General features: G+C 68.5%; 213 protein-coding genes, 2 tRNA genes, 1 other RNA gene, 4 pseudogenes and 1 riboswitch (1 of these 221 cut by a window edge). Of the genes and pseudogenes, 73 read left to right on the forward strand and 147 right to left on the reverse strand.

Going from position 1 to position 225,214, the window contains the following annotated elements; translation table 11 throughout:
- Nucleotides 1-398: 398 nt before the first annotated feature.
- From ACFO8M_RS05565 to ACFO8M_RS05585, 5 genes are all read left to right on the forward strand, one after another.
- Nucleotides 399-752 (forward strand): STAS domain-containing protein, encoded by a 354-nt coding sequence (locus ACFO8M_RS05565; protein ID WP_143015085.1) that lies wholly within the window; start codon nt 399-401, stop codon nt 750-752.
- Nucleotides 753-1,054: 302 nt separating this feature from the next.
- Entirely contained in the window at nt 1,055-4,765 is a 3,711-nt protein-coding gene (locus ACFO8M_RS05570) for a multifunctional oxoglutarate decarboxylase/oxoglutarate dehydrogenase thiamine pyrophosphate-binding subunit/dihydrolipoyllysine-residue succinyltransferase subunit (protein ID WP_387971712.1), read from the forward strand.
- 372 nt (nt 4,766-5,137) lie between these two features.
- Nucleotides 5,138-6,334 (forward strand): extracellular solute-binding protein, encoded by a 1,197-nt coding sequence (locus ACFO8M_RS05575; protein WP_387971714.1) that lies wholly within the window; start codon nt 5,138-5,140, stop codon nt 6,332-6,334.
- A 21-nt stretch (nt 6,335-6,355) separates the two neighbouring features.
- A complete protein-coding gene (locus ACFO8M_RS05580) occupies nt 6,356-7,300 on the forward strand; it encodes a carbohydrate ABC transporter permease (protein ID WP_387971716.1) in 945 nt (314 codons plus the stop codon).
- Between the two features lies 1 nt (nt 7,301).
- Nucleotides 7,302-8,189, forward strand: a complete 888-nt coding sequence (locus tag ACFO8M_RS05585; protein WP_387971719.1) for a carbohydrate ABC transporter permease — start codon at nt 7,302-7,304, stop codon at nt 8,187-8,189.
- A gap of 121 nt (nt 8,190-8,310) precedes the next feature.
- Here ACFO8M_RS05585 and ACFO8M_RS05590 read toward each other — a convergent pair whose 3' ends face one another.
- Nucleotides 8,311-8,805, reverse strand: coding sequence for a hypothetical protein (locus ACFO8M_RS05590; RefSeq protein WP_387971722.1), 495 nt, complete (start codon nt 8,803-8,805; stop codon nt 8,311-8,313).
- A gap of 133 nt (nt 8,806-8,938) precedes the next feature.
- A complete protein-coding gene (locus ACFO8M_RS05595; RefSeq protein WP_387971724.1) occupies nt 8,939-9,904 on the reverse strand; it encodes a zinc-binding dehydrogenase in 966 nt (321 codons plus the stop codon).
- A gap of 188 nt (nt 9,905-10,092) precedes the next feature.
- Here ACFO8M_RS05595 and sodN point away from each other — a divergent pair, with 188 nt between their 5' ends.
- Nucleotides 10,093-10,503 carry a superoxide dismutase, Ni gene (gene sodN, locus ACFO8M_RS05600; RefSeq protein WP_387971727.1) on the forward strand — a complete coding sequence of 137 codons (411 nt, stop codon included), beginning with the start codon at nt 10,093-10,095 and terminating at the stop codon, nt 10,501-10,503.
- Nucleotides 10,504-10,598: 95 nt separating this feature from the next.
- On the opposite strand, the gene ACFO8M_RS05605 is transcribed toward sodN, so the two are convergent.
- Nucleotides 10,599-12,311 carry a D-glucuronyl C5-epimerase family protein gene (locus tag ACFO8M_RS05605; protein ID WP_387971730.1) on the reverse strand — a complete coding sequence of 571 codons (1,713 nt, stop codon included), beginning with the start codon at nt 12,309-12,311 and terminating at the stop codon, nt 10,599-10,601.
- Nucleotides 12,312-12,721: 410 nt separating this feature from the next.
- Between ACFO8M_RS05605 and ACFO8M_RS05610 the strand changes: the two genes are divergently transcribed.
- Nucleotides 12,722-13,174 (forward strand): anti-sigma regulatory factor, encoded by a 453-nt coding sequence (locus tag ACFO8M_RS05610; protein WP_387971733.1) that lies wholly within the window; start codon nt 12,722-12,724, stop codon nt 13,172-13,174.
- A gap of 211 nt (nt 13,175-13,385) precedes the next feature.
- Here the strand turns inward: ACFO8M_RS05610 and ACFO8M_RS05615 are convergent, their stop codons facing one another.
- Both ACFO8M_RS05615 and ACFO8M_RS05620 read right to left on the reverse strand, forming a co-directional pair.
- Nucleotides 13,386-13,649, reverse strand: a complete 264-nt coding sequence (locus ACFO8M_RS05615; protein WP_205326283.1) for a WhiB family transcriptional regulator — start codon at nt 13,647-13,649, stop codon at nt 13,386-13,388.
- A gap of 814 nt (nt 13,650-14,463) precedes the next feature.
- Complete coding sequence (locus ACFO8M_RS05620; protein ID WP_387971736.1) at nt 14,464-15,417, reverse strand: diacylglycerol/lipid kinase family protein; 954 nt, start codon at nt 15,415-15,417, stop codon at nt 14,464-14,466.
- A 32-nt stretch (nt 15,418-15,449) separates the two neighbouring features.
- On the opposite strand from ACFO8M_RS05620, the gene ACFO8M_RS05625 reads away from it, so the two are divergent.
- Nucleotides 15,450-16,034 (forward strand): hypothetical protein, encoded by a 585-nt coding sequence (locus ACFO8M_RS05625; RefSeq protein ID WP_387971738.1) that lies wholly within the window; start codon nt 15,450-15,452, stop codon nt 16,032-16,034.
- Between the two features lie 47 nt (nt 16,035-16,081).
- Here ACFO8M_RS05625 and ACFO8M_RS05630 read toward each other — a convergent pair whose 3' ends face one another.
- From ACFO8M_RS05630 to proS, 16 genes are all read right to left on the reverse strand, one after another.
- On the reverse strand, nt 16,082-16,849 hold the full coding sequence (locus tag ACFO8M_RS05630) for a sirohydrochlorin chelatase (protein WP_387971740.1): 768 nt from the start codon (nt 16,847-16,849) through the stop codon (nt 16,082-16,084).
- Nucleotides 16,842-17,552 carry a phosphoadenylyl-sulfate reductase gene (locus ACFO8M_RS05635; RefSeq protein WP_387971743.1) on the reverse strand — a complete coding sequence of 237 codons (711 nt, stop codon included), beginning with the start codon at nt 17,550-17,552 and terminating at the stop codon, nt 16,842-16,844. The genes ACFO8M_RS05630 and ACFO8M_RS05635 overlap by 8 nt, the downstream gene beginning before the upstream one ends.
- 26 nt (nt 17,553-17,578) lie before the next feature.
- Nucleotides 17,579-17,782 carry a hypothetical protein gene (locus tag ACFO8M_RS05640; RefSeq protein ID WP_387971746.1) on the reverse strand — a complete coding sequence of 68 codons (204 nt, stop codon included), beginning with the start codon at nt 17,780-17,782 and terminating at the stop codon, nt 17,579-17,581.
- Nucleotides 17,779-19,455, reverse strand: coding sequence for a nitrite/sulfite reductase (locus ACFO8M_RS05645; protein ID WP_387971747.1), 1,677 nt, complete (start codon nt 19,453-19,455; stop codon nt 17,779-17,781). Before ACFO8M_RS05645 ends, ACFO8M_RS05640 begins: the two co-directional genes overlap by 4 nt.
- A 199-nt stretch (nt 19,456-19,654) precedes the next feature.
- Nucleotides 19,655-19,819, reverse strand: a complete 165-nt coding sequence (locus tag ACFO8M_RS05650) for a hypothetical protein (protein ID WP_387971750.1) — start codon at nt 19,817-19,819, stop codon at nt 19,655-19,657.
- Between the two features lie 14 nt (nt 19,820-19,833).
- Nucleotides 19,834-21,312 (reverse strand): sensor histidine kinase, encoded by a 1,479-nt coding sequence (locus tag ACFO8M_RS05655; protein ID WP_387971752.1) that lies wholly within the window; start codon nt 21,310-21,312, stop codon nt 19,834-19,836.
- Nucleotides 21,313-21,463: 151 nt separating this feature from the next.
- A complete protein-coding gene (locus ACFO8M_RS05660; protein WP_091040324.1) occupies nt 21,464-21,766 on the reverse strand; it encodes a DUF2469 domain-containing protein in 303 nt (100 codons plus the stop codon).
- Between the two features lie 146 nt (nt 21,767-21,912).
- Nucleotides 21,913-22,566: a ribonuclease HII gene (locus ACFO8M_RS05665; protein WP_387971755.1), complete on the reverse strand. Its 654-nt coding sequence runs from the start codon at nt 22,564-22,566 to the stop codon at nt 21,913-21,915.
- 4 nt (nt 22,567-22,570) lie between these two features.
- Nucleotides 22,571-23,266: a signal peptidase I gene (lepB, locus tag ACFO8M_RS05670; protein ID WP_387971758.1), complete on the reverse strand. Its 696-nt coding sequence runs from the start codon at nt 23,264-23,266 to the stop codon at nt 22,571-22,573.
- A complete protein-coding gene (gene lepB / locus ACFO8M_RS05675) occupies nt 23,263-24,477 on the reverse strand; it encodes a signal peptidase I (RefSeq protein ID WP_387971761.1) in 1,215 nt (404 codons plus the stop codon). Before lepB (ACFO8M_RS05675) ends, lepB (ACFO8M_RS05670) begins: the two co-directional genes overlap by 4 nt.
- 113 nt (nt 24,478-24,590) lie before the next feature.
- Nucleotides 24,591-24,938, reverse strand: a complete 348-nt coding sequence (gene rplS / locus ACFO8M_RS05680; protein WP_387971763.1) for a 50S ribosomal protein L19 — start codon at nt 24,936-24,938, stop codon at nt 24,591-24,593.
- An 88-nt stretch (nt 24,939-25,026) separates the two neighbouring features.
- Nucleotides 25,027-25,797: a tRNA (guanosine(37)-N1)-methyltransferase TrmD gene (trmD, locus tag ACFO8M_RS05685; RefSeq protein ID WP_387971765.1), complete on the reverse strand. Its 771-nt coding sequence runs from the start codon at nt 25,795-25,797 to the stop codon at nt 25,027-25,029.
- Nucleotides 25,797-26,315, reverse strand: coding sequence for a ribosome maturation factor RimM (gene rimM / locus ACFO8M_RS05690; protein ID WP_387971768.1), 519 nt, complete (start codon nt 26,313-26,315; stop codon nt 25,797-25,799). The genes trmD and rimM overlap by 1 nt, the downstream gene beginning before the upstream one ends.
- A 65-nt stretch (nt 26,316-26,380) precedes the next feature.
- On the reverse strand, nt 26,381-26,614 hold the full coding sequence (locus tag ACFO8M_RS05695) for an RNA-binding protein (RefSeq protein WP_344469432.1): 234 nt from the start codon (nt 26,612-26,614) through the stop codon (nt 26,381-26,383).
- Nucleotides 26,614-27,099 (reverse strand): 30S ribosomal protein S16, encoded by a 486-nt coding sequence (gene rpsP / locus ACFO8M_RS05700; protein ID WP_387971771.1) that lies wholly within the window; start codon nt 27,097-27,099, stop codon nt 26,614-26,616. Before rpsP ends, ACFO8M_RS05695 begins: the two co-directional genes overlap by 1 nt.
- Before the next feature lie 161 nt (nt 27,100-27,260).
- Complete coding sequence (gene proS, locus ACFO8M_RS05705) at nt 27,261-28,667, reverse strand: proline--tRNA ligase (protein WP_387971774.1); 1,407 nt, start codon at nt 28,665-28,667, stop codon at nt 27,261-27,263.
- Between the two features lie 167 nt (nt 28,668-28,834).
- On the opposite strand from proS, the gene ACFO8M_RS05710 reads away from it, so the two are divergent.
- From ACFO8M_RS05710 to ACFO8M_RS05720, 3 genes are all read left to right on the forward strand, one after another.
- On the forward strand, nt 28,835-31,237 hold the full coding sequence (locus ACFO8M_RS05710; protein WP_387971777.1) for an HAD-IC family P-type ATPase: 2,403 nt from the start codon (nt 28,835-28,837) through the stop codon (nt 31,235-31,237).
- A gap of 120 nt (nt 31,238-31,357) precedes the next feature.
- Nucleotides 31,358-32,317 carry an ATP-binding cassette domain-containing protein gene (locus tag ACFO8M_RS05715; RefSeq protein ID WP_387971780.1) on the forward strand — a complete coding sequence of 320 codons (960 nt, stop codon included), beginning with the start codon at nt 31,358-31,360 and terminating at the stop codon, nt 32,315-32,317.
- A gap of 30 nt (nt 32,318-32,347) precedes the next feature.
- Nucleotides 32,348-33,205 (forward strand): ABC transporter permease, encoded by an 858-nt coding sequence (locus tag ACFO8M_RS05720; protein ID WP_387971783.1) that lies wholly within the window; start codon nt 32,348-32,350, stop codon nt 33,203-33,205.
- A gap of 65 nt (nt 33,206-33,270) precedes the next feature.
- On the opposite strand, the gene ACFO8M_RS05725 is transcribed toward ACFO8M_RS05720, so the two are convergent.
- The gene (locus ACFO8M_RS05725) at nt 33,271-36,279 is read right to left on the reverse strand and encodes an ATP-binding protein (protein ID WP_387971786.1); all 3,009 of its coding nucleotides are present in this window, start codon (nt 36,277-36,279) and stop codon (nt 33,271-33,273) included.
- Nucleotides 36,280-36,602: 323 nt separating this feature from the next.
- Between ACFO8M_RS05725 and ACFO8M_RS05730 the strand changes: the two genes are divergently transcribed.
- Nucleotides 36,603-37,142 carry a hypothetical protein gene (locus tag ACFO8M_RS05730; RefSeq protein ID WP_387971789.1) on the forward strand — a complete coding sequence of 180 codons (540 nt, stop codon included), beginning with the start codon at nt 36,603-36,605 and terminating at the stop codon, nt 37,140-37,142.
- Between the two features lie 55 nt (nt 37,143-37,197).
- Here ACFO8M_RS05730 and dapC read toward each other — a convergent pair whose 3' ends face one another.
- The gene (dapC, locus tag ACFO8M_RS05735; protein WP_387971792.1) at nt 37,198-38,313 is read right to left on the reverse strand and encodes a succinyldiaminopimelate transaminase; all 1,116 of its coding nucleotides are present in this window, start codon (nt 38,311-38,313) and stop codon (nt 37,198-37,200) included.
- A 5-nt stretch (nt 38,314-38,318) separates the two neighbouring features.
- Nucleotides 38,319-38,639 (reverse strand): ferredoxin, encoded by a 321-nt coding sequence (gene fdxA / locus ACFO8M_RS05740; protein ID WP_387971795.1) that lies wholly within the window; start codon nt 38,637-38,639, stop codon nt 38,319-38,321.
- 97 nt (nt 38,640-38,736) lie between these two features.
- Here fdxA and ACFO8M_RS05745 point away from each other — a divergent pair, with 97 nt between their 5' ends.
- Nucleotides 38,737-39,660 carry a GNAT family N-acetyltransferase gene (locus ACFO8M_RS05745; protein WP_449267468.1) on the forward strand — a complete coding sequence of 308 codons (924 nt, stop codon included), beginning with the start codon at nt 38,737-38,739 and terminating at the stop codon, nt 39,658-39,660.
- Here the strand turns inward: ACFO8M_RS05745 and ACFO8M_RS05750 are convergent.
- Both ACFO8M_RS05750 and ACFO8M_RS05755 read right to left on the reverse strand, forming a co-directional pair.
- Nucleotides 39,657-40,130 carry a hypothetical protein gene (locus ACFO8M_RS05750; protein ID WP_387971800.1) on the reverse strand — a complete coding sequence of 158 codons (474 nt, stop codon included), beginning with the start codon at nt 40,128-40,130 and terminating at the stop codon, nt 39,657-39,659. The genes ACFO8M_RS05745 and ACFO8M_RS05750 overlap by 4 nt on opposite strands.
- Nucleotides 40,127-40,579, reverse strand: coding sequence for a hypothetical protein (locus ACFO8M_RS05755; protein WP_387971802.1), 453 nt, complete (start codon nt 40,577-40,579; stop codon nt 40,127-40,129). The genes ACFO8M_RS05750 and ACFO8M_RS05755 overlap by 4 nt, the downstream gene beginning before the upstream one ends.
- A 278-nt stretch (nt 40,580-40,857) precedes the next feature.
- Here ACFO8M_RS05755 and ACFO8M_RS05760 point away from each other — a divergent pair, with 278 nt between their 5' ends.
- On the forward strand, nt 40,858-42,597 hold the full coding sequence (locus tag ACFO8M_RS05760) for a SulP family inorganic anion transporter (RefSeq protein ID WP_387971805.1): 1,740 nt from the start codon (nt 40,858-40,860) through the stop codon (nt 42,595-42,597).
- On the opposite strand, the gene ACFO8M_RS05765 is transcribed toward ACFO8M_RS05760, so the two are convergent.
- Entirely contained in the window at nt 42,529-44,085 is a 1,557-nt protein-coding gene (locus ACFO8M_RS05765) for a heparinase II/III domain-containing protein (protein WP_387971808.1), read from the reverse strand. The two genes, ACFO8M_RS05760 and ACFO8M_RS05765, sit on opposite strands and share 69 nt — an antisense overlap.
- 99 nt (nt 44,086-44,184) lie before the next feature.
- Here ACFO8M_RS05765 and ACFO8M_RS05770 point away from each other — a divergent pair, with 99 nt between their 5' ends.
- From ACFO8M_RS05770 to ACFO8M_RS05780, 3 genes are all read left to right on the forward strand, one after another.
- Nucleotides 44,185-44,847, forward strand: a complete 663-nt coding sequence (locus ACFO8M_RS05770) for a MerR family transcriptional regulator (protein WP_387971811.1) — start codon at nt 44,185-44,187, stop codon at nt 44,845-44,847.
- Nucleotides 44,844-45,683 carry a spermidine synthase gene (locus ACFO8M_RS05775; protein WP_387971814.1) on the forward strand — a complete coding sequence of 280 codons (840 nt, stop codon included), beginning with the start codon at nt 44,844-44,846 and terminating at the stop codon, nt 45,681-45,683. The genes ACFO8M_RS05770 and ACFO8M_RS05775 overlap by 4 nt, the downstream gene beginning before the upstream one ends.
- Before the next feature lie 331 nt (nt 45,684-46,014).
- A riboswitch (cyclic di-AMP (ydaO/yuaA leader) is annotated at nt 46,015-46,181 on the forward strand.
- Nucleotides 46,182-46,187: 6 nt separating this feature from the next.
- Nucleotides 46,188-47,183, forward strand: coding sequence for an NlpC/P60 family protein (locus tag ACFO8M_RS05780; RefSeq protein ID WP_387971817.1), 996 nt, complete (start codon nt 46,188-46,190; stop codon nt 47,181-47,183).
- Between the two features lie 83 nt (nt 47,184-47,266).
- Here the strand turns inward: ACFO8M_RS05780 and ACFO8M_RS05785 are convergent, their stop codons facing one another.
- Nucleotides 47,267-48,223, reverse strand: coding sequence for a sigma-70 family RNA polymerase sigma factor (locus ACFO8M_RS05785; RefSeq protein ID WP_387971820.1), 957 nt, complete (start codon nt 48,221-48,223; stop codon nt 47,267-47,269).
- Nucleotides 48,224-48,863: 640 nt separating this feature from the next.
- On the opposite strand from ACFO8M_RS05785, the gene orn reads away from it, so the two are divergent.
- Both orn and ACFO8M_RS05795 read left to right on the forward strand, forming a co-directional pair.
- The gene (gene orn, locus ACFO8M_RS05790; protein ID WP_387972364.1) at nt 48,864-49,439 is read left to right on the forward strand and encodes an oligoribonuclease; all 576 of its coding nucleotides are present in this window, start codon (nt 48,864-48,866) and stop codon (nt 49,437-49,439) included.
- A gap of 91 nt (nt 49,440-49,530) precedes the next feature.
- Nucleotides 49,531-49,606 (forward strand) — tRNA-His (locus tag ACFO8M_RS05795).
- Between the two features lie 48 nt (nt 49,607-49,654).
- Here the strand turns inward: ACFO8M_RS05795 and ACFO8M_RS05800 are convergent.
- The 13 genes from ACFO8M_RS05800 to ACFO8M_RS05860 all read right to left on the reverse strand — a co-directional run bounded on the left by ACFO8M_RS05800 (nt 49,655) and on the right by ACFO8M_RS05860 (nt 61,328).
- Nucleotides 49,655-50,146 carry a DUF1707 SHOCT-like domain-containing protein gene (locus tag ACFO8M_RS05800; protein WP_387971823.1) on the reverse strand — a complete coding sequence of 164 codons (492 nt, stop codon included), beginning with the start codon at nt 50,144-50,146 and terminating at the stop codon, nt 49,655-49,657.
- A gap of 36 nt (nt 50,147-50,182) precedes the next feature.
- Entirely contained in the window at nt 50,183-50,680 is a 498-nt protein-coding gene (locus ACFO8M_RS05805) for a DUF1707 SHOCT-like domain-containing protein (RefSeq protein WP_387971826.1), read from the reverse strand.
- Between the two features lie 24 nt (nt 50,681-50,704).
- Complete coding sequence (map, locus tag ACFO8M_RS05810; protein WP_387971829.1) at nt 50,705-51,541, reverse strand: type I methionyl aminopeptidase; 837 nt, start codon at nt 51,539-51,541, stop codon at nt 50,705-50,707.
- 7 nt (nt 51,542-51,548) lie between these two features.
- Nucleotides 51,549-52,184 (reverse strand): adenylate kinase, encoded by a 636-nt coding sequence (locus ACFO8M_RS05815; protein WP_387971832.1) that lies wholly within the window; start codon nt 52,182-52,184, stop codon nt 51,549-51,551.
- A 77-nt stretch (nt 52,185-52,261) separates the two neighbouring features.
- Complete coding sequence (gene secY, locus ACFO8M_RS05820) at nt 52,262-53,599, reverse strand: preprotein translocase subunit SecY (protein WP_387971835.1); 1,338 nt, start codon at nt 53,597-53,599, stop codon at nt 52,262-52,264.
- Nucleotides 53,600-53,883: 284 nt separating this feature from the next.
- Nucleotides 53,884-54,357 carry a 50S ribosomal protein L15 gene (gene rplO, locus ACFO8M_RS05825; protein ID WP_387971838.1) on the reverse strand — a complete coding sequence of 158 codons (474 nt, stop codon included), beginning with the start codon at nt 54,355-54,357 and terminating at the stop codon, nt 53,884-53,886.
- Between the two features lie 2 nt (nt 54,358-54,359).
- Complete coding sequence (rpmD, locus tag ACFO8M_RS05830) at nt 54,360-54,542, reverse strand: 50S ribosomal protein L30 (protein ID WP_270118543.1); 183 nt, start codon at nt 54,540-54,542, stop codon at nt 54,360-54,362.
- A gap of 10 nt (nt 54,543-54,552) precedes the next feature.
- Nucleotides 54,553-55,206 (reverse strand): 30S ribosomal protein S5, encoded by a 654-nt coding sequence (gene rpsE / locus ACFO8M_RS05835; RefSeq protein ID WP_387971842.1) that lies wholly within the window; start codon nt 55,204-55,206, stop codon nt 54,553-54,555.
- A gap of 258 nt (nt 55,207-55,464) precedes the next feature.
- Entirely contained in the window at nt 55,465-56,922 is a 1,458-nt protein-coding gene (locus ACFO8M_RS05840) for an RICIN domain-containing protein (protein WP_387971845.1), read from the reverse strand.
- Between the two features lie 148 nt (nt 56,923-57,070).
- Complete coding sequence (locus ACFO8M_RS05845; RefSeq protein ID WP_387971848.1) at nt 57,071-57,967, reverse strand: carbohydrate ABC transporter permease; 897 nt, start codon at nt 57,965-57,967, stop codon at nt 57,071-57,073.
- Nucleotides 57,968-57,975: 8 nt separating this feature from the next.
- Complete coding sequence (locus ACFO8M_RS05850) at nt 57,976-58,899, reverse strand: carbohydrate ABC transporter permease (RefSeq protein WP_387971851.1); 924 nt, start codon at nt 58,897-58,899, stop codon at nt 57,976-57,978.
- A gap of 30 nt (nt 58,900-58,929) precedes the next feature.
- Nucleotides 58,930-60,336 carry an N-acetylglucosamine/diacetylchitobiose ABC transporter substrate-binding protein gene (ngcE, locus tag ACFO8M_RS05855; protein ID WP_387971854.1) on the reverse strand — a complete coding sequence of 469 codons (1,407 nt, stop codon included), beginning with the start codon at nt 60,334-60,336 and terminating at the stop codon, nt 58,930-58,932.
- A 59-nt stretch (nt 60,337-60,395) separates the two neighbouring features.
- Entirely contained in the window at nt 60,396-61,328 is a 933-nt protein-coding gene (locus tag ACFO8M_RS05860) for a MurR/RpiR family transcriptional regulator (protein ID WP_387971857.1), read from the reverse strand.
- A 136-nt stretch (nt 61,329-61,464) separates the two neighbouring features.
- Between ACFO8M_RS05860 and ACFO8M_RS05865 the strand changes: the two genes are divergently transcribed.
- Nucleotides 61,465-62,418, forward strand: a complete 954-nt coding sequence (locus tag ACFO8M_RS05865; protein ID WP_387971859.1) for an N-acetylglucosamine kinase — start codon at nt 61,465-61,467, stop codon at nt 62,416-62,418.
- A gap of 203 nt (nt 62,419-62,621) precedes the next feature.
- Nucleotides 62,622-63,311: a coiled-coil domain-containing protein gene (locus tag ACFO8M_RS05870; protein WP_387971862.1), complete on the forward strand. Its 690-nt coding sequence runs from the start codon at nt 62,622-62,624 to the stop codon at nt 63,309-63,311.
- A 38-nt stretch (nt 63,312-63,349) separates the two neighbouring features.
- On the opposite strand, the gene murQ is transcribed toward ACFO8M_RS05870, so the two are convergent.
- Nucleotides 63,350-64,285 (reverse strand): N-acetylmuramic acid 6-phosphate etherase, encoded by a 936-nt coding sequence (gene murQ / locus ACFO8M_RS05875; RefSeq protein ID WP_387971865.1) that lies wholly within the window; start codon nt 64,283-64,285, stop codon nt 63,350-63,352.
- A 102-nt stretch (nt 64,286-64,387) separates the two neighbouring features.
- On the opposite strand from murQ, the gene ACFO8M_RS05880 reads away from it, so the two are divergent.
- Nucleotides 64,388-65,269: a MurR/RpiR family transcriptional regulator gene (locus ACFO8M_RS05880; protein WP_387971867.1), complete on the forward strand. Its 882-nt coding sequence runs from the start codon at nt 64,388-64,390 to the stop codon at nt 65,267-65,269.
- A 125-nt stretch (nt 65,270-65,394) separates the two neighbouring features.
- On the opposite strand, the gene ACFO8M_RS05885 is transcribed toward ACFO8M_RS05880, so the two are convergent.
- From ACFO8M_RS05885 to ACFO8M_RS06010, 26 genes are all read right to left on the reverse strand, one after another.
- Nucleotides 65,395-66,063, reverse strand: a complete 669-nt coding sequence (locus ACFO8M_RS05885) for a peptidoglycan recognition protein family protein (protein ID WP_387971870.1) — start codon at nt 66,061-66,063, stop codon at nt 65,395-65,397.
- Nucleotides 66,064-66,119: 56 nt separating this feature from the next.
- Entirely contained in the window at nt 66,120-66,893 is a 774-nt protein-coding gene (locus ACFO8M_RS05890) for a lysozyme (protein ID WP_387972366.1), read from the reverse strand.
- A 143-nt stretch (nt 66,894-67,036) separates the two neighbouring features.
- Complete coding sequence (locus ACFO8M_RS05895) at nt 67,037-68,833, reverse strand: glycoside hydrolase family 3 protein (protein WP_387971873.1); 1,797 nt, start codon at nt 68,831-68,833, stop codon at nt 67,037-67,039.
- A gap of 148 nt (nt 68,834-68,981) precedes the next feature.
- Nucleotides 68,982-69,377 (reverse strand): 50S ribosomal protein L18, encoded by a 396-nt coding sequence (rplR, locus tag ACFO8M_RS05900; protein WP_387971876.1) that lies wholly within the window; start codon nt 69,375-69,377, stop codon nt 68,982-68,984.
- Nucleotides 69,377-69,916, reverse strand: coding sequence for a 50S ribosomal protein L6 (gene rplF / locus ACFO8M_RS05905; protein ID WP_270109027.1), 540 nt, complete (start codon nt 69,914-69,916; stop codon nt 69,377-69,379). The genes rplR and rplF overlap by 1 nt, the downstream gene beginning before the upstream one ends.
- A gap of 16 nt (nt 69,917-69,932) precedes the next feature.
- Nucleotides 69,933-70,340: a 30S ribosomal protein S8 gene (gene rpsH, locus ACFO8M_RS05910; RefSeq protein WP_360410633.1), complete on the reverse strand. Its 408-nt coding sequence runs from the start codon at nt 70,338-70,340 to the stop codon at nt 69,933-69,935.
- A gap of 88 nt (nt 70,341-70,428) precedes the next feature.
- Nucleotides 70,429-70,614, reverse strand: coding sequence for a type Z 30S ribosomal protein S14 (locus ACFO8M_RS05915; RefSeq protein WP_030155111.1), 186 nt, complete (start codon nt 70,612-70,614; stop codon nt 70,429-70,431).
- Complete coding sequence (gene rplE, locus ACFO8M_RS05920; RefSeq protein WP_387971880.1) at nt 70,614-71,183, reverse strand: 50S ribosomal protein L5; 570 nt, start codon at nt 71,181-71,183, stop codon at nt 70,614-70,616. Before rplE ends, ACFO8M_RS05915 begins: the two co-directional genes overlap by 1 nt.
- Nucleotides 71,183-71,497 carry a 50S ribosomal protein L24 gene (gene rplX, locus ACFO8M_RS05925; protein WP_387971883.1) on the reverse strand — a complete coding sequence of 105 codons (315 nt, stop codon included), beginning with the start codon at nt 71,495-71,497 and terminating at the stop codon, nt 71,183-71,185. The genes rplE and rplX overlap by 1 nt, the downstream gene beginning before the upstream one ends.
- Nucleotides 71,498-71,500: 3 nt before the next feature.
- Nucleotides 71,501-71,866, reverse strand: coding sequence for a 50S ribosomal protein L14 (rplN, locus tag ACFO8M_RS05930; RefSeq protein ID WP_387971890.1), 366 nt, complete (start codon nt 71,864-71,866; stop codon nt 71,501-71,503).
- A 12-nt stretch (nt 71,867-71,878) separates the two neighbouring features.
- On the reverse strand, nt 71,879-72,148 hold the full coding sequence (gene rpsQ / locus ACFO8M_RS05935; protein ID WP_091039822.1) for a 30S ribosomal protein S17: 270 nt from the start codon (nt 72,146-72,148) through the stop codon (nt 71,879-71,881).
- Nucleotides 72,145-72,378 (reverse strand): 50S ribosomal protein L29, encoded by a 234-nt coding sequence (gene rpmC, locus ACFO8M_RS05940; protein WP_205326516.1) that lies wholly within the window; start codon nt 72,376-72,378, stop codon nt 72,145-72,147. Before rpmC ends, rpsQ begins: the two co-directional genes overlap by 4 nt.
- A 2-nt stretch (nt 72,379-72,380) precedes the next feature.
- The gene (gene rplP / locus ACFO8M_RS05945; protein ID WP_136528409.1) at nt 72,381-72,806 is read right to left on the reverse strand and encodes a 50S ribosomal protein L16; all 426 of its coding nucleotides are present in this window, start codon (nt 72,804-72,806) and stop codon (nt 72,381-72,383) included.
- 5 nt (nt 72,807-72,811) lie between these two features.
- On the reverse strand, nt 72,812-73,633 hold the full coding sequence (gene rpsC / locus ACFO8M_RS05950) for a 30S ribosomal protein S3 (RefSeq protein ID WP_387971896.1): 822 nt from the start codon (nt 73,631-73,633) through the stop codon (nt 72,812-72,814).
- Nucleotides 73,633-74,097, reverse strand: coding sequence for a 50S ribosomal protein L22 (gene rplV, locus ACFO8M_RS05955; protein WP_091039819.1), 465 nt, complete (start codon nt 74,095-74,097; stop codon nt 73,633-73,635). The genes rpsC and rplV overlap by 1 nt, the downstream gene beginning before the upstream one ends.
- Before the next feature lie 38 nt (nt 74,098-74,135).
- Nucleotides 74,136-74,417, reverse strand: a complete 282-nt coding sequence (rpsS, locus tag ACFO8M_RS05960) for a 30S ribosomal protein S19 (protein WP_208496280.1) — start codon at nt 74,415-74,417, stop codon at nt 74,136-74,138.
- A gap of 3 nt (nt 74,418-74,420) precedes the next feature.
- On the reverse strand, nt 74,421-75,263 hold the full coding sequence (gene rplB / locus ACFO8M_RS05965) for a 50S ribosomal protein L2 (RefSeq protein WP_387971901.1): 843 nt from the start codon (nt 75,261-75,263) through the stop codon (nt 74,421-74,423).
- An 11-nt stretch (nt 75,264-75,274) separates the two neighbouring features.
- Nucleotides 75,275-75,589, reverse strand: a complete 315-nt coding sequence (gene rplW / locus ACFO8M_RS05970; protein WP_387971904.1) for a 50S ribosomal protein L23 — start codon at nt 75,587-75,589, stop codon at nt 75,275-75,277.
- Nucleotides 75,586-76,236, reverse strand: a complete 651-nt coding sequence (gene rplD, locus ACFO8M_RS05975) for a 50S ribosomal protein L4 (RefSeq protein WP_387971907.1) — start codon at nt 76,234-76,236, stop codon at nt 75,586-75,588. The genes rplW and rplD overlap by 4 nt, the downstream gene beginning before the upstream one ends.
- Nucleotides 76,237-76,238: 2 nt before the next feature.
- Complete coding sequence (gene rplC / locus ACFO8M_RS05980; protein WP_387971910.1) at nt 76,239-76,886, reverse strand: 50S ribosomal protein L3; 648 nt, start codon at nt 76,884-76,886, stop codon at nt 76,239-76,241.
- Between the two features lie 7 nt (nt 76,887-76,893).
- A complete protein-coding gene (rpsJ, locus tag ACFO8M_RS05985) occupies nt 76,894-77,202 on the reverse strand; it encodes a 30S ribosomal protein S10 (RefSeq protein ID WP_026922761.1) in 309 nt (102 codons plus the stop codon).
- A gap of 458 nt (nt 77,203-77,660) precedes the next feature.
- Nucleotides 77,661-78,854 (reverse strand): elongation factor Tu, encoded by a 1,194-nt coding sequence (gene tuf / locus ACFO8M_RS05990; RefSeq protein ID WP_387971913.1) that lies wholly within the window; start codon nt 78,852-78,854, stop codon nt 77,661-77,663.
- A 129-nt stretch (nt 78,855-78,983) separates the two neighbouring features.
- Nucleotides 78,984-81,089: an elongation factor G gene (gene fusA / locus ACFO8M_RS05995; protein WP_387971916.1), complete on the reverse strand. Its 2,106-nt coding sequence runs from the start codon at nt 81,087-81,089 to the stop codon at nt 78,984-78,986.
- 21 nt (nt 81,090-81,110) lie between these two features.
- On the reverse strand, nt 81,111-81,581 hold the full coding sequence (gene rpsG, locus ACFO8M_RS06000; protein ID WP_030155149.1) for a 30S ribosomal protein S7: 471 nt from the start codon (nt 81,579-81,581) through the stop codon (nt 81,111-81,113).
- Between the two features lie 3 nt (nt 81,582-81,584).
- Entirely contained in the window at nt 81,585-81,956 is a 372-nt protein-coding gene (rpsL, locus tag ACFO8M_RS06005; protein WP_091039811.1) for a 30S ribosomal protein S12, read from the reverse strand.
- Between the two features lie 583 nt (nt 81,957-82,539).
- Nucleotides 82,540-82,938 (reverse strand): hypothetical protein, encoded by a 399-nt coding sequence (locus tag ACFO8M_RS06010; RefSeq protein WP_387971921.1) that lies wholly within the window; start codon nt 82,936-82,938, stop codon nt 82,540-82,542.
- Between the two features lie 53 nt (nt 82,939-82,991).
- Here ACFO8M_RS06010 and ACFO8M_RS06015 point away from each other — a divergent pair, with 53 nt between their 5' ends.
- On the forward strand, nt 82,992-83,180 hold the full coding sequence (locus ACFO8M_RS06015) for a hypothetical protein (protein WP_387971924.1): 189 nt from the start codon (nt 82,992-82,994) through the stop codon (nt 83,178-83,180).
- Between the two features lie 302 nt (nt 83,181-83,482).
- Here ACFO8M_RS06015 and ACFO8M_RS06020 read toward each other — a convergent pair whose 3' ends face one another.
- From ACFO8M_RS06020 to ACFO8M_RS06075, 12 genes are all read right to left on the reverse strand, one after another.
- Nucleotides 83,483-83,803 (reverse strand): AbrB/MazE/SpoVT family DNA-binding domain-containing protein, encoded by a 321-nt coding sequence (locus ACFO8M_RS06020; RefSeq protein WP_387971927.1) that lies wholly within the window; start codon nt 83,801-83,803, stop codon nt 83,483-83,485.
- A gap of 145 nt (nt 83,804-83,948) precedes the next feature.
- Nucleotides 83,949-87,836 (reverse strand): DNA-directed RNA polymerase subunit beta', encoded by a 3,888-nt coding sequence (locus ACFO8M_RS06025; protein WP_387971930.1) that lies wholly within the window; start codon nt 87,834-87,836, stop codon nt 83,949-83,951.
- Nucleotides 87,837-87,921: 85 nt separating this feature from the next.
- A complete protein-coding gene (gene rpoB / locus ACFO8M_RS06030) occupies nt 87,922-91,353 on the reverse strand; it encodes a DNA-directed RNA polymerase subunit beta (protein WP_387971933.1) in 3,432 nt (1,143 codons plus the stop codon).
- A 904-nt stretch (nt 91,354-92,257) separates the two neighbouring features.
- On the reverse strand, nt 92,258-93,448 hold the full coding sequence (locus ACFO8M_RS06035) for a hypothetical protein (protein ID WP_387971936.1): 1,191 nt from the start codon (nt 93,446-93,448) through the stop codon (nt 92,258-92,260).
- Nucleotides 93,449-93,625: 177 nt separating this feature from the next.
- Nucleotides 93,626-94,909, reverse strand: coding sequence for a hypothetical protein (locus ACFO8M_RS06040; protein WP_387971939.1), 1,284 nt, complete (start codon nt 94,907-94,909; stop codon nt 93,626-93,628).
- 198 nt (nt 94,910-95,107) lie between these two features.
- Complete coding sequence (gene rplL / locus ACFO8M_RS06045) at nt 95,108-95,485, reverse strand: 50S ribosomal protein L7/L12 (RefSeq protein ID WP_387971942.1); 378 nt, start codon at nt 95,483-95,485, stop codon at nt 95,108-95,110.
- Nucleotides 95,486-95,521: 36 nt separating this feature from the next.
- The gene (rplJ, locus tag ACFO8M_RS06050; RefSeq protein WP_387971945.1) at nt 95,522-96,058 is read right to left on the reverse strand and encodes a 50S ribosomal protein L10; all 537 of its coding nucleotides are present in this window, start codon (nt 96,056-96,058) and stop codon (nt 95,522-95,524) included.
- A 276-nt stretch (nt 96,059-96,334) separates the two neighbouring features.
- Nucleotides 96,335-97,030 (reverse strand): 50S ribosomal protein L1, encoded by a 696-nt coding sequence (gene rplA, locus ACFO8M_RS06055; RefSeq protein ID WP_387971948.1) that lies wholly within the window; start codon nt 97,028-97,030, stop codon nt 96,335-96,337.
- A 103-nt stretch (nt 97,031-97,133) separates the two neighbouring features.
- Nucleotides 97,134-97,562, reverse strand: a complete 429-nt coding sequence (gene rplK / locus ACFO8M_RS06060; protein WP_387971951.1) for a 50S ribosomal protein L11 — start codon at nt 97,560-97,562, stop codon at nt 97,134-97,136.
- Nucleotides 97,563-97,795: 233 nt separating this feature from the next.
- Complete coding sequence (gene nusG / locus ACFO8M_RS06065) at nt 97,796-98,527, reverse strand: transcription termination/antitermination protein NusG (protein ID WP_387971954.1); 732 nt, start codon at nt 98,525-98,527, stop codon at nt 97,796-97,798.
- Between the two features lie 271 nt (nt 98,528-98,798).
- A complete protein-coding gene (gene secE, locus ACFO8M_RS06070) occupies nt 98,799-99,080 on the reverse strand; it encodes a preprotein translocase subunit SecE (RefSeq protein WP_387971957.1) in 282 nt (93 codons plus the stop codon).
- Between the two features lie 72 nt (nt 99,081-99,152).
- Nucleotides 99,153-99,671: a GbsR/MarR family transcriptional regulator gene (locus tag ACFO8M_RS06075; RefSeq protein WP_387971960.1), complete on the reverse strand. Its 519-nt coding sequence runs from the start codon at nt 99,669-99,671 to the stop codon at nt 99,153-99,155.
- A gap of 90 nt (nt 99,672-99,761) precedes the next feature.
- On the opposite strand from ACFO8M_RS06075, the gene ACFO8M_RS06080 reads away from it, so the two are divergent.
- From ACFO8M_RS06080 to ACFO8M_RS06110, 7 genes are all read left to right on the forward strand, one after another.
- Complete coding sequence (locus ACFO8M_RS06080) at nt 99,762-100,682, forward strand: ABC transporter ATP-binding protein (protein ID WP_387971963.1); 921 nt, start codon at nt 99,762-99,764, stop codon at nt 100,680-100,682.
- Entirely contained in the window at nt 100,679-102,316 is a 1,638-nt protein-coding gene (locus ACFO8M_RS06085) for an ABC transporter permease (protein ID WP_387971966.1), read from the forward strand. Before ACFO8M_RS06080 ends, ACFO8M_RS06085 begins: the two co-directional genes overlap by 4 nt.
- Nucleotides 102,317-102,641: 325 nt before the next feature.
- A complete protein-coding gene (locus ACFO8M_RS06090; protein WP_387971969.1) occupies nt 102,642-105,734 on the forward strand; it encodes an ATP-dependent helicase in 3,093 nt (1,030 codons plus the stop codon).
- Nucleotides 105,727-108,819, forward strand: a complete 3,093-nt coding sequence (locus tag ACFO8M_RS06095; RefSeq protein ID WP_387971972.1) for a UvrD-helicase domain-containing protein — start codon at nt 105,727-105,729, stop codon at nt 108,817-108,819. The genes ACFO8M_RS06090 and ACFO8M_RS06095 overlap by 8 nt, the downstream gene beginning before the upstream one ends.
- 149 nt (nt 108,820-108,968) lie before the next feature.
- A complete protein-coding gene (locus tag ACFO8M_RS06100; RefSeq protein ID WP_387971975.1) occupies nt 108,969-109,439 on the forward strand; it encodes an Rv0361 family membrane protein in 471 nt (156 codons plus the stop codon).
- Between the two features lie 135 nt (nt 109,440-109,574).
- Nucleotides 109,575-109,766 (forward strand): hypothetical protein, encoded by a 192-nt coding sequence (locus tag ACFO8M_RS06105; RefSeq protein ID WP_387971978.1) that lies wholly within the window; start codon nt 109,575-109,577, stop codon nt 109,764-109,766.
- Nucleotides 109,763-110,149, forward strand: a complete 387-nt coding sequence (locus ACFO8M_RS06110; RefSeq protein WP_387971981.1) for a type II toxin-antitoxin system death-on-curing family toxin — start codon at nt 109,763-109,765, stop codon at nt 110,147-110,149. The genes ACFO8M_RS06105 and ACFO8M_RS06110 overlap by 4 nt, the downstream gene beginning before the upstream one ends.
- A gap of 65 nt (nt 110,150-110,214) precedes the next feature.
- Here the strand turns inward: ACFO8M_RS06110 and ileS are convergent, their stop codons facing one another.
- Nucleotides 110,215-113,358 carry an isoleucine--tRNA ligase gene (gene ileS / locus ACFO8M_RS06115; protein WP_387971984.1) on the reverse strand — a complete coding sequence of 1,048 codons (3,144 nt, stop codon included), beginning with the start codon at nt 113,356-113,358 and terminating at the stop codon, nt 110,215-110,217.
- Nucleotides 113,359-113,932: 574 nt separating this feature from the next.
- Between ileS and ACFO8M_RS06120 the strand changes: the two genes are divergently transcribed.
- Nucleotides 113,933-116,059, forward strand: coding sequence for an anthranilate synthase component I (locus ACFO8M_RS06120; RefSeq protein WP_387971987.1), 2,127 nt, complete (start codon nt 113,933-113,935; stop codon nt 116,057-116,059).
- Nucleotides 116,060-116,140: 81 nt separating this feature from the next.
- On the opposite strand, the gene ACFO8M_RS06125 is transcribed toward ACFO8M_RS06120, so the two are convergent.
- Nucleotides 116,141-116,593, reverse strand: a complete 453-nt coding sequence (locus tag ACFO8M_RS06125; protein ID WP_387971990.1) for a hypothetical protein — start codon at nt 116,591-116,593, stop codon at nt 116,141-116,143.
- A 158-nt stretch (nt 116,594-116,751) separates the two neighbouring features.
- On the opposite strand from ACFO8M_RS06125, the gene ACFO8M_RS06130 reads away from it, so the two are divergent.
- On the forward strand, nt 116,752-117,336 hold the full coding sequence (locus tag ACFO8M_RS06130) for a dihydrofolate reductase family protein (RefSeq protein WP_387971993.1): 585 nt from the start codon (nt 116,752-116,754) through the stop codon (nt 117,334-117,336).
- A gap of 39 nt (nt 117,337-117,375) precedes the next feature.
- On the opposite strand, the gene ACFO8M_RS06135 is transcribed toward ACFO8M_RS06130, so the two are convergent.
- Nucleotides 117,376-117,951: a PepSY domain-containing protein gene (locus tag ACFO8M_RS06135; RefSeq protein WP_387971996.1), complete on the reverse strand. Its 576-nt coding sequence runs from the start codon at nt 117,949-117,951 to the stop codon at nt 117,376-117,378.
- Nucleotides 117,952-118,156: 205 nt separating this feature from the next.
- Between ACFO8M_RS06135 and ACFO8M_RS06140 the strand changes: the two genes are divergently transcribed.
- The 4 genes from ACFO8M_RS06140 (at nt 118,157) to ACFO8M_RS06155 (ending at nt 122,267) form a co-directional block, all read left to right on the forward strand.
- Complete coding sequence (locus ACFO8M_RS06140) at nt 118,157-118,840, forward strand: response regulator transcription factor (protein ID WP_387971999.1); 684 nt, start codon at nt 118,157-118,159, stop codon at nt 118,838-118,840.
- Between the two features lie 88 nt (nt 118,841-118,928).
- On the forward strand, nt 118,929-120,392 hold the full coding sequence (locus ACFO8M_RS06145) for a sensor histidine kinase (protein WP_387972369.1): 1,464 nt from the start codon (nt 118,929-118,931) through the stop codon (nt 120,390-120,392).
- A 183-nt stretch (nt 120,393-120,575) separates the two neighbouring features.
- Nucleotides 120,576-121,505 (forward strand): 2-hydroxyacid dehydrogenase, encoded by a 930-nt coding sequence (locus ACFO8M_RS06150; RefSeq protein WP_387972002.1) that lies wholly within the window; start codon nt 120,576-120,578, stop codon nt 121,503-121,505.
- Nucleotides 121,506-121,553: 48 nt separating this feature from the next.
- The gene (locus tag ACFO8M_RS06155) at nt 121,554-122,267 is read left to right on the forward strand and encodes a spermidine synthase (RefSeq protein ID WP_387972005.1); all 714 of its coding nucleotides are present in this window, start codon (nt 121,554-121,556) and stop codon (nt 122,265-122,267) included.
- 12 nt (nt 122,268-122,279) lie between these two features.
- Here the strand turns inward: ACFO8M_RS06155 and ACFO8M_RS06160 are convergent, their stop codons facing one another.
- The 12 genes from ACFO8M_RS06160 to uraD form a co-directional block, all read right to left on the reverse strand.
- On the reverse strand, nt 122,280-122,633 hold the full coding sequence (locus ACFO8M_RS06160; RefSeq protein WP_387972008.1) for a tRNA-binding protein: 354 nt from the start codon (nt 122,631-122,633) through the stop codon (nt 122,280-122,282).
- Between the two features lie 15 nt (nt 122,634-122,648).
- Nucleotides 122,649-123,665, reverse strand: coding sequence for an allantoicase (gene alc, locus ACFO8M_RS06165; protein WP_387972010.1), 1,017 nt, complete (start codon nt 123,663-123,665; stop codon nt 122,649-122,651).
- A complete protein-coding gene (gene allB / locus ACFO8M_RS06170; protein ID WP_387972012.1) occupies nt 123,662-125,014 on the reverse strand; it encodes an allantoinase AllB in 1,353 nt (450 codons plus the stop codon). Before allB ends, alc begins: the two co-directional genes overlap by 4 nt.
- A 177-nt stretch (nt 125,015-125,191) precedes the next feature.
- Nucleotides 125,192-125,584 (reverse strand): allophanate hydrolase-related protein, encoded by a 393-nt coding sequence (locus tag ACFO8M_RS06175; protein ID WP_387972014.1) that lies wholly within the window; start codon nt 125,582-125,584, stop codon nt 125,192-125,194.
- Nucleotides 125,585-125,645: 61 nt separating this feature from the next.
- On the reverse strand, nt 125,646-126,665 hold the full coding sequence (locus ACFO8M_RS06180; protein WP_387972017.1) for an XdhC family protein: 1,020 nt from the start codon (nt 126,663-126,665) through the stop codon (nt 125,646-125,648).
- Entirely contained in the window at nt 126,662-129,058 is a 2,397-nt protein-coding gene (locus tag ACFO8M_RS06185; RefSeq protein ID WP_387972020.1) for a molybdopterin cofactor-binding domain-containing protein, read from the reverse strand. Before ACFO8M_RS06185 ends, ACFO8M_RS06180 begins: the two co-directional genes overlap by 4 nt.
- The gene (locus ACFO8M_RS06190) at nt 129,051-130,412 is read right to left on the reverse strand and encodes an 8-oxoguanine deaminase (RefSeq protein ID WP_387972023.1); all 1,362 of its coding nucleotides are present in this window, start codon (nt 130,410-130,412) and stop codon (nt 129,051-129,053) included. The genes ACFO8M_RS06185 and ACFO8M_RS06190 overlap by 8 nt, the downstream gene beginning before the upstream one ends.
- Nucleotides 130,409-130,870: a (2Fe-2S)-binding protein gene (locus ACFO8M_RS06195; protein ID WP_387972026.1), complete on the reverse strand. Its 462-nt coding sequence runs from the start codon at nt 130,868-130,870 to the stop codon at nt 130,409-130,411. The genes ACFO8M_RS06190 and ACFO8M_RS06195 overlap by 4 nt, the downstream gene beginning before the upstream one ends.
- Complete coding sequence (locus ACFO8M_RS06200; RefSeq protein WP_387972029.1) at nt 130,870-131,772, reverse strand: FAD binding domain-containing protein; 903 nt, start codon at nt 131,770-131,772, stop codon at nt 130,870-130,872. The genes ACFO8M_RS06195 and ACFO8M_RS06200 overlap by 1 nt, the downstream gene beginning before the upstream one ends.
- A complete protein-coding gene (pucL, locus tag ACFO8M_RS06205; RefSeq protein WP_387972031.1) occupies nt 131,769-132,635 on the reverse strand; it encodes a factor-independent urate hydroxylase in 867 nt (288 codons plus the stop codon). The genes ACFO8M_RS06200 and pucL overlap by 4 nt, the downstream gene beginning before the upstream one ends.
- Before the next feature lie 2 nt (nt 132,636-132,637).
- Nucleotides 132,638-132,967, reverse strand: a complete 330-nt coding sequence (gene uraH / locus ACFO8M_RS06210; RefSeq protein WP_387972034.1) for a hydroxyisourate hydrolase — start codon at nt 132,965-132,967, stop codon at nt 132,638-132,640.
- Complete coding sequence (uraD, locus tag ACFO8M_RS06215) at nt 132,964-133,458, reverse strand: 2-oxo-4-hydroxy-4-carboxy-5-ureidoimidazoline decarboxylase (protein WP_387972037.1); 495 nt, start codon at nt 133,456-133,458, stop codon at nt 132,964-132,966. The genes uraH and uraD overlap by 4 nt, the downstream gene beginning before the upstream one ends.
- A 245-nt stretch (nt 133,459-133,703) precedes the next feature.
- Between uraD and ACFO8M_RS06220 the strand changes: the two genes are divergently transcribed.
- Together ACFO8M_RS06220 and ACFO8M_RS06225 are read left to right on the forward strand one after the other, a co-directional pair.
- The gene (locus tag ACFO8M_RS06220; RefSeq protein ID WP_387972040.1) at nt 133,704-135,278 is read left to right on the forward strand and encodes a PucR family transcriptional regulator; all 1,575 of its coding nucleotides are present in this window, start codon (nt 133,704-133,706) and stop codon (nt 135,276-135,278) included.
- A gap of 55 nt (nt 135,279-135,333) precedes the next feature.
- Entirely contained in the window at nt 135,334-135,960 is a 627-nt protein-coding gene (locus ACFO8M_RS06225; RefSeq protein ID WP_387972043.1) for a nucleotidyltransferase family protein, read from the forward strand.
- Between the two features lie 55 nt (nt 135,961-136,015).
- Here ACFO8M_RS06225 and ndk read toward each other — a convergent pair whose 3' ends face one another.
- The gene (gene ndk, locus ACFO8M_RS06230) at nt 136,016-136,465 is read right to left on the reverse strand and encodes a nucleoside-diphosphate kinase (protein ID WP_387972046.1); all 450 of its coding nucleotides are present in this window, start codon (nt 136,463-136,465) and stop codon (nt 136,016-136,018) included.
- 85 nt (nt 136,466-136,550) lie between these two features.
- Between ndk and ACFO8M_RS06235 the strand changes: the two genes are divergently transcribed.
- Both ACFO8M_RS06235 and ACFO8M_RS06240 read left to right on the forward strand, forming a co-directional pair.
- Nucleotides 136,551-138,116 carry a VOC family protein gene (locus ACFO8M_RS06235; RefSeq protein WP_387972049.1) on the forward strand — a complete coding sequence of 522 codons (1,566 nt, stop codon included), beginning with the start codon at nt 136,551-136,553 and terminating at the stop codon, nt 138,114-138,116.
- 32 nt (nt 138,117-138,148) lie between these two features.
- Nucleotides 138,149-139,171 carry an SCO2521 family protein gene (locus ACFO8M_RS06240; protein ID WP_387972052.1) on the forward strand — a complete coding sequence of 341 codons (1,023 nt, stop codon included), beginning with the start codon at nt 138,149-138,151 and terminating at the stop codon, nt 139,169-139,171.
- Nucleotides 139,172-139,187: 16 nt separating this feature from the next.
- Here the strand turns inward: ACFO8M_RS06240 and ACFO8M_RS06245 are convergent, their stop codons facing one another.
- From ACFO8M_RS06245 to ACFO8M_RS06255, 3 genes are read right to left on the reverse strand one after another with little or no spacing between them, the layout of a single operon-like run.
- Nucleotides 139,188-140,183, reverse strand: a complete 996-nt coding sequence (locus tag ACFO8M_RS06245) for an SCO2522 family protein (RefSeq protein ID WP_387972055.1) — start codon at nt 140,181-140,183, stop codon at nt 139,188-139,190.
- Between the two features lie 9 nt (nt 140,184-140,192).
- Entirely contained in the window at nt 140,193-141,137 is a 945-nt protein-coding gene (locus ACFO8M_RS06250) for an SCO2523 family variant P-loop protein (protein ID WP_387972058.1), read from the reverse strand.
- 2 nt (nt 141,138-141,139) lie between these two features.
- On the reverse strand, nt 141,140-143,005 hold the full coding sequence (locus ACFO8M_RS06255; protein ID WP_387972061.1) for an SCO2524 family protein: 1,866 nt from the start codon (nt 143,003-143,005) through the stop codon (nt 141,140-141,142).
- Nucleotides 143,006-143,212: 207 nt separating this feature from the next.
- Between ACFO8M_RS06255 and ACFO8M_RS06260 the strand changes: the two genes are divergently transcribed.
- Nucleotides 143,213-143,431 carry a hypothetical protein gene (locus ACFO8M_RS06260; protein WP_387972064.1) on the forward strand — a complete coding sequence of 73 codons (219 nt, stop codon included), beginning with the start codon at nt 143,213-143,215 and terminating at the stop codon, nt 143,429-143,431.
- A gap of 68 nt (nt 143,432-143,499) precedes the next feature.
- Nucleotides 143,500-143,799: a hypothetical protein gene (locus ACFO8M_RS06265; RefSeq protein ID WP_387972067.1), complete on the forward strand. Its 300-nt coding sequence runs from the start codon at nt 143,500-143,502 to the stop codon at nt 143,797-143,799.
- Here ACFO8M_RS06265 and ACFO8M_RS06270 read toward each other — a convergent pair.
- From ACFO8M_RS06270 to ACFO8M_RS06295, 6 genes are read right to left on the reverse strand one after another with little or no spacing between them, the layout of a single operon-like run.
- A complete protein-coding gene (locus ACFO8M_RS06270; protein ID WP_387972070.1) occupies nt 143,796-144,317 on the reverse strand; it encodes a GNAT family N-acetyltransferase in 522 nt (173 codons plus the stop codon). The two genes, ACFO8M_RS06265 and ACFO8M_RS06270, sit on opposite strands and share 4 nt — an antisense overlap.
- Nucleotides 144,314-144,727 (reverse strand): DUF4233 domain-containing protein, encoded by a 414-nt coding sequence (locus tag ACFO8M_RS06275; RefSeq protein WP_387972073.1) that lies wholly within the window; start codon nt 144,725-144,727, stop codon nt 144,314-144,316. The genes ACFO8M_RS06270 and ACFO8M_RS06275 overlap by 4 nt, the downstream gene beginning before the upstream one ends.
- The gene (locus tag ACFO8M_RS06280) at nt 144,720-146,057 is read right to left on the reverse strand and encodes a bifunctional folylpolyglutamate synthase/dihydrofolate synthase (RefSeq protein ID WP_387972076.1); all 1,338 of its coding nucleotides are present in this window, start codon (nt 146,055-146,057) and stop codon (nt 144,720-144,722) included. Before ACFO8M_RS06280 ends, ACFO8M_RS06275 begins: the two co-directional genes overlap by 8 nt.
- Nucleotides 146,058-146,114: 57 nt before the next feature.
- Nucleotides 146,115-148,736, reverse strand: coding sequence for a valine--tRNA ligase (locus ACFO8M_RS06285; protein ID WP_387972372.1), 2,622 nt, complete (start codon nt 148,734-148,736; stop codon nt 146,115-146,117).
- Nucleotides 148,737-148,775: 39 nt separating this feature from the next.
- A complete protein-coding gene (gene meaB / locus ACFO8M_RS06290; protein ID WP_387972080.1) occupies nt 148,776-149,696 on the reverse strand; it encodes a methylmalonyl Co-A mutase-associated GTPase MeaB in 921 nt (306 codons plus the stop codon).
- Entirely contained in the window at nt 149,696-150,856 is a 1,161-nt protein-coding gene (locus tag ACFO8M_RS06295) for an acetyl-CoA C-acyltransferase (protein WP_387972083.1), read from the reverse strand. The genes meaB and ACFO8M_RS06295 overlap by 1 nt, the downstream gene beginning before the upstream one ends.
- Nucleotides 150,857-150,889: 33 nt before the next feature.
- On the opposite strand from ACFO8M_RS06295, the gene mce reads away from it, so the two are divergent.
- From mce to ACFO8M_RS06310, 3 genes are all read left to right on the forward strand, one after another.
- Nucleotides 150,890-151,318, forward strand: a complete 429-nt coding sequence (gene mce, locus ACFO8M_RS06300; protein WP_387972375.1) for a methylmalonyl-CoA epimerase — start codon at nt 150,890-150,892, stop codon at nt 151,316-151,318.
- A gap of 228 nt (nt 151,319-151,546) precedes the next feature.
- The gene (locus ACFO8M_RS06305) at nt 151,547-152,746 is read left to right on the forward strand and encodes a cell division protein DivIVA (RefSeq protein WP_387972086.1); all 1,200 of its coding nucleotides are present in this window, start codon (nt 151,547-151,549) and stop codon (nt 152,744-152,746) included.
- Nucleotides 152,747-152,920: 174 nt separating this feature from the next.
- The gene (locus tag ACFO8M_RS06310; RefSeq protein ID WP_387972089.1) at nt 152,921-154,732 is read left to right on the forward strand and encodes a DivIVA domain-containing protein; all 1,812 of its coding nucleotides are present in this window, start codon (nt 152,921-152,923) and stop codon (nt 154,730-154,732) included.
- Between the two features lie 75 nt (nt 154,733-154,807).
- On the opposite strand, the gene mmsB is transcribed toward ACFO8M_RS06310, so the two are convergent.
- The 3 genes from mmsB to chvE all read right to left on the reverse strand — a co-directional run bounded on the left by mmsB (nt 154,808) and on the right by chvE (nt 158,879).
- Nucleotides 154,808-156,139 carry a multiple monosaccharide ABC transporter permease gene (gene mmsB, locus ACFO8M_RS06315; RefSeq protein ID WP_387972092.1) on the reverse strand — a complete coding sequence of 444 codons (1,332 nt, stop codon included), beginning with the start codon at nt 156,137-156,139 and terminating at the stop codon, nt 154,808-154,810.
- Complete coding sequence (gene mmsA / locus ACFO8M_RS06320) at nt 156,136-157,689, reverse strand: multiple monosaccharide ABC transporter ATP-binding protein (protein ID WP_387972095.1); 1,554 nt, start codon at nt 157,687-157,689, stop codon at nt 156,136-156,138. Before mmsA ends, mmsB begins: the two co-directional genes overlap by 4 nt.
- A 104-nt stretch (nt 157,690-157,793) precedes the next feature.
- Nucleotides 157,794-158,879: a multiple monosaccharide ABC transporter substrate-binding protein gene (gene chvE / locus ACFO8M_RS06325; protein ID WP_387972098.1), complete on the reverse strand. Its 1,086-nt coding sequence runs from the start codon at nt 158,877-158,879 to the stop codon at nt 157,794-157,796.
- A gap of 336 nt (nt 158,880-159,215) precedes the next feature.
- Between chvE and ACFO8M_RS06330 the strand changes: the two genes are divergently transcribed.
- On the forward strand, nt 159,216-160,523 hold the full coding sequence (locus ACFO8M_RS06330; RefSeq protein ID WP_387972101.1) for a protein kinase domain-containing protein: 1,308 nt from the start codon (nt 159,216-159,218) through the stop codon (nt 160,521-160,523).
- Nucleotides 160,524-160,641: 118 nt separating this feature from the next.
- On the opposite strand, the gene ACFO8M_RS06335 is transcribed toward ACFO8M_RS06330, so the two are convergent.
- From ACFO8M_RS06335 to ilvA, 5 genes are all read right to left on the reverse strand, one after another.
- Nucleotides 160,642-161,409 carry an alpha/beta hydrolase gene (locus tag ACFO8M_RS06335; RefSeq protein ID WP_387972378.1) on the reverse strand — a complete coding sequence of 256 codons (768 nt, stop codon included), beginning with the start codon at nt 161,407-161,409 and terminating at the stop codon, nt 160,642-160,644.
- Between the two features lie 139 nt (nt 161,410-161,548).
- A complete protein-coding gene (locus ACFO8M_RS06340; RefSeq protein WP_387972104.1) occupies nt 161,549-161,830 on the reverse strand; it encodes a hypothetical protein in 282 nt (93 codons plus the stop codon).
- Between the two features lie 9 nt (nt 161,831-161,839).
- Nucleotides 161,840-162,079 carry a hypothetical protein gene (locus tag ACFO8M_RS06345; protein WP_387972107.1) on the reverse strand — a complete coding sequence of 80 codons (240 nt, stop codon included), beginning with the start codon at nt 162,077-162,079 and terminating at the stop codon, nt 161,840-161,842.
- A 22-nt stretch (nt 162,080-162,101) separates the two neighbouring features.
- On the reverse strand, nt 162,102-162,791 hold the full coding sequence (locus ACFO8M_RS06350) for a uracil-DNA glycosylase (protein ID WP_387972110.1): 690 nt from the start codon (nt 162,789-162,791) through the stop codon (nt 162,102-162,104).
- Nucleotides 162,792-162,794: 3 nt separating this feature from the next.
- On the reverse strand, nt 162,795-164,009 hold the full coding sequence (gene ilvA, locus ACFO8M_RS06355) for a threonine ammonia-lyase (protein WP_387972113.1): 1,215 nt from the start codon (nt 164,007-164,009) through the stop codon (nt 162,795-162,797).
- Nucleotides 164,010-164,375: 366 nt separating this feature from the next.
- On the opposite strand from ilvA, the gene ACFO8M_RS06360 reads away from it, so the two are divergent.
- Nucleotides 164,376-165,650 (forward strand): ABC transporter ATP-binding protein, encoded by a 1,275-nt coding sequence (locus ACFO8M_RS06360; protein ID WP_387972116.1) that lies wholly within the window; start codon nt 164,376-164,378, stop codon nt 165,648-165,650.
- Between the two features lie 63 nt (nt 165,651-165,713).
- On the opposite strand, the gene greA is transcribed toward ACFO8M_RS06360, so the two are convergent.
- Nucleotides 165,714-166,208, reverse strand: coding sequence for a transcription elongation factor GreA (gene greA / locus ACFO8M_RS06365; RefSeq protein ID WP_387972119.1), 495 nt, complete (start codon nt 166,206-166,208; stop codon nt 165,714-165,716).
- A 141-nt stretch (nt 166,209-166,349) separates the two neighbouring features.
- Nucleotides 166,350-166,793, reverse strand: coding sequence for a DUF4307 domain-containing protein (locus tag ACFO8M_RS06370; RefSeq protein ID WP_387972122.1), 444 nt, complete (start codon nt 166,791-166,793; stop codon nt 166,350-166,352).
- Between the two features lie 175 nt (nt 166,794-166,968).
- Here ACFO8M_RS06370 and mca point away from each other — a divergent pair, with 175 nt between their 5' ends.
- A complete protein-coding gene (gene mca, locus ACFO8M_RS06375) occupies nt 166,969-167,862 on the forward strand; it encodes a mycothiol conjugate amidase Mca (RefSeq protein ID WP_387972125.1) in 894 nt (297 codons plus the stop codon).
- 278 nt (nt 167,863-168,140) lie between these two features.
- On the forward strand, nt 168,141-168,725 hold the full coding sequence (locus ACFO8M_RS06380; RefSeq protein WP_387972128.1) for a YqgE/AlgH family protein: 585 nt from the start codon (nt 168,141-168,143) through the stop codon (nt 168,723-168,725).
- A 17-nt stretch (nt 168,726-168,742) separates the two neighbouring features.
- Here ACFO8M_RS06380 and ACFO8M_RS06385 read toward each other — a convergent pair whose 3' ends face one another.
- From ACFO8M_RS06385 to ACFO8M_RS06425, 9 genes are all read right to left on the reverse strand, one after another.
- On the reverse strand, nt 168,743-169,189 hold the full coding sequence (locus tag ACFO8M_RS06385) for a DUF2269 family protein (RefSeq protein WP_387972131.1): 447 nt from the start codon (nt 169,187-169,189) through the stop codon (nt 168,743-168,745).
- 97 nt (nt 169,190-169,286) lie between these two features.
- Nucleotides 169,287-169,660: a transfer-messenger RNA gene (gene ssrA, locus ACFO8M_RS06390) on the reverse strand.
- A gap of 92 nt (nt 169,661-169,752) precedes the next feature.
- On the reverse strand, nt 169,753-170,259 hold the full coding sequence (gene smpB, locus ACFO8M_RS06395) for an SsrA-binding protein SmpB (RefSeq protein ID WP_387972134.1): 507 nt from the start codon (nt 170,257-170,259) through the stop codon (nt 169,753-169,755).
- A 90-nt stretch (nt 170,260-170,349) separates the two neighbouring features.
- Nucleotides 170,350-171,579 (reverse strand): M23 family metallopeptidase, encoded by a 1,230-nt coding sequence (locus ACFO8M_RS06400; RefSeq protein ID WP_387972137.1) that lies wholly within the window; start codon nt 171,577-171,579, stop codon nt 170,350-170,352.
- A gap of 71 nt (nt 171,580-171,650) precedes the next feature.
- Nucleotides 171,651-172,526 carry a permease-like cell division protein FtsX gene (ftsX, locus tag ACFO8M_RS06405; RefSeq protein WP_387972139.1) on the reverse strand — a complete coding sequence of 292 codons (876 nt, stop codon included), beginning with the start codon at nt 172,524-172,526 and terminating at the stop codon, nt 171,651-171,653.
- Nucleotides 172,527-172,548: 22 nt separating this feature from the next.
- A complete protein-coding gene (gene ftsE / locus ACFO8M_RS06410) occupies nt 172,549-173,229 on the reverse strand; it encodes a cell division ATP-binding protein FtsE (protein WP_387972142.1) in 681 nt (226 codons plus the stop codon).
- Between the two features lie 253 nt (nt 173,230-173,482).
- The gene (prfB, locus tag ACFO8M_RS06415; protein WP_387972145.1) at nt 173,483-174,598 is read right to left on the reverse strand and encodes a peptide chain release factor 2; all 1,116 of its coding nucleotides are present in this window, start codon (nt 174,596-174,598) and stop codon (nt 173,483-173,485) included.
- Nucleotides 174,599-174,720: 122 nt separating this feature from the next.
- Nucleotides 174,721-175,224: a PadR family transcriptional regulator gene (locus tag ACFO8M_RS06420; protein ID WP_030155315.1), complete on the reverse strand. Its 504-nt coding sequence runs from the start codon at nt 175,222-175,224 to the stop codon at nt 174,721-174,723.
- 252 nt (nt 175,225-175,476) lie between these two features.
- On the reverse strand, nt 175,477-176,841 hold the full coding sequence (locus tag ACFO8M_RS06425) for a serine/threonine-protein kinase (RefSeq protein ID WP_387972150.1): 1,365 nt from the start codon (nt 176,839-176,841) through the stop codon (nt 175,477-175,479).
- Nucleotides 176,842-177,088: 247 nt separating this feature from the next.
- Between ACFO8M_RS06425 and ACFO8M_RS06430 the strand changes: the two genes are divergently transcribed.
- A complete protein-coding gene (locus tag ACFO8M_RS06430) occupies nt 177,089-177,898 on the forward strand; it encodes a PP2C family protein-serine/threonine phosphatase (protein WP_387972153.1) in 810 nt (269 codons plus the stop codon).
- Nucleotides 177,899-177,912: 14 nt separating this feature from the next.
- Here the strand turns inward: ACFO8M_RS06430 and ACFO8M_RS06435 are convergent, their stop codons facing one another.
- The 3 genes from ACFO8M_RS06435 to ACFO8M_RS06445 form a co-directional block, all read right to left on the reverse strand.
- Nucleotides 177,913-178,161 carry a hypothetical protein gene (locus tag ACFO8M_RS06435; protein ID WP_387972155.1) on the reverse strand — a complete coding sequence of 83 codons (249 nt, stop codon included), beginning with the start codon at nt 178,159-178,161 and terminating at the stop codon, nt 177,913-177,915.
- A 35-nt stretch (nt 178,162-178,196) separates the two neighbouring features.
- The gene (locus tag ACFO8M_RS06440) at nt 178,197-178,700 is read right to left on the reverse strand and encodes a hypothetical protein (protein ID WP_387972158.1); all 504 of its coding nucleotides are present in this window, start codon (nt 178,698-178,700) and stop codon (nt 178,197-178,199) included.
- A gap of 76 nt (nt 178,701-178,776) precedes the next feature.
- Nucleotides 178,777-179,475 carry a TetR/AcrR family transcriptional regulator gene (locus tag ACFO8M_RS06445; RefSeq protein WP_387972161.1) on the reverse strand — a complete coding sequence of 233 codons (699 nt, stop codon included), beginning with the start codon at nt 179,473-179,475 and terminating at the stop codon, nt 178,777-178,779.
- Between the two features lie 119 nt (nt 179,476-179,594).
- On the opposite strand from ACFO8M_RS06445, the gene ACFO8M_RS06450 reads away from it, so the two are divergent.
- Nucleotides 179,595-180,272 carry a hypothetical protein gene (locus ACFO8M_RS06450; protein ID WP_387972164.1) on the forward strand — a complete coding sequence of 226 codons (678 nt, stop codon included), beginning with the start codon at nt 179,595-179,597 and terminating at the stop codon, nt 180,270-180,272.
- Nucleotides 180,273-180,326: 54 nt separating this feature from the next.
- Here the strand turns inward: ACFO8M_RS06450 and ACFO8M_RS06455 are convergent, their stop codons facing one another.
- The 4 genes from ACFO8M_RS06455 to eno form a co-directional block, all read right to left on the reverse strand.
- Nucleotides 180,327-181,247 (reverse strand): Ppx/GppA phosphatase family protein, encoded by a 921-nt coding sequence (locus tag ACFO8M_RS06455; RefSeq protein ID WP_387972167.1) that lies wholly within the window; start codon nt 181,245-181,247, stop codon nt 180,327-180,329.
- Entirely contained in the window at nt 181,244-181,777 is a 534-nt protein-coding gene (locus tag ACFO8M_RS06460) for a DUF501 domain-containing protein (RefSeq protein ID WP_387972170.1), read from the reverse strand. The genes ACFO8M_RS06455 and ACFO8M_RS06460 overlap by 4 nt, the downstream gene beginning before the upstream one ends.
- Nucleotides 181,774-182,301 carry an FtsB family cell division protein gene (locus tag ACFO8M_RS06465; RefSeq protein WP_387972173.1) on the reverse strand — a complete coding sequence of 176 codons (528 nt, stop codon included), beginning with the start codon at nt 182,299-182,301 and terminating at the stop codon, nt 181,774-181,776. Before ACFO8M_RS06465 ends, ACFO8M_RS06460 begins: the two co-directional genes overlap by 4 nt.
- A gap of 174 nt (nt 182,302-182,475) precedes the next feature.
- Nucleotides 182,476-183,756, reverse strand: a complete 1,281-nt coding sequence (gene eno / locus ACFO8M_RS06470; protein ID WP_387972176.1) for a phosphopyruvate hydratase — start codon at nt 183,754-183,756, stop codon at nt 182,476-182,478.
- A 303-nt stretch (nt 183,757-184,059) separates the two neighbouring features.
- Between eno and ACFO8M_RS06475 the strand changes: the two genes are divergently transcribed.
- Nucleotides 184,060-184,692 (forward strand): hypothetical protein, encoded by a 633-nt coding sequence (locus ACFO8M_RS06475; protein WP_387972179.1) that lies wholly within the window; start codon nt 184,060-184,062, stop codon nt 184,690-184,692.
- 224 nt (nt 184,693-184,916) lie between these two features.
- Nucleotides 184,917-184,989 (forward strand) — tRNA-Glu (locus ACFO8M_RS06480).
- A gap of 655 nt (nt 184,990-185,644) precedes the next feature.
- Here ACFO8M_RS06480 and ACFO8M_RS06485 read toward each other — a convergent pair.
- Nucleotides 185,645-185,854 (reverse strand): annotated as a pseudogene (locus tag ACFO8M_RS06485) (alpha-hydroxy-acid oxidizing protein); the annotation flags it as partial.
- Between the two features lie 184 nt (nt 185,855-186,038).
- Between ACFO8M_RS06485 and ACFO8M_RS06490 the strand changes: the two are divergent.
- From ACFO8M_RS06490 to ACFO8M_RS06500, 3 genes are all read left to right on the forward strand, one after another.
- The gene (locus tag ACFO8M_RS06490; RefSeq protein WP_387972182.1) at nt 186,039-187,010 is read left to right on the forward strand and encodes an SMP-30/gluconolactonase/LRE family protein; all 972 of its coding nucleotides are present in this window, start codon (nt 186,039-186,041) and stop codon (nt 187,008-187,010) included.
- A 579-nt stretch (nt 187,011-187,589) separates the two neighbouring features.
- Nucleotides 187,590-190,715 carry an RICIN domain-containing protein gene (locus tag ACFO8M_RS06495; protein ID WP_387972185.1) on the forward strand — a complete coding sequence of 1,042 codons (3,126 nt, stop codon included), beginning with the start codon at nt 187,590-187,592 and terminating at the stop codon, nt 190,713-190,715.
- A 351-nt stretch (nt 190,716-191,066) separates the two neighbouring features.
- Nucleotides 191,067-191,555 carry a MarR family winged helix-turn-helix transcriptional regulator gene (locus tag ACFO8M_RS06500; protein WP_387972188.1) on the forward strand — a complete coding sequence of 163 codons (489 nt, stop codon included), beginning with the start codon at nt 191,067-191,069 and terminating at the stop codon, nt 191,553-191,555.
- A gap of 8 nt (nt 191,556-191,563) precedes the next feature.
- Here ACFO8M_RS06500 and ACFO8M_RS06505 read toward each other — a convergent pair whose 3' ends face one another.
- Nucleotides 191,564-191,941 (reverse strand): GNAT family N-acetyltransferase, encoded by a 378-nt coding sequence (locus ACFO8M_RS06505; protein ID WP_387972381.1) that lies wholly within the window; start codon nt 191,939-191,941, stop codon nt 191,564-191,566.
- Nucleotides 191,924-192,886, reverse strand: a pseudogene (locus ACFO8M_RS06510) (pirin family protein); the annotation flags it as partial. The pseudogene ACFO8M_RS06510 and the gene ACFO8M_RS06505, both read right to left, overlap by 18 nt.
- A 113-nt stretch (nt 192,887-192,999) precedes the next feature.
- On the opposite strand from ACFO8M_RS06510, the gene ACFO8M_RS06515 reads away from it, so the two are divergent.
- The 3 genes from ACFO8M_RS06515 (at nt 193,000) to ACFO8M_RS06525 (ending at nt 195,319) form a co-directional block, all read left to right on the forward strand.
- Nucleotides 193,000-193,467 carry a carboxymuconolactone decarboxylase family protein gene (locus ACFO8M_RS06515; protein ID WP_387972190.1) on the forward strand — a complete coding sequence of 156 codons (468 nt, stop codon included), beginning with the start codon at nt 193,000-193,002 and terminating at the stop codon, nt 193,465-193,467.
- A gap of 74 nt (nt 193,468-193,541) precedes the next feature.
- Complete coding sequence (locus ACFO8M_RS06520; RefSeq protein WP_387972193.1) at nt 193,542-194,639, forward strand: LLM class flavin-dependent oxidoreductase; 1,098 nt, start codon at nt 193,542-193,544, stop codon at nt 194,637-194,639.
- Nucleotides 194,636-195,319 carry an NADPH-dependent F420 reductase gene (locus tag ACFO8M_RS06525; RefSeq protein ID WP_387972196.1) on the forward strand — a complete coding sequence of 228 codons (684 nt, stop codon included), beginning with the start codon at nt 194,636-194,638 and terminating at the stop codon, nt 195,317-195,319. Before ACFO8M_RS06520 ends, ACFO8M_RS06525 begins: the two co-directional genes overlap by 4 nt.
- Nucleotides 195,320-196,206: 887 nt before the next feature.
- Here ACFO8M_RS06525 and ACFO8M_RS06530 read toward each other — a convergent pair.
- The 6 genes from ACFO8M_RS06530 to ACFO8M_RS06555 all read right to left on the reverse strand — a co-directional run bounded on the left by ACFO8M_RS06530 (nt 196,207) and on the right by ACFO8M_RS06555 (nt 205,718).
- Nucleotides 196,207-198,228, reverse strand: a complete 2,022-nt coding sequence (locus tag ACFO8M_RS06530; RefSeq protein ID WP_387972199.1) for a glycoside hydrolase family 31 protein — start codon at nt 198,226-198,228, stop codon at nt 196,207-196,209.
- A gap of 20 nt (nt 198,229-198,248) precedes the next feature.
- A complete protein-coding gene (locus ACFO8M_RS06535) occupies nt 198,249-199,058 on the reverse strand; it encodes a carbohydrate ABC transporter permease (protein ID WP_387972202.1) in 810 nt (269 codons plus the stop codon).
- A gap of 1 nt (nt 199,059) precedes the next feature.
- Entirely contained in the window at nt 199,060-200,007 is a 948-nt protein-coding gene (locus tag ACFO8M_RS06540) for a carbohydrate ABC transporter permease (protein ID WP_387972204.1), read from the reverse strand.
- A gap of 64 nt (nt 200,008-200,071) precedes the next feature.
- Nucleotides 200,072-201,328 carry an ABC transporter substrate-binding protein gene (locus tag ACFO8M_RS06545; protein WP_387972207.1) on the reverse strand — a complete coding sequence of 419 codons (1,257 nt, stop codon included), beginning with the start codon at nt 201,326-201,328 and terminating at the stop codon, nt 200,072-200,074.
- 180 nt (nt 201,329-201,508) lie between these two features.
- Nucleotides 201,509-202,516: a LacI family DNA-binding transcriptional regulator gene (locus tag ACFO8M_RS06550; protein ID WP_387972209.1), complete on the reverse strand. Its 1,008-nt coding sequence runs from the start codon at nt 202,514-202,516 to the stop codon at nt 201,509-201,511.
- A 112-nt stretch (nt 202,517-202,628) separates the two neighbouring features.
- Nucleotides 202,629-205,718, reverse strand: coding sequence for an AbfB domain-containing protein (locus tag ACFO8M_RS06555; protein WP_387972212.1), 3,090 nt, complete (start codon nt 205,716-205,718; stop codon nt 202,629-202,631).
- A 262-nt stretch (nt 205,719-205,980) separates the two neighbouring features.
- Here ACFO8M_RS06555 and ACFO8M_RS06560 point away from each other — a divergent pair, with 262 nt between their 5' ends.
- The 9 genes from ACFO8M_RS06560 to ACFO8M_RS06600 all read left to right on the forward strand — a co-directional run bounded on the left by ACFO8M_RS06560 (nt 205,981) and on the right by ACFO8M_RS06600 (nt 215,240).
- The gene (locus ACFO8M_RS06560; protein ID WP_387972215.1) at nt 205,981-206,229 is read left to right on the forward strand and encodes a hypothetical protein; all 249 of its coding nucleotides are present in this window, start codon (nt 205,981-205,983) and stop codon (nt 206,227-206,229) included.
- Between the two features lie 211 nt (nt 206,230-206,440).
- Complete coding sequence (locus ACFO8M_RS06565; RefSeq protein WP_387972218.1) at nt 206,441-207,121, forward strand: EF-hand domain-containing protein; 681 nt, start codon at nt 206,441-206,443, stop codon at nt 207,119-207,121.
- Nucleotides 207,122-207,442: 321 nt separating this feature from the next.
- Nucleotides 207,443-208,465 carry a LacI family DNA-binding transcriptional regulator gene (locus tag ACFO8M_RS06570; RefSeq protein ID WP_387972221.1) on the forward strand — a complete coding sequence of 341 codons (1,023 nt, stop codon included), beginning with the start codon at nt 207,443-207,445 and terminating at the stop codon, nt 208,463-208,465.
- Nucleotides 208,466-208,508: 43 nt separating this feature from the next.
- Entirely contained in the window at nt 208,509-209,789 is a 1,281-nt protein-coding gene (locus ACFO8M_RS06575) for an extracellular solute-binding protein (protein ID WP_387972224.1), read from the forward strand.
- Nucleotides 209,790-209,791: 2 nt separating this feature from the next.
- On the forward strand, nt 209,792-210,745 hold the full coding sequence (locus ACFO8M_RS06580) for a carbohydrate ABC transporter permease (RefSeq protein ID WP_387972227.1): 954 nt from the start codon (nt 209,792-209,794) through the stop codon (nt 210,743-210,745).
- A 2-nt stretch (nt 210,746-210,747) separates the two neighbouring features.
- Entirely contained in the window at nt 210,748-211,650 is a 903-nt protein-coding gene (locus ACFO8M_RS06585; RefSeq protein WP_387972230.1) for a carbohydrate ABC transporter permease, read from the forward strand.
- A gap of 28 nt (nt 211,651-211,678) precedes the next feature.
- Nucleotides 211,679-212,620 (forward strand): glycosyl hydrolase family 32, encoded by a 942-nt coding sequence (locus tag ACFO8M_RS06590; protein ID WP_387972233.1) that lies wholly within the window; start codon nt 211,679-211,681, stop codon nt 212,618-212,620.
- Nucleotides 212,617-213,534, forward strand: a complete 918-nt coding sequence (locus ACFO8M_RS06595) for a carbohydrate kinase family protein (protein WP_387972236.1) — start codon at nt 212,617-212,619, stop codon at nt 213,532-213,534. The genes ACFO8M_RS06590 and ACFO8M_RS06595 overlap by 4 nt, the downstream gene beginning before the upstream one ends.
- Nucleotides 213,535-213,677: 143 nt before the next feature.
- Nucleotides 213,678-215,240: a glycoside hydrolase family 32 protein gene (locus tag ACFO8M_RS06600; RefSeq protein ID WP_387972240.1), complete on the forward strand. Its 1,563-nt coding sequence runs from the start codon at nt 213,678-213,680 to the stop codon at nt 215,238-215,240.
- On the opposite strand, the gene ACFO8M_RS06605 is transcribed toward ACFO8M_RS06600, so the two are convergent.
- A complete protein-coding gene (locus tag ACFO8M_RS06605) occupies nt 215,237-215,830 on the reverse strand; it encodes a DinB family protein (protein ID WP_387972243.1) in 594 nt (197 codons plus the stop codon). The genes ACFO8M_RS06600 and ACFO8M_RS06605 overlap by 4 nt on opposite strands.
- An 86-nt stretch (nt 215,831-215,916) precedes the next feature.
- Here ACFO8M_RS06605 and ACFO8M_RS06610 point away from each other — a divergent pair, with 86 nt between their 5' ends.
- Both ACFO8M_RS06610 and ACFO8M_RS06615 read left to right on the forward strand, forming a co-directional pair.
- Nucleotides 215,917-216,654: a phosphotransferase family protein gene (locus ACFO8M_RS06610; RefSeq protein ID WP_387972245.1), complete on the forward strand. Its 738-nt coding sequence runs from the start codon at nt 215,917-215,919 to the stop codon at nt 216,652-216,654.
- A gap of 98 nt (nt 216,655-216,752) precedes the next feature.
- Nucleotides 216,753-217,145 carry a VOC family protein gene (locus tag ACFO8M_RS06615; RefSeq protein WP_387972247.1) on the forward strand — a complete coding sequence of 131 codons (393 nt, stop codon included), beginning with the start codon at nt 216,753-216,755 and terminating at the stop codon, nt 217,143-217,145.
- A gap of 15 nt (nt 217,146-217,160) precedes the next feature.
- Here ACFO8M_RS06615 and ACFO8M_RS06620 read toward each other — a convergent pair whose 3' ends face one another.
- From ACFO8M_RS06620 to ACFO8M_RS06630, 3 genes are all read right to left on the reverse strand, one after another.
- Nucleotides 217,161-217,523: a hypothetical protein gene (locus tag ACFO8M_RS06620; protein WP_387972250.1), complete on the reverse strand. Its 363-nt coding sequence runs from the start codon at nt 217,521-217,523 to the stop codon at nt 217,161-217,163.
- A 162-nt stretch (nt 217,524-217,685) separates the two neighbouring features.
- A complete protein-coding gene (locus ACFO8M_RS06625) occupies nt 217,686-218,411 on the reverse strand; it encodes a cation transporter (protein ID WP_387972253.1) in 726 nt (241 codons plus the stop codon).
- Complete coding sequence (locus ACFO8M_RS06630; RefSeq protein WP_387972384.1) at nt 218,411-218,746, reverse strand: ArsR/SmtB family transcription factor; 336 nt, start codon at nt 218,744-218,746, stop codon at nt 218,411-218,413. The genes ACFO8M_RS06625 and ACFO8M_RS06630 overlap by 1 nt, the downstream gene beginning before the upstream one ends.
- A gap of 1,729 nt (nt 218,747-220,475) precedes the next feature.
- Here ACFO8M_RS06630 and ACFO8M_RS06635 point away from each other — a divergent pair.
- Entirely contained in the window at nt 220,476-221,528 is a 1,053-nt protein-coding gene (locus tag ACFO8M_RS06635; RefSeq protein WP_387972256.1) for an adenosine deaminase family protein, read from the forward strand.
- A complete protein-coding gene (locus ACFO8M_RS06640) occupies nt 221,525-222,166 on the forward strand; it encodes a class I SAM-dependent methyltransferase (RefSeq protein WP_387972259.1) in 642 nt (213 codons plus the stop codon). The genes ACFO8M_RS06635 and ACFO8M_RS06640 overlap by 4 nt, the downstream gene beginning before the upstream one ends.
- Before the next feature lie 133 nt (nt 222,167-222,299).
- Here ACFO8M_RS06640 and ACFO8M_RS06645 read toward each other — a convergent pair.
- Both ACFO8M_RS06645 and ACFO8M_RS06650 read right to left on the reverse strand, forming a co-directional pair.
- Nucleotides 222,300-223,469: pseudogene (locus tag ACFO8M_RS06645) on the reverse strand (DUF4926 domain-containing protein); the annotation flags it as partial.
- 406 nt (nt 223,470-223,875) lie between these two features.
- Nucleotides 223,876-224,550: a class I SAM-dependent methyltransferase gene (locus ACFO8M_RS06650; protein ID WP_387972262.1), complete on the reverse strand. Its 675-nt coding sequence runs from the start codon at nt 224,548-224,550 to the stop codon at nt 223,876-223,878.
- Nucleotides 224,551-224,687: 137 nt separating this feature from the next.
- Here ACFO8M_RS06650 and ACFO8M_RS06655 point away from each other — a divergent pair, with 137 nt between their 5' ends.
- Complete coding sequence (locus tag ACFO8M_RS06655; protein ID WP_387972387.1) at nt 224,688-224,909, forward strand: transposase family protein; 222 nt, start codon at nt 224,688-224,690, stop codon at nt 224,907-224,909.
- A 90-nt stretch (nt 224,910-224,999) separates the two neighbouring features.
- On the opposite strand, the pseudogene ACFO8M_RS06660 reads toward ACFO8M_RS06655, so the two are convergent.
- A pseudogene (locus ACFO8M_RS06660) lies at nt 225,000-225,214 on the reverse strand (DUF397 domain-containing protein) (its annotated part continues 13 nt past the right edge of the window); the annotation flags it as partial.

A 225,214-nucleotide genomic window follows, 5' to 3' on the forward strand; every position in this document is an offset into this window, starting at 1 on the left:
CCATCGACCTCAAAGGCCTGATCGGGCAGCAAGTGCTGACGCACCTGCTGCCCGAACGACGGCTGCGCACTGCGCCCCGCGTGGTCAAACGCGCGATCTCCAAACACCGCGCCAAAGGCCCCGTGAACAGGCGAACCTACAAAGCCACCCTCGACATCGCCATCATCGCCAGCCCTTAACTGAACGGCATTGCCTCTAGGGGGTGATCGGCGGTGACGCTGCGCACCCGCACGGAACACGATCGAGTGACCTTTATCAGAGGAGTGCGTGGCTTTGCGGGAAACTGGCGCGCGCGAGCTGTTTTCCGTCGTACCGGTCGGATAGACTTTGTGTCGCAGCCGAGCACGTCACGGCTGTGTTTCCGAAGAACGCGGGACCCTACCGAATCAGGTGAGTTCATGACGCTGTCAATCGAGACCGCCACGACCGACGCCGGGGTCGTCACCGTCGAACTGGCCGGCGAGGTCGACTACGCGACCGCCCCCCAGATCCGCGAGACGATCACCAACGCCCTCGAGGCCGGCGGAGCCACCGCCATCCGCGTCGACGTCGCCAAGGTGACGGTCCTCGACTCCACGGGCATCGGCACCATCGTGGTGGCCTACCGGATCGCCCGCGAGATGGGCGTCGCACTGGCCGTCGTCAATCCCAACCGCTTCATCACACGCCTGTTCACCGTCGTCGGCGCCGAGGAACTCCTCGAGGAGCCGACCGAGACGTTCTCGAGCAAGGAACGCAGCGCCGCCGGCTAGTCCGCGGCACGACTACGAACGTATGCCCGCGCCCCGGTTCCGCCGGGGCGCGAGTGCGTTCCGCAGCGCCTCGAAAGCTCGGCTTTCGCGCACATCGCGGCGGGGGCGATCGTGCGAAACGCCGTTGTGGCGAACGAGACTTCCACGCGTATCAGCCTGCTGCGCAGCACATTCGCAGCGCCTCGAGTGACCGGCCCCGCAACGGCGTTACCGGTACTACACTTTTTCCTCCCCCCGGTTACCCTTGACTCCGGGGACTGCCGTCCCCTTCCACGCAGCGTCAAAGAAGAGGCGATTCAGTCGTGTCGAGTGCGACTCCGGGCAATCCGTTGACCGATTTCGGTGCCAATGAATGGCTGGTCAACGAGATGTATGAGCGTTACCGCGAAAACCCCGACAGTGTCAGCGCCGGGTGGCGCGAGTTCTTCGGCGGCGATCCGACGGGAACCGCGTTCGCCGAAGACGGCGAGGCCAAGGCGGAAGCGGCCGCCGCCGCACCCGCCCCTGCCGTCGAAGTCGCTCCCGAGCCTGTCGCAGAGCCGGTCAAGGCCGCCCCGGTCGTCGAAGCGGCACCCCAACCCGAGCCGGTGAAGGCCCCTGCCGCTGCGTCCCCCGTTGCAGATCCCGCGAAGAAGGCGACTCCGAACGTGAACGAACCAGGCACCAAGCCGCTCAAAGGCGTCGCGGCCAAGGTGGCCCAGAACATGGACGCGTCCCTGGAGATCCCCACGGCCACCTCGGTGCGTGCGGTCCCCGCGAAGCTCCTGTTCGACAACCGGATCGTCATCAACAACCACCTCAAGCGCGGCCAGGGCGGGAAGGTCTCCTTCACCCATTTGATCGGTTACGCGCTGGTGCAGGCCGTCAAGGCCCACCCGGGCATGAACGCCTCCTACAAGGAGATCGACGGCAAGCCGCAGCTGGTCACCCCGGACCACATCAACCTCGGCCTCGCGATCGACCTCGCCCGGCCCGACGGCTCCCGCACGCTGGTGGTGCCCTCGATCAAGAACTGCGAGTCGATGGACTTCCGCGAGTTCTTCCTGGCCTACGAGGACCTGGTCCGCAAGGCCCGCAACAACAAGCTCACGATGGAAGACCACGCCGGGGCGACGCTCACGCTCACCAACCCCGGCGGGATCGGCACCGTCCACTCCGTGCCGCGCCTGATGAAGGGCCAGGGCCTCATCGTCGGCGTCGGCGCCATGGAGGTGCCCGCCGAGTTCGCCGGAGCCTCCGACGAGACCCTCTCCGACCTGGGCGTCTCCCGGATCATGACGGTCACCTCGACCTACGACCACCGGATCATCCAGGGCGCCGAGTCCGGCCAGTTCCTGGCCACGCTGCACAAGCTGCTGCTCGGCGACGGCTTCTTCGACGAGGTCTTCCGCTCGCTGCTCATCCCCTACGAGCCGGTGCGCTGGGTCCGCGACGTCTCCAAGACCCACGAAGGCCAGATCGACAAGAACGCCCGGGTCATCGAGCTCATCCACGCCTACCGGGTCCGCGGCCACCTCATGGCCGACACCAACCCGCTGCACTACGAGATCCGCCGGCACCCCGACCTCGACATCCTGTCGCACGGGCTGACGCTGTGGGACCTCGACCGGACCTTCCCCGTCGGCGGCTTCGCCGGCCAGCAGCGCATGAAGCTGCGCGACATCCTCGGCGTGCTCCGCGACTCCTACTGCCGCCGCGTCGGCGTGGAGTACATGCACATCCAGGACCCCGAGGAGCGCGCGTGGATCCAGCGCCGCATCGAGGTCCCGTTCGAGAAGCCGAAGGTCACCGAGCAGAAGCACATCCTCGGCCGCCTCAACGCCGCCGAGGCGTTCGAGACGTTCCTGCAGACGAAGTTCGTGGGCCAGAAGCGCTTCAGCCTCGAAGGCGGCGAATCGCTCATCCCGCTGCTCGACCGCGTCCTCAACGAGGCCGCCACGGCGGACATCGACGAGGTCGTCATCGGCATGCCGCACCGCGGGCGCCTGAACGTGCTCGCCAACATCGTCGGCAAGAAGCTCTCCAAGATCTTCACCGAGTTCGAGGGGCACATCGACCCCAAGAGCATCGGCGGCTCCGGCGACGTCAAGTACCACCTGGGTCTCACCGGCAAGTTCACCTCCCCTGACGGGCGCAGCGAGACCGTCGTGTCGGTCGCGGCCAACCCGTCGCACCTGGAGGCCGTGAACCCGGTGCTCGAGGGCATCGTGCGCGCCAAGCAGGACCGCCTCAACCTGGGCGAGGACGGCTTCACCGTCATGCCCGTGGCGATCCACGGCGACGCGGCCTTCGCGGGCCAGGGCGTCGTGGCCGAGACGCTGAACCTCTCGCAGCTGCGCGGCTACCGCACCGGCGGCACCGTGCACGTGGTCGTCAACAACCAGGTCGGCTTCACCACCGCCCCGGCGCACTCGCGGTCCAGCCTCTACTGCACCGACGTCGCCCGGATGATCCAGGCGCCGATCTTCCACGTCAACGGGGACGACCCCGAGGCCGTGTGCGAGGTCGCGAAGCTCGCCTTCGCATACCGGCAGGAGTTCAACAAGGACGTCGTCATCGACATGGTCTGCTACCGCCGCCGCGGCCACAACGAGGGCGACGACCCGAAGATGACCAACCCGCAGATGTACCAGGTCATCGACGGCAAGCAGTCCGTGCGCAAGCTCTACACCCGCGCGCTCATCGGCCGCGGCGACATCACTATGGAGGACGCCGAGGAGGCCCTCGCGGACTACCAGGCCCAGCTCGAACGGGTCTTCCGCGAGACCAAGGAGGCCCTGGCCGGGCAGACCGGCCCGCTGCCGTGGCGCCACCAGCCCGAGCCGGTGGCCGACGTCGACACCTCCGTCGACGCCGAGACCATCGCGATGATCGGCAAGGCCCACACCACGCTGCCGGAGGGCTTCGGCCCGCACAAGGCCGTCCGCAAGGTCCTCGAGAAGCGCAGCGAGATGTCCACTTCGGGCACCGTCGACTGGGCCTACGCCGAGACCCTCGCGTTCGGTTCGCTCCTCATGCAGGGCAAGCCGATCCGCCTCGCCGGCCAGGACTCGCGCCGCGGCACCTTCGTGCAGCGCCACGCCGTCGTCGTCGACCAGGCCACCGGCGCGGAGTACACGCCGCTGGCCCACCTGGGCGAGCAGGCCGCGAAGTTCTTCGTCTACGACTCGCTGCTCTCGGAGTTCGCCGCGGTCGGCTTCGAGTACGGCTACTCGGTGGAGAACCCCGAGATGCTGGTCCTGTGGGAGGCCCAGTTCGGCGACTTCGTCGACGGCGCCCAGACCATCACCGACGAGTTCATCTCCTCCGGTGAGGCCAAGTGGGGCCAGCACACCGGCCTCACGCTCCTGCTGCCGCACGGCCACGAAGGCGCCGGCCCCGACCACACCTCGGGCCGCATCGAGCGGTTCCTGCAGCTGTGCGCCGACGAGAACATGCGCGTGGTCAACTCCACGAGCCCGGCGAACTACTTCCACCTGCTGCGCCGCCAGGCCCTCGACCCGGTCAAGAAGCCCCTCGTGGTCTTCACGCCGAAGTCGCTGCTGCGCCACAAGGCCGCCGTCAGCCAGCTCGAGGAGTTCACCACCGGCCGCTTCCAGCCGGTCCTGCACGACACCGCGATCGCGAGCGGCCAGATCCGGGCCGAGGACGTCAAGCGGGTCCTGCTGTGCTCGGGCAAGGTCTACTACGACCTGGCCGCCGCCCGCGAGAACCGCGGCGTCACCGACACCGCGATCCTGCGCGTCGAGCAGCTCTACCCGCTTCCGGCCGAGGAGCTCAAGCGCGCGCTCGCCGCGTTCCCGAACGCGACCGACACCGCGTGGGTCCAGGAGGAGCCGGCGAACCAGGGCGCCTGGTCGCACATCGCGCTCAACCTGCTCGAGCAGCTCGGCGGGGTCCACCTGCGACGCATCTCCCGCCCGGCCGCCGCCGCGCCGTCCACCGGCTCGCCGAAGGTCCACGAGGTCGAGCAGCAGGCGCTGGTCGACGTCGCGGTCCCGCAGCCGCAGTAGCGCACAACGCGATAAGGAGCAGGGGAGGCCGAATGGCCTCCCCTGCTTTTCTCTCGCCCCGTAACTTTACCGGTAACGTTTCGGCGACAACGAACTTTACGGACATTGCAATATCGCTTTCTCTGCATACCTGCCCTTGACGGAGCAGATGAGAACGATAACAATGGCTCCACGGCCCACCCCCCGACCGGCCCACCCGATAAAGAATCACATTGGAGTGATGCATTGATGCCGAATCATCCCTCGCCCCCTGGCTCTGCCTCTATACCGGGTCTTTCCAGACGGGCACTCCTCACCGGCACCGCGGCGGCCGCCGGGATAGGCCTGGCCGGCTGCGGCTCGGTCACCGGAGGATTCAGCGGCAAGACTCAGGTGAAGCAGTGGAACCTGCTGGCCGGCGCCGACGGCGCGGTCATGACGGAGATGCACGACCAGTTCTCCGCGGAGCACTCCGACATCGAGCTCGAGGCCACGACCTTCGGCTGGGGCACCCCGTTCTACACCCGCCTCGTCATGGGCGCCTCCGGCGGCAACGCCTCCGACATCGCCACGATCCACCTCTCGCGCCTCAAGAGCGTCTCGCCCCAGACCCTCCTGGACCCGATCACTGTCGACGAGCTGCAGGCCCACGGCCTCGACCCGGCCGACTTCCCCGAGAAGATCTGGGAGAAGTGCTTCGTCGACGACCAGCTGTACGCGCTGCCGATCGACACGCACGCACTGGTCAACTACTACAACAAGGACCTCTGCGCGCAGATCGGCGCCCTCACGCCCGAGGGCACCCTCATCGAGACCACCGGCGTCGAGCAGTACTTCGACCTCCTCCGCGCGGCCAAGGAGATCACCGGCCAGTACGGCACCTCCCTCGACACGCTCGGCGGCTGGCGCCAGTTCTGGGCCTGGTACCGCCAGGCCGACGGTGAGATGACCTTCACCGAGGACGACTACGAGATGGACGACGACAAGGCGCTCCAGGCCATCGAGGTCATGTACAAGATGGCCGAGGAAGGGCTGTGCCCGCCCTTCGCCGACGGCGGCCAGTGCGCCTCGAACTTCGAGAACGGCGCCGCCGCCTTCGTCCAGGTCGGCAACTGGGAGATCAACCGCTTCAAGCTCTTCGGCGGCGACAACCCGGAGTGGTTCTCCATGACCGAGATGCCGGACTTCTTCGGCAACCACCGCACCCAGGGCGACTGCCACTCCTATGTGCTGCCGTACCACAACGCGTGGGGCGAGGGCGTCCGCGAGGCCACCCTCGAATACGCGTCCTGGATGCTCCAGCACAGCTTCACGTGGGGTGCGGGCGGCGGCCACACCCCCGCCTACCTGCCCGTCACCGAAGGCGCCGAATACCAGGAGCTGCAACCGAACTCGGAGTACTCGGGAGTGGTCGAGAACGTCCAGTTCGACCCCGACGTGTGGTTCTCCGGGTCCGCGGCCCGCCTGTTCGACGAGACCGGCGCGATCTTCAACCAGGTGTACGGCCTGCAGATGACCCCCGAGGACGCCCTCGCGGAGATCAAGTCGCGGATCGAGACACTGCTGGCCCTCCCCAACCCGGTCGACTGAAACGTTGCATTAGGACTCCCGATGACTGTGAAAACCGTGGCGCCCGCATCGGCGCCGGCCGCGATGACGCGGCCCCCGACCCCCAACGGGGCGAAGAAGAAGCAGTGGGCAGGACTGTGGTTCGTCCTTCCCTTCGCCGCCTTCTACGCGCTCTTCCTGGTCTGGCCGACCTTCCTCGGCCTGTACTACTCCTTCACCGACAAGAGCCTCACCGGACGGCCCGCGAGCTGGGTCGGCCTGGAGAACTGGGCCGAGGCGTTCGGCGACGAACGCGCCTGGGCCGCACTGTGGAACACCGCCGAGTTCACCCTGTACTCGACGCCGCCGCTGGTGATCCTCGCGATCGTCTTGGCGCTCCTGGTGAACCGCGCCCGCAAGCTCGGCTGGTTCCTTCGGATGGCGTTCTTCGCGCCGTTCGTGGTGCCCGTCTCCGTCGTCACCATGGTGTGGATCTGGATCTACCAGCCCGACGGCGGCCTGCTCAACCACTACCTGCAGCTGCTGGGCATCCAGGACGCCGCGGCGCCCACGCTCTGGCTCCAGGACAAGGGCACCGCCATGTGGTCGGTCGTCATCACCACCGTGTGGTGGACGATGGGCTTCAACTTCCTGCTGTACCTCGCCGCACTCCAGACGATCGACCCGAACGTCTACGAGGCCTCGAGCATCGACGGCGCGAGCTGGTGGCGGCAGCTGTGGCACATCACCCTGCCCCTGCTCAAGCGCACCACCGCGCTGGTGATCACCCTGCAGCTCATCGCCAGTCTGCGGATCTTCGACCAGATGTACCTCATGACGGGCGGCGGTCCCGACCGCGCCACCGAGGTGGCCATCCACTACATCTACATCTCCGGTTTCGAGGGCTACCGCATCGGCTACGCGTCGGCGCTGTCCTACGTGCTGTTCGTCCTCATCCTCATCGTCTCCATCGTCCAGTTCCGGCTGTTCTCCCGGAAGGAGGACTGACATGACCGCAGTGCAAGAGAAGCAGGCCGCCGCCCCGTCGGCGCGGCCGGTGGTCCGCCGCCGCTTCAGAAGGCCCTCCGTCGGCGCCGTCATCGTGTACATCGCCGCGGCCGCCCTGGCCGTGATGTGGCTGCTGCCGCTGCTGTGGGCGCTGTCCACCTCCTTCAAGGAGGAGACCGAGGCGAGCCTCGGCCAGCCCATCCACTGGATCCCGCAGGACTGGTCGATCCAGGGTTACCGCACGCTGTTCGAGCGCGGCGACCACCTCACGTGGATGATCAACTCGACGATCGTCTCGACCATCGTCACCGTCCTGACGCTCGTCCTGTGCGTCTCGGCCGCGTACGGGTTCTCCCGGTTCGACTTCCCGGGCAAGAACGTCATCTTCGGTGCGATCATCGCCGGTCTGATGGTGCCGGGCCAGGCGCTCATCATCCCGCTGTTCGACCTGGTGAACGACCTGCACCTGGCCGGGACCTACTGGGGCCTGGCGCTCCCGCAGGTGGTCGCGCCGGTGATGGTGTTCATCCTCAAGCGGTTCTTCGACGCGATCCCGCGCGACTACGAGGAGGCCGCGAAGCTCGACGGCGCCGGGCACCTCCGGGTGCTGTGGAACGTGATCCTGCCGCTGTCGGGCCCGATCATGGCCGCCGTCGCCATCTTCACGTTCATCGGCTCGTGGAACAACTTCCTGTGGCCGCTGCTCGTGGCCACCGACCCGTCGATGATGACCCTGCCGGTGGGTCTGGGCGTCGTCTCGGGCGGTTACGGCCTGTTCTACGCCCAGAACATGGCCGCGGCGGTCCTCGGAGCGCTGCCGCTGCTGATCATCTTCCTGATCTTCCAGAAGCAGATCGTCAAGGGCGTCGCGGGCGTCGGCCTGAAGTAACCACGCCTCGAAGCGAAAGCGGGGCCGGGCAAGCCATGGCAAGGCTTGCGTGCCATGAATTGGCACAGCCCGGCCCCGCTTTCCCTTTCCCTGCCCCGATGTCGTTCAGCAGCGCTGCCCGTCAGAAGATGCCGTCACTGACGAGGCAGGAGGCCGGTGTGTAGCCGACCGTGTCGCCGTGGCGGACGTGGATCCACTCGGTCTCCCATTCGAGTCCGTTGCAGCCCAGGGACTTCTCGCCTTTGGTGGAGGTGCAGGAGCCGTTGATCTCGGTGCCGTTCATGATCCGCGCGAGGCGCCTGGAGCTCCAGTCGGTCTCGGTGAAGATCGAGACGCCGAATGTGGCGTCGACGTGGTACTTGCAGAGGAAGAGCTGCTCGGCGGTCCAGCCCTCCGCCAGGATCGCGCGCTGCGCGCTGATCGGATGCGCGTCGGTCCCCGAGATCCCGGCCCCGCCGTTCTCGGACGCGGCGCTCTCCCCGTGCCTGGCCAGTGCGATGGCCACGACCATGATGGCCGCCGCGATCGCGACCCGCACCAGGAGCTTCTTCGTGATGGCCCACGTGCTCCCGGCCGCGGATTTGAACCCGTCTTTGACCCGTCCCATTGTCGACATGGCCGCTCTCCCCCTTGCGCACCCCCGAACCTGTTGGCGGTGACATCCATTACAGGGTGTACGCAGGCGGGCCCGCCCGGAGGACGAACCCGCCAGAAAGCGGGCCCACTGTCGTACTTACGACGTTGGGCTTCTAGCCGTTGGTGACGATGACCTTGCCGAAGGCCTCGCCCGAGGCCAGGCGTCGCAGCGCCCGCTCGGCGTCGGCGAGCGCGTAGGTGGAGTCGATGACGGGCTTGACCTCCCGTTCGGCGCAGAAGCGGAGGAGTTCGACCAGTTCGTCCCGGGTGCCCATGGTCGAGCCGAGGATCTCGAGCTGCTTGAAGAAGACGTGCCGCAGGTCGATCCGGGGGGCGTGGCCGCCGGTCACGCCGCAGATGACGAGGCGCCCACCGGGCTTGAGGGACTTGATGGAGTGCTCCATGACCGGCTCGCCGACCGAATCGACGACGATGTCCACGCGTTCGGGCAGGCGGCCGCCGGCCTCGGTCGGCACGGCGCCGAGTTCGGCGGCCTTCTCGCGGCGTTCGGGGCTGCGGCCGGTGGCGTAGACGCGCGCGCCGAGGGCTTTGGCGAGGACGATCGCGGCGGTCGCGACGCCGCCGCCGGTGCCCTGCACCAGGACCGCGCCGTCCGCTGCGGGGAGGCGTCCGCGGGTGGTGAGCATCCGCCAGGCGGTGAGGTAGGCGGTGGGCAGGCAGGCGGCCTCGGCCGCTGTCCAGCCCTTGGGGGCGGGCAGCAGGTTCCGCTCAGGCACGGAGACGTACTCGGCGAGCGTCCCTGGGTGCAGCTCGGAGAGGAGTGTCCGCTTGGGATCGAGCGTCTCGTCGGCGAGGGAGGCGTCCCCGATGACCGGGTACACGACCACTTCGTCGCCGTTCTCGGTGCGCCCCACCGCGTCGGTCCCGAGGATCATCGGGCACTGGTCGGCACGGAGGCCGACACCGGCCAGCGACCAGAGGTCGTGGCGGTTGAGCGAGGCGGCGACGAGTGCGACCCGCGTCCAGTCCTCGGGAACGGCCGGAGGCTCGATCTCACCCACCGAGAGGGCGGCGAAGGGGTCGTCGGGATTCACGTTGCGGGCGTATGCGGCGAGCATCGGGATTGACCTCCGTCTTTGCGGCGCTTGCGAGCCGAAGCTCGCCGAAACGGCGTTTTCACTGTCCAACATGGCGTTCCGTGAGGAACCGTGTCGCGTCTCTTACTGTAGGGGCCGGGCCGAAATCGCCTCCCGGAGAGGTAGGGTCGGCGATGGAATCACACCCACTGGAAAGAAGCGGAGGGGCAATGTTCAAGCCTCTGTTCAAGCGGCTGCTGCCGCAGATCTCGGCTTCGGCTCACTGCGATCTGCCTTGCGGGGTCTACGACCCGGCACAGGCCCGCATCGAAGCGGAGTCGGTCAAGGCCATCTGCGAGAAGTACCAGGCCAACGAAGACCCTGAGTTCCGCACGCGCGCGCTGATCATCAAGGAGCAGCGTTCGAACCTGGTCAAGGAGCACCTGTGGGTGCTCTGGACCGACTACTTCAAGCCGCCGCACTTCGAGAAGTACCCGCAGCTGCACACGCTCGTCAACGAGGCGACGAAGCTCGCCGGGGCCTCCGGCTCCAAGGGCTCCGCCGACCCGAAGGTCGCCGAGGAGCTGCTTGCGAAGATCGACGAGATCGCCAAGATCTTCTGGGAGACCAAGCAGGCCTAGCGGTTGTTACCCGCTGGCGCCCGCCGCAGTCGCTGCTCGAAGCGCCCGATACCGCCACCAGCGGTGCCGGGCGCTTCGTCTTGTTCCGCCGCTGCTCAGTACCCGTCGGTGGTGACGCTGCCGGCCCACACCCAGTAGCCCGTGAGGAAACCGGCCGAGATGCGGCACATGGGCCTGCCGTTGACGATCGAGCGCCGGTCGAAGGGGGCGTTGGAGCGGTTGGCGAACTTCACGATCCGGGAGCTGCTGAAGCGTCCGTTGGTGCCGACCTTGTAGCAGGTGACCTCGGTGTTCGCCGGGAAGGTCAGTCTCCGCGCGGGGTAGCAGGTGGTCGGCAGGTACTCGCCGACCAGGTAGGCCTTGGGGAAGTTCTCGCCGATCCACCAGCCCGCGTAGGTGCCGGCGTTGATGCGGTAGTAGATCCCGCGGTCCTTGATCCGCCGCCGCCGGTTCGCGGGCGCCTGTGTGGCGCGGGAGAACGTCACCGTCTTGCGGGCGAGCTCCTTGTCGTTCTTCGAGGGCACGTAGTCGCCGTCGGCGTCGGTGTCGAATTTGTACAGGGTGTGGCTGCCCGCGGCGAAGGCGATGTTGGCGCCGGTGGCCAGCGAGACCCAGGGGTAGTCGTCCGTGAGCTGATCGGTCATGCGGGCGAAGCGGGGGCTGCCCGTCTGCCAGTGCAGCTGCCGGAACAGGTTGATGTGGTGCTGGTGGTACGACACGGTCGGGATCCGGTGCGTCTGGCAGTAGTACGAGATCCAGCGCTGGTTGCGCAGCAGCGGGAAGTAGCGGTCCATCGTGGTGCACGCACCGTCGAAGAGCGCCACCGCCAGCTCGTTGCCGGTCGCCTGGATGTAGTCCCACAGGCCGAACATGGCGAAGATCATGCCGTTGTACGTGTAGTCGCCCGTGCCCGGCGTATTGCCCGGGTATTCCTGGATCCACAGGTAGCCGGCGCTGTTGCGGTTGACCACCCAGGGCGTGCCGTCGTCGGCGAGGAGCAGCGAGGCGAAGGCGCCGTCGGCGGCCGTGAGGTACAGCGCGCGTTCCTCTTCGGTGACCCCGTCCAGTTCCGCGAGCTGGATGAAGAGGCTGATCGCCTCGCCCTGGGCCATCCCGGAGTACCAGGGGGCCTGGTAGTCGACGCCGCTGTGGGTGGTGTGGGTGAAGTCGAAGGGGTACGGGAAGTACCAGGCGCCGCGGGCTTCCACCCGGGTTTCGATCAACCGACCGGCCTGGGCCTTCGCGCGGGTCAGGAACAGCTCCTTGCGGGCGGGGTCCAGCTCGGTCCGGTAGCTGGTGATGCAGCCGAGGCCGAACTGGATCTGGGTGACGGGCTGGTCGTAGCCCGGCTGGCCGAAGTCGGGCCGGTACTGGATCACGCCGTCGGCGTCGAGGTAGGTGTTCTTGGTGTTCGGGGTGACGTTCTCCCACCTCGTGGGCCGGTCCCGCCAGGGCTTCATGGCCTCGGGCAGATCCGCGACGGCACGGTAGCCGTTCTGGTTGAAGGTGAAGGGCAGGGAGTCCGGCAGCTCCTCCAGCGCCTCGACGTCCGGTGCGTCGCGCGGGTCGGGCACGTGTCGGCTCGGCGGCGCGACGCTGCCGCCCTCCAACTGCTCCGGCAGCGGCGGGAGCGGGGTCCCGGTCGGCACGTCCACAGCCACGGGGGCGCTCTCCAGCAGCTCGACCGGAGGGTTCGTCTGCGGGCCGGCACTGAGCGCGACGACGCTTCCTGTGGCGGCGACCGCGGCGCCGCCGGCGAGATGCATGAACCGTCTGCGGTTCAGGGCAGATTGGTCTGTATCGGTCATGTTCGAACCCTCCGATTGAAGTCGACGACGACTGTGCAGCCGCGCAGCCGCTTCGACTCCCACTTCGGAGTGTCAGTTCGGACTCGAATCGGAGCTTGACCAGGAGGTACACGCCACAGGGGTTTCGGGGGTTGCAGGGCGCCTATCGAAGTCGCGGTTGCCTGCACCGGTTGGCGATCCGCGCCGAAGCCCGCTCAATGGCCCGGCGGTCGGAGCGCGCCGGACGCTCTCCGGAGCGCGGGCCGCTTCGAGACACTTCACCGCCCGCGGCCCCCGCGGAATGCGATGGGAATCCCCGCGGCCTCTGACGCGTGATTCCGCCAGGGTGGTACCCGCATCTCGGGGCGCCGCACTATTCTTTACAGCGAGAGGGCGGGAGTCCTTCGGCCCCTCAGTCACAGGAAGCGGCGATGCCGGTGAGCGATGAGCGCGAGGACGTGCTGCTGCTCGACGTGCCCTCGACAGGCGACTACCTGTCGGTCCTGCCGACCGCCACCGCGGCGGTGGCGACCCGGCTCGGGTTCTCGCTCGACGAGATCGAGGACCTGCGGGCGGCGGTCAACGCCGCCGTGGCCCTGCTGATCCCCGCCGAGCACGGGCGCCCGCGCCCGTTCCGGAGGAAGACCGGCGACCACCCTCTCCACTGCCGCCTCGCGGTCGGCGAGGAGACCCTCCAGATCGCCCTGAGCCGCCCCAAGGGCGAGCCCCTCCCCGATGCCGGCTCCTACCAGTGGCAGGTCCTCAGCGCCCTCACCGACGAGGTCGAGGCCCACGTCGAGGACTCGACCACCACCATCAGAATCAGCCAGCGCCGCCCGGCCACCGAAGCCGACGCCGACACCCAGCGCCACCAGATCTACTGAGCCCCAGCTCAACCCCGAATGTCGTACCCCTCGGATACGTTGGTTCGACCATGCAAATTCATGGCACGCGAACGTCGCCAAGAGCAGGCGCTCAGGCTCGAGGATTTTTCATCTCGAGACAAGCTTGAAGGCCCGACGCGCACGCCGGGCCTTTCAAGCTTCTGTTGTCACAAATTCGAGGGAGTGGGCTAAATCAAGGGATTGCGCGGTGCTAGCCGACGACCTGGGTCGCCAAGGTGCGCAGTGCACCCGAGCGGCGCTTCAGCTCCCGGCGCTCGATCTCGCTCATGCCACCCCACACGCCCGCGTCCTGACCGGACTCGAGCGCCCACCGCAGGCACTCCTCGGTCACCGGGCAGCGCCGGCAGACGTTCTTCGCCTGCTCGATCTGCGTCAGTGCCGGTCCGGTGTCCCCGATCGGGAAGAACAGCTCGGGGTCCTCGTCACGGCAGATGGCCTCGTGGCGCCAATCCATCAAAACATCTCCTTGCTAAGCATCAAGCATCTTGCTTTCACGGTGTTATGAACAGCTCTTGCGGTTCGGGCGTCGGCCCTCTGCGGGCCGCGGTGGCGTTCAGGTCGCGCATTGCGTGAGTGTCGCGCCGCGTCCGTCACGGAGAACAGTTGTGACGGTCGCACCTTCGCGGGCGGCACTGGTGAGCGCTCGGCACGGAACCCGTTCCCTGCAAAGGGAATCGTTGTCACCGCGAGTTCGGAGCACTCTCGCATCGCATCAGCGTCATTGCTGAACGCCTGGGCATCGGGGAGCACACCCGCCTACGGCGTCGGTCGCCCAAGTGGCGACTGAATAGGTCCGCACCTCACCCGATCTCTCTTGTGAATACTTTCACAAGCTCGGGATTTGTCAAGGGTTCGACTCCGGAAATCAGCCCGAAGTGAGTGAACTCACCGCGCTGCCACCTCGAAGAAGACTCGCGGAACACGTTCCACGTTACCGCCGGGATCCCTACCGCGGATCCTCATGGCGGCCTCCGCCACACTCGCCCGAACAGAAAAGACCGGGGTCGGTGACAGCGAGTCGAACCGGTTTGACACACTGGTACTCAAAGTTGGCTTGCTTACCACGGTCGGAAGTTCGCCAGGGCTTGACAAATTCATGGCTCGCAAGCTTCGCCAAGTTGCAGAGTACCCACCGAATGCCCGGTTATACGCACCGAAAATACGATATTCGGTTGTAAGTCGCATGCCGTCCCGGTAGGGATGGCGAAATCAACCTTGCCTGCTCACCGGCGAGTTGTCAACACCCGCCTTGAGGTTTTCCCAAGTTGTTAGCAGGCCACCCGCAACGCCTCCGGCACCGAGCTGAGTTCGATATCGGTTCGCTCTCCGAGATAGTCCCCGTCGAGCTGGAAGGCTTGCGGCAGCGACGCGCGCAACCGGATCCTGGAGAGATCGTGATGCGTCACCGCGTGTTTGCCGTCGGGCCCGTCTCGTCCCACCAGCAGTGAAGCGGCGGTCTTCGCGGCGTCCGACAGGCCAAGTTTACGCAGAATCAGGACATCAAGTCCAGCATTAAAGGATGCCCGCGCGTTGAGATTCACCGGAAGGGTACCGAGATAGGTCCACGGTGCGCAGTTCTGCACCACGACCATCCCTTCGGAGAGGTCCACCTCACCCGAGGAGAGTTCCACCTCAATCGTGTCGCCTTCCACGCCATGCTCATTCAACTCGGCCATCACAGCGCGGGCGTAATGCGCGCCGAGGTTGCGCTTCTTGCGGTACGACTCGACCTTCTTGATGATCGACGCGTCCCAGCCGAGTCCGGCGCAGAAGGTGAAGAGCCGGTCGACGTCGTCGCCTTGAGCGCGTCCCAGACTCACGGTGCGCACCCGCGATTCCTCGAGTGCGGCGACGATCGCCATCGACGCCCTGCGGCGGTCCCAAGGCAGCCCTAGGGCCCGCGCGAAGACGTTCGTGGAGCCGGCCGGGATCGGCGCGAACACCGGCGCCTCCGCCGCGGGGCGACCGCCCGCCAGCAGGCCGTTCACGACCTCGTTCACGGTGCCGTCCCCGCCGAGGCTCAAGACCACGTCGTAGCCCTCGTCGGCGCCGCGCATGGCGAGCTCCTCACCGTGACCGCGCCGCTGGCTCAGCTCCACGTCGAGGTCCAGCACACTGCCGAGCCGCTTCCTGACCCAGCGCGTGCGTCGGCGCGAGCCGGTGGAGGCCTTCGGGTTCACGATGAGCAGACCACGCTGTGGCGCCGCTTTCAGGTCGCGCATAGGCGCAGCGTAGCCCGGGATACGGTTGGCGTGTGAACGAAACCGATGCCGACATGGGCGCCGTCACCGAAAGTCCCGAACCCGGTGACCGTCCTTGGACCCTGACAGCCGCGGCGGGCCTGTTCTGGCTCCTCGCAACGGGACTCGCGGCCGCAGGAGTGTGGGGACTGGCACAGATCGTGATGGGCGAGGTCGAGAGCGCGAGCGGCGCGATCGGCGTCGCGCTCGTCGCGTTCCTCGGGGCCCTCTACTACTGGTTCATCGGACGCCGGCTGCTGCGGATGCAGGACATCATCGCGCAGGCGGTTTTCCAAGGGCTCCTTTGGCTCCCGGTCGGGTACTACCTCCGGGAGGCGGCGCATCCGGTCATCGGCATCGCTGCTTGGGCGCTGGCGGCGGCGATCCTGGGGCTGGTCCTCAGCGGGCCGACGCGGCGAGCGGTCGGGTTCGGTGAGCGGCGGCCTTTCGGCGGAGCCGAATTAGCCAGTTCAGTGGGCGGAGCCGAATTAGCCAGTTCAGTGGGCGGAGCCGAATTAGCCAGTTCAGTGGCGGATCCGAATCAGCCAGTTCAGTGCCGGAGCCGAATAGCCAGTTCAGTAGCGATTGACCGGGCTTGAACCCGCGTCCTTCTAACCGCGACCAGGTGTTCTGCCAACGAAAAGGCTTACGCCTCAGCGGCGCGCTTCGCGATGAGGTCGATGAGTTCCGGTGCCGTGCCGAGCGGTTCGCCGACGTGGACGATGCCGGCCTCGCGGGCGGACGCGACCGCCGTGTCGCACAGCAGACCCGGTGCGATGAAGTAGCAAACCGCCGCGATGCGCTGGGCCCCTTGGGCTTTCAGTGCTTCGACGGTCTCCCCCGCTTTCGGGCCGGGACCCGAGGCGAAACCCGGTCCGGCCGGAACGCCGAGCAGGCGGCCGGCTTCGGCGGCCACGGCCGCCACATGCTCGCGGCCCTCATCGACGCGTGTGCCCGCGGCGCAGACCACCAGACCGTCGATGCCGTAAGGCAGGTCGCGGACGAGCGCCTTCGCGAGCGTCAGGTCTCCCACCGGGCGGGCCACCGCGACCGCGAGGCCCGGGCGGGACTCCTCTGCGCGCTTGGCGACCTCGGGCAGGTCGGTCCGGGAGTGGTAGGCGTCGGTCAGCAGCAGCGGCAAGGCCACTGCGGCGCCGACGCCGGTGTCGGCGAGGCCCCTCAGGACCTCGACCGGGTGCGGCTCATTGAATTCCAGGAAGCCCACGTCCGCTCCGGCCGCCCGCGCGATGACGCGGACGGCCTCCGGGGAGCGCGGGTCGGGGCTGCCGTGGGCGACCAGCACGATCGGCCGCAGCGGCCCCGAGAACGGCGCTTCGGGATCCGAGAACGCCGACACGCTGGAATCCGACGCCGCGAAGGCCGCGTCGGGTTCCAGCGTGGTTTCGTCAGACATGCAGTCCGCATTCGGTCTTGTCGAACGCGGCCCAGCGGCCGGCGCGCGGGTCCTCGCCCGGCTCGGTCCGCCGGGTGCACGGCCAGCAGCCGATCGAGCGGAAGCCGTCCTTGAGCAGCGGGTTGACCGGGATGTTGTAGCGCTCGATGTACGCCTCCTGGTCGGCCTCGGTCCACTTCGCGATCGGGGAGACCTTGACCTTGCGGCGGGACAGGTCGAAGTCGACGACGCGCGTGTTGGCGCGGCTCGGGCCCTCGTCGCGGCGCAGGCCGGTGGCCCAGCCGTCGTAGTCGGCCAGGGCCGCGTTGAGCGGCAGGACCTTGCGCAGCGAGCAGCATTCGTCAGGGGAGCGGGCGAACAGACGCGGCCCGAACTCGCCGTCCTGTTCCAGCACCGACTGGTCGGGCTGGATCGAGCGGACGTTGACGTTCATCGTGGCGGCCACGAAGTCGCGGACTTCGAGGGTCTCGGGGAAGTGCAGACCGGTGTCCAGGAAGACGACGTCGATCCCGGGGGCGACCTCGCTGGCGAGGTGGACCACGGCGGCGTCGGCCATCGAGGAGGTCACACAGAAGCGCTCGCCGAACTCGCCGACGGCCCATTCCAGGATCTGGTGGGCCGTGGCGTCCTCCAGGCGCTTCCCCGCTTCCATTGCGAGGTCACGGAGTTCGAAGGGGTCTCTCTGGTTCCCTGTGCTGCTCATGCTGCTTCACTCCGATCGGGGGTACTTCACTCGGGCGTCGAGCCCGTGGGCGGGGCCGCGAATGTCGCTGCGGCCGCCATCCCGTGGTATTTGACGGCGAACACGCGCGTGCAGTCCGCGCAATGCCAGCCGCCCCGGATCTCGACGTCGCTGTCGGGCTCCGGTTCGTACGGCGTGAGGTCTTCCTCGCCGCAGTAGGGGCAGTAGTAGGGAACGACGCGGGCACTCACTGCAATTCCGATTCCTCGGTGCGGTGGACCCACTGAGCGAAGGTCTCGCCGTCTGACCTGGCGGCCAGGTAGCGGCGGGTGAGCCGTTCCACATAGTCGCCCAGGTCGGCCGAGGCGACCTTGAGGCCGCGGGCCTTGCGGCCCAGGCTCGCCGCGGCGGCGTGGCCGCCGCCGAGGTGGACCTGGAAGCCCTCGACCTGTTCGCCCTGCTCGTCGGTGACGAGCTGGCCCTTGAGACCGATGTCACCGGTCTGGGTGCGGGCGCAGGCGTTGGGGCAGCCGTTGACGTGGATGGAGATCGGCGTGTCGAGTTCGGGGACGCGCTTCTCGAGCTCGGCGACGAGGTCGCGGGCGCGGTCCTTGGTGTCGACGATGGCGAGCTTGCAGAACTGGATGCCGGTGCAGGCCATGGTGCTTCGCCGCCAGTTGGACGGCTCGGCCTCGAGGCCGATGGCCCGCAGGTCCTCCACGGCCTCGCGCACCCGGTCCCCGGGAACGTCCAGGAGCAGGAGCTTCTGGAGCGGCGTGGCGCGGACGCGGTCGGAGCCGTACTTCTCGGCGATGTCCGCGAGCTGGTCGAGCACGGTGCCCGAGACGCGGCCGACGACGGGGGCGACGCCGATGTAGAACTTGCCGTCGTTCTGCTCGTGGACGCCGATGTGGTCGATGAGCTTCTCGGGGACCGGCGGCTGGTCCAGGTCGGGCAGCTTGCGGCCGAGGTACGCCTCGGACTCGAGGACTTCGCGGAACTTCTCGGCGCCCCAGTCCTTGACGAGGAACTTCAGGCGCGCGCGGGTGCGCAGGCGGCGGTAGCCCCAGTCGCGGAAGATCCGGACCACGTTGACCCAGACCTCGACGATGTCGTCCTGGGAGACCCAGACGCCCAAGCGAGGGGCGAACATCGGGTTCGTGGAGAGGCCGCCGCCGACGTACAGGTCGAAGCCGGGGCCGAACTCGGGGTGGTGCGCGCCGATGAGCGAGATGTCGTTCGTCTCGTACGGGCTGTCGGGCAGCCAGCCGATCGTCGACTTGAACTTGCGCGGCAGGTTCGAGAGGCTGCGGTCGCCGATGAAGCGGTCGTAGATCTCCTGGATCTGCGGGGTGGCGTCGATGACCTCATCGGTCGAGACGCCGGCCACGGGCGAGCCGAGGATGACGCGCGGGCAGTCGCCGCAGGCCTCCTGCGTGTCGAGGCCGACGGCCTCGAGGCGGCGCCAGATCTCCGGGACGTCCTCGACGCGGATCCAGTGGTACTGGACGTTCTCGCGGTCGGTGACGTCGGCGGTGTCGCGGCCGAACTCCTTGGAGATCCCCGCGATGGTGCGCAGCTGGGCCAGGTTGAGCTGGCCGCCGTCCATGCGCACGCGCATCATGAAGTACTTGTCGTCCAGCTCCTCCTCTTCGAGGATGCCGGTCTTGCCGCCGGCGATGCCGGGCTTGCGCTGGGTGTAGAGCCCCCACCAGCGGAAGCGTCCGCGCAGGTCGGCGGGGTCGATCGAATCGAAGCCGCGGTGGGCGTAGACGCCCTCGATGCGCTGCCGCACGTTGAGCGGGTTGTCGTCCTTCTTGGACTGCTCGTTCTTGTTGAGCGGCTCCCGGTGGCCCATGGCCCACTGGCCTTGGCCCTTCGGGCGGGACGGTTTGCGCGTTGGCGTTGGCACAGTTCTCCTCATGCGGACACAGGTGTGGCGTGGTTCGACGGCAGACTGCCGGAAGGATTAAGCGCACATAAGACAGGCGGCGCTGAACACACGGCAGAGGTCGACGTGGCGGCGTGCCACCAGTCGGAGCCCGTGTGCGAGAGACATGCCTGCAAGCATGCCACACATCTCAGACATCGGCATCCACCGTCCCGGTGCGTGGACGTCCCCCTCACACGCCGAATGAGGCGGCCGCGACACAGGGACGAGTGCCGGAGGAGCGGACGTTGGCGGGGAACATGTCGGTGGAGGCGGCGGGGGCGCGGCGGTCCTGGTCGTCGTTCATCCCGGACTTCAGCTCAGGTTGTTGGAGGGCGCTGTGCCATTTGCTTCGCACCTTCCGTTCCTTCGTCACTGCAGAGCGAAGTCGACGACGGCTTCGGTGCCGCCTTCGGGGCGCGGGCGCATGTCGATGGTGCCGCGGAGCTCGCCCGTGACCAGCGTGTGCACGATCTGGAGGCCGAGGCGCGTGGAGTCGGCGATGCGGAAGCCCTCAGGCAGGCCTTTGCCCTGGTCGGAGACGGTGACGCGGAGGTGGTCGCCGTCGCGGGCGACGTTGATGACGACCTCGCCGTCCTGGCCGGGCGGGTAGGCGTGCTCGACGGCGTTCTGGATGAGCTCGTTGACGACCATGACGAGCGGGGTCGCGTATTCGCTGGGCAGGACCCCGAAGGTGCCCTCGCGGCGGAGCGTCACCTTCGACTCGGCGACGGAGACCTCGACGGCCATGGAGGCGACGCGGTCGACGATCTGGTCGAAGCCGACCGACTCGTCGCCGGACTGCGAAAGGGTCTCGTGGACCAGCGCGATCGACGAGACGCGGCGCACGGACTCTTCGAGGGACTGGCGGGCCTGCGGGGAGCCGACGCGGCGGGCCTGGAGGCGCAGGAGCGCGGCCACGGTCTGGAGGTTGTTCTTGACGCGGTGGTGGATCTCGCGGATCGTCGCGTCCTTGGTGACGAGCTCGCGGTCGAGGCGGCGGACCTCGGTGATGTCGCGGACGAGCACGAGCGCGCCGGCGGCCTTGCCGCCGGGGCGCAGCGGCAGGGCGCGCATAAGCACGGTGGCGCCCTTGGCTTCGATCTCCTTGCGGCGCGGGGTGCCTCCGGCGAGGGCGTCGGCGATGCGGCGGGCCGCGTCGGCGCCGATGCCGGCGTTGGAGGGCAGGCTGCGGGTGAGCTCGGCGAGGTCGCGGTCGCGCAGGTGGCCGGTGACGCCCATGCGGCGGTAGGCGGAGAGCGCGTTCGGCGAGGCGTAGCGGACGAGGCCGTCGGAGCCGATGCGGACCAGGCCGTCGCCGATGCGCGGCGCGGTGGTCGGCTCGCCGGGCAGCAGCGGCGGCGGGAAGCCGCCGTCGGTGAGCATCTGGACGAGGTAGTCGGCGGTCTTGAGGTAGTTCAGTTCCAGGTGGGAGGGGCTGCGCGTGTCCGAGAGGTTGGTGTCGCGGGCGGCCACGGCGATGACTTCGCGGCGGTCGCGGCGGCGCACCGGGATGGCCTCATGGCGGGCGGCGACGTCGCCGCGCCAGACCGGGTCGCCCTCGCGGAAGATCCGGCCCTCGGTGAAGGCGACGTGCAGGTGCTGCGCGTCCTCGCCTTCGAGGATGCGGTTGACCTGGTCCTCCTCGTAAGCGGTCGGGCCCGTGGTGGGCCGGACCTGGGCGAGGCAGACGTACCGGCCGGGGTGGTCCTTGACGGCGCCCCAGAGCAGGAAGTCGGCGAACGAGAGGTCGGCGAGGAGCTGCCATTCGGCCACGAGCCGCTGCAGGTGGGCCGCGGAGTTCGAGGTGAGGTCGGTGTGCGCGCTGATGACGTCGCGGAGTGTGGACACCCGACCAATAGTAGCGGCGGTACGGGCCGCGGTCCTCGTCCTCAGAGGCGCACCGGCGCAGGTCGCTGAGCACGATCACAGTTACGCAAGCGTTCGCCGATACTGCAGCGAAAAGCCCCGCCGCGGAGGACGGGGCGCGCAATCCGGACGACTAAGGAAGCGTCATGTCGGGCTTGTCCAGTTCCTCGACGTTGACATCTTTAAAGGTCAGGACCCGTACGTGCTTGACGAAGCGGGCCGGGCGGTACATGTCCCAGACCCACGCGTCGCTCATCTCGACCTCGAAGTAGGTCTCGGCGTCGGCCCCCCGCACGTGGACTTCGACCGCGTTCGCCAGGTAGAACCGCCGCTCGGTCTCGACAACGTAGGTGAACTGCCGCACGATGTCCCGGTACTCCCGGTACAGCTGCAGCTCCATGTCGGTCTCGTACTTCTCGAGGTCCTCGGCGCTCAACGCTCCTCCTTCTCAACGACGGTTCCCACGATAGTGCGCGGGTGCCCCGCCTCGCTCGCGGCTCTCTCAGCGAACGCTTGCGGAGCCGTAATTCAGTGCCGCCCGCGCGGTCCCGATCGCACCCTGGACGGTCCCGCGAGACCCGGTCACACGTGGACGTCGGCGTCGATGTGCGCCGCGACGTTCGCATACGACTTGCGGTGCTCCCCACAGGGACCGAAGCGGCGGAGCGCCTCCTCGTGGACGGCGGTGCTATATCCCTTGTGGATGGCGAATCCATAATCCGGGTAGACCAGGTCGAGCTCGGTCATGATCCGGTCCCGCGTGACCTTGGCGACCACGCCGGCCGCCGCCACACACGCGGCCGTCCGGTCGCCCTTGACCACCCCGAGGCTGCCGGGCAGGCCCGGCACCGGGAATCCGTCGGTGAGCACGTATCCGGGCCGCTCGGGCAGGCGCGCCACCGCGACGCGCATGCCCTCGAGGTTGCACACGGCGATGCCGCGACGGTCGATCTCTCCGGGCCCGTAGACCACCACGCTGATCGCGGCCCGCGAGCGCTGCAACCGCTCGAAGACGCGTTCGCGGGCGGCCTCGGTGAGCAGCTTCGAATCGTTGAGCTCGGGAAGCCGCGCGCTCGGCGGCAGGCTCACCGCCGCGACGACCAGCGGCCCCGCGCAGGCGCCGCGCCCGGCCTCGTCCGTCCCGGCCACCGGGCCGAGGCCGCGCCGCAGGAGCGCGGCCTCCAGCGCGTACAGGTCGCTGTCGCGCCTGAGCCTGGAGGAATCGGGACGGAGCATACTTCTAGGATGGCGCGGGAACGTCGTCGTAGGTGACCGGGATCTTGAACCAGGTGAAGTCGTCGACGGGCCAGAACAGCACGAAGGCCTTCCCGATGACCGCGTCGACCGGGATCGTCGAGGACTCCACGTCACCGCCGGTGCGGATGTACCGCTCCCGCGAGTCGCCCGAGGCCGAGCGGTGGTCGCCCATGACCCACAGGCGCCCCTCGGGCACGGTGATGTCGAACGGGTCCTGCGAGGGCAGGTCCTGCTCGCCGGTCAGCGGGTTGGTGTACAGATAGGACTCTTCCTCCAGCGGCTCGCCGTTGACCGAGATCTGGCCTTCCTCGTCGGCGACGACGTGGTCGCCGCCCACGGCGATGACCCGCTTGATGAACTCGTCCTCCTCCATCACCGAGCGCCAGGACTCGGGGGCGGTGAAGACGATGATCTCGCCGCGTTCGGGCTCCGAGAAGTCGTAGACGAGCTTGTTGACGAGCACCCGGTCGTTGATCAGGAGGGTGTTCTCCATCGAGCCCGAGGGGATGTAATAGGTCTGCACGACCCAGGTCCTCACGACGATCGCCACGAGAATGGCGACGCCCAGGAGGATCGGCAGTTCCTTCCAGAACGACCCCTTCTTCTTGGGCTGCTGTTCTTCGGAGGTTTCCTCGGCGCTCTCACCGTCGGCGCCGGGCGCTTGCCCTTCTTCGATCACGGTGCGAGTCTACGCGCTCGCGCTCTGGCCTCATGGGTCAGCATCACCGTGCCGGGCAAGGAAGGCGGCTGCTGCCAGCGGGTGTTCCAGGCCACCGGGACACCGTCGCCGACCAGGCCGGAGGCGGACTGTTCGCCCTCCGGGGCGGTCGTTCCGGTGGTGCCGTCGAGGGCGTCGAAGGCATCAGGAATCTCGAGTTCCCGGGCGCGGTCGGTCGGCCAGACGAGGGCGATGGCGCGGCCGATGATGTTCTCCACGGGCACCGGGCCCGAGCACCGCGAGTCCGAGGAGTCGCCGCGGTGGTCCCCCATGACCCACACTTCGCCGTCGGGCACGGTGATCTCTTCGAAGCGCCGCGCGCCGCAGACGCCGGGCTCGATCTCGAGCGGCGAGTTCTCGAAGACGTACGCCTCCTCGTGGAGGGAGACGCCGTTGACGACGACGTTGCCGTCCGCGTCGCAGCAGGAGACGGTGTCGCCGCCGACGGCGATCACCCGTTTGATGAAGTCCTTCTCGTTGGGCTTCGCGAGGCCGATGAGGTCGAGGACGCCGGTGGTGAAGCTCGAGAACGCGCCTTCGTCGCCAGCGGCGGGCCGGTACTCGGGGTCCCAGGAGTCGGTGCCGCGGAAGACCACGACCTCGCCGCGCTGCGGCGTGCGCATCGTGTTGGTCAGCTTGAGGACGAGGACCTTGTCGCCCTCTTTAAGGGTCTCCTCCATCGAACCGGAGGGGATGTAGAAGGGCTGCACGGCGAACGTGCGCAGCAGCACGGCCGCGGAGAACGCGATGACGAGCAGCAGCGGCAGCTCGACCCACAGCGACAGGTACTGGCGCTTGTGCGGCTGCGAGAGGCGGCTCTCGGTTCCCTTGCCGCCCATGCGCTCACCGGTCGGGTGCTCGCCGGAGACCTCGTCATGGGAGCCGGTGGCGTGCTCGACGGCGGCGCTCACGCGTTCGCGTTCGGCGGCCACGCGGTCATGGGCCGCGGTGGGGCCTTCGGGCCGGCGGAAACTGCGGGTCGCGTCGAGGTCGTCGCGGAGCCGGTGGGTCTGGTCGGTGCCGCCGGCGACGGGACCGCGCGGCAGGCCCGCACCGGGGCGCCGCGAGGCGTCGGGGGGCGGCGGCGGGGTGCCCGGTCCGCCTGGACCGGGGAGGCGGTCCCAGTCGATGCGGCGAGGGCCCTTCGCCCCGCCGGGGGTACCAGGACTCATGTGCTGAGGGTATCCGAAGTTCGCAGACAAGGAAAAACCCCGGGACAATGCCCGGGGTCCTCCAAAAGTCACTGTGCAGATTCATGGCTCGCAAGCTTCGCCAAGGGTGCGGCTTAGAGCTCGCGCTTCTCCTTGATCTTGGCGGCCTTGCCCTTGCGGTCGCGCAGGTAGTACAGCTTCGCGCGGCGGACCTTGCCTCGCATGGCGATCTCGATGGAGTCGACCATGGGGCCGTGCACCGGGAAGGTGCGCTCGACGCCGATGCCGTAGCTCAGCTTGCGGACCGTGAAGGTCTCGCCGATGCCCGCGCCGTGGCGGCGGATGACGACGCCCTGGAACACCTGGACACGGGACCGGGCGCCTTCCTGGACTCGGACGTGCACCTTGACGGTGTCACCGGGACGGAAGTCCGGCACGTCGGCGCGCATGGAGGCGGCGTTCAGCTCATCCAGAATGTTCATGGTTTACAACCCTCGTCGATAAATAAAGCTCAGAAGTTCGAGCCGAGAGAGGTACCGCTTGAACGAACGGCACGTCACGGGAACTCACCTACTCTGCCACACCCTGCTCGGGCACGGCGAACCCGGCCTCCTCGAGGAGGAGCCGGTCACGTTTGTCGAGGCTACCCCGATCGAGGCCCTCCAACAAGTCCGGGCGGGCCTGCGCGGTGCGCAGGAGTGCCTGGTCACGCCGCCAGCGAGCGACCTTGCCATGGTCCCCCGAGAGGAGGACGGGCGGCACCTCGTGGCCGCGCCATTCGGCCGGGCGCGTGTAGGCGGGGGCCTCCAGGAGACCGTCGTTGTGCGACTCGTCGTCGAGCGACGCGGCGTTGCCGAGGACGCCGGGCACGAGCCGGGTCACGGCCTCGATGATCGCGAGGACCGCGACCTCCCCGCCGAAGAGCACGTAGTCGCCGATGGAGACCTCGGTGACCTCCATCCGCTCGGCGGCGTAGTCGACCACGCGCTGGTCGATGCCCTCGTAACGGCCGCAGGCGAACATGAGCCACGGCTCGGCCGCCAGCTCGTGCGCCATCGCCTGCGTGAAGGGACGCCCCGCGGGGCTGGTCACGAGCAGGCGCGGCTTGACGTCGGTGGGGATGAGTTCGTCGAAGCACTCGCCCCAGGGCTGCGGCTTCATGACCATCCCGGCTCCGCCGCCGGCGGGCGAGTCGTCCACGGAGTGGTGGACGTCGTGGGTCCAGCGGCGCAGATCGTGCACGTTGAGGTCGAGCATCCCGCGCTCGCGGGCGCGGCCGATGAGCGAGAGGTCAAGCGGCTGAAGGTATTCGGGGAACACCGTGACCACGTCGATGCGCATTACAGCTCCAGCAGGCCCGGCGGCAGGTCGACGCTGATCGTCCCGGCCTCGACGTCCACTTCGACGACCATGTCGGCGACGAACGGGATGAGCGCCGGGGTCTGGCCCTTGCGCTTGACGACGAGCGTCTCGTAGGCGGCGCCGTGGTCGACGCGGGCGACCGTGCCGATCTCGCCCGCTTCGCGGTCGACGACCGTGAGGCCGATGAGCAGCGTGTCGTGCACCTCGTCCTCTTCGGCGACGAGTTCCTCTTCGTCGATCTCGACGCTGAGGACGACCCCGCGCAGCAGTTCGGACGCATTGCGATCCGAGTGGCCCTCGAAGCCGATCATGGGCCGGCCCTGGTGCCAGCGCACCGTGACGGCCTTGAGCGGCGCGCCCTTGAGCTGGCCGCCCTTGGTCCGGTACTCCGTGCCGGGCTGGAAGCGCGTTTCGGGATCGTCGGTGCGGACCTCGACGACGACCTCGCCGCGCAGCCCGTGCGGGCGCACGATCCGGCCGACCACTAGCTCTGGCATTGCAACCTTCTTCTCAGAACAACGGAACGGCCCCGAGGTCACACCTCGGGGCCGTTCCGAATGACTCAGTAGGAATCGACGACTTCGACACGAATGCCTTTGCCGCCGATCGAGCCGATGACCTGGCGCAGCGCGTTCACGGTGCGGCCGCCACGGCCGATCACCGTGCCGAGGTCGTCCGGGTTGACCCGGACCTCGAGCCGCTTACCGCGGCGGGAGTCGACCAGACGGACACGAACATCGTCAGGATTGTCGACGATGCCTTTGACAAGGTGTTCAAGCGCCGGTCGCAGCACGATTACTCCCCTTTGGTCTCAGAGGCCTCGTCGGCGGTGGCCTCGACCTCTTCAGTCTTAGCCGATTCGTCGGCCTTGGCGGCGGACTTCTTCGACTTCGGCGCGGCCTTGGCGGCCTCCTCCGAGACGTAGGCCTTCGAGGGGTCGATACCCGACTCCTTGAGGGCGGCCACGTACAGGGATTCCTTCTCGGGCTTCGGCTCGGCGACCTTCAGCGGGGCCGGCGCGGGCAGGCCCTTGAACTGCTGCCAGTCGCCGGTCTTGCGAAGGATGGCCTTGACGGTCTCGGACGGCTGGGCGCCCACCGAGAGCCAGTGCTGGATGCGGTCGGACTTGACCTCGATCCGGGACGGGTTCTCCTTCGGGTGGTAGATCCCGACGTTCTCAATGACCTTGCCGTCGCGCTTGACGCGCGAGTCGGCGATGACGATTCGGTACTGGGGAGTACGGATCTTCCCCATTCGCGTGAGGCGAATCTTAACTGCCACGTTTTGTTACTCCTGTAGTAAGGATCACGTTAGTGCGCGCACCGCCCAGGGGAATTACTCCAGATGGTGTTCGCACTGAAACTTGGCCTTGCGTCACGGTAGTTGAGAGGGCTTCCGTCCCAAAGCTCATGTACAGCGACCGAGTCTAGCGCATCGGGCGATCAGTACGACCGCGCCAGGTAGGCGATGAGACCGGACTCATCCAGGGAGTCCGGCACGGTGCCGTCCTCGCGCTGGAGGACGCGCACGGTCACCGCGGACTGGGCGGCCTTCGTCTCCCCTTCGACGCCGCAGGCGTCCCAGGGCAGGCGGGCGTAACCGGTCTGGGCGGCCTCGACCGCTTCCTCGACGGTGGACACGTCGTGCGTGAGCGACTCGCGGCGTCCCACGGCCTCGTCCCACAGCTGGTCCTGGGCGCCTTGGAGCGCGGCGGCGACGGCCTCGGCGAGCATCCCGAGCGGGACGGTCTGCTTCGTGCCCTCGACGCGGCTGACCAGCGTGGCCTCGCCGTTCTTGAGGTCGCGGGGGCCGATCTCGATGCGCACGGGGTAGCCCTTGAGCTCGGCGTCCACGGCGCGGCGGCCGAAGGCCACGTCGCCGCGGTGGTCGAGCTTGACGCGCACGCCGTCGCCCTTGAGCTCGTCGTAGACCTTCTTCGCGGCGGCCTGCACCTCGTCGGTGTCCTTGACGACCATGACGAGGGCCTGGACGGGCGCGAGGTTCGGCGGCACGCGCAGGCCCGCGTCGTCGCCGTGGCCCATGATGAGGCCGCCGACCATGCGGGTCGAGGTGCCCCACGACGTGGTCCAGCCGTGGGCCTGCTTGCCGTCCTTGCCCTGGAACTGGATGTCGAAGGCCTTGGCGAAGTTCTGGCCCAGCTCGTGCGAGGTGCCCATCTGGAGGGCCTTGCCGTCGCGCATGAGGGCCTCGACCGCGAAGGTGTTGAGGGCCCCGGCGAAGCGCTCGGCCTCGGTCTTGATGCCGCGCAGCACCGGCAGCGCCAGCACGTTCTCCATGAAGTCGGCGTAGACGTCGTGGAGGATGCGCAGCGTGAACGCGTGGGCGTCCTCATAGGTCTCGTGGACGGTGTGCCCCTCCTGCCAGAGGAACTCCGAGGAGCGCAGGAACAGGCGGGTGCGCAGCTCGTAGCGCATCACGTTGCACCATTGGTTGAGCAGCAGGGGCAGGTCGCGGTACGAGTTGACCCACTTCGCCATGTACTCGCCGATGATGGTCTCGGAGGTGGGCCGGATCGCCAGCTTCTCCTCGAGCTCCTTGCCGCCGCCGTGCGTGACCATCCACAGCTCGGGGGCGAAGCCCTCGACGTGGTCGGCCTCGCGGGTGAAGTAGGACTCGGGGATGAGCAGGGGGAACGAGGCGTTCTCCGTGCCGGTCTCCTTGATGCGGGCGTCCATCTCGTCGACCATGCGCTCCCACAGGGCGAAACCGGTCGGTCGGATCACCTGCGAGCCCTTCGCCGGGCCGTTCTCGGCCAGCTGGGCCTTGGCGATGACGTCCTGGTACCAGCGAGGAAAATCCTCGCCCTGCGGTGTGAGTACATTGGCCATAATCAGCGATTCTAGGCGTCGGCCCCGGTCGGGCCGCAATCGGATTAGGGCGTGTGCGGGCCGCGTCTCGGCGATCGAACGTATCGGTCGAATGGAGGAGGCGCGAAAAGGCGTCTTCGGTCCTTCGGCGGTGATACAGAACAGCACCTGTCGCATAAGCTGTCGACGTGACAACACCCATGCTGGCAGGTGACCGCGGCCTGACGGCCGCCGAGGTTGCCGAACGCGTCGAGGCCGGAGCCGTCAACGAGGCGAAGCGCCACACCAGCCGACCGCTCTCCGCGATCCTCCGTGCGAACTTCTTCACGCCGCTGAACGCCGTCATCGGCGTGCTCGCCGCCATCGCGATCGGCTTCACGGCGATAGAAGACGGGCTGCTGGAGGGCTTGAAGCAGGGCCTGTTCGCGGGCGTCATCATCGCCAACATCGCCATCGGCACGATCCAGGAGCTGCGCGCCAAGCGCACCCTCGACAAGCTGTCGCTGATGAACCGCTCGAACGCGAAGGTCCTGCGCGACGGCGAGATCCAGGAGATCGAGCCGAACCGGATCGTCCGCGACGACCTCGTCTACGTCGAGCCCGGCGACCGCATCGTCGTCGACGGCCCCGTGGTCGAGTCCCGCAACCTGGAGATCGACGAGTCGCTGCTCACGGGCGAGGCCGACCCGGTCGCGAAGACCCCCGGCGACGAGGTCCGCTCCGGTTCGTTCGCCGTCGCCGGCACCGGGCTCTTCCGGGCCGAGCAGATCGGCGCGGACTCCTACGCCGCCAAGCTCGTCGAGGAGGCCAGCAAGTTCACACTGGCCCGCTCGGAGCTGCGCGAGGGCATCAACCGCTTCATCAAGCTCATCAACTGGCTCATCGTGCCCATCGCGCTGCTGCTCATCATCAGCCAGCTCGCCGACGCCGCCAACTGGCGCCAGATCATCGTCCGCACGGTCGCCGGGATCGTGCCGATGATCCCCGAGGGCCTGGTGCTGCTCACCTCGGTCGCGTTCGCCGTCGGCGTCATCCGCCTCGGCGCGCGCCGCTGCCTCGTCCAGGAACTGCCCGCCATCGAAGGCCTCGCCCGCACCGACGTGCTGTGCCTCGACAAGACCGGGACGCTCACCGAAGGCGGCATGGACGTCGACGAGGTCCGGCCCATCAACGGTTCCGACGGCGAGGCCGCGGACAGGGCGCTCGCCGCGCTTGCCGCCGCCGACGACAGCCCCAACCCGACCATGCAGGCCGTCGCGGAGCACTTGCGCGAGAAGCAGATCGGCGACCCGAACTGGCGCGTCATCGACGTCATGCCGTTCTCCTCTGCCCGCAAATGGAGCGGCACCCGCTTCACCGACAACGGCACCTGGCTCCTCGGCGCCCCCGACATCCTCCTCGAACCCGGCGACCCCGTCGCGCTCGAAGCGGAGATGCTCGCGGCCCAAGGCCTGCGCGTCCTCGCCCTGGTCACGGCTGAATCGGCCTCGACCACCGGCGGCGTGACCGGTGTCAAGGCCCAGGCCCTCGTGGTCCTGCGCCAGCGCCTGCGCGAGACGGCCGCGGCGACGCTGGCCTACTTCAAGGAGCAGGGCGTCGCGGTCAAGATCATCTCCGGCGACTCCCCCGCCGCCGTCGGCGCGGTGGCCGCGCAGCTCGGCGTGGACGGCGCGGCAGACACCGTGGACGCTCGGCGGCTGCCCGAGGACCCGGAGGAACTCGCGGACCTGCTCGAGCGGGCCACGATCTTCGGACGGGTGAAGCCGCACCAGAAGCAGGCGTTCGTGAAGGCGCTCCAGTCAAGGGGCCACACCGTGGCGATGACCGGCGACGGCGTCAACGACGTGCTGGCGCTCAAAGACGCGGACCTGGGCATCGCGATGGGCTCTGGTTCGGCCGCGGCGCGTTCGGTCGCGCAGGTGGTGCTGCTCGACGACGAGTTCGCGACGCTGCCGCACGTGGTCGACGAGGGCCGTCGGGTCCTCGGGAACATCGGGCGCGTCTCGAACCTGTTCCTCACCAAGACCGTGTACGCGATCTCGCTGGCCCTGTTCATCGCGGTCGGCGCGATCACGGCCTGGGCGGCGGGGAACGACCCGCTGCCGTACCCGTTCCTGCCGATCCACCAGTCGCTCATCAACCTGTTCACGATCGGCCTCCCGGCGTTCTTCCTGGCGCTCGCGCCGACGTTCGAGAAGGCGAAGCCGAACTTCGTGAAGCGGGTGCTCAAGTTCGCGATCCCGGCCGGGATCTGCTGCGCGGTGCCCACGTTCGTGGTGTACCTGATGTCGCTGGCGCACGACGGCACGGACTCGCAGTTGCCGCAGACCACGGCTGCGATCACGCTGTTCTGCCTCGCGCTGACGGCGCTGGCGATCGTGGCTAAGCCGTACGTGTGGTGGAAGGCGCTCCTGGTGGGCGGCTGCGCGGCGGCGTTCGTGACGGTGCTGGCGGTCCCGCCGTTCGCCGAGTTCTACGAGCTGCAGCTCCCGGGCGTATGGAACACCACAGCGGCGGCGATCGCCGTGGGCTCGGGCGTGGCGGCGCTCCTGTTCTGGCTGGTGGTGCGGCCGAAGCACCTGGCCGATTAGCACTGTGTTGTTAAGGAGCAAAGCCAAAGGCCCCCGCTACATCGGATGTAGCGGGGGCCGTGGCGTTCCTGTAGCGCCTTCTGGATGAGAGCAACTGAACGATTCATCCAGGAGGCGGACATGTCGCAGCGCGACCTCGCGATCCGAGCCGAAGGGCTCGTCAAGCACTTCAAAGACGTCAAGGCCGTTGACGGCGTGGACCTCGATGTCCCGGCCGGGACGGTGTACGGCGTGCTCGGTCCCAACGGGGCGGGCAAGACCACCACGGTGCGGATGCTGGCCACCCTGCTGCGTCCGGACGCGGGGAACGCGACCGTGTTCGGTCGCGACCTCATCGGTGACGCCGCGTCGGTGCGGTCCCAGGTGAGCCTGACCGGGCAGTACGCCTCGCTCGACGAGGACCTCACGGGTGTTGAGAACCTGATCCTCCTGTCGCGGCTGTACGGGTACGGCAAGCCCGCTTCGCGTGACCGCGCGGCGGACCTGCTGGAGGCGTTCGGGCTGACCGCCGCGGGCGGCAAGCAGGTGAAGGCCTACTCGGGCGGCATGCGCCGGCGCTTGGACATCGCGGCGTCGATCATCGTGACGCCGAAGCTCCTGTTCCTGGACGAGCCGACGACGGGCCTGGACCCGCGCAGCCGCAACCAGGTGTGGGACGTGGTCCGCACGATCGTCGGCGAGGGCACCACGGTGCTGCTGACGACGCAGTACCTGGAGGAGGCCGACCAACTGGCGAGCCGCATCGCGGTCATCGACACCGGCAAGGTCATCGCCGAGGGCACCCCCGGCCAGCTCAAGTCCTCGGTGGGCGCGGGCTCGATCCGGGTGCGGCTGCACCACGCCGACCAGCGCGAGCATGCGCAGAAGGTGCTCACCGACGCGCTGAGCGGGGAGGTCGCGTTCGACGACGACCCGGTGGCGCTCACCGCGCGCCTGGCTCCGGGCCTGGACACCGCCGAGCAGGGCTCGCACGCCCTGGGCGAACTGGCTCGCGCCGGCATCCTCGTGGACGACTTCTCACTCGGCCAGCCGAGCCTGGACGAGGTGTTCATGGCCCTCACCGACAAAGTCGACGCCTAGGAACCACGGACTTTAAGAAAGGAAATCGCAATGACTGTCACGCAACCCAACACGAAGTCCGATGTCGACGCTCCGGCGCCGGTCGAGAAGGAGCACCTGCGCCGGCTGCTGGCCACCGGGGAGCGACCGGCGCCGCCGAGTGCGTTCGCCTCGGCGCGGGCGTTCGCCTGGCGTTCGATGTTGAAGATCAAGCATGTGCCGGAGCAGTTGGGCGACATCCTGGTCTTCCCGATCATGATGCTGCTGATGTTCACGTACCTGTTCGGCGGTGCGATCGCGGGCGGCACGACCGCCTACCTGCAGTTCCTGCTGCCGGGCATCATGGTGATGAGCATCGTGATGACCACGATCTACACCGGCATGAGCGTGAACATCGACATCAACAAGGGCGTGTCGGACCGGTTCCGGACGCTCCCGATCTGGCGGGCCGCGCCGATGGTCGGGTACCTGCTGGCGGACATGTTCCGTTACGCCGCAGCCGGAGCGGTCATGTTCGGCACGGGCCTGCTCATGGGCTACCGGCCCGACGGCGGGGCGGTCGGGGTGCTGTCGGGCGTGGCGCTGCTGCTGGTGTTCTGCTTCGCCTTCTCGTGGGTGTGGACCTGGCTGGGCCTGATCACGCGGTCGGAGAAGACCGTCATGTCGATCTCGATGTCGATCATGTTCCCGCTGACGTTCCTGTCGAACATCATGGTCGACCCGGCGACGATGCCCGGGTGGCTGCAGCCGGTCGTGAAGAACACGCCGATCAGCCAGCTGGTCGACGGCGTGCGGGGCCTGTTCGACGGCAACGTGGACTCCGGTTCGGTGGCCACGACGCTGATCTGGTCGGCCGGTTTCATCGCGGTCTTCGGGTTCCTGACGATCAGGGCCTACAACCGCAAATAAGGCTTCATCGAAAAACACCCGGCGGGGCCGGGCGGGTCGAATGATCCGCCCGGCCCCTTCCGCGTTCACAGCTCCCATCGGGGCGCTTCGCCTTGCGGGCGGTAGACGCAGGCGGAACCGGTGGCGACGGCAGTGTGGAGATGGGCGGCCAGCGCGGGGTGGACGGCTTCGATCTTCTTGAGGGTGTTGCGGATGCGGTTGGTGACGCTCTTGCGGGCCCGTTCGGCGTTGTCGCCGAGGCGGCGGGAGCGTCCGCCAAGGCCGGTGGCGGCTTTGAGCTGTTCGATGAGGGCTTGGCGTTCGGCGTCGAGGCGGGTCGCGCGGGCGTCGTCGCCGAGTGCGGCGGCGGTGTCGATCTGCTCGTCGAGGGTTTCGAGGTGGTCGCGGTAGCGGGCGCGGGCTTCGGCGTCGAGGAGGTCGTCGCCGCCGAGGCGCGCGTCGGCCGTGACCGCTTCGCCGCCTTCGGGATCGAGGAGGTCGACGGCGCTGACTTCGATGCCCGGCTGCTGGAGGAGCCGGTGCAGGTCGGCGAGGCCTTTGGTGTGCGGGAGATGGATCATGGCGCCGTCGTAGCGGAGTAGCCATGTGGAGCCGTCGCGGCGAAAGCGCGCACCGGGGGCGGTCGTGTTGTCGCGCTTGGGTTCCGGTTCTGCGGTGACCGCGAGCGCGGCGAGGGCGGTGCGGGCGGCTTCGGCCCAGGGTGCCGCGTCGAACCGCTCGGCCTGCTCGATCGCGGCGGCGAAGTGATTCGAAGCGCGCGCGGGCTCTCCGGAGGCGGCGGCGAGGACGCCGAGCCAGTGGCTGATGGGGCCGTGGATGCTGGTGCCCCACAAGGCGACGAGCCATTCGCCTTCGTGGGGTTCGAGTCGTTCGCGCAGTGCGGCAATCGCTTCGGTGTCGCCTTCGGCGGCCGCGAGTTCGACTTCGAACCGCAGGAGCAGGGAGATCCAGGCGTCGTGCGGGTCGGCTGCGGCTTCGACGCGGGACATGGCCCGGCGGGCCTCGTCGAGGTCGCCGCGGCGCAGCGCGCTCAGGCCGCTGAGCAGGTCGGTGTGCCACACCCCGAAGAAGGTCCGCCACGAGTCCATGATCGGCTCGGGCGTTTCGCCGCGCGCGAACGCCAGCTCCCACCGGAGGTGGCGCATCATGTGGCCGTTCATCAGGTCGTCGCCGGTGAGGGCGAAGGCCGCGTCGATGCGCGCGGCGGCCGCGTCCCAGCGGCCCTGCACGATGTCGATGACCGCGAGGTCGATGTCGGCGCCGCTGCGCCAGCGCTCGGAGTCGCTGTTCTCGGCGAGGGCGCAGAAGAGGTCGACCTGGGCGCGGTAGGCCGGGTCGCCCTGTTCGAGCATCGCGACCCAGCGCAGAGACGCGGCGAACAGACGCATGTCGAGGTCGCCGCTGCGCCTGGTGATCTCGTCGATCTCCTCGACGATGACCTGGCGGCCCGCGGCCGTGCCCGGGCCCCAGTTGACCGAGTGCGTGGCCCACAGCCCGAAGGCGACGTCCTCGTCGTCGCCGGTCTTCCTGGCGGCCATGAGGAACTGGTAGTTGAGCTGCCGGGTCAGCTCGTCGTGGTCGAGGCCGGGGTCGGGGCGCTCCCCGGCGAGCGCCTCGTAGGCCTCGGCTTTGAGGCGGCACAGGGCGTCGAGCCGTTCGGTCTGGGGCACTTCGATGGCGGCGCGGGCCAGCAGCATCGGGTCGCCGGAGTCGCGCGCTTCGAGGACGGCCTGGTCGTAGAGGCGCCAGGACTCCTCTTCGCGTTGCAGCCATTTGACGGTGCCGGCGAGTTCGAGGCGGAGGAGGACCCGGCGCCGCACCATGTCGGGGGTGCAGCGTTCGAGGGCGCGCCGGTAGTACTTCTCGGCGCCGGCGGCGCTGTGGCAGCCGCGGGACTCGGTGGCGGCGCATGTGAGGAACTCGACGGCGATCTCGGGGTCGAGGTCGTCCCCGGCGAGCCACGCGTGGTGGGCGATCTCGGTGGCGAGCATGAGCTTCTGCAGCGACTCGTCGGCGACGAGGGCGCGCACGACGCACCCGTGGTGGTGGGCGGCCTCCTCGCTCGACATCGTGTTGTAGAGGGTCTCGCGCACGAGGTCGTGGACGAACACGTACCGGTCGGCCTCGCGGCGCACGAGCCGGGTCTGGCAGGCCGCGTCGAGCGCGGATTCGATCCGGTGCAGTTCGAGCCCGGAGGCCTGGGACATGACGCCGGCGTGGAACTCGCGGCCGCCGACCGAGGCGAGGGTGAGCATCCGGGCGATCGGGGCGGGGAGCTGGTCGATGCGGCGCTGGAGGGCGTCGCGCATCCCGGCGGTGGTGGCGTCCACTCGCTGCCCGGAGGCCCACAGCTGGGCGGTCTGCTCGACGAAGAACGGGTTGCCGCCGGTGCGGCGGGTGATCTCGGCGACGGTGGCGGCGTCGGGCGCGTCGCCCACGGTGGCGCGCATGAGCGCGGCGACGCCGGCCTCGTCGAGTCCTTCGAGGCTGATCACGGTGGCTTTGGCGACGAGCGGCAGCATCCGGGCGCGCAGGCGGTGGCCGGGGTCGATCTCGGAGTCGCGGTAGGTGCCGACGAACAGGATGCGCTCGAACCAGGTGTGCTGCGAGGCGAATTTGAGCAGTTCGAGGCTGCCGGGGTCGGCGAAGTGGAGGTCGTCGAGGACGATCAGGAGCGAGCCGCGCTGGGAGGCGCTGATCAAGAGCTGGGTGACGGCGTCGTACAGCTCGAACTGGGCGGGCGCGGAGCCGTCGCCCTGGCCGAGGAGGGCGTCGACGGGGGGCGCGGGGTGGAGGTCCTGCCAGGTCTCGTCGCCGAGCTGGGCGCGCAGGGACCGGAGGACCTGGATCCAGAGCCAGTGGTCGGGTACGGCCTCGGATTCCCAGGAGGTCGCGAAGGCCACGGTGAGCGCACCGCGGTGGCGGGCGGCTACGTCGGTGACCAGGGTGGACTTGCCGATGCCCGCCTCGCCGGTGACGAGGGCGAGTCCGCCGTGGCTGGACACGGTGCGTTCGACGGCCGAGCGCAGGGCCGCGGCCGGGTGGTCGCGGCCGATCAGGAGCGAGTCAGTCACCTGACCAGTGTGGCCGAAGGGTGCGACACGTGCCATCGGGATCCGGACGGATCGGCGCCGCGGCGAGGATTCGTTCGATTGTCGACTATCAGACGAAATACCTCATGTTCTGTCGTTCGCCGAGGTCGGGCCCCTGATCGATTTACTTGTGCAACAGAGGTTCGGTTTGATTTCACCGAATCCATGCGTTGCTCACTATTGGTACTTAAAGTGCTACGGAAAGTAGACATCTCGGTGTCGAAGGGCGGTCGATCCGTCCCCATTGGCGGTTCACGAAACCGCGCCTGAGCCGGGAAAGCCCACGATCAACGGGAGCAATCCTCATGGCAGAGTCCATGTTCAAAGTCGAACGAGCCAAGGAAACCAAGAAGACCTGGCGCACAGTCGTCATCGGAGCCGCCGTTCCGATCGCCATGCTCGCCGCCGCACCTGCGGTGAGCGCGGCCGAGATCGACCAGACCGCGGCGCAGACGGTCCAGTCCGAGCAGCTGCCGGACCTTCCGGTGGATCCGCCCGCGGGGCTGCCCGACCCGGCGGCGCTGCTCGATCTCGAAGCGTGCCTCACCGAGCTGCAGGGGCTCGTCGCCCAACTGCCGCCCCCGGCCGACGTGCCGGCCGAGGCGGAGCAGCTGCCCGGTCTGCCGCTGCCGGACCCGGGCACCGATGCGCCGCTGCCTGCCGTGCCCGACGTCGGGTTGCTGACCGAGACCTGCAAGCAGGTGGTCGAGATCGTCAAGGGCTTGCTGCCGCCAGTCGACGTCCCGCCGGTCGAGCCGCCGGTGGGTGTCCCGCCGGTCGAGCCGCCGGTCGAGCCGCCGGTCGAGCCGCCGGTCAACGACCCGCTGCCGGTCCCGGCGCCCTAGCGCGCAACGAGCAGGGCCCGCGACTTCCAGCCGCGGGCCCTTCGTCGTGTCTGCGTTACTTGAGCCGCTGAGCGGCGTCCGCGATCGCCTCGTCCGTGGCGGTCAAGGACAGGCGCACATGCTGGTTCCCCTTGGCGCCGTAGAACTCTCCCGCCGCCGCGAGGATGCCGCGTTCGGCGAGCCACTGCACGCTGTCCCAGCAGTCCTCGCCGCGCGTGGCCCACAGGTACAGGCCCGCGGTCGAGTGGTCGATGCGGAACCCGGCGGCCTCGACCGCCTGGCGGAGCACGCCGCGGCGGTGCTCGTAGCGGGCGCGCTGCTCGATCGCGTGCGACTCGTCGTGCAGGGCCGCGATCGTGGCCTGCTGGACCGCCAGCGGGACCATGAAGCCCGAGTGGCGGCGGATCTCCAGCAGGTCGGCGATCAGCTCAGGATCCCCCGCGAGGAACGCCGAGCGGTATCCGGCCAGGTTCGAGCGCTTCGAAAGCGAGTGCGCCGCAAGGAGACCCGTGAGGTCGCCGTCGTTGACGCGCGGGTCGAGGATCGAGACCGGCGGATGGTCCTCGTCCCAGCCGAGCGTCAGATAGCACTCGTCGCTGGCGAGCGCCACGCCGCTGTCGCGGGCCCAGCGGACCAGGTCGCGCAGGTACTCGACCGAGGCGACCTCGCCGGTCGGGTTGGTCGGGTAGTTGATCCAGGCCAGCCGCAGGCGGGACCCGGCGGCGTCGCGCGGGTCGGCCACCGGCAGCGCCTCGGCCTTGGCGAGGATCGCGCCGATCTCGTACGTCGGGTAGGCGATCTCGGGATAGGCCACGGACTCGCCGGGGCCGATGCCGAGCTGGAACGGCAGGTTCGCGACCAGTTCCTTGGAGCCCACCGTGGGCAGGACCGCGACGTCCTCGGCCACACCGGTGTGGCGGTGCAGCCACGACTGCATCGCCTCGCGCAGTGCCGCCGGACCGGCCACCGTCGGGTAACCGGGCCTGCCTGACGCCTCGATGAGGGCCTGCCGGATCGACTCGGGCACCTCGTCCACGGGCGCGCCTACGGTGAGGTCGACGATCCCGCCTGGGTGGGCCGCCGCGCGTTCCTTGAACGGGACCATGCGGTCCCACGGGAAGCGCGGCAGCCGCCGGGCCGGAGAGGCGCTGTGAAGACGGCGCAGCGCCATCGCGGCTACTCCGCTTTCGCGGGCAGTGCGACCACGAACGGGACGTCGCTGTCGATCTTGCCGACCTTGGAGGCCCCGCCGGGGCTGCCGAGGTCGTCGAAGAAGTCGACGTCGGCCTTGGTGTAGGCGGCCCACTCTTCGGGGACGTCGTCCTCGTAGAAGATCGCCTCGACCGGGCACACCGGTTCACATGCACCGCAGTCGACGCACTCGTCGGGGTGGATGTAGAGCTTCCGGTTGCCTTCGTAGATGCAGTCGACAGGGCATTCTTCAATGCAGGCCTTGTCGAGAAGATCCACGCACGGCTCGGCGATTACGTAAGTCACGAGTCGTCCTTCCTACAGCGCGCAGTCGGGCGGACTGCGCTGAGATGAGCCTAAAGCCTATTTCCATGTATAGACCCGAAGGCAGGGGGTGCGCCAGATGCTGGGACCGGAACATGTCGGCCGTCGCGTCGCGGTTCGGATCAGGTTGGACGACCCCGAACCGGGTCGCCGGTTCACGGACATCACGGGCGAGCTTATCGAGATCGGTGTGGCGCAGTGGCGCGTACTGCCCGCTTCGGGGGCGGTCGTCACCATCGAGGCGGCCGCGGTCGTCGCGGCCAGGCCGATCCCTCCCAAACCGACCCCGTTCTCCGAGATCCTCGAACTCGAACGGCTCCTCGCGGCCACCTGGCCCGCAATCGAGTCCGCCGAACTGGGGGGATGGCTTCTACGGTACGCCGAAGGTTTCTCGCGCCGCGCGAACTCGGTGCTCGCGCTGACCGCCCCGCCGGGCGGGACCGACGCGGCGATCGCAGCGGTCACGGCCTGGTACGGGGAGCGCGGGGCGCGGCCGCTCGTGTCGCTGGCGGGAGGCGTGGCGAAACGGCTCGACGAGGAGCTGGCGGCCCGCGGCTGGGAGGCCGAGGCGGAGACCGCCGTGATGACGAAGGCGCTCGAACCGGTCGAGTACAAGGGCGAGGCGCGGATCGTGCACGAGCCGAGCGCGGCGCTGCTGGAGCAGGTCGGGCGCGGCAGGCCCGAGGTCGCGGCGCGGATCTTCGGATCGGGGCCCGACCGCGGTTACGCCGAGATCCGGCGGGACGGGTCATTGGCGGCACGCGGGCGCGGCGCGATCGCGGGCGACACCGTGGCGATCACCAATATCGGGACGCTGCCGGCGTTCCGGCGCCAGGGGCTCGGGACCGAGATCCTGCACGCGCTCGAGGCGTGGGGATACGAGACTGGAGCGCGGCGGGCCGCGCTCCAGGTCGAGACCGACAACGAGGCCGCGATCGCGATGTACGGGCGGCTCGGCTACGCCGAGCGGTACCGCTACCGCTATCGGGGCCCGGCCAGCTAAGCGGCCTTGGGGTTCGCCTTGCGCTCGAAGGCGATCCGGGTGGCCTTGAGCTGGCGTCCGTACACGTCCACGCCGAGGGCCATAACGATGAGGAAGCCGACCCAGCCCGAGAGCGCCAGCAGCGCGAAGTAGATGAGGGTCTGCGAGAAGACCCCGTCGAGCGAGGGGTAGTCGACGCGCGCGATGAGCGGGTTCACCAGGACGGTGAACAGGGTCGTCGCCACGAAGATCGAGAGCAGTTCGCCCGTGATCTCCTTGCGGTCGCGGCGCGTGCCCCACCAGATGCCGGCGGCGACGGCGACGGCGGCCATCGCGCCGAAGGTGTAGACGCCGATGAGGTCGCCGACCGCGGTGCCCTCGCCCCACTTGTTGGAGGCGATCCGGCCGGCCAGGTTGGCGGCGATCAAGCCCAGGGCGAAGCCGTAGATCGAGGGCCAGTGCGGCATCAGGAGGCGGCTGAGGAGGGTCACTGTCGGGACTCCTTCGTAGCGGTGGGGGTGGCCTGCGCCGCGACCCGGGGGTCGGCGACGGTCCGAGGCTTGGCGCTCGGCTTGGGTCGAAAATACTGCCACAGCGCGAGGGCGATTCCGGCGGTCCCCGCCAGGAGCAGCGCGTAGCCGTTGAAACCACTGGTGACCACCAGCGAACCAGCCGAGGTCGGCATGGTGGCGATGACGACCACGGCGAACCAGGCGGCCGAGGTGAGCACGACGGACCAGCGTCCGCCGGTCCAGTACACGGCCAGCGCCGCGAGGCGCCAGTTCGCGACGAACGCGATCGCCCCGGCGAGGGGGACCGCGATCCCGCCGATGTAGAAGGGCACCAGGAAGGATTCGAGGACGGCGGCGAGCACGGCCGCGGCGGTGACGACCACCGCGCCGCCGATGCGGATCGCCGCTTCCAGACCCTTCTCATGCACGGTGGCGATCCTACGGCAGGAAGCGAAGGCGCCGAATGGCAGCGCGGAGCGCGTTCGGCGGTTCGGCGCGATAGGCCGTCCACAAACCCCCACCCACCACGAGAGGGGAAGATACTGCCCAGCGTCCCTCGCAGGTCCGACAAGAAGCGGGCCTCCCAGCGCCCATGTCACCCGAACGTGTCGCGCCGCGGCGGGTGCGGCCCGCGCCCCCTGGACCGCGACGCGCCCGGGGCGCGCTGAAAGTCATTGCATATCAACCGATCCGGGACAATCGGCTCATGACCGCAATACGAGAGACAACTGCCACGAAACGCCGCCGCTTCCGACAGCTGTTCCCCGAACGGTCCGACTACCTCCACCTCGGCCGCCACTGGCACACCGACCTCCTCGCCGGCCTCACCGTCGCCGTCGTCGCGCTGCCGCTGGCGCTCGGCTTCGGGATCGCCTCGGGCCTCGGCGCCTTCGCCGGGCTCATCACCTCGATCATCGCCGGGGCCCTGGCCGCGCTCCTCGGCGGCTCGAACCTCCAGGTCTCCGGCCCCACCGGGACCATGGCCGTGGTCCTGGTGCCGCTCGCGGCCACCCACAGCCACGCCGGGGTGATGCTCGTCGGCATCATGGCCGGGCTCATGCTCGTCGTCCTCGCGCTCACCGGCGCGGGCCGCTACGCCCGCTACGTGCCGGTGCCCGTGGTCGAGGGCTTCACGGCCGGGGTCGCGATCGTCATCGCGATCCAGCAGCTGCCTCCCGCGCTGGGCCTGCCCGCGCAGAACGCCCACCTGCTCAGCGGCGCATGGGAATCGCTCAGCGACTTCGCGGCCGACCCGAACTGGGCGCCGCTCGCCGTCGCCTTCGGCGTGGCCGCCGCGATCCTGCTGGGCTCGCGCCTGCACTCCCAGATCCCCACGCCGCTGCTCGCGGTCATCGCCGCGACCGCCGTGACCTGGTGGGCCAGTGCGGAAGTGTCGGTCATCGGTACGCTGCCTCGCACCATCCCGGCCCCTGAGGCCGGGTTCCTCGACTTCGCCGAGATGCCCGAGCTCGTCGCCGCGGCCGTCGCGATCTGCGCCCTGTGCGCTCTGGAGTCGCTCCTGTCGGCCACGGTCGCGGACAACATCACGGTCGATCAGCACCACAACCCGGACCGGGAGCTGTTCGGGCAGGGTGTGGCGAACCTGGTGACGCCGTTCTTCGGCGGGATGCCGTCCTCGGGCGCGCTGGCGCGCACCGCGGTGAACGTGCGGTCGGGGGCCGCCGGGCGGCTCGCGTCGCTGACGCACGCGATCGTGTTGGCGCTCATGATGCTCGCGCTCGCGCCGCTGGTGTCCCACGTGCCGCTCGCGGCGCTCGCTGGCGTGCTCATCGCGACCTCGATCCGCATGATCGAGGTCGGCTCGATGCTGGCGCTGGCGCGTTCGACGCGCGCCGACGCGGCCGTCATGTGGCTGACGCTGGCCGCGACCGTGACGCTCAACCTGGTGTGGGCCGTGGCGGTGGGCATCGCGCTCGCCGGGCTGCTGGCGCTCGGGCGGATCTCCAGGTCCGTCTCGGTCGAGGAGGAGCCGATCGAGCCGGCCGACCACCACGACGAGGAGGCCGCGCTGCTGCACGAGCACATCGTGGCCTACCGGCTCGAAGGGCCGCTGTTCTTCGCCGCCGCGCACCGGTTCCTGCTGCAGCTGCTGGACGTGGCCGACGTGCGGGTGGTCGTGCTCAGGATGAGCCGCGTATCCACGATGGACGCGTCGGGGGCTACGGTGCTCGCCGACGCGATCAAGCGCCTCGAGCACCGCGGCATAGCCGTCTACCTCTCCGGCCTCGAACCAGTGCACGCGAAACCGCTGGCGGCCCTGGGCATCCTGGAACCGCTGTGGCAGCAGGGGCGCCTGTTCGAGCACACCAGCGAGGCGATCGCCGCCGCGCGCCAGCGCCTCAAGGCCGACGGGCTCCTAGAGCAGCTCGAAGCGGAGACCGCTCGATTCGGCACCGGAGCGGAGACCGAAGCGGAGCGCCCATAGCCGGTCGGGGGCGCCGCGGTGGTCCAACGCGTCGACCGAGTCGACCACGGCGTCCTCAGGGTTGATCCCGTGGAGCACGAGGGTGCCGCGCTCCCCGGCCCACACCGCCGTGGTGCCCTCGAGTTCGGGCCGGATGCGGCTGACGAACGACTCGGTGATCTCGGGGCCGTAGTCCTCCAACGAGATCGACTCACCCGTCCAGGCGAGCTTGCGGATGAGCGCGCCGTCGCCGTACGCGTCGACGTACACGTCCACGCCGTCCACCGTGCCCACGAGCTCGGCGCGGGAGTCCTCCCCGAGCTGCTGCCCGGCGCCTTCGACCGTCGGCACCGAGTGCCAGGCGGCCGAGGGGTGGACCTGCTCGTAGCGTTCCGGGCCGAAATAGGCGGCGGTGTACTCGCCCGCACCGGGATCGCACAGGAGCTGCTCGCCGTCCACGGCGATGAGGAACGAGCCGAGGTCGAGGTGGTTGTGGGGCTCGTCGTTGAAGCCGCCCTTGACCGCCAGCGCCCACATGCGGCGGCCGATCTGGCGGCGTTCGACGAACCAGCCGACGTCGGCCAGGAGCGACCGGCCGGGTTCGACCTCGGTCTCGAAGGGCCGTCCCCAGTCGAGGGTGCGGGTGAGTGGGGCCCAGCGGGCGCAGGCGTCCTCGGCGAAGGTCTGGACGCGGGTCGCGGCCGGCAGCGGGACGCCGAGCCGGTCGTGGAGGCGGCTGAACAGGCCCGCCGGGAGGAGCGTGTCGGCCCCGGTGTCGCCGAAGGTCGCGAACGAGTTCGGGTAGAGCTGGGCTCGGGCGGGGAACGAGGCGATGGCCTCGTTGCCGGCGAGGAGGTCCTCGCCGGTGGCGTCCCTCCAGGCCTCGGCGAAGTACGTGAAGTAGCCGAAGCCGTAGACCCAGTAGTCGACGCCTTCGACGCAGCCGCCGTCAGGGCCGAAGGAGAAGATGTAGCCCGAGAGGGCGGGGAGGACGCGGCCGCGGATCACGTCGGTGTCGTAGTCGAGGGCGAGGGCGGCCATGCCCGCGGCGCCGGCGCACACGGCGGTCCAGTTGGAGTGGCGCTCCTCCCACCAGAAGGGGAAGTCGGCCTCGAAGAACGGGTCGAGGACGCGCTGGCGGATCTCGGCCTCGATCTGCTCGGCGCCTTCGATGTCCTCGCGCAGGCGCAGGATCTCGGCGAGGGTCTGGGCGGTCTCGCAGGCGAAGAGGTCGACGCAGGTGCGCGGGTCCGACTCGGCCTCCCAGTGGGCGGGGAGGGCCCAGGAGCGTTCCTGGCAGACGTCCTTGAGGAGCGAGGAGAGCGCACCGGCCTCCCCCACGAGCGCGAGCGCGGCGAGGTGGCGGCGGCGGGCGAAGTACTGGGTCTCGTACGGCAGGCGGCGGCCGGTGGCGGCGAAGTCGTCGGCGAGGTCCGGGTCGAAGGCGGGGACGGGAAGTGCGGCGATCTCGCGCAGCTCTTCGAGGAGGGCCGTACGAAGGTCGGACATTGACCAACGCCTTTCCGGATGCGGTGATGGGTGGAGGCGGGGGTTCCTGCCGTGGCTCAACGGTAACGCGGGCGCGCATTCCGTCATAGACTCCCTCGTATGCGCATCGGGGAGCTGTCGGAGCGGACGGGCGTTCCGGCCGCCACCATCAAGTACTACCTGCGGGAGCATCTGCTGCAGGCCGGCGAGCACGGTGAGGGCAACACCGTCGAGTACGGTCCGGCCCACGTGCACCGCCTGACGCTCATCCGCGCCCTGTCGGAGACGGCGGGCCTGTCGGTGGCGCAGATCGGCGAGGTGCTCACTGTGCTTGGGCGCCACCCGGATTCGGTGTTCCAGGCACTGGGTGCGACCCTCGCCGCCACGCATCGGGACCCGAAGTTCTCGCTCGCGAGCGAGGGCACGACCGAGGCCGCCGAGCGCACGGTGGACCAGCTGCTGACCGAGTACGGCTGGGCCGAGGTGGCGCCGCCGAACTACCGGGACGCACTGGTCACGGCGCTCACCGCGTTCTACCGCTTGGGGAACCCGGACCCGCAGGAGGTGCTGAGCCACTACGCGGACGCGGCGGCGGCGCTGGCCTCGGCGGACATGGAGGCGATCGCGGAGGCGACCAGGATCGAGGGCGTGAACGTGGAGCAGGCGGTGGTGGCGACGGTGCTCGGCGAGACGATGTTCGCGGCACTGCGGCGCATCGCCCACGTCGCGGCCTCGGCCAGGACCCAGGCCGCGCAGCCGCCCTCGGGCACAATGGGTCCGTGAGCCCGAACCCGCCCGAATCCCCGACCGAACGTCCGAACCTGCGCATCGACCGCGATCCGGGCCGCCCGAACCTGCTGCACCTCGTCGCCGACGGCGTGGTCCAAGCCACCGTCGATCTCGACGATCCGTCCTATCTGGATGCCGAGTACATGCAGCGGATCGCCTATCTCGTCGACTCGATGGCCGCCCCCAAGCAGCCGCTCCGGGTGCTGCACCTCGGCGCGGGCGGCCTGGCGATGGCCCGGTACACGGCCGCGACGCGTCCGGGCTCGTACCAGCAGGCGGTGGAGACGAACCAGGAACTCGTCGCCCTGGTGCGGGCCGAGGCCCCGCTGCCGCGCGGCGTGAAGGTGAAGATCCGGCACACGGACGCGCGCGAGGCGGTCGCGTCCGCGCCGGAGGCGAGCTATGAGCTCATCATCACGGATGTGTACGAGGGCGCCCGCGTGCCCGCGCACGTCACGAGCACCGAGTTCCTGCGGGAGGCGCGGCGGGTGCTGCGCCCGGGCGGGCACTACGCGGTGAACCTGTGCGACGGCGGCCAGATGAAGTTCCTGAAACCGGCGCTCGCGGCGATGGGCGCGGTGTGGCCGCACGTGGCGGTCATGGCCGAGCCCGCGGTCCTGCGGGGCCGCCGTTTCGGGAACGTGGTCGCGGTGGCGGCCGATGTCGAGCTTCCGGTGGCCGACCTGCGGCGCCGCTGCGCGGGCGCGGCCTTCCCGTGCCGGGTGCTGGAGGGCACCGAGCTGAAGGAGTACATCGGCGGCGCTCCCCCGGTCACGGACGCGACCGCGATCCAGTCCCCGCCGCCCCCGCAGTCTCTCCGCAGCTTCTGACCGCGGGGCGGTGTCGTACCCGCCGGGCACCTTCGAAGCCGGGGGCGATGGCGAATCCGAGCCCTCCTCGCCGCCCCGCACCCGCCGCCACCACCCGGACCACCGGCGGGTCGGCCGTTCGGACAATAAATCCGCTGGATAGTGGCCCTGTCTCCCATCGCGTCCTCACTGTCCGTTACTGGACTATGGAGCGACTCACAGAGGACTTGGCGATTCGGGTCACCTTGCGTTAGCGTCGGCGCCTGTTCCGGTCGGGTCCTCAGGGCTCCCCCAGAGACCCACCCGTCCGGACCGCCGAGCCGCGCTCGCATGACGCCCGTTCCTCCCGGTTCCGGGTGAGACACCGATGCGCGGGCCGGGGACCCAGCCGCGCCGCGTCCCTCCAGTGCAACACGTGGCGCACGGGGTGAATCCCGCTGCAGCGCAGCCGCAGCGGGTAGGGCGCGCTTCCCTGCCCGAACCCGACAGCTAACCCGGTAGGCGGACGAGGAAGAAAGGCCACCCGTGGCTCAAGCCTGCTCCGACACCGATTATCGTTCGCGAACCAGTGCCATCATTCGCCGCGTCGCCGCCTACACGGGAGTCACCCTCGCCACCGTCGCGATCGTGACCGCCTTCGCCGGCACCCACGCCGACGCGGCCGACATCGACTACACCTCCGCATCCGCCTCCGAGATCGAAGCCCACTTGGCCGATCTCGAGACCCAGCGCGACGACGCCGCCGCCGACCTCCAGGACCTGCGGGTCCGGCTCGGCGAAGCCCGGGCCGTCGTCGACGCCGCCACCGCGGACTACGGGACCTCCAACGCGCAGCTCAGCATCGTCACCGCCGCGGTCGAATCCGCCGAGGACGACCTCGACGCCAAGGTCACCACCCTGGTCGCCTACGCGCAGGAGCAGTCCGACAAGTACGACGAGGCCGAGGCCGCCGCCGAGACCGCCGAAGGCCTCACGGCCGACATCGCGACCGCGCAGCGGCAGATCAAGGCCCTCGACACCGAGATCGACGAGGCCGAGAAGGCCGCGGACGAAGCCGCGGCAGCCGAAGCGGCAGCCGCCGCCGAGGCTGAAGCCGAAGCCGAGGCCGCAGCGGAGTCCGCCGCTTCCAGCGACTCGTCGTCCTCCGACTCCGACTCCACGGCGGCCTACAGCGCCGACGCCGCGACCGCCGCGGTCGAGTTCGCCCGCGACCAGCTCGGCGAGTCCTACGTCTACGGGTCCGCCGGCCCCGACACCTGGGACTGCTCGGGCCTCGTCCAGGGCGCCTACGCCGTCTCCGGCATCTCCCTGACGCACTACACGAACGCGATCTGGGACGAGACCAGCGCCATCGACCGGGGCGACCTGAAGCCGGGCGACCTGGTCTTCTACAACGGCCTGGGCCACATGGCCATGTACATCGGCGACGGCCAGGTCATCCACGCCCCCAAGCCGGGCGACGTCGTGAAGATCTCCGATCTCGACATGGGCATGTCGATCGACGGCTACCGCCGGGTCTGACACGTCCGGAAGACGAGAGCACGACGAGAGGGCCGGGGCATTCGCCCCGGCCCTCTCGCGTTATGTCCTTAACGCTTCCGCAGTCAAGCTGCTTCAGCCATGACCTGGTCGTTGGCCAGTTCCTTGAGTCGGGCCAGCGCCTGGATCTCGAGTTGGCGGATGCGCTCGCGCGACAGGTGGAACCGGTGCGCGACCTCCGTGAGCGAGTGCTCGCGGCCGTCCTCGAGCCCGTAGCGGGCCTTGACGATCCCCGCCGAGCGCTCGTCGAGGTGGTTGAGCATCATCTCGATGCGTTGGCGTTCCATCCCGGCGAGGACGACGTCCTCCGGGCTGGGCTCGTCGGAGTCGGCGACGAGGTCGCCGAGATTGGTGTCGCCGTCGTCGCCGATCGGCGTGTCCAGCGAGACGGTGTCCTGGCTCCAGCGGATGAGCTCGTTGACCCGCTCGACCGTGACGCCGAGCGCCTTGGCGACCTGGTCGGGTTCGGGGTCGCCGCCGAGCTCACGGGTGAGCTGGCGGGTCACGTTGCGCATCCGGTTGACGTCCTCGACCAGGTGCACCGGCAGGCGCACGGTGCGCTCCTGCTGGGCGATCGCCCGGCTGATGGCCTGACGGATCCACCACGTGGCGTAGGTCGAGAACTTGAAGCCGCGCTGGTAGTCGAATTTCTCGACGGCGCGGACCAGGCCCGTGTTGCCCTCCTGGATCAGGTCGAGCATCGGCATCCCGGAACGGACGTACCGGCGGGCGATCGAGACGACCAGCCGCAGGTTCGCCTTGATGAACTGCTCCTTCGCCTTCGCACCGTCTTCGACCAGGCGCTTCAGGTCCTTTTCGGTGGCGTCGCCGAAGGTCTCCCCCTCGCCGAGCAGGTGCTTCGCGAACAGACTCGCTTCGATAGCCTTCGCCAAGTCGACCTCGGCGGCGGCGTCAAGCAGCGGCGTCTTCGAGATCTCATGCAGGTAAACACCCACAAGGTCTCGTTCCTCAGCGACCTCTTCGGTGGTGAGGGTGGGTGTTGTCGTTTGCTCCACGCTCAAGGTCTCCTCCAGCTTCCTCGTCCCCCGACACCGCGTGAACGGTGTACCAGTTACAACGACCGCTTCGTTGCGTGGAATTCCGTGCCCCGGTGTTCGATGCGCCACGGTTACGAAATCGATGCGAATCGGTGGCCCTAGGGCCTTCACACCGTTTCGAGTACCCGTTTTCATCGGCTAAGCTCGGTTCACGGCTCCCATTTCAGAGACGGGGGCACTTCGGCCTCATGATGCCTCTGAGACGGGGATCACCTCACCTCGGCAGAGGCCTGATGACCCGAGCCCTGGTCACGGGATCGTCTCCGGTCTGCTTCATCGCAAACCTTCAATCTCTAGGGGAACACGCGCCCTACCTTGAAAAAGTTGAGAGATCATCTTTTTGCGGCCCTAATCACTGCGATCCGGGCCGCAAAGGCGGCGACGCTCTGATACCCGCACCATAGCGGACTGTAGCGGTGACAAGCAACACCTTTCTCAGGCGTTGATGTCCGATTCCGAACACCTCTCGTTCTTCTCAGTCTGCGCCCTCCAGAGGCACCCGTGGGGCGCTTCCGGCAGCGTGCCGCGTAGATCACCTGGTGTGTCGCTTGCGCGTAGAGTTGGGCCGGTGACTGAAGAACGCCTAGTGTGGGTCGACTGCGAAATGACCGGCCTCGACCCGGAGACCGAAGCCCTCATCGAGATCGCCGTACTGGTCACGGAACCGGATCTCACCCCCTTGGACGCCGGACTCGACATCGTGATCGCCTGCGACCCGGCACACCTCGCCGACATGGGGGCGTTCGTCGCCGACATGCACGCCAAGTCCGGGCTCACCGACGAGGTGCGGGCCTCGCAGGTCTCCCTGCAGCAGGCCGAGGACGCGGTACTGGAGTACGTCAAGCAGCACGTGCCCGAAGCGCGCACGGCCCCGTTGTGCGGCAACTCGATCGCCACGGACCGCACCTTCATCACGAAGTACATGCCGCGCCTCGACGAGCACCTGCACTACCGGATGATCGACGTCTCCTCCATCAAGGAGCTGGCGCGGCGCTGGTACCCGCGCGTCTACTACAACCAGCCGCCCAAGGGCCTCGCCCACCGCGCCCTCGCCGACATCCTGGAGAGCGTGCAGGAACTCGAGTACTACCGGCGCACCCTGTTCGTGCCGCTGCCCGGGCCCTCCAGTGACGAGGCCAAGGCCGCCGCGGCGAGCATCGCCGGGAGCACCGGAGACTGAGACGGTCGACACCGAACCCCGTTGACAGGAACCCCGGAAGCTTGGCTATGATTGTCGCCGATCCCAGGTTTTCCCTGCGAGATCGGTCTTGGTGGTCGTAGTTCAGTTGGTAGAACGCCTCGTTGTGGTCGAGGAGGTCGCGGGTTCGAGCCCCGTCGATCACCCCAAGGAAAAAGCCTCGCGGCACTGCCGCGAGGCTTTTCGCTTGTCCAGGGTCAGCGCTGGTTCCGCTTGCGGCGCAGGCGTTCCTGACGCTTGCGCGCCTCGGCCGGGCGAAGGATCAACCGCTCGGCGATGGTCAGTGCCGTCGCCACCACGCCCAGCGGGATGACGACCCAGACCGGCCAGAAGTACTGGTGGCTGCCCGACAGCCAGTACACGAACCCCCAGACCCCCGTGACGATGCCGACGGGGATCGAGCTGCCCACCCAGAGCCACTTGATCCACTCCGGGGTGCGGAGCTTCTCGGGCACGAACGCGTCCTCCTGGGCCTTGAGCACCCGCTGATACGCCGGCAGGTCCTGGAGGATCGGCTCGGCGTCCGCCCAAGTCTTCGCCGCCATGAGGATGTCCACGCGCTTCTCGTACTCGTCGAGGTCGATGTAGTCCTGGTCCACCGAGGATCGCAGGATCTCGGTCAGGGCCGTGCGCTCGGGACTGCCGATCCGCATCTCGCGGTCGTCGCCGAAACGTTCGAGGGAGGACATTCGTTGGGCTCCTTGGGGAAGGGATGGGGGTTCGGGTCAGTGGCGATCGCGGCGCTCATTCCGGTCCTCGTCCTCGTGGCCGTGACCGTCCCACCCGCCGTTCACCAACTGCATGACCGTGGCGATGCCGAGGCCCAGGATGGGCCAGATCGGCCAGAAGTAGGTGGGCTCCCCGGTGCCGATCCAGGTGGCGACCCAGATGCCGGTGGTAATGGCGCCCACGGTGACCAGGCCGCGCAGGGCGGGGAACCGGTGCAGCCAGGGCGGGCCGCCGTGCGGGTGCCCGTGGGGGCTCTGAGCGGGGGCTTCGGCGGGCGCTGCGGGCACGACCTCGGCCTCTTTCGGGCGGCCGCCGGGGAGGTCGTCGAAGATGAGGTCGAGTTCGGCGTTCGTCTTGGCCTCGTAGGCCGTCTTGGCGCGCTCATCGAACTCCGCGAGGTCGATGCGGCCTTCGTCGAGGGCGGCCTGCAACTGCGCGATCGCCTTGTCGCGGTCGGCATGGGAGATCCGCAGCTTGCCGTGGTCTTCGGTCACGAGGCCAATTATGGCATCGGAGTCCTATTCGGCGCGAGCCGCGCTCGCGACCGCGTCGCCCAGCTGTTCGACGCCGCCGTCAGGGGCCGTGAGGACCCAGACGCCGTCCTCGCAGAGCGCGATGGTGTGCTCGACGTGGGCCGCGATGGAGCCGTCGTCGGTCACGATCGTCCAGCCGTCCGCCAGTTCGGCGGTCTCCTCCGAGCCGAGGGTGATCATCGGCTCGATCGCCAGGGCCATGCCCGGGCGCAGCTTCGGGCCCTCGTTCGGGCGCCCGTAGTTGAGGATGTGCGGGTCCTGGTGCATCTCGGTGCCGATGCCGTGCCCGCCGAAGCCCGTCACGATGCCGTACTCGCCCGAGTGCTCCACCGAGTGCTCGACGGCGTGGGAGATCCCGCCGAGGCGCTTCGCGGTGGCCGCGGCCTTGATGCCGGCCCACATGGCGGCCTCGCAGGCCTCCCGCAGGGCCGTCAGCTCCGGGGCGACCTGGCCGATCTCGAGGGTGATCGCGGCGTCCCCGTGCCAGCCGTCGACGATCGCGCCGACGTCGACCGAGAGGAGGTCCCCTTCCTTGAGGACCACGTCCTGCGAGGGGATCGCGTGGACGACCTGCTCGTTCACCGAGGAGCAGATCGAGCCGGGGTAGGGCCCGTTGCCGATGTCGTAGCCCTTGAAGGAGGGCACCGCACCGCAGTCGCGGATGACCTGCTCGGCGATGCGGTCGAGTTCCGCCGTCGTCACGCCCGGCCCCGCGGACTCGCGCATGGCCTGATGGACCTCGGCCACGACGAGACCGGCGGTCCTCATTTTGAGGAACTGCTCGGGCGTCTTGTACTGGATGTTCTGGCGACGACGGAACACGACGGGGTTACTTCGCGGCGCCGATGGCGTTCAGGGCGCGCTCGGTGACCTCGGCGACCTCGCCGAGGGCGTCGATCCGCGTGAGCTTGCCCTGCTGCTCGTAGAAGCCCACGAGCGGCGCGGTCTGCTCGGCGTAGACCTCGAGGCGGTGCTTGACAGTCTCGGGCTTGTCGTCCGAACGCTGGAAGAGGTCCTCGGAGTCGGGATCCGCGGGCGGGTCGAACTCCAGGTGGTAGATCTTCCCGGTCGACTTGGAGACGCGGCGGCCCGAGAGGCGGCGGACCACCTCGTCGTCGCTCGCGGTCAGCTCCAGGGCCACGTCGAGGGTGACGCCGGCCTCGTCGAGGATCCGGTCGAGGACCTTCGCCTGCTCCGTGTTGCGCGGGTAGCCGTCGAGGAGGAAGCCGTCCTTGGCGTCGTCCTGGGCCAGCCGGTCGGCCACCATGTCATTGGTGACCTCGTCGGGCACGAGTTCCCCGGCGTCCATGTACTCCTTGGCCTTGAGCCCCAGCGGCGTGCCGCCGGAGACGTTGGCGCGGAAGATGTCGCCGGTCGAGATCTTGGGGATGCCGAGCCGCTCGGCGATGATCTCAGCCTGGGTGCCCTTGCCGGCCCCGGGCGGGCCTACCAGTACCAGTCGCAAAAGTCTTCCTCCCGTGTCGTCGACATGCCAGTAGCGCGGCTGGAAAGCCGCGCTCTGGCGCTGAGGTCAGGCCTGCGTCAGCGCAGGAAGCCCTCGTAGTGGCGCTGCATCAGCTGGGACTCGATCTGCTTGACCGACTCCAGGCCGACGCCCACCATGATCAGCACCGAAGTACCGCCGAACGCGAACTGTGCGAACAGCTGCTGGTTACCGAACGCGATGATGGCCAGATTGGGAAGGATAGCGATCGCGGCCAGGTAAAGCGAGCCCGGGAAGGTCAGGCGTGACAGGACTCGCTGCAAATAGGTCGCGGTCGGGTTGCCCGGACGCACGCCGGGGATGAATCCGCCGGCCTTCTTCATGTTCTCGGCGACGTCGTCGACCTTGAAGGTGATCGAGACGTAGAAGTACGTGAAGAAGATGATGAGGAACGCGTACAGCGTGATGTACACCCACGAGCCCTGGTTGAGCAGGTACCGGTCGATGAACTGCACCCACTGGGAGTCGCTGTTCTGGTTGAGCTGGCGGAACAGCGTCGGGATGTACAGGAGCGAGGAGCCGAAGATGACGGGCACGACGCCGGCCTGGTTGACCTTGAGCGGGATGTAGGTCGAGGTGCCGCCGTACATCCGGCGGCCGACCATCTTCTTGGCGTACTGCACCGGGATGCGGCGCTGCGACTGCTCGATGAAGATGACCGCCACCATGATCGCGACGCACAGGCCCACGATCACGCTGAACATGAACCAGCCCTCGGACTCCTGCAGTGCCCAGAACTGGCTCGGCATCTGCGCGGCGATCGAGGCGAAGATCAGGAGGCTCATGCCGTTGCCGACGCCGCGCTCGGTGATCTGCTCGCCGAACCACATGATGATCGCGGTGCCCGCGACCATGACGGCCACGACGACGATGATCGTCATCCAGAAGGGGATGTTGGCGTCGGTGGTGGAGAGGTCCGGGAGGATCGGGTCCGGGCACTCGGCCTGGAACAGGATGCCCGAACGCGCCAACGCGATGTAGCCGGAGGCCTGGAGCAGGGCGAGGCCCAGCGTCAGGTAGCGCGTGTACTGGGTGATCTTGACCTGGCCCGGCTGGCCCTCCTTGCGGAGCTGCTCGAGCCTCGGGATCACCACGGTCAACAGCTGCATGATGATCGACGCGGTGATGTACGGCATGACGCCGAGCGCGAAGACCGAGAGCTGGAGGAGCGCTCCACCGGTGAACAGGTTCAGGAGTCCGAAGACCCCGGCCTCATCGGTGGGCTGCTGGTTCAGACAGGTCTGCACCGCCGTGTAGTCCACGCCGGGACTCGGCATCTGCGCACCAAGACGATACAGTCCGATGATCATCAAGGTGAACAGGATCTTCTTGCGCAGATCGGGGGTCCGAAACGCGCTGATGAAGGCGGAGAGCAATGCGGTTCCTCCTGAACAAGACCCCCTGGCGGGGCCCATGGTGTTGCGGGGCAACACCTTTCGTAACCAGTGGGCGTGTGTAGTTCGTAGCGAGAGCGACACACGCCCGAGGAAGACGGTGGTCCTCGCCAAGGGAGCCTAGCAGGCGCATTCGGACGCAGAGTATTCGGCATTCATTACGACGAAACGGGCCGGAGTTCCCTCCGACCCGTTTCGCAGATCATGTGTTCGGCTACCTCGGTTCGCTTGTGTCGCACAAGCTCTGCCGTGGTTACCCGGTGCGATTACTCGCCCAGGGCCTCGCCGGTCTTCTTGTCCACCACGGTGGCCGTGCCACCGGCGGCGGTGATCTTGGTGAAGGCGGAGGAGGAGAAGGCGTGGGCCTTCACGTCCAGCTTGACGCCTTCGAGCTCGCCGGAGCCGAGGACCTTGATGAGCTCCTTCTTGTTGAGGACGCCCACCTCGATCAGCTGCTCGGGGCCGACCTGGCCGCCCTCGGGGAAGAGCTCCGCGAGGCGGTCGAGGTTGACCACGGTGTAGACGAGCTTGTTGTGCGGCTTGAAGCCCTTGAGCTTCGGCAGACGGATCTGGAGCGGCATCTGCCCGCCCTCGAACCCGGCCGGCACGGTCTTGCGGGCCTTGGTGCCCTTGGTACCGCGGCCGGCGGTCTTGCCCTTGGAGCCTTCACCGCGACCCACACGGGTCTTGGCCTTCTTGGCGCCGGGGGCCGGCTGCAGGTCATGAATGCGAATAGCCATGACTACTCAACCTCCTCGACGTCGACCAGGTGGCGGACACGGTGGACCATGCCGCGGTACTGCGGGAGGTCCTCTTTGAAGACGGTCTGGCCGATCTTGCGAAGGCCGAGCGTCTGGATGGTCGCACGGGCCTTCGGCTTCTCGCCGATGACCGACTTGTGCTGGGTGATCTTCAAACGTGCCATGTCGATTCCCCTACGCCTTCGCGGCCGCGGCGGCCTCGGCGCGGGCGCGCAGCAGGCCCTGAGGAGCGATGTCCTCGAGCGCCATGCCGCGGCGGGCCGCGACGGCCTCCGGGGACTCGAGGGCCTTGAGCGCGGCCACCGTCGCGTGGACGATGTTGATCGCGTTCGAGGAGCCCAGGGACTTCGACAGGATGTCGTGAATGCCGGCGCATTCGAGCACGGCGCGCACGGGACCACCCGCGATGACACCGGTACCCGAGGAAGCGGGCTTCAGGAGCACCTTGCCGGCCGCGTCTTCACCGAAGACCTCGTGCGGGATGGTGCCGCCGATGCGGGGAACCGTGAAGAAGTTCTTCTTGGCTTCCTCGACGCCCTTGGCGATGGCCGCGGGAACTTCCTTGGCCTTGCCGTAGCCGACACCGACGTTGCCGTTGCCGTCGCCGACCACCACGAGGGCGGTGAAGGCGAACCGACGGCCGCCCTTGACGACCTTGGCGACGCGGTTGATGGTGACTACACGCTCGACGTGCGGGGACTTCTCGGCGCGGTCGCGACCGCGACCGCCGTCGCGGCCCCCGCGTCCGGCGCCACGTCCGCCGCCGCGGCGGTCGCCGCCGCCGGCGGCGCCGTCACGGCTGCCGGCCGCTTGCTGTTGATCAGCCACGAGACTGATTCCTTTCGTTCGCTCAACGCCAGCCCGAAACCGGGCTGACTCGCATTGAATGTCCAGCTTCGAGAGCCGGAAGAGTCGCACCGAAGCGCAACCTCTCGATTATGCCTGGTCAGGGGTACATCAGCGAACGGCGGGGTCGGGCTGAGGCCGAGGACACAGCAGGACCGCCGCCAGTGCTGCGAAGTCCGCTGGCGGCGGTCCTTGTCCAAGGCCCCGAACGCTCGGTTCGGGGCGGTGCGGCGGGTGGGCCTAGAGGCCGGTCACGTCCCATTGCTGGTTGGCGGCACCGGTGCAGGTGCTCTGCACGAGCGCGGCACCGTTGGCGTTCGAGGCGGGCTGGAGGCAGAGCCCCGAGTGCTGGGCCACGATCGTGTAGTTGCCGTTCGCGGCGGTGCGCAGCGAGAAGCGCTGGTTCCCTCCGGCCCAGCAGCCCCACTGGCCGACGGGGGCGCCGCTGGCGGTGGCCTCGTCGAGCACGTCCCAGCATTTGCCGGTGGCGGTGTTGGAGACGGCGCCGACCTTGGAGCCGGGGTAGACCGGGTCGAAGGTGAAGGCCTGGGGTGCGCCGTTCCAGCAGTCGTACTGGATGAGCTTGGTGCCGTTGGTGCTGGAGCCGGCGGGTACGTCGATGCAGCGGCCGGAGGCGGCGTTGACGAACTTGGTGGCGTACGGGCTGCCGTCCTCGGAGCCGACGACGCCTTGGATCGTGCCCGCGGCGGTGTCGATGTTGAGGGTGGAGTACCAGGTCAGCGACATGGAGGTGTTGCTGGGGAAGGCGATGGGCAGCCAGACGTACTCGCTGTCCATGGGCTTGCCGCCCCATTGCGGTCCCCAGCGGTCGCCCATGTAGAGGTAACTGGTGCCGGCGGTGCCCTGCACGGTGGTGACGAAGGTCGGCTGGGAGCCGAAGGTCGTGGAGTTGCCCGCGTTGGTCCAGCCCGACCAGGCGCCCTCGGGGAAGTTCGTGGTGGTGGCGTACTGGGTCTGGTTGGCGTTCCAGCCGGTGGCGCCGGAGGTGACGAGGAAGTAGACCCCGTTGCGCTGGAAGACGGCCGGGGCTTCACGGTGGTAGCCGTCGAAGACGTGGACGAGCTCGTCGATGGCGAGGTAGTCGGGGGTGAGCCGGTAGACGTTGAGGTCGTAGTTCACGTCGGCGGCGGAGATGAGGTAGCCGGTGCCGTCGGTGTCGACGAAGAGGGTCATGTCGCGGGAGTCGTATCCGGCGGGACGGAAGGAGCCCTGGTAGTCGTAGTCGCCGGCGACGGTGTCGGAGACGGCCACGGCGACTTCGGCGTCGCCGTAGTCGACGCCGTTCTCCTTGTGGGCCCAGAGGACGTACTTGCCGGTGCTGGCGTTGTAGATGACCTTGGGGCGTTCGATGTTGGCCGGGGAGAGCTCGGGGTCGGACTCGGCGCTGAGGATGTCGTTGGCGAAGGTCCAGTTCACGAGGTCGGTGGAGGAGTACATGCTCACCTGGTCGAACAGGTAGTCGTTGCGCTGCTCGCCGACCATGTAGTAGGTGCTGCCGACCTTGAGCATGCCGCCGCCGTGCGCGTGCATGAGGTTGCCGGAGGTGTCGGTGATGGTCTGGCCGTTGTCGAATGACACGGGCGCCGCCACGGCCGGGGCCGGGGCGGCGAGGCCGAGGGCCGCGGTCACGAGGGCCGTCGCGGCGGCGAGGGCGCCCAGCCGCTTGCTTGCTGACATCGTCGTCTCCTTCTCGAGCGCCCCAAGGGAGAGGGCGTGATCGAATCATGTCGATATTTCCACAGATTCGAACCCTTGTAAACACCCTTCGACAAACCGGTTGAATAACCGGCTGCGCAGGCGCAACGCTCGCAACGTGTCCGCAGTCTTACTTGATGGCCCCCGCGGTGAGTCCGGCCTGGATCTGGCGCTGGAAGAGGATGTAGGCCAGGAAGATCGGGATCATGGCCATCACGGTGCCCGCGAACAGCGCGCCCGAGTCGCCCTCGTAGCCCTGGCGCAGTGCTAGGTTCGCCAGGCCCTGCGAGATCACGGCGTCTTCGGGGTTGCGGCTCAACAGGACCAGCGGCAGCAGGAACTGGTTCCACTGGCCGATGATGTTGAAGATCGTGATGGCGATGAGGCCCGGCTTGGCCATGGGCAGCATGACCTGGAAGAACAACCGGTAGTGCCCGGCGCCGTCCACGACCGCCGCCTCGGCGACACCCGATGGGAGCGTTCGGAAGAACGCGGTCAGGAAGAAGACCGTGAACGGCAGCGAGTAGGCGATGTAGACGATCACGAGCCCGGGGTAGGTGTTCAGCAGCCCCACGTTCTGGAGGGTCTTGAACAGCGGGAACAGCGCCAGGAACACTGGGAACATCATGCCCGCGGCGAAGCCGAAGTAGATGATGCGGTTGCCGAAGAACTCGTAGCGGGCCAGCACGTAGGCCGCCATGGCGCCCAGGAGCATCGTGCCGGCGACGCTGAAGACCATGACCTGCACGGTGTTCAGGAAGTAGTTGCCGATGTTCCCGTTGGTCCAGGCGTTCAGGTAGTTCGCCAGGTGCAGCCCGTCGGGCAGACCGAGCGGGTCTGAGGCGATCTGCCGGGTGGTCTTGAACGAGGTCATGACGATCCAGACGACCGGGATGATGACCATCAGGGCCCACAGCCACAGGAAGCCCTGGGAGAAGAAGTTGAGGACGTTGCCCTCGGGGCGGGGCGCGGGCTGCGCGGTCCGCGCGGCGGGGGCCTCGGTCTTGGCGGGGGTCTCGGTTGCCATGTCGCTCCTCAGAACTCGATCCGCTCGCGGCGGCCGAACCGCAGCGACACGACGGCCAGGCTCAATGCGGCGAAGAACAGGACCACGCCGAGCGCCGACGCGAACGCCTGCTCGCCGTGGTTGAACGCGTACTTCCAGATGACGCCGCCGACCACTTCGCTCGCCGCGTCGGGCCCGCCGCGTTCGGGCGTCATCATGTAGATGAGGACGAACACGTCCAGGGCCACGATGGACAAGTAGATCCACGCGGTCTGGACCGAGTCCCACAGCAGCGGCAGGGTGATCTTGAAGAACATCTGGATCCGCCCGGCGCCGTCGATGATCGCCGCCTCGTACAGGTCGCGCGGGATCGAGGCCATCGCCGAGGAGAAGAACACCAGGTAGAAGCCGACGGCGCTCCAGACGAGGACGCCGATGACGGCCGCGAGCACGAAGCGCTTGTCGGCCAGGAACCCGTTGACCGGGGCCGGAAGCCCGACCGAGGTGAGCGCCCCCGTGATGAGCCCGCCGAAGTTCTCCGGCGCGTAGACCTGCTTCCACAGGATCCCGATGATCGCCACCGAGAGCACCTGCGGGAAGAAGTAGACGATCTTGTGGAACCGGGCGCCGCGCACGCCCTCGATGCGGCCCTGGCGGACCTTCCCGCCGAGGTTGAGCATGAACGCGAAGAACAGGCCCAGCGCGATCGTCACGACCGGCAGCACCACCAGGATGATCCCGGTGTGCCGCAAGGCGGGCAGGACCAGTCGCTTGTCCTTGAACAGGTTGACGTAGTTGTCGAAGCCGATGTAGTCGAACGTGTTGCTCGACCCCGACCAGTCCGTCAGCGAGATCTGGAAGGCCTGGGCGAAAGGCAGGATCACCAGCCAGGCGTACAGCCCCACCGGCAATGCCAGGAAGCTCAGGATGAACGGATATTTGCCGTGCTTCACAGCCCAGGCCCTCCTCTCTGTCGCTCGTGCTTACTCGTCGTGGGTGAACTTCTCGATGGTGTCGTCGGCGGCGGTCTCGTCGGCGACCGCCTGCATCCGCGCGATGAAGTCCTCGGGCGTCGCCTCGGCGTTGATGAGCTGGCCGAGCGCGGGACGCACCTCGTCGTTCATCTTCGTGTACCAGTACCGGAACTTCGGCTGGAACATGTCCTCCGGGTTGGCCGCCAGCGCGTCGGTGGTCTTGGCGGCCTCGTTCTCGAGCTCCACGCCCTTGACGACGGTGGCGGCCTGGACGGCGTCGGCGAAGATCTGCGAGCCCTCCTTGGAGAGCATGATCCGCAGGTACTCGTAGGCGCCCGCGAGGTTGGTCGCGTTCTTCGGCACCACGAACGGCTCGTCGCCGCCCGCGCTGATGAGCCCGGGCTGGACGCTCCCTTCGAGGTAGGGCACGCCCATCGGCATGTACTCGAAGCCCTCGGGTGCGATCGCCGCCTGCTCGTTGGGGAGCCAGGACCCGCACGGGAGGAACGCGGCCTCGTTGTTGTTGAAGGAGGTCTGGGACTGGATGTGGTCGATGCCGGCGCTGCCTTCGAGCAGGAAGCCGGACTCCCCGAGGCTGTACATCGCCTCGGCGGCCGCCACGACCGACGCGTTCGACCAGGCGCCCTCTTTGAGGTTGTCGATGTCCTTGAGGACCTGGACGCCGCCGTGGCGTCCGGCGAGCATGAGGAACATGTCGTAGAGGTACACCGGGTGCTGCCCGGCGTAGGTCCACGGCGCGATCCCGGCGGCCTTGATGGTCGGGCAGAGCGCCATCATCTCCTCCCAGGTGGTCGGCGGGGTCCAGCCCTGGTCGCGGAAGAGCTTGGCGTCGTACCAGATCGTCCACGCGTTGAACACGTAGTTGAGGGCGTAGACCTTCCCGTTGAAGGTGCCGGCCTCCAGCACGCCCTCGCGGAGGGTGTCGCGGACGGTCATCTCCGGGTCGTCGTAGGACGGCGCGTCGAGGAGCGGGGTGAGTTCGGCGAGCTCGCCGTCGCTGACGAGCGAGTCCATCGGGATCTGCTGGGCGCCCGAGTTGTCGAGGACGTCGGCCGGCTTGCCTTCGGCGAAGCGCGGCTGCTGGGTCTCCGCGATCGCCTGCGTCGCAAGGGACTCGATCTTCGCGTCGGGGAACGCCTCGTTGTAGAGCGCCTGGTGGGCGACGGCGTACTCGTTGCCGAAGCCGCCGTCGAAGATGACGACGTCCAAGGGCGCCTTGCCGTCGACGCCGAACGGGTTCTCGGCGTCGTCGCCGACGGTGACCTCTTGGGCGTCCTCGTCGCTGCCGCTGGTGGCGCAGGCCGCCAGCGACGAGGCGGCGAGCCCGGCGGCGGTGGCGCCGAACAGGTTGCGGCGGGAGAACAGCGGGTGGCGATCGGCTGGTGTGGTGTTCATGGTCGCTCCTTCAAGGGGTAGCAGGTTGGGCTGGACCGTGACTGTGGACGGTGAGAGGGTCAGCTCGTACCGTGCCGGGGCTGTCGGGTCGGCCGGTGGCCGACTACGGCTCGGGCCCGGGACTCCAGGGCTTCGAGGGCGTCGGGGAAGTTCCGCTGCGCGACGGCGATGTGGACGAGGTCGGCGACGAGCAGCGCCGAGTGCCGGGAGGCGAGCAGATCGGCGCGGTGGCCGGTGCGGGTGGTGGCCGAGACGAGGCAGACGTCGGCGATCTCGGCGATGGCCGAATCCGGGTCGCCGGTGAGCGCGACGGTGAAGGCGCCGCGGCTGTCGGCCTCGGAGAGCATCTCGACGACCTCGGCCGTCGAACCCGAGAGGGAGACGGCGACCGCGACGTCGTGCCCGCCGAGGAGGGCGGCGCTGGCGAGGGCGTCGTGGACCTCGGTCCAGACCCAGGCCGCGACGCCGGTGCGGTAGAAGCCCATCTGGAGTTCGCGGGCGACGGTGGCACTCGTGCCGACGCCGTACACGTCGACGCGGCGGGCGTCGCAGACGCGGGAGGCGACGCGCTCGACCGCTTCGAGGTCAAGCGTGTCCACTGTGTCGCGGAGCATCGCGGCGTCGATGGTGATGAGCTGCTTGAGGACCCGGTCGAGCGGGTCGGAGGGGGCGATCTCGCGCCCTATGTTGACGTCCCAACCGGTCTCGAGGCGGGCGGACGCACGTCCCGTTTCGGTTGCGATTGCAACCCTGAGGGCGGCGTAACCGTCATATCCGAGATGACGGCAGAATCTAGTGATGGTTCCTGGGGAGGTACCGGAGATCTCGGCGAGGTCCATGATCGTGGCCCGCGCCGCGGCTTCGGGGTCGGCGAGTACCTGGTCGGCCACTTTCGACATGGCTTCGGACAGGTCTCCGGCGCCGTGGCGGATCCGTTCGAGGACTCCGGCCGCGGCCGGAGGATTGGGTGCTTCAAACCCGATTTGGTCCATTGGCGTCCCCTTCGGGAGGTGGATGCAAGAAAAACTATTACCTATGACACACTCGTGTCAAGCTCATGAGAATTATTTTTACTGATTTGCACCGAAGGCGGATACTGCTGGTATCGCAAGGAGCGGGGACCCCATCATGCAAGCAAGACTCGCCGTCGGCCTCGACGCCGGCGGGACCAGCAGCCGCGCCGTTCTCATAGACGAGACCGGTGCGGTGCTCGGTACCGGTGCGTCCGGACCGGCCAATCCGGTCGGCGGCGACCGGGAGATCGCGCTGTCCAACATGGCCCTGGCATTCCAGCGGGCCCTCGGCGGCATCGACCCCGCAGAGGTCGGCTCGGTCTGCGTCGGCACGGCCGGAGCACTCTCCCTGACCGAAGAAGTCCGCGAACTCTCTGCGGACCTCAAGCGGCGCTTCGCGACCGACTGCGAAGTCCAGGTCGTGTCGGACGCGGTGATCGCGTTCGCAGCCGGATCGTCCGCATCGGACGGCACCGTGGTCGTCTCGGGCACCGGCGCTGTGGCGTTCGCGATCCGCGACCGCACGCCGGACCTGCGCTCCGACGGCTACGGCTGGCTCTTCGGCGACGCCGGCTCCGGATTCTGGCTCGGCCGCGAAGCCGTCAGGGCCGCACTGCGTCACATCGACGGCAACGGCCCGGGCGGACGCCTCGTCGAGGCCATCATCGCCGCGATCGCCCCGGAGCACCGCCGGTCGGGGGCGCTGGTCGCGAAGTGCATGGCGGACCCGCCCGTGCGGCTCTCGCGCTTCTCGGCCCTCGTGTGCGAGGCCGCGGACGGCGGTGACCCGGTGGCCGAGTCGATCGTGGCCAGGGCCGTGGGGCACCTGGCCGAATCGGTGTCGTACGTGGTCGACCGCGAACTGCCGATCGTCATGGCCGGCAGCCTCCTCACCCGCCCGACCCCCATCGCCGCACTCCTGCAGGAGCGGTTCCGCCTCGTGTACCCGAAGGCGGGCATCAGCAAAGCCACGGACCCGGCGATCGGAGCGGCCTGGATGGCCGCCAGCGCCTTCGTGACCGACCCCGACGCGAGAGTCAGGCTCCACCGCCAACTCGCATGGCGTTAGCCCTGCGCGGCAACGCCGCTACCCGCCGTTCCTCGGCTCGCTATCAGGTTGAGCAGCTGGTTTCAGGTTGAATTGCACGGGAAACGGCCGATCTGCACTGCAGCGCGTTTTCGACTTTGATCGCACGAACGCCGAACCAATAACGTCGACCTCAAGCGAAGATGTCCTCACGTTAGGTAATGATGTGATGCTAGTCTCATTTCATGCTCTCCGATCCAGACCCGAGTCGCTTCGGGCGTGAGGGCGGGGATTCCGGAGACCCCCATGTCTCCTCGAACCGCCCGGGCTGGGGTCGGCGATTCACCAGCCGCACGGGGGTCGCGCTGGCAGTCGGCCTTGCGACCCTCATGATCGGCCTCCTCCTCGGCTACGGGGCGGCGGTACCTCGTCAATCCGAACTCGATGAACTCGAGTCGGAGAAGGCCTCAGCACTCGACGCATCCGAAACCCTCCGGGAAGAGATCATCGAACTGCAAGACCAGATCGAGGCGCTCCAAACCCAGGTCGACCAGATCGACGAACGCGAGGCCGGACTCGATCAGCGCGAGGCCGGACTCGATCAGCGCGAGGCGGACCTCGACGCGCGCGAGCAGGACCTCGAAGACCGGCAAACCGAACTCGACGACCGCGAAGAGGAGATCACCCAGGAAGAGGAAGAGATCGAGGCGAACACGATTCCGGGTGACGGCGTCTGGGTGGTCGGAGAGGAAGTCGAACCTGGGACCTACAAAGCCCAAGGCACTGGGTCCGGCTGCTACTGGGCCAGACTCGGTTCGCTGGACACGTTCGACATCCTCGACAACCATTTCGGCTCCGCCAACGTCTCCGTCGAAATCAAGAGTGATGACTTCGCTTTCGAGACCTCTGGGTGCGGCGACTGGATCAAGCAGTAGATCGACAGCGGCGACAGCGCCGTTGCGACCTGTCGGATCTACGGAGTTCGCCCCGCCAGGGCACCCGCAAGGCGGCCCTCCGCTCGTCCCAGCCGCTCTGCGGCTTCCGCCGCGTCCACGCCCAGTTCGATCATGACCACCGCGGTCTTCACGTGCTCCCCCGAAGCGGTCAGCGCCGCCTCCGCGGCCTCGGCGTCCACTCCGGTGATCTCGCGAATCATCCGGACCGCCCGCGCCGCCAGCTTCGAGTTCGCGACCCGCATGTCCACCATGTAGTTCCGGTAGACCTTCCCCAAGCGCACCATGCTGATCGTCGAGATCATGTTGAGCACGAACTTCTGCGCCGTGCCCGACTTCAGCCGCGTCGAACCGGCCACGACCTCCGGGCCCACCTCGACCTCGATCCGGTGCTCGGCCACCGCCGAGAGGAGTGTGCCGGCGTTGCACGACAACCCCACGGTGAGCGCGCCGCGCCGCCGCGCTTCCTCGACCGCCGCGACCACGAACGGGGTCCGACCGCTCGCCGCCAGGCCGACCACCGCATCGGCCGGGCCGATCCCCTCGGCGACCATGGCCGCGACCCCGGCCGCGGCGTCGTCCTCGGTGCCCTCGACGGCGCCGCCCTCGGCGGCCTTGCCGCCCGCGAGGATCGCCTTCACCAGCTCGGGGTCGGTCGAGAACGTCGGCGGGCACTCCGCTGCGTCCATCACGGCCATCCGCCCGGCCGTGCCGGCCCCCACGTATCGCAGCCGCCCGCCCTTCGCGAGGCGGTCGGCCACTGCGTCGATCGCGGCGGCCACCTCCGGGAGGACCGCGGCGACGGCAGTTGGGACGCTCGCGTCCGCCTCGTTCATGGTGCGCGCCAAGTCAAGCGTCGAAAGCAGCTCGATCCCGGCATAGCGGGGATCGGCCTGTTCGGTCGCCAAGGTGGCCAGCTGGGTGCGCGCCTGCAGGCGCTCGGTCGTCTCACTCACAGTTGCGAGCCTAGCGCAATGAAGTAAAATTTCATCCAACCGGCTGGGTATGAAGAATCGCGCCGCACCATGGGCGGCGGTCGACAGGTGTACGGTGTCGTCATGCCAGCCAGCCGCACCGACACGCCCAACCTCCTGGTGCTCATCAAATCGGTCCTGCCCTCACTGTCCAAGGCCGAGACCAAGGTCGCCCAAGAAATCATCCGCGAACCCGAGGCCGCCTCGACCCGGACGATCACCGAACTCGCCCGCGCGGCGGGCACCTCCGAAGCCACCGTCGTGCGATTCTGCCGCTCCCTCGGCCTCGCCGGGCACCGCGAGCTGCGGATGCGCGCCGCGCAGGCCGTCATCGGCACCGGCGAAGGACCCGACCGCGAGATCGCGGGCGGCGACATCCCCACGGGCGCAGACATGTCCCGCATCATCGCCACGGTCAGCTACGCCGACGTCGGCGCGATCACCGACACGGCAAACGCGCTCGACACGGCCGCCTGCGAGGCCGCCGTCGCAGCCCTGGCGAGCGCGGGCCGCATCGACGTGTTCGGCGTGGAGGCCTCCGGAATCGTGGCCCTGGACCTCGTCAAGAAGTTCCACCGCATCGGCTGCACCGCCTTCTCGTGGCCCGACGTGCACTCGGCATTGGTCGCGAGCGCGCTGGCGGGCCCGAAGGACGTCGCGGTGGCGATCTCGCACTCGGGGGCGACCACGGAGACCGTGGAGTTCCTGGAATCGGCCCGCGACCGGGAGGCGACGACGATCGCCATCACGAACCACGCGCGGTCGCCGCTGGCGAAGGCCGCCGACCTGGTGCTGACGACCGCGGCCCGGGAGACGACGTTCCGCTCCGGAGCGACGGTCAGCCGCATCGCGCAATTGATGGTCGTCGACTGCCTCTTCGTCGGAGTGGCCGCGAAGCAGCGCAAGCGAACCGCGAAGGCGCTCGCAGCGACGGCAGCGGCCGTCTCCGGCCGCCAACGCGCCTGACGACACGAACGGCGCGCCCTACGCGGGACGCGCCGTTCTGTCGGCCCTCTCGGGCATTGTTGAATTCGGGGGGATCCCGACTGTCCGATTTGAAGGCTAGTGCCGGAATAACTAGCTTGTGCCGCTTAGCTTCCGCGCGCCTCTTCGACCGCTTCCCGGAGCTCCGGGAGTCGGTCGTGGAAGATCCCGGGGCACTGGGTCGAGTTGAAGTCCATGTGCCCGTAGATCTCGCTCGACGGGATCGCATACTGCTCGCATGCGAACGCGCACACCGCGACCAGCGAATCCCATTGCGCCGCAGGTGGTTCCGCGCCGTCGTGGTAGGAGCCCTCGTTCGAGATGCCGAGCGCCTGCGTGTTCTGCCCCGAGGTGTGGATGCCCTGGATGAACCGCTCGCCCGACAGCAGCGCGTCGAGACTCCCGGTGGTGCCCTCGGTGATCCAGCCGCCGCGGCTCACGATGAAGTTGTATCCCGTGTCGCGCCAGCCGTTGTCGTCCATGTGCAGGTCCTGCACCCACTTCGCGTGGGCGTGCGCCTGCTCGCGGGAGAAGTCCTCGGTGTTCGCGGCGACCGTGTGGTGCACGATGAGCCTGCCCGGGCTACCGGAGATGACCGGGTTGGTGCCGTTGGGGGTCCGCGCGCCCCACACGTCGGTCGCGTCGATGTCGGGCTCGACCGCCTGGGCGCTCGCGCCCGGCGCGGCGAGGGCCGCGAATCCGGCGGCCCCGAGGAGTCCGGCCGCGCCGGTCCCGAACAGGACCCTGCGGCGGATGCGTTGGTGGTCTGCGTCCATGCCTGCCTCCAGACGCCGGAGTCCGGGGGCCGGTCGGGCCCCCGGACTCCGGGTTCCTAGGTGTTGTTCGCGAGCGCCAGCAGGCGGTCGCGTGCGCCGTTGAAGTGGTCGCGGTCGACGTTGCCGGAGATGCCCGGGACCGATCCGGTCGCGGTGTACTGCCAGAACGTCCAGGTCGTGCTGCTCCAGCCGGCCGGGAGCGTCGGGGACGAGGCGCCCCAGTGCGCGACCCACAGCGGGCTCTTCGAAGCCATGCCGGTCCATGAACCGGTACAGGAGTTCCACCACGAGGCGGTCGTGTAGATGACCACGTCGCGGCCGGTGCGCGCCTTGTACCGGTTGTAGAAGTCGGTGATCCAGGTGCGCATCTGGGTGGTGGTGAGGCCGTAGCAGGCCGCGCCCGAGGGCGGGGCCTCGAGGTCGACCGCGCCGGGCAGGGTGAGGTTGTCGGCGGACCAGGCACCGCCGTTGCTGGCGAAGTAGTCCGCCTGCGCGGTGCCGCTCGAGGAGTTCGGCCGGGCGAAGTGGTACGCCCCGCGGATCACGCCGGCCGCGTGGGCCGCCGGGTAATTCGTGTTGAACCGGGGGTCCTTGTAGGTGGTGCCCTCGGTGGCCTTGATGTAGGCCCATTGGACGCCGGAGTTCTTGACCGAGGTCCAGTTGATGGCGCCCTGGTAGTTGGAGACGTCGATCCCGGCGATGCGAGTCTGCGCCTGCGCCGGGCTCGCGACGGCGAGTCCGGCTGCGGTCATCACGGTGGCCGCCAGCAGTACGACGGCGGCGCGGAGGCCGCGGCGTCCGGAAGGTCGTTTTCGATGGGTGGGGAAGATCTTCACGCTGTACTCCCTGGTTGTCAGGAGATCAGGGGATTGGGGGTGAGTGCGTGGATTTGCACCCGGATCCCAGTATGGAGATAAACTCCACGAAGAGTCAAGCGTGTGAAAATAACTTTCTACGACGCGCGAGTGAACGACTACGCGTAGTTCAGGCCGTGCCCGAGGGCGTACGCGATCTCGCCTGTGGCGGCGGGGACGTCCACGGGCAGCACGCCGCTCGGGTTGATCGCGCCGGTGATGGCCTTCGCCAGGGCCGCAAGGGAGGCGGTCGTGTACGAGTACGTCGCCAGGCTCGCGTTGGCTCCGCCGAGGTGTGCGGCGTCGTAGGGGGTGCCGACGGCGGCGGTGACGACCGGGAGGCCGGCCTTCAGCAGCTCGGCCACTAGGTTCGCCTGCGCGCCACCGGCTTTGACATTGAACGTCGACACCACGACGAGGTCGCGGCCCACGGCGGCGGCCACCGCGGACTTGATCGCGTCGGCATCCGGGTCATCCCCGGTGACGAGCGCTTCCGCCTGCAGGCCTTGGGCGGTGAGCGATTCGGTCAGTCGGGCGGTCGTGTTCTCGCCCCAGCCGGTCACCAGGACATTCCCGGCCTCGAGCGGCAGCGTGCCGTCGTTGGCGAGCAGCGTGATCGAGCGGTCCGCGATGTCGGCGGCCATTGCAAGGTGCTCGTCGGCACCGACCACGTCGACCGCGTCGGGGTCGGTCGTCGGCTCCCCGATGATGCCGCGGGCCAGCTTGAGTGCGAGCAGGCGCCGCACCGAGGCGTCGATGCGCTCCTCGGTCAGCTCCCCCGACTCGACGGCCCCGAGCACCGCGTCGTAGGCGAGCTTGAAGTTCGGCGGCATGAGCAGCATGTCGGCTCCGGCCAGGATCGCCATCACCGGCACCCGCTCGTCGCCGTACTCGGTGCGGACCCCTTGCATCTCAAGGGAGTCGGTGATGATGACGCCTTCGAAGCCGAGGCGGTCGCGCAGCAGCCCGGTGAGGATCGGTTCAGACAGCGTGGCGGGCTTGAGCGAGTCGTCGAGGGCCGGGAACTGGATGTGGGCGGACATGACCATGTCGGCGCCGGCCGCGATCGCCGCCGTGAACGGCGGGGCGTCGATCCGCTCCCACTCCGTGGCGGTGTGCGTGATGACCGGCAGGCCCACGTGGCTGTCCGTCCCGGTGTCGCCGTGGCCCGGGAAGTGCTTGGCGGACACCGCCACTCCCCCGGCCTGGTAGCCGCTCACCTGGGCCGCGACGAAACCGCTCACCGACTCGGGATCGGACCCGAAGGAGCGGACGCCGATCACCGGGTTCGCCGGGTCGACGTTCACGTCGGCGTCGGGAGCGAAGTTCTGGTTGAGGCCCATGGCCCGCAGCTCGGTACCTGCCACTTCGGCCGCGCGGTTCGCGGCCTCGGTGTCACCGGTCGCGCCGAGCGGCATCGACCCGGGGAACTGCGTGGTGGGCTCCTTGATCCGCACGACCGTGCCGTACTCCTGGTCGGTCGCGATCAGCAGGGGGAGGTCAGCGGCCTCCTGGAGGCCGTTCGAGAGCGCCACGATCTGGTCAGGATCGGTCAGGCCGTTGGCCCAATCGAAGTAGATGATCCCACCCGGGGCGAAGTCGGCGACGAACGCAGCGCCATCGTCCACACCGAGGCGCTGCCGGTTCGAGGCGACCGCATCGGCATGGTCCGAATCGGCCGACTCGCCGTGCACGTAGACCATGAACAACTGGCCGACCTTGGCTTGCAGGGACATCGACGCCAGCTGCGTCTCGACCCAGTCGGGCGTCGCCTCCATCGTCGGGTCCCCCTCGGGCTCGTCCTCGCCCCGCCGGGACGCGGCCTCGGCGATCACGGCGCCCCCGCCGACGACCGCGAAGGCCCCGGCCACGCTCGAGGCGAGCACGGTCTTGCGGGAGAGTTTCGGCGAACGCACCCGCCCATACTGGCTCAAGCCCACACCCCGTGCAAGGCCGACCCGCGTGGCCACTGACGCGAATCACATCGAAATACCCCAAGACATGACGAAAGCCGGGCCGGAGCGAATGCTCCGGCCCGGCCCTGCGAATAGCCGTTCTAGCGGACTAGAACTTCAGGCCGTTGTCACGGGCGGCGTCGGCCAGGGCCGCGACGCGGCCGTGGTACTTCACGCCACCGCGGTCGAAGACGACGGCTTCGACGCCGGCTTCCTTCGCACGCTCGGCGATCAGCTTGCCGACTTCCTTGGCCTTGGCGGTCTTGTCGCCCTCGAACGCGCGCAGACCGGGTTCCACCGTCGACGCGGCGGCCAGCGTGTGGCCGGTGACGTCGTCGATGACCTGGGCCACGATGTGCTTCGAGGACCGGAAGACCGCGAGGCGCGGCTGCGAAGCCGTACCCGTGATCTTCTTGCGGCCGCGGAAGTGACGGCGGTTCTTGCCGATCCGGCGACGCTCCGAGACGGACCCGGAGGGGCGGCGGTTTTCGAGTTTGCTCGCCATTACTTACCAGCCTTTCCGGCCTTGCGGCGGATGCGCTCGTCGACGTACTTCACGCCCTTGCCCTTGTAGGGCTCCGGCGGACGCAGTCGGCGAATGTTCGACGCGACCTGACCGACGAGCTGCTTGTCGATGCCCTCGACGTGCAGCAGGGTCGGCTTCTCGACCTTGAACGAGATGCCTTCCGGGGCGTCGACCTGGATGGTGTGGGAGAAGCCGAGGCTCATCTCCACGCCCTTGCCCTTGGCGACGGCCCGGTAACCGGTGCCGTTGATCTCGAGGGACTTCTTGTAGCCCTCCGAGACGCCGACGACCATGTTGTTGACGAGGCTGCGAGCCAGGCCGTGCAGGGCACGGGACTTGCGCTCGTCGTTGGGGCGGGTGACCGCGAAGGTCCCGTCCTCGTTCTTCTCGATGCCGATCGGCTCGGGCAGCTCAGTGCTGAGCTGGCCCTTGGGGCCCTTCACGGTCACCGTCGCGCCATCGATCTTGAGCTCGACGCCGGAGGGCACCAGAATCGGCTGCTTCCCAATGCGGGACATGCTTAATACCCTCCTGCTACCAGACGTAGGCGATGACTTCGCCGCCAACGCCGCGCTTGCGAGCCTGACGGTCGGTCAGCAGGCCCTGGGAGGTGGACACGATGGCCACACCCAGGCCGCCGAGGACGCGCGGCAGCTCAGTGGACTTGGCGTAGACCCGCAGGCCCGGCTTGGAGACGCGGCGCAGGCCCGCAAGGGACCGTTCGCGGCGCTCGCCGAACTTCAGGTCGATGACCAAGGTCTTGCCGACTTTGCCCTCTTCAGGGTCCACGACGCGCCACTCGGCGATGTAGCCCTCCTGCTTGAGGACCTCCGCGATGGAGGCCTTCATCTTGGAGTGCGGCATCTTGAGCTCGTCGTGGTACGCCTGGTTGGCGTTCCGCAGACGGGTCAGCATGTCTGCGATCGGGTCGGTCATTGTCATTAGCGTTGTTTACCTTTCTCACCCCGGTTCCCCGCCTTATGAAGACCGGCGGGGCCTGTGGCGATCGGAGTTCTAGGAAGCCGGTGGCTTACCAGGAGGCCTTGTGGACGCCCGGGAGTTCACCCGCGTGGGCCATGTCGCGCACGCAGACGCGGCACAGGCCGAACTTGCGGTAGACGGCCTTCGGCCGGCCGCACTTCTGGCAGCGGGTGTAGGCGCGCACGGCGAACTTCGGCTTCCGCTTGGCCTTCGCGATGAGGGCTTTCTTCGCCATTAGTCGTTCTCCTTGAACGGGAAACCGAGCAGCTTCAGGAACGCCCGGCCTTCGTCGTCGGTCTTCGCGGTGGTCACCAAGGTGATGTCCATACCGCGAACCCGGTCGATCTTGTCCTGGTCGATCTCGGGGAACACGCTCTGCTCGGTGAGACCGAAGGTGTAGTTCCCGTTGCCGTCGAACTGCTGGTCCGAGAGCCCGCGGAAGTCGCGGATGCGCGGCAGCGCGATCGCCAGGAGGCGGTCGAGGAACTCCCACATGCGGTCGCCGCGAAGGGTGACCTTCGCGCCGATCGCCTGGCCCTCGCGCAGCTTGAACTGCGCGATCGACTTCTTGGCCCGACGGACGAGAGGCTTCTGACCGGTGATCGTGGTCAGGTCCTCGAGCGCCCCGTTGATGAGCTTGGAGTCGCGAGCGGCCTCACCGACACCCATGTTGACCACGATCTTCGTCAGACCGGGGATCTGGTGGATGTTGGTGTACTTGAACTGGTCCTGCAGCGCGGGCCTGATGTCGGACCGGTAGGTCTCCTTCAGGCGCGGCTGGACCTTCTCTGCAACGTCAGTCATTACAGGTCCTTACCCGTCCGCTTCGAAACACGGACCTTGCGGCCGTCGTCGCCGAACCGGTAACCCACGCGAGTGGGCTGGTTGTCGGCGTCGAGCACCTGCACGTTCGAAACGTGGATCGCGGCCTCTTGCACCACGATGCCACCGGTCTTCGAACCGCGGGCGGTCTGCCCGGCCTTGGTGTGCTTGGTCATCCGGTTGACGCCCTCGACGAGCACACGCTCGCGGTCGGGGTACGCCTCCAGGACCAGTCCCTCGGCACCCTTGTCCTTGCCAGCGATGACGCGGACTCGGTCGCCCTTCTTGATCTTCATCTCTTACAGCACCTCCGGTGCGAGGGAGATGATCTTCATGAACTGCTTGTCGCGCAGCTCGCGGGCGACCGGCCCGAAGATACGGGTCCCTCGCGGTTCGCCGTCCTTGACGAGGACAGCGGCGTTCTCGTCGAACTTGATGTACGTGCCGTCGGGACGGCGCGTCTCCTTGACCGTGCGAACGATGACGGCCTTGACGACGTCACCCTTCTTCACCCCGGCACCCGGGGTGGCGTCCTTGACGGTGGCCACGATCGTGTCGCCGATACCGGCGTAGCGTCGGCCGGAGCCGCCGAGGACACGGATGCACAGGATCTCCCGCGCACCGGTGTTGTCGGCGACCTTGAGCCGCGACTCTTGCTGAATCACGTCCCGATCCTCCTACTTCGCCTTCTCGAGGATCTCGACGATGCGCCAACGCTTGGTCTTCGACAGGGGACGGGTCTCCATGATGGAGACACGGTCACCGATGCCGGCCTCGTTGGCCTCGTCGTGAGCCTTGTACTTCTTGTTGGACTTGACGACCTTGCCGTACAGCGCGTGCTTCTTGCGGTCTTCGACCTCGACGACGGCGGTCTTGTCCATCTTGTCGCCGACGACGAAGCCTTCGAGCACCTTGCGCCGTCCGCGAGTCTGAGTTTCCTCGCTCACTTCTCAACCTCCTCCGGCGCGGCGCTGAGGCCCAGCCGGCGCTCGTTCATGACGGTGTAGATCCGCGCGATCTCCTTGCGGACCAGACCGAGCTCGTGGTTGTTCTCCAGCTGGCCCGTAGCGTTACGGACACGCAGGTTGAACAGTTCTTCCTTCTTCTCCACGAGCTTCGCCTGGAGTTCCTTGTCGTTGAGCTCGCGCAGCTCACCGGTGTCGATACCAGTAGCCATGTCTACTCCCCTGCCCCTTCACGGCTCACGATGCGGCACTTCATCGGGAGCTTGTGGATCGCACGCTGCAGTGCCTCGTGGGCGATCTCCTCGGTCGGGTAAGAGAGCTCGAACATGACGCGGCCCGGCTTGACGTTGGCCACCCAGAATTCGGGCGAACCCTTACCGGAACCCTGACGGGTCTCGGCGGGCTTCTTCGTGATCGCACGGTCCGGGAAGATCGTGATCCAGACCTTGCCGCCACGCTTGATGTGGCGGGTCATGGCGATACGAGCGGACTCGATCTGGCGGTTGGTCACATAGCTGTGCTCCAGCGCCTGGATGCCGTACTCGCCGAAGGAGACCTTCGTGCCCCGAGTGGCCTTGCCCTTGCGCTTCGGAGCGTGAGGCTTCCGGTAACCGCGCGGCGGTTTCCGTGGCATGAGCATGTCGCTTAGCCCTCCTGCTTCTCAGTCTCAGCGGCGGGCGCGGCGACAGCGGCCTCGGCAGGCTGAGCGGCGCCACGGCCACCACGGCCGCGTCCACCGCGAGCGCCACCGGCACCGCCACGGCCGCCACGGTCGCCACCGCGACCGCCGCGGTCGGGACCGGAGTCACGACGACGCTGCACCTGCTCGGCCTGCTCCTTGAGCGTGGCCTCACCCTTGTAGATCCAGACCTTCACGCCGATGCGGCCGAAGGTCGTGGCGGCCTCGAACAGGCCGTAGTCGATGTTCGCGCGGAGCGTGTGCAGCGGGACCTGGCCCTCGCGGTACTGCTCCGAACGGGACATCTCCGCGCCGCCGAGGCGGCCCGAGCACTGCACCTTGATGCCCTTGACCGTCGGGTTGCGCATGGCCGACTGAATGGCCTTGCGCATCGCGCGACGGAAGTTGACACGGCTGGACAGCTGCTCCGCGACGCCCTGGGCGACGAGCTGAGCATCGACGTCGGGGTTCTTGACCTCGATGATGTTCAGCTGGACCTGCTTGCCCGTCAGCTTCTCCAGGTTGCCGCGCAGACGATCGGCCTCGGCGCCTTTACGGCCGATGACGATGCCCGGGCGGGCGGTGTGGATGTCGACGCGAACCCGCTCGCGGGTCCTCTCGATCTCCACCTTGGAGATGCCGGCGCGCTCGAGACCCTTGGTCATGAGCTGGCGGATCTTGACGTCCTCGCCGATGTACTCGGCGTACTCCTTGTCGGCGTACCAACGCGACGTCCAGTCGGCGCTGATGCCGAGGCGGTACCCGTGCGGGTGGATCTTCTGACCCATTAGGCGGTCTCCTCCTTCTCAGCGTTCTCGGACTTCACGTCGGCCTCGACCGGCTTCGGAGCGGCGGCCTTGGGCCGGCGAACCGAGGGAGAGGCGGACTGCTTGGCCTGGACCGACTCGACCACCACGGTGATGTGGCTGGTGCGCTTGTTGATCCGGTAGGCGCGACCGTGGGCGCGCGGGCGGTACCGACGCATGGTCGGGCCCTCGTCGACCTTGATCTCGGACACCAGAAGCGATTCCGGGTCGAGACCGAGGTTGTTCTCGGCGTTCGCCTGAGCCGACGCGATGACCTTGTACACGATCTCGGCCGCGCTGAAAGGCGCGAACTCGAGAGTCGTCAAGGCCTCGTCCACGGGCAGACCACGCACGAGGTCGACGACGCGGCGCGCCTTGCGAGGTGCTACGCGGACGTACCGCGCCGACGCGCGCGCCTTCGGAGCCTCCTGCTCCACTGTTGCCATCGTTTTAAATCCTTCGTTCGTTTCTCATAGCCCGTGGCCTAGCGGCGACGGCTCTTCCGGTCGTCCTTCTCGTGCCCGCGGAACGTGCGGGTGGGAGCGAACTCGCCGAGCTTGTGCCCGACCATGTTCTCCGTGACGTAGACCGGAACGTGCTTGCGGCCGTCGTGGACGCCGAAGGTCAGCCCGATGAAGTCGGGGGTGATCGTCGAGCGGCGCGACCACGTCTTGATGACGTTCTTGCTCTTGGTCTCGATCGCAACGTCCACCTTCTTCTGCAGGTGGTCGTCGATGAACGGGCCCTTCTTGAGGCTGCGAGCCATGGACTACTTCCCTCGCTTCCGGTTGACGTTGCGACGACGGACGATGAGCCGGTCGTTCGGGTGGTTGCGCTTGCGGGTGCGGCCCTCGGGCTTACCCTGCGGGTTCACCGGGTGACGACCACCGGACGTACGGCCCTCGCCACCACCGTGCGGGTGGTCGACCGGGTTCATGACGACACCGCGGACGGTCGGGCGCCAGCCCTTCCAGCGCATGCGGCCGGCCTTGCCCCAGTTGATGTTGCCCTGCTCGGCATTGCCGACTTCGCCGACGGTGCCGCGGCAGGTCACCTGGACCAGGCGGATCTCGCCGGAAGGCATGCGCAGGTGCGCGTACTTGCCTTCACGGGCGAGCAGCTGGATCGAGGCGCCCGCGGAGCGGCCCAGAGCGGCGCCGCCGCCGGGCTTGAGCTCCACCGCGTGGATCGTGGTACCGACCGGAATGTGACGCAGCTCCAGCGAGTTGCCGGGCTTGATGTCGGCCTCCGGGCCGTTCTCGATCAGGTCACCCTGCTTGATCCCCTTGGGGGCCAGGATGTACCGCTTCTCGCCGTCCGCGTAGTGCAGCAGCGCGATGTTCGCGGTGCGGTTCGGGTCGTACTCGATGTGCGCGACCTTCGCCGGCACGCCGTCCTTGTCGTGGCGACGGAAGTCGATCACACGGTAACGGCGCTTGTGGCCGCCACCGCGGTGACGCGTCGAGATCTTGCCCGAGTTGTTGCGCCCGCCGGTCTTGGAGATCGGACGGAGCAGCGACTTCTCGGGGGTCGAACGGGTGATCTCGGCGAAGTCGGAGACGCTCGAGCCACGACGCCCGGGCGTCGTCGGCTTGTACTTGCGAATAGCCATGCTTCTTGCTCCTACGAGATCTGTCCGCCGAAGATCTCACCCAGGCGACCGGGGTCGCCTTCCACGGTGACGATCGCGTGCTTGACACTCTTGCGCTGTCCCCAGCCCGTACGGGTGCGCTTGCGCTTGCCCGAGCGGTTCAGGGTGTTGACGCTCTTGACGTCCACACCGAAGATCTGCTTGACGGCGATCTTGATGTGGCTCTTGTTGGCGCGCGGGTCGACCTCGAAGGTGTACTTGCCCTCACCGAGGAGGGTGTAGGTCTTCTCCGAGATGACCGGCTTGATGATGATGTCGCGCGGGTCGGCGACGGTCACTTCGCTCACGCCGCGACCTCCTGCTCAGTCCGGTCAGCGATGAACGCCTCGATGGCGGCCTCGCTGAACACGATGTCCTCGTTGTTGAGCACGTCGTAGGTGTTGACCTGGCCCCAGTCGAGCAGGTGCACCTCGGGAAGGTTGCGCAGGCTCAGAGCAGCGGTCTGCTCGTCGCGGGTCAGGACCACCAGGACCTTGGAGGACTCGGTGATCGCGGCCAGGGCGGCCTGAGCGGTCTTCGTCTTGGGCGCGTCGCCCTCGATGAAGACGTCGATGACGTGCACGTTCTCGCCGCGGGCCCGGTCGGTGAGGGCGCCGGCCAGAGCCGCCGCCTTCATCTTCTTGGGGGTCCGCTCGGCGAACGACCGCGGCTTGGGGCCGTGGACGACGCCGCCGCCGGCGAACTGCGGCGCGCGGATCGAACCCTGACGGGCGCGACCGGTGCCCTTCTGCCGGTACGGCTTCTTGCCACCGCCGCGCACTTCGGCGCGGGTCTTGGTGTTGGCCGAGCCCGAGCGGGCGGCGGCCAGCTGCGCCGTGACGACCTGGTGCATGAGCGGGATGTTCGGCTCGACGTCGAAAATCGACGCCGGGAGCGCGATGGTCTTCCCGGTCTCTTCGCCAGAGGCGTTCTTGACGTTGATTTCAAGGCTCATGATTAAGCCACCTGCTTCACTGCCGTGCGGACGAGCACCAGGCCGTTCTTCGGCCCGGGGATGGCGCCCACGATGAGCAGCAGACCGCGCTCGGCGTCGACCGCCTGGATGCGCAGGTTCTGCGTGGTGTGACGGTTGTGGCCCATCCGGCCGGCCATGCGCATGCCCTTGAAGACGCGGCCCGGGGTCGCGCAGCCACCGATGGAACCGGGGGCGCGGTGGACCTTGTGCGCACCGTGGCTGGCGGGGAGACCGCCGAAGCCGTGGCGCTTCATGACGCCGGCGAAGCCCTTGCCCTTGGTGGTGCCGGTGACGTCCACGATCTGACCGGTCTCGAAGATGGTGGCTTCGATGGTCTGACCGAGGTCGTACTCGGCGGCGTCCGAGGTGCGCAGCTCGACGAGGTGGCGACGCGCGGCGACGCCAGCCTTCTCGAAGTGGCCCTGGAGCGGCTTCGTCACGTTCTTGAGTTTGATGTCGCCGAAGCCCAGCTGAACGGCCGAGTAGCCGTCGACGTCGGGCTTGCGAACCTGGGTGACCACGTTCGGCCCGGCCTGCACCACAGTGACGGGAACGGCGCGGCCGTTCTCGTCCCAAACCTGGGTCATGCCGAGCTTGGTGCCCAGGATTCCCTTGATCTGCCTGTCCATTGGTCCCCTACAGCTTGATCTCGATGTCGACGCCGGCCGGGAGGTCAAGGCGCATCAACGAGTCGACCGTCTTCGGGGTCGGGTCGAGAATGTCGATGAGGCGCTTGTGCGTGCGCATCTCGAAGTGCTCGCGCGAGTCCTTGTACTTGTGCGGCGACCGGATCACGCAGAAGCGGTTGATCTCAGTCGGCAGCGGCACCGGCCCGGAGATGGCAGCACCCGTACGGGTGACCGTCTCCACGATCTTGCGGGCCGAGGAGTCCACGACCTCGTGGTCGTAGGCTTTCAGCCTAATGCGGATCTTCTGTCCCGCCATGATTCCTAACCTAACGTAAATTGGCTGTTCAGACCGCTCCACGCGGTCGGGCGTGTCGCGAGTGCGAGACTGGCTTGGGCACAGCAGTGCCTTCAGTTGATCTCTTGATCTCGCCCGCCTGCCCGCCATGAAACGGTCCCTCTCAGCACGGTCAAGTGCCTACTCGGGCCCGCGGGCCGGGCGTGAGCACCGGCGTAGTTTTCAGTGCACAGCACTGGAAACGCCGGAGCGTACGCAACCTGAATATTATGCCTGGTCCCCCATTAGCCCAGCAAGCTGGGGTCGGGGAACAGTGGGACAGGTTACGCGTATGCGCTTGGTTCGCGTCTCAAGCGCCGGATCGACGGTGATCGTCGAGCACGAAGCGTTCGATATGAGACGCAAGTGAACCGGGGTGACCCTCTAGGCGTTGATGCGGCTCGAGAGCCGCGCCAAGGGGGCCACCCCGGCAATCGGTCTTACTTGAGGACCTTGGTGACGCGGCCCGAACCGACGGTGCGGCCACCCTCGCGGATCGCGAAGAGGAGACCCTCGTCCATGGCGATGGGCTGGATCAGCTCCACCTTCATGTCGGTGTTGTCGCCCGGCATGACCATCTCGGTGCCCTCGGGGAGGGTCACGACGCCGGTCACGTCGGTGGTCCGGAAGTAGAACTGCGGACGGTAGTTGTTGAAGAACGGCGTGTGACGCCCACCCTCGTCCTTGGACAGGATGTAGACCGCGGCCTCGAAGTCGGTGTGAGGCGTGGTGGTCTTCGGCTTCACGACGACCATGCCGCGCTCGACCTCTTCGCGCTTGGTGCCGCGGAGCAGGAGGCCCACGTTCTCACCGGCGCGCGCGTCGTCGAGGGTCTTGCGGAACATCTCGATGGCGGTGACCTTGGTCTGGATCGCGCCTTCGCGGATGCCGACGATCTCGACTTCCTCGTTGGGGAGGAGCACACCGCGCTCCACACGACCGGTGACGACGGTGCCGCGACCGGTGATGGTGAACACGTCCTCGATCGGCATGAGGAACGGCAGGTCGGTCGCGCGCTCCGGCTCCGGGACCGAGTCGTCGACGGCCTGCATGAGCTCGGCGACGGCGTCGACCCACTTCTGCTCGCCCTCGAGGGCGCCCAGAGCGGAGACCTGGATGACCGGCGCGTCGTCGCCCGGGAAGCCCTGGTCGGACAGCAGCTCGCGGACCTCCATCTCGACGAGCTCGAGGATTTCCTCGTCGTCGACCATGTCGGACTTGTTGAGCGCCACCACGACGTAGGGGACACCGACCTGGCGGGCGAGCAGCACGTGCTCACGCGTCTGGGGCATGGGGCCGTCAGCGGCGGACACGACGAGGATCGCGCCGTCCATCTGGGCCGCACCGGTGATCATGTTCTTGATGTAGTCGGCGTGCCCGGGGCAGTCGACGTGCGCGTAGTGCCGGGCCTCGGTCTGGTACTCGACGTGCGAGATCGAGATCGTGATACCGCGCTGGCGCTCTTCGGGAGCGTTGTCGATCTCATCGAACGGCGTGTACGGGTTGAGGTCCGGGAACTTGTCGTGCAGGACCTTGGTGATCGCAGCGGTGAGCGTGGTCTTGCCGTGGTCGACGTGACCGAGCGTGCCGATGTTCACGTGCGGCTTGGTCCGCTCGAACTTTTCCTTAGCCACTTCGTCCTCCTGTGGACTGTGTAAATCTGGTTTGACTTATCTGACCTATTGCGTCGCTTCGGGGCAACAGCGCCTTTGCTGGCAACAGGTGGTCAGCGGTGGGCGCCCAGGCTTGGGCGCCCGAGCCGCTTACTCGCCTGTCGCCTTGGCGATGATTTCCTTGGCGACGTTCGCCGGGACTTCGGCGTAGGTGTCGAACTGCATCGAGTAGTTCGCACGCCCGGCCGTCTTCGACCGCAGGTCGCCGACGTAACCGAACATCTCCGACAGCGGCACGACGGCCTTGACCGTACGGTCGTTGCCGCGCTCGCCCATCTCCTGGACCATGCCGCGACGGGAGTTGATGTCGCCGATGACATCGCCCATGCTCTCCTCGGGGCAGATGACCTCCACGGACATCATCGGCTCGAGGATGACGGGGCGAGCCCTCTTCGCGGCTTCCTTGAGCGCCATGCGACCGGCGATCTTGAAGGCCATTTCCGAGGAGTCGACTTCGTGGTACTGACCGTCGATCAGTTCCATCTTGACGCCCACGAGCGGGTAACCCGCGAGGACGCCGTCCTCGAGGGCGCTCTCCGCGCCGGCCTTGACCGACGGGATGTACTCGCGCGGGATGCGGCCACCGGTGATCTTGTCGTCGAAGGCGAAGATCTCGTCCTCGTTCGACTTCATCTCCAGCGGTTCGAGGTTGACGAGCACGCGCGCGAACTGACCGGAACCACCGGTCTGCTTCTTGTGCAGGTACTCGACCTTCTCGATCCGCTGCGTGACCGTCTCGCGGTAGGCCACCTGCGGCTTGCCGATGTTGGCCTCGACGTTGAACTCCCGCTTCATGCGGTCGACCAAGATGTCGAGGTGCAGCTCGCCCATGCCGGAGATGATCGTCTGGCCGGAGTCCTCGTCGGTCTTGACCCGGAAGGTCGGGTCCTCTTCGGCGAGGCGCTGGATCGCGGTGGCCAGCTTGTCCTGGTCGGCCTTCGACTTCGGCTCGATGGCCACGTCGATAACCGGCTCCGGGAAGATCATCGATTCCAGGATGACCTGGTTGCCCGTGTCGCTCAGCGTGTCACCGGTGGTGGTGGCCTTGAGGCCCTGCACCGCGATGATGTCGCCGGCGTGCGCTTCCGAGCGCTCTTCGCGCTTGTTGGCGTGCATCTGGTAGATCTTGCCGACGCGCTCTTTGCGGCTCTTGGTCGAGTTGATGACCTGAGTGCCGGTCGTGACCGAGCCCGAGTAGATCCGGACGTAGGTCAGACGACCGAGGTGCTTGTCGGTCTGGATCTTGAACGCCAGGCCCGCGAAGGGCTCCTCGACGTCCGCGTGACGCTCGGCGGGGGTCTCGTTGTCGGTGAGGGTCCCCTGGATCGCCGGGATGTCGAGCGGGCTCGGCAGGTAGTCCACGACCGCGTCGAGCAGGGGCTGAACGCCCTTGTTCTTGAACGCGGTACCGCAGAGCACCGGGTTGATCTGGTTGGCGATCGTGGCCTTGCGGATCGCGGCCTTGACCTCGGGAGTCGTGATCTCCTCGCCGGAGAGGAACTTCTCCGCGAACTCGTCGTCGACGTCCGAGAGGGTCTCCAGGAGCTTCTCGCGGTACTCCTCGGCCTGGTCGGCCAGGTCCGCGGGGATCTCCTCGACCGTGTACTCCTCGCCGAGGCCGGTCTCGCCGCGCCACACCTTGGCGTGCATCTCGACCAGGTCGACGACGCCGATGAAGTCGGCCTCGTTCCCGATCGGGAGCTGGATCACCGCGGTGTTCGAGTTGAGGCGGTCCTGCATCATCTCGACGCAGCGGAAGAAGTTCGCGCCGGTGCGGTCGAGCTTGTTGACGAAGCACATACGAGGAACGTCGTACTTGTTCGCCTGACGCCAGACGTTCTCGGTCTGCGGCTCGACGCCCGCGACACCGTCGTAGACGGCGATGGCGGAGTCGAGCACGCGGAGCGAACGCTCCACTTCGACGGTGAAGTCGACGTGGCCGGGCGTGTCGATGATCTGGATGACGTGGTCGTCCCACTCGCACTTGGTAGCGGCGGAGGTGATGGTGATACCACGCTCCTGCTCCTGCTCCATCCAGTCCATGGTCGCGGCGCCGTCGTGGACCTCACCGATCTTGTGCGACACGCCCGTGTAGTACAGGATGCGCTCGGTGGTGGTCGTCTTTCCGGCGTCGATGTGGGCCATGATGCCGATGTTGCGGAGCTTGGCGAGCGCCGCGTTAGCTTTATTAGCCACGATCTCTCAGTCTCTCTGCGACTACCAGCGGTAGTGCGCGAATGCCTTGTTGGAATCGGCCATCTTGTGCGTGTCCTCACGCTTCTTGACCGCGGCGCCGAGGCCGTTCGAGGCGTCCAGGATCTCGTTCGTCAGACGCTCGACCATGCTCTTCTCGCGGCGGTCGCGGGAGTACCCGACGAGCCAGCGGAGACCCAGGGTGGTGGCGCGCTGCGGGCGCACGTCGACCGGAACCTGGTAGGTGGCGCCACCGACACGGCGGGAGCGGACCTCAAGGGTGGGCTTGACGTTGTCGAGCGCGCGCTTGAGGATCACCACGGGGTCCGAGTCGGCCTTCTTGCGGCAGTTCTCGAGGGCTTCGTAGACGATGCGCTCGGCGAGGCGGCGCTTGCCGTCCTTGAGGACCTTGTTGATCAGCTGGGTGACGAGCACCGAGTTGTAGACCGGGTCGGCGGTAAGCGGCCGGCGCGGCGCGGGACCTTTACGCGGCATGGCTTACTTCTCCTTCTTCGCGCCGTAGCGGCTGCGGGCCTGCTTGCGGTCGCGGACACCCTGGGTGTCGAGCGCGCCGCGGATGATCTTGTAGCGGACACCGGGCAGGTCGCGGACACGACCGCCGCGCACGAGCACGATCGAGTGCTCCTGCAGGTTGTGGCCCACACCAGGGATGTAGGCGGTGACCTCGGTGCCGTTCATGAGGCGCACACGGGCGACCTTGCGCATGGCCGAGTTCGGCTTCTTCGGCGTCGTGGTGTACACACGCGTGCACACACCGCGAGCCTGCGGGCTGCCCTTCAGCGCGGGCGTCTTGTTCTTGCTGGTCTTGGCCTTGCGGCCTTTCCTGACCAGCTGCTGGATGGTTGGCACTGAGGCGAACCCCTCTCAACAGTCGACGGTTGCGTATTCCTGTCTCGGTGACGTCACCTGTTCCCCACACCGTAAAACTGGCCCTGTAAAGGCCCAGGTCAATGGCGTAGGTTTCCGTCCCCCGCGTTCGGGCGTGTCGCGTCTCTCCGGACCCATACCGGCATCAGCGGCAGACCGAAGTCCGCCATCGTGCAGGTTCAGACGCGTTCGTAAACGAATCCGTCAGGACCGGCCATCATGGCCGTGTTCACGAAGCCCCCAGTGCGAGGGATGCGTGCCGGTGACGCCATCCGACGGAACCGAAATTCCACCTTCTTGCAGGCACGCAACCTGGCCTGGCTCTCACGGGGACCGAGCTGCCGGAGTTGACAGGGCCACCATGCCGCTCAAAGCGGTGTCCAGGCGCAAGGGAGAAGCCTACCTAGCCTAACGAACAAGGTCAAAGCGGTTTTCGCCCCACAAGGCATCCGTGTTCAGTGTCACGGAACTTGAATGAGGGACTTCGACCTGTTCGTTCGGTGCGGCAGACACACCGTGGCCTATATTAGCTCGCGATGCGGGACGGGCCCGCGCGGGATGCCCTCTAGAGGCGCTGTTCACCAGCAGTTCCCTGAGGCGTCAACACCGAAAGCGCGATGTCCCCTTCGTAGCCCGGATCCCCCGCGGCGCGGGCGAGCGAAACGACCCAGACCAGCAAGGCGGCCACCACGACCGCGATGGCGATCCCGATGGCGATCCAGGCGAGCCGCCGCACCAGCGGCAGCCGGGAAGCGCCGAGCAGGAACCCTTCGGAGGCACGGATATCGGCCTCGCCCTGCCGGGCCAGGATCAAAGCGATGAAGGCGGGAATCACTCCGCCCACGAAGGGCGCCAACGCGATCCCGACGGCCGCGAGCAACCGCGCCGCCACGACTTTCGTCGACTCCACCGGCTCCGGATCATCCGGATGCCGAACCCCGCGAACCCCGCGCACCTCAACCACCCGCCCATCCTATTGGGGTTGACCCGTACCTTCCGGCCGGGGAACATCGCCGAATGACACAACGCCCGGGCGAGGAAGAACTCAGAGAGCAGTACAAGGAGGCCATGGACGAGTGGGACGCCTCAAACGACGCCGAACTCTGGGAGTCGACCATCGGCGACGGCCTCGAAGACGTACCCGAATGGGGCGCGACACTTCCCGCGCCTGACGACGACATCGGCGGCGCTGCACGCCGCCGATGATCACGGGTTCTTGAAAATGCCGTGGGTGCCGATTCGGCGCCAGATGATATGGGGCTCACCTGGCACCTTCTCACTACCGTACGACCAGGTCGCCCGCCCGTCGGGAGCCCAAGTGAGTTCGAAGACGCCGGGTGCGGACTTGACTCCCTTGACCCGCAAGCCCGGTCTCGGGCGCATGCCCGCCGCCAAGTCTTCCTTGAACTCGCCCACGGCCCTCATGAACCGTTCGCGCTGTTCATCACTGAGCCGATCCCAGTCTTCATCGAATCTGGGAAGCGGCTCGTAAGTCGGGACCACTGCCGCTATCGCTCCCGATTCAGGTACTTGAACATGTCGTCAAGGTCGTGGAAGACCTTGCCGCCGCCGGCCGCGATCTGGTCCTCGGCTTCGCGCTCGCCAGCCTGCCATTCCGGCGTCCAGAACCAGCGCTGGTCGGCGGGGATCTCCACCAGACCCTCCATCACCACCGCACCGTTGTCGTGGATGTTGAACCTGATCGTGTCGCCCTCTTTTACGTGCAATGCCTTCTGAACCTCCTTCGGGAGCGTGAACTGTCCCTTCTGGCGGATTCGAGCGGTGTAGGTCGCGGTCATCTCTGCTTCCACGCCATTCTCCTCAGCCATGAGACCTCCTCCCCAGGATATTCTTACTTTCCGACTTTAGCACGTTCCCGAGCGCCCTGTGGAAAACGCCGGTGGGCCGGTGGCGCTTTCGCGCCACCGGCCCACCGGTTTCTTCATGCCGTCGGGAATCGGCAGTTTCTAGCTTTTAGAAGGAACCCAGGTCGTAGGAGTCCTCGAGGCTGACCGCCGGGCCGCCGCCGTAGGCGAAGGCGTTGGCGGTCGTGTCCTCGTAGCCGCCGAGGGAGTAGACCGCGGCCTTGGCTTCCTCGGTGGGCTCGACGGACACGTTGCGGTACTTGGCGATGCCGGTACCGGCCGGGATCAGCTTGCCCAGGATCACGTTCTCCTTCAGACCGACGAGCGAGTCGGACTTGCCGGAGATCGCGGCCTCGGTGAGCACGCGCGTGGTCTCCTGGAACGAGGCCGCGGACAGCCACGACTCCGTCGCCAGCGAGGCCTTGGTGATGCCCATCAGCTGCGGGCGGCCGGAGGCCGGCTCGCCGCCGTCGGCGATCACCTTGCGGTTCTGCTCCTCGAACTCCAGGCGGTCGACCAGGGAGCCCGGGAGGAACTCCAGGGTGCCCGAGTCGATGATCGTGATCCGCTTGAGCATCTGGCGCACGATGATCTCGATGTGCTTGTCGTGGATCATCACGCCCTGCGAGCGGTACACGTCCTGGACCTGCTCCACCAAGTGGCGCTGGACCTTGCGCGGACCGAGCACGCGCAGCAGCTCGTGCGGGTCGATGGTGCCCTCGACGAGCTTCTCGCCGACCTCGCAGTGCTCGCCGTCGCCGAAGCGCAGGCGCAGACGACGCGGCACCTTCTCGACCACGATCTCCTCGGAACCGTCGTCCGGGGTGATGATGATCTTCCGGCTCTTCTCGGCGTCCTCGATGCGCACGGTGCCGCTCGCCTCGGCGATCGGCGCCTTGCCCTTCGGGACACGCGCCTCGAAGACCTCCTGCACACGGGGCAGACCCTGCGTGATGTCGTTCGCCGTCGCCGCACCACCGGTGTGGAAGGTGCGCATCGTCAGCTGGGTGCCCGGCTCACCGATGGACTGGGCCGCGATGATGCCCACGGCCTCGCCCAGGTCGACCTTCTCGCCAGTCGGCATCGAACGGCCGTAGCAGGCCGCGCAGACACCCTGGCGGGACTCGCAGGTCAGGACCGAGCGGACCTTCACGTCGCTGACGCCGGCGGCGACCAGCGTGGCGATGTGGTCCGAGTTCAGCGGCGTGTTCCGCTCGAGGATGACCTTGCCGTCGACCTCGACGTCGTCCGCCAGGTTGCGGGCGTCGATCGAGGAGTCGACCAGGTCGGACTCGATGAAGCGGCCGTCGACCTCGACAGAGACCTGGAACTCCAGGCCGCGGTCGGTGCCGCAGTCGTCCTCGCGGATGATGACGTCCTGCGAGACGTCCACCAGACGACGGGTCAGGTAACCCGAGTCGGCGGTACGCAGCGCGGTGTCGGCGAGGCCCTTGCGCGAACCGTGGGTCGAGATGAAGTACTCCAGGACCGTCAGGCCCTCGCGCAGCGAGGACTTGATCGGACGCGGAATGATCTCGCCCTTCGGGTTCGCCACCAGGCCGCGCATGCCGGCGATCTGACGCAGCTGCAGCATGTTGCCTCGCGCGCCCGAGTTGATCATCTGCCACAGCGGGTTCTCCGGCTGCAGCGTCTGGTTCAGGTCGTCCAGCACCTCGGCCGTGGCCTTGGTCCAGATCTCCGTCAGCTCGCCGCGACGCTCCTCCGCGGTCATGAGACCACGGACGTACTGCTTGTCGATCTTGGCGGAGTCCGCCTCGTACTTCTCGAGGATCTCGGCCTTGTGCGCCGGCTCCACGACGTCCTCGATACCGATGGTGACACCGGACCAGCCGGCCCACTTGAAGCCCGCGGACTTCAAAGCGTCCAGGCAAGCGCCCAGCTGCACCTTCGAGTAGTGCTCGGACAGGTCGTGGATGATCTCCGAGAGCTGACCCTTGCGGACCTCGTAGTTCACGTACTCGAAGTCCGGCGGCAGGCACTCGTTGAAGAACACCCGGCCCAGCGTCGTCTCGACCAGCAGCGGCTCGCCGGGGGTCCAGCCCTCAGGGGCCGTCCACGCTTCGCCCGGACCGTTGTTGATGGTCTCGATGCCGTCCAGACGGATCCGGATGGGCGCCTGGAGGTCCAGTTCGCCGCGGTCCTTCGCCATCTGCGCTTCGCCCTCGTTCGCGAACGCGCGACCCTCACCGGGGCGGCCTTCGGAAAGGTGCGTCAGGTAGTACAGGCCGATGATCTGGTCCTGCGTGGGCAGGGCCACCGGCTTGCCGTCGGAGGGCTTGAGGATGTTGTTCGAAGCCAGCATCAGGATGCGGGCCTCGGCCTGGGCCTCAGCCGACAGCGGCACGTGCACGGCCATCTGGTCGCCGTCGAAGTCGGCGTTGAAGGCGGTGCACACCAGCGGGTGGAGCTGGATGGCCTTGCCCTCGACCAGCTGCGGCTCGAAGGCCTGGATGCCGAGGCGGTGCAGCGTGGGCGCGCGGTTGAGCAGGACCGGGTGCTCGGAGATGACCTCTTCGAGCACGTCCCACACGACCGGACGAGCACGCTCGACCATGCGCTTGGCCGACTTGATGTTCTGCGCGTGGTTGAGATCCACCAGGCGCTTCATCACGAACGGCTTGAACAGCTCCAGCGCCATCTGCTTGGGCAGACCGCACTGGTGCAGCTTCAGGCGCGGGCCGACCACGATGACCGAACGGCCCGAGTAGTCGACGCGCTTGCCGAGCAGGTTCTGACGGAACCGGCCCTGCTTGCCCTTGAGCATGTCGGACAGCGACTTCAACGGACGGTTGCCGGGACCCGTCACCGGGCGGCCGCGGCGGCCGTTGTCGAACAGCGCGTCCACCGACTCCTGCAGCATCCGCTTCTCGTTCGCCACGATGATCTCGGGAGCCCCGAGGTCCATCAGGCGCTTCAAGCGGTTGTTGCGGTTGATGACGCGTCGGTACAGGTCGTTCAGGTCCGAGGTCGCGAACCGGCCACCGTCGAGCTGCACCATCGGGCGCAGCTCCGGCGGGATCACCGGCACGCAGTCGAGGACCATGCCCAGCGGCGAGTTGCCGGTGGCCTGGAACGCGGCGACGACCTTCAGGCGCTTGAGCGCACGGAGCTTCTTCTGGCCCTTGCCGGTCGCGATGGTCTCGCGCAGGCTGATCGCCTCGGCGTCCAGGTCCAGGTTCTCCAGCAGGTTCTTGATGGACTCCGCGCCCATGCCGCCGGTGAAGTACTCGCCGAAGCGCTGCTGCAGCTCGCGGTAGAGCATCTCGTCGCCGATGAGCTGGCGGACTTCGAGCTTGCGGAACGTGTCCATGACCTCGTCGAGACGGTCGATCTCACGCTGCGCCTTGTCGCGGATCTGGCGCATCTCGCGCTCGCCGCCGTCCTTGACCTTGCGGCGGACGTCGGCGCGGGCGCCTTCGGCCTCCAGCTCGGCCAGGTCGCCCTCGAGCTTCGAGGCGCGCTCCTCGATCGCGGCGTCGCGCTGCTGCTCCAAGTGCCGCTTCTCGGCGACGATCTCGTTCTCCAGGGTCGGGACGTCCCGCTGGCGGGCCTCGTCGTCGACCGCGGTGATCACGTACGCCGCGAAGTAGATGACCTTCTCGAGGTCCTTCGGCGCCAGGTCCAACAGGTAGCCCAAGCGCGAGGGAACGCCCTTGAAGTACCAGATGTGCGTCACGGGCGCGGCGAGCTCGATGTGGCCCATCCGCTCACGGCGCACCTTCGAGCGGGTCACCTCGACGCCGCAGCGCTCACAGATGATGCCCTTGAAGCGAATCCGCTTGTACTTACCGCAGTAGCACTCCCAGTCCCGGGTGGGACCGAAGATCTTCTCGCAGAAGAGACCGTCCTTCTCAGGCTTGAGGGTGCGGTAGTTGATGGTCTCGGGCTTCTTCACCTCGCCGTGCGACCACTGCCGGATGTCCTCTGCGGTGGCGAGGCCGATCTTCAACTTGTCGAAGAAGTTGACGTCGAGCACTGAACTCTTCTTCCCCTTGATGTTCTTTAAGGATTGGATGAGACGTTGGCGAGGGCGGCTTTCGGGGAGCCGCCCTCACTCGACGTCAGGCGCTTTCGAAGTCCACGGACGAGGGCTCTTCGTGGGACAGGTCGATCCCCAGCTCCTCGGCCGCGCGGAAGACCTCGTCGTCGCTCTCCGTCATCTGGATGGCCTGCCCGTCGGCGGACAGCACCTCCACGTTGAGGCAGAGCGACTGGAGCTCCTTGAGCAGCACCTTGAACGATTCCGGAATGCCCGGCTCGGGCACGTTCTCGCCCTTGACGATGGCCTCGTAGACCTTCACTCGGCCAACCACGTCGTCGGACTTGATCGTCAGCAGCTCCTGCAGCGCGTAAGCGGCGCCGTAGGCCTGCATGGCCCAGCACTCCATCTCACCGAAGCGCTGGCCGCCGAACTGGGCCTTACCGCCGAGCGGCTGCTGGGTGATCATCGAGTACGGACCGGTCGAACGCGCGTGGATCTTGTCGTCGACCATGTGGTTCAGCTTCAGGATGTACATGTACCCGACCGAGATCGGGTCCGGGAACGGCTCGCCCGAACGACCGTCGAACAGCTGCGCCTTGCCCGTGGGGGCCACCATGCGCTGGCCGTCGCGGTTGGGGAGCGTGTTCGCCAGGACGCCCTGGACCTCGTCCGGGTGCGCACCGTCGAAGACCGGCGTGCCCACCTTGGAGTCGGCCGGGGCCTCGTCGGCGCCGATGGCCTTGAGGGCCTGCTGCCAGGCCTCGTCGAAGCCCTCGAGCTTCCAGCCGGTCTTGGCCGCCCACCCGAGGTGGACCTCCAGGACCTGGCCGATGTTCATACGGCCCGGCACACCCAGCGGGTTGAGCAGGATGTCGATCGGGGTCCCGTCGGGGAGGAACGGCATGTCCTCCTGCGGCACGACCTTCGAGATGACGCCCTTGTTGCCGTGGCGGCCGGCGAGCTTGTCGCCGACGCCGATCTTGCGCTTCTGGGCGATGTAGACGCGGACCATCTCGTTGACGCCCGGGCTCAGCTCGTCGCCGTCCTCACGAGAGAAGGTGCGGACGCCGATGACCGTGCCGGCCTCGCCGTGCGGGACCTTCAGCGACGTGTCGCGGACCTCGCGGGCCTTCTCACCGAAGATCGCGCGCAGCAGCCGCTCCTCCGGGGTCAGCTCGGTCTCGCCCTTGGGCGTGACCTTGCCGACGAGGATGTCGCCGTCCTCGACCTCGGCACCGATGCGGATGATGCCGCGGTCATCCAGGTCGGAGAGCATTTCCTCGCCGACGTTCGGGATGTCCCGGGTGATCTCCTCCGGGCCGAGCTTGGTGTCGCGGGCGTCGACTTCGTGCTCGTCGATGTGGATCGAGGTGAGCACGTCCTCTTCGACCAGGCGCGAGGAGAGCACGATGGCGTCCTCGAAGTTCTGGCCTTCCCAGGTGGTGAACGCGACGAGCAGGTTCTTGCCCAGGGCCATCTCGCCCTTGTCCGTGGACGGACCGTCGGCGATCGGCTGGCCGGCCTCGACGCGCTGACCCTCGGTCACGAGCGGCACCTGGTTGATGCACGAGCCCGCGTTGGAACGGCGGAACTTGTGCAGCAGGTAGGTGCGGCGCATGCCGTTGTCCTGCGCGATGGTGATGTAGTCGGCGCTGGAGTCCTCGACGATGCCGTCGGACTCGGCGACGACCACGTCACCGGCGTCGACGGCGGCGCGGTACTCCATGCCGGTGCCCACCAGCGGCGAGTCGGTCTTGATGAGCGGCACGGCCTGGCGCTGCATGTTCGCACCCATGAGGGCGCGGTTCGCGTCGTCGTGCTCCAGGAACGGCACCAGCGCGGTCGCGACCGAGGTCATCTGGCGCGGCGAGACGTCCATGAAGTCGATCTCGTCGGCGGTGAGGAGCTCGGCCTCGCCGCCGCGGCCGCGGGCGAGGACCTGCGCGTCGATGAACGAGCCGTCCTCGTTCAGCAGCTGGTTCGCCTGGGCGATGGTGAAGCGGTCTTCCTCATCGGCCGTCAGGTACTGGATCTCGTCGGTGACCTTGGAGTCGACGACCTTGCGGTACGGCGTCTCGATGAAACCGAACGGGTTGACCCGCGCGAACGTCGACATGGCGCCGATGAGGCCGATGTTCGGGCCTTCCGGCGTCTCGATCGGGCACATGCGGCCGTAGTGCGACGGGTGCACGTCGCGCACGTCCATGGCGGCGCGGTCGCGAGAGAGACCGCCCGGGCCGAGCGCCGAGAGGCGGCGGCGGTGGGTCAGACCCGTGATCGGGTTGACCTGGTCCATGAACTGCGACAGCTGCGAAGTACCGAAGAACTCCTTGATCGCGGCCACCACGGGGCGGATGTTGATCAGGGTCTGCGGCGTGATCGCCTCGACGTCCTGGGTCGTCATGCGCTCGCGCACGACGCGCTCCATGCGGGAGAGGCCCACCCGGATCTGGTTCTGGATGAGCTCGCCGACGGTGCGCAGGCGGCGGTTGCCGAAGTGGTCGATGTCGTCGGGGCCGTAACCCGGCTCGGCCGAGTGCAGGCGCAGCATGAACTCGATCGTCGCGGCCAGGTCGTCCTCGGTGAGGACGCCCGTGGAGATCGGCGAGTCCAGGCCGAACTTCTTGTTGACCTTGTAGCGGCCGACCTTCGCGAGGTCGTAGCGCTTCTTGTTGAAGAACAGGTTCTCCAGCAGCGACTGGGCGTTGTCCTTGGTGGGCGGCTCGCCCGGACGCAGCTTGCGGTAGATGTCGAGCAGGGCCTCGTCCTGCGAGTTGATGGTGTCCTTTTCCAAGGTCGTCATCATGAGCTCGGACCAGCCGAAGCGCTCGCGGATGCGGTCGTTGTCCCAGCCGATGGCCTTCAACAGGACGGTGACGGCCTGGCGGCGCTTGCGGTCGACGCGCACGCCGACGGTCTCGCGCTTGTCGATGTCGAACTCGAGCCAGGCGCCGCGGCCCGGAATGACCTTGGCGCTGGTGAGGTCGCGGTCGGAGGTCTTGTCGGGCTGCTTGTCGAAGTACACGCCCGGCGAGCGCACCAGCTGCGAGACGACGACGCGCTCGGTGCCGTTGATGATGAAGGTGCCCTTCGGGGTCATCATGGGGAAGTCGCCCATGAAGACCGTCTGGCTCTTGATCTCACCGGTGGTGTGGTTGATGAACTCCGCCGTGACGAACAGCGGGGCGCAGTAGGTGAGGTCCTTCTCGCGGCACTCCTCGATGGGGGCCTTGACCTCGTCGAAGCGAGGGTTGGAGAAGGACAGGCTCATGGTGCCCGAGAAGTCCTCGATCGGGCTGATCTCCTCGAGGATCTCGTCGAGGCCGCTCACGGCGTCCTCGCCCACACGGGCGCGGTAGGCCTCGTTGCCGACGAGCCAGTCGAACGAGTCGGTCTGGAGCGCCAGAAGGTTCGGGACTTCGAGTTTCTCTTCGATCCTGCCGAACGAGATACGGCGAGGTGCGTGCTTGCTCTTGCTGGAGCTGGTCTTGCCAGTGCGGGAAGCTGCCAAGATTCGTCCTTCCGAGGACCTGATTGTTACGACGGCCGGCGCATGCCGCAGTCACCGCACCGATGCGGGATAGACGAGGACAGCCGGAGACGGGCATCGAGTTGAGCGGACATGCCGAAATCGGCGTCTCACATCGGTCGATTGCCTGGAATCCCCACCGTCCACGACCCTCACCGCGTCAAGAAGGCGTGAAGGAGGCAGCGCAAATTAATAGCTTAATGTACGCTCCGGCAACTGTCAACTTCCCCACCGGGTGGTGGGGTAAGAGGTGACGACAATCTCTCCCGCTGCCGAAGTTCCTTCCGTACATGTCTCCGTACCGGCTTGGTGGTCGCCGGACCGTCCTGCCTCCGGGCCGCCCCGCGGCGGCTCGAGCGCCCTTTCGCGGAACCGGGACGAGCCCGGTGATGACGAACGTAGCGCGCGCCACGCAGTGGCGCTTGAGGAACTAGTTTGCAGGATCAAGTCACAGTTCGTCAAGTCAGGCGTCTAATTCGCCCGGATGCGCCCCTTCGGCCCCAGCGCCTGAAGCGGCGGTCGCGAAGGGCCCGAACGCAGGTCCGGGGGCGGGCGAATCCCAGCACAGCGGGGGCGCGGGCCTGATCCGCCGCCCCGGCGCGGCGGAGCGGTGCGGGCCCCGGATGAGGCCGCACAAGGGCCGGGGCCCGGGCGTGTCGCCTCTGGAGCCCCGGCGGAAGGTTCGGTGCGGGCACGGGACGCCTTTGCGTCGCCCGCGGCCGACGCCGACCCGCTCGCGCGCGTCAGTGCCGACCGCAATGCGGCGTCCCGGCCGCACACCTTCGGCGGCGGGCCCACGGAACCGGACCGACCGCTTCGTCCTGTACAACGAGCCCGCGCCGGAAAGGTGACGCGGGCTCATCGCGATTGCGCACCGCGGCGGCGGTCAGCCGCGGATCAGGTCCTGGGATTTGTCGAGGGCCGACTCGATCTCGTCCTGCCAGGCGAAGAGCTCGGGCTCGATCGACCGGTAGTACTCGAGGTGGACGGCCTCCCACTCGGTCGCGCTCGCCTCGCCGAAGCCGCTCTCGGCGGCGCATTCGGTGAAGTCGACCGCGAGCTCGGTCTCGTATTGGCGCTTGCCTTCGAAGTCGGCGGGGAGGTCGGCTGGCGGGCCGGGGGTGCCTTCGGCGTAGTCGGCGCCGTCGCCCGATTCCCATTCGCCGGTGTAGACGCCGACGAAGTAGCCCCAGATGCCGAGCTCGCCGGTGTCGGAGAACTCCCAGGCGCCCCTGTCGCGGTCGATGAGGCACTCCAGGAACGCGGACTCCTCGTCGGCGACCCGTTCGCGGTAGGCCGGGAGGATCTCGTCATCGGCCGTGCCCTGGAACTCCGGCGACTCGGGGCGTCCCGACCAGCGGCTGCTGCCCTCCTCCTCGTCGACGATGAGTTCCGGTTCGCCGTAAAGGGACTCGATCATCTCGAGCAGGCAGCCGCCGGGCTTGGGGGTCGTCCAGACCCCTTCGTCGTCCTGGTACTGGTCTTCCAGCTCTTCGTCGCTGTAGCCCTGCCAGGCGGCGTATTCCTCACCGCCGTAAGCGATGTACCAGGCCAGCCGGTCGTCCTCCGAAAGATCGTCGAACGCGGAGTTGTCGATCGCCGGGCCCATGTCCTCCTGGAGCACGCCCGCTTCGCCCGAGTCGTCGGGCTCCTCGGGGTTGCGAATCGCGTCGTACTCGGCGTAGTCGGGTGATTCCATGCCCTCGGTGGTGTCGGCCCAGGCGCCGAACCCCCATGTCGCCGCCATGTCCGGCTCCGGGAAGAGGCCTTCGGTGGGGAGCCCGAGCGACAGGGATTCGGCCTCGTAGCCGCCGATGTCCATGATCGTGAACTGGTCGTGGACGGTGTGCCCCTGGTCTTCGAGGCATTGCTCGATGATCCGGTTCTCTGCGGACACCAGCTCGGCGACGAGCCGGTCGGACTCGTTCAGCAGCTCCAGCAGATCGGTCTGCGTGCCCTCCCCCGGCGGCGGGTTCTCGGCCTCGGAGTCGCCGCCCTCGGAGGAACCGCAGGCCGCGGCGGAGGCCAGCGCCGCCGCGCCGACGAGGGCACCGATCCTTCTAGTCCATTGTGGCACGAATGTCGCCCTTCCTTGTTTCCTGCTCTACTGCAAGGAAATACGCTCGCCTGGCGACATCGCGTTGCCCTGGATCGGGGCACGTCCGCACCGTTCGCGGCCCGGGCACGGAAGCGGCCCGGGCCGCGCCCCATCTGCGCAGCCCGGGCCTTTTTCCCCGATGAGAGGTGGCTTCTGTTAAGCGTCCAAGAGCTCCTGCGCCTTGGAGACGGCGTCGTTCATCGTCTCCTGCCAGGCGTAGACGTCCTCTTCGATCGCGCTGTAGGCCTTGACATGCGCCTCGTCGTAGGCCTTCTCGGAGGCGTCGGCGTAACCGACCTCCTCGCCGCACTCGGAGAAGTCGACGGCCGTCTGGATCTCGTAGGCCTTCCACTCCTCGTACGTGGTGCCGGCTTCCTCGGGCAGCGGCGGGACCTCGGTCTCGGAGTCGCCGCCCATCATCATTTCCTGCTCTTCCTCGCTGGCGTTCTGGTAGTACAGCTCGGCGAAGAACTCCCAGATGGGCATGCTGTTGTACTCGGTGAACTCCCAGCCCTCGTAACCGCGGGCGGCGATGCAGTCGGTGAACTCGAGCTGCAGGTCGGACATCGCCGCGGCGTAGTCGGCCTCGATGTCCTCCCACATGGTCTCCTCGGAGTCGTACGCGGGATTCTGGGGGCGGTAGGTCCAGTACTTCCAGGTCTCCGTCTCGCCGTCGCCCTCCCAGGTCTCCTCGACCATGGTGGGTTCGCCGTAGAGCGCCTCGATCATCTCGAGCTGGCAGCCGCCCGGCTTGGGCTCTTCCGACTCGGTCTCCTCGACGATGATCTCGCCGTCGTCTTCGGCGGCGGCCTCTTCCTCGAGGTCGGCGAGCTCGTCTTCGGAGAGCTCCTCCTCCATGGCCTCTTCTTCAGCGGCCATGCTGCCGACGTAGTCTTCGCGGGTGCCGTAGCTGTACTCGGCGTACTCCTCGCCCTGGTAGGCGACGTACCAGTCGTACTGCTCCTCAGGGGTGAGGGCGTCCCAGTCGGTGGAGTCGGGCTCTTCCCACTCGCCGTCCTCCTCGCTCCACTTCTCCTCCTGCGCGGTCCAGTAGTCCTCGGCGGCAGGGTCCTCGGAGCCCTCCATGGAGTTCGACCACTGGCCGAAGCCCCACTCGGCGGCCTCTTCGGCGGGGAGCAGGAACTCCTCGTGGGCGTAGCCGTAGGTGAGGGAGTCCATCTCCTCTTCCTCGTAGGCCTGCATGGACCACGGGTCGTGGACGGTGAAGCCGGCGGCCTCCAGGCAGTTCTGGACGATGCGGTTCTCGGCAGCCATGAGGTCGCTCTCGATACGCGCGCTCTCATTGAGCATCTCGACGAGGCGCTGCTCATCGGACTTGTCGTCGTCGCCGCCCCCGCCGATGCCGAGCATCCCGCAGCCGGCGGTCAACGCGAGCACTGTGGCCGCGCCGAGCCCGGCCGCTCCTCTCCTTGCGGACATCGTCCATCTCCTTGAGTGTCTGGGTGTGTCTACTCGCAAAGACGTGTCGATGCTCCGGATTCGTTGCGCCCGGACGGAATTCTTCTCAGAAATCTCTTCAAGACAGAGAAGACCGGGTCCGCGCCGCCTTCAGGCGGTGCGGACCCGGTCCACGTACAAGGGCTGGGAGGCCCCTTCTTCAATTCGCGAAGTGCGCGATTACTTCAGGGAGACGGAGGCGCCGGCGCCTTCGAGGGCTTCCTTGGCCTTCTCGGCGTCTTCCTTCTTCGCGCCCTCGAGGACGGCCTTGGGGGCGCTCTCGACGAGCTCCTTGGCTTCCTTGAGGCCGAGGCCGGTCAGGCCGCGAACTTCCTTGATGACCTTGATCTTCGACTCACCGGCGGCTTCGAGGACGACATCGAAGGTGTCCTTCTCGACAGCGGCCTCGGCGGCCGGGCCGGCAGCGGCGGCAACGGCGACCGGAGCGGCGGCGGTGACGTCGAACTCTTCCTCGAACGCCTTGACGAACTCGGAGACCTCGAGGAGGGTCATTTCCTTGAAGGTCTCGAGGAGCTCTGCAGTGGACAGCTTGGCCATGGTGTTTCCTTTCTTTAAAGTCTCGGGCGGGTGGGGTTACTCCCCACTGGCCGCCTTCTTGTCCTGCAGCGCCGCACCGAGTCGAGCCACCTGCGAAGCAGGGGCGGCGAGCACGGAGGCGGTCTTCTGCGCGGTGGCTTTCAGCGCGCCGGCGAGCTTGGCCAGGAGCACTTCGCGCGACTCGAGGTCGGCGAGCTTGGTGATCTCTTCGACGGAGAGGGCTTTGCCCTCCATGTATCCGCCCTTGATCACCAGTGCTTCGTGCGTCTTGGCGAAGTTGCGCAGGCTCTTCGCGGCTTCCACCGGGTCGCCTTCGATGAAGGTGATCGCGGTGGGACCGGTGAACAGCTCGTCCAGACCGGTGACACCGGCCTGGTTGGCAGCGCGCTTGGCGAGGGTGTTCTTCGCGACGCGGTAGTGCGTCCCCTCGCCGAGGGAGCGCCGAAGCTCGCTGAGCTCTGCAACGGTGAGGCCGCGGTACTCGGTGAGCACCGTGGCGTTCGCGTTGGAGAAGTCCTCGGCCAATTCGGCGATGGCGGTCGTCTTACCCGCCGGGTATTCCCGTTCAGCCATAATTCCCTCCTCTCTCGGCTGATCAATCCTCAACCGTCGCGGAGGCGACAAAAAAGGCGCCCCGCGGGACGCCTCATCTTCAGGACCTGAGGCCAACTGAGTTGGCCCACACCATGGTCGCTTTCGAGTAGTCGCCCTACGTCGGTTCCGGGTGGTTTACAACCGCACAAGGCGGTAACCGAACGGTCTATGGGTTGTGCTGTCGAGTCTAACAGCGGCAATACGAAAGCCCCAGCGCAGGAGCCTGCACTGGGGCCACGTCACACCTCGCGGTGCCTACTTGATCTTGACCGCCTGCGGGTCGACCGGGATGCCCGGGCCCATGGTGGTGCTGACGGTGACCTTCTTGATGTACACGCCCTTGGAGCTGGCGGGCTTCAAGCGCTGCACCTCTTCGAGGGCGGCGTTGTAGTTCTCGGCCAGCTGCTCGGAGGAGAAGCTGGTCTTGCCGATCGGCAGGTGCAGGTTCGCGTGCTTGTCGACGCGGAACGAGATCTTGCCGGCCTTGATCTCCGTGACGGCCTTGGCGACGTCGGGCGTGACGGTGCCGGTCTTCGGGTTCGGCATGAGACCGCGCGGGCCCAGGATCCGCGCGATGCGGCCGATCTTGGCCATCTGGTCGGGCGTGGCGACGGCGGCGTCGAAGTCGAGCCAGCCTTCGGAGATCCGCTTGACGAGCTCGTCGGAGCCGACCTCGTCGGCACCGGCGGTGACGGCGGCCTCGGCCTTGTCGCCCTCGGCGAAGACGATGACGCGGACGGTCTTGCCCGTGCCGTGGGGCAGGGAGACGGTGCCGCGGACCAGCTGGTCGGCCTGACGCGGGTCGACGCCCAGTCGCAGCGACACCTCAACGGTGGCGTCGAACTTGGTCGGCGAGGTCTCCTTCGCGAGCCCGGTCGCCTCGACGGGCGCGTAGAGCTGCGTGCGGTCGACCTTCTTGGCGAGGTCGGTGTACTTCTTGCTGCGCTTCATGTTCCATCCTTCGGATGTCGTGGTGAGGACGGGCGCGCGTCCTGCCACTGGGTTGGTCTGGGTGACGGCCGAAATGCTCGGCAGAGCCCTACTCGGCGGTGTGCTACTCGACCGTGATGCCCATGGAGCGGGCGGTGCCGGCGACGATGAGCGACGCGGCGTCCAGGTCGTTGGCGTTGAGGTCGGGGAGCTTCTTCTCCGCGATCTCGCGCACCTGGGCCTGGGTCACCTTGCCGACCTTGACGCGGTGGGGCTCGCCGGAGCCCTTGGCGACACCAGCGGCCTTGAGCAGGAGCTTGGCGGCCGGCGGGGTCTTGAGGATGAACGTGAACGAACGGTCCTCGTACACCGTGATCTCAGCGGGGAGAACCTCGCCGCGCTGGGATTCGGTGGCCGCGTTGTAGGCCTTGCAGAACTCCATGATGTTGACGCCGTGCTGGCCGAGGGCAGGACCCACCGGCGGAGCCGGAGTGGCCTGGCCACCCGCGAGTTCCAGCTTGAACGTCACAACGGCCTTCTTGTTGGGAGCCATCGTGTCCTTCTCTTCCTGGGATTTGCAGGGATGAACACCCTGCCTTACACGCGCACGAGCGTGAGCAGGTGCGCAACCTCTCCAGGGTACCTGCCGAACCGGCGGGCTCCTGAAGCGAGGTGTGTGAGCTGCAACAGACGCCACAGGCGCCGGAGCAGCACGCGGGCGGTGCCGCATGATGCGGCACCGCCCGCAGTACTAATTCATGGCTCGCAAGCTTCGCCAAGACTGACTTAGAGCTTCGAGACCTGGTTGAAGTTGAGCTCCACCGGGGTCTCGCGGCCGAAGATCGAGACGAGCACCTTGAGCTTCTGCTGCTCGGCGTTGATCTCGGCGATCGTGGCCGGCATGGAGGCGAAGGCGCCGTCGACGACGGTGACCGACTCGCCTTCGGTGAAGTCGACCTTGATGTCCTCGCCGCCAGCGGTCTCGCCGCCGGTCTCGTCCTTGGGCTTCTGCTCGGGCGGGAGCAGCCACTGGATGACCTCGTCGAGCGGGAGCGGGCTGGGCCGGTCGGTGCGGTCGACCACGCCGACGAAGCCGGTCACACCGGGCGTGTTGCGCACGACCGAGTAGGACTCGGGGGTCATCTCCATGCGGACGAGCACGTAGCTGGGGAAGACCTTGGCCTCCACCTTGGAGCGCTTGCCGTTCTTGATCTCCACCTCGGTGTGGGTGGGGACCTCGATCTGGTAGATGAAGTCCTCCATGTCGAAGGACTGGATCCGGTTCTCCAGGTTCGAGCGCACGCGGTTCTCGAAGCCGGCGTAGGAGTGCAGCACGTACCACTCGCCGGGCGCGAAGCGCAGCTTGGCGCGCAGCGCCTCCGCCGGGTCGACCTCGGGCTCGCCGGTCTCGGCGGCCGCGTCCTCGTCGATCTCCGGCTCCGCTTCGACGTCCGCGACCTGCGCCGCGGCAGCCTGCGCCGCGACCTCGTTCTTCAGGGCCTCGTCGAACTCAGACACGCTCAACTCTCATTCCGGCTCGACCCCGCGACGGCGGGGTACTGCGACTGAACATTCTCAACGACGGTGCGCTTGATCCGAACCGTTTGGTTTGATTCGGCGATCCCCGCCTGTGAAGTCGCGCGCCGGCGGAACCGGCGCGCGTCATAACCACTAGGGTAGCCGCTCCGGAAGGCGGCGCGTCTCAGGCACCGGCGAACCGGCGCAGGTCACGCGATTCGCCCGCCGCCTCGGTGGGCGGGGCGAATCGAACGGCGGGCTGGGCCGGGCCCTAGGAGCCGTCGCCGAAGGCTCGGCGGACGAGGTCGCCGAAGAGCAGGTCGAGGCCGCCGATGTAGGCCATCATGATGCCGACGAAGACCAGGACCACGATGGAGTAGGTGATGAGCTGGCGGCGGGTCGGGTAGACGACCTTGCGCAGCTGCTCGACGACCTCTTTCAGGAAGCGGCCCAGCTTCTTGAGGGGGTTGCGCGACGCGGTCTTCTCGCCTTGCCTGCGAGTGGGACGCCCCTTGTCGGCGGTCGCATCGGAGCGGCTGGTGTCGTCGGCCACGTCGGCTTCCTCCAGGGTTCGTCTGATCGGGGCGGTCAGGGTTGCAGCATACCGGAGCGGTAGATCACGTCACTATCGCGGCGGCGCGCTTCGACGCCGCTCCACGTAGGCGGCGCAGAGCGCTTCGCGGCGTTCGTTCCAGCGAACGCGCATCGCGGCCATCTCGGCCTTCATGAAGTCCATGAACGCGGCGGTCTGGACGAGCCGGTCGCGGCCGGGCCCCGCGGGGAGCGAATCGATGCCGACGACGGCGGTGTCCTTGTATCGGTCGAGGAAGTCGGTGCGGTCGAGCAGGATGGCGCCCCAGATGTCGTCGTCGTTGAGCCGGTACACGTCGGCGCGGGTGGAGGTGCGCCGACCCTTGATCAGCAGGCCGGCGGCGAGGAGTTCGCGCACGGCGCCGGAGACGGCGGCGAGGCTGATGGAAAGGCCCTCGGCGATCTCGGCGGCGGTGTAGGTCTCGGCGTCGTCGACCAGGATGTAGGTGAAGACGCGTGCGGCCATCCGCTGCATGCCGCTGGCGACCATCACCGCGGCGAACTGCTCCACGTATTCCAGGAGCGCCCGCCGCTCGTCGGTGTGCCCGTCCATCGCTCCCCCGTCGTCGAATGTCGTGCCAACATGATAGCCGAAGTCGCTATAAGTTTTACAAATTCATGAAAATCATGATAGTTTGAGCGCATGAACGCAGTGATCCGCACTGAGCAACTGGTCAAGCGCTTCGGCCACGTGACCGCTCTCGACCGTCTCGACCTCGAAGTGGCCCAGGGGGAGACGCACGGCTTCCTGGGCCCGAACGGCGCCGGGAAGTCGACCACCATCCGCGTCCTCCTCGGAATGCTCCGCTCCGACGAGGGCCGCGCCGAACTCTTCGGCGCCGACCCCTGGAAGGACGCCGCCGAGCTGCACAAGCGGCTCGCCTACGTCCCCGGCGACGTCGCCCTGTGGCCCGGCCTCACCGGCGGCGAGACCATCGACCTCCTGGCCCGCCTGCGCGGCGGCGTCGACAAGCGCAAGCGTGACGAACTGCTCGAACGCTTCGACCTCGACCCGCGCAAGAAGGGCCGCTCCTACTCCAAGGGCAACCGGCAGAAGGTCGCGCTCGTCGCCGCGTTCGCCGCCGACGTCGACCTGCTCCTCCTGGACGAACCCACCTCCGGTCTCGACCCGCTCATGGGCGCGGTCTTCAACGAATGCGTCAAGGAGGCCGCCGCGGCCGGACGCACCGTGCTCCTGTCCAGCCACATCATGAGCGAGGTCGAGGCGCTGTGCGAGCGGGTGAGCATCATCCGCAAAGGCGTCATCGTCGAGACCGGCACGCTCGCCGAGATGCGGCACTTCTCGCGCTCGCGCCTGCGCGCCACCGTCAAGAACCCGGTGCGCGGCCTCGAAGACCACGAAGGCGTCCACGGCCTGTCGATCGACGGCCTCGACCTCGAATGCAGCGTCGACACCGCGGCGCTCGACGACGTGCTCGCGCAGCTGGCCGTCGCCGGCGTCGCGGCACTGACCTGCGAACCGCCGTCGCTCGAGGAGATCTTCCTCCGCTTCTACGGCGACGAACTCGCCGCCAAAGGCGTGAACAACGGGGAGTCGCAATGACCACCGCGGTCGCCGAACTCGAGAACGGCCTGGGCACGCTCGCCGGCACCGGCAAGCTCCTTCGGTTCCAGGCCCGCCGCACCCGCGTGTACCTGATCGGCTGGTTCACCGGCCTGGTCGGCGGCACCTGGCTCATGGCGTCGGCCTTCCCGGACCTGTACCCGACGGCCGAGGACCGCGCCCAGTACGCCATGACCGTCAACACGCCGGCGATGCGATCGATGACCGGACCCGAGACGTACATCGACGCCTACGCCGCCTCGACCGGCGCCATGTTCGCCCACAACATGATGCTGTGGACCGGGGCGCTGACCGCGGTCATGTTCATCCTGCTCATCATCCGGGTGACCCGCGCCGACGAGGAGACCTCGCGACTGGAGGTCATCCGGTCCGAGCCGGTCGGCCGCCGGGCCGACCTGGCCGCGGCGCTCCTCCTCGCCACGATCACGGCGGTCGTGCTGGGCCTGCTCATCGCGCTGTCCGTGGCCGGCATCGACGGCGTCGACGCCGGGGGCGCGCTCCTGTACGGCGCGACGCACGCCGCCATCGGCCTGGTGTTCGCGGGTGTGGCCGCGGTGGCGGCCCAACTGGGCGCCTTCGGCTCCAGCGCCAACGGGATCGGCTTCGGCGCCCTCTCCGTGTCGGTGCTGTTCGCCGCCGTCGGCAGCGCCCAGGGCAACTGGGTCGCGTGGCTCTCGCCGGTCGGCTGGTCGCAGTCGACGTACGTCATGACCCCCGAGCAGCGCTGGTGGCCGCTGGCGGTCAGCGCCGTCTTCGGGCTGCTCGCGGTGTGGCTCGCGTTCGCGCTGGTCACGCACCGGGACTTCGGCCAGGGCATGATGGCGGGCCGGGCCGGGCGCGCCGAGGCCGACGCGAGCCTGAGCGGTATCGGCACGCTGACGTTCCGGCTGACCCGCGGCCTGATGTGGGCGGCCGTGATCACCATGGTGCTGCTCGGCGCGGCCTACGGATCGGTCATCGGCAGCGCCGACGACATGCTCGAGACGCTGTCGGAGACGCAGCAGCAGGTGCTCAACCAGGGCGGGGCGAGCATCGAGGAGAACTTCGCCGCCACGATCGCGGCGATCTCCGCCCTGTTCGCGACCCTGTTCGGGCTCTTGGTCGTCGGCCGCGCCCGCAAGGAGGAGACCGGCGGCCGCGGCGAGCTGCTCGCCGCAGGGGCGGTGCCCCGCAGCGGTTGGCCCGGCTCGTACCTGCCCGTGGCGCTGACGACCGTGACCGTGGCCGTCGTGGTCGGCGGCGCGCTCCTGGCCGTGACCGGGTCGTCGTCGCTGGGCGACTGGGGCTTCTTCGGGAAGCTGTTCGGCGCCTCGGTGCTCCAACTGCCCGCGGTGTGGGTGCTGACGGCGTTCGCGTTCGCCGCGTACGCGTGGCTGCCGCGCCTGGGCTGGCTGCGATGGCTGGCATGGATCTTCGCGTTCGTCGTGGCCTATTACGGGCAGCTGCTCGACATGCCCGGCTGGCTCATGGCCGTCTCGCCGTTCGACCACATCGCGAAGTACCCGGCCCAAGAGGTCGAGTGGCTCCCGATCACGGCGCTCGTCGTGGTCGCGGCGGCCCTCGCGGCCCTGGGCTACGCCGGGGCGAGGCGCAGGGACCTGCACTTCAGCTAGCTTCCGCACCGTTCAGCTTCCACACCAGGGAAACCAAGCGCCGCCGGGGCCCGATCGGGCCCCGGCGGCGCTGCGCGCACCGACCGCGAACCGCAACCCAGGACCCGAGTCACACCAACCCAAGACCCGCCGACGAACCCACCCCACCCACCCGGGGGCCGACCAGCCTGCGTCAATCGTCACCGCCGGCCCCGACAACAAATCGCCTAACGAGCCGTCCCGCCGCCGAATTGCACCCGAAAGCATGAACGCCCGGTGCGAGCGGCGCGACCGTGGCGGCGCATGCTCATCCGGATTGTCGTGGGGCCGTGGTTCCATTGGGTGCGTGTCCGACCTTCGGTATGAGTTCACCGATCCGCCCGCCGCGACCGAGTCGAGTTTCGACCTCGACCCCCGGCAGCTGGCGGTGGTCGAGCACGCCGCCGGGCCGCTGCTCGTGCGCGGCGGGCCGGGCACCGGCAAGACCGAGGCGCTCCTGCGATCGGTCATCGCGAAAGTCGAGGCCGGGGTCGACCCGGCCTCGATCCTCGTATTCGGCCTGCGCCGCCAGGACACCGCCCACCTGCGCACCCGCCTGAACGCGGCCACCGCCGGACTCTCGGCGGCCGAGGTCGGCGTGTTCACGTTCCCGGCGTTCGCCTTCGCGCTGCTGCGCGCCTCGGCCGTCGCCGCGGGGCGCGACGAGCCGCGCCTGCTCACCGGGCCCGAAGCGGACGCGCTCATCCGCTCCATGCTGGAAGGCGAGGACTTCGCCTGGCCCGCGGGCTTCGACGAGGCCGTGCGCACCTACGCGTTCGCGCAGCAGCTGCGCGACCTGGTGCTGCGCTGCGGCGAGCGCGGCCTGTCCGCCCCCGAGCTGACGCGACTCGGCCGCGAGCACGACCGGCCCGAATGGGCCGCCGCCGCGCGGTTCTACGACCGCTACGTCACCACCCTCGCGCTCCAGTCGATGTCGAGCGCGCTCTACGACTCGGCCGAGATCGTCCGCGCCGCCGCGTCCGCACTGCGCGCGAACCCGGCGCTGTTCCTAAGGCCCGCTTGGGTGTTCGTCGACGACCTCCAAGACGCCACACCCGCGCACCTGCGCCTGCTCGAACTCCTCGCCGGAGACGGCGCGAACCTGGTCGCGGCCGGCACCCCGGACGCGGCCGTGTTCGGATACCAGGGCGGCGACCCGGAATCGGTGCGGGACTTCCCGTTCCGGTTCACCGGACGGGACGGGGCCGAAGCACCCACGGTGCAGTTGGACGACACGCACGACGTCGCGCTCGCGCCGCTCAACGCGACCACCGTCCTGTCGCGGCGGCTGCGCGGCCACGACAGGGACCGCAAGCGCGGCACCGCCTCCGAGGAGGCGGGCCGCGTCGACGTGGTCTACCTGCCGTCGCCGACCCGCGAGGCCGTGTACCTCGCGGACGTCGCGCGCCGCGCGCACCTGCTCGACGGGATTCCCTACGGCGACATGGCCGTCATCGTCAAATCGGCCTCGGCCATCCCGCATCTGCGGCGGGCCATGCAGCACGCCGGGGTGCCGACTCGGCAGGCCGCCGACGACGTGCCGCTCCCGGCGCACCCCACGGTGCGCAACCTCCTGCACCTCGTCCTCGTCGGACGCGGGCGCGAACGGCTGGACGAATCGAACGCGGCCGGACTGCTGCACTCCTCGTTCGGCGGCGCCGACCCGTTCGAGGAACGGCGCCTGCGCCAAGAACTGCGGCGCCTCGCGGTCGCCGCCGACAACTTCTCCCCCGGCGCGGACCTGCTGGTGGAAACCCTCAGCGACCCGGAGCAGACCGCGGCCCTGCCCGAAGAGCCGTGGGCCGAACCGGCGCGGCGCCTCGGGGCGCTGTTCGCGGCGGCCCGCGAAGGCACCGGCCTCAGCGGCACCCTGTGGGCGGTATGGGAGGCCTCGTCGATGAGCGAGCGCCTGCGGCGGCGCGCGCTCTCGGGAGACCGGCGGGCGCAAAGGGCCGACGCCGAGCTCGACGCCGTCATCGCCCTGTTCGACCTGGCCGCGGACTACGAGCGGAAGCAGCCCGGCGCGGGCGTCGAAGTGTTCTGCGAGCATGTGCTGCACCAGCAGCTCCCGGGCGACTTCCTTTCGGCGCGTGCGGAACTGGGCGACGCGGTCACCCTCGCGACGGCCCACGCCGCACACGGTCGCCGCTGGGAGTTCGTGGTCGTGGCGGGCGCGCAAGAGGGCGCCTGGCCGAACCTGCGCCCGCGCGGGTCCCTCCTCGGGGCCGAAGCGCTCGTCGACGTGATCGACGGCCGCGCCGACGTGGACCAGGTGGCGCAGCTCCTCGACGAGGAACGGCGGCTGTTCTACAGCGCGTGCACCCGGGCGCGGGCCCGGCTGCTGGTCACCGCGGTGGATTCCGAAGAGGCGCAACCGAGCCGGTTCTGCGCCGAACTCGGGATCGAACCGGTCACGGCACCGCGCCGGGGACGCCCGCTGAGCCTCGCCGCGCTCACCGCTCGCCTGCGCGAAGCCGTCGTCGACTCGGGGCACGCCGAACGCGACGCCGCCGCGGCCGCCCTGCGGCGACTCGCCGATTCGGGCGTGCCGGGGGCCGATCCCGCCAAATGGTGGGGCCTGGCGGCGATCTCCGACGAACGGGCGCTGGCACTGGCCGGAGAGACCATCAGAATCTCACCGTCCCAAGTGGAGAAGACCCAGCAGTGCGGGCTGCGATGGGTGCTCGAAGCCCACGGCGGCGACTCGGGCGACCTCCTCCCCCGGCACCTCGGCACCCTCCTCCACGCGGCCGCCGAAGCGGTGACCGCCGACCCGGCCGCCGACCCGAAAACCGTGATGGAACAGGTCGTCGGCGAGCACTTCGACCGCCTGCCGTTCGAGGCGCCGTGGCACGCCGAGCAGCAGCGCCAGCGCGTCTCGGGCGCGGTCGAGCGGTTCGCGAAGTGGTTGAGCGCCAACCGGAGGGAACTGGTCGGGGCCGAGCGGTCCTTCCGCCTCAAACTGGAGATCGGTCCGCCGGGGGTCGAGGTCGTCATGTCCGGCCAGATCGACCGGCTCGAACGCGACAGCGACGGCCGCCTGTACGTGGTCGACCTGAAGACCGGCAAGAGCGCGGTCACCAAGGCCGAGGCGCAGACCAATCCGCAGCTGGGGATCTACCAGCTCGCGATCGCCGAGGGCGCGTTCGAGGAGGGGTCCGAACCGGGCGGGGCCGAACTGGTGTACCCGAACGCGAAGGGCGCCACGGCCACCGCCCGCCAGCAGGGCCCGCTCGGCGAGCACGAGAACCCGGACTGGGCGCGCGACCTGGCGGGGGACACGGCCGTGCGCATGGCCGGGTCGGTGTTCGAGGCCCGCAACACCAGCAAGTGCGAGACGTGCTCGGTCAAACGGTGCTGCCCGATCGCCGACGAGGGACGACAGGTGACCGATGAGTGAGCGCGGAGCGATCCGGTACACGGCGGTGGGCCTGGCCAACCGGCTGGGGACGCCGACACCGACCCCGGAGCAGGCGAACGTGATCGAGGCCGGGCCCGACCCGATGCTGGTCGTCGCGGGCGCCGGATCGGGCAAGACCACGACGATGGCCGACCGCGTGGTGTGGCTCATCGCGAACCGGGTCGCCAGGCCCGAGCACATCCTCGGGCTCACCTTCACCCGCAAGGCCGCGGCGGAACTCGCCGCGCGCGTGCGCGACAAGCTGCGGCGCCTCACCGAGTCCGTCCCCGAACTGGCCGAACTGCACGGCGAACCGACCGTCTCCACGTACAACGCGTACGCCGGGAGCCTGGTCGCCGAGCACGGCCTGCGGATCGGGATCGAACCCGGGACGAGGGTCATCACCGACACCGGCCGCTGGCAGATCGCACGGGACCTGGTGTGCGCGTGGGACGGCCCGATGAGCGAGTTCGACGTCGGCGTCGACAAGGTCACCGAGCAGGTGCTCCAACTCGCCGGGCAGCTCGCCGAGCACCTGCGCGACGGCGACGACCTGCGCGCGTTCGACCGCGGGCTCTCCGAAATGCTCGCCGAACGCCAGGGCAGCCGCTCGAACGACCAGTTCCGTGCCCTGATGTCCCTGCGGCTCAAGCGCGAGCAGCTGCTGCCGCTCGTCGAGTCCTGGGACCGGCGCAAACGCGAACTCGGGGTCATGGACTTCGCCGACCAGCTCTCGCTCGCCGCGCAACTCGTCGCGGGCGCGCCCGAGATCATCCGGACCGAGCGCGAACGCTGGCGCGTCGTCCTCCTCGACGAATACCAGGACACCTCGTACTCGCAGGTGGCGCTCCTGCGCGACCTGTTCGGCGGCGGCCACCCCGTGACCGCCGTGGGCGACCCGAACCAGTCCATCTACTCCTGGCGCGGCGCCTCCGCCGGCACGCTCCTGCGGTTCCCCGCCGAGTTCCCCACGGCCGCAGGGCGACCCGCCGCGCGCGTGGAGCTCACGAAGTCGTGGCGCAACCGGGCCGAGATCCTCGCCGTCGCCAACCAGGTCTCCGAGCCCTTGCGCGCGGGCGACATCCGGCCGCTCGAAGCGGGCGTCGACGGCACCGGCCTGGTCCGCACCGCCATGCACCTCACCGTGAGCGACGAGGCCGACTGGCTCGCCGCGAACCTCTCGGTCATCCGCACCGCCATCGAGGACCAGCGGCGGGCCGAGCACGGCGACGCCGCGAAGCCCGTCGAGGCCGCCGTCCTCGTGCGCAAACGACGCCAGATCCCCGCCCTGCACCGGGCCCTGACCGCCGCCGGACTGCCCGTCGAGGTGGTCGGCTCGCTCGGCCTGCTGTTCCATCCCGAAGTGGCCGAAGCGGTCGCGATGCTCAGGGCCGCCGCGGACCCGACCGACGGGCCCTCGCTCATGCGGCTCCTCGCCGGGAACCGGTGGCGCATCGGTCCGCGCGACATCGCCGGGCTGTGGGCCCGCGCCCGCGAGCTCGCACCCGACACGCGCGGCTTCGAACCGGACGCCGGACGCGAGGCCGAAGCGTCCCTGGCCGACGCGCTGGCCGATCCGGGTCCGGCCGAGCGCTTCTCGGCCTTGGGGTATCTGCGGTTCGCGCAGCTGCATGAGGAGCTGGCGTGGATTCGCGGCCGCCTGGGGCAGAGCCTGCCCGACGTGGTGGGCGACGTGATCGCGCATTCGGGTCTCGACGTCGAGGTGATGCTGCACCACGGGGACTTGTCGAACCTGGACGAGTTCGTCGACATCGCGGCGTCCTACGAGAACGACACGAGCGGGGCGAGCATCCCGGGGTTCCTGTCCTATCTGGAGACTGCGGCCGAGCGCGAGCGGGGGCTGACCGTGGAGGGCGCGACCCCGGCCGGCGGGGTGGTGCAGCTGCTCACGGTGCACGCCGCGAAGGGTCTGGAGTGGGACGTGGTGGCGGTGCCGGGCCTGTGCGAGGGCATCCTGCCCGGCAAGGTGAAGGGCGACCAGACCTGGGTGAGCGACGCGGCGCGGCTGCCGTACCCGCTGCGCGGCGACGCCGAGAACCTGCCGGCCCTGTATCTGGACGACGCGACCGTCCCGGCGGAGGTCAAGCAGGCGGTCGAGGACTTCAAACGCGACGACGAGGAGGCGCGCCTGGAGGAGGAGCGCCGACTCGCCTACGTGGCGTTGACTCGCGCGCGGCAGGCGCTGCTGGCGAGCGGGTACTGGTGGGAGGCCGAGCGGCGCCAGCCGCGGACGCCCGCGCCGTTCCTGAACGAGGCCGTGTCGGCGGGCGCGGAGGCGACCGTGTGGGCGGACTCGGGTCCGGTGAACCCGCTCGAGGCCGAGGCGCGGACCGTGGAGTGGCCGAGTAAGGCCCCCTTGGGTTCGCGGCAGTCGGCGTTCGCGGAAGCGGCCGACCTGGTGCTGGCCGCGCCCGACGACACCGCCATCGCGGGCCCGCAGGCGGGCGCCTGGCAGGCCGAAGCCGAACTGCTCCTCGCGGAACGGGCCGAACGCGAATCCGGCGTGGTGCAACTCCCCCGCCCGATGCGCCTTTCCACTTCGCAGCTCATGGCGATGCGCGAGGACGAAGAGGGCTTCGCGGCCGAGCGGCGCCGCCCGATGCCGGTCCCGCCGCGCCCGGCGACCCAGCGCGGCACGGAGTTCCACTCGTGGGTGGAGGAGTTCTTCGGCGGCGGCACGCTCTTCGACCCGGCCGACCTGCCGGGAGCGGCCGACGCGGTCGGTCCGGACGCCGACCTGGACCGCCTCAAGCAGGCCTTCCGCAACTCGGCCTGGTCGAAGCGTCGCATTGCGGCCCAAGAGGTCCCATTCGTCATCGACTTCGAGGGCACGATCGTGCGCGGGCGCATCGACGCGATCTTCCATCGGGACGGCGGCGGCTACGACATCGTCGACTGGAAGACCGGCCGCCCCCCGCAGGGCGATGCCGCCCGGCACGCGGCCCTGCAGCTCAAGGTCTACCGAAAGGCCTGGGCCCGCCTCAAAGCCATCGACGAATCCGAGATCCGCACCGCCTTCCACTACATCGCCGCCGACCACACCTGGTGGCCCGACCTCGATTAGCGCGCCGGTCCTGCGGCGTTCGCGGCGGCGTCACCGCCGGTTTGCAGTGCGTCGCTAATGTGGACGCTGTTCCCGAGGCCGGGCCCATCCGGCCTTCGGTCCCGCCACCCACGGGGCCGCAACGGGAACCCCTCATCTGATTGGAACCCATGAACACTGAGCTGCAGCCCCGCCGCGCCACCGCCCTCCTCGGGGGCGCCTTCGCCGCCCTCTTCGCCCTCGCCGCCTGCGGCGGCTCCGACTCACCTGAAGGCGCGGTCGAGAACTTCCTCGACAACGGGGTCGAGGACGTCTTCAACGCCGTCGCCGAAGGGGACTTCGACGGCGCGGCCGACGCCGCCGACGAGTACTTCTGCGCGGCGGACGTCGCCGCCATCAAGGGGCTCGGCGCCGCGTTCGAGGGCATGAGCCCCGAGGAGATCGAAGAGGCCATGGCCGCGAGCGGCGAGGACCTCTCGCTGCCCGAGGACTGGTCCTACGAGATCGGCGAGGTCACCGAGGACGGCGACACCGCCACCGTCGAGGTCGAGATGAGCGAGGAGGGCGCGGTCACGAACCAGTCCTTCGACGTGGTCAAGGAAGCCGGAGCCTGGAAGATCTGCGGCTACATGTCGGCGTAGACGGACACCTGCACGGAACGGGGCCCGGTGACCACTGGTCGCCGGGCCCTCAGTTCGTGAATCTAGGACACGCTCACGAACAGGGAAAACCTCGTGATACCGCGTAGTATCTCGAGGTAGCATTACGGTATGGCCATGACCTTGCGACTCTCAGAAGAAGACGACCGCCTGCTCACTGAGCGCGCCGCCAAAGAGCGCCGCTCGAAGCACGACTTGGCGACCGAGGCGATCCATGTGTTCCTGACAGAGCGCGAAGCCGCCTTCAACCAGGCGCTGGATCGCGGCATGGAAAAGCACCGAGAGCTGCTTGACCGGCTCGCGAAGTGACCGAGTACCTCAGCTTCAAGCAGCTGCAGATCATCGCCTGCCGTGTGACCGCCACTTCAGAGCCCCCGGTCAGGGACTGGGGGCTCCTCGAGTCCGCGCTCAACCGGCCTCAAGCGAACATCTTCGGCGCCGACGCCTACCCAACCCTGCATCAGAAAGTCGCCGCGTTGCTGCATTCGCTGGCGCGAAACCATGCCCTCATCGACGGCAACAAGCGCCTGGCGTTCATGGCCGCATATGTGATGTACAGCCTCAACGGGTTCGAACTCGATCCGCCTAGCGTCGATGAAGGCGAGACGTTCGTGCTCGCCATCGCCCAAGGAGAACACGAGGTGCCCGAAATCGCGAAGATCCTCGCAACCTGGGTCACGCCCCTCGGGTGACCGAAAGTGCCGCATCGAGCAAGGGCCCGGACGCCTGCGACGCCCGGGCCCTCTCGTTGCGGCGCTTACTGCTTGGTCACTGCGGCCTTGACCGTTGCCTCTCCGGCCTCACCGCTGGTGGCGGTGTCGGGGAGGTCGCCGAAGGTCAGCTCCAGGGCGAGTGTCTCTGCTTGGACGAAGTCGCGGTGCGTCTCCACTGCGGCCTTCACTTCGTCGGCGGCGTCGAGGACGACCGCGACGCGGTCGGTGACGTCGAGGTCGGCGTCCTTGCGGGCCTGCTGGATCACCCGGACGACGTCGCGGGCCAGGCCCTCGGCGGCGAGTTCGGGGGTGACCTCGGTGTCGAGGACGATGACGCCGGCGTCGTTCGGCAGGGACTCGGTGTGCTCGGCGTCGACGGCGACCATGGTCAGCTCGTACTCGCCCTCTTCGAGGACCACGCCGCCGGCCGTGACCGTGCCGTCCACGACCGACCAGTCGCCGGTCTTGACGGCCTTGATGACCCGCTGCACGTCCTTGCCGAGGCGGGGCCCGAGCACGCGCGGGACCAGCTTCAGGTCGGACTTCGAGTAGGCGCTGACGTCGGAGTCGAACTCGACGGTCTTGACGTTCAGCTCGTCCTTGAGCAGGTCCGCGAACGGCGCGAGCCGCTCGGCGTGGCCGGTCGCGACGGTGACCTTCGCCAAGGGCAGGCGCACCCGGAGCTTGCGGGCCTTGCGCATGAACAGGCCGACCGAGGCGATCTCGCGCACGGCGTCCATCGCCTCGACCAGGGCGTGGTCGGCGGGCAGGTCGTCGGCGTCGGGCCAGTCTGCGAGGTGCACCGAGCGGCCGCCGGTGAGCCCCCGCCAGATGTCCTCGGTGATCATCGGCAGCAGCGGCGCCGCCACCTCGCAAGCGGTCTTCAACGCCGTTGCGAGCGTGGCGAACCCGGCTTCGTCGCCCTCCCAGAACCGGTCGCGCGAGCGGCGCACGTACCAGTTGGTGAGGCTCTCCAGGTAGGACCGGAACGCGGCGGTGGCGCGGACGAGGTCGTAGGCGTCCATCGACTCGGTGAGGGTCTCGACCAGTTCGCGGGTCTTCGCCAGCAGGTACTTGTCGAGTCGGTGCTCGCTCGCCAGCGCGGTCGCCCGCGCCTGCTCGGGAGTCGCCTCGTAGCCCGCGGCGCCGGCGTAGAGCGTGTAGAAGTACCACACGTTCCACAGCGGCAGCACGATCTGTCGCACCGAGTCGCGGAACCCGGTCTCGGTGACGGGCATGTCGCCGCCGCGCAGGACCGGGGAGGACACGAGGAACCAGCGGACCGCGTCGGAGCCGTAGGCCTCGAAGGACTCCCGGACGTCCGGGTAGTTCTTGAGCGACTTGGACATCTTCTGCCCGTCGGCGCCCAGCAGGGTGCCGTGGACGACGGCGGTGCGGAACGCGGGCCGGTCGAACAGGGCCGTGGCGAGGACGTGCAGCAGGTAGAACCAGCCGCGCGTCTGCGCCGTGTACTCGACGATGAAGTCGCCGGGGTAGTGGTGCTCGAACCAGTCGGCGTTCTCGAACGGGTAGTGGACCTGCGCGAACGGCATGGAGCCGGATTCGAACCAGCAGTCGAGGACCTCGGGGACCCGGCGCATGACGGACTTCCCGGTGGGGTCGTCCGGGTTGGGTCGCACCAGGTTGTCGATGCCGGGCCGGTGCAGGTCGGTGACGGCCACGCCGAAGTCGCGTTCGAGTTCGGCGAGGGAGCCGTAGACGTCGACGCGCGGGTAGGCCGGGTCGTCGCTCGTCCACACGGGGATGGGCGAGCCCCAGAAGCGGTTGCGGCTGATGTTCCAGTCACGGGCGTTGGCGAGCCACCGGCCGAACTGGCCGTCCTTGACGTGGCCGGGGGTCCAGTCGATCTCCTGGTTGAGTTCGACCATGCGGTCGCGGAACTGGGTGACCGCGACGAACCACGCCGACAGGGCGCGCTGGATCAGCGGGGATCCGCAGCGCCAGCAGTGCGGGTAGTTGTGGTTGTAGGTGTCGTGGCGCAGCAGCGACTGGGTCTCTTTGAGGTCCTTGATGATGAGTTTGTTGGCCTCGAAGACGTGCACGCCCGCGTACGGCGGCACTTCGTCGGTGAACTTGCCGGCGCTGTCGACGGGCACGACCGGTTCGATGCCGGCGGCATCGGTGACGAGCTTGTCCTCTTCACCGAAGGCGGGGGCGATGTGGACGATGCCGGTGCCGTCCTCGGTGGTGACGTAGTCGGCGGCGAGCACCTGGTGGGCGTTCGTGCGCCCGGCGAAGAAGTCGAACGGCGGGTGGTAGCGCAGGCCGACGAGGTCGGCGCCCTTGTACCGGGCGAGGACTTCGGGGTTTTCCCCGAGTTCGCGAGCGTAGGCGGCGAGGCGGGCTTCGGCGAGCAGGTAGCGGGAGCCCTCGGATTCGACGACGGCGTAGTCGACGTCGGGGTGGACGGCGGCGGCGAGGTTCGACGGCAGCGTCCAGGGCGTGGTGGTCCAGACCAGGAGTTTGGCGCCGTCCAGGGGACCGTCGTCGGTGATGTCGAGGCCGACGGTCACGGCCGGGTCCTGCCGGTCCTGGTACGTGTCGTCCATCTTGGTCTCGGTGGCGGCCAAGGGGGTCTCGCAGCGCCAGCAGTACCAGAGCACGCGGTAGCCCTCGTAGACGAGGCCCTTGTCGTAGAGGGTCTTGAAGGCCCACATGACGCTCTCCATGTAGGTGAGGTCGAGGGTCTTGTAGTCGTTCTCGAAGTCGACCCAGCGGGCTTGGCGGGTGACGTAGTCATGCCATTCGCCGGTGAACTGGAGGACCGAGGCCTTGGCGGCGGCGTTGAACCGGTCGATGCCGTAGGCCTCGATGTCGGCCTTGGATTTGAGGCCGAGTTCCTTCTCGGTGGTGACCTCGGCGGGCATGCCGTGGGTGTCCCAGCCGAAGCGGCGTTCGACGTGCTTGCCGCGCATCGTCTGGTAGCGGGGGACGATGTCCTTGACGTAGCCGGTGAGGAGGTGCCCGTAGTGGGGCAGGCCGTTGGCGAAGGGCGGGCCGTCGTAGAAGACGAACTCGTTCGCGCCGTTCTCGCCCGCGGGGCGGGCCTCGATGGAGGCGGCGAAGGTGTCGTCCTTGGTCCAGAAGTCGAGCACGCGGCGCTCGACCTCGGGAAGGTTCGGGCTCGCGGGTACGCCCCGTTCGGGGTCGTCAAGTGGATAGGCCATGGGACCCTGGTCTCCTCACACACACCTGGTGGACGTTCGGTGTGCGAGGACGAGTCGCGCCTTTGGGGGCTTGACCCGCGGTACCACCTCGCTTGGCGCACTGGGTGCGCCCGCTTGATTCGGCGGCGGTGACGGGCCGCGTCCGTCCGGGTCTAGTGAGGCTCCAACCTTTGCGGCTTCGCATGCTCCGCCGCGGGTGGGGCCGGTTCTTCCGGAAGCTCGCCGGTGATGGCCGGGTCGACGCTGTTGTCCGCAAGTGTAGCCCTGGCCCGTCGGCGGACGCGAGGCGATAATCGCCTGTCGGTCCGGCTTTCGGCGGTCGCCGCCGCGGGTGGCGCAGGCGGGGTGCAGTGCGCGCCCGGTGCAGGCCCGGTGCGTTCCGATTACGGTCTCACTGGTCGGACATGTAGTATCTCGACTGTGAGAATCCACGCACGCAACTGGTGGTGGCGTCGCTGAGGCGGCGTCCCTGCTTTTGTGTGCATGAAGCAAGCGACCGTCTCGTAGGCGGTCGCTTCGTCGTATCCGGGGTCGGCCGCCTCGTGTCGGGACCTGAAACCCATTGAGAGGGCCGATGACCAAGTTCCTTACACCCGCCGGGGTGACGGTCGAGCGCACCGTCGCCGAGCTCGACGATCCGGACCTGACCTCGATCGTCGCCCAGGTGGAGACGCGCCGCGGCGGGGTCCTGTCGAGCGGCATGGAGTACCCGGGGCGGTATTCGCGCTATCACCTCGCGTATGTCGACCCGTCCCTGGAGGTCGTGGCACGCGGGCGCACCGTGACCGTGCGGCAGCTCAACGCCCGCGGGTTCCTGCTGGTGGACGTGCTCGCCGACGCGCTGACCGCGTCGGGGGTCGGGACGGTGACCCGATGCGACCGCGAGGTGCACGTCGAGGTGCCGACGCCGACCGAGCGGGTGCCGGAGGAGCAGCGTTCGAAGCTGCCGACGGCGTTCTCGGCGCTGCGCGTGGTGCTCGACGCGCTCAAGTGCGACGACCCGTACCTGGGGCTGTGGGGTGCGTTCGGATACGACCTGGCCTACCAGTTCGAGCCGATCCCGTTCGCGAAGGACCGGCCCGCCGATGCCCGCGACCTGGTGCTGCACCTGGCCGACGAGATCTACGTGGTGGACCGCAAGCGCGAGACCGCGCAGGTGCGCCGGTACGACTTCACGCTGGGCGGGCGCAGCACGAAGGGGCTCTCGCGCGAGACCGAGTCGCTCGACTACGTGCGGGCCGAGTCGGTCCCGGACGGCCCCGTGCCGGGCGTGTACGCCGACACGGTGCGCCGCGCCAAGCAGGAGTTCAAGGCGGGCAACCTGTTCGAGGTGGTGCCCGGGCACGAGATGTACGCGGCGTGCGATTCGCCGACGCTGTTCTACGAGCGGCTGCGCACGGCCAACCCGGCGCCGTACGAGTTCCTGTTCAACCTGGGCGACCGCGAATACCTGGTGGGCGCTTCGCCGGAGATGTTCGTGCGGGTCACGGGCGACCGGGTGGAGACGTGCCCGATCTCGGGGACGATCGCGCGCGGGGACGACCCGATGCACGACGCCTCGCAGATCGCCGCGCTCATCGGCTCCGCGAAGGAGGAGTCGGAGCTGACGATGTGCACCGACGTGGACCGCAACGACAAGGCCCGCGTGTGCGTGCCCGGTTCGGTGAAAGTGCTCGGGCGCAGGCAGATCGAGATGTACTCGCGACTGATCCACACCGTCGACCACATCGAGGGGCGGCTGCGGCCGGAGATGGACGCGCTGGATGCGTTCCTGACCCACATGTGGGCGGTGACGGTGACCGGCGCGCCGAAGACCTGGGCGATGCGGTTCATCGAGGAGCAGGAGACGACGCCGCGGCGCTGGTACGGCGGCGCGGTGGGCTTCGTCGGGTTCGACGGGTCGATGAACACCGGGCTGACGCTGCGGACGGCGCAGATCCGCGACGGTGTCGCGTGCGTGCGCGCGGGCGCGACGCTGCTGTACGACTCCGACCCCGCCGCCGAAGAGGCCGAGACGCACTTGAAGGCCCGGGCGCTGCTGGAGACCGCGGCGGGCGGGATCGGCGCGGCCGCGACGGTGCCCGAGCCGATCGAGGTCGCGGGCGGCCCGGCCGGCAACGGCCGCAAGGTGCTGCTGGTGGACCACGAGGACTCGTTCGTGAACACCCTCGGCGACTACTTCCGCCAGCACGGCTGCGAGGTGACGACGCTGCGGTTCGGTTTCGACACGGCGCAGGTCCTGGAGGAGATCGCCCCTGACCTGGTGGTGCTCTCACCCGGGCCGGGGCGGCCGGAGGACTTCGACACCACGGGCCTGCTCGACGAGCTCGAGCGGCGGGGCCTGCCCGTGTTCGGGGTGTGCCTGGGGCTCCAGGCGATGGTCGAGCACGCGGGCGGGTCGCTGTCGCTGCTGAACGAGCCGAGCCACGGCAAGCCCGGAAACGTGAAGGTGACCGGCGGGGGCCTGTTCGACGGGCTGCCCGACGAGGTGACCGCGGCGCGCTACCACTCGCTGTACGCCACGTCCGACCAGGTGAAGGGCGATTTCGCGCCGACCGCGGCGATCGACGAGGTGGTCATGGCGATCGAGGCGCCCGAGAAGCGCTGGTTCGCGGTGCAGTTCCACCCCGAGTCGATCCTGACCGCGGCGGGCGCGCACGGGCACCGGATCATCGGGAATGTGCTGCGTCTGACCGCTTGAGGGGACCGGACCGACCTGCGAGGGCCGGGAGGCGCGATGCGCTTCCCGGCCCTCGTTGCGTTGCGGGCGTTCGGGGGGCGGCTACGAGGTGTACTCCCAGTCTTGGACGCAGGACCAGGCGCTGTAGCCCCAGGCGCCGTTCCAGTAGACCTCCATCCAGTAGTCGCTGGTGAGCCCGCAGGCGCTGTATTCGCCGCCGGTTCCCCGCTCGCAGGAGACCGGGACCCAGGTTTCGGCCGGGATGACCTCGAGGATCGTGGCGCCGATCTCGGCGAGTCGGCGGTGGTTGACGCCTTCTGCGAAGCGGGCCCTGCAGGTCCGCTGCTCGACTGCGTTCGCCGGGACAGGGTCAGCCGAGACGGATGTGCTCTCGATCCGCGATTTCATGGGCGTCGGCACGTCGACGGGCTCGCGTGGTGCCGCGGTGGCGGAGGACGAGACGGAGAACGACAGTGCGAACGCTGCCGCTACGACGCCGATGGCAGTGAAGAACTTCTTCATTACCAGGATCACCCCTTTGGTGAACTTGATCATGATTACGCCTTATGACGTGATCTCAACCTAATTACGAAAAAGGGCGCTTTATGGCGCAAAACGGTTAATGTCGGGAAGCCGACAGAGCGCGCGGGGCACTCGGGGGACGGTGCGGGCCATCGCGGCGGAGTGTCGGTGGTCCGTGATTGGCTGTCCGGATGGCGAAAACCGTGTACAACACAGCGACCAGCATCGATGGATACATCGCAGACCCGGAGAACTCCCTCGAGTGGCTCTTCACCGTTCCCGGAGGCCATCCGGAGCAGTCCGAGGAGGAGAGCGGGGACGCGGAGACCCCGCTCGACGAGTTCGGCGAGTTCCTCGCCGGGGTCGGGGCGATCTGCATGGGCTCGACCACCTACGAGTGGATCCTCGAGCACGAGAACCTTCTCGAAAACCCGGAGAAGTGGGAGTACGAACCGCCGACCTGGGTGTTCACGACCAGGGACCTCCCGGCGGTGCCCGGGAAGGACATCCGGTTCGTCTCCGGTGAGGTCGCGGCGGTCCACGCCGAGATGACCGCCGCGGCGGGCGACAAGGACCGGTGGATCGTCGGCGGCGGCGACCTCGTCGGCCAGTTCTTCGACGCGGGACTCCTCGACGAGATCCGCGCGTCTCTCGCGCCGGTCTTCCTCGGCGACGGCGCGCCTCTGCTGCCGCGCAAGATCCTCTCCCACCACCTCGAACTGACCGAGGCGAAGCCCGTCGGCCAGTTCGCCTGTCTCACTTACCGAGTGAAGTAGCAAGGCCGCCCGGCCCTTTCGGGCCGGGCGGCTTGACCGCTAGTTGTTGTCGCCGTCGTCGTCCTGGTCGTCGGCGTCGTTGTCGTCGCCGTCGTCATCGAGGTCGTCGGTGTCGTCGTCACCATCGTCGTCGTTCGTGTCGTCGTCGGCGACCACCTCGGTGACCGTGCCGTCGAAGGCGTCGACCGCGACGTCCCATTCGGCGCCGTCGGCGTCGGTCACCTCGACCACCCAGATCGGAGCCTCGGCGGTGCCTTCGAGGTCGACGTCGTAGACCTCGCCCGGGACCTCCGCGAGGGCGGCCTCGACGGCCGCGTCTTCACCGATGGCCTCGGCCGGGAGCGCGAAGTCGTCGTCATCGGTGCCGTTCAGGTCGTCCGCGTCATCGCCGTCGTAGCGGTCATCGGCGTCATCGTCGGCCACCTGGGCGGCGCGGTCCTCGTTGTCGTCCATGTCGTCGGCGGCGAAGGCCGCGGCGGTGCCGCCGCCGAGGAGCAGGACGCCCGCGGCACCCGCGATGACGAGGGTGCGCTGGCGGCCGCGGAAGCGGCGGCGCTGCGTGGTCTCGGGCTGGTCGGGGGTCGGGGCCTGCTGGGTGTCGGTCGGAGCGTTCATGTCGTGTCCTTTCGGTGCTGTGCGGATCTGATGACGGCAACGATGCGCCCCCGAACCTGAAGCCAAGCTGAAGTCACCTGAAGCCGACTTCAGGATTGGGGGATGGCGGCGACTCGACCGAGTGTTTCGCCTGGCAGCCATCGGTTCTGCGTGTTCACCAGCGACTTCAGGTTGGCTTAAGGTTCGCTGTGTCAAGCTTCGGGACATGCGATTGCTGATGGTGGAAGACGAGCAGCGGCTGGCCAAGATGGTCGCCGCCGGGCTGACGGCCGAGGGGTACGCCGTCGATCTCGCCCATGACGGCCGGACCGGCCTGTCGATGGCCCGAATCGGGAACTACGACGCGATCATCCTCGACATCATGCTGCCCGCCATGAACGGCTACCAGGTCTGCGCGACCCTGCGCCAAGAGGGCGTCGCCACGCCGATCCTCATGCTCACCGCCAAAGACGGCGAATACGACGAGGCCGAGGGCCTCGACACCGGCGCCGACGACTTCCTCACCAAGCCGTTCTCCTTCGTGGTCCTCCAAGCACGCCTCCGGGCGATGATGCGCCGCGGCCGGTCGGCGGCCGCCGCGCCCACCGTGTGGCGCTTCGGCGACCTCACGGTCGACCCGGCCACCCGCGTGTGCCGCCGCGGCGGCGAGCCGGTCGACCTCACCTCCAAGGAGTTCTCCGTCCTGGAGTACCTGGCGAGCCGGGTCGGCGAGGTCGTGTCCAAATCGGAGATCCTCCACCACGTGTGGGACTTCGCCTACGACGGCGACGTGAACATCGTCGAGGTCTACATCTCCAACCTGCGCCGCAAGATCGACGCGCCCTACCGGCGCACCTCGATCGCGACCGTCCGCGGGGCGGGCTACCGGTTGGCGGCCAACGGTGGCTAAGGCGCACCTGAGCCGGGAGCAGCGGGCCCAGATTCGCAGGGCCGCAAGGCGAGCCGAAGGCAGGAAGCCCCTCTGGCGGCCTGAATCGGTGCGGGCGCGCACCACCGTCGGCGCGACCCTGGTGGTCGCGGTGGCCCTGGTCGCCGCCGGGCTCCTGGTCGTGACGCTGCTGCGCGACAACCTCTACGGCCGCGCCGAACTCACCGCGGAGGTCAACGCCCGGTCCATCGCCGGCCAGCTCGCCTCTGGCACGGCGCCTTCGGCGATCGAGCTGCCCGACGACGACGAACTCGCCCAGGTCGTCGACGCGAACGGGTCCGTGGTCGCCGCCAGCGAAGACCTCGCCGGGATGCCGGCCGTCGGCACCTTCGCGCCCGCTCCCGATCCGGTCGAGACCACCGACCCGGCCACCGCCGATGGCGATGGCGATGGCGACGATGACCAGGGCGAGGACGATGGCGACGACGACGACACTGAGACCCCCGACGACGAGACGACCGCGGTAGCGGGCGGCGGCTCGGTCGGCTCGCAGCTCGAATACGAGACGGTGACCGTGCCGGACGAGGAGGCGTCCTACCGGTTCGCGGCCCTCTCCGCCACGGCCCCGGACAGGCAGGTCTACGCCGTCTACTCGGGTGCGTCCCTCGAGACGCAGGAAGAGGCGGTCGACAGCGTCGGCGCCACGATGGTGTGGGCGCTGCCGCCGCTGCTCGCGGTCGTCGCAGTCGTGACCTGGCTGGTGGTGCGGCGCGCACTCCGGCCGGTGGCCGCGATCCAGAAGGAGCTCATAGAGATCACCGGCGGCGACCTGTCCCGGCGGGTGCCGGTGCCCGCGAGCCGCGACGAGATCCACAGCCTCGCCAGGACCACCAACCTGACCCTCGCGGCCCTCGACGCGGCGGTCTCGCAGCAGCGCCGGTTCGTCGCCGACGCCTCGCACGAACTGCGCAGCCCGCTGGCGATCCTGCGGACCCAGTTGGAGATCGCCCGGGAGCACCCGGAGCTGCTGGACCTGGAGGCGACGCTCGGCGACGTGACGCGGCTGCAGGACCTGGCTTCGGACCTGCTCCTGCTCGCGCGACTCGACGCCGGAGAGCGCCCGCTGCACGTGGAGGTGCCGTTCACCGAGCTGGTGCGCGAGGAGGTGGCCCGCCGGGCCGCCTCCGACCGGGTGCCAGTGCGGCTCGAAGTCGAGGAGGACCTCTCGGTGTGGGGAGTGCGCGGGCACCTGGCCCGGGCCGTGGGGAACCTGCTCGCGAACGCGCAGCGGCACGCGACCGGGGCCGTGTCGGTGCGGCTGGAAGCCGAGGACGAGGAGTGGCTGCGCCTCGACGTGGCCGACGACGGCAACGGTGTGCCGCAAGGACAGCGGCGGCGGATCTTCGACCGGTTCGTGCGTCTCGACGAGTCCCGCAGCCGCGACGAGGGAGGCGCGGGCCTGGGCCTGGCCATCGTGCAGGACGTGGTCTTGGAGCACCGCGGGATGGTCTACGTGCTCGACGCTCCCGAAGGCGGGGCGCTGTTCCGCCTGGCGCTGCGCCGCAGCCGGTAGCGGAGGTAAGGCGGTGTAGCAGCCCGGCCAAGCCGCCGGCCCAGTCCCGAAGGGCCTGTGTCGTTCTAAGGGCACGGTGTGGTTTGCAGGGCCTTCGGCGATCGGGCAGTCCGTTGCTGTGACCGGTTCTCGTCTTCCGGTCGCCTCCGCCGCACCGCGGTGCGCGGTCCCTACGATGGCCGCATGAAAGCATGGATCCCCCACGAGGCCGGTCTCGACCAGCTCGGCCCGGTCCCCGAAGGCGTCAACGTCGAGGTGTACGACGGCGGCGACTACCCGTCCGACCCGTCCGACGTCGAATTCCTGGTGCCCCCGGCCGCCCCCAAGGCCACCCTTCCCGGGATGTCCTACTCCGCGCTGCCCGCGTTGCGGGACATGCCGAAGCTCAAGGTCGTGCAGCTGCTCAGCGCCGGCGTCGAGCACTGGGTGCCGATGGTTCCCGACGGTGCGGTGCTGTGCAACAACCGCGGCGCGCACACCGAGGTCACCGCCGAATGGGTCATGGCCGCCGCTCTCGCCTCAGCGCGCCGCTTCGACGTCTTCGCCCGCAACCAGGTCGAAGGCAAGTGGGAGGTCTCCTGGGGCACGACGCTGTCGGGGAGGACCGCGGTCATCGTCGGCGCCGGTTCCATCGGTGAAGCGGTCGCGCGCCGGTTCGAGGCCTCAGGCATGGAGGTCCACCTGTTCGCGCGCACCGCGCGGCCCGGCGTCGGAACGCTCGCGGACCTGCCCGAGGTGCTGCCGCGGGCCGAGGTTGTGGTGATCATGGTGCCGCTGACTCCCGAGACCGAGGGCCTGGTGGACGCGGCGTTCCTGGCGCGGATGCGTGACGGAGCGCTGCTGGTGAACGCGGCTCGCGGCAAGATCGTCGACACCGCCGCGCTCACCGCGGAGGTCGCGTCGGGGCGTTTGCGGTGTGCCCTGGACGTGACCGAGCCCGAGCCTCTCCCCGCTGACCACGAGTTGTGGGGCTTGGAGGGTGCGATCGTGACGCCGCATGTGGGCGGCGCGGTCCTGGGTTTCATCGAACGCGTCTACCCGCGGGTGGGCGATCAGATCCGCCGCTTCACCGCGGGCGAGCCGCTCCTGAACGTGGTAGAGAACGGCTATTAGCGGTGCGAGCGCCGCAAGCTGGACCTTTGATGGTTCGATGGTGCGGTGATGACGCGATTCGAGGAATTGGGCTGGCGCCAGTCGCCGATGGGCGAGATCAGTCTGCGGCGCCGGTACGACCCTGAGGTGCGGGCCGAGGTGTACGAGGTCAAGCTCGACGAGGACTTCCTCATGTCGAGCCTGTTCACCGTGGCGGAGCGGGAGCTCGCGCACCTCGGGCTCGAACGGGTGGTCGGCGAGGACCTCGACGTGATCGTCGGGGGCCTCGGCCTGGGGTACACCGCTCTTGCGGCCCTTGAGGATTCGCGGGTGCGCGACTTGACGGTGATCGAGTACTCGGAGGCGGTCATCGACTGGCACGAGCGGGATCTCCTGCCCGACACGGTGGGCCTGGCGGCCGATGAGCGGGTGAGCCTGGTGTGCGCGGACTTCTTCGCCGCCGCGATGAGCGAGGAGGGCTTCGACCCGGAGCGGCCCGGCCGGACCTTCGACGCCATCCTGCTCGACATCGACCATTCGCCCAGTCGCGTCCTGCACTCGCCGCACGCCGTCTTCTACACCGCGGAGGGCCTGCGGGCGATGTCGGCGCATCTCAAGCCGGAGGGCGTCTTCGCGATCTGGTCGGACGACCCGCCGGAGCCCGAGTTCATGACCGTCTTGATGGACGTGTTCACCGGTGTCAAGGCGAAGCGGGTCTGGTTCGACAACCCGTACACGGGTGGGCGTTCCTCCAACACCGTGTACACGGCGATCCGCTCCTAGCGGTCGAGGCCGTCAGGAGATCCGCGCGCCGAGCGGGACGTCGGCGTCGGGGGCGAGCAGCACCACTTCGTCCGTTCCCTCGACGGGGACGCCGAGTACCAGCACTTCGGATTTGAAGCCCGCGATGCGGCGCGGCGGGAAGTTGGTCACGGCGACCACCATGCGCCCCACCAGTTCTTCGGCGCTGTAGCGGGCGGTGATCTGCGCGCTCGACTGCTTGACGCCGTGGTCGCCGAAGTCGATCCACAGTTTGTACGCGGGGACGCGGGCCTTCTCGTTCGCCTCCGATTTCATGACGCGCCCGGCGCGGATCTCGGTGCGGAAGAAGTCGTCGGCGGAGCTGGTCGCAGCTGTCGGTTCGGCCATCTCGGCAGGATAGCGCTACGGCTGCGCGAACCGCTCCCGCATTTGGGCCAGGGCCTCTTCGGTGAGGCGGCCGTAGAGGCGGAGCCGGGCCATGCCGCCGTCGGGAAAGATGTTGAGCCGCACGGCGGTCGCGGGGCGATCGTTCGCGAGGACGAAGCGGTGCGGCGTGTCCGGTTGCAGTGTGGTGCGCGGCAGGAGTTCGAACGCGCTGTCGCCATCGTGGGCTTCGATCGAGGCCCAGCCGGGGGCGTTGTGCTTGAGGTGGGTCGTGTCGAGTTCGACGACGCGGACGACGCCGCGCCCGGCGAGGCGCGCGTCGAGCCATTCGTGGCCGGGTTCGCGGCGGCGGGCGGTCTCCCAGCCGTCCGCCTGGCTCGCGGGCAGGCCGGGCATGATGACGCCGATCGGGTTGGAGTAGAAGGCGTTCGAGGCGCCGGTGATCGCCGCGCCGTTGACGAGCGCGGCGAGGTCGAGGGGCAGGTCGGCGAACGCGGCCGGGTCGGGGACGGGGGTGCCGTGGACGCGGAGGCGGGCGATGCCGCCGTCGGGGTGCATGTTGATGCGCACGTGGGTGAAGCGCCGGGTGTCGGTGACGGCGTATTCGTTCACGCTGTCGCCCTTGGCCTCCGCGACGGGGACGATCGGGTGCCAGTCGGCTTCGACGAGTTCGTCGAGTGAGGGGTGTCCGTCGATGCGGCAGGCCTCGACGGAGATCCGGGGCGGGTAGTTGCCGGTGAAGTAGGCGGTGTCGACGACGATGCCGCTGATCATGCCGGGGACGCCGAGGCGCACGATCGCCCAGTCGTGGCCTTCGTCGCGGCGGCGGCGGGTCTCCCAGCCGTCGTAGAGCTGTCCCTTGTGGCCGAACGTGTGCGTTTGGTGGACGACCGGGTAGGGCCGGATGAGGCTCTCCTTCTCGGCGAAGGACTCGTCGTTGGCGGCGAGGACGGACCCGCCGAGCGCGCGGGCGGCGAGATCGGGGTCGGCCGTGAAGTCAGGGCTCGGTTCGGAGGTTCGGACCGTGGTCGTCATCGGGGGCTCCTTCGCAGTTGGCGGCCCCGCGGGGCGGCTTCGGTGTCGATGCGCTTGCCGCGAAGCCAGGTCGAGACGACCTGGCCGGTGAGCGCCTGGCCGTCGTACGGGGTGACGGGGTGGCGGTGGAGGAGGTCCTCGGCGCGCACGGTCCATTCCCGTTCCGGGTCGAAGACTACGAGGTCGGCGTCGGCTCCGGCCGTGATGCGGCCCTTGCGGTGCAGGCCCACGAGGTCGGCCGGGCCGGCGCACATCCAGCGGACGATGTCGCTCAGCGCCCAGCCGCGGCGGCGCGCCTCGGTCCACATCACCGGCAGGCCCAGCTGGATCGACGCGATGCCGCCCCAGGCGGTGGCGAAGTCGCCGGTCTTCATGCTCGGCGGGCTCGGCGAGTGGTCGGAGACGACGATGTCGATCTGGCCGTCGATCAGCCCGGCCCACAACGCTTCGCGGTTGGCCTCGCCGCGGATCGGCGGGCAGCATTTGAACGCGGTCGCGCCGTCGGCGATCCGCTCGGCCGCGAGGGTGAGGTAGTGCGGGCAGGTCTCCACGGTGATCTTCACGCCGTCGAGCCACGCGTCGTAGATTTCCGCGAGGGCTTCGGCGGCGGCGAGGTGGAGGATGTGGACGCGCGCGCCGGTGGCCTTGGCTGCGGCGATGACCTCGCGGATCGCGCTGGTCTCGGCCTCGGCGGGCCGGGTGCCGAGGAAGGTCGCGAAGTCGGCGGCGGTGTCGGTCTCGTGCAGGTGGGCGGGGTCTTCGGCGTGGACGATGAGCAGGCTGTCGAGGGCGGCGACGGTGGCGCAGGCGCGGTGCAGCCCGGCGGCGTCGAGTGGCGGGAACTCGTCGACTCCCGAAGGGGCCGTGAAGCATTTGAAACCGAACACGCCCGAGTCGTGGAGGCCCTTGAGGTCGGCGTCGTTGCCGGGGATGGCGCCGCCCCAGAAGCCCGTGTCGACCCAGGTCCTGCCTTCGGCGGCGGCGCGTTTGGCGGCCAGCGCGGCGGTGTCGACGGTGGGCGGGAGGCTGTTGAGGGGCATGTCGACGATGGTGGTGACGCCGCCTGCGGCGGCTGCGCGGGTGGCGGTGGCGAAGCCTTCCCATTCGGTGCGGCCGGGTTCGTTGACGTGGACGTGGGTGTCGACGAGGCCGGGGAGGAGGGCGAGGTCGTGGAGGTCTTCGGTGCGGTGGGCGGGGACGGGTTCGTCGTAGTCGCCGATGACGGCGATGCGTTCGCCGGCGATGGCCACGGCGGCGGGTCGCGTCCCGTCGGGGAGGACGGTGCGGCGGGAGCGGAGCACCAGGTCGTAGATGACGGGAGCGGAAATGTCGTAGGGGTCGGTCATCATGGTGACTCCAGGTGCTCGCTCAATTACGACACGGAAGTGGAGGTGCGGCGGATGGTGTGGTCAGTGCCGGGGCCGGGCGGTTCCGGTGCGGCGCTGGAGCGTCGATGGGCTCGGCGGGCGGGCCGCGGCGGGCGCCTTGCTGGCCGCGGTTCCATGGAGAGGAGGAGCGCGGAGGGGTCATGAGGCCTCGGTTGTCGCGGCGCGGTAGGCGCGCCAGGAGCCGTGGGCGGTGATGTCGATGAGTTCGGGCAGGTCGGCGAAGTCGTCTCGCAGGCGCATGCCGAGGGCTTCGGTGCCGTCGGCCATGCCGACGACGCCGAGTTCGAGGTCGGCCGGTTCGGCCGGCAGGAGGGAGGTGCGCAGGACGGTGAGGTCGATGTCGTAGAGCTCGCCTTCGATGGCCGCGCCTTCGCCTTCGGGGGCGGGTTGGAGGGCGGGGTGGTCGTCGCCGACCGAGTGGAGGCGGTAGATCGGGAGTGTCGTGGCGGGGCCGACGAAGGGGGCGCCGCCGATGAGGTGGTGGAGGTTGCCGCCTTTCATGCCTCCTCCGTTGAGGAACATGTGGACCATCGGTGACTCCTTCGGTGTTCGGTGATGCCGGTGCCGATACTGCCTGGTGCTGGTGCGGCGCTCAGTGGTGGATGGGGCCTTGGGCTTCGGTGAGGAAGCCGGCTCGGGCGTCGTTGCGGACGGCGACGATCTCGGCGACGATCGACAGGGCGGTCTCGTCGGCGGTGCGGCCGTTGAGGTCGAGGCCGATGGGTGAGCGGAGTCGTGTGAGCGCCTCCTCCCCCAGGCCGGCTTCGCGGAGTCGTTCGAGGCGGTCGCGGTGGGTCGCCCGGGAGCCGAGGGCGCCGATGTACCCGGCGTCGGAGGTGAGGGCGCGTTCGAGGAGAGGGAGGTCGAACTTCTCGTCGTGGGTGAGGACGACGACGGCCGTGGTGGGCTCGATCTTGGTCTTGTCGAAGTGGCGGTGGGGCCAGTCCACGATGACCGCGTCGGCTTCGGGGAAGCGGATCTCCGTGGCGAACACGGGTCGCGCGTCGCAGACGGTGACTCGGAATCCGACGGTCTTGGCGATTCGCACGATCGGGGCGGCGAAGTCGATGGCGCCGTAGATGAAGAGGTCGGGTGGCGGCGTGTAGGCCTCGACGGCGAATCGGCCGACGCGCCCTGAGGTGGCCGGGAGGTCGATCGCGCCGAGTTCGAGGTGGCCGGCGAAGCCGTTGGCGCTGATGGCGACCGCGGCGCCGAGGTCGGGGCCTTCGACGGCGCGGACGAGGGAGACGGGTTCGCCCGCGAGGATCGCGTCGAGGGCGGCGGCGATGGCGGTGTCGTCCGGTTCGACGCGGACGGTGAGCACGTCCATGGAGCCGCCGCAGGTGATGCCCAGGTAGAACTGCTCTTCCTCGGTGGAGCCGAAGGATTCGGTCTGGGCCGTGCCGGTTTCGAGGATCTCGAGGCAGCGGGTGTAGACGGCGGCTTCGACGCAGCCGCCCGAGACGCCGCCCACGGCCGTGCCGTCGCCGTCGACGGCGAGCGCGGTGCCGAGCGGGCGGGGCGAGGACCCTTCGGTGCCGACGACCGAGGCCAGGGCGAAGGGTTTCCCGGCGTCCATCCAGGCGCGCAGTGTCGTTGCGATGTCCCTCATGGCTGCCTCCCGAAGTGGCTGGTCAGGTGTTCGGGCCTGACCGGGATCTGTGTGAGTGCGAGGCCCGTGGCGTCGCGGATCGCGGCGACGATCGCGGGTGTGGAGGAGAGCGTGGGCGGTTCGCCGGCGCCCCGGAGCCCGTAGGGCGCTTCGGGGTCGGCGTTCTCGACGATGCGCAGGCGCATCGAGGGCATGTCGAGGATGGTGGGGATGAGGTAGTCGGTGAAGGAGGCGTTCTTGACGCGGCCTTCCGCGATGATCATCTCTTCCATGACGGCGAGGCCGAGGCCTTGCGCGGAGCCGCCGTGGATCTGGCCTTCGAGGGCGACGGGGTTCATGATCTTGCCGACGTCCTGGACGCAGGTGAGGTCCACGACCTTGACGAGGCCGAGTTCCACGTCGACGTCGACGGTGGCGCGGTGGACGCACAGCGCGAGTTGGACGTGGGATTCGCCTTGGCCCGTAACGGCGTCCATGGGTTTGGTGGCGCGGTGGCGGAAGACCCGGGTGGCTTCGAGGGGCCCGTCGGCGAGGTCGTGGTCGGCCCACAGCGCGCGGACGGCCTCGGCGGCGGCTTTGACGGCGCCGCCGGTCATGTAGGACTGGCGGGAGGCCGAGGAGGATCCGGCGGAGCCGACCTTCGTGTCGTTGGGGAGCAGTTCGACGCGGTCGATGCCGAGTTCGGTGCGGACGATCTGGGTCTGGAGGGTCCAGTGCCCCTGCCCGACCTCGGCGGCGGCGGTGTGGACGAACGCGACGGGCTCGCCGTCGACGAGTTCGAGGCGGATGCGGGCGGTCGAGTAGTCGTCGAAGCCTTCGGAGTAGCAGACGTTCTTGAGGCCGACGCCGTAGCCGACGCCGCGGCGCACGCCTTCGCCGTGCGTGGTGTTGCCGACGCCGCCGGGCAGGTCGACGATGTCGCGCCCGGCGGGGACGGGCGGTACGGGGATGTCCTTGAAGCGGCCGAGCATGTCGGCGAGCGGCGAGAACGGCCGGCCGGAGTCGGCCCGTTCGGGGTCGTACGCGTCGACGATCTGCCCGGTGATGAGCTTGGAGCCCTGGGCGACCGCGTTGCGGCGGCGGATCTCCACGGGCGTGATGCCGAGCGCCTCAGCGAGGGCGTCCATTTGGGACTCGTAGGCGAAGCAGGTCTGGACGCCGCCGAAGCCGCGCATCGCCCCGCACGGCGGGTTGTTGGTGCGCGCGCCCCACGCGTCGATGACCACGTTCTCGACCTCGTAGGGCCCCACCGCGAGTGAGGCGGCGTTGCCGACCACGGCCTCGGTGGTGGAGGCGTAGGCGCCGCCGTCGAGGACGATGCGGGCCTTGACGTACAGCAGTCTCCCGTCCGCGTCGGCGGCGTGCTCGTAGCGCATCCGGGCCGGGTGGCGGTGGACGTGGCCGACGAAGGACTCGGCGCGGTCGTACATCATCTTCACCGGCCGACCGGTCGCGAGCGCGAGCATCGCCATGTGGGCCTGCACCGAGAGGTCTTCGCGGGCACCGAAAGCGCCGCCGATCCCCGCGATCACCATGTGGATCCGCTCCGGCTCCAGGCCGAGGCACGGCGCGAGCTGCTCGAGGTCGGAGTGCACCCACTGGGTGGCGACGTGCAGTTCGACGCCGCCGTCGCCCGTGGGCAGGGCCGCACCGGATTCGGGGCCGAGCGGCGCCTGGTCCTGCATGCCGACCACGTATTCGCGGACGACCACCGCGGCCGGAGCCTGCGCGTCGGGATCGCCCAGGCGCACCGGCTGGTACCGGAAGTAGTTCCCGTTCTCGACGGCTTCCTCAGGGTCGCAGCGGGGTTCGAGCTGCTCGTAGTCGACGGCGATCAGTTCGGCGGCGCGGCGGGCGAGGTCGAGGGTCTCGGCGGCGATGATCGCGACCGGCTCGCCCTGGTAGTTCACGTCGTCGGCGGCGAGCACGGGCTGGTCGGCCTCGATGAGTCCGTAGTGGAGCTTCCCGGGGACGTCGGCGGCGGTGAGGACGGCCGCGACCCCGGGGAGGGCCATCGCGGGGACGGTGTCGATGGAGCGGATGCGGGCCCGGGGGTGGGGGCTGCGGAGGGTGTGGCCCCACAGCATCCGGTCGAAGCTGAGGTCGGAGGCGTAGTCGAACGCGCCGTTGACCTTCGCTTCGGCGTCAGGACGGATCGGCGACTGCCCCACGGTCCCGGCCGGCCCAGTCCGGGACGCGGGCCGGTCGGGGGCGGTGATGGTCGCGTGAGGTGTGGTTGGGGTTCCGACCCCGCCGGCTGCCCTGCGCAGCGGGGTCGGAAACTCGGGGGCCACGGCGACCGGTGCGGCCTCGGCGCGGTCACGGGCGGCGGTGGCGTGGTTGGGGACAGCGCCATGGAGGGCGGCGCTGCGGGGTGCGGCGTGGTCAGACATTCCCGGCCTCCCTGAGGTTCGCGCTGGCGGTGGCGAGGTCGGCGGCGAGCGTCGCGGTGTCGGCGGTGCGCAGTTCGCCGCGTTCGACCACCGGGTTCCCGGCGACGGTGAGGAGCCGCAGCGGCGCGGGCGGCCCGAGTACCAGGGCCGCAACGGGATCGGCGATGCCGGCGTGGCCGAGTCCGGTGAGGTCCCACAAGGCGATGTCGGCCTGCTTGCCGACTTCGAGCGAGCCGATCTCGGCGTCGCGTCCGAGGACGCGGGCGCCGCCGATCGTGCCGAGACGCAGGGCAGTGCGGGCGTCCATGGCGTGCGGTCCCTTGAGTTGCCTTGCGGTGTACAGGGCTTGGCGCAGTTCCTCGCCGAGGTGCCCGGCCTCCTGACTGGCGGCGCCGTCGACGCCGAGGCCGACGGGAATGCCGGCGTCGAGCATGGCGGGGACGTCGGCGAGGCCGGTGCCCAAGCGGGCGTTGGAGGACGGGCAGTGGGCGACGCCGGTGCCGGCCGCGCCGAGGCGGCGCTGGGCGTCGGGCGAGAGATGCACGGCGTGGGCGAGCCACACGTCGTCGGCGATCCAGCCGACCTTGTCCATGTACTCGACCGGGTCGCAGCCGTGGACGCGCTCGCAGAACTCGGCTTCGTCGAGGGTCTCGCACAGGTGGGTGTGGAGGCGGACGTGCTTGTCGCGGGCGAGGGCCGCGGATTCGCGCAGCAGGTCGGTGGAGACCGAGAACGGCGAACAGGGGGCGACCGCGATGCGCAGCATCGAGTCGGGGGCGGGGTCGTGGTGGCGGTCGATCGCGTCGGCGGTGGCGGTGAGCGCGGCGTCGATGTCCTCGACGATGTGGTCGGGCGGCAGGCCGCCGTCGCTCACGCCGCGGTCCATCGACCCGCGGGCCAGGTGCAGGCGCACCCCGATCCGGGTGGCGGCCGCGACCTGGACCTCGATGAGGTCGGCGGCGTGGCCGGAGGGGTAGACGTAGTGGTGGTCGGCGGCGGTGGTGCACCCGGAGAGGGCGAGCCACGCGAGACCGGCGGCGTTCGAGGCCGCGACGTGCTGCGGGCCGATGCGCGCCCACACCGGGTAGAGGTCCACGAGCCACTCGAAGAGCGTGTGGTCGGTCGCGTAACCCCTGGTCGCCCACTGGTAGAGGTGGTGGTGGGTGTTCACGAGGCCGGGCGTGGCCAGGCAGCCCGACCCGTCGATGCGCTGGGCCCCTTCGATGTGCGGGGCCGGGCCCGCGCCGACGGCGGTGATGACGCCGTTCTGGACGAGGACGTGCCCAAGGCGGTGCTCGGTGCCGGCGGCGTCGACCGCGGCCACCGCGGCGTTCTCGATCACCAAGGCGCTCATCGCATGTCCCCCATCGCTTCGGCCGCGACGTGCACCGCGTCGATGATCTTCTCGTAGCCCGTGCACCGGCACAGGTTCCCCGCCAGCGCCTCGCGGATCTGGGAGTCGCTCGGAGCGGCCTCGCGGTCGAGCAGGTCGGCGACCGACACGAGGAGCCCGGGGGTGCAGAACCCGCATTGCACGGCCCCGCACGAGACGAAGGCGTCGCGCACCGGCCGGGGCACCGCGCCGACCACGGTCTTCACTTCGCGGCCTTCGCATTGCGCGGTGGCCACCAGGCAGGAGCACACCGGGTCGCCGTCGAGCAGCACCGTGCACGATCCGCATTCGCCCTGCTCACAGGCGTTCTTGGAGCCGGTCATGCCGAGCCGGTCGCGCAAGGTGGTGAGCAGGCTCTCGCCGGGCCGGTCGATGTCGGCCGCGGCGGCCGCGCCGTCGATCCGCATGGTCACTCGCATCAGCTGCTCCTTTCATGGGCGGCGGTCCACACCCGGCGCAGGGCGCGGGCGGCGCACACCGCCAGGGCGTGGCGCCGGTAGGCGGCGGTGCCGCGGACGTCGTCGATGGGTCGGGCCGCGGCGGCGACGCGGCGGCCGAACTCCTCGGCGAGCGCGTCGTTGAACAGGCCCGGCCGCGACCAGGGCAGTTCGATCCGGTCGGCTTCGGGCGCGGTGAGCGGCGTGGGTCCGGCCGAGCCGATCCCGGTGCCGAGGCGCCGTTGGTCCAGGTCGAGGGCGACCGCGAGCGAGCAGACCGCGATCACCATGGCGTTGCGCGTCCCCACTTTCAGGAACTGCTGCGGCCCGGCAGCTTTGGGCACCGTGACGGCCGTGATCAGCTCGCCGGGTTCGAGAACGCTGCGTTTGGGGCCGGTGAAGAACGCGGCGACCGGCACGGTGCGCCTGCCTGCGGCCGAGGCGATCTCGATGGCCGCGCCCGTCGCCAGCAGCGGCGGGTGGCCGTCGCCCGCCGGGGACGCGGTGGCGAGGTTGCCGCCGAGCGTGCCGCGGTTGCGGATCTGCGGCGAGCCGACGGTCCGCGAGGCGGCCGCGAGGCCCGGCAGGACGGTGGCGAGTTCGGCCACGATCCGGGCGTAGGGGACGCCGGAGCCGATGCGGACCGCGTCGCCTTCGTCGGTCCATTCGCGCAGCTCGGCGAGCCCGGTGAGGTCGAGCATCGCCGCCGGCCGGGTGTGGCGGTAGTTGACCGCGACCATGAGGTCGGTGCCGCCCGCCAGCGGGACGGCCTCGATGTGCGCGGCGAGCAGCCGCAGGGCCTCGTCCAGGTCGGCGGGCCGGTGGAAGTCGAAGTCCGCGCGGACGGGAGCGGTGCCGGACGCTGCAGTGAAGGACGCTGTCATGCCGCCTCCCTTCGGACCGTGCCCTCGATCAGCCCGTAGGGCAGGTCCCCGGCCTGGAAGACCACGCCGGGGTTGTCGAGACCGAACCGGCCGAGGTCGAACAGGTAGTGGTGCCGGTTCGGCAGCGACAGGCGCACCTCTCGGACCTCGGGGATCGTCTTCAGTATGCGCTCGCCGACGGCGTAGAGGGTCTGTTGCAGCGAGAGCGAGTAGGTGTCCGCGAAGGCCGCGAGCAGGGCCCCGCGCGCCCTGGTGAACGCGTGGTCGTAGAAGGCGCTGTCGTAGACGGCGCCGTCGGGTGCTTCTGCGGCGTAATCCCAGGTGGCGGTCACCGCGGTCGCCAGGACGCGGTCGTCGGTCTCGGGCAGGGTCGTGTACTCGTCGACGAGGAAGCCGCTGAACTCCGAGTCGGTGGTGTTGAGCAGCAGCAGGTCCCGCACGCCCGCGGCGGTCCGTACGGCCCCGCCGCCGTAGACGACCTCGGTCGTGCGCAGCTCGCCGCCTTCGCCCCTGGTGAAGGAGTGGTCGCCGACGCGCGTCCACGCGTGCTCCTCGATCTGGACGCGCGCGGAGGTGATCGACGGGGTCGCGTCCACGAAATGCCGGGCCAGGCGCTCGGCGAACACCTCGATCGCGCCGACGCCCTCCCGCGCGAACGCGTACACCGTGTTCTTCTGCGTGTCCGTGGGCAGCACGCCCGCGTTGTCGCCGGTGTAGTGGGTGGCGTCGAGGTCGCCCGAAAGCGCGGTGTGCACGGTCAGGTCCCGCAGGTCATGGCGCGAGGATTCGCGCCCGACGCGCACCAGGCGTACGCCGGACTTGCCGTAGTTGTTGGGGCCCAACGTGAATTCGGGGGTCGGCATGGCTAGCTACCTCGGTACGTGGAGTAGGCGAAGGGGCTCAGCAGCAGCGGCACGTGGCTGTGGCCCTCGGCGGCGGTGAAGCTGATCTCGACCTCCGGGTAGAACGTGGCGACGTCGATGCCTGCGAACCATTCGCCGGTGTCGAACCGCAGCTTGTGCGGGCCCGGTCCGGTCTCCCAGCCCGAGACGCGGCCGTCCGCGTCGGTCAGGGCCGAGGCGACCGCGGTGAAGCCGTCGCCTTCCCACTTGAACAGGGTGATCCGGACGCCTTCGGCGGGTCGGCCCTCCACGGCGTACAGGACATGGGAGGACACGGTGCACGAGGCGGTCACGGGCGCACCGCCTTCTCCAGGCGCAACGCCACGATCTTGCGCAGTTCGGCGACCGACTCACGCTGCTCGGTCATGTCGTCGCTTCCCAAGCGGCGCTTGGCCTCAGCGAGGATCTCCTCCCCGGTCAGGCCCGTCGCGCAGATGAGGAACACCCGCCCGAACCGGCGCTCATACGCCGCGTTCACGTCCGCGATCTCGGCCCGCACCGCCGCGTCCGCGGCCAGCGCCCGGGACTGCTCGCCCCGCGACCACTGGTCCTCGCCGGCCGGTTTCGGCCTGCCGATGGGCGGGTGCGCGGCGTGCGCGACGGCGATCTCCGCGTCGTCCAGCTCGTCGAACCCCGCCAGAGCGGCGGCCCGCAATGCGGCCACCGACCCGTACGGGCGGCCCGACGCGAGCTTCTCGGCCCACGCCCGCGACGCGCAGCAGGCGGTGAGCACCTCCACCGCGTCCTCCGCGTCAGCGGTGTTGAACGCTCCGAGCGTCCACATCGGCGCCTCCTGGTCCACTCTCCATCGACGGCTCGTCACCCTCACCGTCGCACGAACATCGCCGTGCTGGGTAAGTGAAGCCGAAACCCGAGGCAGCGACCATTGTCGTCGGCTATGAAACCTTGGTTTCCCCGCCGTTAAATGCTGGAGGATCGTCTAAAGACTCCAGCTGAGCGGCGCTATGGTGGACTTGCCTACCGCGTCCCGACGCGCCTGATCAGGCCGGACCCCAGGGGGCCAACACCATGCGACTCCGTTCACTGCTGCAGATGCCCGAGCTGGGCCTGACCCTGGTCTCCGGGCGGCACCACCTCGACCGCGAGATCCGCTGGGTCGTGCCCACGGACATGCACGACCCCCGCCGGTACCTCTCCGGCGGCGAGCTGGTCCTCACCGGTTTGATGTGGCGCCGCGCCGAGACCGACTCGGACACGTTCGTGCGCAACCTGATCGCGGCCGGGGTCACGGCGCTCGGCGCGGGCGACCACCCCGAGTTCCACGCCGTCCCGGACGATCTGGTGGACGCGTGCGCCCGCCACGACCTGCCGCTGTTCGCCGTCGACGCCGCGGTGGCGTTCGCGGAGATCACCGAGCGGATCGTGCAGCGGCTCTCGGTGGGGCGCTCGAGCGACCTCGCTTCGCTGCTCGACCGGCACCGACGGCTGATCGCGGCCGACGGGATCGGGCAGATCCTCGAACTCATCCGCAACGAGCTGGGCATGGAGTGCCTGGTGCTCTCGCCGACCGGGCGGCCGCTGCGCGGCGGGCTCGAGTTGAGCGAGATCGACCGGGCCACGGTCGTGGCCCGCGCTCACGCGGCCGAGCGGCTCCCGCAGAAGGTCACGCTCGACCGGCACCGCTGCCACTCGGTGTTCGGCATCGGCTCGACGCTCCACACCGGACGATTCCTGGTCATCGATGACGACCACACGCGCTGGGCGCCCGAGCGGCGCCTCGTCGCCGAGCAGCTCGCGGCCCTGCTCATGCTCGAACTCGACGACCCGGCGGTCCGGCCCGCTCCCCACGTCGAGCTCGTGACCGCGTTGAAGGAAGGCCGCATCGACGAGCACCTGATGCGCTCGGCCGGCCTGCCGGTGGGCGGCGGCGTCACCGTCATCGCGGCCGTCGGGGAACCCGCGGCGCTGCGCGAAGTCATGGTCGCCGAGATGCTGCACGTCGCGACCGGCAGTCTCGAGGAAGACCCCGAGCCGTCAGCTGACAACCTCGAGGGCGATCCGCTCGAGCCGCCCGCCGCCGCCTGGGCCAGCCACGGGGACGAGACCATCGCCGTGCTCGCAGGCCCCGCCGGTTCCGCCGAGGAACGGGGCCGGCTCCTGGAGTGGTCGCGGCACTGCGCCACGGTGCTCAGCGCGGCCGGAATCGGGGTGAACGGCGCCGTCAGCGTCGGCCTCGCCGACCCCGTCCGCGCCCCCGAAGGCCTCTGCGGCGCACTCGAACAGGCCCGGCACACCACCGCGCTCGCGCAGCCGCGCCCCGGCGGCGTCGACGTCGCCGAACCCGACCACCTCGTCTCCCACCGGATGCTCCTGGCCGCCGTCCCGCCCGACGTCAGCAAGGCGTTCCGCACCCGCGTGCTCGACCCCCTGCTCGAATACGACGCCCACCACCGCTCCGACCTCGTGGCGACCCTCCGGCGCTTCCTCGAATGCGACGGCTCCTGGCGCCAATGCGCCGCGAGCCTGCACCTGCACGTCAACACCGTCAGGTACCGCATGCGCCGCGTCGAAGAACTCACCGGCCGCGACCTGCGCAACCCCCTCGACCGGATGGACCTCGCCCTGGCCGTGAGCCTCGGCTGAGCCGAATGAACGCGGTCCCGCCACGAAGGCGGGATCATCGAAGGGGGGACAAGATATGAAGAACACCGCAGGGCTGGTACTCGCCGCAGGCGGAGGCACGCGCTTCGGCCGGCCGAAGGCCCTGATCGAATTCGACGGGCGCAGCCTGCTCGACCGCGCCGTCGCGACCTTGCACACCGGCGGGTGCCGCCAGGTCCTCGCCGTGCTCGGCGCCGGGGCCGAGCAGGCGCTTGCCGCCGCCACGGAAGCGTTCACGCCCGTGCTCAACCGGCGCTGGGGGCAAGGGCTGTCGACCTCGCTCAAAGCCGGGCTCGCGGCGGTCCCGGAACGGTACGACGGAGTCGTCGTGACCCTCGTGGACCAGCCGCGCATCGCCCCCGAAGCGGTCCGGCGCATCATCGCCGCCGCGGAAGAGGGCGCCGCGATCGCCGTCGCCGTCTACGCGGGGCGCCGCGGGCACCCGATGTACTTCGCGCGCGAGCACCTCGACGCGATCGCCGCCGGGGCCGTGGGCGACCGAGGGGCACGCGACTTCCTCGCCGCCAACGCCGCCCTCGTGCGCGAGGTCGAATGCCCGGGCGACCCGGTCGACGTCGACACCCCGGCAGACCTTGAGGCGCTCACGCGGCTGCCGAGGATCAACCCGCAGTCATCACCGCCGAAGCTGGTGGGCCGCAGCTGACCCCGCGTCAAGGACCCGCACCGCTGCCAGCGTCGTCAGCGGTGCGCTACCAGGTCTAAGCCGCGAACCAGAGGTCGATCTCGCGCTTCGCCGACTCCTCGGAGTCCGAGGCGTGGATGAGGTTCTGCTGGTTCGACACCGAGAAGTCCCCGCGGATCGTGCCCGGCTCGGCCTTGCGCCCGTCAGTGGCCCCCGCGAGCTTGCGCACCACCGGGATCGCCTCGTCGCCCGAGACCACCAGGCTCACCAGCGGACCGGACGTCATGAACGACTTCAGGCCCGCGTAGTACTCGCGGCCCACGTGCTCGGCGTAGTGCGCGTCGGAGAGCGCCGCGTCCATCGTCCGCAGCCGCAGCTCCTCGACGCGCAGCCCCTTGCGCTCCAGGCGGGACAGGACCTCGCCGATGAGCCCGCGACGGACGGCGTCGGGTTTGATCAGGACGAGCGTGCGCTGGTCGGCCACGGCAGGACTCCTCGAAATTGTCAGTCGGATTGTGGCTGCCATCGTAAGCGATGTTGTGTCTGTTGCCTCACCCACGTACGATTCACGTTGCAACCCGGTTCTCCCAGTTGTGGATGAGGTGTCCCCGATGGCCCGAGGCAGCCAACCACCGCGACCGGCCCCACGGTCTTCCAAGGCGCCCAGCAGAGGCGGCGCGAAAGCCGGAGCCGCGAGAGGCGGGGCGAAAGGCACCGCGAAAGGCGGTGCCAAAGGCGGCGCCAAAGCGGGCGGCGTCCGCAAGGCCGCCCCCACCAAGGCGATGCCGCGCGGCGCCCGCCAACCGGTCGGGCGAGGCGCCACGGCCGAGCAGCTGCGCCAACAGCGCGTCATGCTCGACCAGCAACGGCGCCAACGCGAAGCCCGCTGGTGGGCGATCAACCAGAACGCGCTCAAAGACCTCCACTCCCGGCAGCACCATTCGGCCGGAGGCGAGGCGATCGGCACGACCCTCAACGGCGACAGGCGGATGCGCTGGCGCACCTCCCACGCGGTCGGCGCGATCACTTTACTGATCCTCTCGTTCTTCTTCGCTTCGATGGCGGTCGGCGCGCAGAGCGTCGGCATCGCCGTACTCGCGTTCTCGTGCTTCGCGGGCTGCATCGCGTTCATCACCGTGGAGCATTCCGCGCGCCGTTTCCCGCAGCCGGTCCCGGCCCCGCCGCTGATCGGGCAGCACCGGCTCGAGGACCTGATCGTGGAGGACGACCCGCCGCGGCCGGCCCCCGCGAAGGAACCGGCCCCGAGTTCGCTCGACGACCTGTTCCAGCCTTCAGAGCGCCCTGAGGCGGCAGAACCGTCGCGGGCGGAGGCGGCACCGGGCAGGGTCGCACCGATGCGGGCCCCCGAGCCGCAAGTCGTGGTCGTGTCGGAGCCGGTGGAAACCGTTGCGGTCGAACCGGAACCGATGCGGGCCGAGGCGCCCGCCCGGACCGCGATCACCGAACCGGTGGACGCCGAACTCGTCGACGAGGAACCGGAACCTCCGGGTCCGCCCGTCGCCGAGTCCGCGCCGCTGCCTAACGATCCTCCTCCTGCCGCCGGGGCGTTCTCACTCCCGAGCGAGCAGATCGGCGGCACCCGCGGCCCGACCGGGAGCGGCGCCACCGAGTCCGCCGCGCCCGCGCCGCCCCCCGCGGACCCGTCCCCGCCCCGCGGGCCGATCGCCGAGGCCGCCACGCGGCTCAAAGCGCCCTCGCCGCCGCGCCAGCGGACCTCCAGCGAAGGCACCAGCCTCACCCGCGACCTGGCCGAACTGCTCCTGTCCGAGCAGCGGCTGGGCGGCACCGACGTCACCGACGTGGCCGCCACCCTGGTCGTGGCCGACCTCCAGCGCTCGGTCGAGTTCTACACGGACGCTTTGGGACTCCACATCGCCGACCGCACCGACGAGGCCGCCATCCTCGACGCCGGATTCGGCAAGATCCTGCTGTGGGAGCGGCCCGACGCGCCGCCCGGCGAGACCGGGGTCATGCATCTGACGTTCGAGGTCGGCGACATCGACGCCACGTTCGCGGAGATGAACGAGGCCGGCGTCGAGTTCCTGCACCTGCCGCGCACCGCGCTGCTCGGCCAGAACTACGAGATGCGGGCCGCGGCCTTCCGCGACCCCGACGGCCACGGCCTGGCCATCACCGAGCACCGGGAGCGCGACTGACCTTCCGGCCCAAGTGAACGGAGCGAACGCCCATGCTCATCGTCGGCGAGATCCACACCGCCCTGCTGCCGCATTCGCGCCCGCTCACGCCCGAGGAGGCCCGCGCGGCCCTGTCGCTGGCCGTCGGCGAGACCGTCGTCCAATGGGCGCGGCCCGTCCCGCACACGGCGTCGCCGACGCTCCTGCACGGCGTCGACTGCCGACTCCCCTTGGGCCCCAAGCCCGACAGCCACCACACCGAGGAGGACGACCGCAACGGCTCGCTCCGGGCCGTCGGCTCGGTGGCCTCGCGGGCGGTCCTCACCGGCGGGCAACTGCTCCAGGGCTCGGCCTGGGCCTCCGTGTCGCTCTCCCCGCAGCCGCGGCGGATGCCCTGGTCGTACTACCTCGCCAAACCCGGGACGCTGGAGACGATCGGGAAGTTCGACGCCCGCCGCCTCGCCGAGGGCTACCTCGTGGCCGAGAACCGGGCCGACCGCGCGAAACTCCTGGACACGGCCGCCGTCGCGCGCCACTCGATCCACGACGTGCTCGCCCGGCCCATGTTCGACCAGCGCCCGCCGATCAAGACCGGCTCCACCCGGCTGCGCTGGGCCGCGGTCACCGACCCCGCCACGGGTGAGGCCGTCGCGTTCCGCTTGGCGGGCAACGACAGGCGGCGCCTGAGCATGATCACCGGGCCGGTCGACCCCGAGCGGGTCGCGGCCGCCGCCGAGGACCTCGCCGTCCACGACTGGCTGCTCACCGCCGTCGCGGCGCGCATCGCGCTCGCGAAGATCGGGGAGGACTCCCGGCACACGCTGCGCACGCTCCGGCCCGTCGTCGACCACCTCCTGCACCTGTGGGCGGCCGGCGCCCGCACCTCGCCGGACCTCGGATTCATGTGGGACGCATTGGAACGGCGCCCCGGCCTGACGAGGCAGTGGACGACGATGACCGAGCGCGTGCGCTCCCAGATCGACTACGGCGCGGCCGACCTCTCCGCGCAGATCCTCGACATGCTGGAGCAGCGCCAGCGCCAGGGCGGCGGCTCCGGCAGCTTCTACCGCAGCTGATGGCGCGCAGCGGTTCCTAAAGCGGGCCTTGGAAGATGTAGCTGAACCGGTCGACGAGCTCGTCGGGGAGGACCAGGCCCTCCCGTTCGGCCGATTTGCGGATGATCTCGATCGCGCTCGCCTCGGGCCGGACCGAGCCGCAGATGACCCGCACCGCGTGCTCGACCTCCAGGTAGTTCACCGAGAGGATCGAGACCGTGCGGTAGGCCGGGAAGGGGTACGCCTTCGGCTCGAGCTGCAGGATCGGCGGCATCGCCTCCCACGTCTCGGGGAAGCGGGCCCGCGCCGCGCTGTCGGGGTCGTGGCCGTGCTCGTCGGGCACGACGGCCGCGACCGCTTCGGGCACGCCGATGCGCTTGCCCTGGTCGCGCAGCACGCCGAGGCGCAGCAACTGCCAGACCGCGGCGAGCATCGGGCAGGACCAGCGCCGGCCCTGCTCGGTGTCGCTCCACAGTTCGACGTCGAGGAACACCGAGTGGTCGCGTTTGGCGTTCTGGCTCGGCGGCCGCCACTGGTCGGGCACGCCCATCGCGATGCCCTTCGGCTTCGGGCTGGGCACGCCGTTGCACAGCCAGCCCGAGCGGGCCACGGTCGGGCGGGAGCCGTTGGCGCCGGGCGGCGGCTCGAACACGATCCGGTCGGCCACGAGCCCCGCGAGCGGCAGTGGACCCATTGCGGCGCAGGCGGATTCGCGCGCGAGGTAGTCGATGCGCAGCCCGGCGTCGGCCGCGGCCTCGGTGATGACGCTGATGAGCTCCTCGGGCGGCGGCATGCCCTGCTGGCTGTAGTCGTCCACGAGGTAGCAGGTGCTCACGCGCGGCCGGCGCCCGCCGAGCCGTTTCGAGAGGGCCTCGGTGGTGCCGTGGACCCAGGCCGCCGCGGACGCCATCTCGGCCTTCAGCGTGTCGGGCCGGGCCAGGTCGTCGGCGTAAAGGTGGCCGACCTCGATCGACAGGTGCGACATGCCGAAGCGTTCGGTCCGCTGCTGCGCGCTGGTCTCTTCGTACGTCATGCGATCCACTCAATCAATGCCGCGGGCGACGGCCTCGAGGCCCGGCACGAACAGCTCCTCGGCGGAGCGCACGGCCAGCTCCGAGAAGGCCTTGACGGTCTCCTGGTTGGCGATGTCGAGCGTGACGGTGTCGGCATCGGTGATGATCTGCTCGCGCCACTGCAGCACGGGGTCGAGCGGGACCGACCCGAGGAGGTTCATGCGGCCCAGCTTGAGCTTCGCGGCCATCTGGTGCAGGTCGGCGTCGATCTTGCGCAGCCAGCGCACCTGGGTGGGTTTGAGGCCGGAGAGGTCGGCGCCGTCGGGGTCGACGACCGCGGTGCGCACGTAGCGGATCGAGGCCAGGAGTTTGCGCTGGTAGTCATCGCCGAGGCCCTTGCTGGTCTCGACGAGGCCGCGTTCGCCGTAGACGAGGGAGTGGGCGGCGAGCACGTGCTGCTTCGTCCAGCGGTGGTAGACGATCCACCGCCACGGCAGGTTCGCGAGCTCGGGGCGGGCGGTGGCGGCCATGACCATCTCGGTGGCGTGGGAGCGGCCCGCGCTCAGGTCCACGATCACGAGGTCGAATTCGCGCGAGAGCTCTTGGAGGAGCTTCACGCAGCGGTCCACTGTGGTGTCGTCGCCGGGGAACTCCGAGCCGTCGGCGTCACCGGGGCAGAGGACGAGTTCGCCCGCGCCGTCGGGCCGGGCCTGGAGCTCGCCCCGGTCGGTGGCCGACCACACCGAGTGCCGCTCGGGCTCGGAGGCGAGGTCCTGCAGGTACTCGTGGATGCCGTTGCCGTAGGTGCCGTGGTCGAGGTCGTCGATGGCGAAGATCGCGCCGGCCGTGGGCGAACCGAAGTCGAAATCCACATAGCACACGTTGGCGCCCTGGAGGGCCCGGCGGTAGGCCAGGTTGCACGAGGACACCGAGCGTCCCGTGCCGCCCTTGTCCGAGGTCGCGAACAGCAGCATCGTCACACTCCGGTCTCGGCGTCGCGCCCGGCCGCGATGAGCCGGTCGAGGTCGATGAGGGCCTTGACGCCGAGCGCGAACGCGGTGCCGGGGCGCTCGTCGACGACCTCCTTGGCGTGGCTGATGGTCAGGCCCACCGAGCGGATCTCCTGTGCCAGTGCGGGACCGGCGTGCCCGGAGCCGCGCAGGAGTTCCTGGTCGTAGACGTGCTCGGCCTCCACGAGCAGTTCGTGCGCCAGGTCCTCCAGGCTGCGCGAGCGGGCGGGCTCGGAGGTGGCGAACTGAGCGGCGAGCACCATGGCTTCGACCACGCGGATCGTGAAGTGCCAGGACGGGTCCTCGAACCAGTTGGGGAGCTCCGCGTAGACCTGCTGCGGCTGGTCCCACAGGCGGGCGGCCGCGCCGTCGCGGATGCGCCTGCGCGCCAGGTGGTCCCACACGAGGTCGGCCACTTCGAGGAGTTCGGCGCGGGCCTCGATGGTCACCAGAAGACTCGCGGCGTGATAGAGGCGCTTGAGCAGCAGCGGCGCGAAGTCGACCATGTTCCAGACCATGGACGGGCCGTCGAGCTTCTCGATACCGGTCAGCAGGGACTTCACGCCGGGGAAGTGGGTCTCGACGGCCCGGTCGCCGGCGAGGGCGCGGCGGGTGATGCGGCCGCGGTTGGCGAGTTCGATGAGGACGTTGCCAAGGCGGATGAGGTCGTCGTCGCCGCCGCGGGAGGCGCCGAAGGTGTCGGTGGCGACGGCGCAGACCAGGAGCGTGTAGTAGTCGTACTCGAGACCGTCGGTGGTGCGCCAGGGAACGTCTTCGAGCGGCCACTTCGAGCCGCCGCCGAAGGAGGCCACCATGGCCCAGTAGGCACGGGTGACGTCCATGCGCACTTGAAGGTTCTGGGCGAGGCGCTGCTCCTCCTCGGTGAGGAGGTTGCGCCGCATCACCCTGGGCGAGAACAGGGTCTGGATGGCTTCGAGGGCGACCACGGTGAAGTACTGGTACGGGGCGTCCAAGGCGCGGCCGGCGCGCTGGGTCGAGGTGTCGGACACGTCGGGGATGTCCGGGGCCTTCTCCACGACCGACCAGGACCAGCCGATCTCGAAGAGCTTCGTGGGGGCCTCGACGCCCGCGGTGCCGCCCGAGCCGACGGTGATCGTGCGCAGCGTGGCGATGATCTCCTCGGAGGCCTCGCGGAAGCGGCGCACGATCTTGCGGTCAGGCTGGCCGTCGACGTTGATGAGGGCGATGAGCTGGCGCCCGAACTCGTCATCGGCGTCGAAGGTGGCCACCGCGAAGGACCGCAGCAGACCGGTGATCGCGCCGAGCAGGCGGCGGTGGATGGCCTGCTGGACGTGTTCGAGCTCCTTGATGAGGTCGGCGCGGCCCATCCGGTCGACCGTGGGCTGGAAGTCGGCGAGGAACGTCAGGGAGGTGAGGCACAACGGGATCGCGAGCGCGAAGCCCTCGGTGACGTCGACGGCGCGCTGCTCCGGGCTGGCCTTCTGGCTGCGGTCGACCCGGTGCATGCTGGAGCCGCCGGAGTAGACGGGCACGCCCTCGTCGTCGACGTGCCGCTCCATGTAGTCCTTGACCAGGCGCATGATCCGGATGGGGATCTCGACGGCGTCGCCGAGCCCGGAGAGGGCCTGGAGGACCGCGTCGCTGGTCGCGTCGGGGTCGGCGTAGCGCAGTTCCACGAGTTCCTGTGCGGGGTAGAGCAGGCAGAGCAACTGCTGCGCGTCGCCCACGGCGTCGGACTGGTTGCGCCCGCCCCAATGCCAGGCTTTGCGCTTGCCGCCGTCCTCGGGAATCCGCCAGCTGTAGGCCACTTGGGCCCTCCAGATGTCGAGGAGCTGTTGCCGAGGCTGCATCTTCACTGGGGACCACCGCCGAGCGCTCGCAGGGCCGAATCGGACAGGTTCACTATGGCACGACGATGCGACACAACCGGACTCGCAGAACGTGTTCTGTCAGTTACCCGACAGTCGAGAGGCGTCCGCGGCACGGTCCTCAGGCGTCCTATGAGTAGGGTCGGCAAACCGGGACGTACCGGTTCCCTTCAGGCTCGAGGAGTCGAGATGCTCGAACTGATCTTGGCGGGAGTGATCATAGGGGCCGTCATGGCGGCCGCGGTGATCACGAGCGTGCGAGACCGCCACCGCCGCAAGGCGGACCGCCTCTCGGACGAGCGCGACGTCGAATCCTGGGGCGAGCCGATCCCCGGCGGCTGGGTGGCGACCGGCGGCGTCCAGAGCGGCATCGGCGATGCCGGCGGGAGCGGCGGGTCCGGCCGCTGAGCGGCCCCCGCGGCTGGCGTCACCTCAGTACGCTGGACCTTCGATCCCCTAGCCCCTAAGGAGTCCCGATGGGCGGCGCAGCATTCCTCATCATCCTCGTCATCATCGCGGCGATAGCCCTCATCGCGTCAGCGGTCGGCCGCGGCGGCTCCGGCTCGAATCGGAGCGGCGGCCACTACGACTCGTCCAGCGCCAACAACTACGGCATGGGCTGGACCGGCAGCTCCGACAGCGGTTACAGCGGCACTGGCGGCAGCGACTGCGGTCCCGGCTACAGCGACAACTCGGGCGGCGGCGGTTACAGCGGCGGCGACTCCGGCGGCGGATTCAGCGGCGGCGGCGACTCCGGCGGCGGCGGCAGCTGTTAAGCCTTGCGTTCGTAGACGCTGCAAGGGACCTCGTAGCTCGGGACGACCGTCTCGCGCTCGAGGGTCATGCCGAGCTTCTCGGCCACCCGGATCGAGGCGGCGTTCTCGGAGTGGATGCACGAGACCACGCGGTCGAGCCCGAGGCCATCGAACGCGAAGCCCATCACGGCCCGCGCGGCCTCGGGCGCGTAGCCGCGGCCCCAGCGGTCGCGCTTGACGCGCCACCCGAGCTCGGTCACGGGCAGGATCTCAGGCAGGAAGTTCGGGGTCGCGAGGATCGCCAGGCCGACGAGCGCGCCGGTGGCGGTCTCATCGACGGCGAAGGCGCCCCAGCCGTGCGCGTCCCAATGCGCCTCGACCTTCGCGACGAGCGCCTCGGCCTGCTCCGGGTCGCGCGGCGAGCCATCCCCGATGTAGCTCATCACCTCAGGGTCGGCGTTGATCTCGGCGAGCGCCTCGGCGTCGCCGGTCGCCAACGGGCGCAGGGTCAGCCGTTCGGTCTTCAGTTCGATGCTCATCGCTTCGGCGGCCTCTCGAGCTGGATCTTCACGTACCAGCAGTAGGCCCACACGAGCGCGAACACGATCCCGGCCACGCCCAGGGCCCAATGCAAAGGCCAGCAGGCTATCAAGGCGAGCTGCACCACCGCACCCGCTTTCCAGACCCATGCGCGCTTCGCCATGCCCGCCAAGGCGATGCAGGCGACGGTGAGGATCAGGATCACGATGATCGCGGCCGTGCTGTCGTCCAGGATCATCCGCATCGGGACGATCGCCAGCAGCAGCGCGAGGGCCTCGAAGGTCAACGCCAGCGCGGCGAGGCTGCGCGCGGCGCGGGCCGGGTTGCGCAGGCCCGAACGTGTCTCGTCGGGTTCGGTCCAGGGCTCCTCGGCCTCTTCGGGAGTCAGGTGCTCCTCGTTGTCAGCCACGGCGTCCCACCAGGAGTCTGCGGGCGTCGGCGACGGTGAAGACCGAGCCGGTGACGAGGACGCCGCCGCCCGACTCGTACACGTCGTCGGCCTCCTCGGCGAGCTCGATGGCGCGGGTGATCGCGTCGGTGAGGTGCGGCAGGACCGTGACGCGCTCTTCGCCGAAGATCTCCTTGGCGATTTTCGCGAGCGTCGCGGCGGGCATCGCCCGGTCCGAAGAAGACTTGGTGATGACGATTTCGTCGAGCAGCGGTTCGAGGAGTTCGAGCATGTGGTCGGTCGCCTTGTCCGCGAGCATGCCGACGACGCCGACGAGCTTGCGGAAGTTGAACTCCTCCTCCACCGCCTTCGCCATGGCCTCCATGCCCGCCGGGTTGTGGGCGGCGTCGAGGATCACGGTCGGCGCGGTGCGCACGACCTCGAGGCGGCCGGGCGAGGAGAAGTCCGCGAAGGCCTCCCCCACCACCTCGGCGTCCAGGGCCTTCGGCTCGCCCGCGCCGAGGAGGACCTCGACGGCCGCCAGCGCGAGCGCGGCGTTGTGGGCCTGGTATTCGCCGTGGAGCGGCAGGAACAGGTCCTGGTAGCGGGCGGCGCGGGTCTCGATGGTGATGAGCTGGCCGCCGACGGCCACCTCGCGGGCGGTGACCTCGAAGCCGCGGCCCTCGGGTACGAGCTTCGCGCCGACGGCGTTGGCGCGGCGCAGCAGCGGCTCCATCGCCGAACGCTCCTGCGTCGCGGTGACGAGCGTCGATCCCTCGTGGACGATCCCGGCCTTCATGGTCGCGATCTCGGCGAGGGTCTCGCCGAGCCACTTGGTGTGGTCGATCCCGATGGGGGTGATGACCGCGACCTCGGCGTTGAGGATGTTCGTCGAGTCGGTCTCACCGCCCAGGCCCACTTCGATCACGCCGACGTCGATCGGCGTGTCGGCGAACGCGCCCATGGCGAGTGCCACGGTCATCTCGAAGTAGGTGAGCGGCTCGGAGGCCTCCCGGTCGACGAGTTCGGCCAGCGGCGCGATCTCGTAGTACTGGGCCGCGAGCTTGTCAGGGGCGATCGGTTCGCCGTCGATCGAGATGCGCTCGTTGACACTGCCCAGATGCGGCGAGGTGAACATGCCGGTGCGCAGGCCGTGCCCGCGCAGGAGCCGCTCGACCATGCGCGAGGTCGAGGTCTTGCCGTTGGTGCCCGTGATGTGCACCGAACGGAAGGACCGCTGCGGGTCGCCCATCATGTCGAGCAGTTGCTTGATGCGGTCGAGCGTGAAGTCCCAGCGGGAGAACCCGCGGGCTTCCAGCAGCGCTTCGACTTGCGCCAGTTCGGCGTTCAACTTGGTCGTCCCCCTATATGAACGGGGCGGCCGCCCTCGCGGACGGCCGCCTCCGTATTACGCCAGTCGTTCGAGCTGCGCCGAGATCCGCGCGATGTCGGCCTCGGCGGTCGCCTTGCGCGCCTTGATCTTGTCGACCACGGCGTCGGGCGCCTTCGCGAGGAACGCCTCGTTGCCGAGCTTGCCCACGGTGCCGGCCAGCTCCTTCTCGGCTGCCTTGAGGGCCTTGTCGAGACGGGCCCGCTCGGCCGCGACGTCGATGGTCCCCGAAGTGTCGAGCGCTACCGTGACCTGGTCGGACACGGCCAGTTCGGCGGTCGGCGCGAAGCCCTCGGGCTCGGCGTCGAGCTTCACGAACGCGCGGATGAGCCATTCCTGGTCGCCCAATCCCGCCGCGTCGAGGCCGGTGATGCGCGCGGCCACCCGCTGGCTGGGCTTCACGCCCTGGTCAGAGCGGAAGCGGCGCACCTCGACGACCACGTGCTGCATGGCGGCCACGAGGCGTTCGGCCTCCTCGTCCACTCCGGACGGGGTCGGCCAGGCGGCCACGGTGAGCGAGTCGCCCTGCTCCTCAGTGCCGGTGAGGGTCAGCCACAGTTCCTCCGTGACGAACGGGATCACCGGGTGCAGCAGGCGCAGCAGCTGGTCGAAGATGTGGCCGAGCACCCGGCGGGTGTCCTCGGCGGCCTGGCCGCCGGCGGCGAGCACCGGCTTCGTCAGTTCCAGGTAGACGTCGAAGACGTCGTCCCACGCGAAGTGGTAGAGCACGTCCATGGCCTTGGCGAACTCGTACTGCTCCAGGTGGGCGTCCACCGTCGTGATGGTGCCCGACAACCGCGACAGGACCCACCGGTCGATGAGCGACGGGTCCGCGGGCAGGTCGCCCTCCACAGTGGCGCCGCTCATCAGCGCGAACCGGGTGCCGTTCCACAGCTTGTTGCAGAAGTTCCGGGAGATCTCGGCCAGCTCGATCGAGGCGATGCCGTCCGCGCCGGGGTTGGCCTCGCGTGCCAGCATGAACCGCAGCGCGTCGGCCCCGAAACGGTCGACCACCTCGAGCGGGTCGATGCCGTTGCCCAGGGACTTCGACATCTTGACGCCGTTCTTGTCCCGGAGCAGGCCGTGCAGGACCACTTCCGAGAAGGGCGCCTTGCCCATCGCGTACGTCCCGAACATCATCATCCGGACCACCCAGAAGAAGATGATGTCCCAGCCGGTGATGAGCGCGGCCGTCGGATAGAACTTGTCGAGCGCCGGGGTCTCCTCCGGCCAGCCGAACGTCGAGAACGGCCACAGGCCCGAGGAGAACCACGTGTCGAGCACGTCCTCGTCCTGCGTGTAGCCCTCGGGCGCGGTCTCGCCCGGGCCCACGCACACCTCTTCGCCGTTGGGGCCGTACCAGATCGGGATGCGGTGGCCCCACCACAGCTGACGCGAGATGCACCAGTCGAGCAGGTTGTCGACCCAGGCGAAGTAGCGCTTCTCCATCTCCGGCGGGTAGATCTTCGTCTCGCCGTTGCGCACCGCGTCCCCGGCGAGCTTCGCGAGGCGCTCCACCTTCACGAACCACTGCAGCGACAAGCGCGGTTCCACGGTCGTGTCGCAGCGCTCGCAGTGGCCGACGGCGTGCACGTACGGGCGCTTCTCGGCCACGATCCGGCCGTCGGCCCGCAGCGCGGAGGCGATCGCCGAACGCGCCTCGAACCGGTCGAGCCCCTGGAACGGGCCGTGCGCGGTGATCACGCCGCGCTCGTCCATGATGAGGATCGACGCGAGGTCGTGGCGCTGCCCGATCGCGAAGTCGTTCGGGTCGTGCGCCGGGGTCACCTTCACCGCGCCGGTCCCGAACTCGGGGTCGACGTGGGTGTCGGCCACGATCGGGATGCGGCGGCCCGTGAACGGCACTTCGACGGTGGTGCCGAGCAGGTGCTTGTAGCGCTCGTCGTCGGGGTGGACGGCCACGGCGGTGTCGCCGAGCATCGTCTCCAGGCGGGTCGTGGCGACCACGATCGACGCCTCGCCCTCGCCGTAGCGCATCGACACGAGCTCGCCCGCGTCGTCCTGGTGCTCGACCTCGGCGTCCGACAAGGCGGTCATGCAGCGCGGGCACCAGTTGATGATGCGCTCGGCGCGGTAGATCATGCCGTCGTCGTACATGCGCTTGAACATCGTCTGCACGGCGTTCGACAGGCCCTCGTCGAGGGTGAACCGCTCGCGGTCCCAGTCGACGCCGTCGCCGATCTTCTTCATCTGCGAGGTGATGCGCTCGTGGTAGGTGTCCTTCCACTCCCACGCCTTGTCCACGAACGCCTCGCGGCCCAGGTCGTGGCGGGACAGGCCCTCCTTGTCGGCGAGCTGGCGCTCCACCACGTTCTGCGTCGAGATCCCGGCGTGGTCGGTGCCCGGCAGGAACAGGGCCTCCTTGCCGCGCATGCGCTCGCGGCGCACCATCCAGTCGATGAGGGTGTGGTTGAGCGCGTGGCCGAGGTGCAGCTGGCCGGTCACGTTCGGCGGCGGGATCACGATCGCGTAAGGGTCGCGGTCCGAGTCGTCGTCAGCCTTGAAGCGACCGTCGGCTACCCACTTCGCGTAGCGTCGCGCCTCTACCTCTACGGGCGCGTACGTCTTCGGCAGATGGGTTTCCAGGTCCGGTGTCTTCTTAGCTGCGTCTGTCACCAGTCCAGTGTAAGGAGCGCACGGGCTGAGACGCGAAGCGGTTTACGAGGTGTCGCCCAGAACCCTCCGGGCCGCGCTCGCCACATCCGTTTCACCGTTCGCGACCTGTTCCGCCAGCGCCTCGCTCACCGTGAACCGCTTCCGGAGCTCCGCGTCGACGCGGGCACGGATCTCGGCCGCGGCCCGGCGGCGGCGCTGGTCGGCGAGGTGGTCGCCGCCCGCGAGCCAGTCGCGGTGCTTGCCGATGGCGGCGACGAGGTCGTCGATGCCCTTGGCTTCGGAGGCGACGGTGGTGCAGATCGGCTGGCGCCATTCGCCGGGTTCGCGGCGCACGAGGCTCATCAGGGCGCGGAGGTCGCGGACGGTGCCGTCGGCGCCGGGCCGGTCGGCCTTGTTGACGACGTAGACGTCGGCGATCTCCACGACCCCGGCCTTGACGGCCTGGATGCCGTCGCCCATGCCGGGGGCGAGCAGCAGGAGCGTGGTGTCGGCGAGGGCCGCGATCTCGACTTCGGCCTGGCCGACGCCGACGGTCTCGACGATCACGACGTCGAAGCCGATCCCTTCGAGGAGCCGCACGGCCGCGCCGGTGGTGGCGGCGAGGCCGCCGAGGTGGCCGCGGGTGGCGACCGAGCGGATGTAGACGCCCGGGTCGAGGGCGTGGTCGGCCATGCGCACGCGGTCGCCGAGGATCGCGCCGCCGCTGAACGGGCTCGACGGGTCCACGGCGAGCACGCCGACGCGGAGGCCCGCTTCGCGCCACGCGGCGATCAGCGCGGAGACGAGCGTCGACTTGCCGACGCCGGGCGAGCCGGTGACGCCGACGATCGTGGCGTCACCGCCTTTGACCAGGCGCGCGATCTCGGGAGCGTCGGACGTGCCGTTCTCGAGGGCGGTCAGGAGGCGGGCGGTGGCCCGGCGGTCGCCCGCGCGAGCCGCCGCCACCAGGTCTTCGACCCGCATCAGGCTCCCTTGAGGACGATCGCGTCGCCCTGGCCGCCGCCGCCGCACAGTCCGGCCGCGCCGTACTGGCCGGAGCCGAGCTGGCGGGCGAGGGTCTGGGCGAGGCGCGCGCCCGAAGCGCCGATCGGGTGGCCGAGCGCGATCGCGCCGCCGTCCGGGTTGACGCGGTCGAGGTCGACCCCGAGGGTCTCGGCCGAGGCCAGGACCACTGCGGCGAAGGCCTCGTTCATCTCGACCACGTCGAGGTCGGCGGCCGCGACACCGGCCATCGCGAGCGCTTTGTTGATCGCGTTGGCGGGCTGGTCGAGCAGCGAGTTGTCGGGCCCGGCCACGGTGGCGTACGCGAGGATCTCGGCGATCCAGGTCCAGCCGTTGGCCTCGGCGGTCGACTTGCGGCACAGGACGAGCGCGGAGGCGCCGTCGGAGATCTGCGAGGCGGTCGCGGCGGTGATGGTGCCGTTCTCCATGAACGCCGGGCGCAGCTGACCCAGGCCGGCCGCAGTGGACTCGGGCCGGATGCCCTCGTCCGCGTCGATGAGGCCCTTGCGGGTCTCGACCGAGGTGATCTCCTCGGCGAGCCGCTCGGCGGCCTTCGCGGCCCGCTGGTGCGAGTCGGCGGCGAAGGCGTCCTGCTGCTCGCGGGTGATCGAGCGGCCCTTGAGGTGGCGCTCGGTGGACTCGCCCATGGAGATGCCGTCGTAGGCGTCGGTGAGGCCGTCGTGGGCGAGGTGGTCCAGGAGCACGGTCTCGCCGTACTTGAAGCCGCGGCGCGAACCGGGCAGCAGGTGCGGGGCGCGGCTCATGGACTCCATGCCCCCGGCGACGATCACGTCGGCGGCGCCGCCGCGCAGGAGCTGGTCGGCCAGCCCCACGGCGGTGAGCCCCGAGAGGCAGACCTTGTTGACCGACAGGGACGGGATGCTCATGGGCAGCCCGGCCGCGACGGCGGCCTGGCGGGCCGGGTTCTGGCCGCATCCGGCGGGCAGGACCTGCCCGAGGATCACCTGATCCACGAGGTCGGGGGCGACTCCGGCGCGTTCGAGCGCGGCCCTGATCGCGGTCCCGGCCAGGTCGGTGGCGGGGATGTCGCTCAGGGCGCCGTTGAAGCGCCCGATGGGTGTGCGAGCGGCATTGAGGATGACGGTCTTGTCGTCGTTCATGGCGGACCTCCGTTGGTCGATACCCTCGATCGTATGACGTTCATTGAGGGAATCGGATTGCGGCGCATCGATCACATCGGGATCGCGGTCCCGGACCTGGATACGGCACTCAAGTGGTACGTGGGCGCGCTCGGCGGGCGCGAGGCGCACCGGGAGGTGAACGAGGCGCAGGGCGTGGTCGAGGCGATGGTCGCGTGGCCTGAGGGCGGCGCTCAGGTGCAACTGCTCGCGCCGATCGGCGAGGACTCGCCGATCGCGCGGTTCATCGGATCCAAGGGGCCGGGGCTCCAGCAGCTCGCGTTCACCGTCGAGGACGTGGAGGCCGCGGCGGCGGCGCTGCGGGCAAAGGGCTGCCGATTGCTGTATGACGAAGCACGCCAAGGCACCGCGGGCTCCAAGATCAACTTCGTGCATCCGAAGGACGCGGGCGGCGTACTGGTGGAACTGGTCGAACCCGCATAGGGCCCTTGCAGGTCCGCAACCGGAGGGCGACGGTCCGACCACTGTCACTGTCGGATACATGACGCCATCCGAGTGACACCTGGGGGACACCGAAACTTCACCGCGCACGAGTTCCGTGTCGTTTCAAGGATTTCGCCCGATTTGCGGCTAGTGTTGCGGGTGATTCCGCCCCCACAAACCCGTGACCTTGCTGTCGACATTCCCACTCGCGTCTGCAAGTATTGGTCCATGTCGCAGCAGCCCTCCAGCAGTACCTTTTTCGACAACGACCAATCGGTGCCGGAATTCCCCGTGCAGTTGCGGGGTTACGACCGGCACCAGGTGGATGAGTTCATCCAGAAGAACCTCGGCAAACTGAAGCAGACCGAGAGCCAGCGCACCGAGGCCGAGCAGCGGATGACCGACGCCCAGCGTCGTCTGCGCCAGGCCGAGCAGCGGATCCAAGGCCTCGAGCAGCGCCTCACCGAGCAGCAGAAGCAGCTCGAGGAGAACACGCGCCCGACGCTCTCCGGGCTCGGCACCCGGGTCGAGCAGATCCTGCGGCTGGCCGAGGAACAGGCCAACGAGCACCGGGCCGAGGCGAAGCGCGAGACCGAGGGCATCCTCTCGGCCGCCCGCCTGGAGTCCCGCGAGATCACCGACGCCGCCCGCGGCGAGGCCGGCAGCCTGAAGCAGAACGCCGAGCGCGAAGCGAACACGTTGCGCACGCAGGTCGAGCGCGAGGTCGCCGAGCTGCGGACCAACGCCCGCCGCGAATGCGAGACCCTCCGCGCCGACGCCGAACGCGAGACCAAGCAGCTGCGCACCGCGACCGGTCACGAAGTGGCCGAGCTCAAGGCCTCCGTCGAGCGCGAGGTCGCGACCCTCCGTGCCACGGCGGACCGCGAGATCACCCAGCTGCGCGCCAAGGCCGCCCGCGAGGCCGAGGAGAAGCGCGCCGAAGCCGCGAAGCTCTTCGCCGAGGCGAAGGAGAAGCGCGACAAGGACCTCCAGGCCCTCGACCTCGAGCTCGCCGAGCGCAAGGAGAAGGCCGAGCGCGAGGAGTCCGACCGCCACACCCGTGCGGTGGCCGAGACCCAGAAGCTCGTCTCCGACGCCGAGAACCGCGCCCGCGACGCCGAAGAGCGCGCCAAGTCCGCGGAGACCCGCGGCGAGGAGAAGCGTTCCGAGGCCGACAAGTACGCCGACGAGACCACGACCAAGGCCAAGAAGGACGCGCAGAAGCTCGTCGCCGACGCGAAGTCCGAGGCCGAACGGCTGCTGGCCGACGCGAAGTCGGACGCCGAGCGCGTCACGACGGACGCCGAGACCAAGGTCGCCGAACTCACCGCCAAGCGCGACCAGGTGCAGGAGACCCTGCGCAACCTCAGCGGTCTGGTCAGCGGCGCCCTGGGCGGCGCCCTGGGCCAGCAGTCCGACGAGAAGTAGAAAAACAGGACGACAAGTAAACCTGGCGAATCCGCGTTACCGTCGAAGTCTGCGACAGTGAAGAATGATCGCAGGCGTAGGTCGACGGTGGAGGAACCACAGCTTCGGCCGCGTCCCGTCACATCCGGTCCCTTACCGGTAGTGGCGGGACGCGGCTTACGTGAGGATGAGGGTATGGCGCGTGAAAACAGACTCGAAGACGCGGAACTGCTGACCGGATTCAATGAGACCGGACCTGTCGAACATGAGTTCGAGACGGCCCTGCGCGGTTACGACAAACGGCAGGTCGACCGTTACCTCCAGCAGATGCAGCTCCAGATGGACACGCTCGCAGGGGAACGGGCAGAGGCGATCGCCCAGATCGACCGGCTCGTGGTCCAGATCCAGCAGTTGCAGGCCCAGATCCAGGAGCTGAGGCGGCGCAGTGCCGCCGGGGACAAGGCGTCCTACCGCCACTTGGGCGTGCGGATCGAGCAGATGCTGACGTTGGCGGAGGAGCAGGCCGAGGAGATCAAGGCCGGCGCGCACGCCCAGACCCAGCATCTGCACCAGCACGCCGAGGGGCGCCTGCGCGAGGCCGAAGCGCAGATCGAGCAGGCCCGCAAGGACTTCGAGACCACGTTGAAGGCCCGCAGGGCCGCCGCCGAGAAGGCCGAGGCCGACCGGCGCGCCATCATCGACGCCGAGATCAACAAGCGGGCCCGCGAGGCCCAGGCGATGGTCGACCAGGCGAAGGAGCGGTCGGCCGCGCTCGTGGCCGAGGCCGAGCAGGACGCCGAGAACAAAAGGGCCGCCGCTGACGAGCAGACCCGGCAGCTGGTCGCTCACGTCGAACGCCTCCGCGCCGAGGCCCAGCAGCTCAAGGACGACGCCGCTCTCGAGTCGGAGCAGGCGATCGCCGAGGCCCGCGAGAAGGCCGAGCGGATCGCCGCCGAGGCGGAGGCCGAGGCCGAGCGCAAGCGCGCCGAGCACGAGGCCGAGCTGAGGGACCTGCGCACCGAGGCCGTCGAGAACCTCGAGAAGTTCAAGCAGGAGACCGAGACCTTCGCGCAGACCGTCCGCACCGAGGCCGAGAACGAGGCCACCCGCGTGCGGGCCGAAGCCGCCGACAACGCGACCCTGACGCGCACCGAGGCCGCGGACGAGGCCAAGCGGCTCCGCCAGGACGCCCAGCGCCGTCTGGAAGAGGCCGAGGCCGAATCGCAGCGCCTGACCGCCGAGACCGACGAGAAGGTCGCGAAGCTCACCGCCGAGGCCGAAGAGGCCGCCCGCGTGGGACTGGAGGCCGCCGAGGCGAACGCACTGCGGCTGGCCGAGGAGACCGAGCGCGAGACCCAGCGTCTGCGCGAGGAGGCGGCCGACGCGTCCCGCAAGGAGCGCGAAGCCGCCGAGGCCGCGGCCCGGAAGCTGAACGAGGACACCGCGGCCGAGACGAAGCTCCTGCGCGAGCAGGCCGCCGCCGAGGCCGAGCGCGTCACCGCCGAAGCCGCTTCGGAGGCCGCCAAGCTGCGCGAGAACGCCGACATGGCGAGGGTCGAGGCCGAGGCCGATGTGGAGCGCGCCCGCGCCGAGCTCGCCGAGATCGAGACCGAGCGCGAACGGCTGCTGGCGGAGGCCAAGGCCGAGGCCGCGCGGATCCTCGAAGAGGCCGGCCAGGAGGCCGAGCAGGTCCGGGCAGAGCGCGACCTGTACGTGACCGAGGCCGAGAAGAAGGCCGAGAACGCGAAGCGCCGCGCCGAGGAGCTGTCGAAGTCCGCCAAGCAGACCGCGCGGCGCGACTCCGAGGCGATCCTGTCGACGGCGCGCGCGCAGGCGAAGAAGCTCATCGAGGAGGCCCGCGCGAACCGCGGCGACGGCGAGCAGCCGGCGAAGGAGTCGTCCGCGCAGGACGCGGCCGCCAACAAGCCGAGCGCCAACGGCCGCAAGCGCCCCCAGGGCGGCGGCAAGCAGACGAGCGAGGCCGCCGAGAGGGTCTCGTCCTCCTAAGGAGACGCAAGGCGAACGAAAGGGCCCGGTGCGGATCTCCGCACCGGGCCCTTTCGTTCGCCTACAGGAGAGCGACTACGAGATGGGCTTGTCGTCGGTGGTCGCGCTGAGCGTGCCGGCCGTGGTGGACTCCTTGTCGATGCCCTCCTTGGCCTTGCGCTTCGCGTCACCCGAACCGCCCGCGGTGGTGCCCACGATCGGCGGCATCAGGCCGCCGCCGGAGGCGCGCTTCTTGTTCCACACGTCGAACAGGACCGCGGCGAGCACGACCAGACCGAGGATGATCTGGACCGTGTCGGTCGCGATGCCGAGGACCTGCATGCCCTGACGCAGGACACCCATGACCAGACCACCGATGACCGCACCGATGATGGTGCCGACGCCGCCGGTGACCGAGGCGCCGCCGATGAACGCGGCGGCGATGGCGTCGAGCTCGAACGCGTTGCCCGCGCCCGGCGTGGCCGCGTGCAGGCGGGCGGTCACGATGACGCCGGCCAGGCCGGCCAGCGCGCCCATGATCACGAACACCCAGAAGGTGGTCTGCTTGGTCTTGACGCCCGAGAGCATCGCGGCCTTCTCGTTCCCGCCGCCCGCGTAGACGTGGCGGCCGAACACGGTGCGGTTCGCGATGAACGTGAACAGCAGGACCAGGCCCAGCAGGATCCAGCCGATGATCGGCAGGCCCTTGTAGGAGTAGAACGTGTAGGCGGCGGCGATCATGACCGCCGCGATCGCCAGGGTCTTGACCAGCCACGCGGTCTGCGAGGAGGCGGCGATACCGGCCTTCACCTGGCGGTTGCGGCTGCGCACCGAGAAGAACACGAACAGGGCCGCGCCCAGGATGCCGACCGCGAGCGTCGGCACCTGGAGGTCCACACCGAGGAAGTGGTAGCCGGAGGCCAGCTCGTTGAAGGTGCCGGTGGTGCCCTTGGTCTCCGCGTCCAGGACCTTCAGGGTCAGGCCGCGGAAGATGAGCATGCCGGCCAGCGTCACGATGAACGCGGGGATGCGCACATAGGCGATCCAGAACGCCTGCCAGACGCCGATGGCGGCGCCCAGGCCCACGGCGAAGAGCACCGCGGAGTACCAGGGCCAGTCCCAGTCGGAGAGCGCGGTCGCCGACATGGCGCCGCAGAACGCGAGGACCGAACCGACCGACAGGTCGATGTGGCCGTTCACGATCACCAGCATCATCCCGATCGCGAGGATCAGGATGTACGAGTTCTGCAGGATCACGTTCGTGATGTTCAGCGGCGTGATGAAGTTCTCGTCCTGGAGGCTCACGTTGAGCACCTGGAAGAGGATCATGATCAGCACCAGGGCGATGATCATGCCGTAGGCGCGCAGGTTGATGTTGCGCACTGCCGAGATCAGGCTCGGCCGGGTCTTGGTCGGGACGGTGGTCATTGGCGCAGCTCTTCTCCCCCGCTGGCGGTCTCAAGGGTCATGAGACGCATCAGCTCTTCCTGTGTCGCATTGGCCCGGTCTACCTGACCGGTGATGTGCCCGGCGCTCATCGCGTAGATGCGGTCGCACATGCCGAGCAGCTCGGGCAGTTCGGAGGAGATCATGAGGACCCCCTTGCCCTGGTCGACCAGCTTGTGGATCAGCTCGTAGATCTCGTACTTGGCGCCGACGTCGATGCCTCGCGTCGGCTCGTCGAGGATGAGCAGCTCGGGTTCGGTGAAGACCCACTTCCCGAGCACGACCTTCTGCTGGTTGCCGCCGGAGAGGTTCCCGGCGAGCGAGTAGACCGACGGGGCCTTGACGCCGAACTCGGTGCGCAGGCGCTCCGAGACCGAGTTGACCTTGTCCTGGTCCACGACGCCCCGCTTTGACAGCTTGTCCAGGCCGGGCAGGGTCAGGTTCTGGCGCAGGTCGTATTCGAGGTGCAGGCCGTAGTGCTTGCGGTCCTCGGTGGCGTACGCCAGGCCGGCGTCGATCGCCTCGGGGACGTTGCGCAGGTGCAGCCGCTTGCCGTCCATGACGGCCTCGCCCGAGATGTTCGAGCCCCAGCTGCGGCCGAAGACGCTCATCGCGAACTCGGTGCGCCCGGCGCCCATGAGCCCGGCCAGGCCGACGATCTCGCCGCGGGCGACCTCGATGTTCGCCCGGTTGACGATGACGCGCTCGCGCTGCTCCGGGTGGTAGACCGTCCAGTCGTTGACCTCGAAGAAGACCTTGCCGATCTTCGGCTCGTGCGGCGGGTACAGGTGCTCGAGGTCGCGGCCGACCATCGATTTGATGAGCCGGTCCTCGTTGACGGCGTCCTTCTCCGTCTCGAGGGTCTCGATCGACTTGCCGTCGCGCAGCACGGTGATGCGGTCGGCGACCGACAGGACCTCGCCCAGCTTGTGGGAGATGATGATGCTGGTGACGCCTTCCTCGCGGAGCTGGCGGAGCAGTTCCAGGAGGTTCTCGGAGTCGGAGTCGTTGAGGGCGGCGGTCGGCTCGTCCAGGATCAGGAGTTTGACCTCCTTGGACAGGGCCTTGGCGATCTCGACGAGCTGCTGCTTGCCGACGCCGATCTTCTCCACCAGCGTCGCCGGGTTGTCGTTGAGGCCGACCTGCTGCATGAGGCGCGCGGCCTCGGCGTTGGTGCGGTCCCAGGAGATGATCCCGCCGGTCTTGCGCTCGTTGCCGAGGAAGATGTTCTCGGCGATCGAGAGCTCGCCGACGAGGGCGAGTTCCTGGTGGATGATGACGACGCCGGTGGCCTCGGAGTCGCGGATGTTCTTGAAATGGGCGGGCTTGCCGTCGAACTCGATGTCGCCTTCGAAGTCGCCGTCGGCGTAGACGCCCGACAGGATCTTCATCAGCGTCGACTTGCCGGCGCCGTTCTCGCCGACGAGTGCGTGGATCGTGGCCCGCTTGACCCCCAAGTCGACCCCGGACAGTGCGAGCACGCCCGGGAACCGCTTGGTGATCCCCCGCATTCGGAGGATGTCTTCAGACATTGCTACGTCCTATTTGAAAAGAATGGACTGCTCTGGGGAGAGGTTCAGGGACGCCCACCATGGCGGGCAGGGCGTCCCTGAGTGAAAGGTCTTGCGGTGGACTACTAGGCCAGGTCTTCGGCGTCGATGTAGCCGGAGTCGACGACGATCTCCTGGTAGTTGTTCACGTCCACGCTGACCGGCTCGAGCAGGTAGGCGGGAACGACCTTCTGGCCGTTGTCGTAGGTCTCCTCGTCGTTGACCTCGGGCTCGTCCCCGTTGAGGACCGCGACCACCATGTCGACCGTGGTCGAGGCCAGCTCGCGCGTGTCCTTGTAGACGGTCATGGACTGGAGGCCCTCGATGATGTACTTGACCGACTCGACCTCGGCGTCCTGGCCGGTGATCACGGGCATCGTGGTGTAGCCGCTGCCCTGGAGCGAGGCGACGATGCCGCGGCTGATGCCGTCGTAAGGCGCGAGCACCGCGTCGACGATGGAGCCGTCGTTGTAGAAGTTGGACAGGATGTTGTCCATGCGCTCCTGCGCGACGGCGCCGTCCCAGTTCTCGGTGGCGATCTGCTCGAGCGTGGTCTGGCCGGACTTCACGACGAGCTTGCCCTCGGTGACGTAGGGCTCGAGAACCGCCCAGGCGCCGTTGAAGAAGTACTGGGTGTTGTTATCGGTCAACGCCCCGGCGAACAGCTCGATGTTGAACGGACCGGCCGCGTTGGCGAGGTCGAGTGCCTCGACGATGTAGGTGCCCTGCAGGGTACCGACCTTGGTGTTGTCGAACGACGCGTAGTAGTCGACGTCCGGCGTGTCGAGGATGAGGCGGTCGTAGGCGATGACCGTGATGTCCTGGCCCTTGGCCTGGGCCAGCACGCCGCTGAGCGACTTGTTGTCGATCGCAGCGATGACCAGCACGTTCACGTTCTGACCGACCATGGTCTCGATCTGGCTCACCTGGTCGGCGGCCACGTCGTTCGCGTACTGGAGGGTGACCTCGTAACCGGCCTCTTCGAAAGAGGTCTTGAGGTTGTCACCGTCCAGGATCCAGCGCTCGGAGGTCTTCGTGGGCATCGCGATGCCGACCTTCTTGCCACCCGAGCCGTCACCGCCGCCGTCTTCAGAGGCGCAGGCGGATGCAACCATGGCGACCGCGGCCGCGCCGATGGTTCCGGTCATCAGATGACGTCGATTGACGTTCATTAGTACTCCTTCGTACCGGGCGGTGTCGGTGCATGACCGGCGACGCCCTGGGGTCAAGACGGATTCGATAGTTCAACGTTTTTCCACAACCGTCAACAGCGGATGCGTCTCGTGTCCGAATCGTTGCTTTCCAAGGTCGACGAATTCCGACACTCGGTTCTCTCAGTGCACATCGAACTCTGCGCACCCCAACGAGAATAACTGTGTGCACTGAACTCCTCACCCGATCGTCCCACATACCTACGGCCCACTACCACTCGACCGTTCGGATGGGATAGCCTCACATTTGGTGCCAAATCACGACACCGAACAGCGGACCCCCCTGAGGAGGTGAGGATGTCGACCACCCAGAACATCGGCCCCGCAGCCGTCCACCGTTTACTGCACCGGGACGCGGTGTGCAGCGTCTTCAGCGGCACTGTCGCGACAGGCCCCACCGATCTGCTGTGCGTCACCGTCGCCCATGAGCGGGTCGACGGCTCCCGACGCGAAGTCTTCCTCGAATGGGCCGCGAAGCTCACCGGCCTCCCCGCCCACCCCCATCTGTCCCCCTGCACCGCCGTCGGGCTCACCGAGAACGGCCGCCCCTACCTGGCCGTCGGCACCGCCCGCCGCAGCCTCGCCGACCTCCTCGCCGAGCAGGGGCCCATGCCCGCCGGGCAGGTCCGCGCGCTCGGCGTCGCCCTGAGCGACGCCGTGGCCGTCTACCACCGCGCCGGCCTCATCCACGGCGCGATCCAGCCCTCCCACATCCTCGTCGGGACCGGGCACCACCTTCAGCTCACCGCCTACGACGTCACCGCCCCCGTCCTGGCGGCCCCCCTCCCCCCCACCCCCTACACCGCCCCTGAGCACCTCGACGCCGCAGTAGCGGGAGAGGTGGCCGCGAGCCCCTCCGGAGACGTCTACGCCCTCGCCACGGCCCTTTACGCGGCATTGGGAGGAAGGCTCCCATGGGTCCGGCACGCCCGCGAGGACGCCGCCGACCCGCTGCTACGCGCCGCGCCCGTCCCGCACGTCCCCGGCGTGGACGCCGAACTCACCGACATGATCGGCGCGGCCCTCAGCCCCGACCCCCGGCGCCGCCCCACCGCCGTCGACTTCCGCGAACAGCTCACCAGGCTCCAGCTCGACGGCCCGAAGGCCCAAGGCCTGCGGCCCGGCGCCGTGGCCGCGGGGCTCCTCCCCCGGCGCGGACTGCGGCCCGTCACCGTCGCGGTCTCGACCGAGCTCGCGCCCTACCGGCCCGGCCGCGAACGCGTCGGCCTGCGCCCGCGACTGCGCTCCATCGCCACGGCCACGGCCGGAGTCGCGCTGACGGGAGCGCTCCTCGGCGGCGCCGCACTGGCGACCTACGCGGCCACCAACCCCGAGAGCACCGGCACCGTGTGCTCCGACCCGAACGTGCTCGGCGGCCGAATCCACGAGCAGCTGGAGGACGGCCAGATCGTCGACAGCTGGTGCGCCGACGACGGCGACTACGTGGCCGCCACCGTGGACTACCCGGGCGGCTCCGGGGGCGACGGCGAGGGCGCGACCGAGCGCCGCGTGTGGCGGATCGAGGGCGAGAACCTCATCGCCGTCACCGACTGCGCAGACACGACGCTGCCGGCCGCCATCCTCGACTTCCTTGAATGCGCCTGAGCTTCCGTCATAACTGCCTCCTCTTCGGATTCCGGCCCTTCGCCGGGCATGGAGGCAATCGTGCAGGAGCGAACCTGAAGGGGACCTGAAGCCGCCTGAAGACGGCTTCAGGTCGAGGTCAATCCCGTTCGGGCTTGGGGAGGAACCCGCCGAACGCGGCCACGGACTTATCGGCGTAGGCGGAGGTGTCGCCGCGCTCCATCGGACCCTCCCAAGTTGTCGGCAGCGGCGCGTACTCGGGGAGGATGCGGCCCACGATGCGGTCCAAGGCCTCTTCGGCCTTCCCGACCCACAGGTGGCCGCCGTTCGCGATCTCCACCACCTCCGCCTGCGGCACGACCCCGAAGCGCTGCTTGGCCTCCGGGTACTGGAGGTAGTCGTCCTGCTCGGGAATGAGCGCCAGCAGCGGGCGGCCGTCCTCGGCCCACCGCTCCAGATCGTCCTCTTTGGAATACCGCAATGGCGGCGAGAGGAGCACCGCGCCCTCGACGCCCGGCTCCAGGCCGTACTTCAGCGTCAGGTCGGTGCCGAAGGACCAGCCGACCAGCCACACCCGCGGCAGCTCGGCGAACTCGGCGTACTCGACCGCGGCGGCCACGTCGAAGCGCTCGCCCACCCCGTGGTCGAACGCGCCCTGGCTCTTGCCCTGCTGGGATTCGGTGCCGCGGGTGTTGAACCGCAGCACCGCCATGTTCGCCAGCGCGGGGAGCCGCCAGGCGGCCTTGCGGAAGATGTGCGAGTCCATCATGCCGCCATGGGTGGGCAGCGGGTGGACGCACACGAGGGTCGCCTCGGGCTCGCGGTCGGCGGGCAGGGCGAGTTCGCCGACGAGTTCGAGCCCGTCGGCGGTTTGGAGCGTGAGCGCCTCGCGGTGGGCGGGGAGCATGCTCGCGGATCTGATGACGGTCACGCCGGAATTATCCCGCCCCGGGGTGCGGGAGCACCACCCGCTGTGTCGTACCACTCCCGAATCTGAGCAGGGGCGGGGCCGTTCGGCCCCGCCCCTGCTCAGATTCGGTTGCCGCTCAGCGCCATTGGCCGGGCCTGCGGCGTTCGCGCGCCTGCCAGCAGCCGGTGTGCCAGTGGCGGCGGTCGTCGCCGTCGCCGTCGTCGGCCCAGGCGACGACGTGCGGGGTGCCCGGCTGGATCTCGAGGTCGCAGCCGGGGCACCGGTAGTGCTTCTCGGCGTTGGAGCCGGGGATGCGGCGGACGCGGACGGGCCCGTTCGGACCGTCGATCAGGCTCGGGTCCTGGGCGCCCGACGTCGACCGCCGGGATTCGCTCTGGCGGCGGTTCTTGCGCGGCATGGTGCGGCCTTAAGCGCGGGCGGCGTCGTCTTGCCCGGCGTCGGTCGCCTTGGCGGCCTCCGCCTCGGCTGCTTCGCGTTCGACGCGCTCGTTCAGTCTCCTGACGTGCTTGTTCATTCCTCTGATGAGGAAGATCGTCACGACGACGAGGAAGACGGTCACGAACAGCCCGAGCGGCCCGGCCATCGCCTGGTCGCGCTCCGGTCCGAACTCTTGCTGCGCCAACTGCACGCTTGCCAGGATCTCCACAGCTCAACCGTATCGCGCGGGCCTACGCCTCCTGCAGCGCCGGAAGCCGCCAGTCGACCGGCTCACCGCCCTGCTCGGTGAGGAGCTGGTTGGCGCGGCTGAACGGCTTGGAACCGAAGAAGCCGCGGCGGGCGCTCAGCGGCGAGGGGTGCGGCGATTCGATCGCGGGGATGGGGCCGAGGAGGCTCTTGAGCTCGCGGGCGTTGTTGCCCCAGAGGATGGCGACGGCCGCGCCGCCGCGTTCGGCGAGGGCGCGGATGGCCTGCTCCGTGACCGCTTCCCAGCCCTTGCCCTTGTGCGAGGCGGGGGAGCCGGGGGCGACGCTGAGGGAGCGGTTGAGGAGCAGGACGCCCTGCTCGGCCCAGGGGGTGAGGTCGCCGTTGGCGGGGAGCGGGTAGCCGAGGTCGTCGCGGTACTCGTTGAAGATGTTGACCAGGCTCTTGGGGATGGGGCGCACGTCGGGGGCGACGGCGAAGGACAGGCCGATGGCGTGTCCGGGGGTCGGGTAGGGGTCCTGGCCGACGATGATGACCTTGACCTCGTCGAACGGCTGCTGGAAGGCGCGGAGGATGTGCTCGGCGGCGGGCAGGTAGGTGCGTCCGGCGGCGACTTCGGCGCGGAGGAACTCGCCCATCTTCGCCACGTCGTCGGCCACGGGGGCGAGGGCCTTGGCCCAGCCGGGCTCCATCAGTTCTTCAAGTGATTTCTGCATGGTTCAGATGCTAAGTCCCTCCACCGACACGAAATACCCCGCGTCGCGTAGGGCCGCAACGATTTCGGTCGCGTGTTCGGAACCGCGGGTCTCGATCGAGAGATCCACGGCGACTTCGCCGACGGACAGGCGCGGGTCGCTGCGCTGGTGGTAGACGTCGACGATGTTGCCGCCGTAGGCGCCCACGAGTTGGAGGATCGAGGCGAGGGCGCCGGGCCGGTCGGCGCAGCGGAGGTTGGCGCGCATGAAGCGGCCGGAGGCGCCGAGGCCGTGTTCGATGAGCCGCATGAGCAGCAGCGGGTCGATGTTGCCGCCGGAGAGGACGGCGACGGTGGGGGTCTCGTAGTCGATCGAGTAGTTCAGGAGCGCGGCGTAGGCGGTGGCGCCGGCGGGCTCGACGACGAGTTTGTTGCGTTCCAGGAGGGAGAGGAGGGCGCGGCTGATGTCCTCCTCGGTGACCGTGACGACTTCGTCCACAAGAGAGGCGACGTGGGCGAAGGGGACGTCGCCGGGGCGGCCGACCGCGATGCCGTCGGCGATGGTCTGCATCTTCTCGAGGCGCACGGGTCTTCCGGCGATGAGCGAGCCCGGGTAGGCGGCGGCGCCTTCGGCTTGGACGCCGATGATGCGGATCCCGGGTTTGAGCTGCTTCGCGGCGGCGGCGATGCCGGCGATGAGCCCGCCGCCGCCGACGGCGGTGACGATGGTGCTCGTCTCGGGCAGCTGGTCGAGGATCTCGAGGGCGATGGTGCCCTGACCGGCGACGATGTCGCGGTGGTCGAAGGGGTGGATGAGGGTCGCGCCGGTCTTTTCGGCGAAGCGGTGGGCGGATTCGAGGGCGTCGTCGACGGTGAGGCCGCCGAGGATGACTTCAGCGCCGTAGCCCTTGGTGGCGGCCACTTTCGGGAGCGGCGCGGATTCGGGCATGAAGACGGTGGAGCGGATGCCGAGGGTGGAGGCGGCGAGGGCGACGCCCTGGGCGTGGTTGCCGGCGGAGGCGGCGACGACGCCGCGGGCGCGTTCGGCCTCGGTGAGGTGGGAGACGCGCATGTAGGCGCCGCGGATCTTGAACGAACCGGCGCGCTGCAGGTTCTCGCATTTGAGATGGACGCCCTCGAGGACCGGGTCTCGGGAGGGCTCGAGGGGGGTGCGTCGCACGACCGCGGCGAGTTCTGCCGCTGCGGTGCGGACGTCGGCGAGTGTCACGAGTTCCGTCACGCCTCGATCGTAGTGCCCGGGGCGCGGCGGTCCCAGGACGCCGTTCACGGGCGGTTCCCGGTGTACCGCGCAATGGTATGAAAGCGATTACCATAGACCGATATGCCGACCTTGAACCCACTTGAGCGACTAGCGCGGGACATCGAAACCGCAGGTGGCACCCAGTGTGAATCCCCGTTCACGGCTTGCGGTCGCCCTTCGGAACACCTGGTGACCCGCGTTACCCCATGGACCTGGAAGGATTAAGCTACGAAGAGTCAGCCCTTAACCAAGAGGAAGCCTGCGCGACAGACTTCGTCTACCGCCCGTCCGCACACCGGCGCACCGCTCAGCAATCCATCCCCTTAGAACCCCCTGGAGTCAACGGTGACTGCTGTCACGCTGAAGAACGTCTCGAAGGTGTTCCCCGGCGATACCCTGGCCGTGGACACCTTGAGCATGGAGGTCAACCACGGCGAGTTCCTGGTCCTCCTCGGCCCGTCCGGCTGCGGCAAGTCCACTGTGCTCAGAATGGTCGCCGGCCTCGAGACCCCTTCCGACGGCGAGATCCTCCTCGACGGCGAGTACGCCAACGACCTCCCGCCGCGAGACCGCAACGCGGCCATGATCTTCCAGACCTTCGCGCTCTACCCGCACATGTCCGTCGCTGACAACATCGGGTTCCCCCTCAAGCTCGGCAAGCAGAACGGCGCCCAGTCCGTGCCCGACGCCGTGGGCGACATGGCCAGCGCCCTGGGCATCTCGGATCTCAAGGACCGCAAGCCGAACCAGCTCTCCGGCGGCCAGCAGCAGCGCGTCGCCATGGGCCGCGCCCTGGTGCGCCGCCCCAAGCTCTTCCTCATGGACGAGCCGCTCTCGAACCTCGACGTCGGCCTGCGCGCCGAGCTGCGCACCGAGATCTCCTCGCTGGTGCGCCGCAACGACGCGACGACGCTCTACGTGACGCACGACCAGACCGAGGCGCTCACGATGGCCGACCGGGTCGCCGTGATGCGCAAGGGGGTCCTGCAGGACGTCGGCACCCCGGACGAGGTGTACGAGCGCCCCGCGACGATGTACGTGGCCGCGTTCCTCGGCACGCCGCGCATGAACCTCCTGGAGGCGCGCGTCAACGTCTACCTCGACCGCTATGTGGCGCTCGACTTCGGCGAGCAGGAGCTGCGGCTGCCGTGGCACGACCTGCGAGGGCGGGCCGTGGCCCGCTACCACGGGGAGAACATCGTGGTCGGGATGCGGGCCGAGGCGCTCGCGCCGGTCGCGGACGGCCACCCGGGCCAGTCGATCCAGGGCCGGGTGCGCTTCTACGAGCACCACGGCCACGAGACGCTCGTGTTCCTCGACATCGGCGCGACGGCGGTCGTCCCTGACGGCATCGGCGACAAGCCGGACCTGGCGCGGGGCGGCTCGAAGCCGCGCCGTCGCCTCGGGGGGCTGTTCTCCGGTTTCGGCCAGGCGCCGGCCGAGCAGCGCGAGGCCGACACGGGGCCGATCCGCAAGCCCGCCGACCTGGTCTTCCGGCTGCCGCCGCACATCCCGGTCTCGGCCGGGCAGCCGATCACGGTCGCGGTGCACATGGACGCGCTGCACTACTTCGACAAGTACGGCAAGCGCATCGACGTCGGCTGGTCGGCACGGGCTTAGCCGAGACGAACGCCGCGGGGCCCCTCGGTCGAGGGGCCCCGCGGCGTTGTCCGGCGGTGTTCGTTACCCGAGGAACTTCTCTGCGTCGATGATCTTCACCGAGATCTCGATGTCCTTGGGGGTCTTGTAGGCGACGGTGTCGCCGACCCGGTGGCCGAGGATGGCCGAGCCCAGCGCGGAGTCCGGGCTGTAGACGGTGAGGTCCGTCGTCGCCGAGATCTCACGCGAGCCGAGGAGGAACTTCTCGGTGTCGTCGGGGTCGCCGTCGAAGGCGATCGTGACGACGGTGCCGATCTGGATCTCGTCGCTGTCCTTCGCCTCGCCCACCTTCGCGTTGCGCAGCAGGTCCTCGAGCTGGCGAATGCGCCCCTCCTGCTTGCCCTGCTCGTCGCGGGCGGCGTGGTAGCCGCCGTTCTCCTTGAGGTCGCCCTCCTCGCGGCGGGCGTTGATCTCGGCGGCCATGACAGGACGGTTCGCGATGAGCTCGTCCAGCTCGCCCTTGAGGCGGTCGAAGGCCTCCTGGGTCAGCCAAGTGCCCTGATTAGCGTCGGTAGCCATGTGTTCCATATCCTCCGAATAGTGCGATCCGTGCGATGAGGTCCTGCCTCTGAGTGAAAGTCATTGCGCCTGCGGGTACCGGCCCCGGATAGCGAAAGGCCCGCCGACCGAAACGCGGTGCGACGGGCTGAAATCAGTAGTTCAGTCCGCCTGCCAACACCTCAGGACTTCGCCGGTATTGGGCTGGCCCTCCACAGCGAGGGGGTAGGTCATCTCGACATGCGTCGCATCGTCTGCCGGGATCTCGACCTCGGCGTAGCCGATCTCGGCGCCGGCGAGGTCGCGGGAGCGGACGGCGCACGTGGCGCCTTCGCCGGCCGGCTTGTAGACCTCGAACATGACGGTGACCTGGCCGGGGACTGAGTCGTCGAAGCCGAGCAGGCGTTCGGAGACCTCGTTCTGGCCGTACAGTTCCGAGAGGCGCCAAGCGGCGACGAGCCCTGCCGCGACGACCCCGATCGTGAGGATCGCGGTCACCGCCGGGCGGCGGCGCTTCGGTTCGCGGCGCCGACCGTAGCGACCATCGGGAAAGGTCACGTCAGCCGTTTCCGGCACGCGTCCATCCGTGGTCTGCATCTCAGTCATTGCGTCGCTTTCCGTTCGCGAACAGCGGTTTCACCGCTTCGAGCCCTCGGTTGCGGGAACAACCGGGAAGTAATGATTATCGAGTATCGTTGCACAGAATGCCAGAGCCGACAACTACCGCAGTGCGCGAGTCGGTTCCAGTGCGCCGAGCCTTACCACTGAGAAGCACCCGCCAATGAGGTTGACCGACGTGACGAACCAAAGCAAGCTGCGCCTGATGTGCGTCCACGCCCACCCGGACGACGAGTCCAGCAAGGGCGCCGGCATGATGGCCCGCTACGTGCGCGAGGGCATTGAAGTCCTCGTGGTCACGTGCACCGGCGGCGAGCGCGGCGACGTGCTCAACCCGAAGATGGACCGCCCCGAGGTGCAGGAGAACCTTCCGCGGATCCGCAACGAGGAGATGGCCCGCGCCCGCGAGATCCTCGGGGTCGAGCAGCACTGGCTCGGTTTCACCGACTCGGGGCTCCCCGACGGCTGGCTCCCCGATTCGGGCACCGAGCTGCCCGAGGACGCCTTCTATCTGGTGCCGACCGAGGAGGCCGCCGCGCCGCTCGTGGAGATCATGCGCTCGTTCAAGCCGCACGTGGTCACCACCTATGACGAAGAGGGCGGCTACCCGCACCCCGACCACGTCAAGACCCACGAGGTCTCCGTCGCGGCCTTCGCCGCCGCCGGCGACCCCGACAAGTATCCGGATCGCGGCGAGCCGTGGCAGCCGCTGAAGCTGTACTACAACCACTCGTTCGGCAAGGCGCGCATCGAAGCCCTGCACTACGCGATGCTCGAGGCCGGACTCGAGTCGCCCTATAAGGACTGGATGGACGCGGGCGACTGGACCCGCGACAAGAGCGAGCGCGTCACTTCGCGAGTCGAGTGCGCCGAGTACTTCGACGTCCGCGACGAGGCGCTCAAGGCCCACGCGACGCAGGTCGACCCCGACGGGTTCTGGTTCGCCGTGCCGCGCGAGATCCAGCAGAAGGCTTGGCCCACTGAGGATTACGAACTCGTCGAGTCGCGCATCGAGTCGCGCCTGCCCGAGGACGACCTCTTCGCCGGACTCCGGTAACTCCACTTCACAACGGCCCCAGGGATTCCCTGGGGCCTCTTGTTCCACTTGAGACGAATGCGTCCTCGTTCGTCCCCGTCGAGGCGCCGGATCGTCGGGGTCCGCGCACCCTCAGTGAGGAAACAACTGTCGGGCTCCCGACACCACGGTGTATTTCCTCGGAAAGTGCGAGAACCTTGCTGCAAGCGCGCCCCCGCGGGTTACCGTGCCGGGAGAACCGGACCGAACCCGAGCAAGGGACGGATACGCGGAGGCGGGCGCAGAACGGAGGTGGACCCATGGTCAGTCGCGAAACAACACCGGCGCGTACCAAGTCGTTCGTCGGCAGTCTCCTCGTCGCCACTCCCACGCTGCAGGACCCCAACTTCGACCGCACGGTCGTCATCGGCGTCGGGCACGAATCCGACGGGGTGCTCGGCGTGGTCCTCAACCGCGCCACCGAGCGGAAGGTCGTCCACTACCTCGACCAGTGGGCCGATCTGGCGGGCCATCCCGCGGTGCTCTTCGAGGGCGGTCCGGTCCAGCCGGACGCCGCGATCGGGCTGGGCTGGAGGAAGGCCGACACGCCCTTCAACGACGCGTTCCGGCCGGTGCTGGGGCGGCTCGGCACGCTCGACCTCTCCCGGGACCCGGACGAGGTCGCGCCGCTCCTGGAGGGGATGCGGGTCTTCACCGGCTACGCAGGTTGGTCGCCGGGGCAGCTGGAGGACGAGATCGAGGCGGGCGCCTGGATGGTCTTCGACGCCCTCCCGGCCGACCCCTTCTCGGCCAACCCCGAAGAGCTGTGGGGCATGGTGTGGAAACGCCAGGGCGGCCTGCTCTCCGCGGTCGCGCAATTCCCCGCAGACCCCGCCATGAACTGAAGCGCACCTGCCGCGTATCAAATCGGCCGCCAGGCCATGAGAATGATGACCACGGTGTAGAAGACGAGATTCAGCCCCGAGAGCGCCAGCAAACGCCCCCGATGCTGTTCCAGCACTTCGCCGTCCATCACGCCGTGGGAGTCCTGGAGTTCCTTGCCGATGCGCGCGAGCACGCCCGGGATCACGGCCGCGCCGTTCACCACCGCGACCACGTACAGCGTCGAAGCGATGATGAGCCACGCGTCCGCGAACGAGTACCGGTCGCCGGTCACCGTCGCCAACGCCCCGAACAGCGCCGCGACGAGGGTGAACGCGTTGAACGCCATGCACCGGCGCCCCGCCTGGTGCACCCGGTCGCCGTCCCGCTCCCGCAGCGCGCGCTCGCCCAGCCACGGCATGAACATGGCCGGGCCGACGGTGATCACCACCAACAGCACGTGCAGGATCGACAACAGAGTGTGCATATCGCAATCTTACGGACAAAACACCCACGGCAGGCACCGAACACCGGGCAAGCAGAAAGGCCGGGCCCGAACGCTTTCGCGTCCGGGCCCGGCCCGTGCGTGGAGCTGCAGGGAATCGAACCCTGGTCCTCCGCTGCATCTGTGAGACTTCTCCGGGTGCAGTCCGCTTTGCCTTTTATCGAGCCCCACCGATCACGCGGACGAGACGGTGTGGCGGGCTCTAATCGCCGATAATCTCGGCCTTCGGTCCCAGCGATCAAGACGTCGGCCCAGCATCCTTAAATGATGCCGCGAACCCAGAGCGGATGCGCCCCTGGAGCGGCAACTTCACGGTCGCTTAAGCAGCGAGGGCGAAGTCAGTGCGTTTTGCGTTGGCACTTATTGGTTTCCAACGTTGGTTTACGAGACAGCGTTGGCTTCCTCGACCCGCTTCCCTCACCTCAACATACGGAGTCGAAACCGATCAGCCCCGAGACTTGGTTGAGTGAGTGTTTCACCCTGTTCAGTTGTGCCTTGCGATTCTAGCTCAGTCCAACCGGGCCGGGCCATCGGATATTCCCGGCTCACTTGCCGCCGCGTTTGGCGGCGCGACCCATGGCCTTCTCGATCTCGCGGTCGGACTCGCGCTTGGCGATGGCCTGGCGCTTGTCGTAGTTCTTCCGGCCCCGGGCGAGCCCGAGCTCCATCTTGGCGTAGCCGTTCAGGAAGTAGACCGAGAGCGGGACCAGCGTCAGACCGGCCTCGTCGAGCTTCGACTCGAGCTTGACGATCTCGCCGCGGTGCAGCAGGAGCTTGCGGATGCGCCGGGGCGGGTGGTTGGTCCACGTCCCGTAGTCGTACTCGGGGATGTGGAGGTTGTGGACGCGGGCCTCGCCGTTGTGGATCTCGGCGTACGCGTCGACGATGTTCCCCTTGCCCTGGCGCAAGGCCTTGACCTCGGTCCCGGACAGGACCATGCCGGCCTCGTAGGTGTCCAGGATCTCGTAGTCGTGGCGGGCCTTGCGGTTGGTGGTCACCACCGAGCGCTCGGGACCCGAGTGCTTGACCTTCTCCTGCTGCTTCTTGGACACGGAGCAAGCTTAACGATCGAACATGTGTCTGGCCACGCCAATTTACGGCTTCGCGAGCGGGCGCCGAGGGGAGCAATTGACCTTCGTTCGCTACCGGCATAGACAGCCGGGCAGATAGCCCACCGGATTCACACGCTGACCGTGGACCCGGACCTCGAAGTGCAGGTGCGGGCCGGTGCTGTCGCCGGTGCTGCCGACCGCGCCGATGCGCTCGTCGCGATCGACGCGTTCACCGGTGTTGACCCAGATGGCCGACTGGTGCGCGTAGCAGGTGGACACGCCGCCGCCGTGGCTGATGCACGTGAGCTGGCCGTACCCCGAACTCCATCCGGCGTAGACCACCTTGCCCGAGTCTGCGGCGTGGATCGTGGCGCCCGTCCCCGCAGCGAAGTCGGTGCCGCCGTGGAGACGGGTGGTGCCGTAGATCGGGTGGCGACGCCAGCCGAAGTCGGAGGACTTCCAGCCGTCGACCGGGACCACGAAGCCGCCCCCGCCGGAAGAGGAGCCGCCGCCCGAGTCGTCGTTGTCGTTGTCTTCATCGGCTTGGCGCAGCTGGTCGGCGAGGCGCTCGGACTCGGCCTCGAGGTCGTCGTACTCGGACTGGGCCTGGTCCTTGGCGTCCTCGGCGACCGCGAGGGCCGCCACGCGCCGCCCGACGAGCTGCTGCACGGCGGCCTCGGCGGCCTGGGCCTCGGTGAAGCGGGTCTCGGCCGCCGCCAGTGCCTCGGCGGCGGCGGCTTCGGCCGCGACGGCCTCGGACTCGGCGAGGGACGCGGTGTTCTCGGCGTTGGCGGCCTCGCGGCGGCTGAGCGTGACCTCTTCGACGGCGAGGTTCTTGCCCTCCATCATGAACTCGAGGTACGTCATACCGTCCACGGCGTGCTGCGGGTCCCCGGAGGCGAGGATCGCGTCCACGGTGAGCAGTTCGACCCCGCGATACGTGGCGGTGAACAGGGAGGCGCGGGCCTCCCGGGCGGACTCGACGGCCACCGCCGCGGCCTCGTGCTCCGCCTCGGCCGCCTCGAGCGCCTCGCGGGCGGCGACGGCCTCGCGCTCCGCCTGGGCCGCTTCGGCTTCGGCCGCGGCGACCCTTCCTTCGGCGACGTCCACGGCGTACTGGGCGCCGGGCAGCTCGGCCTCGGTCTCGGCGAGTTCCTGGCCCGCGGCGCGCACCTCGTCGGAGGCGTCCTCCAGCTGGGCGGCCATCTCGGCCTTCTCACGCTCCACGGCGTCGAGTTCGGACTGCGAGACGCCGAAAGCGGGACTGCTCGCGGTCCCTGCCAGGAGCAGGGCCGCGAGCAGCCATCCGATTCGCCTCATAGGCCCCGAATTTAGTCCATCTGCGACGGACATTCAGGAGATTCGGGACACCTGCCCCGAACCATGGAGGGTCAGACCTTGATGTTGAAGCGCAAGGTGATCCACGCCGTGATCGCGCTGATCACCGCCGAGATCCCGATGAGGATCGGCAGCAGGATGAGGATCGCCTGCATCTCGATCGGGGGCATGAGCTTGAACAGGTTCTCGAACTGGCCGTCGATGAGGAGGAACTTCCCGGCGATGAGCACACCGAAGGCGAAGATCGAGCCGATCACCGCGGCGAACACCGCTTCGAGCACGAACGGGGCCTGGACGAACCAGTTCGGGGCGCCGACCAGCTTCATGATGGCGACCTCGCGGCGCCGCGAGTACGCGGCGACCTGGATCGTGTTGGCCACCAGCATGAGCGCGGCCACGCCCTGCACGAGAGCGAGGACCAGGGTGAGCTTCTGCAGGCCGCCGAGGATGTCGAAGACCTGCTGCAGGATCTCGCGTTGGTTGGTGACCTGGTAGACGCCGGTCATCTCCTGGAACTCGGCGATGAGCTTCTTCGCGTCCGCGATGTCGACCATCTTGACGCGGAACGCCGACGGCAGGACCGTCTCGTCCACGGACTTCACCAGGTCGGGAGTATCCTCGAAGGTCTCCTGGAAGCGCTTGTAGGCGTCTTCCTTCGACTCGTACTTCACCTCGGCGACGTAATCACTGGCCCTGAGGGCCTCCTTGATCTGCTCGGTCGTCGCCTCGTCGATATCGCGTTCGAGGTAGACCACCACTTCGAGGTTGGTCTGGTAGTACTCCTCGATGACGTCGACCTGGTTGTACAGCAGCAGGGCCGCGCCGAGCATGCTCAACGAGACGGCCATGGTGATGATCATGGCGACGGTCATGGAGATGTTGCGCCACAGTCCGAGGAAGACCTCGGACATCACGTACTTCGCGCGCATGTGCTCTAAATCTGCCTTCCGCTTAGCCGTAGACGCCGCGAGCCTGGTCGCGGACGATCTGGCCGTTCTCGATCTCGATGACGCGACGGCGCATCTGGTTCACGATATTGGAGTCGTGGGTGACCATCAGGATGGTGGTGCCGGTCCGGCTGATCCGGTCGAGAAGACGCATGATCTCGATCGAGGTGTCGGGGTCAAGGTTACCGGTGGGCTCGTCGGCCAGCAGCAGGAGCGGCCGGTTGACGAAGGCGCGGGCCACGGCCACGCGCTGCTGCTCGCCACCGGAGAGCTCGTGCGGGTAGCGGTGCTCCTTGCCACCGAGGCCGACGAGTTCGAGCACCTCCGGGACGACCCGGCGGGCGACCGAACGCGGCTTGCCGATGACCTCGAGCGCGAACGCCACGTTCTCGGCGGCCGTGCGGTTCGGCAGCAGCCGGAAGTCCTGGAACACGCAGCCGATGCTGCGCCGGTAGGCCGGGACCTTCCAGCGGCGGAGCTTCGTCACGTCGACGTCCCCGACCTGGATCTTGCCCTTGTCCGGAACTTCTTCGCGAAGCAGGAGCTTGATCATCGTGGACTTCCCCGCACCGGTCGGGCCGATGAAGAAGACGAACTCTCCCTTGTCGATGAAGACGTTCACGTCCTCCACCGAGGGGCGGTTCGACCGGGGGTAGTGCTTGGTTACACCCTCAAGCTGAATCACGAGGCGGAGTCTATCCGCCGAACCGCAGAGCCGGTCGGGCGGCTCCAGTACAAGCGTGGCATATTTCGCAGTTTCAGCCTCATATGTCACGGCCATGCAAGGGTTACGACGTGATTTCAGCCGAACGGGGGAAGCCCATATGGTCAGGCGGCCCATGAACGCTCCGCAGAGCGTCACGGAACGGCCACGGACCGGTCCCATGCGGACACCGGACCGCGGTCTCCCCAAAGCGTGATCGACGACTCGGCGGGCGCTATTCGCTCTTCTCGCCGCTCTTGCGCCAGCGGATGCCGGCCTCCAGGAAGCCGTCGATGTTGCCGTCGTAGACGCCCTTGACGTCGGCGGTCTCGAAGCTGGTGCGGAGGTCCTTGACCATCTGGTACGGGTGCTCGACATAGGAGCGCATCTGGTCGCCCCACGAGGCCGTGGCCGAGCCGCGCAGCTCGTCGACCTTCGCCCGCTCCTCGTCCCGCTTGCGCTGGAGGAGCTTGGCCTTGAGGACGCCCATCGCGGTGGCCTTGTTCTGCAGCTGCGAGCGCTCGTTCTGGCAGGAGACGACGATGCCGGTCGGCAGGTGGGTCAGGCGCACGGCCGAGTCGGTGGTGTTGACGCCCTGCCCGCCGGGGCCGGAGGAGCGGTAGACGTCCACGCGGATCTCGTCCTCGGGGATGTCCTCGATCTCGTCGGTCTGCTCCAGGGCCGGGACGACCTCGACGGCCGCGAAGCCGGTCTGGCGGCGGCCCTGGTTGTCGTATTTGCTGATGCGCACCACGCGGTGGGTGCCCTGCTCGACCGAGAGGTGGCCGTAGGCGTACGGCCCGTTGACGGCGAACGTGGCCGAGCGGATGCCGGCCTCCTCGGCGTAGGAGATGTCGTACACCTCGGTGCCGAAGTTGTGGGCCTCGGACCAGCGCAGGTACATGCGCATGAGCTGCTCGGCGAAGTCGCAGGCGTCGGCCCCGCCGGCGCCGGAGCGGACCGTGAGGACGCAGTCGCGCTCGTCGTACTCGCCCGAGAGGAGGGTGCGGACCTCGAGCTCGTCCACGGCCTTGCGGATGGAGTCGAGCTCGGTCGTGGCCTCGGCTTCGGCGCCGGGGTCGGACTCGTCGTCGGCCAGCTCGAACATGATCGCGACGTCGTCCATGCGCTCATGGAGGGAGGCGAGCTTTTTGAGCTCGGCCTGGATATAGGACAGGCGGGAGGTGATCTTCTGCGCCTGCACCGTGTCGTCCCACAGGCCGGGGTCGGCGGCCGCGGCTTCGAGTTCGGCCAGCTCGCGGCGGAGCGCGGGCAGGTCGAGGACGGCCTCGACGCTGCTGAGCGTCGCCTTCAGTTCACGGAGATCGGAGGAAACATCGACACTGGTCACAACAGATCAGACTACGCCTGTATTCGGGCTCATACGAAACGGGACGCGAGCCCCCGCTGGGGCCGCGTCCCGTTCCGTGCTTGATCGTCTTTTCCCGGGTCAGCGCCCGGGCGTCTCGTTTCCTATCGCTTCTTCAGCCAGCTCAGCGCCGAACGGTGGTAGCCGATCGCGAATTCCATCGCGATGGCCGCGTTCGGGTCCTCGTCCGCGTAGTCCTTCGCAGCTGCACGGGCCTCTGCCAAGGCCTCCTGGTGCTGCTCGGTCGCGTCGGCGAACATCTCCTCGGCGGTGTCCTTGGAGAGGTAGTCGAGGAAGGCCGTGCGCAGCGCGACGGGGTCGCGCAGCTGGCCGATTCGGGCCGGCTCATTGAGCCAGCGGGTGAACGCCCGCTTGCCGTTGGCGCTGATCGTGTAGGGCACCGAGGCTCGGGGCCCCGGCTTCCCCACACGGACGAGTCCGCCTTCGGCGAGAGCCGGGAGTTCGCGGTAGACCTGCGAACGCGTCATGGTCCAGTACGGACCGAGGCGACGGGTCGCCTCCGCCATGAGTTGTCCGCCGGTCATCGGTCCTTCGTGCAGCAAGCCCAGCAATGCTGCTGAGGTTGCGTTGAGTTCTTTTCCTGCCATGCCCGACAGGATGCCATGTGGATGCCCTCATGACAAGTGGACAGCTCCAATGTGTCGATAGACCGTTACCGATACTTGATTGGATGGGATCACTGAATACGCTGCAAGCCTTGCGAATCGGTTGGACTCGTCGTCTGGATTGCAACGCCTGTTGGGAGAATTCCAATCATGTGATCCCGATCGCCCCCTTGGGTTGCGATGACGCGGGGTTGCCCGGCGGTCACGGATCATTATCGACTGTCGCGATCGCTTTCAGTTGTCGGGCATGGGCGAACCGATGAGATCGGATCCGGGCGAGTTGTCGCCGGAACCGCCCTCAGTGGAGCCATCGTCCTCGCCCTCCGATTCGGACATTTCATCCGATTCTTGGCCAGGTGATGCGCTTTCGGCGTCCGGCCCTTGAGGAGTCGTGAATTCCTCGCTCGGCGTGGCGTCCGCTTCAGGGCTCGGTTCCGTTGGCTCGCCGGAGGTTTCAGCCTCAGCGGACGCGGAGGTGGTGACGTCTTCGGACGGATCGGCCACATCGTCCCCATTCAGGAGATCGGGGCGCGATATCACCAGAAAGGCATAGATCGCGGCGAAGACGACGAAGCATCCGGCGGTGACGAGACCGATGACCCAGCCGCGCCCGAGGCGCTCGGAACCGCCGTAGACCTCACCGCGTTCGTCACCGGCTGCGCCGCCTTCGGCTGACGGGGCCGTGAGCATCGCGCCGAGCGCGACGGGCTCGATCTCGGGGGCGTGGGGCGTGACGGGGTCGTACGTGAACGTCGCGGTGGCGTCCCGCTCCTTCATCTGCGGCGCGACGGGCGCGGTCGCCTGGTTCGACAGGCGCGGCGCGAGACGGCGCAGCTCGGCGGCGACGGCGTCGAGCTCGCCGCGGGCGCGCGGGTCCAGGGCGAGGAGCATCTCGACCACTCGCCACAGCTCGGCGTCCACGACGGCCGGCCTGACCGGGATCTGCGACATGTGGCGTTCGACCACATCGGTGATCGAACCGCCACGGTAGGCGCTGTGCGCGGTGAGGGCCTCATAGAGGACGAGCCCGAGCGCGTAGTTGTCCACACCGGTGCTCGCCGAGTCGCCCGAGGCGACCTCGGGCGCGATGTACTCGGGCGTGCCGTGGGAAGGCGCGGTCTTCGATGCGGCGGCGCGGGCGATGCCGAAGTCGATGAACTTCAGGCCCTCCTGCCCGGCGAGCATGAGGTTCCCGGGCTTGACGTCGCCGTGGCGGTAGCCGGCCCTGTGGATCGCCGCGAGCGTCTCGGCGGCACTCGCGCAGCGGCGGGCGGCCTCCGCGGCGGAGAGGGGCCCGTGGACGCGCAGGTGCTCGCGCAGGTCGAGTCCCTCGATAAATTCGAGGACGACCGCGCACACGGTGTCGGTGACGATGAAGTCCTTCACGGACACCACGCCAGGGTGGTCAAGGGTGCGCAGGATGCCGGCCTCGGCGCGGAAGCTCTCGAAGATGTCGCTCTCGCCGCGCAGCTCGGGGCGGAGGATCTTGACGGCCACATGCTCCCCGGTGACCTGGTCGAGGCCGCGCCAGACGACGCCGACCGCGCCGCGGGCGATCTCGTGCTCCAGGACGTACCGGTCGGCCAGAACCGTCTGCATGGGTGCTCCTAGTGGGCTGGCGAAGCGAGCAGGGTCCACTGTAAAGGCGGTGTCGTCCCAGCTCAGCCCAGGAGTCCTAGGGTGGCACGAACCGGGGATAAAGCGCGTCTCGGGCGAGCGCGGGCGCACCGGGATCAACGGTCGCATGCTGTGAGTGGCGGGACACTACACTTGCGCCCATGTCCCTCGAACGGCCAAGCTTTGAACAGACAGCCGAATCCCGGTGCGGAACCAGTGGTGATCACCTGTGACCGAATTGCGTTGGCGCTACGGCGCCGCCACCGACGTGGGCAAAGTCCGCGACCTGAATGAGGACTCCCATCTCGCGTCGCGGCGGCTGCTCGCGGTCGCCGACGGCGTCGGCGGCGCGGCCGCCGGCGAAGTCGCCAGCGGGGTCACCATCGCGGAGGTGACGCGGCTCGCGCGCCGCTCCCCCGTCGAGGCCAGCGCCGAGCTCGGCGCCGTGGTCGAGGCCGCGCGCGACCGGATCCGGGCGGCGGTGGCGGAGAATCCCGAGTCGGAGGGCATGGCGACGACGCTCACCGGACTCTGGCTGGGCGACAACGCCGTCGACATCGTCCATATCGGAGATTCCCGGGCGTACCAGGTGCGCGGCGAGGACTTCGTGCAGGTCACGGTCGACGACTCCTACGTCCAGCACCTCGTCGACGAAGGCGCGATCACCCCGGCCGAGGCCCAGGACCACCCGTACAAGTCGGTGGTCACCCGCGTGCTCCAGGCCAACCCCGCCCCCGCGCACTTCGAGACCCGCCCGGCCCAGATCGGCGACCGGTACATGCTGTGCTCCGACGGGCTCAGCGACGTCGTCGACGACACCATGATCGAGAACGTGCTGCGCGACTTCACCGACCCGCAGGGCGCGGCGGACGAACTCGTCCGCCTCGCGCTCGAAGGCGGCGGGCCCGACAACGTCACCGTGGTCGTCGGCGACGTCGCCGAGCACAAGACCGTCCGGCGCTGGCCATGGGTGGTCGCCGCGATCGGCATCGTGCTGGTGATCGCGGCGATCGTCGTGGCGCTGGCCCTCAGAGGCTAAGTGGCACAAGGGCTTTACGCGCGGGTGCGCACGTGGGTAGTGCCGTCGCCCGGGTAGGTGAGCGTCAGCGTGTCGGCGTTCTCGTCGTACTCGAGCCCGACCTCGATCTCGTCGCCGTCCTCGGCGGCGGTCCCGGTGAAGCGGTGCGGGTCACCGTCACCGAAGAAGACCGCTCCCTCGAACGCGCCTTCTGGCTCGCGAAGGACGACAGCGAAGCGGTCCAGTTTCGTTGAGTGGATCTTCTTAAAGCGGTGCCTGTCCACATTTCCCCGATTCGCGCCAGGCGTGAAACGACTCTTCAGGCGCGGACGAAGGTGTTCCAGCGGCCGTCGTCGCCGGACTCGACGAGGCCGATCGTGTCGTCGTCGGCCGTGTAGTTGCAGTCGAGGAGCAGGTTGCCGCCGTCCGTGCCTTCGACCTGGTCGAGGTCCATCATCGGGACGGATTCGTCGCCCACGGTCAAGTGCCCCTCCCAGATGCCTGTCGGCGTCTCATAGTTCACCGTGCCGTCGGCCTCGATGCAGACGGTCGACGCCTCGGGCGAGTCGGCCCCGTCCGGGGCCTGCTCTTCCGAGATCCATTCCCCCACATACGGTTCCATGACGGCGTCGTCGGTCGCGGGGTCGAACGTCGCGTCGCAGCCGGTGTCGGTCGGCTCGGACTCGGTGGGCGCCGCGCTCTCGACGGCCTCGGAGGTCGTCGCGTCGGGGGCCGCGTCGCTGCCCTCTTCGGCGCTGCAGGCTCCGAAAGCGATGACTGCGAGGCCCGCGGCGGCGACGGCGAGGCGGTTCGGTTTCGGCATGGACGACTCCAGAATCGTTGCAGGGGTGAGGATGCAGTGAAACCTACCCATCTGCCGCAACTGTGCATTCGTGAAGTCACGCAGCGCCGAAGTCGAGGCCGATGTACGCGCCCTCGGTGCGGGCGGTGTGGTCGAAGAACAGCGCGTCGTCGGCGGTGACGTTGGCCAGGTGGCCGTGGAGCTCGTAGCCGATGATGCCGACGAGGCGGTTCCAGGCGAAGATGAGCCGGGCGGTCTCATCGGGTGTGAACGTCACTCCGTCCAAGAGCTGCAGCATCTCCGGGGTGATCGCCTCGGGCGGGCAGACCGGGCCCGGCGTCGGCGCGAGGTTCCCCGAGCGCCCGGCGTCGGCGACGATCCGCGCGAGCGTGAGCGGCATGCGGCCCGCGACCTCGACGGTGATGTGCGGTGCGACGTAGCCGGGGACGGGCGTGCCGAAGATGAGCGCGTATTCGTGGCGGTGGGCCAGGGACCACTTCCGCACCGCGCGCCAGACGGCCATCCAGCGCTCCTCCGGTTGGTCGCCCGGGCGGTCGGCTCGTTCGGCGGCGTCGCCGATCTCGTTGTAGGACTGCACTATCAGGGCGGTCAGGAGGTCGTCGCGGCTGGCGAAGTACCGGTAGACGGCCGAGGAGGCCATGCCGAGTTCGCGCGCGACGGACCGAAGGGACAACCCGGAGGGGCCGTCCTCGCCGAGCTGGCGTCTGGCCGCGGCGAGGATTTCGGCGGTGAGTTCGGCGCGGGCGCGTTGTCGTGCGGTTCTCGGCGCGTTCATCAGGTGAGTGTACCGAAACGAGAGCACCGCTCTTGCATTGTCGAATCGAGTGTGCAATCATTGCTCCCAAGAGAGAGCACTGCTCTCGAATGCGAGCAGTGAACCCCCAAGGAGCCTCCATGTCAGTCCCCCAGCCCCGCAACGATCCGCGAGCCCGCATGGGCGCCATCGCGTTTGCGCTCGCCGGGATCCTCTTCGTCATCTACGAGGCCGCCGCCCCGCGCCTCGACCAGACCACGCTCGAAGGCGCCGAGTCCTGGACCAGCGCCGGCTGGTCCATCGCGCACCTCGCCGCGATCGTGGGCCTCATCCTCATCCCGCTCGGCTACGGCGCCTTGCGCGGCCACCTCGAAGGCACCCGCAACGAGAAGACGGCCTTCACGGCCGCGACGATCGGCTACATCGGTTCGGCCCTTACGATCTCGTACTACGGCGCAGAGGTCTACGGACTCAAGGCGATCGGGCAGCGGGCCGTCGAAGACGGGGACGCCACCATGACCGAGGTCGGCGACGCGTTCCGGTACGACCCGACCGCGATGAGCGTGTTCGCGATCGGCCTGATCCTCATCGCGATCGCCGCGGTGCTGGCCGCGGTCGCGGTGTGGCGCTCGGGAACCCTGAACAAGTGGAGCGGCGTGCCGCTCGCGGCCCTGCTGGTGACGATGCTGCCGCAGTACTTCCTGCCGCACACCGGCCGGATCGCCTGGGGCGCACTGGTGACCGTCGCGGCCCTGTGGCTCGCCGCAGAAATGTGGAAGGCGGCCAAGGCCCCGGTGCAGGAACTCGAGAACGCCTGAGCCTGAACGCGAACGCGGCCCCCGCAGTTGCGGGGGCCGCGTTCATGTTGGCGTCTATGCGGAGAGCGCGATGCCGTCGAGGATGTCGTGCTCCGAGATGAGGACCGAGTCGATCCCGCTGCGCTCCATGACGGTTCGCAGCACGAGCGCGCCGCCGACGATGACGTCGGCGCGGCCCGGGTGCATCGCCGGGATCGCGAGCCGCTCGTCGTGGTTCGCCGCGGCGAGGTCGGCGGTCACCTGGACGACCCGCTCGTATGAGAGCCGGGTGCCGTCGATCGCATCCGCGTCGTACGCCTTGAGCTCCAACGCGATCGCGGCGATCGTGGTCGCCGTGCCGGCCACTGCGACCAGCTCGGTCGCCTCGCGGTTCGCGTCGGCCACCGCCAGGGCGCCGTCGGCGATGGCGGTGATGTCGGCGACCGCCTCGGCGATCTCGTCCTCCCGCGGCGGGTCGGATCGCAAGTGGCGCTCGGTCATGCGGACGCAGCCGACGTCCACTGAGATCGCCGCGGCGACCTCGGACCCAGTACCGCGCACGAATTCCGTTGAGCCGCCGCCGATGTCGATGAGCAGGCGTTGTCCCTCATGGACCGGCAGGGTGGCCACCGCGCCGGTGAAGGAGAGGCGGGCCTCCTCGTCGCCGGTGATGACCTCGGGGTCCTGGCCGAGCACGGACTCGACCATCGCCTTGAAGTCGGCTGCGTTGTCGGCGTCGCGGCTCGCGGAGGTGGCGACCATGCGGATCGCCTCGACTCCGTGCTCGCGGATCTGGGCGGTGTAGTCGGCCAGCGCGACGCGGGTGCGTTCGAGGGCGGCCTCGGAGAGGCGGCCGGTCCGGTCGACGCCTTCGCCGAGCCGCACGACCTCCATGCGGCGCACCACGTCGTGGAGGCGCCCGTCGGCGTCGATGTCGGCGATCAGCAGTCGGAGGGAGTTGGTGCCGCAGTCGATGCCGGCGACGCGTCGGGTCATTGCGGGGTCTCCTGTCCGCTCGCGCACGAGCTGTTCCGCCACCATTCGGGGAGGCGTTCGAGAGCCTCGTCGCCGAAGGGGCTGACACCGGGGCCGGCGGCGAGCGCATGGCCGACGAGGGCGTGGAGGCATTTCACGCGGTCGGGCAGGCCGCCCGCGGAGATGCCGTCGATCTCGGGCACCTCGCCGAGCTTGGCGCGCCGGGCGAGGTAGTCCTCGTGGGCGCGGCGGTGCTGCTCGGCGAGTTCGGGGTCGGCGGCGAGTCGCTCGTTCATGTCCTTCATGACCCCGCCGCCTTCGAGCCTGCCGATGGCCGAGGCGGCCTTGGGGCAGGTCAGGTAGTACGTGGTCGGGAATGGGGTGCCGTCGGGCAGGCGCGGCTCGGTCTCGATGACCGCGGGCTGGCCGCATGGGCAGCGCCAGGCGACGGCGTGCGCGCCGCGGATCGGGCGTCCGAGCTGTTTGCGGACGGCGGCCGCGTCGGCCTCCGACACCGGGTCGGGGTGCTGGGGCCAAGGGTCTGGCTTCACTCCGCTTTTTCCTCTGTTTCCTCTGGGTCGAGCTGGTCGGCGTCTGCAAAGGTATCGGCCAGCTCGTCGTACCAGGGCTGGTCCTTGGCGGCTTCGTCGTCTGCGCCACCGGTGTGCTTGGGGTCGTCTTCGTCGATGACGATGACGAGGTCTTCGCCGGGGGGCACGAGGAGGAGACTGGAGCGGATCTGGGCCTTGACGTACTCGGGGTCGTCCCATTTCAGGCGTTCGGCTTCGAGGGCTTCGATGCGCTCGGACTGGGTGGTCTGCTCGTCTTCGAGGCGGTTGATCTCGATGCGCTGCTCGACGTAGGTGCGCAGGGGGTAGGCGTAGGCGAGGGCCAGCGCGGAGAGGACGAGCGCGAGGATCGCGGCGCGGCGGGAGACCTTGCGGGCGGGGCGGTAGCGGACCCGCTTGACCTCGGCTCGGCCGGGCGCTCCGGGGGCGGGACGGCGGGCGGCACGGGTGCGGCCGGGTCCGGTGGATCGTGCACCGGGATGGCTGGGTCGGCGGCTCGCGTTCACGGGCCCAGCCTAGTCGATCGGGGAGCGCGGAAGGCCCCCGCGCCAGTCTCGGCGACGCTTGCGAGCCGTCGATGAGCAGAGCACAGGGGCCTTCCGAGTCGCGATTCACCTGGCCCGGCTTCAGCTTCCCTTCAGGTCGCTTCAGCCTGGCTTCAGGATCGCGGTTCTACCGTTCTACTTGCCGAACTTCGGGAAGGCCGAGGCGCCGGCGTAGCGGGCGGCGTCGCCGAGGTCTTCCTCGATGCGGAGCAGCTGGTTGTACTTGGCGACGCGGTCCGAGCGGGCCGGGGCACCGGTCTTGATCTGGCCGCAGGTCATCGCGACGGCCAGGTCGGCGATCGTGGTGTCCTCGGTCTCACCGGAGCGGTGGCTCATCATGCAGCCGAAGCCCGCGCGGTGGGCCATCTCGACGGCGTCGGTGGTCTCGGTGAGCGAACCGATCTGGTTGACCTTGACGAGGAGGCCGTTGGCGGCCTGCTCGTCGATGCCGCGGCGGATGCGCTCGGGGTTGGTCACGAACAGGTCGTCGCCGACGATCTGCAGGCGGGAGCCGACGTTCGCGGTGAGCGCGGACCAGCCGGCCCAGTCGTCCTCGGAGAGGGGGTCCTCGATGGACACGAACGGGTAGGCGCCGATGAGTTCCTCGTAGTAGGCGCTCATCTCCTCGCCGGTCTTCTTCTGGCCCTCGAAGAGGTAGGCGCCGTCGGTGAAGAACTCGGTGGCGGCGACATCCATCGCGAAGGCGATGTCGGTGCCGAGCTTGTAGCCGGCCTTCTCGACGGCGACCGTGATGAGGTCGAGCGCGGCGCGGTTCGAGTCGAGGTTCGGGGCGAAGCCGCCCTCGTCGCCGAGGCCGGTGGAGAGGCCGCGTTCCTTGAGGACCGACTTGAGCGCGTGGTAGGTCTCCGCGCCCCAGCGCAGGGCCTCCTTGAAGGTGGGGGCGCCGATCGGGGCGATCATGAACTCCTGCACGTCGACGTTGGAGTCCGCGTGGGATCCGCCGTTGAGGATGTTCATCATCGGCACCGGCAGGAGGTGCGCGTTCGGGCCGCCCAGGTAGCGGTAGAGCGGGAGCTCGGCGGAGTCGGCGGCGGCCTTGGCCGCGGCCAGGGAGGCGCCGAGGATGGCGTTCGCGCCGAGGTTGGACTTGTCGGGAGTGCCGTCGGCGTCCAGGAGGGCCTGGTCGATGAGGCGCTGCTCGGAGGCCTCGAGGTCGATCAGCGCTTCGCGGATCGGGCCGTTGACGTTGTCGACGGCCTTCTCGACGCCCTTGCCGAGATAGCGCTTCTTGTCGCCGTCGCGAAGCTCGATGGCTTCGAAGGCGCCGGTCGAGGCACCGGACGGGACGGCCGCCCGCTGCAGCGTGTCGTCGTCGAGCAGGATCTCCACTTCGACGGTGGGGTTGCCGCGGGAGTCGAGGATCTCCCTTGCCCGGATGTCTTCAATTGCAGCCACTGTCACTCCTGAAATAGCCGAATCTGACGATCGGCCCCATTACCGGGCCGTGTCCGAAGGATTTCGGCCGACCCGACACTGCGTCGGCCACAGCTCCCGAGGATACGCCCCGCTCGACCCGGCGGTGCCTCCGAGCCGCGAAAATGCAATGGCGCCGACGAGCGCGGTTCGTGTTACATGGGTGCTGGACGGGCCGCTATATGGTGGAGTCCTACCTCAGATCAGACACCTGTGCTAGGCGTGCCCCCGATTGCCGCCGCGGAACGGCAGTCCCCCCGCCTCGCGCAATGGAAGTGGAGCCCCATGATCGTGAAGCACCCCCTGCTGCGCTGCGCTGCCTTGAGCGCAGCGGCGCTCCTCGCGCTCGCCGGCTGCTCGAACGGAGCGGACGGCGACGAGTCGGCATCGGAGGCCCAGGCCGCACTCACCGACTTGAGCGACCGCCTCTTGGACGGCGAAACCCACGCGTACACCGCCGAGTACCTCATCGAGGGCTCGGAGGAGTCGGTACTGGTGGCGGTGGACCCGGAGGCCGGCACCGCCGCGGTGGTCATCGGCGACCGGCCCCGGGTGTGGGCGGGAGAGGACGCGACCGAGCTCACCGTATGGCTGGGCCAAGAGCTCGAGGGCATCCTGCCCGCCGATGAGGCCGTGGCGTCCTGGCTGTCCGCGACCGCCGCCGACGATTCGGCCTCGACTGAGTTCTCCGACACCACGCTCGCCGGCGAACTGGCCGACTGCGTTGACGTGCAGGGCGCCGAGGACTCGCCCGTGGGCGCGTACACCGTGTGCGTGACCACGGTCGGCGTCGTCGCCAGCGTGACCGCGAAGGTCGGCGAGACCGCCTACACCGCAAAGCTCGTCAACTACCACGACGGCGTGGACGCCGGCTGGCTCGACGAGATCACGGGCCAGGCCGGCCCCACCAACCAGTAGGATCGGCCGCCGCCAGGCGGCGGATCGCGTTACAGTCGCTCGGCGGGCCGGGCACGGCGCCACGGGGGTTCACCTGAAAAGGTGGCGGCGCCGACCCGGCCCGCACTGCGCGCGGCCACGGAGGTAGGCCGCGTCACAAGCGGTATCCCGCTTGACGACACGGACACCGAGGTGTGTATAGTTGTCGTCGTTGCCGCGGCAAGCCGCGGAAACGAAAAGGCCAAGCTCCCGTCGTCTAGGGGCCTAGGACGCTGCCCTCTCAAGGCGGAAACGGCGGTTCGAATCCGCTCGGGAGTACAAGTAGATACACAGCTCATAGCCTCGACCATGTCGGGGCTATTTTGCTGTCAGGAACCCATGGAGCACTGAGGGGGCAGGATTCAACGCCGTCTTCCGCCAGGCGCTGACCTCTTCTGCCAGTTCCGCGACCGTAGGTACACCCGCCAACTAACGTTGCCGAACTTGGCGGCTCCGGATTCGTCCCGGCGTTCCCCCACGCACGACCTCACCATCAGGGCAAGGACGGCGTCGCCCGAAACGGCGACTTCGGTATCGATATCTGCACCGAAGAACAGCGGACACTTGGACTTCAAGCCCCTCGCGGCGCTCAGGCGCCGCAGGAGCGTATAGCGTCGACAACGCCTCAAGCCGGATACCTCGACCGCCCCATCGGAGCCTCTCCACCGAGCAGCGAACCGCACTGGTCGCATCGTTCAATGCCTGAATCAAACAGAAAGACCTCGCCCTCCAGTATCGGCATCCGCAGCATCAAACGCTTGGTCCGCATGGATCGCGAAGCTGGCATCATCGGACCTTGATCGCAATCGTGTTGGCGCTGAACACGGGCGGTGGCCTGACTGCGCCAGCCGCCGAGATTCGTTTCTCCCAGCAGCCGTGCGCAGCCATTTCACTGAGAGACCACATGCGGCTTGACGCAGCGGCGCACTCCGTGTCAGCGGGGGGTGAGGCGTTGGAGCTGGGTGACGTGCCCCGGTTCGAGCTCGTCGAGGCTCGTCGCACCGAACAGTTTCATGGTGCGCACGACCCCTTCGAGGAGGATCGCGATCGTCCGGTCGACCCCGGCCCAGCCGCCCGCCATGAGCCCGTATTGGTAGGCCCGGCCGATCATGGTGAACCGCGCGCCGAGCGCGATCGCGGCGACGTTCAACCGAGTCTCAGTGATGAGCAAGCACCCGGTGCAGCCGGGCTGAGCGGCCGAGACGGTGGCGCTCGTCGCAATCGCCACCCAAATAGTTGACGCATCATCTACATGACTCTACGATTGACATGTCAATCAGATTCCTGCCTCCGACTCGCTGTCGGATTCTGTGAGAAAGAAGAATGGAATGAAGTTCTCCACGGCCATCGTCGGCGGCGTGTTCGCCGGCACCTTGGCGCTCGGCCTCGCCACCGTCACCCCCGCGTCCGCCACTGAGACGAGCGCGCCCGTCACGGCCGCCGCCTCGGCGTCCAGCAGGGTCTTCCCCTCGACGCTGTCCCTGCCCGACGGCTCTGTCCCCGAGGGCATCGCGATCAGCGGCGCCCGCGCATACGTCACGTCCTTCGCCGACGGCACGGTCTACGAGCTCAACCTGGCTACCGGCAGGCACAAGGTGCTCAGCCCGGCCACCGGTACCGGCGCGGTCGGGATCATGCTCCATGACGGACGCCTGTTCGTCGCCGGCGGTACCGCGGGCACGGTGCGGGTGCTCGACCCGGGCAGCGGCGAAGAGCTGGCCAGCTACACCGTCGGCACCACCGGCCAGACCTTCGTCAACGACTTCACCGTGCTCGACGGCGTCGTCTACGCCACCGACACGTTCAGCCCCGTCCTCCACAAGCTCCCGCTCGGGGAGAACGGTGAGCTGCCCGCGGCGGACCAGGTCGAGACCATCGCCCTGGACGGCATCACCTACAGCGAGGGCTTCAACGTCAACGGCATCACCACCACCCCCGATGGTGAGGCGCTCCTGCTCGTCCAGACGAACACCGGCCTGCTCTACCGAGTCGAGGAGAGCACCGGCGCCGCTGACCCGGTCGACGTCGGCGAGGCCGACCTGACCTGGGGCGACGGGATGCTGCTCGAGGGCAACACGCTCTACGTCGTGCGGAACTTCCCCAACACCGTCGCGGTGCTCGAACTGAACGACACCGGCACCATCGCCGACCTGACCGACGAGCTGACCGACCCGCGCTTCGACACTCCCACGACGATTGCCCGGTTCGGGGACAGGTTCTACCTGCCCAACGCGCGGTTCGCGGCCGAGGACCCCTCGAGCGCCGACTTCTTCGTCACCGCCATCCCCGACGCGTCCTGATCCGCCGCTATCGCAGCAGGGACCCGCCCGGCAGAGTGTGCCAGCACGGATCCTGAGCAAGGCGTCACTCGCGTCGCGGCGTCGTCTTGTGGGGAGGCATGACTCGCTCCGCACACCTTGCGCCGCATGGAGCCTTCCGGTCAGGCGTAGGCCTTCAGGAAACGACCGTGAAGCCGAGACACGACGCGGCAGTTTAACGCTAGGTGTACCAACAAACTTCCGTCGAGCCGTTGACTACACATCGAGATCTCTCTATAGTTCGAATCGTCGGAAGATTCATCAGATGTTTCGGAGCCAGGCTGCGATATGTGAACGATAACAGGCATTCCCGTACCCGCGTCCGCTAAGGAGCACCCGATGACTTCGGCCGCACCCGATTGCTCGTTCCTGTCCCGCTGGACCGAAGGCATGGCCGCGCTCGCGGCGGCCTCCGTCGACTGACCGATCCGGGACCGGACCGCGGCGGCGCACCCGCCAGTCCGCGACCGCCCGGTCCCACCCGTAGCAATGAACCCGCATCTCCATGACCCGACGCATCGGCGACGTCTGGGGAAGCGAACCTCGACTAAGGAGGCCACTATGGCCTGGATGGAAACGCCCAAGAGCCGCAGGCGGATGCTGATCGGCGGAGCCGGCGTGCTCGCCGGGGCCGCCGCCGCGACCGCACTCGACCCGTTCACCGCAGCCCAAGCCCAGCAGATGAGTGTCGACGTGTTCGCGTCGACGGGCGCCGCCCAGGCCGCCGAAGAATGGAATCCCGATTCGTCGTATACGACGACGGACACCGGCGACGGCTCCTACACGGTTCCCATGCTGAACTCCGACGTGCCGGATGTCAGTGTCGAGCGCGTCCCCGCGTCGCAGAACGATGAAGGGCGCGACATCTACTACATGGTCAGCACGACGATGCATCTCAGCCCGGGCGCACCGATCATGAAGTCGTACGACCTCGTCAACTGGGAGATCGTGAGCTACGCGTTCGACCGCCTCGACATCAGTGATGCCGCGTCCTTGCGCAACGGCTCGAACTCCTACGGGCAGGGGCAGTGGGCGTCGTCGATCCGCTTCCACGAAGGCACCTTCTACGTGCTCATCAATTCGCTGAACCTCGGCGGCGCCTTCCTCTACCGCACCGACGACATCGAGAACGGAGCGTGGACGAAGACGGCGTTCGGTCGAGGCTTCCACGACCCATCGCTCTTCTTCGACGACGCCCACGGCGGAACGCCGTACATCATCTACGGCGGCGTCAGCGCGGTTCGGCTGAACTCGACGTTGACGGCTGTCGAGCAGGACTTTCCGGACTTCATCCGGCGTAGCGACTACGCGAGCGAGCCGTACGTCGGCAGCGACGGGATCTTCGAGGGCGCCCAGGTGTTCTTCATCGACGGGTACTACTACGTGGTGATGATCACCTGGCGCAGCAACGGTCGACAGGTCGTCATGTTCCGCTCGACCGAACTTCTGGGGCGCCTCGCGGACACCTCTGCGCCCTACGAGTCCCATGGAGCACTGGCCTCGAACGGATTCGCGCAGGGCAGCCTCGTGCCCATCTCGAATGACGCGGGCGACGACGACTGGCACGGCTTCTTCTTCCGCGACTCGTATCCCGTCGGTCGTATCCCGGCGCTGATCCCGGCGACCTGGAGCAACGGGTGGCCGACCTTCGGCGACAACGGCGTCGTGCCGGTCGACGGCGTCTTCGAGAAGCCGATCAGGCTCACCCCCGAGCAGGAGCGATTCGAACGGCTCAAGAGCGTCGTCGTGTCCGACGACTTCGACAACGATGCACCGCACCGTGCCTACCAAGACGAGCAGTGGACGCTGCCGACACCGCCCGACATCGATGAGGAGCTGGTCGGCGTTGAACTCTTCGGCAATCCCGGCGTCGAGTCCGGAAGCACAGAAGGCTGGATCGCCAACGACGGTGCGACGCTCTCGACGACGACGGACGCGCACACCGGCTCGACCGCGATCGCTGTCACCGGGCGGAACGCCACGGGATCGGGGCCGGCGCAGGACCTCACAGGCAAGGTGCAGCACGGCGTCACGTACGACGTCTCGGCATGGGTCAAATACGAGAACCCTGCGAGCCCGGCGACCAAGCAGTTCCTCATCACCGCCCGGTACGGCGGCAACAACACGAACTACGCCAACCTCACGCCCGCCACGGCCGTGACCCGCGGGAGCTGGGGCAAGGTGTCCGGGTCGTTCACGATTCCTGCCTCCCAGCCGCTCTCCGACGTGCGCATCTTCATCGAGACTCCCTGGGTGAGCAATCCGTCGACAGACCCCGACACGCACCTCATGGACTACAAGGTCGACGACGTGTCACTCGTCGGGCGGACCTCTGACGCCGCCGAGCTGCCGCATCCCGATGAGATCGCCCCGAACGGGTCGAACCTCGATCTGGCCTGGGAGTGGAACCACACGCCCGACAACCGGTACTGGTCGCTCACCGACCGCGAGGGGTGGTTGCGGTTGACGGCCGGCAAGGTCGTGACCGGTGCGTACACACACCGCGACTCCGGTGGCGAGCTCACCTGGCTCGAAGAAGCCCGAAACACGCTCTCGCAGCGCTCCTTCGGCCCCCGACAGTCGGCCGAGACGAAGCTCGACATCTCGGGCATGAACGACGGCGACGTCGCCGGACTTGCAGCGTTCGGGCAAGACTTCTCATACGTCGCGGTCCAGCGCGTGAACGGGGTGAACACGGTCGGGGTCGTCCATCGCGGCCGGCCCTTCACCGCACCGGTCGACCAGGCGGCGATCGAGAGCTTCCTGCCTGGAGCCACTGCGGAACTCGGGGATGCCACGGAGGTGCACCTCAAGGCGGATCTGGACTTCACTCGGAATCCTGAGCAGCTCTTCACGACCTTCTATTACAGTCTGGACGGGATCGATTGGACCCAGCTCGGCGACGCCGTCGGACCGCTCGAGTTCGGCGGATCGATACACTTCATGGGGCACCGGGTCGCACTGTTCAACTACGCGACCCAGCAGACCGGCGGCCACGTCGACTTCGACCACTTCCTGCTGAGCGACACACTGACATCGCAGGACCAGCCGCTCGACAAAGGCGACCTGGACGCCGCGATCGCCTACGCCGAATCACTGGACTCGGGGGACTATCCCGCCGAAGCGTGGGCGGCGATGCTCGACGCGCTCGCCGAAGCGCGAACAGTGTCGGCAGGGGTGGTCGGCACGCAGAACCAGATCGACGCCCCCGAGCGAGCGCTCAGCTATGAGCTCGCCCGCCTCGGAACGCTGAAGGGGCCGGACCCCACCGCCTGGTACGTCCTGGTGAACCGCAGCAGTGGCAAGGTCCTGGACGTCAGCGGTGTGTCCACCGCCGACGGAGCCCAGCTCCACCAGTGGACCCGCACGAACGCCGGCAACCAGCAGTTCCAGTTCGTGGACGCCGGCGGCGGCTACTACCGGATCAAGGCGCGGCACTCGGGCAAGATGCTCGACGTGTCCAGCTGGTCGACCGCCGACGGTGCCGCCATCCACCAGTGGACCGACCACGGCGGCACCAACCAGCAGTTCCGGCTGGCCGACTCCGGCAGCGGCTACGTGCGCCTGATCAACCGCAACAGCAACAAGGCGGTCGAAGTCCAGAACGCCGCGACCAACGACGGCGCCATCGTCGTGCAGTACAGCGACTGGGGCGGCAGCAACCAGCAATGGCAGCTCGTCCGCTGATCTGAGCGGCACGGACTCCGCCGACCCGGGTCCGTGTCGCTCAGAACCTGATCCCGAGGCGGACCAGCAACGGCACGAAGGTCACGCTCTGGACCTGCGGCGGCGGACAGGCCAACCAGCGATGGGCCAGACGGTAACTACGGCGTGCCGGCTCGCAGGTGGTTAAGACTGAGCACCCGAGGCCGCTTCCAGCGGAGCGAGGTCGGCAAGGCGGGAGTTCACGTAAATGCTGAACGGATAGTCGTTCTATCTGGCATGCCAGCAACCTGATGAGCTGGGTCTCGATCTGGTCCGGTGGCCGCCGCGGGCTTCTACTATTGACGTGTCAATCAGGTATCTCCGGAGGTTCCGATGTCACAGCCGAAGGGCCGCACCGCGCTCACCCGCACCGAGCTCGACAGCTGGCGCGTGTTCATCGAGGCGACCGAGGACCTGCGCACGGCGCTCGCCGGAAGGTTCCAGGCCGACAGCGGGATCTCGACCGGGGACTACCGGGTGCTGCTCGAACTGAGCGAGGCGCCGGACCGGCGCCTGCGGTCCTCGCACCTCGCCGACGCGATTGGCTGGGACCGCAGTCGGCTCTCGCATCATTTGGGCCGCATGGAGAAGCGGGGGCTCATCAGGCGTGAGGCCGCGACGGGCGACAACCGTGGCGCCGAGGCCGTGCTCACCGACGAGGGCCGCGATGCCCTGCGCCGGTCGAGCGTCCCGCACTTCCATGCCATCCGCGAGCTCTTCCTCGACGCGCTCACCCCCGAGCAGCTCGCCGCCGCCCGCGACATCGCCGAGACCCTCCGCGACCACCTCGCAGGGCTCAGGAAGGAGCCCGGCGAGCGTTAGCCGGCCGTTCAGTACTGAGGGCCGAGTTCGGCGTCCAGCCAGTGGAGGACCTGGGGCGTGGGCTGGTCGACGGCGTCGGCGAACTCGGGGTGCTTCTTGATGAACCTCGCAACGTAGGGGCAGACGGGCACGATCCGCCTTCCAGCCGCACGCGCATCGGTGAGGGCCTGCTCGACCAGGGTCGAGGCCAGGCCTTGTCGAGCGGATGCCTTGTCCACTTCGGTGTGGTAGAAGATCCGCTGGTCGCCTCGGTCGCGATAGGCGGTGAGGCCGGCACGCGCACCGTCCACGGCGATCTCGTAGAGGCGTTCGGCGTCGACGCGCCGCACGACCGGTTCGGCGACCGCATCCATCCGCTCTTCGACCTGAGGATTGCGGCGCGGCATGATGACCGCATTCGGCAGCGGCGGCGCAGGAAGGCGGCGGCCAGGGTAGCCCTCGACCTCGCCGAAGCGGTCGGAGGCGGCCTCCCAGTCCTCCCGGGCCTGCACGATGTCGTCGTGACTGCGGGCGACGAAGTTCCACCACATGACGATCTCCTCCTCGAACGGCGGCCCGCCGAGCAGGACCGCGCGGGCCGGTTCGTCGGAGCAGTTCGAAAGGGTCAAGACGTCCGCGCCGGAGGCCACATAGCCGAGTTCTGCCGGGTGGACCACGGTGCCGCCCAACCGGACGTCGCCCGCGTCCACGAGCAGGCCGTGCTCGAATCCGGCGTCCACGTCGAGGGTGATCGCGGCGTGCGGTTCAAGGTCGATCTGGGCGCCCAAGAGCGGCGTGAACGTTCGCACCGGCGAGATACCACCCGCGAGCGAGCCGAGGAAGACCCGTACCTCGGCCCCGTCCATCCGCACCGGTTCGGGCACGTAGTGCTGGAAGCCGCGGCCGGTGCCGCGGTGCGCTTCGGGCAGGGCGACCCAGAGCTGGACGCCGTGGAGGACAGCGGTGTCCGGAGTGGAGGCCTCGGAGTGGGCGATGCCGTGGCCGCCGGTCATGAGGTTCAGCTCGCCGGGGCGGATGAGCGCGTGGCTGCCGAGGCTGTCGCGGTGCTCGATCTCGCCTTTGAAGAGCCAGGTCACGGTCTGGAGGCCGGTGTGCGGGTGCGGCGGGACGTCCATGCCGCCCATGGTCGGGACCTCGACCGGGCCGTAATGGTCGGCGAAGCACCAGGCCCCGATCAGGGTCCGCGCGCGCTGCGGCAGCGTGCGCCGAACCTGCAGTGCCCGAGGACCACCGAGCGGCACGTCACGTGCCGTGAGCACTTCGACCTCGGTCGCGCCGTCGGCTTGAGCCGCGCACTGCATCGCTTCCGGAGCCGCTTCCACATTGCTCATCGGAACCACCCGTAATCCGAACTAGTTGTCACATCATCTATATTCTCACGAGCATAGCCCTAGGATCGTGGACGTCGACCACTTCCCCGATCGGTTTCGAAGGAGGCACAGACGTGAGCAGTGACAGGTCCCCGCGGATCTTCATCGACAGGCAAACCCCCGAGGCGTTCGGGGCGCTGCGGGAGACCGCCCGCGCGGTACGGGACGCCGCGCTTGCGGCCGGACTCGACCGCATCCTCGTGGAGCTGGTGAACCTGCGCGTCTCGGAAATGAACCGCTGCGCGTACTGCCTCGACCGGCACACGAAGGCGGCGCTCAAGGCGGGCGAGTCGACGCGGCGGCTCGGGGTTCTGGCGGCCTGGCGCGACACCGAGCTGTTCTCTCCCGCCGAGCGGGCGGCGCTCGCACTGGCCGAGGCGACAACCGATCCCGGGGACGACGCCGCACAGGACGAGGCCTACGCGGCCGCCCGGCACACGCTGACCGACGACCAGATCTCCGCAGTCATCTGGGCGGCGATCGCCATCAACGCGTTCAACCGAGTCTCAGTGATGAGCAAGCACCCGGTGCAGCCGGGCTGAGCCCGAGACGGTGGCGCTCGTCGCAATCGCCGCCCAAATAGTTGACGCATCATCTACATGACTCTACGATTGACATGTCAATCAGATTCCGGCCCACCGGCCGGGCGATCGAGGAGAGCACCGTGAACGGCATCGAGTTCGGCATCGACAGCTTCGGCGACCTGCCCAGGGACGACCAGGGCAATGTCACCTCGTTCGCCCAGGCCATCCGCGCCACCGTCGACGAAGCGGTCCTGGCCGACCAGGTCGGCATCGACGTGGTGGCCCTCGGCGAGCACCACCGCCCCGAGTTCGCCATCTCCTCCCCCGAGACCGTCCTCGCGGGCATCGCCACTCGGACCGAGCGCATTCGGCTCTCCTCCGGGGTGACCGTGCTCAGCTCCGACGACCCGGTCCGCGTCTTCCAGCGCTTCGCGACCGTCGACGCGCTCGCGAACGGGCGCGCCGAGATCATCCTCGGCCGCGGCTCGTTCACCGAGTCGTTCCCCCTGTTCGGGTACGACCTGGCCGACTACGACGCCCTCTTCGAGGAGAAGATCGACCTGTTCCACAAGCTCCTCGACGAGAAGCCCGTGACTTGGAAGGGCACCCACACCCCAACGCTGATCGACCAGGACGTGTTCCCCAAGACCGAGTCCGGGCGCCTGCGCACCTGGGTCGGCGTCGGCGGCAGCCCGCAGTCGGTGATCCGTACCGCCAAGTACGGGTTCCGGCTCATGCTCGCCGTCATCGGCGGCCCGGCCGAGCGCTTCGCTCCCTACGTCGACCTGTACCGGCGCGCCACCGACCAGCTCGGGACCACTGCCTACCCGGTCGGCCTGCACTCCCCCGGGTTCATCGCCGACACCGACGAGGAGGCCAAGGAGCTGTTCTACCCGGGGTACAAGGTGGTTCGCGACCGCATCGGCGCACTCCGCGGCTGGCAGCCACTGCGCCGCGACGAGTTCGACGCCGAAGTCGAGCACGGCTCGCTCTACATCGGCTCCCCCGAGACCGTGGCCCGCAAGATCACCGCCGCGATCCGAGCCCTCGACGTCGGCCGCTTCGACCTCATCTACTCCGCCGGCGGCGCCCTCGCAGCCAGCGCCCGGCTCCGCGCCGTCGAGCTCTACGGCGCCAAGGTCATCCCGATGGTCCGCGACATGCTCGCCGACAAGGAAAGCGCCCGATGAACCGCTTGCACACGGTCGGCATCCTCGGCGCGGGCAAGGTCGGCACCGTCCTGGCCCGCCTCGCGGTCGCGGCGGGATACCGCGTCCTCATCGCCGGATCGGGCGACCCGGACAAGATCGCCCTCACCGTCGAGGTGCTCACGCCGGGCGCCGTCCCCGTGACCGCGGCCGTGGCCGCGAGCGAGGCGGACATCGTGATCCTCGCGCTGCCCCTTGGCAAGTACCGCACGATCCCCGTCGCGGAACTCGGCGACGCGCTCGTCATCGACGCCATGAACCACTGGTGGGAGGTCGACGGCCCTCGCGAGCGGACCCTCGATCCCGGAAATTCGTCGAGTGAGGCCGTGCGGGAGTTCCTGGAGACCAAGCGCCTGGTCAAGGCGTTCAACCACATGGGCTACCACGACCTCGAGGCCGAGGCCCGGCCCGCGGACGCCCCAGGGCGCAAGGCCATCGCCGTCGCCGGTGACGACGACACCGACATTGCGGCGACCGCGTCGTTCGTCAGCGCCCTCGGCTTCGACCCCGTCATCGCCGGCCCTCTCGCCGAAGGCGCCCGCATGGAACCGGGCACCCCGGTCTTCGGCGCCAACGTCGACGACGAGCGCCTGCGAGACCTCCTCAAGGCGGCATCGCAAGCGGCACTGGATCTCGGTCGGCGCGGGCGAGGGCGTCAGTGAGGCCGTTGTCTCCGACCTGGTGCGCACCTCATACGACCTGGTGGCCAAGGCATCTCGGCACCGGAAGCGGTCGAGCGCGGCCGTTTTCGGATCATTTCGGCTTGGATTCGGCCGATCTCCTTGACTAGCCGGTCCATCGACATGTTCTCCAACGGCATGATGGCCACCTCGGCGGCGAGGGTTGACGCTGCTGCGGGATGGATGCCGCGGTCTGACGGATCTTTTTGAAGGCGTTGGGGGTCTTGCCTCTTCTGCCAGTTCCGCGGCGGGATGAACTGGGCGTACTTGCGCTGTAGGTACGTGCGGCTGGTCTCGTCGGTGGAGGTCGAGGAGTTCTTGGAACGCGCGGAGGCGGCGTTCAGCTTGTTCGAGGAGTACATCGAGATCGAACACAAGCGACCGCATCCACCAGGGTTTGGGCTATCTCACACCCATCGAGTTCGAGGCCTCACCCAGCTTGAGTTCGTTGAAGCCGCATTAGGAGCGTATCCACTTTTCCGCTCCCTTTCCAGACTGAAGAATGCGTGAGCGGGTGGCCCGGAGGGGCGACCCGCTCACGCTTCCCTAAGTCGACGGGGTGTCGGTGCGGCTCATTGGAGGGACCATCGCTGGTTGGTCCCGCCGTGCACTTCCCGGCCCCCACCGCCCTGCAGGTCGCCGCTCCCGTCCGCTGCGGCGCCGAACCGCCACCGGTCCACATTGAACAGGCATGCGCCTGTCTCGAGCGCTCATGCTCGCGGGCGAACCGGCAATCTCCTTGCGCGCCAAGCGCAGCGCGTCGGCACCCCCCACCCTTCCAGTGCCCCGCCGCCGAACAGACGAACTCGCAACCGAGACTGCGGACTTCGAACAGCGAGCAGGTCTTCCTCCCCTGAGCGTCTCCCGGTTCAGATCGTGCCGATGAGTTCGCGCAGGGCGCCGTCCTTCGTGAAGACCGGGATGGCTTCTATCGGCGCGTCCACCGTGAGCCACTGCCCGCCCTCGTGGACCGTTCCGGTCCTCAGCTCCGTCCATGAAGCGCCCTCCGGGAGGTAGACGCGGCGGCTCGTCGCGTGCGGGTCCACTACCGGGGCCACCAGGACGTCCGGGCCGAACATGTACTGGTCGGCCAGGTCCCAGCAGACCGCGTCCGAGGGGAACTCGTGGAACATGCCGCGCATGACCGGCTGCCCGTCGGTGTGGGCCTCCTCCATCAATCGCCGTGTATAGGGCCGCATCGTTTCCCGGAGTTTCACGTAGCGCACCAGGATCTCGTAGACGTCCTCACCGAAGCTCCACAACTCGTTGGGTGCACCGGAGGGGTTGCGGCTCGAACCGTCCGCGGCCCGCACGTGCTCCTGCGGCTGCCGGTCGCCGTGCATGCGCATCACCGGGCAGAACGCTCCGAACTGGAACCAGCGCACGAGGAGGTCGCGGAAGTCGGGGTCGTCGATGTTCCCGCCGGCGAATCCGCCGATGTCGGTGGTGAACCAGGGGATGCCCGCGACGCCCATGTGGATGCCGGCGGTGATCTGCTTGCGGAAGTCCGCGTAGGTCGAGTGGATGTCGCCCGACCACACCAGCGCACCGTAGCGCTGCGAACCTGCCCAGGCACAGCGCACCAGGTTCACGATCTCGTCCTGGCCCGCCTCGCGCTGGCCCTCATAGAACATGCGGGAGAACGCCTGCGGGTAGATGTTGCCGACTTGGACGTTCGGTCCGGCGTGGTAGCGGTAGTTGTCGAAGTCGTAGACCCCGTACTCGGGTTCGGCCTCGTCGAGCCAGAAGACCTTGATCCCCAGGTCGTGGTAGTTGCGCCGTACGATCTCCCAGGCCTGTCGGCGGGCGCGGGGGTTCGTGGCGTCCAGGAACATGCTCGGCCCCTGGAAGCTCATCTGGACGTCCAGGCCGCGTTCGGTGTGCACGAGCAGGTTGTCCTTCTTGAACGCGGCGAAGTTCTCCGATTGGACCGAGACCTGGGGCCACACCGAGACCATGAGCTCGACGCCCATCTCCTGGAGCTCCTTGACCATCGCGGCGGGGTCGGGCCAGAACTCCTCCTCGAAGCGGAAGTCGCCCATCTTGGGCCAGTGGAAGAAGTCCGCGACGATCACGTCGAGCGGCAGGCCGCGGCGCTTATGTTCGCGGGCGACTTCCAGGAGCTGCTCCTGGTTCCAGTACCGCAGCTTGCACTGCCAGTAGCCCAGGCCGTAGTCGGGCATCACCGGGGCGTGCCCGGTCGCGTTCGCGTAAGCCGCCGAGATCTTCGCGGGGGTGTCCCCTGCCGTGATCCAGTAGTCGAGCTGCTCGGTCGACTCGGCGATCCATTCAGTCCGGTTGGCGGCGAATGACGCCGAACCGATCGCCGGGTTGTGCCACAGGAACCCGTACCCGGCACTGGAGAGTACGAAGGGGACACTGGCCTGCGAGTTGCGATGCGCGAGTTCGAACGTGGAGCCCTTGATGTCGAGGATCTCCTGCTGGTACTGGCCCATCCCGTACAGCTTCTCCCCTGCCGCGGGTTCGAACGCGGCCCGCAGCCGGTGCGCACCGCCGGGCAGGGGCCGGAACTCGCGGGCGGTGAGCTTGAGCGCACCGCCGCTGCCGAGTTCCCGGAGCAGCACCTTGCCGCTCGCGTCACGGAACTCCACCAAGCATTGGAAGACGTCGTACTCGGTTTGGTAGTCGAAGCCGCCCCATGCGCGCAGCACCGCCGTGATGGCACCGTTGGTGAGCGTCGCGGTGTCGCCGTCGACCTCGATGGCCACCTGGACCGGCTCAGGCTCGAGCAACGCGAAGTCGGTGTCGAGCACCTCTCCCGTCCGAGTGCTCCGCACCCGCAGCGAATCACGGCCCCACGCCTGGACGACGAGCGTTTCGCCGTCACCGCGCCAAGTGATGGCGTCCGCAGAGGACTCGAAGGCGTTCATCAGGTTCTCACTCGTTTCTGCTAGTTCTTGACGGCGCCGGCGGTCACGCCGGCGGCGACGTATTTCTGTGCCACCACCAGCAGCACCGCCGCCGGGATCGAGGCGACCACCGCCGTCGCCATCATCGGGCCCCACTCCTGGTTCTGGGCGCCGATGTAGTTGTAGATGCCCATCGTGATCGGTCGGAGCAGGCCTCCCTCACGGTTGAGCGTCGAGGCGAAGATGAAGTCCGACCATGCCCACAGGAACGCGAACAGCGCCGAAGTGATGATGGCGTTCCGGGAGACCGGCAAGACGATCGACCGGAACGTCCGCCAGTGCGAAGCGCCGTCGATCTGAGCCGCTTGGAGCAGTTCGCGGGGAATGCCCGCCATGAACGCGGTCAGGAGCAGGACGGCGAAGGGGACGGCGATCGTGGAGTCCGCCAGGATCAGGCCCGGGAGGGTGTCCAGCAGCCCGACGGTGTTGTAGATCGAGTACAGGCCGAGCGACATGACCACAGCCGGGACCATTTGCGCCACGATCAGCGCGAAACCGAGAATGCGGCGTCCTGGCACGGCCATGCTGGCGAGCGCGAAGGAGGCCGGCGCCGCGATCGCGAGCGTGAGCACCACGGTTCCTGTGCCGATCACGAGGCTCGTGCCGAGGTATGGGAGCTGATCGCGGAAGACGACGGCGTAGTGGTCGACAGTGAAGTCGACCGGCACGAGGTCGCCGCCGCGGATGCTCTCACGTTTCGTGAACGAGACGTTGAGCATCCAATAGAGAGGGAAGAGCATGAGCGCGGTCAGGACGACCGCGATGGGGTTCCTCCACCAAGTGCGAGACATGTCAGTTCTCCTGCTTCCGTTGGGCTGCGATGTAGATCAACCCGAAGGCGAGCGCGGCCAGCAGCAGTACCGTCCCGACCGCCGAGGCTTCGGAGTAGCGGATGACTCCCGAGGCCCCCTTGCCGACCGACATGCCGTACGCCCACGTGGCGAGCGTCTGGGACGTGCCGGTTCCCATCGACATGATCCAGATGATGTCGACGACCTTCAGCGTGTACACCAGACCGAGGAGCAGGGTGATGAGCGTGACCGGGCGGAGCATCGGGAGGGTGATGCGCCGGAACTGCTGCCAGGGGGTGGCGCCGTCCATCGACGCGGCCTCGTACAGCTCCTTCGGGATGCCCTGGAGTCCCGAGTAGAGGATCACGAGATTGAACGGGATGCCCAGCCAGATGTTCGCGATCGCCACCGACATCAGTGCGTTGTCGGCACTGAGCCACCACACCGGATCGGCGCCGAACAGGCCGAGGAACGAGTTGAGGAGCCCAGCGTCCGGGTTCATCATCCACTGCCAGGTGGTGCCCGAGACGATGATGGGCAGGAGCCACGGGACGAGGAACATGCCGCGAAGCGGCGCGGCGAGCCGGAACCCGCCACGGTGGAAGAAGATCGCCAGCATCAGCCCGATGAGGTACTGGAAGGCGAGCGAAACGGCGGTGAACACCGCTGTCTGCCACACGATCCTCCAGAACTGCGGGTGCTCGAACACGTCTTGGTAGATCTCGAAACCGACGAACGGGGCGCCGCCGTTGATGAAGGTGCCGCGGTCGAAGCGATGCAAGCTCATCGTCAGGTTCTGGACGAGCGGGTAGGCGTAGAAGAGGAGGAGGTAGAGCACCAGCGGGATGACGAACGCGATCGCCGCCCAGTGGGCGCCGCGCCGTTTCGGCTTCGCGGTCCCGCGCTCGGGCGCGGTCGCCACCGCGGTTCTCGTGGTCAGCGTGGTCATTCGAGTATTGCTCCGATCCGATTGCCGGGTCGGTCGGCCCGCCCGGAGGCGGGCCGACGAACCGTCAGAATCCGCCGGCGTCCTGGAACGCGGCCTCGACGGCGGCCTGGTCGCCCGCGGCGTTGAGCGCCGCCTGGATCGCCCCGGAGAGCGAGGCGGAGGCGTCGACGTACTCGCTGCCGAGATCGGTGGTGCGGCCTTGGGCGCCCTCGACGGCGCCGACCCACGGCTCCCACAGCGGCGACTGGGCTGCCTGCTCGGCGCGGACGTCGGGCTTGGCCGAGAGGTAGCCGAGCGTCTCGTTGGTCTGGAACGCGGCCTCGCCTTCGGTCAGGCAGGCGATGACGGCCGATGCGTTCGCGTAGTGGTCGGAGGCGTTCTCGTTCTGGATCGGCGCCACGGCGAACTCGCCGCCGGTCGGCACCGGCGCGACGCCGCCGTCCATCGCCGGGATCGGGATGACCCCGACCTCGAAGTTCGATTCGGCCGCGGCCGCGGCGAACCACGAGCCGTTCTCCGCGAAGGCGTACTCGCCGGTCAGGAACAGGTCCCAGGCCGCGGACTGGTTATCGGTGGCCGCCGACTTGGGGGCCAGGCCCTCGCCGATCCAGCCCGAGAGGAGCTGGCCGGCCGCGACGGCCTCGTCCGAGGAGATGTCGGACAGGTCGGCCCCGGCACCCCAGAACCAGGGAAGGAACTGGAAGACTCCCTCTTCGCCGGTGACGCCGGAGAAGGTGATGCCCTTGCCGCCGTCGGCGACGACCTGTTCCATCGCGGCGTTCAGCGAGTCCCAGTCAGTGACCGAGGCCGGGTCGACGCCCGCTTCGGCAAGCAGGTCGGCGTTGTAGTACAGGCCGAGCGCGTTGGAGCCGAACGGCACGCCGTAGGCGCTGCCGTCGACCACGCCGGGTCCCATCAGGTTCTCGTCCACGCCGCTGGTGTCGATGCCCGCCTGCTCCGCGGTCGCCAGCATTCCGGCACCTACGGCTTCGGGCATCATCGGATTGTCGAGCAGCACCACGTCGGGGGCGCCGCCCTCCTTCACCGCGGTCGTGAGCTGGTTGAACAGGTCGGTCTGCGGAGCGCTCGTCCGCACGATCGTCGATCCTTCGGGTGCGCAGGACTTGACGTGCTCGTCCCACGCGGAGCCTTCGGCGTGCTGCGGGTAGGGGTCCCAGAAGGCGATCTCCGCCGTCGTCGAGCCTTCGCTCGCATTGCCGTTCTCGCCCGGTTCGGGCGTGCCGCCGGAGCAGGCGGCCAGGGCGCCCATTGTCAGTGCGGCGCCTGCGGCGACGCACCAGCGCAGTGTCGTGTTGGTCATTTTCATCGGCCTCTTCATCGAGTCGGGTCCGCCGGTGACGCGCTGGCTCGAGGGATTCCAGTAGCCAGCGAACCGGTTCGCTGACGATACTGCCAGATTGAATGGCCTCCGTCAAGGCGAACCGGTTCGCTGACTTGTGAGCTGGGAATCGAGCGTCGGTGGTACACCCCGAACGTGTGCCTATGCGGCGGTTTCGACGCTGCCCTTCGGCTCGATGTGCGGCACGATCAGCCGCTTCTGCACCGGGCTGTCGGGCGAGGCGATCCGCTTGGCGAGCATTTCGACCGCGGTCTGGCAGACGGCCACCGGCTCGGACTCGACCGAGGTGAAAGACAGGACGTAGAGCCGCGCGAGCTCGGCCGCGTGCAGTGAGACGACGCTCCGGTCGGCGGGCACTTCGAGCCCGAGGTCGTGGAGCGCGAACGGGAGCATCGCGACGGCGGCGTCGTTGTGGATCAGCAGCGCACGCGGGTTCTCGGGGTCCTGGAGCACAGCGCGCAGGGTCGCGCGCACCTGCTCCGGCCCCACCGGCACGGAGACCGGGACGAGCCGGAGGCCGCGCCGTTCGGCCCGCTCGCGGGCCGAGCTAGCGAACCGGTTCGCATAGGTGCTGCCCGAGGCGTACAGCTCTTCGGGCCATTTGACGAACACCGCTTCGCGGTGGCCCGCGTCGGCGAGGTGGTCGACCAGCATCGCGGCCCCGGCGGCGAAGTCGAGGTCGACCGCGTCGACACCACGGGTGTCCTGGGGCATCCCGAGCAGGACCGCCGGATAGCGCGCCTGGTTGATCGGTTCCAGTCGCGGGTCGTCGTCGACCACGTTGAGCAGGATGAACCCGTCGACCTGGCGGCCGGAGATCGCCCGCCGCACCGCCTCGACACCGTCGGGCTCGGTCAGCAGCACGACCGAGTAGCCCTGCTCGCGCGCCGCGTCGGAGAGAGCGATGAGGTACGCCGCCAGCGCCGGGCTGAACTCGGCCTCGTGGAAGCCGACGACGACGCCCAAGGCCATGGTGCGTGAGGTCGCCAGTGCCCTGGCCCCGGCGTTGACGGAGAACTGGAGCTTGGCGACCGCCGCGTCGACCTTGGCCTGCGTCTCGGGGCTGACGTACTTGCGGCCGGTCAGGACCGAGGAGACGGTGCTGCGAGACACCCCGGCCTCACGTGCTACATCGCCGATCGTGGCCACGCTGCTCCCTCCGCTCCTCGCTCGAACTCCGTCCAGTGTACCGGTTCGCTGTGGGTCGGCCCCCGGCTGAGTGGCGGCCGCCGGCTCAGCCGGCGGCCGCCACAAGGGATGATCAGACGGTGATGCAGAAGGTGGCGTCGGCGCGGTCGCCCGCGTCCTCTATCGGATCGAGCTGCAACTCGAAGCCCGAGTGCCGGAGATGTTGGTCCGGGAAGTTGTACGCCTGGAACGACGTACACCACTCATCGGCCAGACCTTCGGTCATCTTGAACGTCGCGTCCTTGTCGAACAGCGCGGTTCCGTCGTCGCGCGCCAGCACCATTTCGAAGAACGAGTGCCGCAGGTAGTGGCCTGGATGGTTCACCGACTCGAACGACACGTACTCGGTCGAGCCGTTCGCCAGACCCGGGACCATCCGGAATTGCGCGTCCGCCTCGGGGCTGGGGTTCTGTTCCAGCCGGACGTTCCAGTTCTTATGCCGCACCAGGCGATCCGGATAGTTGTGGGACTGCAGTTCGCGCCAGGCGACGTCGTGGAACAGCGGGGTGACCGCGATCCGGTCGAGGTTGGGCGCGAACTCCGAGCGCAGCAGCACGCCGGGCCAGGTGTCAGAGGCGTAACTGGTGCCGTCGAACTGCGGTTTCTCCTCGCCGCGCACGACGATCGAGTTGACTCCGGCTTTCAGGTCGACCGGTACGGTGAGTTCCCAGAAGTTGTTCTCGTGGAACGAGTGCGGGAAGATCGCGCGGACCGGGTCGGCGCCGTTGATCGACACCAGGGCATACCGCGCCACGGGGTCGGGGTTGTAGTGCGTGGCGGGCGACTGCTCCTCGTTGGAGTACCGGAAGGTCAGCGCGTACTTGCCGGCTTTCGACACCTCGACATCGTTGAACGTCAGGGTGTTCCCGTTGCCGGGATCGCCGCCGATGCCCGTGACCGCGGCCCCGCCGGAGGCGAGGGACAGGCTCGTGGCCTCCGCGCTCCCGGCGATCGTGCCGTCCTCCGCCTCGTAGACGGCCCCGGTGGCTTCACCGGATGCCGTCACGACGAGTCGGTCGACCTCGAGCCCTTGTGCGCCTTTGACGGTGACCTGGTTGATGCCGCCGAGCAGGAAGGCGTTGACGATGCCGCCCTGTCCGGTGGTCACGGTCTCGCCGTTGACCTCGAGTTCCACCTTTCGGTCGCCGCGCGAGGCGACGTCGAGGAGCGCGGACGCGTCGTCCGGGGAGTAGACCCAGAAGGTCGCCTCGCCGCCGGTCGGCACCGCCGCCGCGCCCGGGCCCGAGCCGTCGTGCTCGCTCGCGTACGTGGGGGCCGCACCGCCGTTGAGCTCGGCGAATTCGGCCTCGTACACGTCGTTCCCGTAGTCGGGGTGGGGCAGAGACAGGTCGATCTTGTCGAGGATGACGTCGCCGGTGATGGCTCCGGTCCCGTCGAGGCTGCGGGTGGCCAGGGTGATGACGTGGTCCCCGGCGGTGAGTTCGACCGTGGTGTCGGTGTGGTCCCACACGGTCCACTTGTAACCCAAGGGGAGGAAGATCTCCTGCTCCGCAGCGCCGTCGACGCTGAGGAACATGTTCGTCGGCCCCTGGGCCTGCACTTCGGCGTCGGTGTTGAGGGAGCTTGCGAAGATGCTCAGGTCGTAGACGCCGGCCTGGGGAACGCTCACGTTGAACTCGATCGCGTTGTTCGAGCCGGTCCGCATCCCGCCGACGTTGTAACCGCCGGAGGTGTAGAACTTCGCCAGGGCCGAAGGGGAGCCTTCAGGGCCGTTGCGCTGCAGGCCCGTGCCGGTCCAGGTGGCGTTCTCGGCCTCGTACGTCGATTCCCAGGCCGTCTGCGGGACGGCCGCATCACCGGGAGCGACGCTCGGGGTCACGATGACCTCGTAAGCGGATTCCGCATTGAGCGCCGGCAGTCCGCCGGAGCCGAAGGCGAGTTCAGCGGTGCCGCCCGTGACGGTCACGTCGACCTCGGCCACCGTGGAGGGCTGGGCCGAGTCGCCGAGCTGGCCGCTCCAGCCGATCTCGCGCACGACCGCGTGCACCTTCTGGCCGAAGGTCGCGGACGGGACGTTGTCGAGTGCGAGCTTGTAGGCCCCGCTCGCGCCGCCGAGCAGGACGCGGGCCTGCCGCTTGTCGGTGTCAAGAGCCGCCACGCCCTGCAGCGTGTAGCTCACGCCCGGCCGCGGCGGCGTGACCTTGACGGTCTGCCCACCGCGCATCTGGCTGTAGGCGTGCAGCAGCCACCACTGGCCGTTGGCGCGGTTGGCCTGCACGGCGGAGTCCGACAGGTTGCCGTCGATGTTCCAATACGCGATGTCACCGTACACTTTGGAGTCTTCGAGTGCGGAGACCCACTGGATCATCTGGCCCGGCACCGAGGTGTGGTAGTTGTAGGCGTATTCGGTGATGTTGATCGGCAGCTGGGTTCCCGCATAGGGCGTGCCGGCGAAGAACCTCGACTCCCAGCCGCGGTACTTGGCGACGTTGGAGCGGATCGTGGCCGGGTTCGACAGCTCATGCCACACGACCACGTCGGGAACCGTTCCCGCTTGGACGGTGTGCTTCATGAAGCCCTCGACCTGGCTGTAGAGGGTGCTGGTGTTCGGACCGCCGATGCGCGCGTCGGGCAGGACCGAGTGGATCACCTCGTAGGCGCGGTCCCAGGCGGCGAAGAAGTACTGCGGATCGGTGTGCCAGTGGATGCGGTTGTAGCTCCAGGGGCCGGTGCCGAACATGTTCCCTTCGGGCTCGTTGTACGGCAGGAAGACGATGTTGTCCTGCTGTTCCGCCGGCAGGGTCGCGACCTGCTCGACCTGGACACGGAGCTTGTCCATGTAGTCGTCGAGCTTCTCCTCAGGAGTGTCGCCGGGCCACTGGTAGGGGAAGCCGCGGTAGATGTCCGTCGTGTAGATGTAGACGTCGCCGTTCGACGCCTCCACCACCGGGCCGAGGGCTTCGAGCGCGTCCGCGCCCGGGTGCTGCGGGCCGTCCTGCGCCTTGGTCGCGACCGTGGTCAGATCGATGCCGTCGATGAGGTTCTCAGAAGGGAGCCCCTCGTCGTACAGGCCGTACAGTGTGCCTGACGCTCCTCCGAGGAAGTCGCCGGTGGTCTGGCCGAGATCGACCCTGATGACATCAGCTTCCTGGCCGGCGGCGGGCACCGCCACCAAGGGGATGATCGCGGCAGCCGCAACCACACTGCATATTCGCGCGGCACGCCGTGCTCGTACGTTCATTTCGCCTCACTCTCATCATTGAGAAGTCCGCCTCTCGTCGACACTTCGGGCAGTGCCGCATCAGCGAACCGGTTCGCTGATTAACGTACCGGCTCTGAACAGCGGAAGCAAGAGCTTGGCGGACCGGTTCAGAATCGTGACCCCGGCACCTTGCTGCCGGGGGCATCGGCTGGTCCCGGGGACGCCGCGAGCCTGCGCGCCAAACAGGGAGGAGGCACAAGCAGTGCGCACCACCCACTCACTTCTTGCCCCGGAGCCAGCCGGACGCGAAAGCACCTACGTCCCTGCCACCAGAGGCGCGGTCCTCAACCTCGCCCCGTGGATCGCCGTCGCACCAGTCGGAGAGGACCCAAATCCCGACAGCCTCACCGGATACAGCCAGGCCCTGGTCGACGCCATCGGCGAACGCGCCCGAACCCTCGCCGAGCAAGCCATCGCCGATCGACCGCACTGGATGGCCTACCTCGGCTAAGAACCCACCGGCCCCTCCGGATCGGCTCTCTCAAGGCGGAAACGGCGGTTCGAATCCGCTCGGAGTACCAGCAGTTGCAGACAGGTAAGCCTCGGCATCGCCGGGTTTTTTGTTGCGCCTTCACGTGGGGACGGTCGCCGGATCGGCGGATTTCAGTCCCTGAGGCCGCCCGTCGTGGCACCATCCCAACGGGAAAGGGAAGGTGACGTCAATGCGACGAAGCACGAAAGCACTGGCAGTGGGTTCTGCCGCCACCGCGATCGCCGCCGGGGCGGCGATCCTGATCGTCGCCCGGAGCAAGCGACGCGCGCGCCTGGGCAGGGTCCACCGGAACAAGTTCGACCGATGGTTCGACACGCTCGATGTCGAGGGCAACGAATACATCACCGAGGAGAATCTGCGGCAGGCCGCCGACCGCGTGCTGGCCGCTCGCGGCGTGCCGGTCGAGAGCCCGATGGGGATTGAACTCCGCGAGGCCACCGCGCGACTGTGGACCGACTTCATCGCCTCGGCCGACTCCACCGGCGACGGCCGGGTCGGCCGCAAGGAACTGCGGAACATCCTGGCCGAGAACATGCTCACCGACCGGATCGCGGCCGGAGCGAAACTCGCCACGGTCGCCGACGCCTACTTCGCGATCACCGACGCCGACGGCGACGGCCTGATCAGCTCCGGCGAATTCGTGCAGCTCCTGCGCAACTGGAACGGGGTCGACTACCGGGAGAGTCACCGGATCTTCGAGCAGCTCGACGCCGACCACGACAACCGGATCACGCCCGAGGAGTGGAGGAAGGCGATCTTCGGCTTCTTCCTCAGCCCCGAGCGCGACCATCCGGCGAACGACCTCATGGGCAAGATCGGCAGCCCGATCCTGGCACCGACCGGGTCCTGACCGGGGCGCGAACGAGACGGCGTGCCCGATCCCGCACCGGGGATCGGGCACGTCGTCTTTGCTGTGCGCGTTAGGCGCTCGGCCATTCGCCGGTGCTTCTGCGGGCGCGGCGGACCATGAGCCGGCCGGCCACTGCCTCGGAACGGCGGCAGCGAGGGTGCCGCAGAGGGATTGCGCGTCGTTGCCGAACCGTGACACGACCGCGTCCCGTTCGTTTCCGAACGGCCGTAGATTCTCGGTTAATCGATTAACAAATTCACCTTGATCACTCACGGCAGGTTGGTTAATCGATTAACTCGATGGTTCGAAGGGAAGTCAACGGTGACCACCAAGCAACCCCGCCTCGCCGATGTCGCGAAGGCCGCCGGCGTCTCGACCGCCACGGCTTCCATGGCGCTCAACGACACCGGAGGCCGACGCATCGGCGCCGAGACCCGCGAGCGGGTCCGCGCCGCCGCCGCCGAACTCGGCTACCGGCCCAACACCGTCGCCCGCGGGCTGCGGACGCGCCGAACCCAGATGCTCGGGTTCGTCGGGGACGACGTCGCCACGACTCCCTTTGCGGGCCAGATGATCCGCGGCGCGCACGACGCGGCCCGCGAGGCCGGTTACCTGCTCCTCATGGTCGACACCATGGGCGAGCCCGACGAGACCGCCGAGGCCATCGGAGCGCTCCAGGAGCGCCAGATCGACGGCATCCTCCTCGCCACCATGTACCACCAGGTCCTGAAGGTGCCCGAGGTCATCGGCTCGACGCCGTGCGTCCTGCTGGACTCGCGAACCCCGGACGGTTCCGCCTCCTCCGTCGTGCCCGACGAGCGCGGCGGCACCCTCGGGGCACTCGTCGAACTGTCGGCCGCCGGACACCGCCGCATCGGCCACGTGACCACGGTCGAGCAGGTCGAGGCCCGCCACATCCGCCTCGCCACCTGGCGCGAGCACGTGGCCTCCTACGGGGTCGACCCGGACGGACTCCTCGCCGAGGGCCCCGCCGCTATGAGCTCCGGCGGGTACGAAGCGGCCATGCGCCTGCTGCGCGCGCCCGACAGGCCCACCGCGATCTTCTGCTTCAACGACCGGATGGCCGTCGGCGTCTACCGCGCCGCAGCCGAACTCGGATTGTCCATTCCGGACGATCTCTCCGTCGTCTCCTACGACGACCAGGAACTCATCGCCCCGGAACTGATTCCGGGGCTCACCTCCACGGCCCTCCCCCACTACGAGATGGGGCGATGGGCCACCGAGGAGCTGCTCAGGAGGCTCGACGATCCCGAAGCCGCACCCGTGCAGCACCTCATGCCCTGCCCCGTATCGCGGCGCGACTCCGTCGCACCACCGCGATGACCGACCCGAAGCCCTTCAGCCCCATCACATTGGAGTGATCACCATGCAACGTCGCAACCTCTTCCAGTTGGCCGCCGCCTCTGGCGGCGCGGCCCTCGCCTACCCCGCTCTGGCCGCGTGCACCGCCTCCGGCTCCGGCTCCTCGGACGGCGAGCTCGTCCTGTGGGCCCACAACGCCGGCAGCCCCCTCGAGATCGCCGTCACCGAGGACATCATCAAGGCCTTCAACGGCTCCCAGGACACCTACAAGGCCTCGCTCGAGCCCTTCCCGCAGGACGTCTACAACGACACCGTGAACGCCGCGGCGCTCTCGGGCGACCTCCCCGATCTGCTCACTGTGGATGGACCGAACGTCCCGAACTGGGCCTGGGCCGGACACCTGCTGCCGCTCGACCTCCCTGCCGAGACCACCGACAAGTTCCTGCCCTCGGTGCTCGGGAAGTTCCAGGGCGAGCTGTACGCGGTCGGGCACTGGGAGGCCGCCTGCGCGATCTTCGCCCGCCAATCCGTGCTCGACGCGGCCGGCGTGCGCATCCCGACCATGGAACAGCCTTGGAGCCGTGAGGAATTCGACGACGCGCTGCAGCGCGTCACCGCCGACGGCACCTACCAGTGGGCGATCGACTTCTCCACCGCCGACACCGGCGAGTGGTTCCCGTACGCGTTCTCGCCGTTCCTGCAGAGCTTCGGCGGCGACCTCATCGACCGCGACACGTACCTCAGCGCCGAAGGCGCGCTCAACGGGCCCGAGGCCCTCGCCTGGGGCCAGTGGTTCCAGGGCCTGTTCACCTCCGGACTCGCCAATGTGGAGTCCCCTGGCGGCGCCGAGGACTTCATGCAGGGCAAGGCGGCCATGGCCTTCCACGGCAACTGGGGCGCCCTCGCCGCCATGGACCTCTACGACGACATGCTGTTCCTGCCGCCGCCGGACTTCGGCAACGGCCCCAAGATCGGCGGCGGTTCCTGGCAGTGGGCCGCCACCGCGACGGCCGACGCGGCCGGGGCCACCTCGTGGCTGGAGACCGCGCTCTCGGACGAGTTCGTCGCCGAGTACGCCAACCAGACCGGGCTCATCCCCGCCACCGACGCGGCCGCGGAGCTCACCGAGAACTACGCGACCGAGGGCAAGCTGCGCATGATGGTCGACTACTCGAAGGCCTATGCCGTGCTGCGCCCCGAGACCCCGGCCTACACCGTCATCGCCTCGGTGTTCACCCAGTACGCCGGCGACATCATCCACGGCGGCGACGTGCAGGAATCCCTCGACGCGATGGTCGCGGAGATCGACGCGGACATCGAGGCGAACGCCGGATACGGGTTCTAGCAATGGCACTCGCTAGCGCTGAGAGGGCCGCCGCTTCGGCGGCGGCCCCGCCCCCGGCACCGAAGCCCAAGCGCCGCTCCCACTCCCGCACGGAGCAGCGGGCCGGAGCCGCCTTCGCGATCCCCGGCGTCGCGCTCCTGCTCCTGTTCGTCATCGGCCCGGCCCTGGTGTCGCTGGTCCTGGCGTTCACGAACGCGCGGCTCATCTCCCCCACGCCGCCCGAGTTCGTGGGGTTGGAGAACTTCCAGCGGGCCTTCACCGAGGACGCGACCTTCCACCGCTCCATGCTGAACACGTTCCTGTTCGCCGGGATCGTGGTCCCGCTGCAGGGCGGTCTCGGCCTGGTGCTGGCACTGCTGGTGAACCAGAAACTGGCGGGGCGGAACTTCTTCCGCACCATCTTCTTCCTGCCGGTGATCACCTCGATGGTGGTCGTCAGCCTGCTGTGGCGCTTCCTGTACCAGGAGGACGGGCTGATCAACTCGGCCCTGTCGATGGTCACCGGCGGCGCTTGGGCCGGCCAGGCGTGGCTCGCCGATCCCTCGACCGCCATGGGAGCCATCGTGGTCATGAGCGTGTGGCAGGGCGTGGGCCTCCACATGATCATCTGGCTCGCGGGGCTCCAGACCATCCCCGAGGAGGTCTACGAGGCAGGCGCGCTCGACGGCACCACGCCCTGGCAGCGGTTCCGGCACCTGACGCTCCCGCTGCTGAAGCCGACGTTCGTGTTCGTGCTCATCACGATCACGATCGCCGCGATGAGCCTGTTCGTGCAGGTCAACATCATGACCAACGGCGGCCCCGTCGGGTCGACGAGCACCATCGTGCTCCAGATCGTCCAGAAGGGATTCCAGCAGCAGCAGATGGGCTACGGGGCCGCGTTGTCCCTGATCTTCTTCTGCATCGTGCTCGCCCTGGCGCTCCTCCAACGGCGCCTGACGAGGGACAAGGACTAGCCATGACCGCAACGACATTCAAGCCGCCGTCGAAGGTGCGACGGGTGTGGACTTACGCTCCGATGACGGTGCTCGCCGCGTTCTTCCTGTTCCCGATCGTGTTCATGCTCGCCGCGAGCCTGAAGACCGACCACCAGATCTTCGCGGACATGAACTCCTTCAAAGCGTTCCTGCCGGTCGGCGAGCTCTCGTTCGCCAACTACGCGGCGGTGTTCGACCGGGTCCCGTTCTGGCGATTCCTCGGGAACACGCTGTTCGTCACCTTCATGGTCACCGCGTTCGGACTCATCGTGAACTCGATGTGCGGCTATGCGCTCGCGCGGATGCGCTGGAAGGGCCGCGGCCTCGTGTTCGCCCTCATCATCGCCACACTCATCCTGCCGTTCGACACCACGATCGTGCCCATGGTGTACCTGGTCGCGAACCTGCCGTGGGTCGGCTTCGACGGCCTGACACCGGTGCTCGAGTTCGGATGGCTGAACACCTATCGCGTGCAGATCATCCCGTTCATCGTGAACGCCTTCTCGATCTTCCTGTTCGCCCAGTACTTCAAGAGCCTCCCCAAGGGACTCGAAGAGGCCGCGGCGATCGACGGAGCCGGCTGGCTGCGCACCTACTGGCGCATCATCGTGCCGCTCTCCAAGCCCGTGTTCGCCACGGTCGCCATCCTGACGGTCGTGACCTCCCCGGCCACCTGGAACGCCTACCTGTGGCCGCTCATGACCGTGCAGAGCGAGGAGCTGCGCCCGGTCATGGTCGGCGTGCAGTACTTCTTCCAGCTCGACACCGCCTGGGGCGAGGTCATGGCCTACATCAGCATGATCACGCTGCCGATGGTGATCGTGTTCCTCGTCTTCCAGCGCTCGTTCATCCAGTCCATCGCCTCAGCGGGCATGAAGGACTGAACTCCCCCACTCTCTAGATAGGACAATAATGCTGAAGCTCGCCGACCACTGGGTCTGGGACTCCTGGTACGCGACCGACGACGACGGCCGCCACCACGTGTTCTTCCTGCGCGCTTCCCGTGCGCTGCAAGAAGAAGGACGACGCCACAAGCGGGCCACGATCGGGCACGCCGTCTCCTCCGACCTGAGGGACTGGACGCTCCTGCCGGACGCGCTCGTCTTCGCCGACGCGCCCGCCTGGGACGACCAGGCCACCTGGACCGGCTCGGTCGTTCGCGAAGACTCCGGACGCTGGCGCATGTTCTACACCGGCGTCTCGCGCGCCGAGGACGGGAACGTGCAGCGCATCGGCTCGGCCGTCTCCGACGACCTCATCACCTGGCACCGCACCCCCGGACCGCAGGTCGAGGTCGATCCCGCCCACTACGAGCGGTTCCGCGAGGGCTCGGGCTGGTTCGACGAGGCCTGCCGCGACCCGTGGGTCTACCGCGGCGACGACGGCTGGCACATGCTCTTCACCGCCAGGGTCGACGGACCGGAGCAGACCCGCGAACGCGGCGTCGTCGGGTACGCGACGTCCGCGGACCTGGAGACCTGGGAAGTGCAGCCGCCGTTGAGCCGACCCGACGCGCTCGGATTCGGGCAGGTCGAGGTCACCCAACTGCATCAAGTGGACGGTCAGTGGCTGATGCTGTTCTGCTGCGGCCAAGGCGAGGCCTCCGACGCGCGCCGCGCCCTCGATGAGACCGGCGACAACTACGTGGTGCCCGTCGAACTGCCGCTCACTGGAATCGACATCGCCAAGGCCCGGCCGTTCGAGCATGAGAGCCTGTATGCGGCGAGACTGCACGACGTGGACGGCCAGACGGTTATCATCGGATTCCGCAACATCGAGGACGGCGAGTTCATCGGCGAGCTCACCGACCCGATCCCGGTGCGATGGGACGGCGAAAGGCTGGTACGCAAGTGATCGGAGTCGTGGGCGAGGCCCTGATCGACCTCGAGGTCGCTCAGAGCGATGCCCGGCATCCGATCGCGCACCCGGGCGGCAGCCCCATGAACGTGGCGGTCACCTTGGGGCGCTTGGGCTCCGATGTCGCCTTCCTCGGGCGGCTCTCGGCGGACGCGTTCGGGAACCTGCTGCGGACCCATCTGGCCGAGTCGAACGTAGACCTGCGCTGGGTCGTGGACGCCGAGGAGCCGACGAGCCTCGCGATCGTGTCCGTGGGTCCGACCGGATCGGCGGACTACGCATTCCATGTGGACGGCACCGCCGACTGGCAATGGCAGGCGACGGAGCTGCCGCAGCACCCCGGCCTCGATGCGGTGCACGCCGGGTCGCTCGCGCTCGCGGTCGACCCCGGTGCGATGGTGGTCGAGCGGTGGCTCGCGGGGCTCAGCACCGGCACGACGATCAGCCTGGACCCGAACGTGCGCCCCGCCCTGCTCGGCGACCGGGACACGTACCGGGAGCGGTTGGAGCGGTGGCTCACATTCGCCGCCATCGTGAAGGTCTCCGACGAAGATCTGGAATGGATCTGGCCGGGGGCCGACCCAGCGGACCTGGCGGCGCATTGGATCGCCAAGGGCCGCAAGATGGTCGTGGTGACCCGCGGCGGCGAGGGCTCGCTCGTGTGGGCCGGGGGCGATCAGTTCCGCGTACCGGCGGCGAAGGCCGACATGGTCGACACCGTCGGCGCGGGCGACTCCTTCAGCGGCGCCCTGCTCGACTGGCTGGACCGCAACGAGCGCCTGCGTCCGGACGACCTGGCGCGCTTGACCGCCGACGAGGCCCGCGAAGCCGTCGGATTCGCGTCCACAGTGGCCGCGGTGACATGTTCCCGGGCGGGCGCCAACCCGCCCTGGCGGAACGAACTCGACTGACACGCGGGCCGTCTCCGGACGGCCCGCAGTGCTTTCCCCCCTTGCGCGAGTTAACCGCTCACTTAACCTATTCATCCATTGATTTAACTATTTTAACTCTTTAGCGTAGTTCGCGTCCCATCACGAACCCTTGGAGATGCACGATGATCCGCACGTCAAGGAAGACTGTGCTCCGCGCCCTCGGCCTCGGCGCGGCCGCCGCCGTAGCCCTGCCGACCGCCGCTTCCGCCGCCCCCAAGCCCGGTCACGGCTACACCGCCGCCGCCTCGTCGAAGCGGCCCGAGTACCACTTCGCCGTTCCCGACGGCTGGAAGAACGACCCGCAGCGTCCGATCTGGGTCGACGGCAAGTACCTCTACTACTACCTCTACAACGCGGACTACGGCGCAGCTGCCGAAGGCACCGCCTGGCGGCTCGCGAGCTCGACCGACAACCTCGTCTACACCGACGAGGGCGTCGCGATCCCCAAGGACGCCAACGCGGACGGCGACGTCTGGTCCGGCTGCGCCGTCATCGACACCGAGAACACCGCCGGATTCGGCGCGGGAGCGGTCGTCGTGCTCGCGACCCAGGAGCACCACGCGTCCCCGGCGGACGCCGACCAGGCCCAGTTCCTCTGGTACTCCACCGACGACGGCCGATCCTTCACGGCGCTCGAAGGCGGCCCGGTGCTGGCCAACCCCGGCGTGCGCGACTTCCGCGACCCGAAGGTGTTCTGGGACGAGGAGCGCTCGCGGTGGGCGATGGCCCTCGCCGAAGGCAACAAGATCGGCTTCTACCACTCCCCCGACCTCAAGGCCTGGACCTACGCGGGCGGCTTCTTCAAGGACGGTCTCGGCGCGCTCGAATGCCCGGACCTGTTCTGGCTCGACTCGGACACCGGCCCGGGGCGCTGGGTGCTCGGCTTGAGCGCCAACGGGAAAGGCTCGGGGCTGCCCTGCACGTACGCGTACTGGACCGGCGACTTCGACGGCGCGAACTTCACGGCCGACCAGGCAGAACCGCAGTGGCTCGACCACGGCTGGGACTGGTACGGGGCCGTCACCTGGGAGAAGATCGCCGACGGACAGGCCGACGCGAAGACGCGCTACGCGCGGGCCTGGATGAACTTCTGGGACTACCCGCACGAGACCCTCACCTGGGAATCGGACGGCTTCAACGGCACCGACTCGATCACTCGCGAGATCTCGCTCAAGTGGTACTCGGACACGGACTGCGCACTGGTGTCACGCCCTGTTGCGGCCCTTGACGACCGGGTCGCCCAGCGCCATGCCCTCGGTGACATCGAAGTGGACGGACACCTCGACCTCGACTTCACCGGACTCGCCTATGAGATCCAGACGTCGATCTCGTGGACCTCGCTCGAGAACGTCGGGCTGCAGTTGCGCCGGTCCAACTGGGGCTCGAGGCATATCGACGTCGGCAAGTACGGCGACTTCGTGTACGTCAACCGGGCCTTCACCTGGAACCCCGACCGCAGTGCCAGGTGGCACGAGAGCCGCACCCCGCACGCCGCCGCGTTCAAGCAGGTGTACCTGCGGATCCTGGTGGACCGCACCAGCATCGAGGTGTTCGTGGACGACGGCAGGCGCGTGCACTCGCACCTGGTCTTCCCCGAAGGCGGCGACAACCGGATCGCCCTCTACGCCCATGGCGGCCCGGCGGTCTTCGGCGACTTCACCATCATCGAGTACGAACCGATCTAGTCGGGTCTTCCGGCGGCTTGGTGGGCGGCTTGTTCGAGGCGGTCGCGGTAGTCCGCCCACCATGTGCCGTCGCCTTCGGGCAGGCCGTCGAAGTCGGGGCGGAGTCCGGCGGTTCCGTCGATGAGTTCGCGGATGATGTCGGCGTGGCCGGTGTGGCGGTTGGTCTCCCTGATGATGAGGACGATCATCTGGTGGAGGGTGACTTCGCCGTGTTCGGCGGGCCACCAGGGGACGGTGCCGGTGGTGTCGAGGTCGAGGGCCTCTACGGTGGCGGCGGCGTGGGCCCAGGCGTTGTGGTAGAAGTCGATGACGGCTTCACTGGTCTCGTCAGGCCGGGCCCACATGTCGACGTTCGGTTCGTCCGGGTCGTCGGCGAACCAGGGCGGCGGGTCGCCGACGGGCCGGCCGAGGACCTCCCCCAGGTATCCGGACACGATGCCGCCGACGTGTTTGACCAGGCCGAGGAGGTTGGTGCCGGTCGGGGTCACGGGTCGGCGCAGGTCGTATTCGCCGAGGCCGTCGAGTTTCCAGAGCAGGCCGTCGCGACATTGCTGAAGGTCGTGCTGCAGGCGTGCTTTGATGTCGGTCATGCTCGCGATGGTGCCACCGGGGTGCGACGCCGAATGGCGCTTTGGGAATCGCGGCGGCTCGCTTGCCCAGAGGTTGGAGAGTTCCCATGTCTCAGACCCCATCGGAGGGGGTGCCGCTTGTCGGCGGTCGCATGGCCGCCGGTGTCGCGCGGGTCGGCGACACAGTACGCAGGCCGGTATGCGGCTCGTCCGATTTCATGGCCGCGCTGCTTGAGTTGCTCGAGGAGCGCGGTTTCAGCGGCGCGCCCAGGTATCTCGGGCGATCCGACGGGGCGGACCTGCTCTCCTTCATCCCCGGCGAGGTTCCCGCGAGATTCCGGCCTTGGTCTGATGCTCAGGTCGCGGCGGCGGCCAGGATGTTGCGGGCGATGCACGATGCGACGCGCGGCAGCGTCCTCGCCGGGAGGTTCGAGGTCGTGTGCCATCACGATCCCGGACCGAACAATGTGGTCTTTCAGGATGGCGTGCCGACCGCGTTCATCGACTTCGCCGAGGCCGCGCCCGGGAGCCGGTTGGAGGACGTGGCGTACATGGCCTGGACCTGGGTCGTCTCGTCGAAACAGGCACGGCCGCTGAGAGATCAGGCCGACCAGGTGCGGCTCCTCGCCGAGACGTACGGGCTGAAAGCCGCCGAGCGGCGAGTTCTGGTCGACTGCATTCTCGAACGCCAGTCCCGGAACGTGCGGTTCTGGGCCGAGATCCAGGCCCGACCGGCTACCGCCATTGCGACACCGGAGGAGCTTGCCGACCGGATCGAATGGAGTAGGCGCGAACATGCCTTCGTCCATGCCCATCGCGGGATCTTCGACGCGGCCTTGGCCTGAGCCGGAGCTGTCTCGACGGTGGCGGGCTCGGCAGCCTGCATCGCCGTCGACCCTGTCGCCAAGCAGCGCTTGGGTTATGCGGTCGCTAAGGTGTTCGCATGACTCTGAACTGGCAATGCATCGTCGTGGACTGTGACGACCCTCGACAGCTCGCGGCTTGGTGGGCGGAGCTGCTCGGCTGGCGCCTGACCCACGCTGGCGACGACGAATCGGTGCTCGAACCGGCCGAAGGCAGCCCGCAGGACGGCGTGTCGCCCGACATGCTGTTCGTGAAGGTGCCCGAGGGCAAGGCCGCCAAGAACCGGCTCCATATGGACCTGCGCCCGGACGACCAGGCCGCGGAGGTCGCCCGGGCCGAGGCGCTGGGCGCGACCCGCGTGGACCTCGGGCGGCCCGACGATGCGTCGTGGGTGACCATGGCCGATCCCGAGGGGAACGAGTTCTGCATTCTGCGGGCCTTCACCCCGGAAGAGCTGGCGACGCTGGAATAACGCGCGAAACACGGACTAGGACGGCGCCGCTTGCGCTAGAAAACTGCTGAAGATCCACGTCACCTGGTCCCAGAACTTGATCCCAGTCGGCGTGAAGCCATCTGCAGCTTCATTACCGCATGCCACCACCATGCCATTCGATGAGACTGGAAGGTCGGTGGTGGAGATGTTCAATGCCACGAGACCGAATACGGCGCAAAGCAGTCCGATGCGGACCCAAAGAGGGAGCTTGAGTCGCCTGATCGGTCGAACCATGATGAACGCCGTGGCGATCAGCAGCGTTCCAGACACCACCTTGCCACCGCCGAGCAGCACGACACCACACAATGCGGTGACGACGATTCCCGTCCACATCGCTGCCTTCTTGAAGTTGCCCATCAGGATCCGTCCTTTCACTGCGGCCGGAAGGGATTCGGCCCGACAGAGCCAGTACACCGGCTGGCCCGTTGCGCGGGCGTAAGCGGAAACGGCAACGCCGCAGCAACATCGGATGTTCTGGAGCAGCCGCTCAGGGCCGGCCACGATCAGCGTCGGGCGGTGCTACTCGCCATGAGCGCAGCAGTCGTCGCAGCCAGTCTCGGTCTTGCCGCCGCCCTCGAAGGCGGCTGCTGTCGGGGTGCAGCAGTTGTCGCCCCGCCACGCTTCGATGCCCTCCTTGACGGCGACGCCGGCGATGACGAGAGCGGCGATCGGGTCGGCCCAGGACCAGCCGAAGAGGCTGTTGAGCGCCAAGCCGATCAGCAGGACGGCCGAAAGGTAGGTGCACAGCAGGGTCTGCTTGGAGTCGGCGACGGCCGTGGCCGAACCGAGTTCGCGGCCGGCACGGCGTTGGGCGTAAGAGAGGAGCGGCATGATCAGCAGCGAGAGCGCGGCCAGGATCAAGCCGACGCTCGAGTGCTCGGCATTGTTTGCGCCGAAGAAGAGACCGCGGACCGATTCGAAGGTGATGTAAGCAGCGAGGGCGAAGAACGAGAGGGCGATGATCCGCAGCGCCCGGTGCTCACGTGCTTCGCGGACTTCGGGGTCTGCAGCGGAGAATTGCCAGGCGACGGCGGCGGCCGAGGCGACTTCGATGATCGAGTCGAGGCCGAAGCCGATGAGCGCGGTGGAGGACGCGACCGTCCCGGCGGTGAGGGCGACGACCGCTTCCATCAGGTTGTAGGTGATGGTGGCGGCGACCAGGAAGCGGATGATCCGGGTCAGCTGGGCGCGGCGCTCCGGTGTGGAGCCGGTCAACTTGGGGGACAACGGGATCGGCGAGGCCATCAGCAGCAGTCCTTTTCGTCGGTGGCGTCGCACGCCTGGGGGTCGATGGCGAGGACGACACCGAGGAGGTCGCCCAGGGCGTGGGCAAGCCGGGGGTCTGCCAGCTCGTAGCGGGTCCGGCGGCCCTCGGGGAGGGCGACGACCAGGCCGCAGCCGCGCAGGCAGGCAAGGTGGTTGGACAACGACTGGCGTGAGACCCCGAGAGTCTCGGCGAGGTCGGCCGGGTAGCCGGGGGCTTCGCGCAGCGCAAGGAGCAGCCGCGAGCGGGTCGGATCGGACAGCGCATGGCCGAATCGGGCCAGCACCTGCCCATAGGTCAAGGTCTCCACGATCACGATAGTACACGCAATCATGTATTCATCAAGAGATGAACTATCGCCGGTTTCCCGCGGGAACGAGCCCAAAGATCGAGGCCGGGCAACTCCGTCTCGAACGCCCGCGGATCGTCGTGAACGTCGTGACACTCACCGAGGGACGGTGGGACTCTGGTCAAACCAGCAGCGACGAGGAGGTGGACGGGTGGGGTTGCACTTCGGGCGGCGGGTTGGTTGGGGTTGGGGCGCAATGACTCCGGTCGCGGCGGGGTCGCAGAACATGAAACCTTTCGCACCTTGTGGGTGTTGCCGACCGATCCTGTATCGCGGATAATTGAAAGTACGCACAAGGATGCGAAATCCGAACACAGTAGACGCAGAGTCCGGTGGAAAGCAGACTAAGACATAAGCCTCTGGCCGGATACTCCGTTGACCACGTAGAAGCACCAGTCGCCCGCGCTGCAGAAGCGTAGAGATCCGACCGCTTCCATGCTTGTGCCATTGCCCCCGTCGAGGTCCCGAAGGTGGATAAGCCGACTTGAGGCGAGGCAACCAGTCAGCGACACTTGGCCGGGTGCGATCGGGTGTTGGTAAGCGATGCCCGGCAAGCAAGGCGAGGCCGGAGATCCGTCCGGCGGGAGAAACCTCAGACATCGGAAGGGAAGCTCACAAGGCAAGACAGGCCAGGGGGTACGAAGTCGATCGAAGCGACTCGAACCCGTTATGCGGCAAGGGAGGTGACACGACCATGAAGACCATGAGCGACAAGGGCAACATGACGGTGCGCTGTGCTCGACCGGGCAGGCGAGACTGCAAGGGCGAGTGGGCAATCGAGTCGGCATCTGCAAACGCGGCTGCCACTGGTGCCGCCCCGGCCACCCCGATCGGTGCCCACCGCACCACCGCCGACCGTGTGCGGCCCACCGCGCACAACCGAATCGGCTCCCGACACACCGTCGCTGACAGCATTCGCCCGGCCCCAGACGGGGCCGAGCAGGCGACACCGACCGGCACCACGCCAGCGTCCAGATGGCGAGCCCGACCGGCCCGGCCCCGGCTACACGGCCCAAGGCCGGATCCGACCTTGCCGTCGCCGCCCGCTTGTAGCGCAAGCGAAGTGAGGCCAAGACGCGCGAACAACCGGTGCCTTCCACTCGGCCAGGCTGGAACACCGCCCGGCCTCAACTCGACCCCGAACACCCCGGCAGTCCCCACCTCGCTGTCGCTGCCTGCTTGCAGCCCAACCGAATCGGGGCCGACCTGGTGACGCCGACCGAGTCCACACCAGCAACCATTCGGCACCGACTGGCCCGGCACCGGCCATACAACCCCGGGCCAGACAAACTCGCGCGGGCGGCTTTAGCCGCGGCGAGCGCGGCTTCGAGCGGTGCAGCAAGGGCTCCGGCCTGGACCTGGCCTTCTCAAGACGGTCGGTGACCCATGCGATCTGCATCGTCTTCCCCTCGACACCGAGCATCGCGAGCCGCTCTCGGACCTCGGCGGTGTATTCACGGCTGGCGCCGATTCCGGCGAGGAGATTGCGGGCCTGATCGAGGGCGACGCGGATCGCAGCGGCAAGGAGTCGATCGAGGCACGGCGGGACTCCGCAGGCGGCCGTGTCCAGCCCCGGTTGTGCTTGCGGGAATCTAATACTCCAGTGAGAGCTCAGGGCGTGAGCTGCGAAAATGCTGGTGCTGGAGACGGAGTTGGGACCGTCGGTCTGGCTGTCCTTACCCGATAGGGTCGGGCGATGAACGCCTCGGATTCCCTCGCCACCCTGCCGAAAGCCGATCTGCACGTCCACCAGGAAGCGACCCGCTACCTCGACCTGGTCCTGGCCGAACGTGAAGGACGGGAGCCGTACGACTGGTCGGCCTGGCGCGACCGGCTCGCGGCCGAGCTCCCTCCCGGCAAGGAGCGCTTGCAGCGGATCGGCTCGGTGCAGCCGGTTTCGCTCGAGCACGACAACGATGACGAGCTGTTCACCGCGCGGTTCGCGGCGCTGATGCGCGACCACGCCGCCGCAGGCGCGTGCTACGTCGAGATCCGCTGCGGCGGTGAGGTCGCCACACGCGACGGCTTCATGTCGATGTTTCGGGAAGCCGAGCAGCAGGTGCAGGCCGACTATCCGCGCCTGCACGCCGAGGTGCTGGCGATCGTCATCGGCGCCGGGCAGGATCCCGAACGCGCGGACGCGTTCGCCGACGACTGCATCCGAGCCTCCGACGAAGGACTGGCAGGAATCGACTTCCTCTATGCGCCATACGACATCGAGGCGGACTGGACGCCCATGTACCGGCTGGCGGAGCGATTCGCCGACGCCGGTTTGGGGATCACCGCGCACGCGGGTGAGCTGTCGACGGCCAACATCGCCGCCGCGGCGCGGATGCCGGGCCTGACCAGAATCGGGCACGGTATCCACGCCGCGACGGACCCGGAGTTGCTGCAGTTGCTGGTCGACCAGGGCGTGACACTGGAGTGCGCGTTGACGTGCAACGACTACTTCGGCGTCCTGCCCGACCTCGAGGAGCATCCCTTGCTGCGCCTGGTCGAGGCCGGCGTTGCGGTCACCCTCGCTACCGACAACCCCGTACAGCTCAGCACCACCATCGAGCAGGAGTACAGCGTGGCAGCCGGACTCGGCATGAGCGACGCGCAGCTCGCCGACTTCACCCGCAACGCGATCCGGGCGGCATTCACCTCGGACGAACGCAAGTCCGCGATGCTTGGGGAGCTCGCGGCAGCCAGGGGAAAGCGGTCGGCGTTCACGGCCGTGGATCGGGCGTATGATGCTCGACCATGACTGGAGCCTCCGAATACCTCAGTGCCACAACGGAAGCCTATGACCGGGTCGCCGTTGAGTACGCGGAAATCGTGCGCGACGAGTTCGACGGGCTGCCTCTCGATCGTGCCATGCTGGCCGCGTTCGCCGAGTACGTGCAGACGGGCCGTCCAGGGCTGGTGGCCGAATTGGGCTGCGGCCCTGGGCGGGTCACCGCGCATCTGAGGGATCTGAGCTTGGAGGTCTACGGCGTCGACCTGTCGCCGGCGATGATTGCTATCGCCCGCGAGGCCCACCCTGATCTGCGGTTCGAGGTGGGTTCCATGGACGCCCTGGACCTGGCCGACGGAGCGCTTCGCGGCGTCGTGTCCTGGTACTCGGTGATTCACGCCCCGCCGCAGGAGGTGGCTTCGTACTTCGCCGAGTTCCGCCGAGTGATAGCGCCGGGAGGATGTCTGCTGGTCGCGTTCTTCGAGTCCGAAGGCGATCCGGTGACGAAGTACGACACCAGGGTCGTGCCGGCCTACCGGTGGCCGATCGATGAACTCGCGAAGCTCGCAGGCGAGACCGGCTTCGTCGAGATCGGCCGGATGCTGCGAGAGCCACGAGTCGGGGAACGATACCGCCGGGGTCATCTGCTGATGCGTCGAGAAGCTTGACGTCGACAGGCGCGCAGAAGGCGTTGGAGGCGTTGGAGGCGTTTGAAGACGCCGGGGTCGGACACGCGATGCGCGTCCGGCTCCGGCTGCGCTTGCGGGTGTTTAAGTCTCGGGCTGCCGAGCGCAACTGCTCAGGCTTCAGTGCGAGCAATGCGATCTCGACTCCGTCTTCATCGTCGAACTCCACTTCGAACGCTCGCGGGTCGTCGTAAACGTCGACGACAGTGCCGACCATGCCTTCCCGGAGGCCCTTCTCCGGCAGATCCACGGCCAGTTCGACCACGTCGTACAGGTTCATCTCTCCCCCTTCGGCGGGAAGCCGATCGTCACCAGCCGAGTCTTTCGGACGCGCTTCTGGCGCATTCGCTCGCCGAGGGACGGTGAGACTCGGGTCAAACCCGGCGGCGATGGAGTGGTTGGCAGGCGGCGTCGGTTGTCGGGTGGCGGGTTTGGTTTGTGTTGGGGCGCAGTCGGTTCGGGCGGCTGGTGTGCGGAACATGAAACGTTTCGCACCTTGTGGGTGTTGCCGACCGATCCTGTATCGCGGATAATTGAAAGTACGCACAAGGATGCGAAATCCGAACATAGTAGACGCAGAGTCCGGTGGTAAGCAGACTAAGACATAAGCCTCTGGCCGGATACTCCGTTGACCACGTAGAAGCACCAGTCGCCCGCGCTGCAGAAGCGTAGAGAACCGACCGCTTCCCTCCCTTGTGTTATTGCCCCCGTCGAGGTCCCGAAGGTGGATGAGCCGACTTGAGGCGAGGCAACCAGTCAGCGTCACTTGGCCGGGTGCGATCGGGTGTTGGTAAGCGATGCCCGGCAAGCAAGGCGAGGCCGGGGATCCGCCCGGCGGGACGAACATCAGACATCGGAAGGGAAACCCACAAGCAAGGCCGGCAAGAACAAGCAAGGCCAGGCTGGCAAGGCAGCACGAGAACATCGAGGCGACTCGAACCCAGTATGCGGTGAAGGAGGTGACACGACCATGAAGACCATGAGGGACACGACGAACATGACGGTGCGCTGCGCCCGAGGGGACAAGCGAACCCCCAAGGGCGAGTCGGCAACGGCAACCGGGGCGGCAGCAACAACCGCCGCCACTGCTGCCGCCCCAGCCACGGACTCGCCGACCGGTGCCTACTGCACCGCCACCGCTGACAGCTCGCGCCCGGCCCGAAACGGGGCCGAGCAGGCGACACCGACCAGCGCCACGCCAGGCGCCAGGCGCCAGGCGCCAGGCGCCGACATCTACCGACCCGGCCTCGGCCGCGCGACCCGGGGCCGGATCCGACCTCGCCATCGCTGCCCGCTTGTAGCCCAAGCGAAGCGAGAACGAGAGCCGTCAACGACCGGCACCGCCCATTCGGCACGACCGCGGCATCACCCACTCCCGACCCGGCCACGAACTCCTCGCTCAGCCCCCACCTCGCCGTCGCTGCCTGCCCTAAGCCCGCCCGAAACGGGCTCGATCGGGCGACGCCGACCGGCCCCACACAAGCCGCCAGACGGCGAGCCCGGCGGGCCCAGCCCCGGCCACACAACCCCGAGCCAGATCAATCCCGGCGGGCGGCATCGGCCGCGATGGCTCTTCTTGCGAGCGGTAGGACCACGTGCGGCGGGTTCTCGGATCTGGGTTCTGACGAGTTTCGGTTCCGGCCCATATTTCGTGACGTTCACGGAGCACAGTCTGCAAAGCGCAGCACGCTCTATGCCGGCGGCCGATGGGCCTTGATGGCGAGCACGTAGGGGATCGCGTGTTCACGAGGTTCGCTCACGTGCTCGATGCGCAGTCCGGCCTCGAGCACGCCGTTGAGTAGATCGCTGAGCGACAGATGGCGCATGCCCACCTGCTGGCGTACACCGCCGCTGCTCCACCACGTCGATGCCTCGTGCCGTCCCGCCTGGCGATAGATCGGATGGATGATCCGGGCGCCGTCTTCTCGGTTCTGGACGTGCGGACCGTTGAAGCAGGGGTGGACGCCGTAGAAGACGAACAGGCCACCGGGCTGGAGGACGCGCGCCGCTTCCCTCATCACCTGGGCCCAGTTGTCGACATCGGTCGACGCCCACAAGGAGACCACCGTCGGGAACACCGCATCAGCGAAGGGCAGCGCCGCCGCATCGCTCTGCACTACAGAGCGGTCGCGGTCGATGGCGATTCGCAGTTGATCGGCCGACCGATCCAGCCCCACGACAGACCGTCCGGTGGCGCGGATGGCGTCGAAGTAGTGTCCGGTACCGCAGCCCAGATCAAGGCACCATCCTGCGCCTTCGCCGAGAAGTTCCATCAGCGGGTCCCGGTTTTGCCGGGCCGACTCGGCGTTGTAGTCCTCGTACCACGCGGCAATTCCGTCGTACCTGGCTTGGATGCTTTCGGCCATGGCAACTTCGCCCTTCGTAACGGTCTCAGTCCCAGTTGATCACGAGATGCGTTGGTGTAACAAGGATCCGGTGCGCTCAGCTCCTCAATGTCCTTCTACCGCATCTCCGTGATCTTGCCGTCGATGATGTTTTAGAGGTGGCCGGACGTGTTGTCATCCACGTTGCCACGACCGCGACGGCAGGCGTTTGTCCTGGCTGCGGGGTCTACTCGGCGCGGGTGCGCTCGCGCTACCGGCGACGGCTTCGCGATGTCCCGATGTCCTCTGGTCCGCGAGCTCCCCGAGCCGAGATCGAGGCCGATCCGGAACCTCGGGATCGACAACAGGAGTCGATCGAGGACACGGCAGGGGCTCCGTAGGTGGTCGAGGGAGACCGAGGCCGGGCACGCGATGCGTGTCCGGCCCCGGTTGCGCTTGCGGGTGTTTAAGTCGCGGGCTGCCGAGCGCAGCAGGCCGGTGAAATCGGCGATCTTCAGGTCGAAGACCGGTGAGGTGTCACCGAGTTTGCTGTCCCGGACCTGGAAGTCAGCCGCGATCGCGCGGGCCTCAACGCAATCGGTATCGGGTTGCCCGCTGCTCCTGGACGATTTACGCCACGACGAGACTCGGGCCTCGACGCAGTTGGAGTTGGGATCGCCGCTGCTCCGGCTGGACTTCCGCCACC

It is taken from the genome of Glycomyces rhizosphaerae, from assembly GCF_042647865.1.
In the GTDB taxonomy this organism is placed as follows: Bacteria; Actinomycetota; Actinomycetes; order Mycobacteriales; family Micromonosporaceae; genus Glycomyces; species Glycomyces rhizosphaerae.

Excerpts from the sequence above, each read along its gene's own strand:
- ACFO8M_RS05730 (WP_387971789.1), top strand. The coding sequence starts at position 36,603 with ATGGCAGAGTCCATGTTCAAAGTCGAACGAGCCAAGGAAACCAAGAAG.
- ACFO8M_RS06080 (WP_387971963.1), top strand. The coding sequence starts at position 99,762 with ATGAACGCAGTGATCCGCACTGAGCAACTGGTCAAGCGCTTCGGCCAC.
- ACFO8M_RS06380 (WP_387972128.1), top strand. The coding sequence starts at position 168,141 with ATGGTCAGTCGCGAAACAACACCGGCGCGTACCAAGTCGTTCGTCGGC.
- rpmC (WP_205326516.1), bottom strand. The coding sequence starts at position 72,378 with ATGGCTACTGGTATCGACACCGGTGAGCTGCGCGAGCTCAACGACAAG.
- ACFO8M_RS06370 (WP_387972122.1), bottom strand. The coding sequence starts at position 166,793 with ATGACTGAGATGCAGACCACGGATGGACGCGTGCCGGAAACGGCTGAC.
- ileS (WP_387971984.1), bottom strand. The coding sequence starts at position 113,358 with ATGGCCTATCCACTTGACGACCCCGAACGGGGCGTACCCGCGAGCCCG.
- rpmD (WP_270118543.1), bottom strand. The coding sequence starts at position 54,542 with ATGGCACGTTTGAAGATCACCCAGCACAAGTCGGTCATCGGCGAGAAG.
- ACFO8M_RS05615 (WP_205326283.1), bottom strand. The coding sequence starts at position 13,649 with ATGGATTGGCGCCACGAGGCCATCTGCCGTGACGAGGACCCCGAGCTG.
- ACFO8M_RS06150 (WP_387972002.1), top strand. The coding sequence starts at position 120,576 with ATGAAAGCATGGATCCCCCACGAGGCCGGTCTCGACCAGCTCGGCCCG.
- ACFO8M_RS06255 (WP_387972061.1), bottom strand. The coding sequence starts at position 143,005 with ATGCAGCCTCGGCAACAGCTCCTCGACATCTGGAGGGCCCAAGTGGCC.
- ACFO8M_RS06155 (WP_387972005.1), top strand. The coding sequence starts at position 121,554 with ATGACGCGATTCGAGGAATTGGGCTGGCGCCAGTCGCCGATGGGCGAG.
- rplD (WP_387971907.1), bottom strand. The coding sequence starts at position 76,236 with ATGAGCCTTGAAATCAACGTCAAGAACGCCTCTGGCGAAGAGACCGGG.
- ACFO8M_RS05915 (WP_030155111.1), bottom strand. The coding sequence starts at position 70,614 with ATGGCGAAGAAAGCCCTCATCGCGAAGGCCAAGCGGAAGCCGAAGTTC.
- ACFO8M_RS06175 (WP_387972014.1), bottom strand. The coding sequence starts at position 125,584 with ATGGTCCACATGTTCCTCAACGGAGGAGGCATGAAAGGCGGCAACCTC.
- ACFO8M_RS06240 (WP_387972052.1), top strand. The coding sequence starts at position 138,149 with ATGCTCATCGTCGGCGAGATCCACACCGCCCTGCTGCCGCATTCGCGC.
- ACFO8M_RS05765 (WP_387971808.1), bottom strand. The coding sequence starts at position 44,085 with ATGTCCGACCTTCGTACGGCCCTCCTCGAAGAGCTGCGCGAGATCGCC.
- ACFO8M_RS06310 (WP_387972089.1), top strand. The coding sequence starts at position 152,921 with ATGGCGCGTGAAAACAGACTCGAAGACGCGGAACTGCTGACCGGATTC.
- ACFO8M_RS06190 (WP_387972023.1), bottom strand. The coding sequence starts at position 130,412 with ATGAGCGCCTTGGTGATCGAGAACGCCGCGGTGGCCGCGGTCGACGCC.
- ACFO8M_RS05580 (WP_387971716.1), top strand. The coding sequence starts at position 6,356 with ATGACTGTGAAAACCGTGGCGCCCGCATCGGCGCCGGCCGCGATGACG.
- ACFO8M_RS06305 (WP_387972086.1), top strand. The coding sequence starts at position 151,547 with ATGTCGCAGCAGCCCTCCAGCAGTACCTTTTTCGACAACGACCAATCG.
- rimM (WP_387971768.1), bottom strand. The coding sequence starts at position 26,315 with ATGCCAGAGCTAGTGGTCGGCCGGATCGTGCGCCCGCACGGGCTGCGC.
- ACFO8M_RS05760 (WP_387971805.1), top strand. The coding sequence starts at position 40,858 with ATGACCGCAATACGAGAGACAACTGCCACGAAACGCCGCCGCTTCCGA.
- rplL (WP_387971942.1), bottom strand. The coding sequence starts at position 95,485 with ATGGCCAAGCTGTCCACTGCAGAGCTCCTCGAGACCTTCAAGGAAATG.
- rplB (WP_387971901.1), bottom strand. The coding sequence starts at position 75,263 with ATGGCTATTCGCAAGTACAAGCCGACGACGCCCGGGCGTCGTGGCTCG.
- ACFO8M_RS06330 (WP_387972101.1), top strand. The coding sequence starts at position 159,216 with ATGTCGACCACCCAGAACATCGGCCCCGCAGCCGTCCACCGTTTACTG.
- rpsS (WP_208496280.1), bottom strand. The coding sequence starts at position 74,417 with ATGGCTCGCAGCCTCAAGAAGGGCCCGTTCATCGACGACCACCTGCAG.
- ACFO8M_RS06185 (WP_387972020.1), bottom strand. The coding sequence starts at position 129,058 with ATGTCTGACCACGCCGCACCCCGCAGCGCCGCCCTCCATGGCGCTGTC.
- ACFO8M_RS06600 (WP_387972240.1), top strand. The coding sequence starts at position 213,678 with ATGATCCGCACGTCAAGGAAGACTGTGCTCCGCGCCCTCGGCCTCGGC.
- ACFO8M_RS06455 (WP_387972167.1), bottom strand. The coding sequence starts at position 181,247 with ATGACCCGACGCGTCGCCGGCATCGACTGCGGCACCAACTCCCTCCGA.
- ACFO8M_RS06525 (WP_387972196.1), top strand. The coding sequence starts at position 194,636 with ATGAACCGCTTGCACACGGTCGGCATCCTCGGCGCGGGCAAGGTCGGC.
- ACFO8M_RS06505 (WP_387972381.1), bottom strand. The coding sequence starts at position 191,941 with ATGCCGCGCCGCAATCCTCAGGTCGAAGAGCGGATGGATGCGGTCGCC.
- ACFO8M_RS05590 (WP_387971722.1), bottom strand. The coding sequence starts at position 8,805 with ATGTCGACAATGGGACGGGTCAAAGACGGGTTCAAATCCGCGGCCGGG.
- rplS (WP_387971763.1), bottom strand. The coding sequence starts at position 24,938 with ATGAACATTCTGGATGAGCTGAACGCCGCCTCCATGCGCGCCGACGTG.
- ACFO8M_RS06245 (WP_387972055.1), bottom strand. The coding sequence starts at position 140,183 with ATGACGTACGAAGAGACCAGCGCGCAGCAGCGGACCGAACGCTTCGGC.
- ACFO8M_RS06500 (WP_387972188.1), top strand. The coding sequence starts at position 191,067 with ATGTCACAGCCGAAGGGCCGCACCGCGCTCACCCGCACCGAGCTCGAC.
- ACFO8M_RS06420 (WP_030155315.1), bottom strand. The coding sequence starts at position 175,224 with ATGGCAGGAAAAGAACTCAACGCAACCTCAGCAGCATTGCTGGGCTTG.
- ACFO8M_RS06650 (WP_387972262.1), bottom strand. The coding sequence starts at position 224,550 with ATGGCCGAAAGCATCCAAGCCAGGTACGACGGAATTGCCGCGTGGTAC.
- ACFO8M_RS06575 (WP_387972224.1), top strand. The coding sequence starts at position 208,509 with ATGCAACGTCGCAACCTCTTCCAGTTGGCCGCCGCCTCTGGCGGCGCG.
- ACFO8M_RS06475 (WP_387972179.1), top strand. The coding sequence starts at position 184,060 with ATGATCGTGAAGCACCCCCTGCTGCGCTGCGCTGCCTTGAGCGCAGCG.
- ACFO8M_RS06140 (WP_387971999.1), top strand. The coding sequence starts at position 118,157 with ATGCGATTGCTGATGGTGGAAGACGAGCAGCGGCTGGCCAAGATGGTC.
- rplE (WP_387971880.1), bottom strand. The coding sequence starts at position 71,183 with ATGACTGACGTTGCAGAGAAGGTCCAGCCGCGCCTGAAGGAGACCTAC.
- mmsA (WP_387972095.1), bottom strand. The coding sequence starts at position 157,689 with ATGTCTGAAGACATCCTCCGAATGCGGGGGATCACCAAGCGGTTCCCG.
- ACFO8M_RS06270 (WP_387972070.1), bottom strand. The coding sequence starts at position 144,317 with ATGAGCATCGAACTGAAGACCGAACGGCTGACCCTGCGCCCGTTGGCG.
- ACFO8M_RS05845 (WP_387971848.1), bottom strand. The coding sequence starts at position 57,967 with ATGGCAACCGAGACCCCCGCCAAGACCGAGGCCCCCGCCGCGCGGACC.
- ACFO8M_RS06350 (WP_387972110.1), bottom strand. The coding sequence starts at position 162,791 with ATGCAGAAATCACTTGAAGAACTGATGGAGCCCGGCTGGGCCAAGGCC.
- ACFO8M_RS06625 (WP_387972253.1), bottom strand. The coding sequence starts at position 218,411 with ATGGCCTCGCCGATCCCGTTGTCCCCCAAGTTGACCGGCTCCACACCG.
- greA (WP_387972119.1), bottom strand. The coding sequence starts at position 166,208 with ATGGCTACCGACGCTAATCAGGGCACTTGGCTGACCCAGGAGGCCTTC.
- rplK (WP_387971951.1), bottom strand. The coding sequence starts at position 97,562 with ATGGCTCCCAACAAGAAGGCCGTTGTGACGTTCAAGCTGGAACTCGCG.
- uraD (WP_387972037.1), bottom strand. The coding sequence starts at position 133,458 with ATGTGGACGCTCGGAGCGTTCAACACCGCTGACGCGGAGGACGCGGTG.
- ACFO8M_RS06495 (WP_387972185.1), top strand. The coding sequence starts at position 187,590 with ATGGCCTGGATGGAAACGCCCAAGAGCCGCAGGCGGATGCTGATCGGC.
- rplV (WP_091039819.1), bottom strand. The coding sequence starts at position 74,097 with ATGGCAACAGTGGAGCAGGAGGCTCCGAAGGCGCGCGCGTCGGCGCGG.
- rplO (WP_387971838.1), bottom strand. The coding sequence starts at position 54,357 with ATGGCTATTCGCATTCATGACCTGCAGCCGGCCCCCGGCGCCAAGAAG.
- meaB (WP_387972080.1), bottom strand. The coding sequence starts at position 149,696 with ATGCGGGTCGAAGACCTGGTGGCGGCGGCTCGCGCGGGCGACCGCCGG.
- ACFO8M_RS06590 (WP_387972233.1), top strand. The coding sequence starts at position 211,679 with ATGCTGAAGCTCGCCGACCACTGGGTCTGGGACTCCTGGTACGCGACC.
- ACFO8M_RS06520 (WP_387972193.1), top strand. The coding sequence starts at position 193,542 with ATGTCAATCAGATTCCGGCCCACCGGCCGGGCGATCGAGGAGAGCACC.
- ACFO8M_RS05745 (WP_449267468.1), top strand. The coding sequence starts at position 38,737 with ATGCTGGGACCGGAACATGTCGGCCGTCGCGTCGCGGTTCGGATCAGG.
- rpsH (WP_360410633.1), bottom strand. The coding sequence starts at position 70,340 with ATGACAATGACCGACCCGATCGCAGACATGCTGACCCGTCTGCGGAAC.
- mce (WP_387972375.1), top strand. The coding sequence starts at position 150,890 with ATGACGTTCATTGAGGGAATCGGATTGCGGCGCATCGATCACATCGGG.
- ACFO8M_RS06265 (WP_387972067.1), top strand. The coding sequence starts at position 143,500 with ATGGGCGGCGCAGCATTCCTCATCATCCTCGTCATCATCGCGGCGATA.
- ACFO8M_RS06180 (WP_387972017.1), bottom strand. The coding sequence starts at position 126,665 with ATGAGGGACATCGCAACGACACTGCGCGCCTGGATGGACGCCGGGAAA.
- ACFO8M_RS05630 (WP_387971740.1), bottom strand. The coding sequence starts at position 16,849 with ATGTCTGACGAAACCACGCTGGAACCCGACGCGGCCTTCGCGGCGTCG.
- ACFO8M_RS05800 (WP_387971823.1), bottom strand. The coding sequence starts at position 50,146 with ATGTCCTCCCTCGAACGTTTCGGCGACGACCGCGAGATGCGGATCGGC.
- ACFO8M_RS05885 (WP_387971870.1), bottom strand. The coding sequence starts at position 66,063 with ATGGACGCAGACCACCAACGCATCCGCCGCAGGGTCCTGTTCGGGACC.
- alc (WP_387972010.1), bottom strand. The coding sequence starts at position 123,665 with ATGACGACCACGGTCCGAACCTCCGAACCGAGCCCTGACTTCACGGCC.
- rpsJ (WP_026922761.1), bottom strand. The coding sequence starts at position 77,202 with ATGGCGGGACAGAAGATCCGCATTAGGCTGAAAGCCTACGACCACGAG.
- rplJ (WP_387971945.1), bottom strand. The coding sequence starts at position 96,058 with ATGGCTGAACGGGAATACCCGGCGGGTAAGACGACCGCCATCGCCGAA.
- ACFO8M_RS06440 (WP_387972158.1), bottom strand. The coding sequence starts at position 178,700 with ATGCCGAAACCGAACCGCCTCGCCGTCGCCGCCGCGGGCCTCGCAGTC.
- ACFO8M_RS05585 (WP_387971719.1), top strand. The coding sequence starts at position 7,302 with ATGACCGCAGTGCAAGAGAAGCAGGCCGCCGCCCCGTCGGCGCGGCCG.
- rplR (WP_387971876.1), bottom strand. The coding sequence starts at position 69,377 with ATGGCGAGCAAACTCGAAAACCGCCGCCCCTCCGGGTCCGTCTCGGAG.
- ACFO8M_RS06220 (WP_387972040.1), top strand. The coding sequence starts at position 133,704 with ATGCGACTCCGTTCACTGCTGCAGATGCCCGAGCTGGGCCTGACCCTG.
- ACFO8M_RS06105 (WP_387971978.1), top strand. The coding sequence starts at position 109,575 with ATGACCTTGCGACTCTCAGAAGAAGACGACCGCCTGCTCACTGAGCGC.
- dapC (WP_387971792.1), bottom strand. The coding sequence starts at position 38,313 with ATGGCGCTGCGCCGTCTTCACAGCGCCTCTCCGGCCCGGCGGCTGCCG.
- ACFO8M_RS05865 (WP_387971859.1), top strand. The coding sequence starts at position 61,465 with ATGCAAGCAAGACTCGCCGTCGGCCTCGACGCCGGCGGGACCAGCAGC.
- ACFO8M_RS06040 (WP_387971939.1), bottom strand. The coding sequence starts at position 94,909 with ATGTCCGCAAGGAGAGGAGCGGCCGGGCTCGGCGCGGCCACAGTGCTC.
- ACFO8M_RS05645 (WP_387971747.1), bottom strand. The coding sequence starts at position 19,455 with ATGAGGAGAACTGTGCCAACGCCAACGCGCAAACCGTCCCGCCCGAAG.
- ACFO8M_RS06450 (WP_387972164.1), top strand. The coding sequence starts at position 179,595 with ATGTCAGTCCCCCAGCCCCGCAACGATCCGCGAGCCCGCATGGGCGCC.
- sodN (WP_387971727.1), top strand. The coding sequence starts at position 10,093 with ATGTTCAAGCCTCTGTTCAAGCGGCTGCTGCCGCAGATCTCGGCTTCG.
- ACFO8M_RS06075 (WP_387971960.1), bottom strand. The coding sequence starts at position 99,671 with ATGGACGGGCACACCGACGAGCGGCGGGCGCTCCTGGAATACGTGGAG.
- rplC (WP_387971910.1), bottom strand. The coding sequence starts at position 76,886 with ATGGACAGGCAGATCAAGGGAATCCTGGGCACCAAGCTCGGCATGACC.
- ACFO8M_RS05715 (WP_387971780.1), top strand. The coding sequence starts at position 31,358 with ATGTCGCAGCGCGACCTCGCGATCCGAGCCGAAGGGCTCGTCAAGCAC.
- lepB (WP_387971761.1), bottom strand. The coding sequence starts at position 24,477 with ATGAGTCCTGGTACCCCCGGCGGGGCGAAGGGCCCTCGCCGCATCGAC.
- ACFO8M_RS06020 (WP_387971927.1), bottom strand. The coding sequence starts at position 83,803 with ATGGCTGAGGAGAATGGCGTGGAAGCAGAGATGACCGCGACCTACACC.
- ACFO8M_RS06015 (WP_387971924.1), top strand. The coding sequence starts at position 82,992 with ATGACACAACGCCCGGGCGAGGAAGAACTCAGAGAGCAGTACAAGGAG.
- ACFO8M_RS06445 (WP_387972161.1), bottom strand. The coding sequence starts at position 179,475 with ATGAACGCGCCGAGAACCGCACGACAACGCGCCCGCGCCGAACTCACC.
- ACFO8M_RS05840 (WP_387971845.1), bottom strand. The coding sequence starts at position 56,922 with ATGTCAGCAAGCAAGCGGCTGGGCGCCCTCGCCGCCGCGACGGCCCTC.
- ACFO8M_RS06195 (WP_387972026.1), bottom strand. The coding sequence starts at position 130,870 with ATGCGAGTGACCATGCGGATCGACGGCGCGGCCGCCGCGGCCGACATC.
- ACFO8M_RS06250 (WP_387972058.1), bottom strand. The coding sequence starts at position 141,137 with ATGCTGCTGTTCGCGACCTCGGACAAGGGCGGCACGGGACGCTCGGTG.
- ACFO8M_RS06260 (WP_387972064.1), top strand. The coding sequence starts at position 143,213 with ATGCTCGAACTGATCTTGGCGGGAGTGATCATAGGGGCCGTCATGGCG.
- ACFO8M_RS06235 (WP_387972049.1), top strand. The coding sequence starts at position 136,551 with ATGGCCCGAGGCAGCCAACCACCGCGACCGGCCCCACGGTCTTCCAAG.
- ftsX (WP_387972139.1), bottom strand. The coding sequence starts at position 172,526 with ATGCGCGCGAAGTACGTGATGTCCGAGGTCTTCCTCGGACTGTGGCGC.
- ACFO8M_RS06335 (WP_387972378.1), bottom strand. The coding sequence starts at position 161,409 with ATGCTCCCCGCCCACCGCGAGGCGCTCACGCTCCAAACCGCCGACGGG.
- ACFO8M_RS05605 (WP_387971730.1), bottom strand. The coding sequence starts at position 12,311 with ATGACCGATACAGACCAATCTGCCCTGAACCGCAGACGGTTCATGCAT.
- ngcE (WP_387971854.1), bottom strand. The coding sequence starts at position 60,336 with ATGAACACCACACCAGCCGATCGCCACCCGCTGTTCTCCCGCCGCAAC.
- ACFO8M_RS06295 (WP_387972083.1), bottom strand. The coding sequence starts at position 150,856 with ATGAACGACGACAAGACCGTCATCCTCAATGCCGCTCGCACACCCATC.
- ACFO8M_RS05720 (WP_387971783.1), top strand. The coding sequence starts at position 32,348 with ATGACTGTCACGCAACCCAACACGAAGTCCGATGTCGACGCTCCGGCG.
- ACFO8M_RS05860 (WP_387971857.1), bottom strand. The coding sequence starts at position 61,328 with ATGGACCAAATCGGGTTTGAAGCACCCAATCCTCCGGCCGCGGCCGGA.
- ACFO8M_RS05610 (WP_387971733.1), top strand. The coding sequence starts at position 12,722 with ATGCCGGTGAGCGATGAGCGCGAGGACGTGCTGCTGCTCGACGTGCCC.
- ACFO8M_RS05770 (WP_387971811.1), top strand. The coding sequence starts at position 44,185 with ATGCGCATCGGGGAGCTGTCGGAGCGGACGGGCGTTCCGGCCGCCACC.
- ACFO8M_RS06605 (WP_387972243.1), bottom strand. The coding sequence starts at position 215,830 with ATGACCGACATCAAAGCACGCCTGCAGCACGACCTTCAGCAATGTCGC.
- ACFO8M_RS06615 (WP_387972247.1), top strand. The coding sequence starts at position 216,753 with ATGACTCTGAACTGGCAATGCATCGTCGTGGACTGTGACGACCCTCGA.
- rplP (WP_136528409.1), bottom strand. The coding sequence starts at position 72,806 with ATGCTCATGCCACGGAAACCGCCGCGCGGTTACCGGAAGCCTCACGCT.
- mca (WP_387972125.1), top strand. The coding sequence starts at position 166,969 with ATGAGGTTGACCGACGTGACGAACCAAAGCAAGCTGCGCCTGATGTGC.
- ACFO8M_RS06085 (WP_387971966.1), top strand. The coding sequence starts at position 100,679 with ATGACCACCGCGGTCGCCGAACTCGAGAACGGCCTGGGCACGCTCGCC.
- ACFO8M_RS06120 (WP_387971987.1), top strand. The coding sequence starts at position 113,933 with ATGACCAAGTTCCTTACACCCGCCGGGGTGACGGTCGAGCGCACCGTC.
- rpsG (WP_030155149.1), bottom strand. The coding sequence starts at position 81,581 with ATGCCGCGTAAAGGTCCCGCGCCGCGCCGGCCGCTTACCGCCGACCCG.
- ACFO8M_RS06610 (WP_387972245.1), top strand. The coding sequence starts at position 215,917 with ATGTCTCAGACCCCATCGGAGGGGGTGCCGCTTGTCGGCGGTCGCATG.
- ACFO8M_RS06130 (WP_387971993.1), top strand. The coding sequence starts at position 116,752 with ATGGCGAAAACCGTGTACAACACAGCGACCAGCATCGATGGATACATC.
- ACFO8M_RS05880 (WP_387971867.1), top strand. The coding sequence starts at position 64,388 with ATGCCAGCCAGCCGCACCGACACGCCCAACCTCCTGGTGCTCATCAAA.
- ACFO8M_RS06200 (WP_387972029.1), bottom strand. The coding sequence starts at position 131,772 with ATGACAGCGTCCTTCACTGCAGCGTCCGGCACCGCTCCCGTCCGCGCG.
- ACFO8M_RS05635 (WP_387971743.1), bottom strand. The coding sequence starts at position 17,552 with ATGAGCAGCACAGGGAACCAGAGAGACCCCTTCGAACTCCGTGACCTC.
- ACFO8M_RS06540 (WP_387972204.1), bottom strand. The coding sequence starts at position 200,007 with ATGACCACGCTGACCACGAGAACCGCGGTGGCGACCGCGCCCGAGCGC.
- ACFO8M_RS05595 (WP_387971724.1), bottom strand. The coding sequence starts at position 9,904 with ATGCTCGCCGCATACGCCCGCAACGTGAATCCCGACGACCCCTTCGCC.
- trmD (WP_387971765.1), bottom strand. The coding sequence starts at position 25,797 with ATGCGCATCGACGTGGTCACGGTGTTCCCCGAATACCTTCAGCCGCTT.
- ACFO8M_RS06095 (WP_387971972.1), top strand. The coding sequence starts at position 105,727 with ATGAGTGAGCGCGGAGCGATCCGGTACACGGCGGTGGGCCTGGCCAAC.
- ACFO8M_RS06425 (WP_387972150.1), bottom strand. The coding sequence starts at position 176,841 with ATGCAGACGGTTCTGGCCGACCGGTACGTCCTGGAGCACGAGATCGCC.
- ACFO8M_RS06565 (WP_387972218.1), top strand. The coding sequence starts at position 206,441 with ATGCGACGAAGCACGAAAGCACTGGCAGTGGGTTCTGCCGCCACCGCG.
- allB (WP_387972012.1), bottom strand. The coding sequence starts at position 125,014 with ATGATGACCGACCCCTACGACATTTCCGCTCCCGTCATCTACGACCTG.
- ACFO8M_RS06400 (WP_387972137.1), bottom strand. The coding sequence starts at position 171,579 with ATGAGGCGAATCGGATGGCTGCTCGCGGCCCTGCTCCTGGCAGGGACC.
- ACFO8M_RS06340 (WP_387972104.1), bottom strand. The coding sequence starts at position 161,830 with ATGCCGCGCAAGAACCGCCGCCAGAGCGAATCCCGGCGGTCGACGTCG.
- pucL (WP_387972031.1), bottom strand. The coding sequence starts at position 132,635 with ATGCCGACCCCCGAATTCACGTTGGGCCCCAACAACTACGGCAAGTCC.
- ACFO8M_RS06385 (WP_387972131.1), bottom strand. The coding sequence starts at position 169,189 with ATGCACACTCTGTTGTCGATCCTGCACGTGCTGTTGGTGGTGATCACC.
- ACFO8M_RS06100 (WP_387971975.1), top strand. The coding sequence starts at position 108,969 with ATGAACACTGAGCTGCAGCCCCGCCGCGCCACCGCCCTCCTCGGGGGC.
- ACFO8M_RS06530 (WP_387972199.1), bottom strand. The coding sequence starts at position 198,228 with ATGAACGCCTTCGAGTCCTCTGCGGACGCCATCACTTGGCGCGGTGAC.
- ACFO8M_RS06635 (WP_387972256.1), top strand. The coding sequence starts at position 220,476 with ATGAACGCCTCGGATTCCCTCGCCACCCTGCCGAAAGCCGATCTGCAC.
- ACFO8M_RS06135 (WP_387971996.1), bottom strand. The coding sequence starts at position 117,951 with ATGAACGCTCCGACCGACACCCAGCAGGCCCCGACCCCCGACCAGCCC.
- chvE (WP_387972098.1), bottom strand. The coding sequence starts at position 158,879 with ATGAACGTCAATCGACGTCATCTGATGACCGGAACCATCGGCGCGGCC.
- ACFO8M_RS06585 (WP_387972230.1), top strand. The coding sequence starts at position 210,748 with ATGACCGCAACGACATTCAAGCCGCCGTCGAAGGTGCGACGGGTGTGG.
- ACFO8M_RS06620 (WP_387972250.1), bottom strand. The coding sequence starts at position 217,523 with ATGGGCAACTTCAAGAAGGCAGCGATGTGGACGGGAATCGTCGTCACC.
- ndk (WP_387972046.1), bottom strand. The coding sequence starts at position 136,465 with ATGGCAGCCACAATCCGACTGACAATTTCGAGGAGTCCTGCCGTGGCC.
- mmsB (WP_387972092.1), bottom strand. The coding sequence starts at position 156,139 with ATGACCACCGTCCCGACCAAGACCCGGCCGAGCCTGATCTCGGCAGTG.
- rplA (WP_387971948.1), bottom strand. The coding sequence starts at position 97,030 with ATGAAGCGCAGCAAGAAGTACACCGACCTCGCCAAGAAGGTCGACCGC.
- ACFO8M_RS06640 (WP_387972259.1), top strand. The coding sequence starts at position 221,525 with ATGACTGGAGCCTCCGAATACCTCAGTGCCACAACGGAAGCCTATGAC.
- ACFO8M_RS05565 (WP_143015085.1), top strand. The coding sequence starts at position 399 with ATGACGCTGTCAATCGAGACCGCCACGACCGACGCCGGGGTCGTCACC.
- ACFO8M_RS06545 (WP_387972207.1), bottom strand. The coding sequence starts at position 201,328 with ATGACCAACACGACACTGCGCTGGTGCGTCGCCGCAGGCGCCGCACTG.
- ACFO8M_RS06125 (WP_387971990.1), bottom strand. The coding sequence starts at position 116,593 with ATGATCAAGTTCACCAAAGGGGTGATCCTGGTAATGAAGAAGTTCTTC.
- ACFO8M_RS05870 (WP_387971862.1), top strand. The coding sequence starts at position 62,622 with ATGCTCTCCGATCCAGACCCGAGTCGCTTCGGGCGTGAGGGCGGGGAT.
- ACFO8M_RS06580 (WP_387972227.1), top strand. The coding sequence starts at position 209,792 with ATGGCACTCGCTAGCGCTGAGAGGGCCGCCGCTTCGGCGGCGGCCCCG.
- ACFO8M_RS05665 (WP_387971755.1), bottom strand. The coding sequence starts at position 22,566 with ATGCTCCGTCCCGATTCCTCCAGGCTCAGGCGCGACAGCGACCTGTAC.
- ACFO8M_RS06535 (WP_387972202.1), bottom strand. The coding sequence starts at position 199,058 with ATGTCTCGCACTTGGTGGAGGAACCCCATCGCGGTCGTCCTGACCGCG.
- ACFO8M_RS06490 (WP_387972182.1), top strand. The coding sequence starts at position 186,039 with ATGAAGTTCTCCACGGCCATCGTCGGCGGCGTGTTCGCCGGCACCTTG.
- proS (WP_387971774.1), bottom strand. The coding sequence starts at position 28,667 with ATGGCCAATGTACTCACACCGCAGGGCGAGGATTTTCCTCGCTGGTAC.
- rplF (WP_270109027.1), bottom strand. The coding sequence starts at position 69,916 with ATGTCCCGCATTGGGAAGCAGCCGATTCTGGTGCCCTCCGGCGTCGAG.
- rpsC (WP_387971896.1), bottom strand. The coding sequence starts at position 73,633 with ATGGGTCAGAAGATCCACCCGCACGGGTACCGCCTCGGCATCAGCGCC.
- orn (WP_387972364.1), top strand. The coding sequence starts at position 48,864 with ATGACCGGCCTCGACCCGGAGACCGAAGCCCTCATCGAGATCGCCGTA.
- ACFO8M_RS06225 (WP_387972043.1), top strand. The coding sequence starts at position 135,334 with ATGAAGAACACCGCAGGGCTGGTACTCGCCGCAGGCGGAGGCACGCGC.
- ACFO8M_RS05620 (WP_387971736.1), bottom strand. The coding sequence starts at position 15,417 with ATGCGCGACCTGAAAGCGGCGCCACAGCGTGGTCTGCTCATCGTGAAC.
- ACFO8M_RS06160 (WP_387972008.1), bottom strand. The coding sequence starts at position 122,633 with ATGGCCGAACCGACAGCTGCGACCAGCTCCGCCGACGACTTCTTCCGC.
- rplX (WP_387971883.1), bottom strand. The coding sequence starts at position 71,497 with ATGAAGATCAAGAAGGGCGACCGAGTCCGCGTCATCGCTGGCAAGGAC.